202 protein-coding genes, 1 tRNA gene and 1 pseudogene (2 of these 204 running past the window's edge) are annotated in these 230,686 nt (G+C 43.3%); 109 read left to right on the top strand and 95 right to left on the bottom strand.

The features are described 5' to 3' along the window. The 5 genes from R8G66_12645 to R8G66_12625 form a co-directional block, all read right to left on the bottom strand. A protein-coding gene (locus R8G66_12645) for a hypothetical protein (protein ID MDW3193213.1) crosses the window boundary here: on the bottom strand, positions 1-1,339 show its 5' portion. 68 nt of this gene lie to the left of the window's left edge; 1,339 of the gene's 1,407 nt are visible here — the first part of the coding sequence; its start codon is at positions 1,337-1,339; its stop codon lies beyond the left edge, outside the window. A gap of 183 nt (positions 1,340-1,522) precedes the next feature. Beyond that, on the bottom strand, positions 1,523-4,195 hold the full coding sequence (locus R8G66_12640) for a TonB-dependent receptor (protein MDW3193212.1): 2,673 nt from the start codon (positions 4,193-4,195) through the stop codon (positions 1,523-1,525). A gap of 12 nt (positions 4,196-4,207) precedes the next feature. Beyond that, positions 4,208-5,113 carry a FecR domain-containing protein gene (locus R8G66_12635; protein ID MDW3193211.1) on the bottom strand — a complete coding sequence of 302 codons (906 nt, stop codon included), beginning with the start codon at positions 5,111-5,113 and terminating at the stop codon, positions 4,208-4,210. After that, a complete protein-coding gene (locus R8G66_12630; protein ID MDW3193210.1) occupies positions 5,113-5,625 on the bottom strand; it encodes an RNA polymerase sigma-70 factor in 513 nt (170 codons plus the stop codon). The genes R8G66_12635 and R8G66_12630 overlap by 1 nt, the downstream gene beginning before the upstream one ends. A gap of 255 nt (positions 5,626-5,880) precedes the next feature. Further along, positions 5,881-7,110, bottom strand: a complete 1,230-nt coding sequence (locus R8G66_12625; GenBank protein ID MDW3193209.1) for a serine hydrolase — start codon at positions 7,108-7,110, stop codon at positions 5,881-5,883. 188 nt (positions 7,111-7,298) lie between these two features. Between R8G66_12625 and R8G66_12620 the strand changes: the two genes are divergently transcribed. The 7 genes from R8G66_12620 (at position 7,299) to R8G66_12590 (ending at position 17,399) form a co-directional block, all read left to right on the top strand. Then, a complete protein-coding gene (locus R8G66_12620; GenBank protein ID MDW3193208.1) occupies positions 7,299-8,522 on the top strand; it encodes a nucleoside permease in 1,224 nt (407 codons plus the stop codon). Between the two features lie 40 nt (positions 8,523-8,562). After that, entirely contained in the window at positions 8,563-9,699 is a 1,137-nt protein-coding gene (locus tag R8G66_12615; GenBank protein ID MDW3193207.1) for a Gfo/Idh/MocA family oxidoreductase, read from the top strand. A 253-nt stretch (positions 9,700-9,952) separates the two neighbouring features. Next, a complete protein-coding gene (locus R8G66_12610) occupies positions 9,953-11,005 on the top strand; it encodes a sugar phosphate isomerase/epimerase (GenBank protein MDW3193206.1) in 1,053 nt (350 codons plus the stop codon). A 33-nt stretch (positions 11,006-11,038) separates the two neighbouring features. Next, entirely contained in the window at positions 11,039-14,656 is a 3,618-nt protein-coding gene (locus tag R8G66_12605; GenBank protein ID MDW3193205.1) for a family 16 glycoside hydrolase, read from the top strand. Between the two features lie 10 nt (positions 14,657-14,666). Then, the gene (locus R8G66_12600; GenBank protein MDW3193204.1) at positions 14,667-15,593 is read left to right on the top strand and encodes a sugar phosphate isomerase/epimerase; all 927 of its coding nucleotides are present in this window, start codon (positions 14,667-14,669) and stop codon (positions 15,591-15,593) included. 18 nt (positions 15,594-15,611) lie between these two features. Continuing rightward, complete coding sequence (locus tag R8G66_12595) at positions 15,612-15,968, top strand: transmembrane 220 family protein (protein MDW3193203.1); 357 nt, start codon at positions 15,612-15,614, stop codon at positions 15,966-15,968. A gap of 6 nt (positions 15,969-15,974) precedes the next feature. Then, entirely contained in the window at positions 15,975-17,399 is a 1,425-nt protein-coding gene (locus R8G66_12590; protein ID MDW3193202.1) for a sulfatase, read from the top strand. Between the two features lie 2 nt (positions 17,400-17,401). On the opposite strand, the gene R8G66_12585 is transcribed toward R8G66_12590, so the two are convergent. The 7 genes from R8G66_12585 to R8G66_12555 all read right to left on the bottom strand — a co-directional run bounded on the left by R8G66_12585 (position 17,402) and on the right by R8G66_12555 (position 25,307). Beyond that, entirely contained in the window at positions 17,402-19,402 is a 2,001-nt protein-coding gene (locus R8G66_12585) for a methyl-accepting chemotaxis protein (GenBank protein ID MDW3193201.1), read from the bottom strand. Between the two features lie 98 nt (positions 19,403-19,500). Then, on the bottom strand, positions 19,501-20,010 hold the full coding sequence (locus R8G66_12580; GenBank protein ID MDW3193200.1) for a hypothetical protein: 510 nt from the start codon (positions 20,008-20,010) through the stop codon (positions 19,501-19,503). Positions 20,011-20,096: 86 nt separating this feature from the next. Next, a complete protein-coding gene (locus R8G66_12575; GenBank protein ID MDW3193199.1) occupies positions 20,097-20,708 on the bottom strand; it encodes an ABC transporter ATP-binding protein in 612 nt (203 codons plus the stop codon). A gap of 5 nt (positions 20,709-20,713) precedes the next feature. Further along, the gene (gene lpxA, locus R8G66_12570) at positions 20,714-21,490 is read right to left on the bottom strand and encodes an acyl-ACP--UDP-N-acetylglucosamine O-acyltransferase (protein ID MDW3193198.1); all 777 of its coding nucleotides are present in this window, start codon (positions 21,488-21,490) and stop codon (positions 20,714-20,716) included. Next, entirely contained in the window at positions 21,487-22,878 is a 1,392-nt protein-coding gene (locus R8G66_12565; GenBank protein MDW3193197.1) for a bifunctional UDP-3-O-[3-hydroxymyristoyl] N-acetylglucosamine deacetylase/3-hydroxyacyl-ACP dehydratase, read from the bottom strand. Before R8G66_12565 ends, lpxA begins: the two co-directional genes overlap by 4 nt. Before the next feature lie 92 nt (positions 22,879-22,970). After that, on the bottom strand, positions 22,971-24,029 hold the full coding sequence (gene lpxD / locus R8G66_12560; protein ID MDW3193196.1) for a UDP-3-O-(3-hydroxymyristoyl)glucosamine N-acyltransferase: 1,059 nt from the start codon (positions 24,027-24,029) through the stop codon (positions 22,971-22,973). A 42-nt stretch (positions 24,030-24,071) separates the two neighbouring features. After that, positions 24,072-25,307 (bottom strand): HD domain-containing protein, encoded by a 1,236-nt coding sequence (locus R8G66_12555; protein MDW3193195.1) that lies wholly within the window; start codon positions 25,305-25,307, stop codon positions 24,072-24,074. 148 nt (positions 25,308-25,455) lie between these two features. On the opposite strand from R8G66_12555, the gene R8G66_12550 reads away from it, so the two are divergent. From R8G66_12550 to R8G66_12535, 4 genes are all read left to right on the top strand, one after another. Beyond that, positions 25,456-27,006 (top strand): PglZ domain-containing protein, encoded by a 1,551-nt coding sequence (locus tag R8G66_12550; GenBank protein ID MDW3193194.1) that lies wholly within the window; start codon positions 25,456-25,458, stop codon positions 27,004-27,006. Continuing rightward, on the top strand, positions 27,003-27,422 hold the full coding sequence (tsaE, locus tag R8G66_12545; protein MDW3193193.1) for a tRNA (adenosine(37)-N6)-threonylcarbamoyltransferase complex ATPase subunit type 1 TsaE: 420 nt from the start codon (positions 27,003-27,005) through the stop codon (positions 27,420-27,422). The genes R8G66_12550 and tsaE overlap by 4 nt, the downstream gene beginning before the upstream one ends. Next, positions 27,423-28,646 (top strand): alanine dehydrogenase, encoded by a 1,224-nt coding sequence (locus R8G66_12540; protein MDW3193192.1) that lies wholly within the window; start codon positions 27,423-27,425, stop codon positions 28,644-28,646. Between the two features lie 161 nt (positions 28,647-28,807). Next, complete coding sequence (locus tag R8G66_12535) at positions 28,808-29,014, top strand: hypothetical protein (protein MDW3193191.1); 207 nt, start codon at positions 28,808-28,810, stop codon at positions 29,012-29,014. A gap of 84 nt (positions 29,015-29,098) precedes the next feature. Here the strand turns inward: R8G66_12535 and R8G66_12530 are convergent, their stop codons facing one another. Next, a complete protein-coding gene (locus R8G66_12530; protein MDW3193190.1) occupies positions 29,099-31,774 on the bottom strand; it encodes a valine--tRNA ligase in 2,676 nt (891 codons plus the stop codon). Between the two features lie 139 nt (positions 31,775-31,913). On the opposite strand from R8G66_12530, the gene R8G66_12525 reads away from it, so the two are divergent. From R8G66_12525 to R8G66_12515, 3 genes are all read left to right on the top strand, one after another. Further along, positions 31,914-32,813: an aminotransferase class IV gene (locus tag R8G66_12525; GenBank protein MDW3193189.1), complete on the top strand. Its 900-nt coding sequence runs from the start codon at positions 31,914-31,916 to the stop codon at positions 32,811-32,813. An 11-nt stretch (positions 32,814-32,824) separates the two neighbouring features. Next, positions 32,825-33,571, top strand: a complete 747-nt coding sequence (locus R8G66_12520) for an arylamine N-acetyltransferase (GenBank protein MDW3193188.1) — start codon at positions 32,825-32,827, stop codon at positions 33,569-33,571. A 112-nt stretch (positions 33,572-33,683) separates the two neighbouring features. Next, the gene (locus R8G66_12515) at positions 33,684-36,116 is read left to right on the top strand and encodes an ABC transporter permease (GenBank protein ID MDW3193187.1); all 2,433 of its coding nucleotides are present in this window, start codon (positions 33,684-33,686) and stop codon (positions 36,114-36,116) included. A gap of 157 nt (positions 36,117-36,273) precedes the next feature. Here R8G66_12515 and R8G66_12510 read toward each other — a convergent pair whose 3' ends face one another. Continuing rightward, positions 36,274-37,485, bottom strand: a complete 1,212-nt coding sequence (locus R8G66_12510) for an acyl-CoA dehydrogenase family protein (protein ID MDW3193186.1) — start codon at positions 37,483-37,485, stop codon at positions 36,274-36,276. A 93-nt stretch (positions 37,486-37,578) separates the two neighbouring features. Between R8G66_12510 and R8G66_12505 the strand changes: the two genes are divergently transcribed. From R8G66_12505 to R8G66_12495, 3 genes are read left to right on the top strand one after another with little or no spacing between them, the layout of a single operon-like run. Next, the gene (locus R8G66_12505; GenBank protein ID MDW3193185.1) at positions 37,579-38,523 is read left to right on the top strand and encodes a tryptophan 2,3-dioxygenase family protein; all 945 of its coding nucleotides are present in this window, start codon (positions 37,579-37,581) and stop codon (positions 38,521-38,523) included. 9 nt (positions 38,524-38,532) lie between these two features. Continuing rightward, on the top strand, positions 38,533-40,380 hold the full coding sequence (locus R8G66_12500) for a hypothetical protein (protein ID MDW3193184.1): 1,848 nt from the start codon (positions 38,533-38,535) through the stop codon (positions 40,378-40,380). Between the two features lie 60 nt (positions 40,381-40,440). Then, complete coding sequence (locus R8G66_12495; protein MDW3193183.1) at positions 40,441-40,806, top strand: CoA-binding protein; 366 nt, start codon at positions 40,441-40,443, stop codon at positions 40,804-40,806. Here the strand turns inward: R8G66_12495 and R8G66_12490 are convergent. Beyond that, the gene (locus R8G66_12490) at positions 40,800-42,179 is read right to left on the bottom strand and encodes a leucine-rich repeat domain-containing protein (protein MDW3193182.1); all 1,380 of its coding nucleotides are present in this window, start codon (positions 42,177-42,179) and stop codon (positions 40,800-40,802) included. The two genes, R8G66_12495 and R8G66_12490, sit on opposite strands and share 7 nt — an antisense overlap. A gap of 178 nt (positions 42,180-42,357) precedes the next feature. On the opposite strand from R8G66_12490, the gene R8G66_12485 reads away from it, so the two are divergent. Both R8G66_12485 and murB read left to right on the top strand, forming a co-directional pair. After that, the gene (locus tag R8G66_12485) at positions 42,358-44,049 is read left to right on the top strand and encodes an amidohydrolase (GenBank protein MDW3193181.1); all 1,692 of its coding nucleotides are present in this window, start codon (positions 42,358-42,360) and stop codon (positions 44,047-44,049) included. Positions 44,050-44,060: 11 nt separating this feature from the next. After that, positions 44,061-45,077 (top strand): UDP-N-acetylmuramate dehydrogenase, encoded by a 1,017-nt coding sequence (gene murB / locus R8G66_12480; GenBank protein MDW3193180.1) that lies wholly within the window; start codon positions 44,061-44,063, stop codon positions 45,075-45,077. A gap of 308 nt (positions 45,078-45,385) precedes the next feature. Here the strand turns inward: murB and R8G66_12475 are convergent, their stop codons facing one another. Both R8G66_12475 and R8G66_12470 read right to left on the bottom strand, forming a co-directional pair. Continuing rightward, positions 45,386-45,757, bottom strand: a complete 372-nt coding sequence (locus tag R8G66_12475; protein ID MDW3193179.1) for a response regulator — start codon at positions 45,755-45,757, stop codon at positions 45,386-45,388. 1 nt (position 45,758) lies between these two features. After that, entirely contained in the window at positions 45,759-47,564 is a 1,806-nt protein-coding gene (locus R8G66_12470; GenBank protein ID MDW3193178.1) for an ATP-binding protein, read from the bottom strand. A gap of 288 nt (positions 47,565-47,852) precedes the next feature. On the opposite strand from R8G66_12470, the gene R8G66_12465 reads away from it, so the two are divergent. After that, on the top strand, positions 47,853-50,360 hold the full coding sequence (locus R8G66_12465; GenBank protein ID MDW3193177.1) for a TonB-dependent receptor: 2,508 nt from the start codon (positions 47,853-47,855) through the stop codon (positions 50,358-50,360). Between the two features lie 122 nt (positions 50,361-50,482). Here the strand turns inward: R8G66_12465 and R8G66_12460 are convergent, their stop codons facing one another. From R8G66_12460 to R8G66_12420, 9 genes are all read right to left on the bottom strand, one after another. Further along, positions 50,483-50,965, bottom strand: coding sequence for a dCMP deaminase family protein (locus R8G66_12460; protein ID MDW3193176.1), 483 nt, complete (start codon positions 50,963-50,965; stop codon positions 50,483-50,485). Between the two features lie 308 nt (positions 50,966-51,273). Continuing rightward, positions 51,274-51,690 (bottom strand): BrxA/BrxB family bacilliredoxin, encoded by a 417-nt coding sequence (locus R8G66_12455; protein MDW3193175.1) that lies wholly within the window; start codon positions 51,688-51,690, stop codon positions 51,274-51,276. Between the two features lie 25 nt (positions 51,691-51,715). Beyond that, positions 51,716-52,051, bottom strand: a complete 336-nt coding sequence (locus R8G66_12450) for an iron-sulfur cluster assembly protein (GenBank protein ID MDW3193174.1) — start codon at positions 52,049-52,051, stop codon at positions 51,716-51,718. After that, on the bottom strand, positions 52,048-52,491 hold the full coding sequence (locus tag R8G66_12445) for a SufE family protein (protein MDW3193173.1): 444 nt from the start codon (positions 52,489-52,491) through the stop codon (positions 52,048-52,050). Before R8G66_12445 ends, R8G66_12450 begins: the two co-directional genes overlap by 4 nt. After that, positions 52,488-53,726, bottom strand: coding sequence for a cysteine desulfurase (locus R8G66_12440; protein MDW3193172.1), 1,239 nt, complete (start codon positions 53,724-53,726; stop codon positions 52,488-52,490). The genes R8G66_12445 and R8G66_12440 overlap by 4 nt, the downstream gene beginning before the upstream one ends. Beyond that, positions 53,723-55,003 carry a Fe-S cluster assembly protein SufD gene (gene sufD, locus R8G66_12435; GenBank protein ID MDW3193171.1) on the bottom strand — a complete coding sequence of 427 codons (1,281 nt, stop codon included), beginning with the start codon at positions 55,001-55,003 and terminating at the stop codon, positions 53,723-53,725. The genes R8G66_12440 and sufD overlap by 4 nt, the downstream gene beginning before the upstream one ends. Position 55,004: 1 nt before the next feature. Continuing rightward, on the bottom strand, positions 55,005-55,766 hold the full coding sequence (sufC, locus tag R8G66_12430) for a Fe-S cluster assembly ATPase SufC (protein MDW3193170.1): 762 nt from the start codon (positions 55,764-55,766) through the stop codon (positions 55,005-55,007). Between the two features lie 41 nt (positions 55,767-55,807). Continuing rightward, entirely contained in the window at positions 55,808-57,253 is a 1,446-nt protein-coding gene (gene sufB / locus R8G66_12425) for a Fe-S cluster assembly protein SufB (GenBank protein ID MDW3193169.1), read from the bottom strand. Positions 57,254-57,397: 144 nt separating this feature from the next. Beyond that, positions 57,398-57,859, bottom strand: a complete 462-nt coding sequence (locus R8G66_12420) for an Lrp/AsnC ligand binding domain-containing protein (protein ID MDW3193168.1) — start codon at positions 57,857-57,859, stop codon at positions 57,398-57,400. A 598-nt stretch (positions 57,860-58,457) separates the two neighbouring features. Here R8G66_12420 and R8G66_12415 point away from each other — a divergent pair. The 3 genes from R8G66_12415 (at position 58,458) to R8G66_12405 (ending at position 62,586) form a co-directional block, all read left to right on the top strand. Next, the gene (locus R8G66_12415; GenBank protein ID MDW3193167.1) at positions 58,458-59,453 is read left to right on the top strand and encodes a glycosyl hydrolase 53 family protein; all 996 of its coding nucleotides are present in this window, start codon (positions 58,458-58,460) and stop codon (positions 59,451-59,453) included. A gap of 321 nt (positions 59,454-59,774) precedes the next feature. Next, on the top strand, positions 59,775-61,463 hold the full coding sequence (locus R8G66_12410; protein MDW3193166.1) for an AMP-binding protein: 1,689 nt from the start codon (positions 59,775-59,777) through the stop codon (positions 61,461-61,463). 181 nt (positions 61,464-61,644) lie between these two features. Continuing rightward, the gene (locus R8G66_12405; GenBank protein MDW3193165.1) at positions 61,645-62,586 is read left to right on the top strand and encodes a DUF3078 domain-containing protein; all 942 of its coding nucleotides are present in this window, start codon (positions 61,645-61,647) and stop codon (positions 62,584-62,586) included. 36 nt (positions 62,587-62,622) lie between these two features. Here R8G66_12405 and R8G66_12400 read toward each other — a convergent pair whose 3' ends face one another. Together R8G66_12400 and queA are read right to left on the bottom strand one after the other, a co-directional pair. Continuing rightward, a complete protein-coding gene (locus tag R8G66_12400) occupies positions 62,623-63,519 on the bottom strand; it encodes a mechanosensitive ion channel (protein ID MDW3193164.1) in 897 nt (298 codons plus the stop codon). A 166-nt stretch (positions 63,520-63,685) separates the two neighbouring features. Beyond that, positions 63,686-64,861 (bottom strand): tRNA preQ1(34) S-adenosylmethionine ribosyltransferase-isomerase QueA, encoded by a 1,176-nt coding sequence (queA, locus tag R8G66_12395; protein ID MDW3193163.1) that lies wholly within the window; start codon positions 64,859-64,861, stop codon positions 63,686-63,688. Between the two features lie 21 nt (positions 64,862-64,882). Here queA and R8G66_12390 point away from each other — a divergent pair, with 21 nt between their 5' ends. Continuing rightward, positions 64,883-65,956 (top strand): o-succinylbenzoate synthase, encoded by a 1,074-nt coding sequence (locus tag R8G66_12390; GenBank protein ID MDW3193162.1) that lies wholly within the window; start codon positions 64,883-64,885, stop codon positions 65,954-65,956. 86 nt (positions 65,957-66,042) lie between these two features. After that, complete coding sequence (locus tag R8G66_12385) at positions 66,043-67,947, top strand: tetratricopeptide repeat-containing sensor histidine kinase (protein ID MDW3193161.1); 1,905 nt, start codon at positions 66,043-66,045, stop codon at positions 67,945-67,947. Between the two features lie 116 nt (positions 67,948-68,063). Here R8G66_12385 and R8G66_12380 read toward each other — a convergent pair whose 3' ends face one another. The 6 genes from R8G66_12380 to R8G66_12355 all read right to left on the bottom strand — a co-directional run bounded on the left by R8G66_12380 (position 68,064) and on the right by R8G66_12355 (position 77,517). Then, a complete protein-coding gene (locus R8G66_12380) occupies positions 68,064-69,809 on the bottom strand; it encodes an SIR2 family protein (protein MDW3193160.1) in 1,746 nt (581 codons plus the stop codon). Between the two features lie 258 nt (positions 69,810-70,067). Continuing rightward, complete coding sequence (locus R8G66_12375) at positions 70,068-71,825, bottom strand: hypothetical protein (protein ID MDW3193159.1); 1,758 nt, start codon at positions 71,823-71,825, stop codon at positions 70,068-70,070. Positions 71,826-71,987: 162 nt separating this feature from the next. Next, positions 71,988-72,722 carry a LytTR family DNA-binding domain-containing protein gene (locus R8G66_12370; protein MDW3193158.1) on the bottom strand — a complete coding sequence of 245 codons (735 nt, stop codon included), beginning with the start codon at positions 72,720-72,722 and terminating at the stop codon, positions 71,988-71,990. Further along, a complete protein-coding gene (locus R8G66_12365; GenBank protein MDW3193157.1) occupies positions 72,719-75,685 on the bottom strand; it encodes a histidine kinase in 2,967 nt (988 codons plus the stop codon). The genes R8G66_12370 and R8G66_12365 overlap by 4 nt, the downstream gene beginning before the upstream one ends. A gap of 134 nt (positions 75,686-75,819) precedes the next feature. Further along, positions 75,820-76,095: a GNAT family N-acetyltransferase gene (locus R8G66_12360; protein ID MDW3193156.1), complete on the bottom strand. Its 276-nt coding sequence runs from the start codon at positions 76,093-76,095 to the stop codon at positions 75,820-75,822. A 552-nt stretch (positions 76,096-76,647) separates the two neighbouring features. After that, positions 76,648-77,517: a pirin family protein gene (locus R8G66_12355; GenBank protein ID MDW3193155.1), complete on the bottom strand. Its 870-nt coding sequence runs from the start codon at positions 77,515-77,517 to the stop codon at positions 76,648-76,650. 154 nt (positions 77,518-77,671) lie between these two features. Here R8G66_12355 and R8G66_12350 point away from each other — a divergent pair, with 154 nt between their 5' ends. From R8G66_12350 to R8G66_12285, 14 genes are all read left to right on the top strand, one after another. Next, positions 77,672-79,795, top strand: coding sequence for a sigma 54-interacting transcriptional regulator (locus R8G66_12350; protein ID MDW3193154.1), 2,124 nt, complete (start codon positions 77,672-77,674; stop codon positions 79,793-79,795). Positions 79,796-79,895: 100 nt separating this feature from the next. Further along, the gene (locus tag R8G66_12345) at positions 79,896-80,456 is read left to right on the top strand and encodes a YceI family protein (GenBank protein MDW3193153.1); all 561 of its coding nucleotides are present in this window, start codon (positions 79,896-79,898) and stop codon (positions 80,454-80,456) included. A gap of 237 nt (positions 80,457-80,693) precedes the next feature. Beyond that, complete coding sequence (locus R8G66_12340) at positions 80,694-81,086, top strand: response regulator (protein MDW3193152.1); 393 nt, start codon at positions 80,694-80,696, stop codon at positions 81,084-81,086. Between the two features lie 48 nt (positions 81,087-81,134). Next, on the top strand, positions 81,135-83,681 hold the full coding sequence (locus tag R8G66_12335; protein ID MDW3193151.1) for a two-component regulator propeller domain-containing protein: 2,547 nt from the start codon (positions 81,135-81,137) through the stop codon (positions 83,679-83,681). Between the two features lie 70 nt (positions 83,682-83,751). After that, a complete protein-coding gene (locus R8G66_12330; GenBank protein ID MDW3193150.1) occupies positions 83,752-84,372 on the top strand; it encodes a serine hydrolase domain-containing protein in 621 nt (206 codons plus the stop codon). Then, positions 84,366-84,875, top strand: coding sequence for a hypothetical protein (locus R8G66_12325; GenBank protein MDW3193149.1), 510 nt, complete (start codon positions 84,366-84,368; stop codon positions 84,873-84,875). Before R8G66_12330 ends, R8G66_12325 begins: the two co-directional genes overlap by 7 nt. Before the next feature lie 38 nt (positions 84,876-84,913). After that, positions 84,914-85,591: an energy transducer TonB gene (locus R8G66_12320; GenBank protein ID MDW3193148.1), complete on the top strand. Its 678-nt coding sequence runs from the start codon at positions 84,914-84,916 to the stop codon at positions 85,589-85,591. A 26-nt stretch (positions 85,592-85,617) separates the two neighbouring features. Next, a complete protein-coding gene (locus R8G66_12315; protein ID MDW3193147.1) occupies positions 85,618-86,433 on the top strand; it encodes a helix-turn-helix domain-containing protein in 816 nt (271 codons plus the stop codon). 204 nt (positions 86,434-86,637) lie between these two features. Next, positions 86,638-87,093 (top strand): VOC family protein, encoded by a 456-nt coding sequence (locus tag R8G66_12310; GenBank protein ID MDW3193146.1) that lies wholly within the window; start codon positions 86,638-86,640, stop codon positions 87,091-87,093. 161 nt (positions 87,094-87,254) lie between these two features. Beyond that, on the top strand, positions 87,255-87,662 hold the full coding sequence (locus R8G66_12305) for a hypothetical protein (GenBank protein MDW3193145.1): 408 nt from the start codon (positions 87,255-87,257) through the stop codon (positions 87,660-87,662). A gap of 75 nt (positions 87,663-87,737) precedes the next feature. After that, on the top strand, positions 87,738-88,481 hold the full coding sequence (locus tag R8G66_12300) for a L,D-transpeptidase family protein (GenBank protein MDW3193144.1): 744 nt from the start codon (positions 87,738-87,740) through the stop codon (positions 88,479-88,481). 221 nt (positions 88,482-88,702) lie between these two features. After that, positions 88,703-89,041 (top strand): helix-turn-helix transcriptional regulator, encoded by a 339-nt coding sequence (locus R8G66_12295; GenBank protein MDW3193143.1) that lies wholly within the window; start codon positions 88,703-88,705, stop codon positions 89,039-89,041. After that, positions 89,038-91,671 (top strand): ABC transporter permease, encoded by a 2,634-nt coding sequence (locus R8G66_12290; protein MDW3193142.1) that lies wholly within the window; start codon positions 89,038-89,040, stop codon positions 91,669-91,671. The genes R8G66_12295 and R8G66_12290 overlap by 4 nt, the downstream gene beginning before the upstream one ends. 93 nt (positions 91,672-91,764) lie before the next feature. Further along, on the top strand, positions 91,765-93,312 hold the full coding sequence (locus tag R8G66_12285) for a SulP family inorganic anion transporter (GenBank protein MDW3193141.1): 1,548 nt from the start codon (positions 91,765-91,767) through the stop codon (positions 93,310-93,312). Positions 93,313-93,330: 18 nt separating this feature from the next. Here R8G66_12285 and R8G66_12280 read toward each other — a convergent pair whose 3' ends face one another. Further along, positions 93,331-94,290 (bottom strand): DUF5050 domain-containing protein, encoded by a 960-nt coding sequence (locus R8G66_12280; protein MDW3193140.1) that lies wholly within the window; start codon positions 94,288-94,290, stop codon positions 93,331-93,333. A gap of 297 nt (positions 94,291-94,587) precedes the next feature. On the opposite strand from R8G66_12280, the gene R8G66_12275 reads away from it, so the two are divergent. Further along, the gene (locus R8G66_12275; protein MDW3193139.1) at positions 94,588-95,892 is read left to right on the top strand and encodes a M57 family metalloprotease; all 1,305 of its coding nucleotides are present in this window, start codon (positions 94,588-94,590) and stop codon (positions 95,890-95,892) included. Positions 95,893-95,958: 66 nt separating this feature from the next. On the opposite strand, the gene R8G66_12270 is transcribed toward R8G66_12275, so the two are convergent. Continuing rightward, positions 95,959-98,577: an ABC transporter permease gene (locus tag R8G66_12270; GenBank protein MDW3193138.1), complete on the bottom strand. Its 2,619-nt coding sequence runs from the start codon at positions 98,575-98,577 to the stop codon at positions 95,959-95,961. Next, positions 98,574-98,918, bottom strand: coding sequence for a helix-turn-helix transcriptional regulator (locus R8G66_12265; GenBank protein ID MDW3193137.1), 345 nt, complete (start codon positions 98,916-98,918; stop codon positions 98,574-98,576). The genes R8G66_12270 and R8G66_12265 overlap by 4 nt, the downstream gene beginning before the upstream one ends. 303 nt (positions 98,919-99,221) lie before the next feature. On the opposite strand from R8G66_12265, the gene R8G66_12260 reads away from it, so the two are divergent. Both R8G66_12260 and R8G66_12255 read left to right on the top strand, forming a co-directional pair. Next, on the top strand, positions 99,222-99,560 hold the full coding sequence (locus R8G66_12260; protein ID MDW3193136.1) for a PadR family transcriptional regulator: 339 nt from the start codon (positions 99,222-99,224) through the stop codon (positions 99,558-99,560). Then, on the top strand, positions 99,553-102,171 hold the full coding sequence (locus R8G66_12255; protein MDW3193135.1) for an FtsX-like permease family protein: 2,619 nt from the start codon (positions 99,553-99,555) through the stop codon (positions 102,169-102,171). The genes R8G66_12260 and R8G66_12255 overlap by 8 nt, the downstream gene beginning before the upstream one ends. A gap of 294 nt (positions 102,172-102,465) precedes the next feature. Here R8G66_12255 and R8G66_12250 read toward each other — a convergent pair whose 3' ends face one another. From R8G66_12250 to R8G66_12230, 5 genes are all read right to left on the bottom strand, one after another. Next, entirely contained in the window at positions 102,466-103,107 is a 642-nt protein-coding gene (locus R8G66_12250; protein MDW3193134.1) for a DUF4159 domain-containing protein, read from the bottom strand. Between the two features lie 26 nt (positions 103,108-103,133). Further along, positions 103,134-103,787 carry an HAD family phosphatase gene (locus R8G66_12245; GenBank protein MDW3193133.1) on the bottom strand — a complete coding sequence of 218 codons (654 nt, stop codon included), beginning with the start codon at positions 103,785-103,787 and terminating at the stop codon, positions 103,134-103,136. A gap of 304 nt (positions 103,788-104,091) precedes the next feature. Beyond that, positions 104,092-104,823 (bottom strand): LytTR family DNA-binding domain-containing protein, encoded by a 732-nt coding sequence (locus tag R8G66_12240; protein ID MDW3193132.1) that lies wholly within the window; start codon positions 104,821-104,823, stop codon positions 104,092-104,094. Between the two features lie 275 nt (positions 104,824-105,098). After that, positions 105,099-107,996 (bottom strand): histidine kinase, encoded by a 2,898-nt coding sequence (locus R8G66_12235; GenBank protein ID MDW3193131.1) that lies wholly within the window; start codon positions 107,994-107,996, stop codon positions 105,099-105,101. A 24-nt stretch (positions 107,997-108,020) separates the two neighbouring features. Continuing rightward, positions 108,021-110,642: a glucosidase gene (locus R8G66_12230; protein MDW3193130.1), complete on the bottom strand. Its 2,622-nt coding sequence runs from the start codon at positions 110,640-110,642 to the stop codon at positions 108,021-108,023. A 138-nt stretch (positions 110,643-110,780) separates the two neighbouring features. Here R8G66_12230 and guaA point away from each other — a divergent pair, with 138 nt between their 5' ends. The 9 genes from guaA to R8G66_12185 all read left to right on the top strand — a co-directional run bounded on the left by guaA (position 110,781) and on the right by R8G66_12185 (position 127,109). Then, positions 110,781-112,304: a glutamine-hydrolyzing GMP synthase gene (gene guaA, locus R8G66_12225; protein ID MDW3193129.1), complete on the top strand. Its 1,524-nt coding sequence runs from the start codon at positions 110,781-110,783 to the stop codon at positions 112,302-112,304. Between the two features lie 36 nt (positions 112,305-112,340). Then, on the top strand, positions 112,341-114,191 hold the full coding sequence (locus R8G66_12220; GenBank protein ID MDW3193128.1) for a hypothetical protein: 1,851 nt from the start codon (positions 112,341-112,343) through the stop codon (positions 114,189-114,191). Continuing rightward, on the top strand, positions 114,172-115,455 hold the full coding sequence (gene hemL / locus R8G66_12215) for a glutamate-1-semialdehyde 2,1-aminomutase (protein MDW3193127.1): 1,284 nt from the start codon (positions 114,172-114,174) through the stop codon (positions 115,453-115,455). Before R8G66_12220 ends, hemL begins: the two co-directional genes overlap by 20 nt. Positions 115,456-115,944: 489 nt before the next feature. Beyond that, positions 115,945-117,171, top strand: coding sequence for a hypothetical protein (locus tag R8G66_12210; protein MDW3193126.1), 1,227 nt, complete (start codon positions 115,945-115,947; stop codon positions 117,169-117,171). Between the two features lie 108 nt (positions 117,172-117,279). Next, positions 117,280-118,548: a hypothetical protein gene (locus R8G66_12205; GenBank protein MDW3193125.1), complete on the top strand. Its 1,269-nt coding sequence runs from the start codon at positions 117,280-117,282 to the stop codon at positions 118,546-118,548. A gap of 35 nt (positions 118,549-118,583) precedes the next feature. Then, positions 118,584-119,954 (top strand): hypothetical protein, encoded by a 1,371-nt coding sequence (locus tag R8G66_12200; GenBank protein ID MDW3193124.1) that lies wholly within the window; start codon positions 118,584-118,586, stop codon positions 119,952-119,954. Positions 119,955-120,014: 60 nt separating this feature from the next. After that, positions 120,015-123,338, top strand: a complete 3,324-nt coding sequence (locus R8G66_12195; GenBank protein ID MDW3193123.1) for a hypothetical protein — start codon at positions 120,015-120,017, stop codon at positions 123,336-123,338. 10 nt (positions 123,339-123,348) lie between these two features. Continuing rightward, positions 123,349-126,762 carry a DUF6443 domain-containing protein gene (locus R8G66_12190; GenBank protein ID MDW3193122.1) on the top strand — a complete coding sequence of 1,138 codons (3,414 nt, stop codon included), beginning with the start codon at positions 123,349-123,351 and terminating at the stop codon, positions 126,760-126,762. Next, on the top strand, positions 126,759-127,109 hold the full coding sequence (locus R8G66_12185) for a hypothetical protein (GenBank protein MDW3193121.1): 351 nt from the start codon (positions 126,759-126,761) through the stop codon (positions 127,107-127,109). The genes R8G66_12190 and R8G66_12185 overlap by 4 nt, the downstream gene beginning before the upstream one ends. A gap of 41 nt (positions 127,110-127,150) precedes the next feature. Here the strand turns inward: R8G66_12185 and R8G66_12180 are convergent, their stop codons facing one another. Further along, positions 127,151-127,501: a hypothetical protein gene (locus R8G66_12180; protein MDW3193120.1), complete on the bottom strand. Its 351-nt coding sequence runs from the start codon at positions 127,499-127,501 to the stop codon at positions 127,151-127,153. Next, positions 127,498-127,833: a helix-turn-helix transcriptional regulator gene (locus R8G66_12175; protein MDW3193119.1), complete on the bottom strand. Its 336-nt coding sequence runs from the start codon at positions 127,831-127,833 to the stop codon at positions 127,498-127,500. The genes R8G66_12180 and R8G66_12175 overlap by 4 nt, the downstream gene beginning before the upstream one ends. 159 nt (positions 127,834-127,992) lie before the next feature. Here R8G66_12175 and R8G66_12170 point away from each other — a divergent pair, with 159 nt between their 5' ends. The 9 genes from R8G66_12170 (at position 127,993) to R8G66_12130 (ending at position 136,171) form a co-directional block, all read left to right on the top strand. After that, positions 127,993-129,528: a hypothetical protein gene (locus tag R8G66_12170; GenBank protein MDW3193118.1), complete on the top strand. Its 1,536-nt coding sequence runs from the start codon at positions 127,993-127,995 to the stop codon at positions 129,526-129,528. An 85-nt stretch (positions 129,529-129,613) separates the two neighbouring features. Continuing rightward, complete coding sequence (locus R8G66_12165; GenBank protein MDW3193117.1) at positions 129,614-130,630, top strand: tyrosine-type recombinase/integrase; 1,017 nt, start codon at positions 129,614-129,616, stop codon at positions 130,628-130,630. Then, positions 130,596-131,519 carry a tyrosine-type recombinase/integrase gene (locus R8G66_12160; protein MDW3193116.1) on the top strand — a complete coding sequence of 308 codons (924 nt, stop codon included), beginning with the start codon at positions 130,596-130,598 and terminating at the stop codon, positions 131,517-131,519. The genes R8G66_12165 and R8G66_12160 overlap by 35 nt, the downstream gene beginning before the upstream one ends. A gap of 194 nt (positions 131,520-131,713) precedes the next feature. Next, complete coding sequence (locus R8G66_12155; protein ID MDW3193115.1) at positions 131,714-131,950, top strand: hypothetical protein; 237 nt, start codon at positions 131,714-131,716, stop codon at positions 131,948-131,950. A 1,044-nt stretch (positions 131,951-132,994) separates the two neighbouring features. Then, positions 132,995-133,483 carry a hypothetical protein gene (locus R8G66_12150; protein ID MDW3193114.1) on the top strand — a complete coding sequence of 163 codons (489 nt, stop codon included), beginning with the start codon at positions 132,995-132,997 and terminating at the stop codon, positions 133,481-133,483. Positions 133,484-133,705: 222 nt separating this feature from the next. After that, positions 133,706-134,749, top strand: a complete 1,044-nt coding sequence (locus R8G66_12145) for an RHS repeat-associated core domain-containing protein (protein ID MDW3193113.1) — start codon at positions 133,706-133,708, stop codon at positions 134,747-134,749. A gap of 71 nt (positions 134,750-134,820) precedes the next feature. Then, on the top strand, positions 134,821-135,384 hold the full coding sequence (locus R8G66_12140; GenBank protein MDW3193112.1) for a hypothetical protein: 564 nt from the start codon (positions 134,821-134,823) through the stop codon (positions 135,382-135,384). A gap of 242 nt (positions 135,385-135,626) precedes the next feature. After that, positions 135,627-136,037 (top strand): transposase, encoded by a 411-nt coding sequence (locus R8G66_12135; protein ID MDW3193111.1) that lies wholly within the window; start codon positions 135,627-135,629, stop codon positions 136,035-136,037. Continuing rightward, on the top strand, positions 136,034-136,171 hold the full coding sequence (locus tag R8G66_12130; GenBank protein MDW3193110.1) for a hypothetical protein: 138 nt from the start codon (positions 136,034-136,036) through the stop codon (positions 136,169-136,171). Before R8G66_12135 ends, R8G66_12130 begins: the two co-directional genes overlap by 4 nt. A 307-nt stretch (positions 136,172-136,478) precedes the next feature. On the opposite strand, the gene R8G66_12125 is transcribed toward R8G66_12130, so the two are convergent. The 7 genes from R8G66_12125 to R8G66_12095 form a co-directional block, all read right to left on the bottom strand. Next, positions 136,479-136,952 (bottom strand): DUF6265 family protein, encoded by a 474-nt coding sequence (locus tag R8G66_12125; protein MDW3193109.1) that lies wholly within the window; start codon positions 136,950-136,952, stop codon positions 136,479-136,481. Between the two features lie 50 nt (positions 136,953-137,002). Then, a complete protein-coding gene (locus tag R8G66_12120) occupies positions 137,003-137,569 on the bottom strand; it encodes a YciI family protein (protein MDW3193108.1) in 567 nt (188 codons plus the stop codon). After that, complete coding sequence (locus R8G66_12115; GenBank protein ID MDW3193107.1) at positions 137,566-138,105, bottom strand: RNA polymerase sigma factor; 540 nt, start codon at positions 138,103-138,105, stop codon at positions 137,566-137,568. The genes R8G66_12120 and R8G66_12115 overlap by 4 nt, the downstream gene beginning before the upstream one ends. A gap of 64 nt (positions 138,106-138,169) precedes the next feature. Further along, positions 138,170-139,141, bottom strand: coding sequence for a DUF3667 domain-containing protein (locus tag R8G66_12110; protein ID MDW3193106.1), 972 nt, complete (start codon positions 139,139-139,141; stop codon positions 138,170-138,172). Continuing rightward, positions 139,138-139,305, bottom strand: coding sequence for a hypothetical protein (locus tag R8G66_12105; GenBank protein ID MDW3193105.1), 168 nt, complete (start codon positions 139,303-139,305; stop codon positions 139,138-139,140). The genes R8G66_12110 and R8G66_12105 overlap by 4 nt, the downstream gene beginning before the upstream one ends. Continuing rightward, the gene (gene kdsB / locus R8G66_12100) at positions 139,302-140,033 is read right to left on the bottom strand and encodes a 3-deoxy-manno-octulosonate cytidylyltransferase (GenBank protein MDW3193104.1); all 732 of its coding nucleotides are present in this window, start codon (positions 140,031-140,033) and stop codon (positions 139,302-139,304) included. Before kdsB ends, R8G66_12105 begins: the two co-directional genes overlap by 4 nt. Then, on the bottom strand, positions 140,030-141,370 hold the full coding sequence (locus R8G66_12095; GenBank protein MDW3193103.1) for an NfeD family protein: 1,341 nt from the start codon (positions 141,368-141,370) through the stop codon (positions 140,030-140,032). The genes kdsB and R8G66_12095 overlap by 4 nt, the downstream gene beginning before the upstream one ends. A 191-nt stretch (positions 141,371-141,561) precedes the next feature. Here R8G66_12095 and R8G66_12090 point away from each other — a divergent pair, with 191 nt between their 5' ends. From R8G66_12090 to R8G66_12080, 3 genes are read left to right on the top strand one after another with little or no spacing between them, the layout of a single operon-like run. Continuing rightward, the gene (locus R8G66_12090; protein ID MDW3193102.1) at positions 141,562-142,215 is read left to right on the top strand and encodes a hypothetical protein; all 654 of its coding nucleotides are present in this window, start codon (positions 141,562-141,564) and stop codon (positions 142,213-142,215) included. Continuing rightward, the gene (locus R8G66_12085; protein ID MDW3193101.1) at positions 142,199-143,356 is read left to right on the top strand and encodes a LysM peptidoglycan-binding domain-containing protein; all 1,158 of its coding nucleotides are present in this window, start codon (positions 142,199-142,201) and stop codon (positions 143,354-143,356) included. Before R8G66_12090 ends, R8G66_12085 begins: the two co-directional genes overlap by 17 nt. Then, complete coding sequence (locus R8G66_12080) at positions 143,353-144,123, top strand: TIGR02757 family protein (GenBank protein ID MDW3193100.1); 771 nt, start codon at positions 143,353-143,355, stop codon at positions 144,121-144,123. The genes R8G66_12085 and R8G66_12080 overlap by 4 nt, the downstream gene beginning before the upstream one ends. A gap of 58 nt (positions 144,124-144,181) precedes the next feature. Here the strand turns inward: R8G66_12080 and pyrE are convergent, their stop codons facing one another. Then, positions 144,182-144,832, bottom strand: coding sequence for an orotate phosphoribosyltransferase (gene pyrE / locus R8G66_12075; protein ID MDW3193099.1), 651 nt, complete (start codon positions 144,830-144,832; stop codon positions 144,182-144,184). A gap of 96 nt (positions 144,833-144,928) precedes the next feature. On the opposite strand from pyrE, the gene R8G66_12070 reads away from it, so the two are divergent. Beyond that, entirely contained in the window at positions 144,929-145,618 is a 690-nt protein-coding gene (locus tag R8G66_12070) for an NUDIX hydrolase (GenBank protein MDW3193098.1), read from the top strand. A gap of 2 nt (positions 145,619-145,620) precedes the next feature. Here R8G66_12070 and coaD read toward each other — a convergent pair whose 3' ends face one another. Genes coaD through R8G66_12050 form a run of 4 tightly spaced genes read right to left on the bottom strand, consistent with a single transcriptional unit; the run spans position 145,621 to position 148,109 of the window. Continuing rightward, positions 145,621-146,079, bottom strand: coding sequence for a pantetheine-phosphate adenylyltransferase (gene coaD / locus R8G66_12065; protein MDW3193097.1), 459 nt, complete (start codon positions 146,077-146,079; stop codon positions 145,621-145,623). Further along, positions 146,079-146,969 (bottom strand): DUF3822 family protein, encoded by an 891-nt coding sequence (locus R8G66_12060; GenBank protein MDW3193096.1) that lies wholly within the window; start codon positions 146,967-146,969, stop codon positions 146,079-146,081. Before R8G66_12060 ends, coaD begins: the two co-directional genes overlap by 1 nt. Before the next feature lie 9 nt (positions 146,970-146,978). Beyond that, complete coding sequence (locus R8G66_12055; protein ID MDW3193095.1) at positions 146,979-147,572, bottom strand: hypothetical protein; 594 nt, start codon at positions 147,570-147,572, stop codon at positions 146,979-146,981. Between the two features lie 54 nt (positions 147,573-147,626). Continuing rightward, a complete protein-coding gene (locus R8G66_12050) occupies positions 147,627-148,109 on the bottom strand; it encodes an NUDIX domain-containing protein (GenBank protein MDW3193094.1) in 483 nt (160 codons plus the stop codon). Positions 148,110-148,195: 86 nt separating this feature from the next. Here R8G66_12050 and R8G66_12045 point away from each other — a divergent pair, with 86 nt between their 5' ends. Next, positions 148,196-148,597 (top strand): DUF1573 domain-containing protein, encoded by a 402-nt coding sequence (locus R8G66_12045; GenBank protein ID MDW3193093.1) that lies wholly within the window; start codon positions 148,196-148,198, stop codon positions 148,595-148,597. Positions 148,598-148,726: 129 nt separating this feature from the next. On the opposite strand, the gene R8G66_12040 is transcribed toward R8G66_12045, so the two are convergent. Continuing rightward, complete coding sequence (locus R8G66_12040; protein ID MDW3193092.1) at positions 148,727-149,092, bottom strand: DUF423 domain-containing protein; 366 nt, start codon at positions 149,090-149,092, stop codon at positions 148,727-148,729. Further along, positions 149,073-149,753: a YggS family pyridoxal phosphate-dependent enzyme gene (locus tag R8G66_12035; protein ID MDW3193091.1), complete on the bottom strand. Its 681-nt coding sequence runs from the start codon at positions 149,751-149,753 to the stop codon at positions 149,073-149,075. Before R8G66_12035 ends, R8G66_12040 begins: the two co-directional genes overlap by 20 nt. Positions 149,754-149,899: 146 nt before the next feature. On the opposite strand from R8G66_12035, the gene R8G66_12030 reads away from it, so the two are divergent. Together R8G66_12030 and R8G66_12025 are read left to right on the top strand one after the other, a co-directional pair. Continuing rightward, positions 149,900-151,453: a GH3 auxin-responsive promoter family protein gene (locus tag R8G66_12030; protein MDW3193090.1), complete on the top strand. Its 1,554-nt coding sequence runs from the start codon at positions 149,900-149,902 to the stop codon at positions 151,451-151,453. Positions 151,454-151,457: 4 nt separating this feature from the next. Further along, positions 151,458-152,084: a LysE family transporter gene (locus R8G66_12025; GenBank protein MDW3193089.1), complete on the top strand. Its 627-nt coding sequence runs from the start codon at positions 151,458-151,460 to the stop codon at positions 152,082-152,084. 514 nt (positions 152,085-152,598) lie between these two features. Here R8G66_12025 and R8G66_12020 read toward each other — a convergent pair. From R8G66_12020 to R8G66_11995, 6 genes are all read right to left on the bottom strand, one after another. Then, on the bottom strand, positions 152,599-153,429 hold the full coding sequence (locus R8G66_12020) for a hypothetical protein (protein ID MDW3193088.1): 831 nt from the start codon (positions 153,427-153,429) through the stop codon (positions 152,599-152,601). Then, positions 153,426-154,361 (bottom strand): ATP-binding cassette domain-containing protein, encoded by a 936-nt coding sequence (locus R8G66_12015; protein MDW3193087.1) that lies wholly within the window; start codon positions 154,359-154,361, stop codon positions 153,426-153,428. Before R8G66_12015 ends, R8G66_12020 begins: the two co-directional genes overlap by 4 nt. Next, on the bottom strand, positions 154,354-154,857 hold the full coding sequence (locus R8G66_12010; protein MDW3193086.1) for a hypothetical protein: 504 nt from the start codon (positions 154,855-154,857) through the stop codon (positions 154,354-154,356). The genes R8G66_12015 and R8G66_12010 overlap by 8 nt, the downstream gene beginning before the upstream one ends. 158 nt (positions 154,858-155,015) lie before the next feature. Continuing rightward, complete coding sequence (locus tag R8G66_12005) at positions 155,016-155,558, bottom strand: DUF4252 domain-containing protein (protein ID MDW3193085.1); 543 nt, start codon at positions 155,556-155,558, stop codon at positions 155,016-155,018. Positions 155,559-155,709: 151 nt separating this feature from the next. Further along, complete coding sequence (locus tag R8G66_12000) at positions 155,710-156,141, bottom strand: hypothetical protein (GenBank protein MDW3193084.1); 432 nt, start codon at positions 156,139-156,141, stop codon at positions 155,710-155,712. Further along, a complete protein-coding gene (locus R8G66_11995; protein MDW3193083.1) occupies positions 156,131-156,634 on the bottom strand; it encodes a sigma-70 family RNA polymerase sigma factor in 504 nt (167 codons plus the stop codon). Before R8G66_11995 ends, R8G66_12000 begins: the two co-directional genes overlap by 11 nt. A 443-nt stretch (positions 156,635-157,077) precedes the next feature. On the opposite strand from R8G66_11995, the gene R8G66_11990 reads away from it, so the two are divergent. The 5 genes from R8G66_11990 to R8G66_11970 all read left to right on the top strand — a co-directional run bounded on the left by R8G66_11990 (position 157,078) and on the right by R8G66_11970 (position 159,820). Then, entirely contained in the window at positions 157,078-157,566 is a 489-nt protein-coding gene (locus R8G66_11990; protein MDW3193082.1) for a hypothetical protein, read from the top strand. Positions 157,567-157,756: 190 nt separating this feature from the next. Continuing rightward, a complete protein-coding gene (locus R8G66_11985) occupies positions 157,757-158,530 on the top strand; it encodes a nuclear transport factor 2 family protein (protein MDW3193081.1) in 774 nt (257 codons plus the stop codon). Between the two features lie 42 nt (positions 158,531-158,572). Then, complete coding sequence (locus R8G66_11980) at positions 158,573-158,950, top strand: hypothetical protein (protein MDW3193080.1); 378 nt, start codon at positions 158,573-158,575, stop codon at positions 158,948-158,950. Next, positions 158,940-159,470 (top strand): RNA polymerase sigma factor, encoded by a 531-nt coding sequence (locus R8G66_11975; protein MDW3193079.1) that lies wholly within the window; start codon positions 158,940-158,942, stop codon positions 159,468-159,470. Before R8G66_11980 ends, R8G66_11975 begins: the two co-directional genes overlap by 11 nt. Then, the gene (locus tag R8G66_11970) at positions 159,467-159,820 is read left to right on the top strand and encodes a hypothetical protein (protein MDW3193078.1); all 354 of its coding nucleotides are present in this window, start codon (positions 159,467-159,469) and stop codon (positions 159,818-159,820) included. Before R8G66_11975 ends, R8G66_11970 begins: the two co-directional genes overlap by 4 nt. A 27-nt stretch (positions 159,821-159,847) precedes the next feature. On the opposite strand, the gene R8G66_11965 is transcribed toward R8G66_11970, so the two are convergent. After that, on the bottom strand, positions 159,848-160,084 hold the full coding sequence (locus tag R8G66_11965; GenBank protein ID MDW3193077.1) for a hypothetical protein: 237 nt from the start codon (positions 160,082-160,084) through the stop codon (positions 159,848-159,850). A 151-nt stretch (positions 160,085-160,235) separates the two neighbouring features. On the opposite strand from R8G66_11965, the gene R8G66_11960 reads away from it, so the two are divergent. The 6 genes from R8G66_11960 (at position 160,236) to R8G66_11935 (ending at position 165,925) form a co-directional block, all read left to right on the top strand. Next, positions 160,236-160,685: an isoprenylcysteine carboxylmethyltransferase family protein gene (locus R8G66_11960; GenBank protein ID MDW3193076.1), complete on the top strand. Its 450-nt coding sequence runs from the start codon at positions 160,236-160,238 to the stop codon at positions 160,683-160,685. A gap of 39 nt (positions 160,686-160,724) precedes the next feature. Continuing rightward, a complete protein-coding gene (locus tag R8G66_11955) occupies positions 160,725-162,443 on the top strand; it encodes a GMC family oxidoreductase (GenBank protein MDW3193075.1) in 1,719 nt (572 codons plus the stop codon). A 3-nt stretch (positions 162,444-162,446) separates the two neighbouring features. Then, positions 162,447-163,151 (top strand): gluconate 2-dehydrogenase subunit 3 family protein, encoded by a 705-nt coding sequence (locus R8G66_11950; GenBank protein MDW3193074.1) that lies wholly within the window; start codon positions 162,447-162,449, stop codon positions 163,149-163,151. Between the two features lies 1 nt (position 163,152). Continuing rightward, on the top strand, positions 163,153-164,082 hold the full coding sequence (locus R8G66_11945; protein ID MDW3193073.1) for a sugar phosphate isomerase/epimerase family protein: 930 nt from the start codon (positions 163,153-163,155) through the stop codon (positions 164,080-164,082). A 12-nt stretch (positions 164,083-164,094) separates the two neighbouring features. Beyond that, complete coding sequence (locus R8G66_11940; protein ID MDW3193072.1) at positions 164,095-165,486, top strand: pentapeptide repeat-containing protein; 1,392 nt, start codon at positions 164,095-164,097, stop codon at positions 165,484-165,486. A 199-nt stretch (positions 165,487-165,685) separates the two neighbouring features. Beyond that, complete coding sequence (locus tag R8G66_11935; GenBank protein MDW3193071.1) at positions 165,686-165,925, top strand: CDGSH iron-sulfur domain-containing protein; 240 nt, start codon at positions 165,686-165,688, stop codon at positions 165,923-165,925. Positions 165,926-166,220: 295 nt separating this feature from the next. Here R8G66_11935 and R8G66_11930 read toward each other — a convergent pair whose 3' ends face one another. From R8G66_11930 to R8G66_11905, 6 genes are all read right to left on the bottom strand, one after another. Then, on the bottom strand, positions 166,221-167,102 hold the full coding sequence (locus R8G66_11930; protein ID MDW3193070.1) for a transporter substrate-binding domain-containing protein: 882 nt from the start codon (positions 167,100-167,102) through the stop codon (positions 166,221-166,223). Between the two features lie 24 nt (positions 167,103-167,126). After that, positions 167,127-168,008 carry an ABC transporter substrate-binding protein gene (locus R8G66_11925; GenBank protein ID MDW3193069.1) on the bottom strand — a complete coding sequence of 294 codons (882 nt, stop codon included), beginning with the start codon at positions 168,006-168,008 and terminating at the stop codon, positions 167,127-167,129. After that, on the bottom strand, positions 168,001-170,178 hold the full coding sequence (locus R8G66_11920; protein MDW3193068.1) for a methyl-accepting chemotaxis protein: 2,178 nt from the start codon (positions 170,176-170,178) through the stop codon (positions 168,001-168,003). Before R8G66_11920 ends, R8G66_11925 begins: the two co-directional genes overlap by 8 nt. 438 nt (positions 170,179-170,616) lie before the next feature. After that, positions 170,617-171,762, bottom strand: coding sequence for an N-methyl-L-tryptophan oxidase (solA, locus tag R8G66_11915; GenBank protein ID MDW3193067.1), 1,146 nt, complete (start codon positions 171,760-171,762; stop codon positions 170,617-170,619). Between the two features lie 5 nt (positions 171,763-171,767). After that, positions 171,768-173,147, bottom strand: coding sequence for a hypothetical protein (locus R8G66_11910; protein MDW3193066.1), 1,380 nt, complete (start codon positions 173,145-173,147; stop codon positions 171,768-171,770). Positions 173,148-173,212: 65 nt separating this feature from the next. Then, a complete protein-coding gene (locus R8G66_11905) occupies positions 173,213-173,647 on the bottom strand; it encodes a MarR family transcriptional regulator (GenBank protein MDW3193065.1) in 435 nt (144 codons plus the stop codon). 185 nt (positions 173,648-173,832) lie between these two features. Between R8G66_11905 and R8G66_11900 the strand changes: the two genes are divergently transcribed. Continuing rightward, positions 173,833-174,618: a helix-turn-helix domain-containing protein gene (locus R8G66_11900; GenBank protein MDW3193064.1), complete on the top strand. Its 786-nt coding sequence runs from the start codon at positions 173,833-173,835 to the stop codon at positions 174,616-174,618. 9 nt (positions 174,619-174,627) lie between these two features. Here R8G66_11900 and ygiD read toward each other — a convergent pair whose 3' ends face one another. Further along, complete coding sequence (gene ygiD, locus R8G66_11895; protein ID MDW3193063.1) at positions 174,628-175,449, bottom strand: 4,5-DOPA dioxygenase extradiol; 822 nt, start codon at positions 175,447-175,449, stop codon at positions 174,628-174,630. Positions 175,450-175,603: 154 nt separating this feature from the next. Between ygiD and R8G66_11890 the strand changes: the two genes are divergently transcribed. The 6 genes from R8G66_11890 to R8G66_11865 all read left to right on the top strand — a co-directional run bounded on the left by R8G66_11890 (position 175,604) and on the right by R8G66_11865 (position 181,814). Beyond that, complete coding sequence (locus R8G66_11890; protein ID MDW3193062.1) at positions 175,604-176,044, top strand: DUF6265 family protein; 441 nt, start codon at positions 175,604-175,606, stop codon at positions 176,042-176,044. A gap of 137 nt (positions 176,045-176,181) precedes the next feature. Continuing rightward, positions 176,182-176,478 (top strand): hypothetical protein, encoded by a 297-nt coding sequence (locus tag R8G66_11885; GenBank protein MDW3193061.1) that lies wholly within the window; start codon positions 176,182-176,184, stop codon positions 176,476-176,478. Beyond that, entirely contained in the window at positions 176,447-177,145 is a 699-nt protein-coding gene (locus R8G66_11880) for a WD40 repeat domain-containing protein (GenBank protein MDW3193060.1), read from the top strand. The genes R8G66_11885 and R8G66_11880 overlap by 32 nt, the downstream gene beginning before the upstream one ends. Further along, positions 177,146-177,442 (top strand): hypothetical protein, encoded by a 297-nt coding sequence (locus R8G66_11875; GenBank protein MDW3193059.1) that lies wholly within the window; start codon positions 177,146-177,148, stop codon positions 177,440-177,442. It begins immediately after the preceding gene. 281 nt (positions 177,443-177,723) lie between these two features. Continuing rightward, entirely contained in the window at positions 177,724-180,231 is a 2,508-nt protein-coding gene (locus R8G66_11870; protein ID MDW3193058.1) for a M14 family zinc carboxypeptidase, read from the top strand. A 125-nt stretch (positions 180,232-180,356) separates the two neighbouring features. Beyond that, a complete protein-coding gene (locus R8G66_11865; protein MDW3193057.1) occupies positions 180,357-181,814 on the top strand; it encodes an amidohydrolase in 1,458 nt (485 codons plus the stop codon). A 122-nt stretch (positions 181,815-181,936) separates the two neighbouring features. Here R8G66_11865 and R8G66_11860 read toward each other — a convergent pair whose 3' ends face one another. The 5 genes from R8G66_11860 to R8G66_11840 form a co-directional block, all read right to left on the bottom strand. Next, on the bottom strand, positions 181,937-182,740 hold the full coding sequence (locus R8G66_11860; GenBank protein MDW3193056.1) for a hypothetical protein: 804 nt from the start codon (positions 182,738-182,740) through the stop codon (positions 181,937-181,939). Continuing rightward, a complete protein-coding gene (locus R8G66_11855; GenBank protein MDW3193055.1) occupies positions 182,704-183,246 on the bottom strand; it encodes a DUF2911 domain-containing protein in 543 nt (180 codons plus the stop codon). The genes R8G66_11860 and R8G66_11855 overlap by 37 nt, the downstream gene beginning before the upstream one ends. A 10-nt stretch (positions 183,247-183,256) precedes the next feature. Continuing rightward, complete coding sequence (locus R8G66_11850) at positions 183,257-183,892, bottom strand: hypothetical protein (GenBank protein MDW3193054.1); 636 nt, start codon at positions 183,890-183,892, stop codon at positions 183,257-183,259. Positions 183,893-184,062: 170 nt separating this feature from the next. Continuing rightward, a complete protein-coding gene (locus R8G66_11845; protein MDW3193053.1) occupies positions 184,063-187,668 on the bottom strand; it encodes a T9SS type A sorting domain-containing protein in 3,606 nt (1,201 codons plus the stop codon). A 5-nt stretch (positions 187,669-187,673) separates the two neighbouring features. Then, complete coding sequence (locus R8G66_11840) at positions 187,674-188,057, bottom strand: hypothetical protein (GenBank protein ID MDW3193052.1); 384 nt, start codon at positions 188,055-188,057, stop codon at positions 187,674-187,676. A gap of 305 nt (positions 188,058-188,362) precedes the next feature. Between R8G66_11840 and R8G66_11835 the strand changes: the two genes are divergently transcribed. Continuing rightward, positions 188,363-188,437 (top strand) — tRNA-Pro (locus R8G66_11835). A 240-nt stretch (positions 188,438-188,677) separates the two neighbouring features. After that, positions 188,678-189,922, top strand: coding sequence for a site-specific integrase (locus R8G66_11830; protein MDW3193051.1), 1,245 nt, complete (start codon positions 188,678-188,680; stop codon positions 189,920-189,922). Here R8G66_11830 and R8G66_11825 read toward each other — a convergent pair. Next, entirely contained in the window at positions 189,912-190,106 is a 195-nt protein-coding gene (locus R8G66_11825; GenBank protein MDW3193050.1) for a hypothetical protein, read from the bottom strand. The genes R8G66_11830 and R8G66_11825 overlap by 11 nt on opposite strands. A gap of 146 nt (positions 190,107-190,252) precedes the next feature. Here R8G66_11825 and R8G66_11820 point away from each other — a divergent pair, with 146 nt between their 5' ends. From R8G66_11820 to R8G66_11810, 3 genes are all read left to right on the top strand, one after another. After that, complete coding sequence (locus R8G66_11820; protein MDW3193049.1) at positions 190,253-191,038, top strand: hypothetical protein; 786 nt, start codon at positions 190,253-190,255, stop codon at positions 191,036-191,038. Positions 191,039-191,226: 188 nt separating this feature from the next. Then, positions 191,227-191,508: a hypothetical protein gene (locus R8G66_11815; GenBank protein MDW3193048.1), complete on the top strand. Its 282-nt coding sequence runs from the start codon at positions 191,227-191,229 to the stop codon at positions 191,506-191,508. Between the two features lie 1,643 nt (positions 191,509-193,151). Then, positions 193,152-194,453, top strand: coding sequence for a hypothetical protein (locus tag R8G66_11810; GenBank protein MDW3193047.1), 1,302 nt, complete (start codon positions 193,152-193,154; stop codon positions 194,451-194,453). A gap of 5 nt (positions 194,454-194,458) precedes the next feature. On the opposite strand, the gene R8G66_11805 is transcribed toward R8G66_11810, so the two are convergent. Both R8G66_11805 and R8G66_11800 read right to left on the bottom strand, forming a co-directional pair. Next, positions 194,459-197,626 (bottom strand): ATP-binding protein, encoded by a 3,168-nt coding sequence (locus R8G66_11805; protein ID MDW3193046.1) that lies wholly within the window; start codon positions 197,624-197,626, stop codon positions 194,459-194,461. Positions 197,627-197,732: 106 nt separating this feature from the next. Further along, positions 197,733-198,119, bottom strand: a complete 387-nt coding sequence (locus tag R8G66_11800) for a hypothetical protein (GenBank protein MDW3193045.1) — start codon at positions 198,117-198,119, stop codon at positions 197,733-197,735. 79 nt (positions 198,120-198,198) lie between these two features. Here R8G66_11800 and R8G66_11795 point away from each other — a divergent pair. Further along, positions 198,199-198,264: pseudogene (locus R8G66_11795) on the top strand (SEC-C metal-binding domain-containing protein). A gap of 84 nt (positions 198,265-198,348) precedes the next feature. Next, positions 198,349-201,984, top strand: a complete 3,636-nt coding sequence (locus R8G66_11790) for a hypothetical protein (GenBank protein MDW3193044.1) — start codon at positions 198,349-198,351, stop codon at positions 201,982-201,984. Positions 201,985-202,021: 37 nt separating this feature from the next. Here R8G66_11790 and R8G66_11785 read toward each other — a convergent pair whose 3' ends face one another. The 6 genes from R8G66_11785 to R8G66_11760 all read right to left on the bottom strand — a co-directional run bounded on the left by R8G66_11785 (position 202,022) and on the right by R8G66_11760 (position 206,098). Further along, a complete protein-coding gene (locus tag R8G66_11785; protein MDW3193043.1) occupies positions 202,022-202,669 on the bottom strand; it encodes an ATPase in 648 nt (215 codons plus the stop codon). After that, entirely contained in the window at positions 202,638-203,036 is a 399-nt protein-coding gene (locus tag R8G66_11780; GenBank protein ID MDW3193042.1) for a hypothetical protein, read from the bottom strand. Before R8G66_11780 ends, R8G66_11785 begins: the two co-directional genes overlap by 32 nt. Positions 203,037-203,111: 75 nt before the next feature. Next, positions 203,112-203,393 (bottom strand): helix-turn-helix domain-containing protein, encoded by a 282-nt coding sequence (locus tag R8G66_11775; GenBank protein MDW3193041.1) that lies wholly within the window; start codon positions 203,391-203,393, stop codon positions 203,112-203,114. Between the two features lie 324 nt (positions 203,394-203,717). Next, positions 203,718-204,542, bottom strand: a complete 825-nt coding sequence (locus R8G66_11770) for an RteC domain-containing protein (protein MDW3193040.1) — start codon at positions 204,540-204,542, stop codon at positions 203,718-203,720. 492 nt (positions 204,543-205,034) lie between these two features. Then, positions 205,035-205,556, bottom strand: a complete 522-nt coding sequence (locus R8G66_11765) for a mechanosensitive ion channel (GenBank protein MDW3193039.1) — start codon at positions 205,554-205,556, stop codon at positions 205,035-205,037. Positions 205,557-205,591: 35 nt separating this feature from the next. Beyond that, entirely contained in the window at positions 205,592-206,098 is a 507-nt protein-coding gene (locus R8G66_11760; GenBank protein MDW3193038.1) for a DUF2391 family protein, read from the bottom strand. A 62-nt stretch (positions 206,099-206,160) separates the two neighbouring features. Here R8G66_11760 and R8G66_11755 point away from each other — a divergent pair, with 62 nt between their 5' ends. From R8G66_11755 to R8G66_11710, 10 genes are all read left to right on the top strand, one after another. Beyond that, the gene (locus tag R8G66_11755; protein ID MDW3193037.1) at positions 206,161-206,811 is read left to right on the top strand and encodes a hypothetical protein; all 651 of its coding nucleotides are present in this window, start codon (positions 206,161-206,163) and stop codon (positions 206,809-206,811) included. Positions 206,812-206,884: 73 nt separating this feature from the next. Next, positions 206,885-207,463, top strand: coding sequence for an RNA polymerase sigma factor (locus tag R8G66_11750; protein ID MDW3193036.1), 579 nt, complete (start codon positions 206,885-206,887; stop codon positions 207,461-207,463). Further along, positions 207,450-207,644: a hypothetical protein gene (locus tag R8G66_11745; protein MDW3193035.1), complete on the top strand. Its 195-nt coding sequence runs from the start codon at positions 207,450-207,452 to the stop codon at positions 207,642-207,644. Before R8G66_11750 ends, R8G66_11745 begins: the two co-directional genes overlap by 14 nt. Before the next feature lie 87 nt (positions 207,645-207,731). Then, positions 207,732-208,268: a hypothetical protein gene (locus R8G66_11740; protein MDW3193034.1), complete on the top strand. Its 537-nt coding sequence runs from the start codon at positions 207,732-207,734 to the stop codon at positions 208,266-208,268. A gap of 465 nt (positions 208,269-208,733) precedes the next feature. Further along, on the top strand, positions 208,734-210,083 hold the full coding sequence (gene mgtE / locus R8G66_11735) for a magnesium transporter (GenBank protein ID MDW3193033.1): 1,350 nt from the start codon (positions 208,734-208,736) through the stop codon (positions 210,081-210,083). A 167-nt stretch (positions 210,084-210,250) separates the two neighbouring features. Then, entirely contained in the window at positions 210,251-210,457 is a 207-nt protein-coding gene (locus tag R8G66_11730) for a hypothetical protein (GenBank protein ID MDW3193032.1), read from the top strand. A gap of 89 nt (positions 210,458-210,546) precedes the next feature. Next, a complete protein-coding gene (locus R8G66_11725) occupies positions 210,547-210,783 on the top strand; it encodes a hypothetical protein (protein MDW3193031.1) in 237 nt (78 codons plus the stop codon). A 187-nt stretch (positions 210,784-210,970) separates the two neighbouring features. Further along, the gene (locus R8G66_11720) at positions 210,971-211,402 is read left to right on the top strand and encodes a DUF2141 domain-containing protein (GenBank protein MDW3193030.1); all 432 of its coding nucleotides are present in this window, start codon (positions 210,971-210,973) and stop codon (positions 211,400-211,402) included. Positions 211,403-211,430: 28 nt separating this feature from the next. Beyond that, the gene (locus R8G66_11715; protein ID MDW3193029.1) at positions 211,431-212,483 is read left to right on the top strand and encodes a hypothetical protein; all 1,053 of its coding nucleotides are present in this window, start codon (positions 211,431-211,433) and stop codon (positions 212,481-212,483) included. Beyond that, the gene (locus R8G66_11710; protein MDW3193028.1) at positions 212,480-213,400 is read left to right on the top strand and encodes an isoaspartyl peptidase/L-asparaginase; all 921 of its coding nucleotides are present in this window, start codon (positions 212,480-212,482) and stop codon (positions 213,398-213,400) included. The genes R8G66_11715 and R8G66_11710 overlap by 4 nt, the downstream gene beginning before the upstream one ends. Positions 213,401-213,479: 79 nt before the next feature. Here R8G66_11710 and R8G66_11705 read toward each other — a convergent pair whose 3' ends face one another. From R8G66_11705 to R8G66_11680, 6 genes are read right to left on the bottom strand one after another with little or no spacing between them, the layout of a single operon-like run. Beyond that, complete coding sequence (locus R8G66_11705) at positions 213,480-213,953, bottom strand: cupin domain-containing protein (protein MDW3193027.1); 474 nt, start codon at positions 213,951-213,953, stop codon at positions 213,480-213,482. A gap of 20 nt (positions 213,954-213,973) precedes the next feature. Then, positions 213,974-214,348: a glyoxalase superfamily protein gene (locus R8G66_11700; GenBank protein ID MDW3193026.1), complete on the bottom strand. Its 375-nt coding sequence runs from the start codon at positions 214,346-214,348 to the stop codon at positions 213,974-213,976. Between the two features lie 9 nt (positions 214,349-214,357). Then, entirely contained in the window at positions 214,358-214,804 is a 447-nt protein-coding gene (locus R8G66_11695; protein MDW3193025.1) for a hypothetical protein, read from the bottom strand. Continuing rightward, positions 214,801-215,019, bottom strand: a complete 219-nt coding sequence (locus tag R8G66_11690) for a GDCCVxC domain-containing (seleno)protein (GenBank protein ID MDW3193024.1) — start codon at positions 215,017-215,019, stop codon at positions 214,801-214,803. The genes R8G66_11695 and R8G66_11690 overlap by 4 nt, the downstream gene beginning before the upstream one ends. A gap of 2 nt (positions 215,020-215,021) precedes the next feature. Further along, on the bottom strand, positions 215,022-216,323 hold the full coding sequence (gene merTP / locus R8G66_11685; GenBank protein ID MDW3193023.1) for a mercuric transport protein MerTP: 1,302 nt from the start codon (positions 216,321-216,323) through the stop codon (positions 215,022-215,024). Next, positions 216,320-216,682, bottom strand: a complete 363-nt coding sequence (locus tag R8G66_11680; GenBank protein MDW3193022.1) for a metalloregulator ArsR/SmtB family transcription factor — start codon at positions 216,680-216,682, stop codon at positions 216,320-216,322. The genes merTP and R8G66_11680 overlap by 4 nt, the downstream gene beginning before the upstream one ends. A gap of 150 nt (positions 216,683-216,832) precedes the next feature. On the opposite strand from R8G66_11680, the gene R8G66_11675 reads away from it, so the two are divergent. From R8G66_11675 to R8G66_11645, 7 genes are all read left to right on the top strand, one after another. Beyond that, positions 216,833-217,051 (top strand): DUF4396 domain-containing protein, encoded by a 219-nt coding sequence (locus R8G66_11675; protein ID MDW3193021.1) that lies wholly within the window; start codon positions 216,833-216,835, stop codon positions 217,049-217,051. Positions 217,052-217,098: 47 nt separating this feature from the next. Continuing rightward, positions 217,099-217,500 (top strand): hypothetical protein, encoded by a 402-nt coding sequence (locus R8G66_11670; protein MDW3193020.1) that lies wholly within the window; start codon positions 217,099-217,101, stop codon positions 217,498-217,500. Between the two features lie 88 nt (positions 217,501-217,588). Beyond that, entirely contained in the window at positions 217,589-221,404 is a 3,816-nt protein-coding gene (locus tag R8G66_11665; GenBank protein ID MDW3193019.1) for an efflux RND transporter permease subunit, read from the top strand. Further along, positions 221,401-222,624, top strand: a complete 1,224-nt coding sequence (locus R8G66_11660) for a TolC family protein (protein ID MDW3193018.1) — start codon at positions 221,401-221,403, stop codon at positions 222,622-222,624. Before R8G66_11665 ends, R8G66_11660 begins: the two co-directional genes overlap by 4 nt. Beyond that, positions 222,621-224,423: an efflux RND transporter periplasmic adaptor subunit gene (locus R8G66_11655; GenBank protein MDW3193017.1), complete on the top strand. Its 1,803-nt coding sequence runs from the start codon at positions 222,621-222,623 to the stop codon at positions 224,421-224,423. The genes R8G66_11660 and R8G66_11655 overlap by 4 nt, the downstream gene beginning before the upstream one ends. 25 nt (positions 224,424-224,448) lie before the next feature. Then, complete coding sequence (locus R8G66_11650; GenBank protein MDW3193016.1) at positions 224,449-225,024, top strand: DUF2911 domain-containing protein; 576 nt, start codon at positions 224,449-224,451, stop codon at positions 225,022-225,024. After that, positions 225,024-226,229, top strand: coding sequence for an exo-alpha-sialidase (locus R8G66_11645; protein ID MDW3193015.1), 1,206 nt, complete (start codon positions 225,024-225,026; stop codon positions 226,227-226,229). Before R8G66_11650 ends, R8G66_11645 begins: the two co-directional genes overlap by 1 nt. Positions 226,230-226,338: 109 nt before the next feature. Here the strand turns inward: R8G66_11645 and R8G66_11640 are convergent, their stop codons facing one another. From R8G66_11640 to R8G66_11630, 3 genes are all read right to left on the bottom strand, one after another. Further along, positions 226,339-228,765 carry a TonB-dependent receptor gene (locus tag R8G66_11640; GenBank protein ID MDW3193014.1) on the bottom strand — a complete coding sequence of 809 codons (2,427 nt, stop codon included), beginning with the start codon at positions 228,763-228,765 and terminating at the stop codon, positions 226,339-226,341. Between the two features lie 812 nt (positions 228,766-229,577). After that, a complete protein-coding gene (locus R8G66_11635; GenBank protein ID MDW3193013.1) occupies positions 229,578-230,432 on the bottom strand; it encodes an alpha/beta fold hydrolase in 855 nt (284 codons plus the stop codon). 75 nt (positions 230,433-230,507) lie between these two features. Further along, on the bottom strand, positions 230,508-230,686 hold the 3' portion of the coding sequence (locus R8G66_11630) for a hypothetical protein (GenBank protein ID MDW3193012.1). It continues 10 nt past the right edge of the window; 179 of the gene's 189 nt are visible here — the last part of the coding sequence; its start codon lies beyond the right edge, outside the window — the gene reads right to left on this strand; its stop codon occupies positions 230,508-230,510.

Below are 230,686 nucleotides of genomic sequence, written 5' to 3'. Positions count from 1 at the left end.
TTTCGCCGAATGGATTGAAGTCCAGGCTAATTTGCTCGCCCTCGTCTTCGATGAAAAGTGATCCGGAAGTGAAGTAATCACAACCCTCTTCAGTAGTCAGCGCCAATTTAATTTCATAGGTTACTGCCCAATCACCATCTACATCGGTCAGTACGGCTACTGGTACACCATCTTCAACCTTGAATACTATTGATCCGGTTTCTGTTTCATCATCGTAAGTGGCCGTCACATCGAGTTGACCTGCAGTGAAATGGCTTCCATCTTCAGACAGTTCGAGAGCTGTAGCTATTTCATAGGTGGCTACTACAGTATCTGCGTAGTACTCTTCCCACTCATCGTCTTCCCACTCATCTTCCCATTCGTCATCGTGATCATCGCACTCATCCCATACATCGCTTAGATCTATTACCTCGCTTTCTCCATCTTCAGTGATTGTGATCAGGTTATCGCAAGTACCATCACCATAGTCTACTGAGTAAGTACCAGTGATTGTTTCGCCTGCTTCGTCCACGTAGCTGTAGCTGCCGGTCTCAAGACCACTCACGAAGATGTAAGCAGCTTCCCAGTCGCAAGTGAAGTCCATTACCAATGGTGTTTCAACTGTTGACTCGTATGACTCACCTGTGCTTACCGATACAACCTCATTTGAAGCTTCTACTACGAAACTGTTTTCATCCATGCGCTCAGAGCCATTGGCCTGGTAAGTCACTTCCAATGTGCCTTCAGCTTCGGTGATTGTCTCTATGAGATCAGAAGCAAATGTGTAGGCAGATTCCCATACCGCACTGTCAGCTTCATCTTCACTCCATGTACCATTGTAAGTCTCAGTACCGGTCACTTCCCAGTCTGTTCCACCAAAGCCTGTGTACTCAACTTCGGAGCTGAATGAATTGTCAGTGAAAGTACCTCTCTCTACGAGTTTACCCTTCATGAATTCACCATCCACTTCACAACCGTCACCGAAATCAAGGATGAACTCGTAGCTGTTATCTGTTTCGTTGAACGTTTCAGTAAAGCAATCGTCATTTGCAGTTCTGCCGGCAGTATTTTTACTGTTTTGGCTTCCTCTGATCTGGTTGTAAACGCCACCTTCAGTTCTTCCGTTTCTTGAACCGATTCTACTGTAGATGAATCCTCCAGGTCCGCTGAATCCGGAAATTCCTCTGACTCTTTCTCTTACGCTGTTGTTGCTGAATAAGCCGGACCCGTTCGTAATATCGCTAGGGTTTACCGTAGGATCTTCACCTACGTTTACGCCATCAATGTCGTTTGTTTCGCAAGACCAGATCGTCACGGCGAGGAGCAAGACGACCAGTACATTCAAGTGCTTAAATTTCATAGTATCCTAATTTTTTAAGGTTTGAATGATATACCTGAAGACCCTAAAATACCCTACCCCCTGAATCTGAATTTTCTAAGAAATAATTGTGATATAATAAGTATTGATTTTTTAAATATCTGATAATCAGTTATTTAAATCTAAAAAAAAATGAAAAAAATCTATTTTTAAACTGAGAAAATGCTAGAAAGAGAAGTTCAGTGTGAGGTTAGGAGTGAACCCCAGCAACCTGAAATCGATCGTGGTGATTTCCAATCGATCGAAATCATAATCGGTGGTAGGAAGGTAACGTCGAGATCGAATGTTTTTGCGATCGTAAACATTGAAAAGCGTAATGCCCGCTTCTAGCCCAAACTTTTTGAATTCAAACTGGTAATTCGCTGATAAGTCTAGTCGATGATACGAAGGAAGACGTTTGGTATTGATCTGATCAATGTCATAGATAATTCCGAAAAATTCGTCTATATCAAGGGATTTGGGAGCCGTATAAGGCCTACCCGAGCCATAGATGAATTGCGAGGAGAAATGCCATTTTCCGGCTTTAAATAAGTTCACCTGATTGAATTCATGACGCTGATCAAAGGAATTGTTGAAATCCCGGCCTTCGTTCACGATCGGGCTACGGTTTTTGCTCTCAGACAAGCTGTAACTCAGCCAGGAAGTGAAACGGTCCGTTTTGTATTTCAGGAAAAAGTCCATTCCCCTGGTAAAGCCATCTACCGTATAGTCTGTAGGAGCAGGAAAGAAAAAATCGATGGTGTCAAAAGGGAATTCAAATTGCGGGTCAACCTCTTTAACGGCCACTTCGGAATTGGTGAAAAAAAAGATTTCCGGAATGAAAATATTTTTAGTCTCCCTGTGGTAGAACTCCAGATCCGCCGACCATTTGCCTTGATTGTATTTCAACCCTGCTACCCAATGGGTACTTTGCATGGTCGGGAAAGTCTCATCATCCGCCATCACCCATTTTTGGGTATCGCTATTCGCGAAAGGATTGTCCGCAATTCGAGTGATGTATTGATGGTGTCGGGACCAACTAAAATTCAGCGAGAGATTATCGGTGAAGTAGTACTTTGCATTGAGGCGTGGTTCCCAGTCATTTCTGTCAGTAATTTCAAAGTGATTATAGCGCAGACCCAGATTGACGTAAAAGCGGTTAAAATTGGTTTCGTATTCTGCGTAGGTTGAGAATTGCGAGGATTCTTGTGCCGAGTCTTCTATATAGATCACTTCATCATCAAACCCAATATTATAGACGGATTCAACATAATAGGAGGAAAAGTCCGTTCCAATGAAGAGTGTATTGTTCTCATTGAGTTCAATTTCATTTTTCCAATTAACTGAAAATTCTTCAATGTTATTGACCTGTCTTTCTTCATCGAACCCACTGATGGTATCTACCTGTGGTAGGAACAAAATGCTATCCTCAAAAAAGTCTCCTATGAACTGATAAGATTCAATAAAAGCGGAGTTGCTTTCGAAGTTAGAAAAGCTGGTGCCGATGGTAGAGGAGACCTGCCCCCAGTCTTTGTCCCAATACAAGCTAAAACCCAGGTTGGACCAGTTTGCGATATCATTTAAAATGAAAAACTCTTCTCCTCCTAAAAATTCTCCTCCTACGTCAATTTCCCCTTCGAATTCATCATCACTGAAATAGAAGTTCAAATCTAGATTTGAGTTTTTACCAAGGTTTGCCGAGATCTTGGTATTCATATCGAAAAAATGGAAGTCCGGATCGGATTCAAATCCTTCTCTGAGCGAACTGCCTTGGGTAAGGTCCACTCTGTTTTCCTTCAGAAATCGGTCGTAAATATTATTCTTTACGAAATTTTGGTAGGATTGACGCAATCCAAAAATGACGCTGACTTTCTTGTTGATCGGGGATTCGAAATAGGTATTGAAGCTTGTAAGACTAATGCCCATTCCTGCTTTGAGCCCGTCTTTGTTGCCTCGTTTTCCAGTTGCATCCACTACGGAAGAGATCCGGCCGCCATACCTTGCTGTGAATCCACTTTTGTAGAGATCTATTTGATTGATCACATAGGGGTTAAAGGTAGAATAGAGCCCAAAAAGGTGGTTCAGGTGGTACAGGGTAAAACCATCCAGGATCACATGATTCTGGGCGGGATCGCTGCCACGAACCACCAGCCCCGCGTTGGAATCATCACTCGCAGAAATGCCTGGCAGGAGCTGTATCGACCGGAAAATATCCGGCTCACCGACAGTAGGAAGGTATTGTACTTGCTTTGGGTTGATGGAAAAGAAGCTACTGAATTTACCGCGGGTTTTATCTTTCGAGTAATCAGTGAAGATGAATTCAGGAAGTACCCGAATGTCAGGCGTCAGTTCGATATTAATGTCTTGCACATCCGGCTTAATCCAGAAAGTATTCGGCTTGTATCCGAGGTGCGTGACTGTGATCTGCATCGAATCCCTGGGGACTTTTAGGCTAAACGCTCCTGTACCGTCATTAATATTAGCATTGTCTATGGTGGTTACCTGGGCATAGGATAACACCTGTCCGGTGCCACTGTCAAACACTTTTCCGACAATCTTTTCAGGAGGAGGGGTAGAATCAGGGATCAATAAGATGAAGTTTTTGGCCTTTTTATAGTGTAATGGTACACCGTCGAGCAACTCATCCAGCAATCGCTTTTCTTTATTGGTATGGATCGTTTTTGTGATCCGGTATTGCCGTAGTAGTTTCGGGTCGAATGAGAATTTGAGTTGATACTTTTTGGCTACTTCTTTGACAGCTTCCTCGAGACTTACATCCACAAAGGAAACTTCATACGTATCCTGTGCGTGTAAGGCCAGCGAAAAAGTAAACGCTATGGCGAGTAGCAAGTATCTCATTCAGGCGAATGGTTAGTTGGAAGTAACCACTACATCTTTTCCGTCAATGATGTTATAAGAAAGATTGAGCGGTTCGCAAACCATGGATAAGGCCATGTCCAGTCCATCGGAACTTATAAAATATCCGCTGAACAATTTGCCTTCCAGGCTATCCGTTTTGATTGTTACCTTATACTGTCGCTGTATTTCATCGAGCACTTCCATAACGGGTCTGTCTTCGAAGTAAAACTCTCCTGTTTGCCACTTGCCAATCATGAGTGGCTCGATCTTAGTCTTTCTGATGGTGTCTTTATGGCTTTCGATGGTTTCTCCGGGAGTAATCACCTGTTCAAAAGATTTTTCAGCTACTTCCACTTTTACCTTGCCAGTTTTACATGCTACGACCAGGTCTTTGTCACGTGCGAAAACATTAAAAGAGGTTCCCAGTACTTCGACAGTACCACCCGCCGTGTTGACAGTGAATTCGCTGCCTTTCGTAACTTCGAAAAAGGCTTCACCTTCCAGTGTTAGGGTACGATTCCATTCGCTCCCATAAGAAAGCGTGGAATTGGCATTGAGGCTGACTTGCGATCCATCTGGCAAGGTCACCTCTTCAAATTCTCCGATGGTAGTCGCAATTTCTACTGGAGTGCTGATGACTTCAGGGTCCCCGCTTTTAAACACATTCAGACCAATGAAAAAGAGTACGACTGCAGCTGCCAACCCACTCAACAGGGGCCAGAGTTTAATCGTCTTTTTTTCTTCTTCGGTGGTATCGGTCGCTTCGTCAATAGCATTCCAAATATCATCTTTGGTCCTTCGGCTTTCAGGAACCTGAAGCTCAGAGGCCTTTTCCAAAAAGGCTAGTACCTCCGGCTCCAAGTCCTCCGGTGAAGAATCACCATTGAAATACTGATGATATTTGTCTATATCAGCCATTAGATTTTTCTTCCAATTTCTTCTCTCAATATACTAAGTGCTTTGCTCATTCGTTTTTCTACTGCTTTTACACTTATGCCCAGCCTTATGGCAATTTCATCATATTTGATCTTTTCGATGCGATTCATCAAAAAGACCTCTCGGCTTCCTTCTGGTAGTTTGGCTAGAATCCGATTTAATTTTTCACCAAATTCTTGTTCCTCCATCTGGAACTGTGGTGTATTCATCTCCTTGCGATCTTCCCGAATTTGTTCTCCCTCGTGATTTCTAACCACCTTCAGGTGATTGAAATGGTTGATCAACAAGTTGTTGGCCATGGTAAATAGCAAACTTTTTACTGTCTCTGACCGAATATCACTACGTTTTTCCCAGAGCTTGATGAACACCTCCTGTACCAGGTCTTCCGCCAACTCTATGTCACCGCATTTATAATAAAGGAAATTGCGAATTGAGGTGAAATGTTCCTCGTACGCTTGCTTTAAATTTTCCTTTGTAAATCCGGCGATGCCCATGGGTTAATTTTCCAGCGTCAAATATAAGTCGCTTCATTGGACCTATGGGCTTCATTAAGTGTTACAGTAGCAATAAGAATTACCCTACCAGACATTAAAAAATAATTATGGAAGATGGAGAAATTAAGATTCGGGGATGCTTTGAAGACTCAAAACCATCTCAAGGTAAATGAATAAAAGTAGGTTATCTAAAAATCAAAAGTTGCGTCATTGGTCCATCACTTTGGTTGATCAAATATTGAACAACTCATAAAATCAATACCCCAATCGGCTAAAGTCGGAGGGGTAACTTCTTTTTCGCGTCGTTTCATATTGATAGATCGCGCGTCCCAGATGGCCAAAGAAAGGCATCCCGATGGTTTCGTATTCGTATACCCCATCATTGTAGGTGTCGTTTTCATTTACTTTGATCGTGGCAGCAAGGAAAAATTCAATCTTACTTTCCCTATCGATGATATAGGATACATCCGTTAAAAAACCGTAAGCCCAACCTACTTTGTTGAAGATTTTGATGGCAGGTGGGAGGTCTCCTTGTTCCTGATCGCCGTAAATGAAGAATTTCACATAATTATCTTCTTTCTCTTTGTAGGCCTCTATACCGCTTTCTGCCGGAAAGGTGGACATCCATTTGTAGAGGAATTGATAATCTTCATCATTGAGATCAAACCGGCGGTGAGCTGGTGTTTGTTCCGGAAACATGACAGCTTTCAGGACATCATGCATGTCTCGCAAGGAAAAGAAATTTTTCACCGAAAAATCAAATGGCGCATTGACCAGCTCCCCTGCTTTATTGATGTGAGCCACACCCAATTGTTCGTTCTTGGTAACCACTTTGTTGGCTGCTGCAATCTGGCTGAGGACTTCACCCTGATGGTAGATCAATTCATCGCCCTTATAAAAGGAGATAGGATTCGTATATTGATTGTCATCAAAGCTGAAAGGAAAACCTTCCGGACCCAGTCGGTGGAGGATGCGCGTATCCTTGTAGCCTTTTTCATGTAATCGACTTGTGAACTGCTCCTGACCAATGAATTCGTACAAGCGATTGTATGCATCATTGTCACTCACCAGAAAAATCTTTTTGATGTAATGAGCGATAGTAGCAGCTCCGTCACTGGAAGTACTGTCTCCGGTTACTGGAACTTGTGGCTCACGCGCAGCGCCAACTTTCAAAGGCGATTGTGCATCCAGTCCCAGAATGTTTAGTTGATTGAGCTTTTCTAATGCCAGGAAAGCAGCGGGCATTTTCACCGTGCTTGCCGGATAATAATATTCAGTTTCCTGAAGGCCCCATTCAAAGCTTCTAAAAGTTGGTTGATTGTTTTTATCTCTATCGATACGTGTATAGACGATCTGGATCTGATGTTTGGACCGGTCTTTAGATAGTTCCTTCAAAAAAGGGTTAGAAGAAATGATATTTTGTAGCGGGTTTTGGGCCATAGCGATGCCAGGCACCATGAATAATAAGCAGATCAGAGTACGCATTTAGCCAAGATACTTTAATACCGTGTTTGCCCAAAGGATTAAAAAGCGTTTCTGAGAATGTTTCTGTTCATGAATTTTAGAAATCGTTTGCATCTCCAATGTACTCCGCTAGCCCCAGCATTTCTTGCGAATCCTTCAAATTGGTGCTACTTTTCATTCTATTTCTTAGGAAATCCTGACTTAACCCAATGAATATTTCGACCTATATCAGGCTTAGTGCCATGATGTTTCTTCAGTTTTTTATCTGGGGAAGCTGGTTCGTGACCATGGGGACATTTCTGGATAACAATCTTGGAGCCGATGGAGCACAAATTGGATTGGCCTACAGTACACAATCCTGGGGTGCGATTCTGGCCCCTTTTATCATCGGTTTAATTGCCGACAGGTACTTCAATGCAGAGCGAATTCTGGGTTTTTTGCACCTTTTAGGAGGAGCCTTGATGTTTCTGCTTTACCAGACGTCTTCTTTCGATGTTTTCTATCCCTATATCCTTAGCTACATGATTCTCTACATGCCAACATTGGCGCTGGTGAATTCGGTGGCATTCCGGCAATTGGATGATCCTTCCAAAAGTTTTTCATGGATCCGCGTATGGGGCAGTGCGGGTTGGATCATTGCTGGTTTGGTGATCAGCTACTTTTCCTGGGATGCACAGACGGCTGTGAAGGAAGGTCTGTTGCGCAATACCTTCTTATTAGGGGCGGGTGCGTCTACGCTTTTGGGACTTTTCAGTTTCACTTTGCCTAAAACTCCACCGCTGGTTTCAAGGAAAGAAAAGGTAAGCTTTGGTCACATGATCGGAATGGAGGCCATCTCACTGCTGAAGGATAGGAACTATGCGATTTTCTTCATTTCATCCGTGCTGATCTGTATTCCATTGGCTTTTTATTATTCTAATGCTAACCTCTTTCTGGTAGAATTGAATGTAGAAAACTCCGCTGGCAAGATGACCCTGGGGCAAGTGTCCGAAGTAGCTTTCATGTTGCTTCTTCCTATCTTCCTGAAACACTATGGTGTGAAGAAAACCTTGTTAGTAGGAATGATGGCCTGGGCGGTAAGATATGTGCTGTTCGCCTATGGAAATGAAGGATCATTTGTCTTCATGATCTTACTCGGCATTGGACTGCATGGTGTCTGTTATGACTTCTTCTTTGTCTCGGGGCAGATTTACACCGATTCTAAGGCAGGAGAACAATATAAAAGTGCGGCACAGGGAATGATCACACTTGCTACCTATGGCATAGGAATGTTGATTGGCTACTGGGCTGCAGGTAAGATTACCGATCAATATGTCATGGAAGTAGGACACGATTGGCCAGCGATCTGGGTGATGCCCGCTGGTTTTGCATTGCTCGTATTTTTCCTGTTTGCCATTGCCTTCAAAAATGAAAAAGTAAAATACCAGGAGTAACTGGTCTCAATTTTTAGCTAAACTGAATACACATATATCGATGATTAAGAAAAGAATAAAAATGGGGATGATTGGAGGGGGACACAACTCCTTCATTGGTATCCTTCACCGAATTGCGGCTTACATGGGTGAGCACTATGAAATTGTTGGTGGCGTTTTCGACAGTGATTTCGAACAAGGTAAATCCTTTGCTCAGCAATTGGATCTGGATCTTTCCAGGGTTTACCCGAATCTTAGTGCATTCATTGCAGGTGAGAATGGCCTTTCAGAGGAAAATCGTATTCAGGTGGTGGTGATTGTCACGCCAAATTTCCTGCATTATTCGATGGCCAAAGAATTGATCTCAGCCAATTTCAATGTGATCTGCGAGAAGCCTATGACCATGAATGCGACAGAGGCAGTCGAATTGGAGCAGCTGGTTGAAAAACATGGTGTCACGTTCGCACTTACGCATACCTATACAGGCTATCCGATGGTCCGCCAGATGAAATCCATGATCAAAGAAGGAGTGATCGGCAAAATCCAGAAGGTAGATTCACAGTATTACCAGGGATGGATAAATCCGGTGATTCACGATATAGAGAAAAGAAAAACGGTTTGGCGCCTGGATCCGGCTAAGGCAGGAATCAGTAGCTGTATTGGTGATATTGGCGTACACTCTTTCAATATGGTGGAGTATACTACGGGACTGAAGGTGAAGAAAGTGCTTTCGGACACGAATACCCTCTATGATAACAACCCCCTGGATGTGGATGGGACGATACTGGCTCGCTTTGAAGACGATACCCGATGTGTGATCCGTGCCAGTCAGATTGCGACAGGTGAAGAGAACGCTTTAGCGATTTCAGTTTATGGAACGAAAGGGGCATTAAAGTGGGAACAGGAAAATCCTAATTATCTCTACTATTGTGACGAAGGCAAACCCTGGCAAATCATGAAGCCTGGTAATCCGTACAATGGAGATTTTGCGGCGGAGAGTACAAAAATGGCACCAGGACACCCGGAAGGAATTTTCGATTCGATGGGTAATATCTACAATGGTGCAGCCAAGTCCATTCGAGGCGAAGATTTCCATGAAGGAGCTTTCCCAACGGTGAACGATGGAGTAAGAGGCATGCAGTTCATCGAGGCAGTGATCGAATCGTCGGAGAAAGGGAATGTTTGGATTGAGTTCTAATTTATTGAAGTACCAAGATTTGAGAATGGTAGTGGCTTCAATTCATTTGAAAGTGTAAGTAAGCCATTACTTAAGCCTTAAATTTTTGTCCGTCATTCCCAGCGCAGGCGAGGGTGCCCGACCAGGGAATCTCAATGAATTCAGCAAAAATAAGCTTGAGATTCCTGAACACAGTCAGGAATGACGCTTAAGTAAATGGCTAAAAAAAACAGAAAATATTTTCTGCATAAAAGAATTATAAAAAGACGATATTATGAAGACCATAAAAGGACCTGCGATATTCCTAGCGCAATTTCTGGATGACAATCCACCTTACAATAACCTCAAAGACATTTGCGAATGGGTGGCATCTCTTGGATATAAGGGAGTGCAAATTCCATCCTGGGATAGCCGCGTCATTGATATTACGAAGGCTGGAGAAAGCAAAGACTATTGCGATGAGATCAAAGGTATTGTGAATGAAGCTGGATTGGAAGTTACTGAGCTTTCCACGCACCTTCAAGGACAGTTGGTAGCGGTACATCCTGCCTATGACGAAATGTTCGATGTGTTTGCGGATCCATCCGTAAGAAAGAATCCGAAAGCCCGAACCGAGTGGGCTAAGCAGCAAGTGATCTCGGCAGCCAAAGCCAGTCGACACATGGGGATCGACGTGATGGCCAGTTTTTCAGGAGCATTGGTTTGGCCATTTTTGTATCCCTGGCCGCAGCGACCTCAAGGCCTTGTAGAAGCTGGTTTTGAAGAGTTAGGAAAAAGATGGATGCCTATCCTGGATGCCGCTAAGGACGTAGGCGTGAGTGTTTGCTATGAAATCCATCCAGGTGAAGACCTACATGATGGTCTGACTTTCGAGATGTTTCTCGATGCGACCAATGGCCATGAAGCTGCTCAGTTATTGTACGATCCAAGTCACTATGTCTTGCAACAATTGGATTACCTCTCGTTCATCGATCACTATCATGAATTCATCAAGATGTTCCATGTGAAAGATGCAGAATTCAATCCGACAGGCAAAGCAGGCGTGTACGGTGGCTATCAAGGCTGGGCAGATCGTCCAGGTCGATTCCGCTCATTAGGAGATGGACAAGTAGATTTCCGAAGTATCTTTTCCAAATTGAGTCAGTATGGCTATGATGGCTGGGCGGTGCTTGAGTGGGAGTGCTGCATCAAGTCTGCGCAACAAGGGGCAGAGGAAGGTGCGATTTTTATCCAGGATCACATCATAGAAGTGACCGAAAAAGCATTCGATGATTTTGCCGGAGGAGAGGCCGATGATGAAGCGAATAGAAGAATATTAGGTATTTGATAGTACCTGGGACATATACAAGTTAGAAGAAGCATGAAGAAGTTATTTCCAGTTTTATTGTTATTGATCCTGTTTTCCTGTGGATCAGAAAAACAAGTCGAACGCCCCAGAGATCCTTGGGTATTTCGGTCTGTACTAGATGAGCAACCGCGTATGGTGACGGCTGCTTTACACAAGAACATGTGGTTGGCCTACAGTGCCCAAAATGCCACTTTGTACAAAGCATGGAAAGGGGGCGTCAATTTTGATGGAGCCGTATATACCACGGTTCACGGTCCACAACCAACGAGCAACGGATACGCTTATATCCATGATGGTAATGATGAGCAGTGGATGCTGAAAAAAGGCGCTGATCTAATTGAGGCCAATGTACAATACAAAGGGCATCGAATTGATAATGATGTGGTGACTTTCAGTTTGCAGATCACTACACCAGAAGGAGAGATGATCCGAATCAAGGAGACACCTGCCTATATCCGTAGAGGCAATCAAAATGGCCTAAATCGACAGTTCAAGGTTGAGAATTCCACGACATATGAAGTGGTCCTCCGTACTTCGATCAAATCACTTTTAGTTGAAAATGATTATTCTACTACCGGCTCATTTGAAGTCACTGGTCAGGAGAAAGTAGACTATCCAAACGGTTCTGTGATCAATGTTTCGGGTGATCTAACACTCGCTGCGAGTGAAACCAGCCTGAAGACGTTTTTCCATGCTGGTTTCGATACCCTGGGAGAACGGCCTGCAGAAGGAGAAAAAGAGCCCGAAATACCTCTTGGAGCACAATTAATCGAACGAAGTGATTGCCATTCCTGTCACAATGAAAAGGTTAAAACGGTTGGCCCTTCGTATTTGGCTGTGGCCCGAAAATATAACGATTCGGAACAGACCATGTCGAATCTTGCGCAGAAGATCATCCAGGGAGGCTATGGTGTTTGGGGAGCAGCAGCCATGACAGCCCACCCAACCTTGTCAGAAACAGATGCGGTTGAAATGGTGCGCTATATCCTGACACTGGATGATAACGATGAAGGTGGTGCAACGGCCAAGTATTCACTTGGTATGAAATCTATTCCTATGAAGCTTACTGGTGAATTTGATGCCACAGGTGGAGCAGGATTCATGGTCCATGCGTATTCGAATCTTGATAAGAAAAGCCTTCAGGAAGTATTGGCAGAAGACGCTCCGGTGAAGAACGGAGTTGTTCCTAGTCTTCATGTGTTGGACAGTAGGGACTTTGACGAGTTCGTAGAAAATTTTGTATTGAAGGTTACCGGTCAAATCAATATCGAGAAAGATGGCAGTTATGATTTTCGTTTAGTTAGCGATGATGGATCTTTCCTGTTTATCGATGGAAAAGAAATCATCGATAATAGTGGCTGGCATGGACCAAGACCTGTGGATGGTGAAATGTACCTTACTGCAGGTAAACACGACATAGAAATCCACTTTCAGCAAGGTGGCGGTGGTGCTGCACTTTCTCTTCAATGGTACAACCGTGACGAAGAGACCTTCCAGTTGGTGGATGAGCAAGTGATGAGCTACAGTTCGACTAACATCGAAGAGGTAGTGCCCATGGCAGATCGCGCAAGTTTGGTCAAAGAGATACCTGGTGATGCAATTCCTTTAGATGCAGTTCACCCATCATTCGATTTATATCAGGCACGTCCTGATGATTTTCAGCCTCGTGTAGGAGGAATTGATTTCTATTCTGATGGTCGAATGGCCGTTTGTACTTGGGATTCATTAGGCCCTGTTTATGTCGTTGATAACTGGCAGTCTGGAGACCCTGCCCAAATGACGGTCAAACGAATTGCTGCGGGATTGGCAGAGCCACTGGGCTTGAAGATCGTCAATGATGAGCTTTACATTTTGCAGAAGCAAGAATTGACCAAATTGATCGACCATGATGGCGATCAGATCATCGATGAGTATCAAACCGTGAGTGATGCCTGGAAAGTATCCTCAAACTTCCATGAATTTGCTTTTGGCCTGGTTTACAAGGATGGCCATTTCTACGCGACGCTGGCAACAGCCATCTTACCTGGTGGCGCGAGCGCCAACCCACAGATTCCGGATCGTGGAAAAGTGGTAAAGATCAACCCCGAAACGGGTGCTGCTGAGTTCATTGCCAGTGGTTTACGGACCCCCAATGGTATTGGTATGGGCATGAACGGAGAATTATTCGTAGCAGATAACCAGGGTGATTGGTTACCCTCCAGCAAGATTGTGCATATTCAGGAAGGAGAGTGGTATGGTTCAAGATCTGTTGATTTTGAGGGTACCGCTAACCTAACAGAAAAACTTCCAGTAGCGTGGTTGCCTCAGGATGAAATAGGCAATTCACCAAGTACACCGGTGGGCATTGAAGTAGGACCATACGCTGGGCAGATGATCCACGGTGAGGTAACGCATGGTGGTGTCAAAAGAGTTTTCGTTGAAGAAGTAGAAGGACAGTTGCAAGGGGCATTGTTCCGATTTACGCAGGGACTAGAGGCCGGAGTGAATCGCATTATCTGGGCTCCGGATGGTTCCTTAGTCATAGGAGGAGTAGGTTCTACTGGTAATTGGGGGCACACAGGGAAACTTTGGTACGGACTACAGCGACTGGTTTACAACGAGAAAACCGCTTTCGAGATGCTGAAAGTGGAATCGCGCTCGAATGGGTTCGAGATCACTTTTACCGAGCCTATTGATCCGAATGTAACATTAGAGGCCGATGACTTCCAGGTACAGCAGTGGTATTACAAGCCGACACCAGCATATGGAGGGCCCAAACTGGGACTGGAGCAATTGAAGCCGACTCAGTTTTCGGTATCCGCTGATCGTAAGAAAGTCATGATAACCCTCCCAGGGTTGAAGGAGAATCACATGGTCTATTTCAGGGTTGTTCGGCCATTTGGTAGTGAAACGGGCAATCAATTGTGGACCACTGAATCCTGGTATACCTTGAATAAAATCCCAGCGAATAATCCTGTGCGGCACAGTGGTGTTAGTACGGCGCACAATACGCTTACTGAGGAAGAAAAGTCAGCTGGTTGGAAATTGTTATTCGATGGGAAATCCACCAATGGGATCAGAAACTTCAAATTGCAGAGCTTAGGTAATAAGTGGATCGCTCAAAATGGGGCTTTACACTTCAAAGGGAAAGATGCTCCTGGAAACGGTGGCGATATCATCATTACGGATAAGGAATATGAAAACTATGAATTGTACCTTGAGTGGAAAATTTCTACCGGGGGCAACAGTGGCATCATTTACAATGTAGTTGAGAACGACCAGTATGATTATGTCTGGCAAACAGGCCCTGAAATGCAGATCCTGGACAATGTGCGCCACGGGGATGGACAGATTGTAAAGCATCGAGCAGGAGATCTGTATGATTTGATTGAATGTGGGACAGTAGTTGTGAATGAGCCACAGGTTTGGAACAAAGTACGTCTAGTGATGAAAGATGGTAAGGTACAACATTGGCTGAACGGGCATAAGGTCGTGGAAACAGAACTCTGGACTCCAGAATGGGATCAGATGGTGGCCGGTAGTAAATTCAAAGACATGCCTGGCTTTGGTACAGGGCGTAAAGGACATATTGCCTTGCAGGACCATAGCGATCCTGTGTGGTTCAGAAACATCAAGATCAGAGAACTTTAAGCACATAAGCATGAAAAGCAGAAGAGATTTTATCATACAATCAGGACTTTTAGCAGGAGGGGCGATGGTCCTTCCTGCCTGTGGTTCTGGATCAGAAACAAAAGAAGCGAAAAAGTTGCCTGAGCAGGTTGTTTTGAAGGCCAAATGGAATGTTGGTTTGCAGATGTACACCCTCAGAAATGAAATTCAGCAAGATCTCGAAGGGACTTTGCGCTATGTGGCCGATCTGGGTTACAATGAAGTAGAACTATTTGGATTCAGAAACGGTGAATATTTTGGCCGACCTGCCTCTGAAGTGCATCGAATGGTCAAAGACCTGGGGATGAGTATTCCAAGTTCCCACTATTTGTCCGGACGGACTCAGGAAGCCCAGGGGATGGGGACCTTGAAAAATGGGTGGGATAGTGCGATTGAAGCGGCTGTTGATGCAGGACAGACGCATATGGTAATCGCTTATCTTTTCGATGGCGAGCGCGAAACCCTGGATCAGTACAGTGAATTGGAAGAAATGCTGAATAACGCAGGGGAGGCTTGCAAAGAAGCCGGAATTCAGCTTTGCTACCACAACCATGCTTTCGAGTTTGAGGCAATAGATGGAACACTCCCTATGTACCATTTATTGGACAACACGGACCCCAATTTGTTGAAAGTCGAGCTTGACCTTTATTGGGTGTACAAGGCGGGGCTAGACCCTCTGGACTTTTTCAAGAAATATCCAGGAAGAACTGAATTGTGGCACGTGAAGGATATTGGGGATCGAGGAGATGATAAGGATACCACGCTGGAAGTAGGGGAAGGAAGAATACCATTCAAAGATATTTTTGCAGCCGCAGGACAATCTGGTTTGACCAACTTCTTTGTAGAGCAAGATCATTCACCCAATCCGAAGGAGAGCGTGAAATTGTCCCTTTCCAGGGTCAAAGAATTACTGGCTTAAGTTCATATTAATAGAAGTATGGTCACTAAAATTATAAAGGCCTTTTTAGGCCTTTTATTCATTGTTTTTGCAGCTGTTCAATATAATGATCCTGATCCTTATGCCTGGATGGCCATTTATGGAGTGGTAGGGCTCGTCTTTTTGGTGAGTCTCCTAAGGCCAGTGTCCAAAAGGGCAGTGGGGTTTTTGATCATTGCCTTGTTGGTTTATTCCCTGACCTTCATTCCGGGATTTTGGGAATGGTTGAATCGACCGGAGAAGTCGGAGATTTTTGGAGAGATGATTTATGACCGACCTTACATTGAGCAAACCAGAGAGTTTCTGGGCTTGCTGATTGCTTGCAGTGCATTGTTCTATTTGTATCGCAAAAGTTAGGATTAAATGAGGTGTTTTCGTTGGCTGCTTACTCTGCTTATTGCCTCAACGCTGTGGAGTTGTACTCAGCAGCCAGTAACAGACCGTCCTCCGAACTTCATTGTCATATTTGCAGACGACATGGGGTATGGAGACATTGGCAGCTTCGGCCACCCAACCATTCAAACGCCCCATTTAGATCGGATGGTACGGGAGGGTCAGAAATGGACGCAGTTTTATGTGGCGGCACCAGTTTGTACACCTAGCAGGGCCGCATTGCTCACTGGTCGTTATCCGATCAGAAATGGGATGACTTCAAAGAAGAAAGGTGTCCTGTTTCCCAATTCAGCGGGTGGATTACCACAAAGTGAAGTGACGATTGCTGAGGTGTTGAAGCAAAAAGACTATGCCACGGCGGCCATTGGTAAATGGCATCTGGGACACTTGCCTCAATTTTTGCCCATGAAACAAGGTTTTGATCAGTACTACGGGATTCCGTATTCCAACGACATGAATGCTACGGTGAATTGGTCAGTCTATGGTAGTAACGTATCAGATCCCAGGTATCAGGCCACTACGGATATGTACAATGTTCCGCTTTTCGAGAATGAAAAAGTGATTGAACGGCCGGCTAATCAACACACCATCACCCGTCGATACACGGAAAAGGCGCTGGAGTTCATTGAGAAAAAGCAAGAAGAACCATTTTTCTTGTATCTGGCGCAAAGCTTACCACATATTCCTCTTTTCGTGCACGAGGATTTCCATGGCTCCAGTAAGCAGGGCCTTTATGGGGATGTCATTCAGGAAATTGATTGGAGTGTCGGCAAGATCTTAAGAAAACTGGAGGAGCTAGCATTGGACCAACATACCATTGTAGTATTTACTTCTGACAATGGGCCATGGCTGGCTTTTAAAACTCATGGAGGCTCAGCTGGTCCCTTACGAGCAGGGAAAGGAACCACATTTGAAGGAGGACAAAGGGTGCCAGCAATTTTCTGGGGGCCCGGAAATGTGGAGCCGGGAGTAGTCCATGAAATGGGATCGACCTTGGACTTAATTCAGACTTTCGCTGCAATGTCTGGTACCAAAGTACCGCATGATCGTAAAATGGATGGTTTTGACCTGTCATCGGTGCTTTCTGGTGAAAGTACTATCGGACCTAGAAACGAGTTTTTCTTTTGGACAGGTGCAGAGCTCTATGCGGCTCGAGTCGGGCCATGGAAGCTTCATATCCGTCAGACAGCTCCAATTACCTATTGGAATCGATTAGGACTATTGGACGAGCCAGAATTGTATAATCTGGAAGCAGATATTGCTGAAAAATATGACCTGGCTGACGAGAATCAAGACTTGGTGGAACAACTGCAGGAAAGACTCAGGTTACATAAAGCAGATATCACTGATCCATTGCCAGATAATTTAGCCGCAACATTAGATGAGGAGTTTTAGCATCACTCGCCTTTTGAAATATTGGCATCAGTCAGTTTGAATTGATCTACCTTCTCTATGAGTGACTGAGCGACGGTCATCACAAGCTCGGTTTGCTTGAAATAATCCGACATGCTATTGGAAAGCTGCGAAGAGGAGCTGGCAATTTCTTCGGTTCCGGAAGCTGTTTCCTCAGCAATCACCACGATTTCTTCCGTGATCGATTCCACTTGCCGGACATCATGGGTTTGCTGTTGGGCTGCATTTACAATGCTGTTGGCATGTTCCAGCGTCTTGGTGTAGGATGTGGTAATGCCTCTAAAAGCAGCTGATGTATTAATAGTAGATTGTTCAGCGCTTTTAATACGCTCCGCCATTTTTGAAATAAGATCGGAGGTAGAGCGGGTGGAAGTTTGTACTTCCCCGATCAGTTTTTCTATGTCCTTGGCAAAGGATCTCGAATCGTTGGCTAATTTTCTTATTTCCTCAGCCACGACTGCAAATCCTCGTCCCGCATCACCAGCCTGTGCAGCCTCTATGGCGGCGTTCAAAGCGAGGAGATTTGTCTGGGCGGCAATGTCTTTGATCATGTTCAACACGCCCGAAATTTCTTGTGTGATTTCCGTGAGGATAGCGATGGATTCGCCGCTCTCTCCTGACAGGCCCTGTACTTCTTTCATGACCTGATCCGTTTGCTGTATCACTTGAAAACCGCCGGTACTTTCTTGTACACCTCCTTCTGCAGCACGGTTGATGGTGACGGCTTGCTCATTCACTTTTCCGGAAAGGTTGACAATCCCCTGGATCAGGGAAGAGGAGCGGTCGATCTTGTTCAATTGATTGTTTGCCCCTTCGCTCATTTCTTTAGTCGATGCGGCAATTTCTTGTGTGCCAAGTAGGATCTCCTGACTCTCTGTCGTGATTTGTTTTGAAGAAGCGCCAATCTCGCGGATTTGTAACGCCAGGTCCCGAAGTAGCTCTTCGAGGATGTTCAATCCTTGATTCAGATTATTCGCCAGGTCATTGATGGTGCCTTTTGCCTCCATTTCGTAGCGTTGAGACAAATCTCCTTTTGCCAGGGCATTCGCTATGCGGTCGATTTCCAGGAATGGAGTCGCTACCGTTTCAAAAAGTCGATTCAACGATTCGCTTAGTTCTTTCCACTCATCTTTCTTGTGATCTGTGTTGATCCGAACGTGTAGATTACCAGCTTCTGTAGCTTCCTTTAGTACATATTTAATGTCTTCAAGGGTAAGCACCAGGTTTCTTCGTTGGCGCTTTAGCTCTTTGTTTTTAGCTGCAACTTCTTCACTTTGTCGCTCAAGTCGTTCATTTTGTTCGGAGATGCTCTGCTCGAAATTGGAATGGATAACCATCAAGAATAAAACCATGGAAATAAGCACCAAAATACTGGCGATCCAAAGCCCCTGGTGTAGTTCCCAGCCTAATTGTTCATAGGGTAAGTTGTCAATGATAATTCCCAGTGCCAATAATTGATGAAAGAAGGAGAAAGTGACAAGCTGAAAGATGATCAGTAACAGGAATAATCCGAGTTCTCTCTTAAAATCAATAACCATTAACGTGCCGACGATGGCCAGAGGAATAAAAGGTTTAAGTAGATGGACATTCATTAGTCCCACGTCAATTCCGGTTTCCGTAAAATGCTGATTGGCCCAAATGGTGGCGACGACCATGTAAATCGGCGTGATTCCAAGGATGGCTAACCTTGCAAGTACGTGATTGTATTGGATGGTGAATAATGCTAATGCCGGGATGATCGTGAATGCCAGAAAATATGGGCCGACATAGCCATAATCAAAGCTAGAGGCAAAAAGTGCCAGGAGTCCGGGATAGAATAATAAACCAAATGAAATGCCATTGGTAAGCAGTAATCGCTTTTTCAGCAACTCAGGCATTTTTGGATCGATGCCCCGGTTTAGGACCACTTTTCTTAACCAGGTTTCCTCGTTTGCAGTCATGTAGGTCAGGCCAGATGCTTTTTTAGCGGACTTGGCGATAAACAACCTAAGCTACACAATTCAATATAGACATGTTGATGTTTAAGCATTAAAAAAGGATGGCCTTTCGAGCCATCCTTCTTTAGTATTTTCTGCCAAGTATATTAACGAGTGAATTCAAATACCCATGGCGCATCGAAAACGCCTTCCGTTCTTCCGCTAGGATCAGGAATGGTGAAAGTCAATCGTAACGTTCTTGGTGTTGCCTCTAAACCAGAAAGATTACTGATAGCTACGGCTTGAGATCCATCTCTTGAGAATTCTTGTACGCTGTTTTCTCCGGAGAATACCCAATTACCAGAAGCAGGCCAAACGTCTAACGCGTTCGGTTCATCAGCGGTGTTATGACCTGAAGTAGAATATCTGCCGCCCCAAATTAATGTTGTGGCATCTTCTGCTCCACCGGAGAATGAAATGGTAAAAGAATTACCCCAGGTATCAAGTCTGGAGGTACCATCGAAAGTAACCGTAGAGATTGTCCATTGGCCATCAAGCAGTGCATACTGCTCTTCTCCTGCAGATGGAACTGGATCTGGCTCATCACCAGGGCAACCTGTCAAGACCGTCAGAGCGACCAGACAGGTGCTAAGTAAAAGGATTTGAAATTTTTTCATAAGTAAAGTGTTGTTGCTATGAATTAATACGTATCACCAAAAGTATGATTTTTTTACAATTTTTTCCCGAGAAAATCTCAATGGAATTAAGAAAAGTCGGTGATCGTCAGTTGGTGATCCGCGAAATCGTATTCATAACGTAAATTGGAGGCGATTATGATGGTGCAAGTACCTTTTTTTTTCAATATTTCTTCTTTGTACCAGGCGATCCCCTGCTCATCCAGATTTGAGGTAGGTTCATCGAGTAATAGTAAGCTGCCTTGTGAGAACAAGGCGAGGCCTAATTTTAGTCGTTGTTTCATGCCAGAAGAGAAGTCGCCCACAAATTTATTTTGAGCATGCTCCAACCCAACTCGTGCCACAATTTCTTCAGGTGAAATCAAACTTTCCTTGAATTGAAAGTGAAATTTCAGATGTTCGGAGAGGGTTAACTCTTCCAGTAGTTGTTGGTATGGAGCCGCGTAATTGACGGCTGTGATGTGATTTTCCAACTCAATTTGCTGCCCATTTTTTCGATAAACGAGTTTGCCTGAAGTGGCTGTGTTATATCCCGAAATGATTTTTAGCAGTGTGCTTTTTCCGGAACCATTCCTACCACAAATCGCATGCGTTGAATTGGATTCGATTTTGTAATCGAGCTTTTTGAAAATCCATTGTTTTCCAAATCGTTTGTTGATATGGTCGAGTTGGATTTCCAAAGGAATTATTCTACACCTTTCATAATTCCCCGTTCAGAGGAACGTATGAAATCAATGATGGTATCTCTTTCTTTCGATGGTGTGATCTCCTTTTCTAACACCGTAAGTGCTTTGGAGGTATTGTAATCACTCATGTAGATCACACGATACATTTCCTGAATTTGATTGATGACTTCATTTGAAAAACCTCTTCTTCGGAGGCCCAGGGCGTTCACGCCGCTATACCCCAGAGGTTCTCTTGCTGCGGAAACATATGGAGGAACATCCTTTCTTACAAAGGCCTTGCCGGAAATCATTACATGTGCTCCCACCTTGATGAACTGCCGGAAACCCGCCATTCCACCCACCACAGTGTAATCTCCAATTTCCACATGTCCCGCTACTTGAACCGAATTGGATAAAATGCAGTGATCGCCCAAGATGCAATCATGGGCAATATGGACATAATTCATGAGTAGACAGTTCGAACCAATGGATGTTTCTCCATGTGCTTTTGTACCCCTGGAAACGGTGACGAATTCACGTATGGAGGTGTTATCTCCAATAATTGCATAAGTTTTTTCACCTTCGTATTTGAGGTCCTGGGGTACTGCGGCGATTTGCGCTCCTGAAAAAATTTTGCAATTGTTTCCTATCCGAGCTCCTTCCATGATACAGGTATTAGGCCCGATCCAGGTATTATCGCCAATGACCACATCTGCTTCAATATAAGCGAAAGGTTCTACAATTACGTTTTTACCCAATTTCGCATCTGGGTGAATGTAAGGTGCAGGTTTCGTCATGCCTCTTTTTTTGTCAATACAGCGGTCATTGTCCCTTCACAAACCAATTGGTCTCCTACAAACGCTCTCCCTTTCATTTTCACAAAACCTCGTCTGATTGGGGCAATTAAGTCGCATTGAATGATTAACGTATCACCAGGGACAACCATTTTACGAAACTTGAAATTTTCTATGCCTAGGAAGTAGGTCAAATAATTTTGCGGATCTTCTAAAGTACCCATTGCAAGAATTCCACCGACTTGAGCAACAGCTTCAATTTGCAGAACCCCTGGGAATACAGGGTTTCCAGGAAAATGACCCTGAAAAAATGGTTCGTTTTGAGTCACGTTCTTGATTCCACAAACTTTTTCCTCATCTAAATGAATTACTTTGTCGATCAAGAGAAAAGGATAGCGATGTGGGAGTAGTTTTTGGATGTCACGAATATCGCAGACCGCCGGTTGATTTGGATCATATCTGGGAGCCTGATCCTTTTGCGATTTCATGGCGTCTTTCAGCAGTTTGGCAAAGGCTATGTTTGCTGCATGTCCAGGTCTGGCGGCCATGATTTGACCTTTAATAGGGCGACCTAATAAAGCCAAATCACCCATGACATCCAACAGTTTGTGTCTCGCAGGTTCATTATTATAACGCAATTCAACGTTATTCAAAATTCCTTTACCTGTTGGCTGTACTTTATCTTTTTTAAGTAAGTCAGTCAGGTAATCGAGTTCATCTTCCTCCACCTCACGGTCCACAATCACAATGGCATTACTTAAATCTCCTCCTTTGATCAGGTTGTTTTTATACAACTCCTCGATCTCATGTAAAAAGCAAAAAGTACGGGCTGGAGAAATGTCCTTGTGGAAATCCTCGATATTATTAAGTGTGGCGTGTTGACTACCCAGTACTGGTGATTTATAGTCTACCATCACGGTGACACGATAATCATCCAGAGGTAAAGCCACCAATTCAACGTCGTTTTTCTCGTCTTTGTAGAAGACACTTTTAGGAACTTCGAAGAAATTCCGCTGTGCATTTTGTTCTTCCAGACCTACTTCCAGAATGGAATCGATGAATCGTTCAGAACTGCCATCCAAAATTGGAGGTTCGGGTCCATCCAGCTGAATCAATACGTTATCAATTTCAAGTCCCACGAGTGCGGCCAGGGTATGCTCGACAGTGTTGATCCGTGCCCCGTTTTCTTCTATCGAAGTACCTCTTGAGAGATCGACCACATTGTCAACATCTGCATGGATGATCGGTTGACCTTCCAGATCGATTCGTTGAAACTTGATGCCATGATTGGGCTTAGTCGGAACAAAAGTCATATTGGACACCACGCCGGTATGCAGGCCGATCCCTGAAATCGTGATTTTTTCCTTGACGGTGTGCTGATTTAGCTTCATAGGATTGTCGCAAGATTATGAAAAAAAATGCAGACACGGCTTTCCCAGTTGAACATGTAATTGCAAGATTGTTTTAAAATGAATATATGGAATCAGCCGTGAGAGCCGCTACCTTTTTCGGGCGCCAAATTTAGAAGTTTTTCTTCAAGATCACCTAGCCGTTTGATTACATCTGGCAGCTTCCTGAAGATTGCATAAGATTTGACATAATTGTTGTAAGCGATGGCGGGACTACCGTACCAGGCACTATCTGGTTTTGTGTTTTTCGTCATTCCCGATTGTGCCTGTATTTTGGTGCCATCTGCCACTTTCAAATGTCCGACAATTCCGGCCTGTCCACCAATCACACATTGTTTTCCGATTTTGGTAGAGCCTGAGACTCCTGCCTGTGCCGCAATGACCGTGTTTTCTCCAATTTCTACATTATGCGCCACCTGAATTAAGTTATCAAGCTTCACGCCGCTTTTAATGACTGTCGCGTCAAATGTGGCACAATCAACTACAGTATTGGCTCCAATGTCCACATGATCTTCCACGATGACTTTACCCAATTGAGGGATCGTCTGATAGGTGCCGTCGGCCTGTGGAGCGAATCCAAATCCATCGCTACCCAGTACCGCCCCGGATTGAACGGTGCATTTCGAGCCAATCTGGCAATTGGCGTAGACCTTCACTCCTGCATAGAGGATACTTTGTGCTCCGATTTGTACATGATCTCCGACGTAGGTTTGTGGGTAGACCTGTGCGCCATCGCCAATCACAGCACCTTCACCGATGTAGGCAAATGCACCGACGTAAACATCTTTTCCAATTTGTGCACTCGGATGGATGAAGTTTGGAGATTCCTGTCCGGTTTTTGTAACAGAAGTAAGCCGTTGATATTCTGCAAGCAGGGTCGTAAAGCTGGCGTATGGATCATCAACTCGGATCAAAGAAGTACTGACGGGCTCCCGGAGTTCCAATGATTTGCTTACAATCGCGGCGGTGGCGGAAGTTTTGTAAAGAAATGGCTCGTATTTCGGGTTAGAAAGAAAGGTAACGCTTCCTTGCTGCCCTGCCTCAATGCTGCTAATCCTTGATACTTTGAGGCTACCATCGCCTTCCAGTTCGCCGTTGAGGATATGAGCTATCTGCTCTAGATTAAATTCCATGGGGAAATGGCGGATTATGTGTTCTGGTTAAAAGACCCAGCTTTACGCTGTAAAGTTGATGTCTTTAGGCCAACATAGGTAATATTTTTTCACAATCTTGCTCATGGCCTTGATGTTGGGCAAGTCCGTGGCATGAGCAACGTCCAAAACCGTACCATCTTTCATAAGTACCTTGATACTTTGTCCAGACGCGATATATGCCGCATTGGTTACTGTTCCTTTTCTTACGAAATATCGAGCATCCGTTTCCGAAAAGTCCCAGGCCCTGGCGACTTCTCCGACCAATTGATCATAACTTTCTTTCGGAGTTTTCTCATTGAGCAACTTCACGCGGAAGAGTTTTCGGTGCAGCAGCATTTTGCTGATGGTGTGCAATACCCGGTCCTTGTGATTGGACCAAAACTTGATGGAACCCCAAATATCGGTATCATCCATGACCATGAATACATCCAGAATGTCAGGGTCATCTTCAAAATCCTTTTGAGTAATGTCTCTTTCCAGAAATAATTTCAAGGCTGGAGTGGCAGTGATTTCTTTTCCTTCCTGTGTTAGTTTTTTAGCACGTTTGATCAATTCGATCAACATACGTTCGGCACTGATGGCTGTCTTGTGAAGATAGACCTGCCAGTACATCAACCTACGTGCGCTAAGGAAATTTTCGAGGCTGTAAATCGCTTTTTCTTCCACGACCAGTTCATCATCGACCAGATTCAACATTTTGATGATGCGTTCCGCTCCGATGGTTCCTTCACTTACACCTGTGAAAAAACAGTCACGCTGAAGGTAGTCCATTCGATCGGTATCCAATTGACTGGAGACCAGTTGGGTCAAAAACTTCCTGGGATAATGTCCCTGATAGACCTGGATGGCCATGTCCAGGCGTCCACCAAATTCCCGATTGAGCTTCTTCATGGTCCATAACGTGATTTGCTCATGGTGGATGTCACGAAACAAGCTGAATTCTAACGTATGCGAAAATGGCCCATGACCAATATCATGAAGTAAAATGGCAATGATGGCTGCTTCGGCTTCTGCATCAAAAATCATATGACCTTTGGATCGCAGCGACTCCAGTGCCTGTTCCATCAGGTGCATGGCCCCAATGGCATGATGAAATCGGGTATGCAATGCACCCGGATAGACGAAATCTGTAAGGCCTAGTTGCTTGATCCTCCTTAATCGTTGGAAATAGGGATGTTGGATGATGTCGAAAATCAGATCGGATTGTACAGAAATGAATCCGTAGACCGGATCATTAAAGATCTTCTTTTTATTCAAGTGCGTTTGCTTTTGTTAAGCGAAGTTAAATGATCAACATCTTTCAATTTAATTTTCTTGTATTGCGTTATTAAGAAAGGTGATCGATAAGCTTGAATAAAAGTCATTAACCATGTCACCAAAACAGATAACCGAATAAATTGCGCGTATGAAGTACAAAATTCTCTGGGCAGACGATGAAATTGACCTTTTAAAGCCACATATCCTATTCTTGAACAACAAAGGCTATGATGTGGTGCCTGTCCTGAGTGGAGCAGATGCGTTGGAGGAAATTGATCACGATACGTTTGATGCTGTTTTTCTGGATGAGAACATGCCAGGAATGACAGGACTGGAAACCTTGAACTATATCAAATCAACTCATCCGAATCTGCCGGTGATCATGATCACCAAGAGTGAAGAGGAGTACATCATGGAAGAAGCCATCGGATCCAAGATCGCGGATTACCTGATCAAGCCCCTCAATCCCAATCAAATCCTCTTGTCTATCAAGAAAATACTGGACAATGACCGGTTGGTGTCTGAAAAGACCAACCTCCATTATCAGCAGGAGTTCCGAAATCTAAGCATGGAACTTAATGAAGTGACGGATTACAAGGAGTGGGCAGAATTGTACAAGAAGCTAGTCTATTGGGAGATAGAAATTGACAATACCGAAGACAAAAGCATGCATGAGGTTTTCCAAATGCAAAAAAGTGAAGCCAATACGAATTTCGCCAAGTTTATCAAAGAAGAGTATGTGGATTGGTTGAACGATCCTGATATTGATCGGCCATTGTTATCCCATCAGGTATTGAAAAAGCTTGTATTTCCAGAGCTCAAAGAAGATCGACCAACCTTTTTGATCGTGATTGATAACTTGAGACAAGACCAGTGGGAGGTAATCGAACCGGAAATCGCTAAAATGTTCGAGATCGATTACAAGCAGCAGTACTATTCGATCTTGCCAACAACCACGGCTTATGCCCGCAACGCATTATTCTCGGGATTAATGCCCAAGGATATCGCGAAGTATCATCCTGATCTTTGGGTAGGAGAGGACAAGGAAGAAGGAAAAAATGCCCATGAGAAGGAGCTTTTGGCCAGACATTTGAAAAAAGAACGACTGGACATTCGTTTTTCTTACCATAAGATCATTCAGGCACATGAAGGTCGGCAATTCACAGATAGTATCAATAACCTGATGTCCAATCGACTGAATGCGGTGGTTTACAATTTCGTGGACATGCTCTCACATGCGAGAACAGACATGCAAATGATTCGACAACTGGCCCCTGATGAGTCTGCTTATCGTTCATTGACCTTAAGTTGGTTTACCCACTCTTCCTTGCATGACACATTGAAGAAGCTTTCAGAAAAAGATGTGAAAGTACTGATCACTACGGATCATGGAACAGTGCGTGTCAATCGGCCTGAAAAGATTGTTGGGGACAGAAATACCAATACAAATTTGCGTTACAAAGCGGGTAGAAACCTCGCTTTCGATGAGGAGGCGATCTATTCATCCAGAAACCCGGATGAACTGAAGCTACCTAAAGTCAACGTAAGTACGGCCTATGCCTTTGCGAGCGAAGATTCATTCTTTGCTTACCCCAATAATTATAATTACTATGTGAATTTCTATAAAGACACTTTCCAGCACGGTGGGATCAGTTTGGAGGAAATGATCATTCCTTTCATTTCCCTTTCACCTAAATGATCCTCGACAGGTACACCGAAGCAGACCTTTCAGATGTGGCAAAAACGCTCATCAAGCAAGCTGGAGATAAAAGAATATGGTGCTTTTATGGAGAAATGGGAGCGGGAAAAACCACGCTGATCAAGGAAATTTGCCTGGAACTTGGCGTGTTGGACGCAATGAGTTCGCCGACTTTTTCCATTGTTAACGAATATTTGGATGACCTGGGGGAGTCCATCTACCATTTTGATTTTTACCGACTCAAAGAAGAAAATGAAGCACTGGATATCGGTATTGAGGACTATTTCTATTCTGAGAGTTATTGCTTCATAGAGTGGCCGGAAAAAATCCCCAACCTCATTCCTGAAGCTCACCTGAAAATAAATATTAATTTAGTAGACGAAAAGACCCGAAGTATCAACCTGGAACGTACCTAAGTGGGAAAAAAACCGTCTGGCTTTGCCGAGATTGTGCGAGAGAGTGTACTTTCTCCTGAAGAATCACCTTTGAAATTAAAGAAGGGTGCAAAGTCCCTTTCTATTGGTGTGCCCAAGGCCACCCGATTTCAGGAAAGTCGGGTATCCCTGAAACCCGATTCAGTTTCAGTGCTGGTTAACAATGGCCTGGAGGTCATGGTGGAAAGCAACGCTGGTAAGCTGGCTAATTTTTCTGATAGGGAATACAGCGAAGCAGGTGCCAAAATCGTCTATGACCGAAAAGAGGTCATGCAGGCCGAACTCATCCTGAAAGTTGCCCCTCCTTCTTTAGAAGAGATCGAGATGATGAATACGGGTGCAGTTTTGATCTCAGCTTTCCAAACCGGAGAGCAATCCATTGACTATTTACATGCATTAGGGAAAAAGCGCATTACGGCTATCGGATACGAATTCATTCAGGATAAGGTAGGCGGGCTTCCCTTGGTTCGAGCCATGAGTGAAATTGCCGGAAGCACGGTCATGTTGATCGCTGCGGAATACCTCAGTAGCACTGGTGCCGGACGTGGAGTGATCCTTGGAGGAATTACAGGAGTGCCACCGACCAATGTGGTGATCTTAGGTGCAGGAACAGTCGCTGAATATGCTGCAAGAGCAGCGCTGGGACTGGGGGCAGATGTCAAAGTATATGACAATCATATATTTAAGCTCCGTAGGCTAAAGCATGCCATTGGTCAACAAGTTCATACGGGTACCATCGAAAATCCGACGTTGGAGCGTGCTTTAGAACAGGCCGACGTTGTGATTGGAGCAATTAGAGGTGAAGATGGCCAGAATGTAAGTGTGGTAAGCGAAGAAATGGTGGCCAATATGAAGCACGGTTCTGTGATCATTGACGTGAGTATTGATCAGGGTGGATGTGTGGAGACCAGTCGAGTTACGACCCACGATAAGCCTATTTTCAAGCAATATGAGGTGATTCACTATTGTGTGCCCAATATCGCCAGCCGAGTAGCCCAAACAGCGACTGTTGCCATTTCCAATATTGTGTCGCCCATGGTGGTGCAAATTGCCGAAGAAGGGGGTATTGATGAAATGATCTTCTCCAACCGCTGGTTCATGAAAGGGGTCTACACCTACAAGGGTACCCTTACCAATTTCCATTTAGCTAAGAAATACAACCTCGGCTACAAGGATTTGAGTTTACTGATGGCGGCGAGGTTTTAACGTTTGGTAATTGGTATTGCGTCATTGAGTACTTAAGTTCTGGACTAAAATCAAAACAAATAATACAACAAAATGAAATTCAGGCATTTAACTGCGTTTTTACTGGCTCTTTATCTAATCTCCTGTTCATCAGACGATGATTCCGATAATCCCGATCTGTTTTGAATTTTGGGGCGATCAGTAAAATTGCCGTACTGTCCACACAAGGAGGTAATCAAGTTACTGGTCCCATTGTAAATCCTGTCTCATTCTCAGGAAAAGGGGAATTGAGGATGTTTCGAGATGTATTTATTGGTCAGTTCTTTAGTGCCAATAATTACCAGGACGATCCTGAGCAACATCCTCGAATAATCTGGGATTTTGAGTAGAATAGAAACCGCCTACGATATACTAAAGCTTAACAAGTACAAGGTACATTTTTGATCTATGTACCTTGTGTAAATTACTTTCAGTTAAAGCCTATCTAAACTCTCTTCCAGCGTCTTGATTTTCGCTTCTGCATCAGCCTTTTTCTTTTGCTCGGCTGCTACCACTTTTTCAGGGGCACCATTGACAAACTTCTCATTGCTGAGTTTCTTCATCACGGAGTTTAGGAAGCCTTTGGTATAATCCAATTCTTTCTGCAATTTATCGCGTTCTGCTTCCGTATCTACCATGCCTTCTGCCTGCAAATGGAATTCAGTAGAAGCAACTACAAAACTGAAGGAACTGTCGGGTTTCTCGGATGAGAAATTAACCTCTGAGATCACACCAAGCTTTTCAATGGAAGGAATCAAGGCGGCATACTCGCTTTCTTGTGCATTGATGGTCAGAGGCAGTGCTTCATGCTTAGGCAGGTTTTTGCTACTTCTGACATTACGAATGTTGTTCACAATCTCAAACAGCGCATCCGCTTTTTGAACCAGGTTATCATCAAAATCATCGGCTTTTACCCAATCTGCTTTGATCAGGTATTCTCCTTCATTGCGACCCATTTTCTGCCAAAGCTCTTCCGAAATGAATGGCATGAATGGATGCATAATTCTCAGCACTTTATCAAAGAATCCCCAGGTAGCATCGAGCGTTGCCTGATCGATAGGTGATTGATAGGGAGGTTTGATCCACTCCAGATAATAGTTGAAGAAATCATCCCAAATCAATTTGTATAGAGCCTTCAGAGCATCTGACATTCTGAACTTCGAGAAATGGTCCTCAATTTCAGTCAGCGCTTTGTTGAAGTTCGCTTCAAACCACTCGATGGCCAGGGTGTTGCATGCAGGTTGTTTCTGATCGGCAACTTCCCATTGCTGTACAAGTCGAAATCCATTCCAGATCTTATTGGCAAACTTTTGTCCTTGCTCGATCAATTCCATATCGAACAGCAAGTCGTTGCCAGCCGGAGAGGAGAACAACATGCCCGTGCGAACTGCATCTGCGCCGTATTTAGCGATCAAGTCCAGTGGATCAGGCGAGTTACCCAATGACTTACTCATTTTTCGTCGCAGCTTGTCCCTTACGATTCCGGTCAGATACACGTTTTTGAATGGCTTGTCGTCCATGTATTCATAACCAGCGATGATCATTCGGGCCACCCAGAAGAACAGGATCTCAGGAGCTGTAACCAGTGTGTCGGTAGGGTAGAAGTAGTCCAGTGCCGGATTTGAACCTTTTTTGATTTTGCCGCTATCTGCATCTATGTATTCCGGATTCAGGCCATTGAAAACCTGGATCGGGAACAACCAGGAGGAAGCCCATGTATCCAGAACATCTTCATCCTGTTTCAGGTCGTCGATCGAAAGTGAGCTGTTACCCGATTTTTCTTTCGCAAGGTTCAGTGCTTCTGCTGGTGTTTCCGCAACTACAAAGTCGTCTTCTCCTTCACCGAAATAATAGGCCGGGATGCGCTGACCCCACCATAGTTGACGCGAGATACACCAATCCCGTACATTCTCCATCCAGTGATTGTAGGTATTCTTGAACTTTGGAGGATGCAGCAAAATCTCATCATCTTTCACAACCTGATGTGCCTTACGAGAGATCTCTTTCATCTTGATGAACCACTGCAACGACAACTTGGGCTCGATCACACTATCCGTTCTTTCGGAACGACCAATTCTTGTGGTGAACTCCTCACTACCTATTAAAATTCCTGCAGCATCCAGGTCTTTGATGATCTCTTTACGCGCTTTGAAGCGCTCCATGCCGATGTATTTTTCAACTCCGCAGGCTTCATTGAGATTACCTTTTAGGTCGATGGTGTCTACTACCTCCAAACCATGTCTCAAACCAATTTCATAGTCATTAGGATCGTGTGCGGGAGTAACCTTAAGACAACCTGTTCCAAAATCCAGTTCCACGTATTCGTCGGCGATGATCGGAATTTCTCGCTCGACAAAAGGAACGATGGCTGTTTTGCCGATCAGGTGTTGGTATCGCTCATCTTTTGGATTAACCGCGATACCCGAATCTCCGAGGATCGTTTCAGGTCGCTGTGTCGCGATGACCACTGATTCATCTGAATCTTTGATTTTGTAACGTACAGAGTAGAGATTAGAAACTTCTCCACCGTCCTGATAAACTACTTCTTCATTGGAAACTGCAGTCTGCGCTTCTACATCCCAGTTGACCATGCGGAGGCCACGATAGATGTATCCTTTCTTATACAGATCTACAAATACCCGGATTACAGCCTTATAATAGTCGTCATCCATGGTGAATGCCGTTCGGTCCCAATCACAGGAAGCGCCTAGTTTTTTCAGCTGTTCCAGGATGATCCCACCGTATTTTTCCTTCCATTCCCAGGCATGCTTCATGAATTCGTCACGAGAAAGGTCACTTTTCTTGATGCCTTTCTCGCGGAGCATTTTCACGACTTTCGCTTCCGTGGCTATGGATGCGTGATCTGTACCAGGAACCCAGCAAGCTTCTTTGCCTTCCATCCTTGCCTTACGGATCAGGATGTCCTGGATCGTATTGTTGAGCATGTGCCCCATGTGCAAGACACCCGTGACATTCGGAGGAGGGATCACGATAGAATAAGGTTCTTTGTCAGGGTTGACTTCCGCTGCAAAAAGTCCTTTTTCCATCCAGGTTTGATACCATTTGTCTTCTACTTCCGAAGGGTTGTACTTCGTCGATAATGAGGCCATGATTGTTTGTCAATTTTTTCGAAGCTGCAAAAGTAGAACATGTTACAGAGGCAATTACATGTTCGGTTCAAATTTGTCCCATGCTTTATCATAGATTCGCAGAACCATTACTTAAATCACCAATTAACCACCTCTAGTTATGTTGCAACAATACGACCCCAAGAACGCTGACCTACAAGTCTGGGTAGGAGATCAACTTTATCATAGAAATGAAGCAAAGGTTTCTGTATTTGATAGTTCAGTTCAGGGTGGTGATGCCATTTGGGAAGGCCTTAGGGTTTATGAACAGGGGATCATTCATTTGGACAGGCATTTGGATCGGTTGTATGAGTCAGCAAAAGCATTGCAGTTTGATCATGTTCCTACCAGAGAATTCATCAAGGATGCGATAAAACAAACGCTCGTTGCCAACGGCATGGACAAGGATGCGCACATTCGATTGACCCTGACCCGAGGAGAAAAGGTGACTTCAGGCATGGATCCGAGGCTGAATCAAAAAGGAAGTTGCTTGATTGTTTTGGCAGAATGGAAGCCATTGGTATATGACAATGAGACTGGAATCCGTGTGATTACCTCGACACAAAGAAGAAATGGACCACAATACCTGGATTCCAAAATCCATCACAACAACCTGTTGAACAATATTTTGGCAAAAATTCAGGCCAATATTGCTGGAGTAGATGCCGGCGTGATGCTGGATGATCGTGGATTTGTGGCGGAACTCAATGATACCAATATGTTCATGGTGAAGGATGGCAAGCTTTATACACCATTCGCACATGCTTGTTTGCATGGTATTACCAGGGGATTTGTGATAGAACTTGCAAGTGCCAATGGAATTGAATTGGAAGAAAGAAACTTGAGTTTAGTGGAGTTTTACAATGCGGACGAAGTATTCGCAACAGGAACTATGGGTGAACTGACCCCAATCGTAGAGATCGATGGTCGTCCTATTGAAAATAAAACGGGTTCAAATCTCCGAGCAAAGCTTAATGCGCTAATGCATGACAGTTTACCAACGCATGCTGAGAAACTATAAATCAGAAATTGGTGTGGGCTGAACTACTCCAACGCATTGGTTATCAGGGAGCACTGAACCCTGATAAGGAGACTTTATTCGCCCTGCACGAATGTCATGTTCGGTCCGTTCCTTTTGAAAATTTGGATGTACAGCACCAGGTTGAGATAAAACTGGACATTCCCCATCTCTTTCATAAAGTAGTCACTCAGAAGCGAGGTGGCTTTTGCTATGAGTTGAACCACTTGTTTTATCATCTCTTGAAAGAAATTGGGTTCAAGGTGTCTATGGTTTCGGGCAGGACATACGACGATGACGAACTCGGACCGGAATTTGATCATTTGGCCCTGGTGATCGCTTTAGATGAGAAGCTCTGGTTAGTGGATGTGGCTTTTGGAGACTTATTCATTACCCCTGTTGAGATAACCAATGAAAAGGGACAAACAGATGGACGGAATTATTTCAGATTAGAAAAGGTAGGGCACGACTGGCTGCTTTGGATGTCTTCGGATGGTGGGCAATTCGAGAAGAAATACCAATTTTCAACCATCCCCAGAACCATCGACGAGTTTCAGGACCAATGTCAATGGAAACAGGATTCACCGGATTCCTATTTTGTGAAAAATACGGTTGTCACCAGGCCAACACCAAGTGGAAGAAAGTCCATCTTCAATGAGAAGCTTATCATGAAAGAAAATGGTGATCGGAAGGACAGGATGATCGCTAGTCCCAGTCAATTGAAAGAGACCCTGAAAAACGACTTTGATATTCAGTTATAATGTGAACAAATTGCTTCTGTCATACGTTTTCGCCCGTCTGACCGAAATATGCAACCATTTGTGAGCAAAGAAGTACTATCTTTTAGTATCGGATTTTTTTAAAGCCTAACCTATGCTCCGCAACCTCATTCTTTCCGCCTGGAGAAGTCTCCTGAAAAAAGTGGGTTTTACCCTCACCAATGTATTCGGTCTTGCGATTGGTATGACCACTTGCATGGCCATCTTCCTGTATGTCGATTACGACTTGTCCTACGATGAATTCCAGGATGATGATGTCTATCGCATGTGGATCAATCGCGTATATCCGGAACGTGAAGTGAATTACCCCTTGGCACCGCATTCTTTCGGACCTCAGATGGTGCAAGACTTTCCTGAAATAATCGCACAAGGAAGAGCATTCAAACCATTTAATCCGACCAATGTCACGGTTGGCGATGATAGTTATCTCGAAAGTAACATCATTTTTGCGGATTCTTTCCTGCTTTCGGTTTTGCACATCCCTTTGAAAATTGGAAACACGGAAGAGGCATTATCAGATGCGAATTCTGTGGTGTTGTCTGAATCCATCGCAATGAAATTATTTGGGAACGACGACCCTATGGGTAAAACCGTGGAATTCTTCGGAGCTTCTAAAAAAGTAACAGGAGTAGCTTACGATTATCCCAATAATTCTCATTTCATATTCGATTATCTGACGCCCATGCATCAATTCCCATTCTTCAACCAGGAGAATTGGGTAGGCTTTTCAGCCATGACTTATCTGAAATTGCAACAAGGTACCGATCCGATGGTGGTGGAAGAAAAATTACCGGCCTTTGTTAAGCAGTATGCGGAAGGTCCTATTCAGCAGCGCAATGGCATCTCCTATGATGAATACATTGAAGCAGGAAATGGATACAATTATCACCTGATGCATGTGAAGGATATCCATTTACATTCCAATCTGGAGAATGAGATGAAAGCCAATGGCAACATTAACTATGTATATATATTCAGCGTAGTTGCAATATTCATTCTGGTCATTGCCTGTATTAATTTCATGAACCTTTCCACAGCCAGATCCACTGAACGGGGGAAGGAAGTAGGAATCAGAAAAGTATTGGGTTCTGCCAAACAACACCTAATTGCACAATTTTTAACAGAGTCCATCCTGATGTCTTTCTTCAGTGCGCTATTGGCCTTTGGAATTGTTGCATTGATTCTGCCGTGGTTCAATGAGCTCGCCGCAAGACCACTGGGTCTTGAACAGGTAATGAATCCACTGACGTTGTTATCGAGTGGATTGATTGTAGTGATCATTGGAGCGCTGGCAGGTTTGTATCCTGCATTTTTTATTTCCTCGTTTACTCCTTTGTCCGTACTGAAAGGAAAGCTGAGAGGAAGTAAAACTGGCATTAATCTAAGAAATGCGCTAGTCGTCTTGCAATTTGCTATTTCGATCATTCTGATCAGTGCTACATTGATTGTGTTCAATCAGATGGAGTACATGCAGAACAAGCCACTTGGTTTTGAGAAAGACAACATCATTGTGATTGAGAACGCGGGAGCCATCAATGGACAATCGCAAGACATTGCTCGTTTTGAGACGTTTAAGAATGAAATTGATCGGCTGCCCAATGTGAAGGTCAGTGCTTATTCCTCGAATATGCCTGGTGATCAAGCCGGTGATTTTAGCGTAAGAATTCCAGGGACCGGCCAGAAAGAAAGCATGATCATGCGGCAGATGTCCTTTGATGATGACTTGCCCGAAACCATGCAAATGCAGGTTTTGGAAGGACGATTCTTTTCCAAAGGGTTTGAGGATTCTTTGTCCATCGTACTCAATCAATCAGCTGTTGAAAAATTAGGTCTTACTGATCCTGTTGGTCGCAAACTCATCGAGATTGCAGCGAATGCAGAACCAAGAGAATACACGATTGTCGGAGTGATCAATGATTTTCATTTCCAGTCGCTGCACGTCGATTTGAAGCCAGCGGCTTTCACGAGTATGCAAGGCCCTTTTCAGAACAGATCCAAAATGGTGATCAGTGTCCAAGAAAGCGATATTCAAAATACCTTAAGTTCCATCGAAAGCAAGTGGGCAGAATTTGCACCACAGGCACCTTTCAAGTCGTACTTTCTGGATGCTAACATGGAGGCCTTTTACGAATCAGAATTGGCTACAGGTCGGATCTTCAGCATCTTCACTTTATTGGCTATTCTCATAGCATGTATCGGATTATTGGGTTTGTCAGCGTTTGTGATCAATCAACGTGTGAAAGAAATAGGTGTGAGAAAAGTGCTGGGTGCCACCGTACCTCAAATCGTCTTATTACTGTCCTCCGACTTTATGAAACTGGTTGGGATTGCTTCTATACTTGCCGTGCCGATTGCCTATTATTGGATGGACAGCTGGTTAGAAAGTTTCGCCTATTCCACAGGAGTCAATTGGTTTGTATTCGTACTTGCAGCTGGATTGGCTTTGATCATCGGATTAGGAACGGTGAGCTTTCAATCCATCAAAGCAGCGATCGCCAATCCAGTGAATAGCTTAAAGGACGAGTAGCTCATCCCTGGTTAATTTTCACATTGGTGAATATGACGTCCGAATCTGTCTGGGAAGTAAGCTTTGCTAATTCTGGTAATTGTTGTTGAGTTGTAAGAGGGTAGGTGATTTCACCCAAGACACCATTTTAATTGATGTCTTGGGTTGATTAGTGGGATCACTTAAACGCTGGAATCCCAGTGATCTCGGCACCTAAGATCAACAGGTGAATGTCATGGGTACCTTCGTAGGTAACCACTGACTCCAGATTCGCCATGTGACGCATCATCGGATATTCACCGGTAATCCCCATTCCCCCGTGGATTTGTCGCGCTTCCCGAGCAATTTCCAGGGCGACAGCTACATTGTTTCTTTTGGCGAGGGAAATGTGCTGAGTAGTGGCTTTACCTTCGTCCATCATTTTACCCAATCGCCAATTCACTAATTGTGCCTTGGTGATCTCGGTAAGCATTTCTGCTAATTTCTTCTGCACCAATTGGAAAGCGGCAATGGGCTTATCAAACTGGATGCGCTCCGCCGCATATTTTCTGGCAGATTCGTAGCAATCCATAGCTGCCCCGATCGCACCCCAGGCAATACCGTATCGGGCACTGTCCAGGCATTTCATAGGAGCACCCAAACCACTTTTTCCAGGGAGTAAATTTTCCTTAGGCACCTTCACGTCACTGAATACCAACTCTCCGGTAGCAGAAGCCCGCAATGACCATTTTCCGTGTGTTTCAGGGGTAGAGAAGCCTTCCATGCCGCGCTCAACAATCAAACCGTGAATGCGACCTTCTTCACTCTTTGCCCAAACAACTGCGATATCAGCTTTAGGTGCATTTGAGATCCACATTTTTGCACCGTTGAGCAAGTAGTGATCGCCCATGTCTTTGAAATGCGTTTCCATGCCACTTGGATTACTTCCATGGTTAGGCTCAGTTAGTCCGAAACAGCCCAACATTTCGCCAGAACCTAGCTTAGGTAAATATTTTCTTTTTTGTTCCTCAGAACCGAACGCATAGATCGGATACATCACCAGCGAACCTTGTACCGAAGCAGTAGATCGCATACCGGAATCTCCCCGCTCGATTTCCTGCATGATGAGTCCGTAAGAGATGTAATCGAGTCCGCCGCCACCGTACGTTTCAGGAATAGCCGGACCGAATGCGCCGATCTCTCCAAACTTTCTTACCATTTCATACGGGAAATGCGCTCTTTCTGCCCAGTCTTCGATATACGGTGTGATTTCTTTCTTTACAAAGTCTCGAATCGAAGAACGGATCAATTTGTGTTCTTCAGTCAACAGATCGTCAATCTGATAAAAGTCAGGTGACTCAAAATCATCTACGAAATTCCGCTTCTTTGCCGTTCCATTTTGGCCCAACATCTCATCACTTGGGGTTAATACTTGTTGTGACATCTATCGTACTTTGTTTTTAAGGGTAATTAGGCTCAAATTTACAATTTTTAAGATGTTCAAATGGAAAAGTCAGTAATTGACAACAAGACTTTGGCTCAAATTGAGGCCTTAGGTAAGAAGTATGATGCAATGGGGCAGGATTTGTCCTCTTATCTCGATGGTCTCCTGTATTCAGACTACCTCACGTATTGGGATTATGTCCATCTGGACACTTTACTGAGTTTACAAACACCTCGTACGGATTTTCCGGACGAAAAAATATTCATCATCTATCATCAGATCACGGAGTTGTACTTCAATCTGATCTTGAATGAGCAACAGCAGGTCATTGATCATGCAGATGGTAAACGTGAAGTGTTTTTGAAAAGGGTACGACGCATCAATCGGTATTTTGATCACCTCATCGATTCTTTTGATGTAATGCTGGATGGAATGGATCAGGAGCAATTTTTAAAATTCAGAATGTCCCTGTTGCCTTCCAGTGGTTTCCAGTCGGGGCAGTACCGTAAGATCGAAATCAATTCAACAGATTTTTACAACCTCGTTCCGAAGCATTCCAAAGAGCAGGTAAATGCCGATGATTCAATCGAAGAGCAATACGAGTACATTTATTGGAAACGGGGAGCGACGGAACTTGCTTCAGGGAAGAAAACCCTGACATTGAAGCAGTTTGAGAAAAAGTACTCCGTCGAGTTCATTCGACAAGCCCATGAGGTGAAAGAGAACAATATTTACCATCAATATCTCGCTTTCTATCAAGGCGATGCGGAAATAGAGGAAGCATTGCGTCATTTCGATCACAAGACGAATGTCCTATGGCCACTTGCGCACCTTAAATCTACGATTCGGTATTTACAGAAAAGTCCTGAGGACATCAAGGCTACTGGAGGAACCAATTGGCAGAAGTATCTTCCGCCCAGACATCAGGGTATCATCTTTTTTCCTAAGTTGTGGTCTGATCAAGAAATTACGGATTGGGGGGTACACATGAAATTGGATCAGTAAACCCAATGTATGAGGAAACTCCTGACGATAGCGCTTTTTTCCATCTCATCCCTCATTTGGGCGCAGACGTTTGAATCTCGATCGTATTATGACGAGGAGCGAACGAAACTGAAGGAGATCATCACGCTAAAGTCAAGTGATTCTACCCTTCAAGGTCCTTATTACTCTTATTTTCAATCGGGAAGTCCAAAGATCGAAGGCTACTACATAGATGGACAACCGGATAGTATCTGGGTGTACTTCTATGAAAATGGCAATAAAAAATCCAGCGGCTTGTTCCGTCGATCAAGTCAGATGGGGCTGTGGGATTATTTCTATGAATCCGGAGCGCTGAAAGCCAGTGGTATGCTAGCTGGTGGTCAGAAATCCGGGTACTGGAGTAATTACTTTGAAAATGGGAACGAAAAAAGCAGTGGTGGCTACTTCAAAGACCTTAAAGAAGGGATCTGGAACTACTTTTTTGAGGATGGTACCGTCAAGGCGCAAGCCTATTATGAAGCAGGTGATGGACTCTACAAACAGTTTTACCCTTCGGGCGAGTTGCGCATGGAAGGGATGAACAAGGATGGTAGAAGTGAAGGACTATGGACCTACTACTATGAAACCAGTGAAGAAGAGGCGAAAGGAGCTTTCAAAGAAGGCCTCAGAGACAGCACATGGATCTACTATTATAAGAATGGACAAGTCTCGGCTCAGGGTTCCTACCTGATAGGTAAAAAGACCGGGAAGTGGACATACTATTACGAAAATGGCCAAAAAAGCAGTGAGGGAATACTGGTAGAGGACCAACGCGATGGGCAATGGAACCTGTATTACGAAAGTGGGGAAATCAAGGCAAAAAGTGCGTATACAGAGGGAGATGGCGTGTTTACGGAATATTACCCCAGTGGTAAACAAAAGGCTAAAGGGGAAATCCTGAATGGTAAACGTCAGGGGAAATGGATCTATTTCAATGAAGATGGAGAGTTAGATGGCGAGGCAATTTTTGATCAGGATAAGGGTGTCTATACCGGTTATTACCCAAATGAACGAATCAAAATGAAAGGTCCCATGGATGGTGAGAAACGCACAGGAGAGTGGCAGCTTTTCAATCCCGATGGTACGCTAGCAGGGGTTTATCGACCTATCTACGAAGAGGCGAGACCTGTTTTTCGAATTGCACAACCTGTGAGAAGGAATGAGGTAAATCGAAATCCAGTTGATAAGCCGGAATATTTGTTCAAAGACAAGTCCATTCGGTACTTCAAGAAAGGTGTCAATGAGTTTCGGGCTTTGATCCTCGGGACCAATCCTGCCTGGATTCTTCTGGATGAATTCCCCGTTTCACTGGAGTACTATTATCAGGAGCGCTTGGGTTACGAAATACAATTGATCTATCACCGAGCGAAATTCTTCCAGAATGTAGAAGAGCTGAGCTTTAACGATACTTACAGTAGAGGGTTTATCGGGCGTATTAGACAAAAATTCTACTCTAAAGAATCAGCCCTGGGGCTGTTGTATTTCGGTCATCAGATCAGTTATTCATCTCTGATTCATCGGGCGCAGGTCATTGATCAGCTATCTCCACCATTTGGAAGAAGGACTGTTCGGACAGATGAAACATTGGGAGCTTATGGTGTATTCGTCGGTATGCGATGGATGAATGTCACACGCAATCCAGGTTTTTCAGTTGATGCCTATGTTGGAGTCGACATGAGTTATCGAGAATGGGAGGTTCAATATGAGGATCGGGCACAATTTGATCCGGTTTTTGAAGATTTCGATCAATCTTCATTTTTCTTCCCGTTCCAGTTCGGTCTCAACTTTGGTGGGGTGTTCAGTACTAAAGCCAAGTCTAATCAGGATACCTCGAGGTAAGTAACAAATCGGGCACCAATTTATGAGCAATCTTGTTCTTAGTAAAATCAACATCAGAAAGTGAAAAAGACATTAGTGGTTGGGGCTACGCCGCATGCGCATCGCTATGCATACATGGCGGCTGTTAGATTGGAAAATGCGGGCCATGAGACATTGAACATAGGAATCAGAAAGGGATCCGTTAATGGGCAGGAGATCATCAATCTAAGGGACAAGCCTCCATTGGAAGACATAGATACCATTACGCTTTACATCAACCCACACTGGCAGGAGGAATGGGGACCTTATCTGCTTTCCCTGAATCCCAAAAGGATCATTTTCAATCCGGGGACCGAAAATCCGGAACTGGCCCGTAATGCTCAGGAGCAAGGCATAGAGGTAGCATTTGCCTGTACGCTGGTCATGTTAAGCGCTGATACTTACTGAGGGCCTTCTTTCGAAAATGAGGGAGAACACACTACACCTCGTTGGCTCATTTCCCAGATCATTGGAGCGATATACTGATTTTGGGGTATGTTGAAATCAATTGGGTTTTCCCGGAAATAAAGTAATTGCATTTCCGGAAAGGAGGTGTCCATTCCCGGAGGGAGACCACTGATTTGATTGCTCGAAAAATCCAAATAAGTCAGATGCGTCAAGTAGAGTAAATCCTTAGGAAACTCATACAAGGTATTGTTATCAATTCGCAACACCTTGAGTGAAGTCAGATCTTTCAATTCGGGAATAGAGGTGAGATTGTTATGAGCCAAATAGAGCTCACGCAGTTTCGGTAGCGCACCTAATTGAGCGGGGATATCATAAATCTTGTTGTTTGAAAGGTACAGAATTTCAAGTTTGGTCAGTAAAGAAATGGCTGTGTCGATCACTTCCAACTGGTTGTAATAAAGGTCGACGATCTGCAGGTTTTTAAGATTATAGAAATCGGCAGGCAGGTTTGTTAATTCATTTTTATAGAAAGACAAGGTCTTTAGCCGCCCCAGGTTGGAAATACCTCCGGGGATGCTTTGCAGTTTGTTTTCTGGTAGCTGAAGTTCGGTCAGGCTTGTCATCCCATAGAGCGATTCATCAATCGAGGTAAGGTCACAACTGGCCAATTTCAACACTTTCAAATTAGGGATAGCCTCATAATTTCCCGGGCCAATCTGAATTTCTGTGTTTTTGTTAAGGTACAGGTCTTCCAGTTTCCTGTTTCCCAGCAATGATTTAACGGGAATGGCGGTAAATGCATTTGTGGAAAGATCCAGAGTCTTAAGGCTTTTCAACTTCTTAAGGTTTGCGATTTTTTGAAAGCTGTTTTCGCTTAGATCGAGATGTTCCAGTGATTTTATTTTAGGGATCTTTGCTTTCTTATGGTCCGCATAAATATAACTCCAGTCTAATTGTTTCAAAGCCTTCAACTTCTTTAGCTTTCCCGAGAGCTTATGGAGGTCATTGTGATCCAAAATCAGCCGTTCTAAGGAGGTGGCTTGAAAGACAAAACTGGGAATAGCAGTTAACCTCCCGTGACTCAAATCAATCTCTTTAAGTGTATCGAGTTGGGTGTTGCTTTTGTAGGACTCGACTCGGTTCACAGCCTCTTGTTCCAATGCTGCAATCCTGAATTTGTTCAGGGAATCCCTGGCGGCATCTCTGTCTCCATCAAAATGTGTCAGGATGGCTTCAAACTGCTGTCGCTGCTTTCTGGATTTTTCCAGCTGCTTTTTAGCAGCAGCCATACCCGTGGTATCGCTATCTGCCGGATGTTGACCAAAGGCACAACAACCTACGGACAGAAGTAATGAGACTAAAATAAAACGCACTGAGCCCAAAAAATGGTTAACCTAAAAACCAAATTTAATGCTAATTGTTCCAAAGACCTGAAATATGCCCTTTTTAGTATTTGTACCGATTACGGTTAAATATTTCCGAATTGAAAAGAATTGGGTGTGCTTAATAGAATCCATTTTAGATTTAGGCTGAAATCAAAAAACCTAGTTTATGAAAGTTTGGACCCTCTCCTTGATATTTCTAACTCTGATTATCAGCTGTGGAGAAAAAGAGACCGCCGATCTGGTTCTGTTAAATGGTAAGATCTATACGGTAAATGCGACTAACGATGTTGTAGAGGCTGTGGCCGTGAAAGACGGTAAAATTTGGAAAGTTGGAGGGACCGATGAAATCAGTGCACTGATAGGAGAAGCCACGGAGCAAATTGATTTGGAAGGGCAGGCGACCTACCCGGGGTTGATCGAAGGACATGCACACATCATGGGTGTAGGACAAAATCTGATCAACGTAGATCTGATGGGAACAAAAAGCTATCAGGAACTGGTAGATGCGGTTGCCGCAAGGGCTGAAGAAACCCCAGAAGGAGAATGGATCATTGGGCGCGGATGGCATCAGGACAAATGGGATAAAGGCCCAGAAAATATCATCAAAGGATTTCCAACGCACGACTTGTTGAGTGAAGCGGTGCCCAACCATCCGGTTTGGTTAAAGCATGCCAGTGGGCACGCCGGATTGGCCAATGCCAAAGCCATGGAAGCTGCAGGTATCAATCAAGACAGCCCTGATCCAAGTGGTGGGGAAATATTCAAAGGATTGGGAGGTCAGCCAACCGGGATTTTCAATGAGACGGCACAAGGAAGCATTACGGCAGTGATTCCTCCGGAAACAAAAGAAAGAAGAGAAAGGGTATTGAAGTTGGCCCTGGAATCATGTGCCGCACATGGGATCACGGGATTTCATCAAGCAGGTTCACCAAGTGCAGATATTGATTTGTTCAAAGAGTTTAAAGCAAAAGGTGACCTTTCACTAAGACTTCATGTCATGCTAAGTGGACGAGATGAAGCGCTTCTTAATGACTATTTCGAAAACGGTCCGGTGATCGACTCAATTGATCAACTGCTCAACATCAGGGCGGTAAAGTTGTATTCTGACGGAGCATTGGGATCAAGAGGTGCGTGGTTGTTGGAGGAGTATTCGGATGCACCTGGAAAATTTGGTCATAATGTAACTCCGATGGAAGTGATTGAAGATGTGACGATGCGAGCAACTGCAGCAGGGTTTCAGGTATGTACACATGCCATCGGGGACAGAGGTAATCGCGAAGTGCTGGATATCTATGAAAAGGCTTTCAAAACATATCCTGAACAGACCCAGGATCATCGATTCCGCATTGAGCATGCGCAGCACCTTAGCGGGGCAGATATTCCACGTTTCGCTTCATTAGGAGTGGTTCCAGCCATGCAGGCCATTCATATGTCTTCTGATCGTCCCTGGGCCATCGGTCGTTTGGGGAGAGCCAGGATCCTTGAAGGAGCTTATGTGTGGAGGAAGTTATTGGACCTTGATGTTAAAATCGTAAATGGTACCGATGCTCCCGTTGAACCCATTTCGCCATTTGCATCTTTCTATGCATCTATCTCCAGAAAAACCCTTCAGGGGACACCTGATGGAGGCTATGAGCCTGATCAGAAAATGACTCGGGAACAAGCTTTGCGTTCCTATACCCTAGATGCAGCTTATGGAGCTTTTCAAGAAGAAGTGGTAGGTTCGATTGAGGTGGGTAAATTTGCGGACTTCACCGTTTTGGATCGTGATATCATGACCATTGATGAAGCTGAGGTGTTAAAAACCAAAGCAACGATGACCATAGTAGGTGGAAAAGTCGTATACAAAGGAATATAAATAAAACGCATTTGCTCTTACACCACAATATCTCGCTACAACCGTACAATACCTTTGGTCTGGATGTCAATGGACAATATGTAGCCATCATTAAACATCTGGACGATATTGATGAAGTTTATGCTAATCATCGATTGCGACCTATGCCGAAATTGGTCTTGGGAGGAGGTTCCAATGTGTTGTTTACCGGTAACCAGCGGAAAGTATTTTTGAAAATGGAAATCGATGGGATTGATGTGGTGGAAGAAGGCAGAGATGAAGTCATTGTAGAGGTAGGTGCCGGAGTGGTCTGGCACCAGTTTGTACTTTGGTGCCTGGATCATGAACTGAGCGGGGTAGAAAATCTTTCCTTAATTCCGGGTACCGTAGGGGCTGCACCGATCCAAAACATCGGTGCGTATGGCGTGGAATTGAAAGAGATCTTTCATTCTCTCGATGCTGTGGAAGGCAAAACCGGAGAGACCCGAACCTTCGTGGCAGAGGAGTGTCAGTTTGGGTATCGACACAGTGTTTTCAAAGGCAAGTTCAAAGGCAAGTACATCATCACTCGGGTCAGAATGAAGCTTTCAAAAAAGCCTGCTTTCAATATTCACTATGGCAACCTCAAGTCGACCCTGGATCAAATGGGGGTAGACCAGCTTTCGGCTCGTGCGATCAGTGAGGCGGTCATTCACATTAGGCAGACCAAACTACCTGACCCGCTGGATATTGGCAATGCTGGAAGTTTCTTCAAAAACCCATTGGTAGAGCGGCCCTTGTTAGAAGCCCTACAGGAACTGTATCCAAGTCTGCCATTCTTTGAAGTGGATGAGAACTGGAGCAAGATCCCGGCAGCCTGGTTGATTGAAAAATGTGGCTGGAAAGGTAAACGCCGTGGCGATATAGGCGTTCATGAACAGCAGCCACTGGTTCTGGTCAATTATGGCGGAGGATCAGGTAAAGAGATCGTGAAACTGTCCAAAGACATCCAGAAATCTGTTTCCAGTACATTTGGAATTGACCTTTCAGCGGAGGTGAATATTATTTAACCTTCAAATCTAAAGGCCTTCCTCATCCGACGCCCTTTCAGGTATTATCACTAGGGTCGTCAACTTAAGGAAAACGTTATTAAGACTCCCATCTTCATGAGGCACCGATCGGGCCGACACGGTGATCCCTCACGGGAGTTCAGGCCTATAAAACGTAAGATTGCGTTACTACGTCGGGTGGCCGACGGTCCGCCGCTACGGTGCCATCGCAATGACGATCTAAATTCATCTTCATTTCGGGAGAATTATATCTTTTAATCCAGTGAAGATTCTAAAGTTGATAGCCATGGTGTTATCACCTGCATGAATTAACTCAGACACGCATCAATTGCCTGTTGGATCTCTTCGAGACTGAAGGGTTTCTTGAAACTTTGATCAATCAATTTATTGGCCAAAGCTGCCTCGATCTCTTCATTGAAATCAAATCCAGATAGGATGAAAAAGAATTTTCGGTGATTCCTGTTTTGGGCCTCTTTGACGAACGCAACCCCCGACATGTCCGGCATTTTCATGTCACTGATCACTAATTCAATTTCGGGAACTGCATCGAGCTGTTCAAGACCATCTTTGGCTGATGCGGACGTGATTACCTCAAACTTCTTACGGAATGCCGCCTTGAACAACAACAAGTTGTTGGGCTCATCGTCAACGTACAATACCGTCTTTTTGAGGTCTGACATATTAGATTAGCTTTTTCAACGGAAACGAGAGTGTGAAGGTAGAACCTTCGCCTTCTTTGGAAAATACTTTGATTTCTCCGTCATGTTCTTCAATTACACCGTAGGTGATGAATAAACCTAGCCCGGTACCTTCGCCGGCCGCTTTGGTGGTATAAAAGGGGTCACTGATCTTTTTGAGGTTTTCTTCGGAAATACCACATCCATTGTCGGCGATACTGACATTGATCCAATTCTCCTCGTGTTCGGTGATAATAGTGATCTGACCTTGTTCTTTGATTGCCTGAGACGCGTTAAACAGGAGGTTAAGGAATACTTGGTGCAACTTTGCCTCACTTCCGGTGATAATCAGTTCCTTTTTTGCGAATTGTTTAATGATTTGGGCTTTGTTTTTGGTTTCACTGCGAAGGATCGTCAGGCAGTTATCCAATATAGCATGGACATCACAAGTTTCGTTGAGGTCTGTTGCTTTTCGACTGAAATGGCTCAGACTCTTCACGATTTTGGAGGCCCTGTCCACTCCATCATAGATCACGTCAAAAAAAGGTGCTAAATCTTCAACAGAAGTGAGTTCATCATCCGTCAATTGAGATTCAATGGTCTTTACACCATTAAAAATGAAGTTGAGCGGATTGTTGATCTCATGACCTACTCCTGCAGCCAATACACCCAGGGAAGACATTTTATCTGCCTGTAGCAGCTGACCCTGAGTTTCTCTTAACTCTTGAAAGGCCTTTTCGAGTTGAATATTTCCATCGTGTAAGGCTTTGTTCTTACTTTCCAGTTCCTGAGTCCGTTCCTGAACCAATGTTTCCAGGTCAATATTGTATTTTTCCAATTGTTGCTGGATTTTACGTAATTCACTGATGTCTTCAGCAAACAAAGAAAAACCAATGATCCGATGCTTACGATATACAGGATTGAAGCTCAGCATGAAACTTCTGAGGTCTTCTCCTACCGGATATTCAATGGTTGCTTTGAATTTTTCTCCCTTTAATACCCGATCCATGTATTTCCGGAAGACTTCAGATTGTGCTTGATTGATGTGATTCAATAAATCAATGCCTTCATAGATAACCACATCATCAGTAGCAAATATGTAATCTGCAAAAGCCTGATTAAAAGCAACGACGTGTTTATTGGCATCGAAGAGTCCTATGACATTATTGGTACTTTCCGTGATGGCACTGAGATTGGCTTCCCGAGTTTTTAACTCTTCATTCTTTTCATTGATGCTTTCGATGAACTTCGACGTATTTTGATCGAAATTGATAAGTGTAAAAACAATGACTGCAGAAACGATCACCAACACCAGGCCTTTTTCTATCCAGTCACTAAATTCCAAATGAGCTTCAATTCCGCTATTCAAGGTGAGTACATCGGAGGTAAATAACCCTCCAATGGTCAGATAGATGAAGAGTGTGAGAAATGAGAAGATAACTGTGGTGGTCTTATCGAATGCCAGGATCAGGAAAAAGGGAATCATGGGCAGCAGCAAATAATTATCTCCTAACAACCCAATACGGAAAGTCTCTGCCATGGTGATCAGGAAAACAACGCCAATCAGTGCGCCGGCTTTCCAACGAATACGCAAACTTTTCCGCTTGATCGATACAACGATAAGTAGCCCAATTCCTAAAATGTCGATGAGTTGATGCCCGAGTGCCCGATTGTCACCATCCAGTTTGGTGATCAAAATGGTGGCCAGACCCAGCATGGTACCAATGACCAAAGAGGAGTCAACAATTTGGGCCCTGTAGTGCCTGATATTTCCTTGTTCCGAAGAACGCTTGTAAGTAGTAAAGGCCATTTGCCCTTGAGGAATCTAGATAGTCTACCGCTAAATTATGGAAAATGATCTTGGCGAAGAGAATCATATCCGACTAGCTTTTGATTTTCAACGGAAAAGATTAGAAAAAATTGAGTTTTTGAAATATCTGAAATGCTACCATTGAAGGGCTGGCGCGACCTCTCATCACATATATAGCGTTCATCCGCTGGTTTTTTTTTGATTGGGCATCTAGTTCTATGGCTCGGCTGAACTTAAAACGGCTCAGTGGGTTTAAAACTGATGAATCAAAAATCCAACTCAAGCAACATGCGCAAATTGAATATCGCAGGGACTGGCAAAGTCATGCTGTTCGTTCTTTTGACTTCTTTGTCATTGATTTCAATGGCACAACGTCCCGGGGGAAGGCCAGGTGGGAGACCCGCAAACTTTTTTAATTTCTCGGGTCAGCTGATCGATGAAAGTACCACTGAGCCACTTGAGTTTGCAACGGTGAGCGTATTTAATCCTACGGACTCCTCTCTGGTAAAAGGGACTGTGACCGACGCTGAAGGCAAGTTCAAAATGTTTGTTCGGCCTGGGACTTACTATGCGGAGTTTCAGTTTATTACACACGAGAAAAAGACGATCGAGAACATTACGATAGAACGCGGCGCTCCGGTGGCGTTAGAGAAGGTTGAGATGCATCAAAAACAGCTGGAACTCGATGAGTTAGTGGTAACTGGGGAGCGGACGCAAATGGAGCTTACATTGGATAAGAAAGTCTATAATATTGGAAAAGACCTGAGTAACCTCGGAGGCAGTGCTTCGGACCTGTTAGGTAACCTGCCCTCGGTAGAAGTCGATGTTGAAGGGAATATTTCTCTTCGAGGCAGTGAAAATGTACAGATACTGATCGATGGTAAGCCTTCAGGGCTAATAGGTCTTTCCGGTACCGGAGGCTTGCAGCAGTTGCAAGGCAACCTGATCGAACGCGTGGAGATCATTACTAATCCGTCTGCGAGATACGATGCAGAGGGAGGTGCCGGAATCATCAACATTATCTTGAAAAAGGACAAGGCCAAGGGATTCAATGGAAGTTTTCAGGTGCAGGCGGGATATCCTGCGCAGAATGGTGCCAGTGTTAATGTGAATTACCGTACGGGTTGGATCAACTGGTTCATTAATTATGGGGTGACTCGACGAAAATCTCCGGGTCAGGGATTTACTAACAATGCATTTTTTCGTCCCGATACGACGTATTTCATCAATCAAATCAATGATCGTAATCGAAATGGGTTGTCTCAGAATGTTCGTTTTGGATCTGATATTTACTTCAATGATAAGAATGTGTTGACCCTTTCGGCTTCTTATAGAAATTCGGACAATGAAAACATTACCAATACCAGCTATAATTTCCTGGATCAGAATCGCGCTTCTTTTTCGGATCGATTCCGACGGGACAATGAGCAGGAAGATGATATCAATTGGCAATATGAAGTGTTGTTCAATCGCGATTTCAAACGCAAAGGTCATAAGCTGACTTTCAACTTGCAATATCAGGACAGCAATGAGGTTGAGATCTCGCAATTTGATGATGAGACGAATTTCTCAGATGGAACCGTCTTTGATTTCAATCAGCGAGCAGAAAATGACAATGGAGAAGAAAGAACCTTAATTCAAATCGATTACGTTCAACCCTTTAGTAAGGCGGCAAAATTTGAAGCGGGAGTTCGATACAATTTCAGGAATATCTTCAATGATTACATCGTAGAATCTGACACGGCAGGAACAGGCGTTTATGAAGAGGTGACCAACCTGACTAATGATTTCAACTTCGATGAGCGTATCCTTGCATCTTATCTGATCCTCAGCAATACGCTTGAGAAAGTTTCATGGCAACTTGGTGCTCGTTTGGAGCATACGGATTTGGAAACGTTACTGGAGCAAACGGGAGAGTCCAATAATCAGGATTACCTGAGCTTTTTCCCAAGTGCGAATGTGACCTATAAATATTCTGGTATTTCTTCTTTACAGCTGAGCTACAGCCGTCGGGTTAGCCGACCAAGATTCCGAAGCCTGAATCCTTTTGTTACGTTTAGTAACCCACTGAGTATCTACACGGGTAACCCTAACCTGCAACCTCAATTCACAGATTCTTACGAATTGGGTATCCTTCAAAACAGAACTGCTTCCACCATTTACTTAGGCATCTATCATCGTCATACGGAGGATGTGGTTTCCAGAATACAGGTAGCAGGGGAGGAAGAAGGTCAGACGATCCGGAGGCCGGAAAATTTGGCTGTAAGAAATGATATAGGACTGGAGCTGAACCTGACGCAGGAGCTTGGTCAAAAATTCCGTATGACTGGGAACGTGAATTTCTTCAATTCCAATACGAATGGCTTCAACCCTGAAACCGGAGAAGACATTTCTGCAGAAGCGACCACCTTCACAACGAGAATGATGGGCTTCTATCGGAATGATAAATTGTTCAATGCACAGATGACCTGGTCATATCGGGCGCCAAGAAAAACACCGCAAGGAACAAGAAAAGCCATTACCAGGATCGATGTTGGATTGTCCAGAGATGTTCTGAAGCGCAATGGTACGGTTGCTTTGAGTGTAAGAGACCTGTTCAATACCAGAAAATTCCGTGGAGAAACCATCACGGAGTTCTTTACCACGGACTCAGAATTTCAGTGGAGACGCGGACCGACCGTGACTGCTTCCTTTACCTACCGACTTAATCAAAAGAAACAACGTGGCCGTAGAGGTGGACGTGGCCGAGATGGTGGCGAAGATTTCGGTGGAGAAGAAGGTGGGTTTAGTGATTAAAGAGTAGCTAAAAAGATTTTGAGAACGCCATTTCTACTTGAATTGGCGTTTTTTCTTTTCATACCTAAGCGTCTTCTGAGAATGACTCTGAGGAGCTTTCGGAAAGGTAGACAGTCAATCAACTAAATCAACACATTCTCATGAGGGATCTCACCTTCATATTGGACCGTCTCCACACCAAACTTTCTAAGAAAATCCACCCCTTCATCACTGGGGATGCCTTTGTATTGTGCGTACGATTTCAGGTAGATCACTTTCTTAATACCCGAAGTGTAGATGATTCTTGCGCAAGCCAAGCACGGAGACAAAGTCACATAAAGAGTTGAGCCTTCTACCGTAGATTGGTTCTTCACCGCATAGAGAATGGCATTTTGTTCTGCGTGGATCGCTAATGAGCAACCACCTTTGGAGTCCCTGGGGCATCCTTTTTCCGGCCATTCCTCGTCGCAGTTGTGTGTGCCAGCAGGAGGGCCATTGTAACCGATGGAGATGATCCGTGTTTCTTTGGTTAATACCGCACCCACATGCCTTTTGATGCAATGAGAACGAGAGGCCAGATTCACTGCCAGCTGCATGAAAATATCATCAAATTCGGGACGATCCATATCCAGAGAAAATGGGTAAAAATGAGCGCGCTAAAGTAAAGAAAAGAGAGGAATTGGGAATGCGATGATGAGTGCTAACTTCAAGAAACTGTTGTAATGGTAGTTGTTTGTGGTCAATTGCGTGAGGTTACAAAACCACCAGTACCAGCACTGCCACCGATATTCCCAGCAGCACAATAAAAAGTTGGTTTTTGTTCTTCATAGGATCAATAGGTTGATGATAAGACAGCCGCACAACCCAAAACCCTACGCTTATCCATAAAAAAACCTGCGCGAGGCAGGTTTTGTTTATGCATAATGCTTATTTCTTAGCAATACTCTTTGAAAACTTCCTGCAAGTGATCCGCGATCATGTGAGCAGGTCTGCCTTCAATATGGTGTCTTTCTACCATGTGAACCAAATCTCCGTCTTTGAACAAAGCAATGGCAGGAGAAGATGGAGGGTAAGGCAACGTGTATTCACGTGCTTTTTGAGTGGCTTCCATGTCCACACCAGCAAAAACAGTTGTCAGGTGATCAGGCTTCTTGTCACTGTGGTGTAATGCTGCTGCTACACCAGGACGAGCCGCACCTGCAGCACATCCGCAAACTGAATTGATCACTACTAGTGATGTGCCTTTTTCATTTTCCAGGTGATTGGTCACCGCATCTGCAGTTTTCAACTCGTCGAATCCGATTTGAGTCAACTCGGCCCTCATCGGTGCTACTAATTCCTCAGGGTACATATGTTTGATTCTTTATATTCTATAATTACATAAATCCTAGTTCCAGTTTTGCCGCTTCCGACATCATGTCGGTGGCATAAGGAGGATCAAAAGTCACTTCAACTTCGATATCGTTGATCCCTTCAATCTCCCCAATTTTTTGCTTGATCTCTCCAGGGATCTCTTCCGCAGAAGGGCAAGCCGGAGAGGTGAGGGTCATCAGTACATGGACATTATTGATCGGAAACACATTGATCTCATAGATGAGTCCCAATTCGTACACATCCACAGGGATTTCCGGATCATATACCATTTTGATGGCTTCTACGATCTTTTCTTTCAGTTCCAGCGTCTGGTCTTCTGTTACTTGTTCCGTACTCATGACTTCACTTCTTTTTGTGTACTGCTAAACGCCAAAGCGTAGATTTTCATTTGTTTGATCATCGCCCCAAATCCGTTGGATCGTTGGGTGCCGATGAATCGATTCATTCCAATTTTGGAAGGAAAGAAGATTTCCTGATTCAGGATGTCTTCCGGTGAATGGCCCGAAAGTACTCGGATCAGGAGACTTACCAGGCCTTTAGTAATGGCCGTATTGGAATCTCCTTTGAAAGTCACTTTGCCATTATCATGGCTGGCAGTGAGCCAAACTTTCGACTGGCAACCTTTCACAATGTTATCTTCTGTACGATCCGCGTCCTCAAATGGCGGCATTTGCTCACCAAGCTCCATGACGTAATTGATGGACATTTCGAAATCGCCATCCAGCAATTCAAATTCTTCAATTACTTCGTTTTGGATATCCTGGATCGTCGTGCTCATTTATGAAATTTAGCGTGAATATCTTTCAATGCCTCGGCCAGGACATCAATTTCTTCTCTGGTATTGTAAACCGCAAAAGAGGCCCTGGCAGTTCCTTCGATCCCAAAATGATCCATGATAGGCTGCGTACAGTGGTGTCCTGTTCTTACGGCAATTCCTTTTGCATCCAGAAACATGCCAAGATCAAATGGATGAACGCCTTCCAGATTGAAAGAAATGACACTGGCTTTGTTTTTGGCGGTCCCAACAGGTTGGAATCCGTCAATAGCTTGCAGTGTTTTGGTGCCATATTCCAGCAGGTCATTTTCTTGTTGTAACAAGGCTTCATGCCCTATTCCTTCCATGAACTCTATGGCTTTTTGGAAAGCAATGACATCTCCGATATTCGGCGTGCCCGCTTCGAACTTATATGGAATGTCATTATAGGTTGTGGCCTCAAACGTCACTTCCTTGATCATTTCTCCACCGCCTTGATAAGGATCCATTTTTTCAAGCAATTGACGCTTGCCGTAAAGCGCACCCATGCCAGTAGGACCATACATCTTGTGTCCCGAGAATGCCAGGAAATCACAATTCAGATCAATTACGTCCAATTTGCTATGTGGAGCGGCTTGTGCTCCATCCAGCATCACTTTCGCACCAACTGCATGTGCTTTTTCGATGATCGCTTTGACCGGATTGATGGTTCCCAGGCTATTACTAATGTAGACCATCGAAACAATCTTGGTCTTCTCAGAAAGCAACCTCTCAAACTCTTCCCAGATCATTTCACCATGCTCATTGATCGGTACAACTTTCAGTGTAGCGCCCGTTTGGCCTGCAACAATCTGCCATGGCACAATATTGGAATGGTGCTCCATTCCCGTGATTAGGATTTCATCTCCTTTCTTCAGGAATTTGCGGCCGTAAGCCTGAGATACCAGGTTGATGCCTTCAGTCGTTCCTTTGGTGAAGATGATCTCTTCTGATTCATTAGCATTGATGAACGATTTAATGCTCTTTCGGGTATTTTCATAGTCCGAAGTAGCACGTTCTGCCAGCGAGTGAATGCCTCTATGAATATTGGCGTTATTATTCTCGTAGTAATGCGTTAACGCATCGATGACATTTTTTGGCTTCTGAGAAGTCGCCGCATTGTCCATGTAGATCAGATCCTTGCCATTGATCTTCTGGTGGAGTACCGGAAATTCTTCCCGGATTTTAGTAAGGTCCAGTTGAGAGGCTACGGACATCATTGCCCCAGTCGGTTTTCAATGATCGTTGCAACTTCTTCTTTCACTTGCTCTACAGGAACATGATTAAGTGTGTCTTCAGCGAATGCGACCAACATCATGGCCTTCGCGGAGATTTCACTCAAACCTCGAGCTCTCAGATAGAAGATAGCCTCTTCGTCCAGTTGGCCAATAGTACAGCCGTGTGAGCACTTCACGTCATCTGCCCAGATCTCTAATTGAGGCTTGGTATTGACAATGGCGGCATCGGAAAGACTGATATTATTGTTGGCCTGGAAAGCATTGGTTTGCTGTGCACCAGGTCGTACGTAAATCTTACCGTTGAATACACCTCTCGATTTATCATCAACTACTCCTTTGTACAACTCATTGCTGTAGGAGTGAGGTTGCTTATGGTCAATGGCCGTGTTATTGTCTACGTGCGAATTTCCATCCAATAAGTACAATCCATTCATATAACTCTCACAGTGCTCGTCATTTTGAGCAATGTTCAAGTTGTTGCGAACCATCGCGCCTGAAAAAGAGAAGGTATTGAAATAGATTTTGCTGTCACGTCGCTGATGGGCATAGATCCCGTCTACAACGATGTGATTATCGGCATAAACCTGATTTTTGGTCAGATTCAAAGTTGCGTTCTTACCGATTTTGATCTCAGTGGTCACGTTGTGAAAGAGGGTTCCTTCACCTACGAATACGAGTTTCTCCACCAGATCAATTTCGCACAATTCAGCCACTTCGATATTCAGACGAGGGAAAGAACAGATTTGTCCATTCCTCAGATCAAATACATAGTAGATGAAAACTTGTGGTCTTATTTTCTTGTTGTTTGCCAGGATCTGAAGCCCTGTCGAAAAAAAAGCAGCATTCAGCGCAGCAAAGGCATCATGTTCCCCGGTAAGGGTCTCCAGCATCTCAGAAGGATTGTCTTCGTCGATCGTGTTGATTGTAACATCCTCACTTTTGATCAATGAAAGCTCGCTGCTGAAGGTACCATTGGCAAATACCAGATGTGTACCCGGCAGGTCGTAGAAGTGTTGTTGTACTTCTTCCTTGCTCAAACCAAAGGCGTCATTGACCTGGAGATAATCGATGTTCTTCTCGATGAATTTATCAACAGGAGAATACTTATATGCTTCGGTTTTCTTACCAGGAAATCCCAAAGATTTAAACGTCTCAAAGGATTGGGTCCTGACATCTTTTACCGCACCGTCTTTTTTTGAAATGATGAGCGTGTCAAAACCTGCTTCCAAAGCGGAGATGGCTGTCAAAGAATTATCCATCTTAAACGAGTTGACCTTCTACTTCTTCTTTGATCCAGTCGTATCCTTTCTCTTCCAATTCGAGAGCAAGGGATTTGTCACCAGACTTTACGATTCTTCCTTTGTACAAAACGTGTACAAAATCTGGTACGATGTAGTCCAACAAACGCTGATAGTGAGTGACTACAATGGTGGCATTCTCCTCAGACTTCAGAGAGTTGACACCATTGGCAACAATCCGCAAGGCATCAATGTCCAATCCCGAGTCAGTTTCATCCAGTACCGCCAGTTTTGGCTCCAACATGGCCATCTGGAAGATCTCATTTCTTTTCTTTTCTCCGCCGGAGAATCCTTCATTCAATGATCTGCTCAACAGTGATTGAGAGATCTCAACCAACTTCATTTTCTCTTTCATCAATTTAAGAAAGGAAACTGCATCCAGCGCTTTCTCGCCACGATGCTCACGTACCTGATTGATGGCAGTTTTTAAGAAGTTAGTGGTGCTTACACCTGGAATTTCTACCGGATACTGAAAGGCAAGGAATATGCCTTCGCGAGCTCTTTCTTCTGGAGCAAGCTCAATAATATCGTTTCCGAAATATTCGATACTTCCTTCGGTCACTTCATAGTCCTCCCGGCCGGCCAGTACAGAAGCCAGGGTACTTTTTCCTGAACCATTGGGGCCCATGATGGCATGGACTTCACCCGCTTTTACTTCCAGGTTGATGCCTCGAAGAATGTCTTTGTCTTCGATCGAAGCGTGAAGATTTGAGATCTTTAACATGTTATATATCGGTCAAATATTTTTATCAATGATTGAATGGCTTACCCAACACTTCCTTCAAGCGTCAGCGCTAGTAATTTTTGTGCTTCTACCGCAAACTCCATCGGAAGTTTGTTCATCACCTCTTTGGCAAAACCATTGACGATCAGCGCAACGGCAGATTCTTCGTCCAGGCCTCGTTGTAAACAGTAGAATATTTGATCCTCTCCGATTTTGGAGGTAGTCGCCTCATGCTCGATTTGTGCAGTTTTGTTTTCTGCGTCGATATAAGGGAATGTATGCGCACCACATTGGTCCCCCATTAACAAAGAGTCGCATTGTGAGAAGTTTCGTGCATTTTCGGCCCGCTTCATGATGTGCACCTGGCCACGGTAACTGTTCTGCGATTTTCCTGCTGAAATACCTTTAGAGACAATTCTGGATCGGGTGTTTTTCCCGATATGGATCATTTTGGTGCCTGTGTCCGCCTGTTGGTAATTATTGGTCACCGCAACAGAATAGAATTCTCCGACAGAATGATCACCTTTCAATATGCAAGAAGGATATTTCCAGGTCACCGCAGAACCTGTTTCTACCTGGGTCCAGGAGATTTTGGCATGATCACCCGCACACAGGCCTCGTTTAGTTACGAAGTTGTAAATACCTCCGTTGCCGTGCTTGTCTCCAGGGTACCAGTTTTGTACCGTTGAATATTTTACTTCCGCGTTTTTTGCAGCATAGATCTCTACGACTGCTGCGTGGAGCTGATTTTCATCTCTTTGAGGAGCGGTACAACCTTCCAGGTAGCTCACATAAGAATCATCTTCGGCAACGATCAATGTGCGCTCAAATTGGCCTGTATTGGCTGCATTGATCCGGAAATAGGTGGAAAGCTCCATTGGGCATCTTACGCCCTTAGGGATGTAGCAGAACGAACCATCTGAAAAGACAGCTGAATTTAGTGCTGCATAGTAATTGTCACTAACAGGAACGACAGATCCCAAATATTTTTTCACCAATTCGGGGTGTTCCTGAACGGCTTCACTAAATGAGCAAAAAACAATGCCCAGCTCCGACAACTTGTCTTTGAAGGTGGTGGCGACAGATACCGAATCAATCACAGCGTCTACAGCAACTCCCGTCAGCCGTTTTTGCTCTTGCAATGAAATGCCAAGACGCTCAAAGGTTTTGAGCAATTCCGGATCAACCTCATCAAGGCTGCTGGGTTTCTTGTCCTGCTTCGGGGCAGAATAATATTTGATTGCCTGGAAATCAATTTCCGGGTAATGGACATTGGGCCATTTCGGCTCTTTCATGTCTACCCACTTACGGTAGGCACTCAATCGCCAGTCGAGCAACCACTGCGGCTCGTCTTTTTTGGCTGAGATAAATCTGATGATGTCCTCATTGAGTCCGAGAGGTGCCTCGTCGGCTTCAAAATCAACGGACCATCCGTGTTCATATTCTTTTGAGGTGAATTCCTCTAATATTTGATCATCATTGCTCATACGAAAATCTCTTCAGGCCTAATTACTACTGCAAAGTAAATGCTTATTTGGAATAATTCTAAATAAGAACGAAGCTTATTCAGAATTACTCAAAAAAGGAAGCTTAAAAGGCCTGAAAAGGTTTCGAACGGCGGGAAAAAACGTTTAAAAACTTAGATGTCTGTTCAGGCTTTCTTCTAAAGAGATGAAAGTTTCGGTTCTTTCAATGCCTTCTATTTTTTGAATTTTATCGTGAAGAACGTCCTTCAAGTGGCGTGTATCCCGGCAATGGATCTTTAAAAAGATGTTGTAATTACCCGTTGTGTAATGGATTTTAACAATCTCAGGAATCTCCTTCAATTCCAGGACCACCTTATCATATAAGGAGCTTTTCTGGAGGTAAATGCCCATAAAGCAGGTAACGTCATATCCTAGTTTAGAATAATCCATTTTGAGGGTCGTCCCATCGACGACTCCCATTTCCTCTAGTTTTTTCATCCTCACGTGTACTGTTCCTCCGGAAACGAACACTTTTTTCGCTACTTCGGTGTAGGGGATCTTGGCGTCCTGCATAAGAATATTCAGGATTTTTAGATCTACATTGTCAATTTCATAATTTTTACTCATCTGAGGAAGTCAATTTATGAGATATATAATTTTGGTATTGCTAAATTAATCAGATTGAAAACTTTTGTCAAATTTATTAAAAAATTTTTAAAGAAAATGACAATGTATTTAAGTTTGTATCAACAAAGCGCAGCAAGTAGTGCCACGCTAAACACTGTAGGTTGATGAAAACGGCAGACATGCCCTTTTAACCGAGGGTGGAGATAAGGGATAATTTTCAAAAAATCATAATTCATGATTTCGAAACTAACCGCTCCGTGGAGGTTCAAATCCTTCTCCTACAGCCATCATTTTTGGGTTAATGTTGTTTGAATTGGGTCTTCTTAGGGGTGAGAAGGCCCTTTTCATTTTTTAATCCATCCTGTTTTCAAAACAACTTGATGAATCCTTGTTTTCCGATATATTCCTAAGATTGCTCACCAGAGCAGTAAATTTTCTACTTTACCTGGGTAGGAAAACCAATTAGCCACATAACACAATACCAGAGGATCAAAGTAACTCTCATTTTCTCCACAGGGATTAAGCTTGATCCTTTATCCGGTAGGGTATTCTCCGAGCTTCTTTTATTTTTAATAAGTCGGGAATAATTCACATCATTATGCTAGGAAATAAATGGGTTTACTTGAAAGGCTATTGTGTGCTCTTCTTACTGGTTTCTCTGGTCAGTTGTGATCATGAGGATGAACCCTCAGTTAATCTGGGTCAATTAAAGATGGGGTTCACTTCCTGGAGTTTCGGTCCGAATCTGCAAGATGTCGATGATACCTATGCTTTTATTGAAAGTAATGCCAATATCTACGCGGAGCACATTGACAACAACATACCCTGGAGTGCATGGATCAACAGTCAGGAGCTGCCTGCGGCATTCACTAATGAAATCAATGGTAAAGTCTCCCGAAAAATTGCTGGTAAAGATTTTCTTCTCAGCATAAGCTTACTTAACTCCAATAGAGATGAACTAGCTTCGGACTTTGATGGCACCATACCCGCATATGATGATCTTGACAATGCGTATATCAATGAAGCCTATTTCAAGCATGTCAATTATCTGGTCGAAGCATTTGAACCCGATTATCTGGTCATTGCCATTGAAGTGAATGAATTTAGGCTCAGGTCCCCTGAGAAATGGAATGCCTATCAGCGTTTGATGGAGGAGGTGACTGACAGGATTAAGCAGGCATATCCTGATTTAAAAGTCTCAGAATCGATTTCGCTTCATAACCTCATTCAATCAGATGCTCCGGATCACGAGGCATACGTAGAAGAAATGCTGGGCTACATGAATCAAATGGATTTTGTAGCCATTAGTTTCTATCCGTTTTTTAGAGGGTTTAATACGAAAAGGGAATTCCAGTCCGCTTTTGATTTTTTACACACAAATGTTACTGCACCAATTGCTTTTGTTGAAACAGCGCATTTAGCGGAAAATTTGTCTGTCCCTAATTTGAACGTTTCGATTGACGGAGACGAAAATGGTCAGAGGGATTATTTGGAGACTTTGATTGAGAATGCCAACGCGCTGGAATATGAATTTATCATCTGGTGGGCACACCGGGACTATGATGCACTGTGGTTGACTTCCGTGAAGAGGTAAAAGACCTGGGACAGATTTGGCGAGATACCGGACTCATTGATGAAGGCGGAAGAGAAAGACCTTCTTTTACGGTATGGCAGGAGCATTATCGTCCCAACTAGGAATTTTATTGGCATTGGGTAATCCCGTATGAAGGTCGTATAACTAAATACCCGGGGATTTGTTATACCATTGACCGATTACTGTGGTTGATTTGTAGTCTCGAGTTGAGCAATATTTTAAATGCTTAGGTAAATTGAATCCTTTGGCATGCATTTTTTGCATATCCTCAGTTTCACAGTATATATTTAAAGATTATTTAACCTTTTCAGAATTAACCCAATGAGTAAACGGCCCTGGTTAGAGAACTACCCGGATGGAGTTCCCCACGAGATCAATCCAGACGAATTTCCATCGCTAGCTGCGTTGCTAACGGACTCCTTTAAAAAGTTCGCGTCTAAACCTGCATTTGAGAACTTAGGTAAAGGCATCACTTTTCAGGAGCTCGACAAGCTTTCCGATGATTTCGCAGCGTATTTGACCAAGGTGGCCGGACTCAAAAAGGGAGATAAGGTTGCGATCCAGATGCCTAATCTCTTGCAATATCCGGTTGTGATGTTTGGTGCATTGAAAGCGGGTATGACCGTGGTTAACACCAATCCGCTCTACACACCTTCTGAGATGAAGCACCAATTCAATGATAGTGGTGCCAAGGTGGCGGTCGTGTTGGCCAATTTTGCCTGTAACCTGGAAGAAATCCTTTCCGAAACCAAAATCGAGAAAGTGATTGTCACTAAGATGGGTGACATGCTTGGTGGCCTAAAGGGAGCGATTGTCAACTTCGTGGTGAAGAGCGTGAAGAAAATGGTACCTCCCTATAATTTACCGGATGCCATACCTTTTAAATCCGTCATGGCAGCAGGTGCTAAAGAAACGTTTGAAGCACCTGAAATCACTGGAGAAGACCTGGCCTTTTTGCAATATACAGGCGGCACAACTGGTGTTTCTAAGGGTGCGATGTTGACCAACCGCAATGTTGTGGCGAACCTGACTCAGGTAAGGACCTGGATGTTCCATGGAGGCATGGAAGAAGGAAAAGAAATTTTCATTACTGCATTACCGCTTTACCACATCTTCGCATTGACTTGTAATGCGTTGATGACTGTTTCTATCGGGTCGAAAAACGTATTGATCACCAATCCTCGTGACATGCCTGCTTTCGTTAAAGAATTGAGCAAACACTCATTTACGGTGATCACTGGTGTAAACACGCTATTTAATGGGTTGTTGAATAATGACACCTTCAACAGTCTGGACTTTTCAAAATTGAAATTCGGTTTTGGAGGTGGTATGGCTGTTCAGCAGGTAGTAGCCGAGAAATGGCAGAACCTTACCAATTCACCTCTGTCTGAAGGGTATGGTTTGACAGAAACGTCACCCGTACTTACGTCGAACCCATTGAATGGAAACGGACGAATCGGAAGTATCGGAATGCCGATACCAAATACAGAGATTGTTTTGTTGGATGACGCAGGGAAAGAAGTTGCTCCGGGCGAGCCTGGGGAATTGTGTGCCAAAGGCCCTCAAGTGATGAAAGGGTACTGGGGTAGACCGGAAGAAACGGAGAACTCCTTCATTGATGGCTGGTTCAAAACTGGCGATGTGGCAGTAATGGACGAATCCGGGTTTTTCAAGATCGTCGACCGGAAAAAAGAAATGATTCTGGTGTCCGGGTTCAATGTTTACCCGAATGATGTAGAGAATGCTATTGCTTCTCATCCTAAAGTATTGGAATTGGCTGCCATTGGTGTGCCTGATAAAAAATCTACGGAGGCAGTTAAAATCTATGTGGTGAAATCTGATGACAGTCTGACTGAAGATGAACTACGCGCATATGCACGAGAGCATTTGACTGCTTATAAGTGTCCGAAACACATTGCCTTCACAGATGAACTACCTAAATCTAACGTGGGTAAAATCCTGAGAAGAATAGTGAAAGAGAATGACCTGAAAGTGAATAGCTACGAGTAGCGGAAAGGTTACATGAGACATAATGCCAGTTGATTGATTTTGACTGGCATTTTTTATTTGGTCAGGATTCGGTGGCTTGATATCGTTGATTGGGAGCTTTTCGTCTAGAATTTTCGCGATTTCCGTCTTGATCATGTTCATTTGCGGAAATATTTCTAAAACAGACCCTAACCTGTTTCATATGAAAAAATTATTACTCTTTGTATGTACGATTTCCCTGGGATATGCTGGATTTTCTCAGGACTCCACTCCATCAGATACAACCTATTGGAAAAGAGGTGGAATTGCTTCCCTTACGTTCACTCAGGTTTCTCTGACCAATTGGGCTGCTGGTGGCGATAACTCCGTTTCGTTAAATGGTTTTTTTACCACTTATGCTGACTATCAGAAGGATAAGATCATCTGGAAAAATGTCGTTGAAATGGGTTACGGTTTGATCCGTCAGGGTGGGGATGAAGCTGATTTTGAAAAAACAGATGACCGTTTCAATGTGATCACCGAATTTGGCTACAAGGTCTCAGATAAATTGTATTGGAGTTCACTACTTGATTTTCGTACCCAGTTCGATCGAGGATTGGACTCTGAAGGCAATACAATTTCCAAATTTTTTAGTCCCGCCTATTTAGTGGTAGCAACAGGTTTGCAGTGGAACCCTGATCCTTCGTTTTCATTATCTTATTCTCCTATCGGAGGTAAGTTCACTTTTGTGATGGACCAGGACCTGGCCAACGCAGGAGCTTTTGGAGTAGATCCAGGATTCTTTGATGAAAACCTGGGCCGATTCACATCACTTGGATCAAAATCAAGAGCTGAATTAGGATCTTTTATTAAAGCGTCTTTCAATAAGGAAGTCGTAGAAAATGTGCAGTTCGAGAGTCGACTAGAGCTATTTGCAAATTACCTCCAGGATTTTGGTAACATTGACGTGAACTGGCAAAACCTGCTGGTCATGAAAGTGAATGACTTTCTGACGGTGAACTGGCAAACGCAATTGATCTATGATGATGACATCAAGATTGATGAATTTAATTCGAATGGTGAACTGGTATCTCGTGGACCGAGAACACAATTCAAAAGTGTCTTTGGCGTAGGATTGGCCTACAACTTTGGCCAGGCCAGGTAATAAAGTATAAGAACTAAATGGGAGAGGGGGTTTGAATTAGTCTTGACTAATTGGAGCACCCTCTTCTTGTTTGATGTGGATGTCACGTTGCGGGAATGGAATTTCAATGCCTTTTTCACGAAAGACTTTAAATACCTCGAAAAGGATTTCGCTTTTCAATAAGCGTGGACGGTCCGTATACGTAGAAGTCCAGATCGCCAGAGTAAAGTTGATGGAGCTATCTGCGAACTCATCGAAAAAAACGACAGGCTCCGGATCTTTTAAGACATGATCATTCCGGTCAGCGACATCCAATAATAAGGTTTTCACCAATTCCGGATCTTCCTTGTAGCTGACCCCAATGGGGATTCGGTAACGAATGTTTCGGTCATTGTGACTCCAGTTAATGACTTTTTGGGAAATGAATTCCGAATTGGGGATGATCATCGAAATGTTGTCATTGGTCTGGATGGTTGTTGCTCGTACGGAAATGCTGATGACGTCTCCATCCACATCGCCTACCTCGATACGATCACCCACTTTGATGGGCTTTTCGAATAGGATGATCAATCCCGAAATGAAATTGTCCGTGATGTTTTGCAACCCAAAACCAATACCCACGCCGAGGGCACCTGCCAATAAACTCAAGGCGCTGAGATCAATTCCAGCGGTCTGAACAATGAAAATTGATCCGATCAGCAGGATGATGTACCGGGTAATAGTGCCTATGGATGCCCGGCTCGATTGCTCGACGTTGGCCCGCTCGAGGATGCCATGGACCAGGATTTTTCTGATCTTTTTGGTGAGATAGCTCAGCAGAATGAATCCGAAAATGATGTAAAGAATGGTGCCTACAGTAATTTCGGACTCCTTGAGTAATGGAATATTGACAAACTCCCAGATGGACTTCAACCCTGAAACGATACCATGCCAAAACTGTTCAACGCGTTCCATATCCAATTAAAATTAAGACATTAACCGGGAATCAATAGAATGAATTCAGTTGCATTTGAAATGTAGTAATAGGAGGCTGTCAGATTGAGGCCCTCGAAATCGACATTCTACATGCAATGCTACTACATATTTTTTGGGCATTAAAATTCCATCAACAGATCAAAGCCTACCCAGGAATCAATAAACTACTATCCCCATAACTCAGGAAACGATACTCATGATCCAACGCCTCCTGATAGACTTTGCGCCAGTCTTCACCAATGAAAGAAGCGATTAATAGGATGAGCGTTGAGCCAGGCAAGTGAAAGTTCGTGATCAATGCAGCAATGATCCGAAACTGATAACCAGGAAAGATGAATATTTCGGTATGGCCAATGAGTTGCAGGAGCTGCTTTCGCTCCATGAGATCGAGTACATTTTGTAAGGCAGCTTCTTTTGAAAGTGTAACCTCAGCTTCGTATGGTTGCATTTTTTTCACCATGAATGAAGCTTCAGGATCTTCTTGCAAATTCACCCCAAACCAATACAAGGACTCCAATGTCCGAAGACTAGTGGTGCCCACGGCGATGACCTTCTGATATTTCAGTAACTGCTCTACGTTCGAGCGAGATATGATGATCTCTTCCTGATGCATGGGATGTTCGGTAACGTCATCCGCTTTGATCGGCTGAAAAGTTCCCGCAGATACATGCAGCGTCACAAAGTCTTTGGGGACGCCCTTATCTTCTAGTTGTTGTAATATTTCATTAGTGAAATGCAGTCCTGCCGTAGGAGCAGCTACTGCACCTTCTGGTTCCGCATAAACGGTTTGGTACCTGTCTTCATCTTCTTTTTCGACCTTTCTTTTGATGTAGGGAGGCAAGGGCATTTTTCCCAGTTGTTGGATCAGTTCAGAGAAGGGGACTTGGTTATTCCAGTGAATGCTGACGGTTTGATCGGCCAACCGTGTGATGGTCACCGATAAGTTTTCCGTTTCGATCAGTTCGGGTTGATTTTCCGGCCACTTCTTTGCATTTCCGATCATGCATTTCCATTCACAATATTCCACGGCATTCATGGCTTCCTCCACAGTTGCAGGCGTTACGGGTTCGAGTAGGAATACTTCTATTTTGGCGCCCGTCTTTTTGAAGAAATGGATGCGAGCCGGAATGACCCGTGTATTGTTGAAAACCAGCAAGCTGTCCGGATTAATGAAACCTGAGATATCCACAAACGCATGATGGCTGATGTTTCCACGTTTATACTTCAATAGTTTGGACTTGCTCCGATCATTTAGCGGATACTTCGCTATTTTTTCGGTTGGTAATTCGTAATGGTAATCTGCTAGTGATACGTTTTTCACAAAACTTCTTTCCTTGATTTTATGCTAAAGCTCGAATATAAACCCTACACGCTTGACTTCACCTTCGATGCGGGAACCTCCCGTGGTGTAATGAAAAAAAGGGACGTTTGGTTTTTAAAAGTTTGCGATGATCGCAATCCGGAAGTTGCCGGCTATGGAGAAGTGGCCCCGCTGAATAGACTCAGTATCGAAGATGTTAGCCTCGTTCCTGATGTGTTGGAGCAGGTTCAGCAGAAGATCGTAAATTTCACTACTCCCAGAACGGAAGCAGCCGCCTTTTCAATTGCTCAGGAGTTGAGTCCAATTCCTTTTGCCAGTTTGCGTTTCGGCTTGGAAGTGGCGTTGTTGGACCTTGTGCATGGTGGTCAGAAATTGATTTTTGACAATGCGTTCTATCAGAATCAGGAGCCTATCCCGATTAATGGCCTGGTATGGATGGGGGATATCGATACCATGAAACAGCGGGCGCAGGAAAAGCTGGATCAAGGCTTCAAGTGTATCAAGATGAAGATCGGGGCACTTGATTTTCAACAAGAACTGGAAGTACTTAAATTATTGAGGGAAGTGTCTGTTGACCTGGAATTGCGAGTGGATGCCAATGGGGCTTTCGCTAATCACGAATCTTTGAGGAGATTGCTGGATTTGTCGGAATTCAACCTTCATTCCATTGAGCAGCCGATTATTCCCAGGCAACCGGAAGCCATGCAGTTGCTCTGTAAAAAAGGGGCTGTCAAAATTGCCCTGGATGAAGAATTGATCGGAATTGCAACCAAAACAGAGAAAAGAGAATTGCTCGAATTCTTAAAACCACACTACATCGTATTAAAGCCTTCTCTTATAGGAGGGTTCCAGTCTGCTCAGGAATGGATTGACTTAGCGGAAGAAATGAAAATTGGATGGTGGATTACCTCCGCATTGGAATCCAATATTGGTTTGAATGCTATCGCACAGTTTACGGCTGGGTTCAAAAACCACGAGTACCATGGCCTGGGCACCGGTCAGCTTTATCACAATAACATTGATTCCCCGTTGACTGTTGAAAATGGCTTGATTTCCTACACTGCAAATAAAGATTGGGGAGCGATGCCTTTATAGCGAATAAAGGCGGTTGTAGCATCCCATTTGCAGTTCCAATATAACATTTGCAGATTTGTGATCGGACCCGGTCCAAACCTAACATCATGATTCTCGCCAATCAAATAAAGATTCGACTCACGTTCGTCCTTTTGTGGATGATTGTGTCCCCATTATTATTGGCGAGGCAACTGTCAGACTCCTTACAAGACCGCTCGACCAATGAATTGCTGGATCTGGCCTGGAAGAATCGCAATACCAACCCGGAATTTTCGATCATATATGGAGAGGCAGCAATCGTCCGGGCATTAGAAACGGAAGATAGCGTTGCACTGCCCAGGGCTTATGGCTTCACAGGAGTGGCTTATCGGAACCTGGATCAATACATCAAAGCCTTAGAAAATTACGTGCAGGGTTGGCGTTCGGCCATCAACATCAACAATGTTGAAGAGCAGGCTTATGCTTACATGAACCTGGCCAACCTGAACTTGTACATCAATCGACCTGAGCAATCAAAGGAATACCTGGAATCCATGTCCGAAATCCTGGATCAGGTGGACAACCAGAATATTCTGGGATACTATTACCACTATTATGGCCGGGCGTTGATGGTATTGGGTGATCACGAAACTGCCGAGGAAAACCTAAAAAAAGCACTTGAGTTAAGACAATCTCAGAACAATGCCATTCGGGTGAGTGTGTGTGAGAAGTATTTGGGTGATCTGTACCAGCGAATGGAAGCATTCGATTTATCGCAAGAATACTATTCAAGGGCCATTTCCGGGCTGACCCCTGCCATTGATAAGCAATTGTATGGTACCTTGTTGTCGGATCTTTCTCTGTTAAGTACGAGGAGTGGAGATACTGATATCGCTCGAAATTATGCTAAGCAAGCTTTAGCGTTGGGGGAAGAAATAGGTTCTAAGCTGCGTCAAAGAGAAGCACATGAAGCATTGGCAGAAGTAGAGCGAGCACTAGAGAATTATAGCCAGGTACAGGTTCATTTGGATCAAGTGATCAACTTGAATGAAGCTTTATTTAGCGCAGACCTGGAATTACAAGCTGACCTGTTTGACTATGAGCTCTCACTGAAGGTATTGGAGTTTGAGCGAGAAAAGGAACGCATTGAGTATGAGGCATCCAAATCGAGGATCATGTTCATTGCCATTGCTATCTCATGCTTCGTTCTGGCAGTGCTTTTCTTTGGAGGCAGGACTTACGTCCAAAAACAAAACTTGAAGATCGAAAGAGAGAACAACAAAAAGATCACCGAACTCAACCAACAACTGGAAACCAAAGTAGAAGAACGGACCGAAGAATTAAAACTCCAAAACCAACGATTGGAGCAATTGTCGACTTATAAGTTGGAATTGACTAACATGCTGGCGCATGATTTGAAAAGTCCACTTGGCGTGATCGTAGGTTATTCGGACTTGATTCAGGAGAAGAGCTTTGGGGATAAGATCCGCGATTCGGCAAGTTCCATGCTGAAAATGATCTACAACATGCTGGATATTCAGCGCTTTGAAGAGGCGAACATGCAGCTAAATCTGGAAGCTGTGGAGTTGTCTGTTCTGTATGCCAAGGCAGAGCGAATGGTGCTGCCGATCGCACAAAACAGGGGAGTCAATCTTTCGTTGGAAGCTGATGGAACGCATCAGTTGAAGATAGATCGGGATATTGTGGTGAGGGTGCTGGCTAATTTATTTGATAATGCCTTGAAGTACACCCAAAAAGAGGGTAGCATTGGCGTCTATGCCGTTTATTCTGAAAAAGAGGGTTTCATCGCGCTGGAGGTCAGAGATACCGGAGTGGGGATCGCTGAAGAAGACCTGGATCACTTGTTCAATAAGTTTTGGCATAAAGACCCTGAGCGTAAGAATACCGTCCAGTCTACCGGTCTTGGGCTAAGCTTCTGTAAGATGGCGGTAGAAGAACACGGCGGAAGTATTTATGCGCGTTCCAAGAAAGGGGAGGGGACTTCTATTTTCTTTGAGTTGCCGGTTAACTAGTACCAGCAAGGTGCTGTATGACTGGAATTGGTTTCCAGAACTTCAAAAATGATTAATTGCTGCACCTATTGTTTTTGGTTTGACGTTTTTTGAATTTGGTCATATATAATCGCACCTTATTCCCGGTACCGATCTAGTAAAGAGATGAATCGTTCATCGTTCCAGTATGCTTTCCAGTCTTCGTCTTGTTCTACTAAGGATACTTTTTTATCTTTATTCTCTAGGCTAATAGCTAGATATTTAAGAGCTTCTTCATCTTTGCCTTGAAGAGCAAGTACGCATGAAAAGTTATATGATTGCCCTCCAAGTTCAACCCCCTTTTTGCATACTTCAAATGCTTGTTGCAATATTTTATTTGCTGCTTCTGCCGTCTTAGATCTAGATAAGGAGATTAAGCAATACCCCCAATTGGAGTAGGCCTTATAATAGTCAGGTTTGATTTCAACAGCTGCCTGGAATTTGAGAACGGCTTGATCATAAAGCACTTCTGCTTCTTTACCTGATTTGGTTTCAGCATATTTTCCCAAATAAGCCCCCCAATTGTTCCAGGCTTCATGTTTGTCTTGTTTGATTTCAATGGCCTTTTGATATTTTTCAAAAGCTTGGTAGAAAAGTGCATTGGCTTCATATGGCTCTTTGTATTCAGCTAAGTGCCCTAATGTATTTCCCCAATTATTCCATGCTTCGTGTTTGTCTGGTTTGATTTCAATGGCTTTTTGAAATTTTTCTGCAGCTTCATTAAAGAACATTTCGGCAGTTTCTTTATTTCCTCTTTGTGCTATTTCTACAAGATCCGTTCCCCAATTAAAGTAAGCTTCTGCCAAATCAGGCTTAAGTTCCACGGCAGTTTTATACTGTTCAGAAGCTTCTTCAAGATGATCTGATAGGCTGAATTCCAACCCTCTGGAAAAATACTTCCAGGCTTCTCTTTCAAGTAGTTCATCTTTATCCGTAGTACTCTTTAATCGTTCAATTGTTTGCTGTGCTTCCTCCAGTTGCTCTTTCAATTCGATTATTTCGGCGGATTCTTCATTTTCAGTGACTTGTTTGATTTCAATCAGTTCTTCGATGATGGAACTAATTTCAGTATGATTCTGAATTGTAATAGCTGTTAGAAAGTCAAGTTGACTGTCCAGAGTTTTGGTGGTAAGGATAAAGTGTTCCTGATTATAGGTGCCTTGTAGTTTTTTAATCTCTTGAAATATGCTGTTGATCTGGAAATCGCCCATCCCTGTGCCGATGAAGAGGATTGATTTGTTCAAGATGATATTCTTCAATACCAATAATGAATGCTCCGCATCGGGTTCTGGGTTTGCATAGAGATTATCGTAGTTGGTAGGGAAGAGTACCATCGAGTCGGCTTCTTCAAAGCAACCGTGTAGTTTGAACAACAATGGTGCTGACGGGTCTTTATGAGTGGTCAGTTCATAATTTTTGCCTTTGTAGGCTTTGTGTTTTCCCAGTTCACGTGTTGCTAGCTCAAAGGCATTGTCGTAGTTAGTGGTGATGATTTTTTTGGAGAGATGAAAAAGCTTTCGGTGCAATTCCAGGTCGTTGCTGTCCGGGTCAAGATCAAAAAAATCTTTGGTGAAGGCATAGATATCTGACTTGGGGATTTTCTTATTGATCTCGATCAAATCAAGCACTTTGATCGGATCGTATCGATCTACAAGTGGCAATAAGTGAGCTACATCATGGCCCTTATCGCTTAAGTGATCCAGGATTTTAGCCACCAGATGGCTCCAGCCTTTGATGGGTTGTTGGTGGATGTTTACCAGGTTGTAGGAGAGTCCGGCGCCTACAAATAGGAGCAGGTTGTTTTCATTGATGGCTTTTCGTAGCGCATTGGGGATGATGCTCATGCTACTAAGCTAGTAGCTTTTTTATGCAGGTCAAAGCGTTTTTCGTCACGGGTGTTTTGAGCCCCTGTTTCACCGGCCTTGTAAGGGATGAAAGAGACAAACTCAGCGCGTCATTCCAGAATTTTCTGGACTAATTTTTTAAAGTCCAGAAAATTTCAGACGCCCTGTCCGGGGAATCTCTTTTTACGCGCTGTTAAGACTCCAAACAAAAAAGCACCAACAAACCTGCTGGTGCTTCATGTACAGTAAGTGGAGGAATTACTCTTCTAACAGTTCGTATAATTGATCAATTTCGGTAGCGCTTAATGCACGGTCATAGATCAAAATATCATCCAATGCCATGGGAATGGTGAGTGTGCTGCTGCAGGTTCTTTGTCCAAAAGTCAGGATACCTTGATTTTCAGTGGCTGCTCCTGCGGTGTACAATAGCTCATCTCCCGTGATGGTTTGCGTAAAGTTCAAAGATGAATCATCCGGGCTGATGATCTTGTAGGTCATGGCGACACCTTCTTCATAAGAGACCGCCACAAAAACCCATGGCGAACGTTCACTGTTCAGGCCTAGGAGCGGGTTGTTGTTGTAAGAAGCCAATACCCCTCCGGAAGCGCTTCCCTGTCTTATGAAAAGTCTGCCAGCGTTTTGATTGATCTCGTTCACCATGAACAGGCCAATGGCAGGTGCTGCTCCGCAGTTCAGTTCCCATATGGGGCGGGTTCTGCGATTGCTGGTGGCTTCTTCTATTCTCACCCAAAGTGCAATTGTAAATGTTCCGTTGTGCCCGGTCCCTGCTGAATTTTGGTGCCAGTCAGGAATGGAAAACCCTCCTCCATTACTAGTGATTACTGCACCACTTCCATTTCCATTTCTATCGGTATAGACAGATAGGCCTCCCTCAGCTCCTCGCTCTATGCCGTTAAATTGATCACCTTTTTGTGAATTGTTCAGGTCACCTTTATCAAGAGGTAAATAGACTAGTGCTTCTTCGAGCAATGAAAGCTCAGACACGTCATTAACAACGATCGAAATGGCAACCTCTTTTGAGGTGGCCCCTTCTGATGACACGGTTACTGCAGCGGTAACAGAAGTATTGGTTTCAAAATCGAAAATAGCCGGCGTTTTGACACTGATCACCCCACTGGTTCCGATTTGGATGGCATCTGCTATGGATACAGACGTCAATTCAAATGTAACCGCATCCAGATCTGCCGAAGCTTCAATAGTAGCCAATTCCTGGCCTACAGTGGGATTCTCATTTACAGAGATATCAATGTCCGCAGGAGCGGTGATCTCATTCACATTGCTGAGATTGACCACAACAGTGACGAATTGTTCTATGTCACCTACACTAAGAAAGGCGGTCGTACTTATGGAAGTTGCAACTTCAAAGTCAAATAGCGTAGCATCGGCAACAGTCAGCTCCCCGGAGGCGGCATCGATGTTAAATGCTGAAGGTGTGCCTTCCGATCCTAAGCGAAAGGCCAAAGTTCCCTGGTCTGTAGAAGCCTGAATAGATCCGAGAACCAATCCTACGGTAGGATTTTCATCAATGGTCACCTCAAAATTTGAGGCAGTGATCATAGGGTCACTGACATCTGTCAACGTAACGTTAACGGCTACTTGCTCCGTTGTATTTCCACTGGCTACAATGACGGAAGCAGTTAATTCCGTTGTGCTTTCGAAATCGAAGAGGTCGGCATTGCCTACGGTTACCGCACCAGAAGAAGGGTCGATGGCGAATGCTCCCACCAAGCTTTGAGAACTGATCTCAAAAGTGAGACTTCCTGAGGAGGCAGTGGCTTGAATGGTACCTAGTGATTGACCTGGTTCCGGATTCTCGGCAATCGTCACAATCAGGTCGGAGGCGGTGATGGTGATGGTGGGCTCATCTTCCTCTGAGCAAGCTACAAACATCATCAGGCACACAATGAGCGGTGAGAGTAGGGGCATTCGAATACCTAAATGACGGATGAATTTTGATTTGATCTTGCGAATCGTGGCGGTGTTTAGTGTTTTCATACAGTTTTATTTTGTCACAAAACAATGGAATCACTTAGTCGACTTTTGACTAGTTGAGCGAATGGTAGGCGAATCTGGATAAAGGGGACGGGAATTTGAGCGAATGGTATTCGATGTTGGTTTAGGCGTTGTTAGGAAATGATAAAGCCCGAGGAAACGACCTTATTTCATCTGATCGATCAGTTTCATGAAAACATCCTTTTTATTCCGTGCCAGAGGGACCAATTCGTCATTGCTCATCTGAATGCTACCGCCATCCCGTTTATCGAATCGCTTGATTTGATGCAGATTGATCAAGTGAGATCGATGCGAACGGAAAAAGCCTTTTTCTCGAAGCAGATTCTCATATTCGCCAATGGTTTTGCTAATGACCAGTTCTTCATGCTCAGTAATGAAGGCCGTATAGTTACTCTCGGACCGACAATGGATCAGCTCATCAATTTTGATGAAGTGAATGGCCTGACTGTCACGTAATACGATCTTGTCAAACTTCTTTTCCACGATGGTTTCTGAAAACCCCTGTAGCTGCTCGTGTTGCGCAAAAGGGGAATTGACGCTCTTGTTGATGGCCTCAAAGAACTCGGGAGGATTAATGGGTTTCAAAACATAGTCCAGTGCATTGAATCTGAATGCCTTGATGGCGTATTGGTCGTACGCGGAAACGAAAATGATCTTGAAATCAATGTGATCCAATTGTCCAAGCAGGTCAAAGCAGGTACCTTCATCTAAATTGATGTCGAGGATGGCCAGGTCGGGTTGAAACTTTTTTAAGACCGTAATGGCCTCTTGAATGGAACTGGCTTCAGCCAGTGTATAGTCTTGTAGGCTGGATTTATCAAGATACGCTTTGATCGTTTCTCTCGCGCTTTTTTCATTATCCAGCAAAAAGACATTCATCCGTATAAGATCACTTTAATCGGTAGCGTAAAGTTAACCTTGAAGCCCATGATTTTGCTATCCGAACCATAGATGTTTTGCATGCTAAATTCGATCTTTTCGGGGGTGGTTTTCTGGAGCAAGTCCAGTCGTTCGCGCACGATGGTGGAAGCCAGAGAATGGTGATTGGATTTTTCTGATTGATCGACGATGCCAATCCCATTGTCAACAATGGCCAATTCGAGCAATGAATCTGATTTTTTGCTGAATAAAATACGGATTTCATTTTCAGGCTTTTTGAAAAGTCCGTGTTCAATAGAATTCTCGATGAAAGGCTGGGTAAACATTGGGGGGATGCTTTCGTACTGTGGGGCCAGGTTTTGATCGACGATGATTTCGTAATGAATGGGTTGTTCGAAGCGGACTTGCTGCAGTTGCAGGTATTTTTTTAGCATGTCTACCTCTTCTTGTATGCTCACGTACTCGCGTCTGGAGTTGTTCAGTATTTCTCGCATCAGGGTGCTGAAGAGACCCACATAATGACTGGAGACATCTGACTTTTCCTTGAGAATATATTCCTGAATGGCAGTGAGTGAATTGAACAGGAAGTGTGGATTCATTTGCAATTTCAAAGCATCTAGTTTAGAGCTATTCATGGCTCTCTCTAATTCATTACGTTGCTGAATTCGACGGATTCGAAAAGTGAAAATGGTGCTGATGGCAAAAGCAATTACGAGAACAACTAACGTGATGAACCACCACGTTTGCCAAAATGGTTTGGTAATGATGAAGGGGTATTCGCGAATTGATTCACTCTCAATTCCGTCTTCGTTAATGGCTTTGATTTGAAAATTATATTCCCCCGGCGGTAAGGAGACATACCTTTTTTCCTGTATAGAACCGTCAGCTTGCGTCCATTCATCGGAAAGGCCAAGTAAGCGGTATTGATATTGGAATTTTCCTTCACTTCGAATGGAAATGCCCGTAAATCGAAAAAGCAGATCATTTTCAAAGTAGGCAAATCGATTGCTTGAGTCCACTAACTTTTCCCCATTTACCGACACACTGTTCAAGTATACTTTGGGCGCGTAGGTATTCATGCCATCGAAATCAAGAGGTAATGAAACCAGGCCATTGAGTGTGGCAATCCAAACTTTATCTGAAGTAATCCCCAAATCAGCGATGGCATTCGTCGGAAGTCCGTCCTGTTCATCGAAGAACCTGGAAAGTCCTGTTTTTGGATCCAATACCTGCAGCCCTTTGTCTGTTCCCAGGTAGAACAGACCGTCCTTGATTTTCAATACATTCACATAATTACTGGACAGGCCATGATCAGAGGTCAGTTGATCAATCACATTTCCGTTTTTGATCTGCACGATACCGGTTTTGACCGTAGCTGCCCAAAACGAACCATCTGATGCTGCTTCCAGGTCCAATGCAATTATGGGGTCGCCATTGGGGAGAGTAAGTAATATTTCCTGACCACTTTGATATCCAAAAAGCCCATCTGCAAAACCATACCATATCGTCTGATGCACCTTATCGAAGTGAACATCCCGGCATCGCGTACCTCTCAATTTGAGCAGATTTGGGTAAAAGCCTATTTCGAATTTGTTGGAGGGCCCCGGTAGATATTCCTTGGGCCATGGACTTTGCGTTCGATGAGGTTTTTTGACTAAGAAACCACCATTCCCTGCCGCTGTGGCAAGTAGGTCATCATTGAATGCTGTGATGTTTTTTGGTGTGGTACCACCATTGTACTTCGTGATCGGAATGGGATTTTTGTAATGATATTGATAGCTCTCGAGGTACAGACGTCCTTGTTTTTCATCGAAATAGATGCATTCTGTATCTGCTTCCGGGGTATCATAAGCAAATAATCTGCTCCCGGTTTGATCGATGCGGTAAGCAGATTGCCCATTAGTGGCTAAGAACAATTCATCATCAGGTAAAATACTGATGCGTTTCACCTGATCATAATTGAGCCAGGAGTTTTCTTTGGTGTAAACCAAAGCGTTATCCTGATACATGACGAAAACGCCATTCCCGATGGTGGTAAACCAAAAGTTACCTTCGGCATCTTGCAGGAAATCAGAGACGAATTTTCCATTCAAATACTTTAATCCACTTTCGTACGGTGTTTTCGGGTCGCTGTAACTAACAACTCCGCTGATGGTTGAGATCCAATACTTGCCCTGTTTGTCTTTGGAGATTTGATTGATTGGGCTCTGGACCAAATGTTTCAATTCAGGAAAAATCAAGTTCCAACGGTGTTCTCCTTTTTCATTATTCCATCGATATGCTTTATAGTGTGCATAATCGAAATTGATAAGATCTTCACCAGCTACTTCAATCAAGTCACTTCTTTTGGTGATGGAACTGAAATATTCGACAGAATCAGACTGAAAAGAGTACCTCATCAATCGACCTGTCAGTTTTTTATTGCTGTTGGTAAAAGTATATGCGGCTTTCTTGTTCACATCCAAGGCCATGTATTTGGCACCTTTGTACAGGTTTTTCCAGCTTTTGTTCGTTGGGTTGTAGAGGTAAGTAGAATCCAGGTGAACGATGATTTCGTCTGGAGATAAGGCACGTAAGTTGAGAAGTGTGCCACTACCTTCAGGGGTAGGAATTTCATGAATCGTATCGTTTTCTACGAAAAAGAGTTGATCACTGAAGTTTTTGAAGTAAATCCGCTTATCCCCGTCATAGATAAGCTCGTCTGCAGTGATGGCTCTTTCGCTGGGCATTTGATAAGTTTTGAAATGGGTGCCATCGAATCGACATAGTCCAGCCTCTGTGCCCATCCATATGTATCCCAGACTATCCTGAACGATGCTATAAACGATATTGTGGGGAAGGCCCTGCTTGGTGTTGATGTTTCTGAGATAGGGGGATTGTGCGTAGTGATGATGGATAAAGCACGTGCTCAACAAAAGCCACAGGATGCTTCTTGTACTTGTGGTGATGCGCAATTGCTTCATGGATCAGACTGGAAAATTAAAGGAATTGCAGTAGGTGTTTACAACATTCTGCACTAATTCCTGTTAATCCTGAGTTTATCTAAAAATTGTAGCATCAGGCTTGTCTAAATTAGACAGAGCAGTTAAGAGGAATGTTATAACACATCACTTGCCTCAGGATGCTTGTCAAAGTACTTACGTGCAAACTTACAGACCGGTACAATCGCGTATTTACCTGCGCGGGCATCTTCAATTGCCTTTTCGACCAGTTGGATCCCATAACCCTTACCCTCAAAACCTTCATTTACGATGGTATGAACAATGATTAACCGACCTGCTCTTAAGCGGTATTCCATTTCGCCGGCTTCCTTACCGTCCAATTCAATGAAATAGCGACCTTCTTCTTCGTTTTCTTCTCTTATGATTTCCATGGTTTTTAAGTGTGTTTAAAGTGGAATTGCTATTTATTTTCTAAAACCAACATAGATGAAGTATGAAACGTGCCATGTTCGTATTTTCTGGCGTGGGTTTATTCATCTTCCACGCTTCATGAGAAGCCACATGTTAGTCTTTCTGTAACGATGAACTAGTAAAAACATCTCGATGAGTTTGCAAAATGATATATATCTTTTTGTGAAAATACTTATATCTTATTTATAAAAGATATATATCATTTTCTTAAAATATCACCATCAAGGAATCGAAATCACGCGTCTGATCAATTGACAGTTGCCAATGTATGTGGTGAGAGGCTTGATGTAACTTGAATCTTGCTCTTACAGTCGAAATGAAAAAAGAAAAGCGAATAGCCATCACTATTCACTTTTCGACTTATTTATGTTCAACTTTTTTTGCAAACTTGGCTTGGCGATGGTCAGGCTGAGCTTGTCGAATTTTTTGGTAAACTGAGCCTGAAGTTTACCCTGAGCTCGATGAGTGTCAGGCTAAGCTTAAAGTTTACCCTGAACTCGACGAAGGGAAGCCTAGCCCATCGGCACTTCCATCAGCAAGATCCTGGACCCGGCTGCTGCTTTGATGTTCACCTGATCCGTATCCCAGATCCCGAAACCATCTCTGCGCTGCAATTGCTGACCTTCGATCTCTGCTTCGCCTTCTAGAACAAATGCATAAAGCCCATTGCCATTACGATGGATGTCGTAGTTGATTTCCTTGTCTTCCGTGAACTTGCCCAGGTTGAACCAGGCATCCTGATGGATCCATACCCCCGCATCATCCGCATTCGGTGAAAGGATCTGTTCGAATTGATTCAGAGAATCACCTTCTTTCAAAGTGATTTGATCATATCTGGGTTTGACATCTCTTTGGTTAGGGATCACCCAGATCTGCAGGAATTTCACATCCTTGTTTTTGTTGGCGTTATACTCGCTGTGATAAACACCCGTTCCAGCGCTCATTACTTGTACATCGCCTTGCCGGATCACCTCTTTGTTGCCCATGTTGTCCTTGTGTTCAAGGTCGCCAAACAAAGGAATGGAGATGATTTCCATGTCGCTGTGCGGGTGGGTGCCAAATCCCATGGAAGGGGCCACTTCATCATCGTTCAATACGCGAAGTGCTCCAAATCCCATTCTTTCAGGGTTATAGTAATTGGCAAAACTGAATGAGTGACGAGAGTGCAACCATCCGTGGTTGGCATCTCCTCGGGTATCTGCTTTGTGCAGTACGGTCGTTAATGTTTTAGTTTCCATCGGTTTGATATGATTAAATCCAACTTGATCAAAGCCTTCTTTCGAAGTTTCCTTTTCCTCTTTTCCTTCGGCTTGTGCGCCCAGGCCAAATCCTGCAGCGAGTGAGCCGACAAATGATTTTCGTAAGAAGTCTTTTCGTTTCATAATATGACTAATTCAAATTCGATTGATTTATGCCAATTGCTGTGCCAAAAGTTTAACTGTTTGAAATACAGCATGTTATTGCATTTTTATTGTTATTTATTCTTCTTATAAGTTAGAAATTTCTGATATTTGAGAAAAATTATACTTTATTTCTATGCTTACACCCGAATTCTTCTCTGAAATAAAGGAATGGCAATTGGATCACCTGGCCTATGAGGTCATGTGGATTTCCGAGTCTGGAGAAATTGTTTTTGCCAATAAGGCCTGGTGTGAACAGCTCAATTATGCGAAAAATGAGCTTAATGGCATGAAAATATTTGATGTCAACCCCCGATTAACGGAGAAAAAATGGAAGACCCATTGGCAGGAAGTGGCCAAAAAAGGGGTGGTGAATTTTACGACGATTCATCAGCGAAAGGGAGGAATCCTGTATGATGTAGAAGTTTCTGCTCAATTTTTCTCAAATAACAGAAAAAATGTGATTTGCGCCATGGTTCATGAGATCACGCAATCCACTTTTTATAAGCAAATACTCGATACTTCAGAATCTCTTGTGAAAATGGGGGGCTGGAGCATGAATCTTCAGGACAATTCTATCATTGTGACCAATGAGGTGCTCCGCATTTTTGAAACGGAAGAAAGTGAAGAGATCCGACCCATTAATGCGATTAAATATTTTAAAGATCCCGAGCGATTTCAGGAATTGATTGCGGCATCTATTGCTAAAGCACGCCCTTTTGATGAAACACTAAGTGTGAAAGATGCCAAAGGGCAGGAGAAGTGGTTGCGCTGTGCTGGGTTGCCGGTGTTGGTCAATGAACAAGTCAAAAAGGTCATTGGGGTGTATCAGGATGTGTCCGATCAGCACACCAATCTACTATCGCTTAGGTTGTTCAAAGAGATCATTGACCAGTCCGAAGATATTGTCTTTGTTTGGAAGGAGAATGGCGAACTGTTGGACTTCAGCGAATCAGCTTTAAAGCAGCTCAGGTACAAAGCGGGAGAGCTTGAGTCGGCTACCATTTACCAGGTGGATCCAAATGTGGACGAACAATGGTGGTTCAGTCACTTCGAGGACATCAAGCGGCGGAAGAACTTCCGCATGGAATGGAAAGCCACAAGAAAAGATGGGAGTCAGTTCCCGGTTGATATTTCAGTCAATCATTTGTACTTCCAGGGCGAGCATTTGAACTGTGCCATTTTAAGGGATATTTCCGAGCGGAAACAAAGTGAGTCTGACCTCAGGATGGCTTTTGAGGAGATACGATCCTTAAAGGATCAGCTTGAGATTGAGAATGAGTATCTGCAGCAGGAACTACGGGTCAATCAAAGTGACATCATTTGTCAAAGTGAAGCCTATGAAAAAGTCTTAAAGCAAGTGGAACAAGTTGCCCCCACGGATACCACGGTACTGATCACTGGTGAATCTGGTACAGGAAAGGAATTACTAGCCAAGGCCCTGCATCAAAACAGCCAGCGGAAAGATCATGCATTGGTGAAAGTGAATTGCGCCACCTTGCCTAAAGACTTGTTCGAAAGCGAGCTGTTTGGCCACAAGAAAGGATCATTTACAGGGGCCATCGCTGACAAGGAAGGAAAATTCAAAATCGCTGATGGAGGGACGATCTTTCTGGATGAGATCGGGGAGATCCCCGTAGAGATGCAAGCTAAATTGCTGCGTGTTTTGCAGGAAGGGGAGTTCGACATGGTCGGTGGTGAAAAAACCATGCGTGTAGACGTCCGAATCATTGCTGCTACCAATCGCGACCTGGAAAAGATGGTACAAGAAGGGAATTTTAGGGAAGACCTGTTTTATCGATTGAATGTGTTCCCAATCCATAATATTGCACTAAGGGAACGGAAAGAAGACATTCCATTGTTGGCTCATGCCTTTCTTCAGAAGTATTCCGCCAAGGCTGGGAAGTCCTTCCAGCGGGTATCTAAAAAGACCCTGGATGCACTTGCCAAATATGATTTTCCTGGCAATATCAGGGAGCTGGAAAACCTGATCGAGCGGGCGGTCATCACCGAACAAGGAAATACCCTGTTCCCGGGAGAATGGATTCCCAATCAAAAAGCAGGAGTTATCAGCGGCTCCGTCGATTGGAAGTCATTCGAGCAAATGCAAAAAGACTACATCATTAAAGTGTTGGAAAAAACAAATGGCCGTGTCAGTGGGGTGAATGGTGCAGCGACCATTCTTCAGATGAATGACAAGACACTATTCGCGAAGATGAAAAAGCTCGGGATTGAAAAGAAGGTGGTCATTAAGTCGTAATTTTTCAATAATAAGTTCGATGGCAAGCAACTTAAGAGAATGTATTCAGGTATTGGACAATAGTCTATTCCGTAGACTGATAAAGTAAACCAGTTAGAATATGTTCAATGCAGTAGTAGTCTTCTGTTTCAGTATTTTTTCGTTTCTACCCGTGGATTTCGGGTCAGACATTAACCTTTTTACCATTTCAAAGGGGCAAATCAAATTCACTTCTAATGCACCTCTTGAATTGATTGAAGCGGAGACCGACGAGTTAACGGGGTTGATTGACCCGGAAACTAAGAACTTCGCTTTTAAAGTGCCCATCGCAAGTTTTGTAGGGTTCAATCATTCTCTGCAACGAGAACATTTTAATGAGAACTACATGGAATCAGACAAATTCCCAGATGGTACTTTTTCTGGCACGATCCAGGATGATCTGGACTTTTCTGTCGACGGTAATTATGAAGGAGTCTCTGTAAGTGGCAAACTTAGTATCCATGGAATTACAGTGAGCAAAGAGTTGCTAGCGGATATTAAGGTAGAGGATGGACAGATAGCGATTAGTTCTAATTTCCTGATCCCTTTGAAAGATCATAAGATCAAAATTCCGAAAATACTGAGCCGTAAACTGGCTACAATCATATACGTACAAGTGGATGCCAGTTTGATCATGCGGTGAAGTAACTGATTTAAACTTTTTGGAAACCACTATGGAAGGACTGCTACTCATGATGGGAATTGGATCTCAGGAAAGGCGATAACGCTTGCTTGATAGGTTATATTTTTCCGCTATTCATAACCGTATATTCCCGACTAATAGAATTGGATTGAGTTTCCCCGAGGGATGAAATACCTTTACTAAGTATTCATTTTGTACTTCGCCATCACAGCATGAATTACCTAACGTCTTGACCTAATGCAAAATCCGCCAATCAAAATTTTACTAATTGATGACGACCCGACGATCAACTATTTGAATAAGTTGGTCATCGACATGTCACCAGTTGAAGCGAAGGTATGTGAGCGTACAGAGGCCAATGTTGCCCTTGAAGAACTCTCATCGGGGCAGATTGAACCAGAGTTGATTCTTCTGGACATTAACATGCCTGAAATGGATGGCTGGGATTTTGCCCAGTCTTATGAATCTCTTCCTAAAAATTTTCAAAAGTCCAAGATTGTGATCCTTACTTCCTCAATTAATCCTCGGGACAAGGAGAAAGCTGAAACAAATCAGGTGATCAATGGTTTTTTTAGCAAACCATTGACGATTGATAGTATTCAGGAAATTACGAAAACTGTACTCAACTAAGCTTCTCTCTGGTATTAATTTAAGGCAATCTCGTTACATTGTGGGTCGATGAAAGGCATCTACTACCTTTTTTTGATTTCCATTTTGATCTGTTTTGGGAAGGCAGAAGCGCAGCATTTTCCTTCGAAGCAATACATGATTGCTGATGGGATGCCGAGCAACAGTATCTATGATATTGCCCAGGATAATCGAGGGATGATGTGGTTCGTGACCAAGGTCGGTCCAGTGTATTATGATGCCAGGCAGTGGTATACTTTTCCCGATTCGCTGAACCTTCCTAAATCTACCAATTCGCTGATGAAAGCTGTTGGTGATCGGATCTGGGTGGTTGGACTCAATGACACCTCGCTGACTGTGCAGTATCATCAAGACGGTTGGAATGAAATTTCAGTGCCAAAAACGGAGGTAGAATTGATGGAACGGCTGTTTTTTGATGTGCTAGATACGTATGAGGAATACGAGGTGCTTTTAGGGTTCAAAACCCGTTTATTCTCTTACTCTTCGAAAAGGCGGGTATGGGAGAAAATAGCCTTACCCGAAAACCTGTTGTTGAATAATATTCGAATGATTGGTCGCAAATTTTTGCTGTCCACGTCTGATGGGTTGTACATATATGATTCCAGATCGATTCAGAAAGTGCAACTGCCTTATGATGAGCTGCCTTCTGACTTTATCCTCAACGTTGAGTTCCAGCAAGACATTTATTACCTGCTTGGATATAATTGGTTTGCCGAGATGACGGAAGATACCATCATTCATTTAATGCCAGATGCAGGATTGAATGAAGCTGCCGTAAGCGCGAAAACCAGTATTGTGGTCAATGATGACATTGTTTTGTTTGGGGCCAATACTCCGGCGAGATTGGTGAATTGGACGGAAGGCACTTTTCAGGATTTGTTATTCGATGGGAAGAAACTCAATATTGGGAGTACCAGGGTATTAGCGGATAATGAAGGGAACATTTGGGTGAGTGATACTCGGGGCTTGTTCAAATTCAATTTGCTTCAGTTTGAAAACTATAACAGTAATTCCGGTTTGAAAGATGATGAGGTAACTGTAGTTCACCAACTGGCCAATGGCAAAATGATCCTGGCTAATATTCACCAGTTGAATGTAATGGAGGATGATCGGTTAGTAAGCTACCCATCAGTACGATACGGTGATGCCAATTTTAGGGTACTGGATATCCACGAGGACCGAAAAACCGACCAGATCATGATGACAACCAGTGGAGGTGGATTAATATTTTATGATATAAATGACTTCCAAAAACCGGCTACAGTCTTGTCCAAAACCTCACGCGTAACTTCGGTTGAAGCTTTCAAGGATAAAATTTTTGTAGCTAATAATCAAGGTTTACAAGAGCTGACACGAGGGCGACTGATTCCTGCAAATCCTGATGTCAGAACGATCAGGAATATGAGTGTGCTGGGCGATAAATTAGGATTATACACCACTGGGTATGGGGTATATCTATATGATGGTAGGGAATATCAATTCTTTTCGTCACGGGTATTTGGGCTAAGAAGCGTTTATGACGGGGTGGTCTATCAAGATGAAATTATTCTGGGTTCAAGTGACGGACTTGCGACTTTTTCCGAGGACCAGATCGTTCCGTGGGAAGAGGTAGAGATCAATAGTCCGGTTTTCGCCTTGTTGACGGATAAGACAGGAAACTTATGGATTGGTGTTGATCATGGCGTTTACCGATATGATGGCGTTGATCTGGAATTATTTGATATCGATGAAGGCTTGCTTGGTAATGAGATCAATAGAAATGCCTTGTTCGAGGACCGTAATGGCCATATATGGATTGGAACTGAAAAAGGGGTATCCGTTTTCAAAGGGGAAAGTGAAATGGATAAGCAAATCAATTTGGCGGTTACGATAGAGGAAGTCTTATTGAATGGAAACCAGTCACTTTTGAATATTGAAAATCCGGAACTGGATTTCGATGACAACAATCTGCAAATCGCCTTTCAATGCCTGTCTTATGTGGATGAAGAAAGGATCAATTATCGCTATCGGATTACAACTACTGACGATCAGTGGATCCAATTATCTCGTGAGGTGGGGTCGGTAACACTCACGAATCTGGAATATGGGACCTATCAATTTGAGGTTCAGGCTCGATTTGGCAACGGTGAATGGGGTGATTCCACGGTTTACAACTTCGAGATCAAAAAGCCTTTTTATTATAGGTGGTGGTTTTATTTACTGGGTGTGCTGACGCTGATCGCTATTGCCAGGACCGTTTTCTATTTTCGCTATGTCTTGTTGATCAAGAAGCAACGGAACCTGAAGGCGTTGATTGCTGCAAGAACCAGAGAAATTCAGGACCTTAATGATCACCTGGAAGAAAAGGTAAAAGAGAGGACTAAAGAACTACAGGATAAAAACCTCAAACTAGAAGAATATGCGTTTATCAATGCGCATCATTTGCGGGCGCCTCTGGCCAAAATCATGAGTGCAGTACATGTGGTGGAGAAAATGGATGAACAAAACCTGGATCCAGAAATACTCAAAATCCTAAAAGATTCCATTGAGGAGTTGGATCAGGTCATCTACTCGATCAACGATATCTTCAGAGATTAAGTATCTAATTGGATTCCGACTTTTCAAAGACGGCTTCTATTATCTTTATTGTGTAAACAATGTAAGTTTCATGCGAAGACTTCTGTCACTGTTATTCCTGTTGATCCTGTTTTCAAGCTGCAAAAGCCAGGTAACGAAAGATCTGTCACAGGAAATTTCAACCATCGAAAATGGATTACTCGCTTCCATTGTGATCCAGGGAGAGGATTGGGAATACCATAACATTAAAGAGCGGATGTTGGAGCTTAGGGTGCCTGGTGTAAGTATTGCCGTAGTGAGGGACGGAAAGCTGCAATGGGCCAAAGGCTACGGATATGCGAATACCAATGATTCCACCAAAGTAGATGTGAATACTTTGTTTCAGGCTGGTTCGATCAGCAAACCGGTCGCTGCCTTATCTGTACTAAAGCTGCTTGAGGAAGGAGCAGTTGATCTTGACACTGACGTAAATACGTACCTGAAAACCTGGCAAGTGCCCCAACATGCGTTTGAGGAGAAAGTTACTTTAAGGAGACTGTTGACCCACACTGCGGGAACTTCGGTGCATGGATTCCCTGGGTATACCCAAGCAGACACTTTTCCTGCCATTAATGAAGTACTGAATGGAGAAGGAAACACAAGCCGAATTTATGTGAGTACACCGCCGGATTCGATCTGGCGATATTCAGGAGGAGGCTGCAAAAAATGTTGACCAAGCATAAGAATGATTGGGGTCTAGGTCCATCATTAGTGGGTAGTGGAAATACCCTGCGGTTTCAACATGGAGGTAAGAACGCTGGATTTACTAATAACATGATTGCTTTTGCTAATCGAGGTGAGGCCTACATCGTCATGACCAATGGCGATAGTGGTGGCCAGTTGATGAGTGAAGTCATGCGGTCCATATCCAGCTATTATGACTTGGATATTGCAAAGCCCAGAGAAGTTAAATTGGCGAAAGCCGGTTCTTATGAAATCGACCCATTAGTCGGTAGATACAATTATACCGAAGAAGAATACTTTGTTGAGGTGTCCAAACAAGGTCAATTGCTGTTATTGAAGGATCCCAATGATGGAGAAACACATTTAATGAGCGCCATGAATGAAACGGATTTCATTGATCTGAAAGATGGTACAGAAATTAAATTCGATTTGGGCAAGGACCCGATAGAATTCAACTGGAATAACCGATACCGATTTTATAAGGTCCAGTGATTTTTTATCTTACATGGACTTACCTGTAAAGACATACGATGAAAGATTTGATTCGATATACTTTCTTGGTGCTCATCCTTTCCTCATTTCAGGTTCAGGCCCAGCAGTGGTCAGATGTGGAGATGGCGGCTTATAAGTTGGCTTACAAGGAAGCCAGGGAACACTTTCTTGAAGGTAAGTACGATCAATATGTTACCTATTTTGAATCCATCAAAACCTTTGCTGGTATACCAAAATTCGAAGGGTTGAAGATGGCAAGTGAAAGCTACGAAAAACTTGCCAGATCCCAGGGAATTGAAAAGGTATATCAACAGGCTGTCAGGCACTTTGGGAAAATGGTCGTAGATGAAAATTGGGACCGTTTCGTGGTTGGCGTATCTGATCCAAATCCAGTCAAAGATGCAGTGGATGAGCCTGCCAGCTATCCGGAAGGCATGGCGGCATTTTATGCCTATGTACATGATGAGCTGAAATATCCGAAAGATGCCATGGGAAAGGGAATTGAAGGGAATGTGTTTGTGCAGCTTATTGTCAATAAGGATGGTAGCCTGGATGGCATACAGGCCGTAAAGGGGATTGGATATGGATGTGATGCAGAGGCAGTCAGGGTAATAAAGAATGCCCAACGATTCATTCCAGGGAAACAGGATGGCGAAGCAGTCCCAACTTTGATGATGTTGCCCATTATATTTCGGGTGAGCAAGGGGATCAAATAAGTACCGCTTCAACGGATAGTTGTTTTGTGAATCAATCGATCAGAGATCATTTCAAGCCTTATCAGCCGAGCATTGCTTTCTCTGGAGAAGAGGCTGTGATTTATGAAGAAAAATCACCAGCGGATCAAATCAAGGATTATGTGCATTGTTACTGGCGATTGTATACTCCGGAACCTTTAAAGGAATCATTTAAGTATAGGGTGGTGTCGGATGGATGCATCGATATCTTGTTTGAACAAAGTGCGTCGGAGAACATATTCGTGACCGGTTTTTCCACCCAATTTCTTGAATATGATTTGGGTACCTCGTTTGATTACCTCGGCATTCGTTTTTTGCCTACGGGATTTCCCGCCTTGTTTGACCGTGCTGCCAGTGAATTGACCAATGAGTTTTTACCCCTGGTTGAAGTATTGCCGGAATTTCATAAAGTATTCATTCGTGCCTTTCGGGACCTAATGGAACTGTCTCTCGCTATCGGTCAATTTGATGACCTTCTAAAAGATCAATTGAGCAACTTACCTACTGCTTCTGAAGTCGACCCCAGGTTGCTGAGTGCCATGCATGTAATCCTACAATCAGGTGGCCGAATTCCTTTGAGTCAACTGGACGTAGGAGTAAGTGAACGCCAGCTTCGTCGACTTTTCGAATACTATTTTGGAGAATCTCCCAAGACTTTTGCCCGCATCATTCGATTCCAGCATATTCTGGGAGCCAAGCCTTCCCTTGAAAGTCTTAAGAACAACAAGATTTTTTATGATGGGGGCTACTATGATCAGGCCCATTTCATCAAAGAGTTCAAAGCCTTTTATGGAGTGACGCCAAACAAGGCATTTGGTAGATAGACCTTGATCTTCCATTCCAAAATTGATTCCCACCTATGCGGGTGTTATCTCGTGCAAATCCTGATGAAGCTTTTACGATTTCTGATTTGTCGAAGGAAGCATTAGAAAATGTCATGCCCTTCACCAATATCCTGTAATATGTCCGATTCTTACAATCCCACCCATGGCGGCCTGGCCACTTTTGTCCTGTAATCAATAATAAAAATGAAACGATTATTCAATTTTCTGATCTTAGCTTTTGTGCTGGGATATCAGGCTTTTTCACAACAAAATAAGAATGCGATGAAACTAAATGCTGGAGTCATTACCGACAAAATACAGGAAACCAAGGCTTTTTACCTGGATAATCTGGGGTTTGAAGTAGTCTTTGAAAATGAGTTCTATTTACTGTTAAAAACACCGGATGGCCATGCCCAATTGAGTTTTTTATTACCTGATCACCCCACCCAACAGCCGCTGTTTCAGGCGCCATTCCAAGGGCAAGGAATGTACCTGACCATTGAAGTAAAAGATGTGGATGCATTGTATAGAGAGGTGCAGTCCAAATCCGTTCCCATTAAAATTGAATTGCGGGATGAACCCTGGGGTGATCGCCATTTTGCCATTCAGGATCCAAATGGAATTGGCATAGACCTGGTAAAGTACACAGCCCCGAATTGAGAAGTTTTACTTCGGAACAAGATGAATGGTCGAACGATAGCGTTCGACCTTTTTGTTTAACTGGCAAGTAGTAGTTTTTGGGGATTAATCTTTATTCCATCAGAGATTGGCAACCTTTTTGCTCTGAGTTTCAGATATTTTTATAACCTAAACAGAAGCGCATGCGACGACTAAGCATTACATTTTTATCATGTCTTATCATTCTAGCCCTAAGCTCGTGTAGCGATGACGCAGCAGTTGGATTGGAATCCAGCGATGATATTACAGGTAGCTGGTCATTGATAAGATTGGAAGGTGGTCTTTCTGGAATTGTTACGGAATTCCAACCAAACGACGTAACGCTAGACTTTTCTGCTGATCAAGTCACAATAACGTCTGATGATAATTACGACTTAGGTTTTTCCGTAGGCGTTTATGATTATCAGATTGAGTCAACGGATTCGGGGAATGCACTACTTGTAGGTGAAGGTATTCTGAATGGTACCTTTGAGCTATTTATCACGCGATTCACCATCGATCAGCGGGCTTGGGATGGACCATTGTACACCTTTGAGAGAAACTTAAATTGATTCCATAAGATGACCAATTCAAAGGGAAGCTGATATTTATTATGTCAATTTGCCCATTGGTTTCGTTATCATGGCATGAAAGCCATCCACGTCATCCTTATTTTCATTTTTGTTCAATATCAGGCCTTAGGGCAGACATTTCTTAAAGATCAGAAGCGTTATCCTCGCGTAAGGGCGGCCATCGCGGAAAAGCAAGTGGGCATTGCCGAAACACTAGCAAACAAGGACTTGGCCATTGATGACTTTCACCTGTTGATGGTGGCTTACAAGGCAGAAGACCGATTGTTGCTTTATGCCAAAAAAGGAGATGCTTCGGCCTATCAATTCCTTGCTGAATATAAGATCTGTTCCAAATCTGGGAGCCCTGGTCCAAAACGCCGGCAAGGAGATTATCAGGTGCCGGAAGGCTTCTATCATATCGATCGCTTCAATCCTGCAAGTAACTTCCATCTATCTGTGGGATTGAATTATCCCAACCTGTCTGATCGTCGCAAGAGTGACTTTGAACGATTGGGTGGAGATATCTTTATTCATGGGGCTTGTGTTACCAATGGCTGTCTACCCATGACAGATGACAAAATCAAAGAAATCTACCTGTATGCCATCCATGCACGGAACAATGGACAAGAAAAGATTCCTGTGTATGTTTTTCCTTTCGAAATGACAGATGAAAACATTCGGTCATACACTGAAGAATATGCGGAAAATCAGAAATTGCTCGATTTTTGGTCCAACCTGAAGCCCGGATACGATCGATTTCATCAGCATAAGAAGGAAGTCAGCTTCACTGTTGCTAAGAACGGTGATTATGAGTTCTAGTAGAATGGCTAAAGAAACGAAATCCCTCTCGAATTGCGTACTGGATGCCAACAGGCATTTGATATAAGCCATCTAAATCGGTTGAGATAGTTACAAAACAGTAATTATCGGTTCCAGCGACCCTTTTTAATTCAAGTCGAAGACAAAGGTGAAAGAAATATTGGTTTTTTCACAACCTTACATTTTGTTTGTAGTATAAAGACAAAGGTGAAACTAATAAAATGAAAGGCACATATCTTGGCGAGTTTGAGGAACTGGTCTTATTGACGGTAGGTATTCTATTCGATGATGCCCATGGGATTTCTGTTCAACAGGAGCTGGAAAATCAAAGTGGTCGGAAACCGATGATCAGTGCAGTACATAAAGTGTTGGTGAGGTTGGAAGACAAAGGGTTCTTAACCTCAAAAATGGGTGGAGCGACCACAGAAAGGGGAGGTAGAAGAAAAAGACTTTATGAAATGACACCAGCAGGGAAGCGTGCATTGGCTGGATCGCGGACTTTACGCAACAAGATGTGGGATGCTATTCCGAAAGTAGTTTGGGAAGGAGGTCAACTATGAACCATCAGGAGCCACCCAGGTGGATGTTGCAATTTTTTCAATGGTTTTGCCGTGAAGACCTTTTTGAAGCCATTAGTGGTGATCTGCTTGTGCAGTATTATGAACGTGCGAGTCGGATGTCACGGGCTCGAAATAATGGATTGTTCATTGGACAAGTCCTCACTTTTTTTCAACCCTTCGCCTGGCGGAGGCCACATACCCTATCTAACCATTCCATCATGTTTACCAACCACCTCAAAGTAGGTTTTCGTCTGATCAGAAGAAACCCTGTGTATTCCAGCATCAATATTCTGGGCTTTGCCATAGGCTTATCAGCAGTCATGTTGATTGCCTTGTTCATTCAGCAGGAATTGTCTTTCGACAAGTTCCATTCACGGGGTGATGATATCGTCCGATTTACGTATCGTCTTGAGACCCCAAATGCTACCCGCGAAGGTGCTAAACTCCCCTTTCCTATGAAATCCGTGCTGGAAGCCGATTACCCGGAAGTGCGTAATGTTGCCCGGTTTTATTTCTGGGGGGGTGATGCTCCTTTATTGTCTTATGGAAATCAAAAGCACACGGAAGAAAAACTCTACTTCTCGGAAAATGAAGTCTTTCAGGTCTTTGATTTTGAGTTCCTGGCAGGTAATCCGTCTACGGCTTTGACAGAAGTTAAAAGTATCATTTTGACGGAGAGCCTGGCACGTAAATATTTTGGTACGGATGATCCGATGGGTAAGATCATGACCTATAAGAATGAAGATGACCTCTTGGTGACCGGAGTGATCAAAGATATTCCTTCGAATTCCCATATATCATTTGATGCTTTACTACCGATAGAACTCCAACGGCAGCGCTGGATGGGATGGGGACAGTATACGTACGATCTGGAGAAAGATTGGAATTGGGCTGGGGCCTGGGTTTATGGTCTTCTGAATCCAAAAACGGACAATCTTGCCTTCGAACAAAAACTGCAGTCCATTGCTGAGGAGCATCTCAACACGGATGATCAGAAAGGATTTACGATAGAAATCCAATCGCTGCTTGATATACACTTGAGATCTGATAAAAGTGCAGAACCCGGGCCAAATGGTAATTTGACCTTAGTATATGCTTTTGCGGTGGTTGCATGTCTGATTTTATTGATCGCCTGTATCAATTTTATCAACCTAACGACTGCACAGGCAAATAAACGGTTGAAGGAGATCAATATCAGGCAAGTGATGGGAGCAGGACGAACCAATTTAGTCGGACAGTTTCTAACAGAATCCATGATTCTGGTGAGTTTTTCATGCATAGCCGCGTGGTTGTTTGCTTTTCTTTTCATGCCATTTTTCAATGATTTTATGGGGAGTTCGCTAAGTCTTGGAACCCAGCAGGTTTGGTTAATATTGGCGGTATGTATAGTGGCATTCTTCCTGGCGGCTTTTTCAGGAGTGAGGCCCAGCGTCGCGATAGCACGTCTCAGGGCTTTCCAGCAGATGCAACCTGTTCGATCCAGTGGATTGTTCAATAAAATACTGATTGTGGGGCAGTTTGCCATTTGTAATGTGCTGATTATCGGGATTTTTGTCATTGAAGGACAGCTGGATTTATTGCGACATAAGGACCTTGGTTTTGATAAGGAACAAATGTTGGTGCTTAGACATGGAAGAAACCTATCGGCAGATCAATTTGAGGTTTTTCAAAATGAGATCAATGCACTTCCTCAAGTGGAAAATTTGCACCGTGGTTATGTTGCGGGAACGGCTGCATACACCAATACTTTTCAACGAGTAGGAGCAGGATCACAAGATGCCTATTCTTTGGGGATCAAGTGGGTCGGAGAGGGTTTTACGGACATGTTTGAAATAGATCTGGTTGAAGGGCGTTCGATCAATCCGGAAAGCATTGCTGATATCAGAGAAAGCATCTTGATCAACGAATCCGCTGCAAAGGCATTAGGATGGAGCAATTCGGAAAGCATAGGGAAACAATTAAGCTTTCTGCCCGGTGGAGCATCTGAACCCGAGGAAATCCGCATTGTGGGAGTAATGGCCGATGCCAATTTTGAAAGCTTGTATGATCCAGTGTTGCCTAGTGTATTCAGAATGCCACAATCGGCGTTGGGGAGTGAAGTCAGCCTTAAATTAAGTCCAAAGGGAGATTTGATGCGTACCATTACGCAGATTGAAGCCGCATGGGATTTAGCAATACCTGAATGGCCCTTTGAGTTCAACTTTCTTGATCAAAGTATTCAAGAGCAATATGTGAGAGAAGAGAACCTGGCAGCGGCAATTCGATATTTTGCTATTCTAGCTATACTCATTGCATGTTCCGGATTGTTCGGATTGTCCATGTTTACCATACAACAAAAGAGGAAGGAAATTGGCGTTCGGAAGGTGTTGGGAGCCACGGTGAGTTCCATATTTGTTTTATTGAGCAGCCGATTCATGCGATTAATTGTCTTCTCCTTTCTTTTTGCGATCCCTACAGGACTATATCTGTCTTCCAACTGGCTGGAAAGTTTCGCTTTTCGAATAAGTCTGGATCCTATGATATTCGTCTGGTCTGGCTTAATATCCTCGATGATGGTATTAATGGCAATTGGCCTACAATCGTTAAAAGCAGCCATTTCCGATCCGGTTGATTCCTTGCGGTATGAATGATATGTGTGCCAGAGAAAACGCTTTCCTTGCCAGGGCTTTTCAATGGTAAATTAAAACCCTAGCTTCGCGGCTGCTTTTTTTACAGGTTATCACATGCAGTCGTATTTCCAATTATTCGATCTTCAACAAAAGGTCAACTACAAGAATGAAATCCTTTCAGGGCTTACCGTCGCTTTGGCCCTGATCCCTGAGGCCATCGCTTTTGCTTTGATCGCAGGGTTATCGCCTCTCACAGGTTTATATGCGGCGTTTATGATGGGATTGGTGACATCCATTTTAGGTGGACGGCCGGGCATGATCTCCGGTGCGACAGGTGCCGTAGCTGTGGTGATTGTGAGTTTGGCTATTTCTCATGGTGTGGAGTACGTTTTTGCCGCAGTTGTCCTGGCGGGTGTGATCCAGATTGTAACCGGATTGTTACGTTTAGGTAAGTTTATCCGTTTGGTGCCTCAACCGGTGATGTTTGGCTTTGTCAATGGCCTGGCAATTGTGATTTTCCTGGCACAGCTCAATCAATTCAAAGTAGAAAATATAGCTTCAGGCCAATTGGAATGGATGACAGGAACACCCTTACTCATGATGCTCGGTTTGGTGTTGTTAACCATATTGATCATATGGCTATTGCCAAAGCTGACCAAGCTGATCCCTTCGTCTTTGGCGGCTATTCTGATCATTTCTGCCATTGTCATTGGCTTTGATCTGGATACCAAAACAGTAGGTGATATCGCTTCTATTTCCGGAGGATTTCCTCCGTTTCATATTCCTTCGATTCCTTTTACCTGGGAAACACTCACTGTTATTTTTCCTTATGCATTGATCATAGCTGGGGTGGGATTGATTGAAAGTCTATTGACCTTGAACTTGATCGACGAGATTACGCAGACACGAGGTAGGGGCAACAAAGAAAGTGTGGCTCAAGGTACGGCTAACATCCTTTCCGGGCTATTTTCTGGCATGGGAGGGTGTGCGATGATCGGTCAGAGCCTGATCAATATTTCTTCGGGTGCCAGGGCTCGGTTGTCCGGTATTGTGGCTGCAGTCATGTTGCTGGTCTTCATCATGTTTGGTGCCGATTTGATTGAGCAGCTTCCCATGGCGGCACTCACAGGCTTGATGATCATGGTGTCTATTGGGACATTCGAATGGGCCAGTTTAAAGACCATTGGTAAGATGCCCACGCATGATGTCATTGTGATTGTTTTGGTTGCGCTGATCACGGTACTGCTGCACAACCTGGCATTAGCGGTACTGATCGGTGTGGTTATTTCTGCGTTGGTCTTCGCCTGGGAGAATGCCAGGCGCATTCGTGCACGCAAATACCGGGACGACCAAGGAGTAAAGCACTATGAAATTCACGGACCGCTTTTTTTCGGCTCTGTGACTGCATTCAATGAGAAATTTGACGTCAAAAATGACCCTGAAGAAGTGATCATTGACTTTCAGGAAAGCCGCGTTGCAGACATGTCTGGGATAGAGGCTTTGAACAAAATCACCGAACGATATGCAGGTGCAGGTAAAAAAATCCACCTCAAACACCTGAGTCCCGACTGTCGCCGATTGCTTAAGAATGCCGAACAGATCATTGATGTCAATATTCTGGAAGATCCGACTTACAATGTGGTCGCGGATCAGTTGAGTTAATGTATGCTGTCTTATTAGTTAATTTTTATTCGGCAGAATGAGTCGTTTTCCTGATCCATCGGCATCGATAGACATCAGCTGCCAAACTTTACCTATTTTGGATGAATAAACCAGGCTTTTGCCGTCTGGGGACCAGTTTGGATTCTGATTGTCAAATTCGTCTTGTGTGAGGTTTCTTTGTTGTTTGCCTTCGGAATCCATCAGCCAAATATCAAAACCATCCTGATCCGGCATTCGGGATTGGTAGGCGATTAATGATCCGTCCGGGGACCAAACAGGTACACGATCTTCCTGTGGTGAAGAAGTGACTTTCCTGAGATTCGAACCATCTCGGTTCATCAAAAAAATGTCCCAGTCTCCTGATTCATTGTTGCGGAAAGCAATAGTCCGATCATCAGGCGACCATTCCGGATACCAGTCGGCCGAGTCCGAAGATGTCATTTTTTGATAGCTTCCATCACCAATACTGATGCGAAAGATATTGAGATTGCCATCTTCAACATGTTGCGCCAAAACCTCTTTGCCATCATGTGAAACAGATGGGTCAAACGCCCGAAAGTCCAGGGAATGAAGCCGACGTTTTTCAGTCCCATTGGGGTTCATCCAATAGATGCCTGCTAAATTGAAATCACCATTATGCACCGAGGTAAGCACTAGTTTTTCATTGTCGTAGGTCCATGAAGCACCTCCATCATGAAGTTCATTGTCGGTGATTTTTTGGAGATTGGTGCCATCTGAATTGATTCGGAAGACCTCCAGATCACCATCATTACCATTAAAAGTTATTTGTTGACCGTCGCGCGAGAACTGATAACAACAAAGGTACCCATTGGTCTCGTAGAGCATTTCTTCAACGAGATCATCCAGGGAGATTTTCATGAGGCGTGTTACTGTATCTTCCTTGGACTTGTATAAGAGAGACTTACCGTCAGGTGAGTAGTGTGGACCTTGCAGATTGTATTCTGTGCTAGTTGCCATAATCTCTTGATCGGTCATTGCAGTGCGCTGGGGTTTTTCACAGGCTTGGATGAAAAAGCAAGTACTTAGAAGTGATACGATCCTCGAAAAATGATATGACATAATCTTTAAAAATAGAGCATTCTAATTATTCCCGATCGTTTTTAAATCATCGGGAATTTCACGGCCAAATCAGAGAATTTGATAATTCAATTTTTTATAAATAAAAAATAACTATAACCATTTTATACAAGTTATTTATGGAAATAACCCAAGGTCTGAAGCACGAACAATCAGACCGTTAATCAAAATAATTTTATGAATAATACAATTTTCAAGTCACTATTTGCGTTTTTGTTACTTGTAATTTGTTTGTCGGGATGTATTCAGGAAGAGCCTGAATTATTGAATGATGAAGGAAGGCAATCAATTCTTGATCAATCAAATCCTAATGGCAGAGGTGGATTGATGTTAGATCATGATCATTATGCCTACAATACGAAGGTGGATCTGAGCTTGCTGGGAGACAGTATCGTAAAAGTATATCCGAAATTTGCAGATGAGATTCCAAGTCTTTCCGAATCTGTAAGATGGATTGAATCAGTTGATAATGCCATTAGGGATTGGAATGATGCGGGTAGTTGCTTGCAGTTCAGACGAGTAGGACACAATGAAAATCCTCATATCACCATCATTGACTTCAATGATCCGGATAGTGTGCTAGTGATCGATACAGCTAACAATCCTGAAAGTGTTTTCGGCTGGGCCGGAGAGCCGATCAACGGGTTGCCGTTTCGATTTATCTGGATCAATCAGACCTATAAAAATGGTAACACCACACCGGACGAGCAAAGAAATATCATTGGTCACGAGCTGGGACACTGTATCGGATTTACCCATACAGATAGAGGTCAGGGCGTAAATGAGATTTATTCACCGGCTCCTGACAATTCGATCATGCATTCTGGAATTGTAAGTCGTACCATAACCGATCTTGTAGGGAGTGATGAAATTGCCGTACGTGAGTTTTATGGAGATTGTCGTTCGGTAACGCCTTCGCGAAGTTCACTGACGGGTCCTGAAGTGCTATGTATCGGGCAATCAGGGACAATTACGGTGCAAGGTACTGGAATTGTAGATACCTGGATTTACTCTAACAATGTAACGGGATCAAATGAAACTCCAATCAGTACAACGGTTACGATCAATTCAGGAGGTACTGCCACGGTTACGGCGAATTTCACCGATGGGGGAACAGCATCCTGGACCATTAACACCGGCGGACCAGTACCACCTAATGTGTCACTGGCCGTGATTAATGGATTGGACTCACTACAGAGCTATCAAACGGAACTATACACCGTAAATGGTAATGCTTTTGACAGTTATAGCAGCGTCCAGTGGGTGGTTTATAGTTTTGTTTTTCCGAACGCGGCTCAGCATTTCAATGTGACCTCACCGGTTGGAAATAATCCATTGAATGCGACTGTGGAGGTACTTTCAACTGCGCCAACGGGAACATATTATGTACAGTGCAGGGTCAGCAATGCGTGTGGAATGTACGTAATTGACAAACAGATCCACGTACAGGAAGGTCTACCGCAGATCTTTCCAAGTTTCTGATTGATGAAATAAAAAGGGAGTCTCTTTAACGGAGACTCCCGATTTTTTTAAATATCGTCAATGATCCTATTCCTGTCTTATCGATTCAACCGGATTGGATTTGATCACACGGATGGAGCGATAACTCACCGTCAATAATGCTACGGTGAAGGCCATGATCCCTGCTAGTAAGAAGGTACCCACTCCTAAAGAGACATGGTACTCAAATGCGTCCAGCCAATTGTTCATCATGTAGAATGCCAACGGACTTGCAATGAGGAAAGCAATGCCTACTTGCTTGGCAAATGTGGATGAAAGTAACAGAAAAAGACCTGCGTGATCCGCGCCCAGAATTTTCCGGATGCCCATTTCTTTCTTGCGTTTTGATGCGGTGAAAGAGGCCAGGGCAAATAACCCGAGACAAGCGACGAAAATGGAAAGTCCTGCACCCATCTGGAAGATCATGCCTGCCTTCTTTTCCTCCTCGTAGAATATCTCCAGTTGGTCGGTTAGCACATGGTACTCCATAGGAGAACGGTCGTCAAATTTTTTGTGTACCACATCTGCCGCAGCAATTACTTCGGACATGTCTCCGGCCACTTTCAAGGTGAAATAATCAATGACCCGAATTGGATTGTTCCAGGCTCCGATCACCAGTGGTGCTACTTTTTCATGCAAGGATTGAAAATGAAAATCTTTCAGCACACCAACGACACGCGTTCGAACTTTTCCTTGTCCTGTACTGGCAATGATCGATGATCCAACCGGGTTTTCCAGTCCCAGTGCCTTAGCCGCTGTTTCATTCAATAGGATTCCCGTAGAGTCGACCACTTGATTGTTTCCGAAGTAGTCACCAGCCACTAATTCAAACTTGAAGGTCTTAAGCATGTCTTCATCGAACCCCATGAAGTACGAACGTAAGGAGTCATTAGGGTCACTGTTAACATCTCTGAAATAGGCGGTGGTAATGTTCTTCCATTCACCGGGTACCCTAGAGGAAACACCAACACTTTCCACTCCAGATATCTGCTCAAACTCATTTTTCATGGTCTGGAATTGTGCTCGAACATTGCCACTATTGATGTCAATGACCAGTAAGCGCTCTTTGTCAAAACCCATGTCCAATTCACGAACAAAATTCAATTGATTTTGAACCACCAGGGTCGAAACAATCATAACGATGGTCAATACAAATTGAAAGATCACCAGGCCTTTCCTCAAGAATGCTGAACCTCCTGATGTTTGATTGCGCAATGCCTGAATAGGGCGGAAACTGGATAAATAAAATGCAGGATAGCTTCCTGCTAACAAACCAATCAATAGTGACAATCCTGCGATCATGGGGACGTATTCCAGCAAAGTGCCGAAAGTAATGTCGAATTGAGTGCCTGTAATGCCATTGAAAAAGGGGAATGTCAGGTCCATGATGCCTATGGCAAATAACATGGCCAACAAGGTGATCATGAAGGATTCCGTGAGGAATTGTCCCCGTAATTGTTTTTTGTATGCACCGATGGCTTTTCGAATGCCAATTTCACGTACTCGGAATACGGCTGTTGCTGTGGCAAGGTTCAAGTAGTTGATGCAGGCGATTAGCAGCATGAAGAGTCCCATCGAAGTGAAAATGTAGATGTAGTCCATTTTTCCCTGGCTTTCCTCTACTCCGAATTCAATATTTGCAGACTTCATATAGATGTCCTCAATTCCTTGAAAATCGATGGAAAAGACGGCAGCAAATGGGCCAAATCTGAGCTTTTCAAACTCATCTTTTTTCGTTCGTAATTGATCAATAGACGTACCTTCCTTTAGCAGGACATAAGTAGACGCTCCGAAGGTTTGCCAGTTGGACAGATAGCGTTGCCAACCTTCATCGGAGTTGACATTGGAGACGAGGATCGCAAATTGCAAGTGCGAGTTGGCAGGCAAATCCCGAATGACCGCAGTGATTTTTCCGTTATTTTGTCCGCGTTCCAGCTCTCTGCCAACCACATCTGGTGTTCCAAAATATTTGATGGCCGCTGATTCCGTAATTACGGCAGTATTGGGCTCGGTAAGTGCGGTAGAAAGGTCTCCATCGATTACTTCAAAGTCCATCATTTCAAAGAGCGATTGATCAACAATGAACCAGTCACGCTCTTGAAAATTGCGGTTGTCTACCGAAAAAACTACTTGCCCGGAAGGTCGGAATAAACGAGCCGCATTTTCAATTTCTGGCATATCCTCTGTCAGGGCGGGCCCTATTGGAGGAGGCGTAGATCCGAAAGTTCTGGGTTGATCAGGATTGCGTTCGTCCAGCAGTAAGACGCGATAGAGACGATCCGACTTTTCATGGTATTGATCGTAAGTGAGTTCCTGACTCACATACAAGTACAGCATGCAGCTGAAGGCAATGCCTATGGCAAGCCCCAGCACATTAATGGAGGCGTGAACCTTGTTCCTCTTCAGGGAACGATAGGCGACTTTGATGTTACTTTTCAACATGATATTTGAGATTTGACTTTTGGGTAGTGGCCGCCAGGCATAAGGCTGACAACAACGGATGACATTCCACCAGTAAAAGAGTTTGCCTTTGAACAAGCCTTTGAGTTCCACTCTTTCGTAATAGAACTCTTCCAGATCGCCGTGCATTTCCTCGTACAAGTACGGGGCGCAATACAGCCGGAACAGCCAGTGAGCTAACTTCGGTACAGGCGGTTTTTGATTCATGAACCGATCGTTTTGAGTTTGAAGGCTACTTCAGGAATTTGCTGTCTCAAGCGAGTACGCAAGTCCATGGACTCATCCAGTGCTTTTTTTCCTAACGCCGTGATGGAGAAGATGCGCTTTCTTTTTCCACCGCGTTTGCTTTCAGGTGCACCGAGAGTAGATTCAAGCATGCCTTTCTTTTCCAGGCGATACAAGGACTTGTGAACAGAACTGACGTTGACCGGTCGTCCGGACTGTTCTTGTATTTCCTTGGTGATCGCCACCGCATAAGCGTCCTGAAAAAGCACACCTACAATCAATAAAACGAGTTCTTCGAACTCTCCGAGATAGGTTCGGGACATAAGCAATTAATTAATCTATTTGCTCCCGTCATCGCGAATTTGACTTCCTGAAGGGTAAGTCATTGAAGCGATCTTTTTTGAAGGGAGTTCCACCCTCTTTTAGGAAGATTACTTCACTTCGTTGGTAATGACGTATAGCCAATATGAATGTTTAATTTGACTTTTGTCTGTAAAATAACGACAAAAGAATTTATTAAGTTGACTTTTGTCTGTAAAATATTTTCAGAGACATTTATTTCACCATTGTAAATCAAATCTGATTTAATTTCGTATCCTTACATATATTTCACTATTGTAAATCAAATGAAGCGGATACAAATAGGTGAATTTGAGGAGTTGGTACTGCTCATCACAGCCATCCTGCATGGCCAGGCTTACGGAGTGAGTGTCATGGACACCATTGCCGAACAAACGGGTCGTAAAATCAACATCAGTGCAGTGCATACAGCATTGGACCGATTGGAGAAGAAAGGCTTTTTGAAGTCCAATGTAGGAGGTGCTACCGGGGAACGAGGTGGTCGTAGAAAGCGGTATTTTGAAGTCACGGACCTAGGTGTTCAAGCCATTCAAATGACACGTAAGATGCGTAACGATCTGTATGATCAAATTCCTAAAGTCGTCCTATCCGAGATCAATGGCTGAACACACTCCTCAACCACCTGGCTGGCTGCTGAATTTTTTTCGAAGGCTTTGCAAACCCAGTTATGTAGAGTACATCGAAGGTGATTTACTGGAAATACATGAACGCCAGAGTCGCGATCATGAGCAAAAGGCAAACTGGTCATTTGCCTGGAATATCATTCGTTTTCTTCGTCCCCGATATTTGAAGGGGCCTGAAGATGTCTATCCAAAAAGTACTTATCCCATGTTTAAAAACCACGTCAAAATCTCATTTCGCAACATGCGAAGACAGGCTGCTTATTCTCTGATCAATATCCTAGGTCTTACCGTAGGCATAGCCAGCTGTTTATTGATCGCCATCCATATCAATATGGAACTGAGCTACGATGATTTCTATTCAGATAGCGATCGAACTTTTTATGTGACCAATGGAGGTAAAGGTAGGTACACACCTGCGCGAATGGTTGCCACATTAATTCAGGATTACCCAGAAGTCGAATCAGGCACAAGACTTTGGAAGGTAAATGATTATGTGGTGAAGATTGATGGTCAGACGACCAAAATAACCAATGGTCTAGTGGCCGATTCTACATTTTTTGACGTATTCCCTCAGGAATTTCTACAAGGGGAACCCAAAACATCCCTGATTGCTCCCAATTCTATGGTGATTACCCAAACATTCGCCGAACGACACTACAAAGGACAGAACCCTATCGGCAAGGTGATCGAGGTTGAAGGGGATAATTATACCATTACGGCATTGGTGAGTGATCCTCCCAGGCTCACCTCCATTCCTTTTGAATTCATTGTCTCTTTTCCAAGAGAGTGGTACGTTACCACCGGTTATTGGACAGGGAATAATTATTTCAGTTTCGTTAAACTGACAAGGTCGGAACAGGAACCCATCATGGAGGCCAAATTTGTTGATTTCGTTCGGCACAACTATGCCAAAGAAGTCGCAGAGGATGGGGAAAATATTGAAGATTATATTTTGGAAAGGCTGGAAGGTGGAAATCCTTTCTTCACACTGGAGTCCCTAAAGGACCTTCACTTGCATCATCCGCATTTATCACTGGGCAAAGGAGGGAAGTTCAGTGATGTTTTGATCCTGGGTTTTATCGGGGTGCTCATCTTGTTGATCGCAACCATCAATTTCATTAACATGACCACCGCAAGGGCAGGGTTACGCCACAAAGAAGTGGGGGTTAGAAAGGTACTTGGGACTACCCGTCAGGACATCATGAAGCAATTTTTGACCGAGTCTTTGATGGTGGTGCTGACCGCTACGATTCTTGGTTTTGCGCTGGCGGCATTGTCGTTGCCCTTCTTCAATTCCTTGACCGAAAGAAGCATGATGTTTTCCGATATTGCTTCACAGACTGGTTTCACTTTGGTTGCGATTCTTGTAGTTATTACCACGCTACTATCGGGTGGCTATCCGGCATTTTACATTTCTTCCATTGGACCAGTCCAGGCGCTCAAGGGAGAGGGTCCAAAAGGAAGTGGGGCAGGAGTACGCAAGTTTTTGGTCATCTTCCAATTTGTGGTGTCTATTTTTCTGATTGCCACCACCATCATTGTGGACCGACAAGTCAAATTAATGCAGAACACAGACCTTGGGTTAGAAACTGAGGAGGTATTGGCCATCAGTAACATGACTGCTATTGCAGAAAAGTTTGATTATTTCAAGAGTCAGGTCGCTCAAAATGCTTCGGTACAAAGCGTTACTCTCACGAACCAACGTCCAGGTGGAGGAATCTCGAATTGGGGGTATGAGATCATATCCGATAACCCCTCGAAGCATGGTCCGGATCACATTTTTGCAGATGAACATTACATGGATGTCCTGGATCTCCAAATGGTGGACGGTCGTTTCTTTCAGCCAGGCCGATTAGCAGATAGCATGACCGTGATCGTCAATCAACATTTCGCAAAGATCATTGGGGAGAATGCAGTTGGAACTACCCTTTCACGAGGACGAGATAGAAATTTCACGGTCATAGGAGTAGTAGAAGATTTTTATGCCACCACGGTGAAGCGGAGAAGTCGTCCGCTGGTGATTCGGTATGAAGATGATGTCAATGGGTTCGTTTCCGTCAGTAGTTATGCATTAGTTCGTATCAAGGGTGATTTTCTTTCGACAGTAAAAGCCATCGAAGCGCAGTGGCAGGAAGTGGCCGGAGATTATCCATTCGAAGCAGTGTTCCTGAATGATGCTTTTAATCGCTTATACGAAAATGAAGAACGATTTGGCAGCATGTTTAAGCTGTTTTCGATCCTTGCCATTTTCATTGCGTCTTTGGGGCTGCTCTCATTGGCTGCTTATGTGCTGGAACGCCGCTACAAAGAAATAGCCATTCGAAAAGTTCTCGGTGCTTCTTCTGAACGCATTACCTCTTTGATTTTGAGAGACTTTGCCGTGATGGTCATTATTGCTGCGGTTATTGCATCACCTATTGCCTACTTCTACGGTAATGACTGGCTTCAGGAATTTGCGAAGCGTATCGAGATTGACTGGATGCTGCTCGTGATCCCGGTGGTGACGGTATTACTTTTCACGTTACTACTGGTGGTGGTCCAATCTTACCGTGCCGCAAGTGCGAATCCGGTGCATGCGCTGAAGCAGGAGTAGGTCAATATTTAGAACCGTCAATCCGGTTTGTAGAGTGAAGTAGAGTAATACCGGGATCTTAAGTTATAAGAAGAAGGGCTTGGGTAGTCAAGTAAAGCGTGTAATGGAAGAAACTTACGGATGATAAGCTGGCTTTGAGCAAAGCGGTCAAAGCAATCAAAAACGGTAAGAAAATCGTCGGAGAGATCATGACCTGGTACAATAAAATGGTCCAACGTGGTGCTTTTCCTTCGCTGGAGGAGTTGTTGTGAAATCCCCCGGTCTTCGACCACCCCCTTTGTAAAGGGGGATTATCTAATTCTCCATCGTAAACACGAACGAAATAATATTTGCGCCCATTCTTAAGGCTTGCTGGCGCTTGGCCTCGGGATCGTTATAGATGACCTGATCTTCCCAGCCGTTGCCAAGGTCAGACTCGTAGGAGTAGTAACAAACCAATCGTCCATCGACAAGAATACCTAATCCTTGTGGGGGCTTGCCGTCGTGCTCGTGGATCTTGGGAAGACCTTTTGCAAAATCATACTTCTGATGATAGATCGGATGGTCAAATGGAAGCTCCACAAATTCTGCGTTTGGGAATACTTTTTTCATTTCCAATCGGACAAATGGATCCATTCCGTAATTGTCATCAATGTGCAGAAAACCCCCTGAGGTCAGATATCTTCTAAGGTTAAGTGCATCTTCATCGCTGAAGGTCACATTACCATGACCTGTCATGTATACATAAGGGTAGAGGAACAGGTCCGGACTTCCTACTTCTACAATATCCTCTTCTTTGAACAAGTCAGTACGTAGGTTCCGATTACAATAATTGATCAGGTTGGGTAGTGCCGTTTTGTTAGCATACCAGTCGCCACCACCACTGTATTTCAGTTTTGCGATCTTCAGTTGCTGAGCACTTGCACCAAAAGCCACAATCATCATTAGTGCCAGCATTAATAGTTTTAATTTCATCATCATTCTTATGTACTGAAAAGTTCGTGGATTTGTTCCAAACCGAGTTGAGTAAAATCATCGATGATCAGGTCAGCGTCTAATTCTGAGCGTTTGTGTGAAGTAGCCAGTGCGATGACTTTGCTGCCCGCCGCCTTTCCAGCTTCGATCCCGGAGAGAGCATCTTCGAAAACCACGCATTGCTGGTTCGGTAGACCAATAGAAGCTGCACATTTCTGATAGATTTCAGGATTGGGCTTTCCTTTGGTAACCGCTCGTTCGTCTAACACTCCTTGAAAGATCGAACGAATGCCAAGGCCATCAAGCGTAAAATCAACGTTTCGGGTTGGGGCAGAGGTGCCAACAACCATCGGGATACTCGCTGCTGAGCAAGCTGCTAAAAATGTCAATAAACCATCGGTAGGTGCCAGGTGTTTGCGGTAGAGATCGCGATAGATTGCCTCCTTTTCTTCTCCAATTTCACGTACCCTTTCCATGGACATTTCCGTTTCGAAAATGAACTGTACCACCTCATTGAGGGTACGGCCATTCATGTTTTGCATGTATGAATCCTGCGACAATGGCTTGCCGTATTTTTCACACATGAGTTGCCAGCTTTGGTAGTGATATTCGTGATTGTTCACAATCACACCATCCATGTCGAATAATAATCCGATGTTCATGGCAGCAAATAGAATCTTATCGCCTCGACATTCCAAGAAAGAATGTTGTTTCTTGGAAAATCGAATGCAATAACGGAAGGAAAAACTTCCTTCAGATCGTCACATGTTTCTGTCAGGTTATGCGGTTGAAGATTTGGACCTTATTGTTTGGGAGCACTTCTTCACTCAAGAATTGACCTTTAGGTCTATCCTCATTTCAAAGGTATCATACCTATCCGGGCAAGCGAAACAATCAATCGCTCGATGAATTAATGACGTATTAGTAAGGATAAATGGTAACTATTCTAGGACGAAGTGTACCTGGCTAAGCGATCTTCTCAATTTCCCGGATCAATTCGTCTTTTCGATTCCTGGAAACGTCTAATTCCATCCCGTTATCAAGAACAACCTGCGCTTCTTTGCCTTTCTTGAACTTCAGCAGTCGTCGGAGGTTGATAATGAATGACCGATGGATACGAAAGAATCCATGATCGCGCAGCAGTTTTTCATAGTCACCCAGGGGTTTGGAGGAGATGATGTCCTCATCGGGTAGGTGAACCGTGGTGTAATTCTTATCAGCTGAGAGGTACAGGATCTCTTTGGTATTGATGATTCGGATACCATCAACTGCTGGAACCGCGAATCTCGTGAGGGTTTTTTCTTGTAAAATTTGCGCCAGGAGGTGATAATCACTGGACCATTTCTTCTTCATGAAGCGCTGAACGGCATTTTTCAGATCTTCTGAACTGATCGGCTTCAGGATATAATCCAGGGCTGAAAGACGTAGTGCGTGAATGGCATGTTCCTGATGTGCCGTAGTAAAAATGACCTCCAAATCCACGTCCTGAAAGCGTTCGAGCAATTGAAGCCCGGATCCATTGGGCATATTAATGTCAAGAAAAATGAGTTTAGGACGTGTTTCAAGGATCAGGCTGTAGGCGTCGGTGATGTTGTTGCACTCACCGACAACAGATATTTCGGGGCAGTGCTTATCCAGGAGTAACCTCAACGTCTTTATAGCCAAAGGCTCATCATCTACCAATACTGCTGAGATCATTCAATCAATAATTATTTCAATCCACCTGTTTAACAAATAGCTAAACTCTTGCTGCATTTAACGAATGGGTCCAGTCATCCTTAATATAAAGCAACAATAATTCAACCTGACCTAACAAATATAAGCTAGTCGAAACCAGCCTTAAGGCTTTCCGGGACTTTTTCACCCAGATCGGTCAAAATCGGGACTAAAACGGGAAGGAAAACTAACTGCCTGTACACGTCTTGAGGTAATTATTTTGCCTATTTCGATGCCTAAGTGGTATGTCCCTCCAATCAATTTAATTCGCCAGCTACCCAAATGGAAACAGTGGTACCTTGATTAACGGCCGTTTGAACAGAGAATGTCGATTTGATTCCTTCCATTTGATTGAGCAGTGCCAATCGGTCTTTCACCAATCCGGAACCTTTTGATGAGCTTTTAGTCGTGTCAGGATCAAACCCTCTACCATTATCTGATACTTCTATCAGCAGGGTTGCTTCATCTTCTCTTTTTACGTGTAAGTGGATCAGGCCATTTTCTCGATTGTGCACACCATGCCAAATGGCATTTTCGATTACGGGCTGCAGGATCATGGATGGAATTTTTTGTTCTTCGTAGACATCCGGATCGATGGTGGTTCTAAACTCAAACCCATTGCTTGACCGGTATTTTTCCAAATCTACATAGAGTTGAATGGTCTTTAGCTCTTCATGTATGTGGTTGGTCAACAGGCTTGATTGGTCCAGTATCCTTCGCATGAGCTTGCTGTACTTGACGAGATATTCTTCTGCGAGTTCATTTTCATTACTCAATAGGAATGATTGAATGGAATTGAGCGCATTGAATAAAAAGTGCGGATTAATCTGTGCTTTCAATGCTTTGATTTCGGCAGCGATCCGGTCATTTTCCAGTTTTCGTTTGAGCCGAATGTTTCTAGTAAACGAATTGTAAATTAAGCCCGCAATCATCAATATGATCCCTAAGATCAATGCCTTGAACCAGAGGGTTTGCCAGTAAGCAGGAACAATGGTGAATGGTAGGGTTGTGGCAGGTGACCACTCACTATTTTTTGTTCGGGCGCTCACTTCGAAAGTATAACTCCCGGGATTTAGTTTGGAGTAATTAACGGTGTTGATGTTAGAGTTCGACCAAGGTGGCGTATCAGTTTCATGTTGTTTCAGGCGATATCGATAGGTGAGGTTTGGTTGATTACGAAAGATCAAGGCCTTGAATATCATTTTCAACGTGCCCACTGAATAGGGGATATCAAATGGCTTACCTTTATAATTGTATCCGTCTGATCCTTCCAGTCGGTCAATGATGATTGAAAACTCACTGGTTTCTTCAAAACTTGCGGCCAGGTCAATTACTTTGATCCCATCATCCTGAGCGACAAGTACATTGCCATTGAAGGCTACGATATCCCGGTTTTTTATGCTCTTAAGACCATCAGATTTATCGATGATCTCGAAACTGTTTTGTTTCAGGTCGATCTTGAAAAGTTCTTTATTGGAAGAGAACCATAGGGTACTCCCGGTTAATATCGCATGTTCAGCAATGGTTTGATTAATACCAAGCTCTTGCGAGTAATTGACCACTTGTCCGTCCTTAAAATTGAGCAGGCCTCTACCTGTGGTTGGAAGCCAAAGTTGATCCTCATCTACTAAAATTTGTGCGACTCTAACATCATTAATGGGCGCCTTCTTGATGTTAAATTGCTTATCCAGAATAAAAAAACCCCGGTCTGTGGCCATCATGATTGAATCCTTTCTGACCAACAAATCATTGATCCGGCCATTGGTCCAAATGAAGGATTGTTCTTCTCCTGAGTTTAAATCTAATTCCGTAACCCTGGACCTGCTAGAGGCAATATATATAAGGGAGTCCTTGATATAAACAGCACGTACGTTCATCTCAGACTTTCTGATCGGTTCACCATTCCGACTGTCCAATAACGAAAAACTTGCATTGGAGCCCAATGCAACTACATGCTCATAGGCATTGAGGTATTTATAGCCAGCACGTTCATTCAATATGAATTCTTTTTCTTTTTCAAAGTCTGAATTCATGAATATGAGCCGGTTTTTTTGTCCTACCAGGATCAATTGGTCAGCATTTACAGTCATTTGATCAATTTCCGGTAGCGGTAATGATGCCTGTTTAACTTTATTCACTGGCTTGAACATTACTCCGTTTTTCAGAGACGTAAGCCAGATGTTTCCTTCGTGATCTACATAGCTGGAGGTATTGCCTTCCTGTTCATGTTTAAGAGTGAATTGGTCTGCCTTAGGATCGTATTCGTATACACCTATCGAAGTATGGACCAAAACTTTACCTGCCAGCGTTCGGACACTCAAAACCCTGATACCCGATTCTTGAATGGTGCTGGAGAGGTATGAGGTGAGGTTGCGGGTGTCAAGAATTTTAAGTCCATTTGCCTCTACCTGGTTGGAATGTGTGATCAACAAATCATCAATACAAATGAAATAACCAAGACCACTTCTCAGAAAGACCTGATTGTTAAGTGTTAATTCTTCGTAGAAGTCGGCTATATTAGGAGTGGGGTTGGGGTTGAATTTAACCATGGTCAAACCCGTTGCCACGTCTTCTTTTCTCATAGCGGGTTTTCGGTTACTTCTGGAGATAACCCCTAGCAGTGATTCCTGGCATTTACAGATGTAGGTGCCCAATAGATCATCAATTGGAGGTTCAATCAGCGTTTGATTAACTGGGTCGAAGATCTTAATCGGACCATGATAGGCGGAGATGAAAATTTTACTTTCGAATTCAAGTATCTGGGTGATCCGGGAATTGTAGTCTAATGCTGACGGAAGTTGGTTGTTGGCAGTGGAGAAGATAGAGTCCTCTTTGACGTAACCCATGTTGCCATTAAATGAATACATCCATATTCTTCCTGAAGAGTCCTTGAAGAATTTAAGGATATCCATATCTGGCAAACCATCACTTAATTCATAATTCTTGAATTCATAGCCATCAAATCTGCTCAGGCCTGCATCCGTACCAAACCACATGTATCCCCTGTCGTCTTGTATCAAATCGTATACCGTATTTGATGGGAGTCCATCATCAATGGTATAGATGATTTCTATTGAAGACTGAGCAGAGGCTGTCCCCGTTGCAACAAACAACAGTAATGCAAAAAAATGATGATACCATGCTTGCTTAGGCATGGAGCAAATTTAACGCTTGTTCGGTCAGTTATAGTATCGATGGATCATTTCAGCCACTAAACCAGTCCAGCCTGTTTGGTGGGCTGCTCCCAGGCCTTCACCGGAATCCGCATGGAAATATTCGTAAAAGAGTATGTAATCTTTGAAATGTGGATCTTCCTGAAATTTCTTTTGATCCGCATAGAGCGGCCGGTTCCCTTCCTTGTTGGGCAAAAATATCTCAAACATTCGCCAACAAACTTGATGCGCAATTTCCTGAAGTGTTTTCTTTTCTCCCGATCCGGTCGGGTATTCAATGGTGAATCCTTCTCCATAAAACTGATCGAATCTTGACATGGATTCCAGCAACAGGTAATTCACAGGGAACCATACCGGTCCTCGCCAGTTGGAGTTTCCGCCAAAGAATGAGCTGTCGGATTCACCGGGCAAATAAGCTACACGTAATACCTCGTCTTTCAAAGGGAATTCATACGGGTGCTTTTCATGGTATTTAGATAGCGCACGAATGCCATAAGGCGATAGGAACTCTTCAGTATCCAGCATGCGTTCCAGGATTCGTTTCATGCGATGGATCCGAACGATACTTAATAGGCGGTTGTGGTTTTTTCCCTCTTCGCCCCAGCGTGACACCAATTTCGACAAGTGTTGTCGTTCTTTGAGTAGTAAGTCAAGCTTCTTTCTGAACTCCGGTAGCCTGGCATAAGCTTCGCCATCGAGGATTTCTACCGCGTACAAAGGGATCAGACCTACCATTGATCTCACCTTCATTTGCTGGTCTTGAGCATCCGGTCTGCGTATGATGTCGTAGTAGAACTCGTCCTCATCATCCCACAGATCAATGTGATTTTGTCCTACATCGTTCATCGCTGCCGAGATGTAGAGGAAGTGCTCAAAAAACTTGATCGACATGTCCTGATACACCGGGTATTCCATGGCCAGGTCCAGGGAGATCTTCAGCATATTCAAGGCGAACATGGCCATCCAACTCGTACTGTCTGCCTGCTCCAGCCGGGAGTTTTCGAAGATCTGGTGATTGCGATCAAAGACCCCAATATTATCCAGTCCAAGAAATCCACCTTCGAAGAGGTTGTTACCGTCTTCATCTTTGCGATTCACCCACCAGGTGAAGTTGATGATCAGTTTGTGAAAGCACTTCTGTAGAAAGTCCAGGTCTGCTTTGCCGGACATTTCCTTATCGATCTGATAGACGCGTAATACGGCCCATGCATGTACCGGAGGGTTTACATCGCTAAAGTTCCATTCATAAGCCGGGATCTGTCCATTTGGATGCTGGTAACGTTCATTGAGCAGTAAAAGCAGTTGATTTTTGGCAAATTCCGGATCGATCCTGGCAATGGGCAAACAATGAAAAGCCAGGTCCCACGCAGCATACCAGGGGTATTCCCATTTATCTGGCATGGAGATGATGTGGTAGTTGAACAGATGTTCCCAATCCTTGTTACGACCATGCTTGCGATTGGCCGGAGGATCATGTCTTCCGGGATCACCATGCAACCAGTTTTGCATGTTGTAATAATAGAACTGTTTGCTCCACATCATGCCAGCGAAAGCTTGACGTTGGATGTTGCAAAGCTCTTTGTGAGTTACTTTCTGTTGAATCTGTCCATAAAATTCATCGGCTTCATCCAGACGACTCTGAAAGATTTGATCAAAATCACCAAATGGGTCTACGAGAGGTTGATTGCTGAGTCGGACCTTGACTTCCGTTGGTGCATTAGGCTTTACCTTGAGTCGGTAGATCCCTGCCGATTTGGTACCAAATTGCTTGTCATTGATCACCTTTTCCTCATTGATCAGGTATTCATGGAAAGCATCTTTGAAATAAGTAGCTGTGTTTTTGATGCCGTAAAGCCGCTCTCGATTGGTCTCATTGTCAGTGAATACCACTTCCTCGACTTCTTCACTTAAGTACATGTAATATGTCCCCAATAAATGATGATCCACCTGAATGGTTTGTGAGTCTTTTAGAAATAGGCGTGGCCGGACCGGATCCCGGCGAGATGACCAGGTATTTCGAAACCACACGGTTGGTAAGATAAAAAGATCTGCCGTTTCGTTATATCGATTGTGTGCTGTTGCACGAAAAAGGCAATCGGTAGGGGTATTTTTGGCGTATTCCAGAAAGATATCGAAGTACTTGTCGTCATCGAAAATCCCCGTGTCGATCAATTCATATTCCCTGTCTTTATGCGAGCGTTTGGTGTTCTCATCCACCAGTTGCGCATAGGGATATTCCATCATAGGATACTTGTAAAGCATCTTCATGTAAGAATGCGTAGGTGTACTGTCGAGATAATAGTACAGCTCCTTTACATCCTCGCCATGATTGCCCTCCGAACCTGTCAGTCCGAACAAGCGCTCTTTCAGAATGGGATCTTTGCCATTCCAGAAAGCCCACGAAAAACAGATGCGCTGATCCGTGTTGCTGAATCCACCAATACCGTCTTCACCCCATCGGTAAGCCTTACTGCGGGCATGGTCATGGATCACTCCTTCCCAGGCATTGCCATGTTCCGTATAGTCTTCTCGAACGGTGGCCCACTGCCTTTCTGAAAGATAAGGCCCCCAAATCTTCCAAGGGGTATCCTCACATTCTTCTGCTAATCTTTCTTTCTCTTTGGACATCTTACAACTTGCGAAATTGACGGTGAAACAGGTTTTGAAACCTTTTGAAATCGCATATGGTTTTGACTTTTCTAAACTTCCGATTTTATGCGTTCGGAAGACTGGTAACATATCAGGACTCTGCCTAATTTTGCGGCCATGTTAGAAAAAGTTCTGATCCTGGATTTCGGCTCGCAATATACGCAGCTTATTGCCAGAAGAGTACGCGAACTCAATGTTTATTGCGAGATACATCCATTCAGTAATTTTCCAGACCCTGACGATTCCGTCAAAGGTGTAATACTGAGCGGAAGTCCTTGTTCTGTATTGGAGGATCAGGCACCAGATATCGATAGGCAACGCCTTGGAAGCCTTCCGGTACTGGGTGTTTGTTACGGAGCACAATTATTGGCTCATAAGGCCGGAGGTAGGGTGGCCCGGTCGGCACATCGCGAGTATGGTCGATCATCCATTGAAGTAAATGGATCTAACGAATTGTTTGAGGGAATTGATAACGACAGTCAGGTTTGGATGTCGCACGGTGATACCATCACCAATCTGCCTTCAAATTTCACTACCATTGCCCATACCAAAGATATTCCTGTGGCGGCCTATCACATTGAAGGGGAGCCTACCTACGGTATTCAATTCCACCCTGAGGTAACGCACAGTGTGCAGGGAAAACAACTGCTACACAACTTTGTAGTAGGGATCTGTGGTGCTAATCAGACCTGGACGCCTGCACAGTTTGTAGAAAGTACCGTTCAGGAATTGAAGGAACAATTAGGAGAGGATAAGGTGGTCATGGGACTCTCCGGAGGCGTGGATTCCTCTGTTGCTGCAGAATTGATCCACAAGGCCATCGGGGCTAACTTGTTTTGCATTTTTGTTGATAATGGCTTGCTTCGTAAAAATGAATTTGAAGATGTGCTGGAGAGCTACCAGCAGATGGGACTGAATGTAAAAGGTGTAGATGCTAAAGATCGGTTCTACAGTGCCTTAGCTGGTTTGACCGATCCCGAAGACAAGCGGAAAGCTATTGGGCGCACGTTTATCGAAGTATTTGACGAAGAAGCTCATCGCATTCAGGAGGTGAAATGGCTAGGACAGGGAACCATTTACCCTGACATCATTGAGTCTGTTTCCGTGGGCGGCCCCTCCGTCACCATCAAATCACATCACAATGTGGGTGGTTTGCCGGAGCGCATGAAATTGAAGGTGGTGGAGCCTTTGAAGACATTGTTCAAGGATGGCGTTCGACGCGTAGGACGCTCTCTGGAAATCCCGGACAACATCCTGGGGCGACACCCATTCCCAGGTCCTGGCCTTGGCATTCGAATTCTCGGGGATATCACGGCGGATAAAGTACAGATACTGCAAGAAGTGGATCATATATTCATCAATGGATTGAAAGAGGAAGGTCTGTACGATGATGTATGGCAAGCCGGAGCGATGTTATTGCCTGTGCAGTCTGTCGGAGTGATGGGGGATGAGCGCACTTACGAGCGAGTAGTAGCATTGCGTGCAGTAAGCAGCCTGGATGGTATGACAGCAGATTGGTGCCATTTGCCGTATGATTTTCTGGGAAGAGTTTCCAATAAGATCATCAATCAGGTAAAAGGGATCAACCGCGTGGTTTATGATATCAGTTCTAAGCCACCGGCAACCATCGAATGGGAATGATTAGTTAAATTCACCATGCGTTTAATCCGGCCTATTTTGAAAAGAATCTTCCTTCCATTGTTTTTCCTGATGTCTGGCATAATTTCTATTGCTCAGGTGTCACAATCTGAATTTTTAGAAGCTAAGCGGCTCTTTAGGGAGGAACAATATGCTTCTGCCAGAAGTGCTTTTGCGGCTTTATCAGATGATCCTGCTTTTGGTTCCTACGCTACTTTTTATACCGGCCTGGCGGCTTATCGACAAAATGAAAAGGCAGCGGCTATTTCTGTTTGGAAACTTATTATTTCGAACAATCCCACCTGGGATCAATTGCCAGATGTTTATTTCTGGCTGACAAAGACCCATTTTGAACGCGAGGAATATACAGACGGGTTGAGATACACCCAGGAGTATAGGGACCGATTCTCGAATAATCTGGATGAATTGCGTCAAAGATATATTCCACGGGCATCGTTGGAACAGCTAAAAGTATTGAAGGAGGAATTCCCAGAAGACCGGCTGGTTGTAACAGAATTAGCTAAAAAGCTGGATCGATCTTCACAGGAGGATTTTGCATTGTTGAAAGAGTTGATCCAGCGTTATGAATTGGATGTTGAAGATTACTCCGAAGTAAGTAATGCGGAAGTGCGAAGGCCTTCGTATTCCATTGCTGTGATGCTACCGTTCATGTTTGATAGCCTTGAAGCTCCCGGGCCAATACTATCAAATAAGATCATTGTGGATTTCTATCAGGGAATGCTGCTGGCACAGCAGGAATTGGATTCCTTAGGCCTTGTTATCGATCTTTATCCTTATGATACCAAGCGTAGTGCACAAGAGACTCAGAAGTTGTTGCTCAATCCTTCATTGAAAGAGAGCGATTTGATCATTGGACCACTACTACCGGGTCCTCTTGAAGTTGTTAAAGCATACTCCGCAGCGCATCAAATCAATATGGTCAATCCGGTTTCTTCCAATCAAACCGTGGTAGACGGAAATGATTTTGGGTATTTGCTTAAAGCGGGATACCCTACGATTGGCGTGAAACTAGCTGAACGAGCCCAGGTTCGGTTCCCGGAAAATAACCGGGCACTGGTTTATTTCTCTAGCAATGATCGTGATTCCATCGTTGCATTGAATTATAAAAACGTCATCGAAGAAGCAGGCTTTGAAGTGCTGGATTATCGATCCATCGATAATGAGACCAGTCGCCCCATTCTGGATTCTCTCATTGAGCAGCATGAAGAATACATCGCGACCATGGAAGAAGTGGATTCTTTGATGGAGATACCAGGTCGATTCATTAAGAACCGAAAGATAGATCCGGAATCAGAGATAGAGATGGAATACCTCATCATTAGTGAAGAAGAAGAAACAGAAGGTGATTCCCTGGTTTATTACGAGATGAAGTTCAATGTAATCGAAGACAGCATTGGTCATATCATGGTTTCTTCCAGAGACAATGGCATTGTGAACAATTTTATAAGTGCCATCGAAAGCCGACCAGACTCCATTGGCCTACTGGGCTATGGGAACTGGATTGACTTCAAGGTCATTGACTATGAACAATTCGAACGATTAGATGTAGAGTTGGCTTACCCTGAATTTATCAATAAACGAAGTGAAGCCTATAAGGCCTTATATCAGCGGGCCATCAATACCTACGCAAGCATTCCTTCAGATTTCGTCTTCTTCGGATATGAATCTCTGAAATATCTTGGAATGATGCTGCATAAACATGGCAAGTATTTCCAGAATGGCTTTCTGAGGGAAGGATTTTATTCGGGAACCACCATGAGTGGTTATGAGTTTGGTATTAATAACGACAATCAGATCGTCCCTATCATTAGCTTCAAAAACAGCCGGTTAAGTCCGGTCACAAATTCAGATGGATCATTCGAAGAGTAAAGCGCTTTTTGACAAGGCGCAGTTGGTGATACCCGGTGGGGTCAATTCGCCAGTACGCGCATTTAACGCCGTAGGCGGTAATCCGCTATTCATCAAATCGGCCAAAGGTGCCTATCTCTATGATGAAGATGGTCATGCATATATTGATATGATCAATTCCTGGGGGCCGATGATCCTGGGACATGCACATGAAGCAGTTGAAAAAGCGGTATTTGATGCCGTAAAAGACAGCCCATCCTTCGGGGCGCCTGGTAGGAGAGAAGTGGAGATTGCTGAACTGATTGTGGACATGGTCCCTTCAGTTGAAAAGGTAAGAATGGTCAACTCTGGTACAGAGGCCACTATGTCAGCAGTTCGTGTGGCAAGAGGATTTACCGGAAGAGATAAATTCATCAAATTCGAAGGCTGCTATCATGGTCATGGTGATTCGTTTTTGATTGCTGCAGGAAGCGGGGCGATTACCATGGGAACGCCTGATAGCCCTGGAGTTACTTCAGGAACAGCGAAGGATACCTTGTTGGCCCCTTTCAATGATTTAGAAGCCGTAAAAGCGCTTGTGGCTAATAACAAAGATGAAGTGGCCGCAATCATCGTGGAGCCGGTAGGAGGTAACATGGGATGCGTATTGCCAGAACCCGGATTTTTGGAAGGTTTGCGTGAGCTATGTACGAAGGAAGGGATCGTGCTCATTTTTGATGAAGTCATGACTGGATTTCGTTTGTCAAAAGGCGGCGCTCAGGAAAGACTAGGAGTGATTCCCGACATGACAACTCTGGGAAAGATCATCGGCGGAGGCTTGCCTGTAGGAGCTTACGGAGGCAAGAAGGAGATCATGGATTACGTTTCACCAGCAGGTCCGGTTTATCAGGCAGGAACACTTTCTGGAAATCCAGTAGCCATGGCCGCCGGTTTGGCCATCTTGTCTACACTCAATGAGGACACCTCCATTTACACCCAATTAGATGAGATTACAGGCAAAATTGTTTCGGGAATCGAAGCTATTTTGAAGCAATACAGTTTGCCTTATACGACCAATCACATCGGTAGTATGTATACCCTGTTCTTTACCGATCAGAAAGTGATTGATTTTGAATCAGCGAAAAGCACAGATACTGAGCGGTTTGGAAAGTACTTCCGGTCCATGTTGGAGCAAGGAGTGTATTTGGCCCCCTCTCAATACGAAGCGTTGTTCATTTCTACGGCCATTGGCGAGGAAGAAATGAAGAAGATCATTAGTGCTACGGAAGTAGCATTGAAAGGCTAAGTAAATACAACTGTCAACTAGCGACTTCCCCTAAGGAAGAAAGCCTGTAGAAATATGCCAAAGTGCGACGGATTCAATGAACCTGATCGGATCATAAAGTTTGTATGGTCCATTTTCATAATCGTAGGTACCATTCGTCTTTTAAAAGAATACTTCTATCCTTGAAAAAGTAACGATCGTTCATTGTGGGCATGTTACTTTTCGAGATGAAACTTTTATTATACATTTGTTTTAAGAGAGTTCAAATGAACATTTAAACAACGACAGTTCATTTGAATGTCTCTTAGAATAGCTAAGCAAAACCAGGCAATTAAATAAACACTCCATTTCATCCAATAGCCTATCATTTTAGGTGATGTAACGGAACATGCTTGTATTGGAACCTCGAATGATTTGTATGATTTCGTATTCGTAGAAATCTGGATATGGTGAAGATTTCGATAGTTACAAGCTGAATTGGACAATGACTAAGGAATAAATGAAAACAATATGAGAACTAAAGTAATTTTCTTGACCATGACCATGGGGCTGCTGGTCTTTTCAGGTTTCAGTCAAATAAATGTCGATACCAGCGGGAATAAAATGGATCTGCTCGTCAATCCGGACTTAGGGAGTTCTCCCATCTTATCACTTAGGAATCCAGGTGCAGATTTAGGAAATAATTGGGGGCCAGGTATCGAGTTTTCTACGTCGATTGGATTGGCTAAAATCATGGGTTATGACCAGCGTGGTAGTAGCAATAGTACATACAGAGGTGGTTTGATTTTCAAGACACGTGTTCACACCCTCGGTAGTGACGCAGGTTTCTATGAGCGCATGAGAATTACTGCTGATGGAAATATTGGGATTGGTACCAGTCAGCCTTTATCGCTTTTGGAATTAAGGAAACCTGAAGACCTGGGCACAGCTCCGATGTTGATTTTGCGCAACGAAGGATCGGAATTCAAAGGAACCACCGGTCCTGCCATTGAGTTTGCTTCTACTATCGGATTGGCAAAGATTATTGGTGTAGACGAACGTGGAGGTGCTAACAGTACCTGGCGTGGCGGGTTGTCGTTTAAGACTAGATTACACACTTCTGGGAGTGATGCCGGATTTGAAGAACGCATTCGAATAACCGGGGCCGGTGATGTGGGTATTGGCACCGCACAACCTACCACCAAGCTTCATGTCATTGGAGATGTAAGAGCCGGAAATCTAATTTCTGAAGCATCCACAGCAAGTGAAGGCGGCGAAATTTATCTGGAAGGACCATCTGGTTACAATGATTGGCACGTCGACAACTATCAAGGCAGTTACAGACTTCATCATTCAGGAGCAGAATATTTCCGGGTTTCAACCGATGGGAAAGTTGGTATCGGAACGTCATCACCTTCAGAGAAACTATCAGTAGATGGTAAGATCAATGCGGAAGAGATCATTCTGGAAGATATTGATATCAACGGTGTTCCAGATTTTGTCTTTGAAGAAGACTATGACCTGCGTTCGTTAGCAGAAACAGAACAATTTATCAAAGCCAACAAACACCTTCCTGAGGTTCCGTCCGCAGTAGAAATGGCTGAAGAAGGATTAGCATTGAAAGAGATGAATTTTCTGCTGCTACAGAAGGTGGAAGAATTGACGTTGCATTTGATCGAAAAAGATAAGGAAGTACAAGATCTTCAATCACAAATGATTAAAGTCATGGAGCAATTGGAGAAATTGACGAAGGAGTGACAGCATATCTAGTTTATTAGCCTAATGAACGAAAATAAATAGTCTAATGCACTTGAACCTGTAAAAACAATTAAACGACCCTGAACGGAAGCGATAAACCAAAAAAACATGAAAACATCTTTAATATTTATAATAACACTTTGCCTTAGTTTCAGCGTTGTTGCTCGGCAATGGGTAAATCAAAGTGGAGACGCGATATTGAGTACGGGTAATGTAGGAATAGGCACAAATAGTCCACTGAGTAAACTGCATCTAAATGGTAATTTCCGAATAACAGATCCGAATACATCAAATACGGTCTTTATTCTTCAGAACAATCTGGGAATAGGAGAGATGTTGGTTCGTAACCAAACTTCTCCACAAATTAAACTTTCTGCGGCAAGTGATAGCTATTTTCTTGGAGGTCTGGGAATAGGAAATGCCTCTCCGAATGCTAAACTCCATGTTTTCGGTACGTTTAAGGTAGCAGACCCTAATACTGGGAATGATATGTTGAACATGACTTTCCCGAACGGTTCAGGGGAGTTGTATTTGCGAAATGGAAGCGCCGCAAGAGTAAAACTGGCTGCCACAGGTGACAGTTACTTTCTTGGAGGTGGTTTAGGAATAGGAAATGTCTCTCCGAATGCTAAACTCCATGTTTTCGGCACATTTAAGGTTGCAGATCCTAATACTGGGAATGATATGTTGAACATGACTTTCCCGAACGGTTCAGGGGAGTTGTTGTTGCGAAATGGAAGCGCCGCAAGAGTAAAATTGGCTGCCACAGGTGATAGCTACTTTCTTGGAGGTGGTTTAGGAATAGGTAATGCCTCTCCAAATGCTAAGCTCCATGTTTTTGGAACCTTTAAGGTAGCGGACCCTAATACTGGGAATGATGTATTGAACATGACTTTTCCTAATGGTTCAGGAGAGCTGTTTTTACGTGATGGAAGCAGTGCGAAAATAAAATTTGCAGCTACTGGTGATAGTTATTTGCTTGGAAACTTGGGTATCGGTACCTCTTCTCCAGATCATGAGCTTTCGGTCAAAGGCACAATCAATGCCGAAGAACTCATTCTTGAAGACGTGGATGGAGCAGACTTTGTATTTGAAGAAGACTATGATCTCCGTTCATTAGAAGAAACAGAACAATTCATCAAAGCCAACAAACACCTTCCAGAGGTTCCGTCTGCGGCAGAAATGGCAGAAGAAGGATTAGCATTGAAAGAGATGAATATTCTGCTGCTGCAGAAAGTAGAAGAATTGACCTTGCATTTGATTAGGCAAGAGAAAGCGATGGCTGCACAGGCTAACAAAATAACTGCTCAGGCTGAAAAAATGGAAAAAATGGAACAAGAGCTTACTGCTTTGAAGGTAACTCAAACTAAAAATTAAATACAAGACTAATCTAAACCTCAACCATTTGACATATGTGTGTAATTAACCTTTTTACTTCGAATGAATTCAAAGCCCGTGTAAAAAAAATTGAGCCGAGAATTCTATTGATGCTGTCAATTGTTATGCTGAATACCTTCTTCTCACAGGCGCAACAATGGCAGACGAGTAGTGGCAACCTACACTTCTCTACAGGAAGTGTTGGAATTGGAACCACGACTCCAAATTCTCCTTTAGAAGTCAAGAGTGAAAACTCTAATAATGACTTAATTCTGGCAAGATTTATTCATCGAGCAAATACTGCTGAGGCTGGCGCAGGTATTCAACTAGGAGGTAAGAACGATGATAGTGGATTTGGTGCTAAAATATTAGGTTACTCAAATCCTAATTTGACCCATAATAGTAGAATGTCGATTTTTACTTCTTCTGGGTTAAATACCTGGAATCTAGGGTTGACTCAGGATAAGGATGGCAATATTGGAATTGGAACCACAACTCCCAAATCTCCATTAGAAGCCACAAGTGAGAATTCTGATAGTGACGTCATCCTGGCAAGATTTATTCATCGAGCAAATACAACTGAGGCTGGCGCAGGTATTCAATTAGGAGGCAAGAATGATGATAGGGGATTTGGTGCTAAAATATTAGGTTACTCAAATCCTAATTTGAATCATAATAGTAGAATGTCGATTTTTACTTCTTCTGGGTTAAATACCTGGAATTTAGGATTGACTCAAGATAAAGACGGTAATATTGGAATTGGCACTACAACTCCAAAATCTCGATTAGAAGCGACAAGTGAGAATTCTGATAGTGACGTAATCCTGGCAAGGTTTATTCATCGGGCAAATACTACTGAGGCTGGTGCAGGTATTCAATTAGGAGGTAAGAATGATGATAAGGGATTTGGTGCTAAAATATTAGGTTACTCAAATCCTAATTTGAATCATAATAGTAGAATGTCGATTTTTACTTCTTCTGGTTTAAATACCTGGAATTTAGGTTTGACTCAAGATAAGGATGGCAATGTGGGAATTGGTACCATTTCACCAAGCCAAAAACTATCCGTCGATGGCACGATCAATGCCGAAGAGATTCTTCTTGAAGATGTAGCCGGTGCCGATTTTGTTTTCGAAGAAGATTACGATCTCCGTTCATTAGAAGAAACAGAACAATTCATCAAAGCGAATAAACACCTTCCGGAGGTTCCATCTGCAGCAGAAATGGCTGAAGAAGGATTAGCATTGAAAGAGATGAATATTCTACTGCTACAAAAAGTGGAGGAATTGACTTTGCATTTGATTAGGATGGAGAAAGAAGCCAAAACGAACGCTGCTGACTTTGAAGCAAAATTATTAGAACAAGAAAAACAAATTGAGGCTTTGAAAGCGAAACAAAACAAATAGTCATTAGGATTAAGATTTATTCTATGCAAAACATTAAAAACACTAAAACTTCAACGTGAAATGAGAACAATTAAACTGGTCCCTTTACTAATCTTTTTAACGTGGACGCCTTTCTTGAAGCTAAAGGCACAGAGCGATGCATATTTCCCTGATGGGGTAGCTTCTTCTCCGACTGCAGCTGGTATCATATCAGCACTGGAATTTCCTACAGACTTATCCTCTGGAAAACCATCCATCAGTATTCCATTATATACAATTGAACGCGATGGAGTAACCGTTCCCATATCCTTGTCATATAATGCCCAGGGAATTAAAGTAAATCAGGTTGCGGGTTATGCCGGACTGAATTGGAACTTAAATGCAGGGGGATCAGTGACCCGATTGGTCAATGGTCTGCATGATGAATTCTCCTTTGGATATATGTCTGGTAAGCATGACATCAGCGGTATCATGGATACATGTTCATCTGCCTCTCCAAATAAGGATGCAGCTTATTGCGACTATCGCATGTTACAAGCAGATTATGGAGAAATTGATTTGAAACCAGATGAGTTTTTCTTTCAGTTCGGAGCGTATTCTGGTAAATTTTTCTATAACCAGGAGCAAGAAAAGTTTGTTTTTCAGTCTAAAGAGGACTTAGCCGTTGAATACTACCGTGCAGGGGGTAATACGTATGGGAAGATCGTAGGCTTTCGGTTCACAACTCCCTATGGAGTGAAGTACTATTTCGGAGTGGAGAGTGAAAATGATAATTCTCCGATTTTAGAAAAGAAGAGCACCTCAGGAATATTACATTCATTTAATTCCAGTAATATTGATCTTTCTCAGAACCCGTACCATAGTCTATGGCCCTTAAGGCGGATCGTTACAACAAATGGTCAGGAGATTAATTTTTATTACAGAACATCTATTCAAGAATACAATACAAAAGGTGGAGAGTGGATCAGTGAGTATGAGAATGATAATTACACCAATAATGTCCGTGTCGAACGTCATTTGATTGAACAACCTGAACTGGAGGAGATCGATTTCGGCCTTGGCTCGGTGTTTTTTTCTTCATGGGGTGGTTCAAGACTTGATTACAGGCAGGGTACCGCACTGGGAAGTGTATCCGTTCTCGATCAAAACAATAATCAAATCAAGAAATTCAATTTCAACTATGATCACTACACGACAAGTGAAAGTTTACCTCCATTTGTGCTATCCACTTATCAAGAAGGTGTAAAGAATAGATTACGTCTCATTAGTATTCAAGAGGAAGGAGATGATGGTTCATTGATTCCTCCGTATGTGTTTGGTTATAATGGTAATTTTTTACCCAGCCTCTATAATTCTGGTCAGGACTATTGGGGTTATTACAATGGTGAAGACAATGGTCACTATGTGAAACAAAACATTGGTACCCAAGAATCTCGAAAAAAGAGGCAAGTCAATCCACAAACTAGCTCAGTAGGTATCCTTAATAAGATCACTTATCCCACAGGAGGATATACTCTGTTTTCTTTTGAGTCAAATAAAGGAGGATCAACGAATATAATCCCTGGACCAGACTATTTCGGTACTGAGCTCCATTCTGAGTTCATTGAAAAATTGGATGGCCGGAGTAATTCGGAAAATGAATTTTGGGATGAGGGCCTCAACAGATATGTCCTGGATTTTGAAGTTGAAATTACGGCGGTTCAAGGCGAAGCGAAATTATATATGGACTTGCCTGGACCATGTCCAATGACTGGTCAAGAATCTACAAGCTGCCCTTATTTAGTGCGGCTGGATGGTAATGTTTATCCAAATGCAAATATTAGTAACATTAGTGATCTAAGTGCCGGTATGCACAGACTAGAGATTATTCCTCAGAATAATGCAACTATTGACCCAAACGATTACTTTTTTGAGGTCTTAATAGAATATTATGCTCCGGATAGGTCAGCTGGCGGGAAATTAGTAAGTGGGGAAATATTTATGGGGGGGTTGCGTGTGAAAAGTACTTCCTCTTATTCCTCGGATAATGAACTGCTTTTCAAAAAGGACTACTATTATCGAAATGGTATTGCCGTCTCCTTGCCCAGTTTTATTGAAAGCATCTACGTGGCAGGATTGCAAATGCCATGCACGAGTGCTAGTCAATTTGGCAACCATGAATTAGTAGGTTCAGGTTATGAATACCCTCATTATGTGGAAGTTTATGAGGATATGTTTAGAACACAAGCTAACGAACTACCTGATGGCTCTACGGTCCCTCCCTATAGTAAGATAGTGAGTTATTTTGATGAGCACGACGTGGAACCCTTAAATAACTTTACCTCACATCCCTACCCATCTCCGGATGATCTTCAATTCCAAATGAATAAACTAACCTCTAAAGAATACTATGATGAGGACGGAAAGGTGAAGACTGAAACTTATGGTTATTTAGATAATGTAAATGAATATCATCAACAGGATCATATCTTGGGTATTGCCGGGTTCAGAAATGCAGCTTGCAGATCATTGGGATATAACCCAAGTCTAAACACGCTAGACCCAGCAACCTATAAACTCTACACAGGATTAGACCGGGTTCGGTCTGTGAAGGAAGTTACCTATTATGATAAGTCGTCATCTTCCACCACGCTCACAAAAAGTTATTTCGATTCAAATGAACATAGTCAATTAACAAGTACGACTGTTTCCATAGGTACGGATACGTCAAGTGAATCGGACCTGGTAATTTCAGAATATTTATATGCGGATGACTTGATCAATGGTACAGAGGATTATCTTATCGCGTATGGCAAGCTTACGCAACTTGGTAAGGCAGGTAATTTATATCGTCCGGCTATTCCATTGATCACTAAAAGTTATCGATCTCGTGACGCAGGATTGAATAAAAAGCTCATTTCAAACAGTCAACTGGTACTTGATGATTTTAATCAAAATGTTGCCGTCTCGGAGCAATGGTCAGCGGTTGGCGACGCGGATTTAGAGAAGAACTTCACTATCCTCAAACGCAACGACCAGGGCAAGCCGACAGAGGTTGTAGGCCGAAATGGAGTGACTAGCTGCTTTATCTGGGGTTATGGTGGAGAGTTGCTAATTGGAAAAGTAATTGGCACTGACTATAACTCTATTAAGCTAGATGTTGAGGGGCTTGTGTCATTATCAAATCTTGACATTGATCAGACCTCAGAAGACAATCTGAGAAATGGGATCCTCACATTTATACAAACACATCCCAACTCACAAGGGTCATTTGTAACATTCGACCCATTGTTAGGAGTAACGAGCACAATAGACCGGTCTGGTTTAATTTCCTACTATGAATACGATGAATTTGGAAGACTAAAAAAGGTCATTGATCATGACGCGAATGTCCTGCAACATTACGAATACAATTACAAAAACTAATAAAGGCAAGATGATGAAGCAACTCAAATTTATCCTTACCCTACTTTTTGGCCTTTCTGTTTTGTTGGCTAAATCTCAGGAGAATGAGAATTATGTAAAGACCTATACAGCACGGGAGTCAGGATTAACGGATCTGATATCAGAAGATGACGAAATTAAAGTAAACCGGATCTCCCAGTACTTTGATGATTTAGGTCGTCCGATACAAACGGTGATCAGAAAAGGCTCTCGTTTGGGCAGAGATGTTATCACGGCAACAGCATATGATGACTATGGTAGGGCATATCGACAGTATCTACCTTACACGATCAGTCGTTCAGCAAGTGAAGATGGGAATTACGATGCCGCTTATGAAGCCAACGCGTTAAGTTTTTATACTGACCCTTATCATTTTACGGCATCTGAATATGAACTTTCTGCATTGGGCAGGGTAGAAAGGGTGTTTGGTCCAGGTAGCGCATGGCGTTACGAAGAGGGAGGAAACACCGTGGACAGACCAGTTTCTTATACCTACGAGACAAATACATCCGCGGATGTTATACCTTATTTTGATGTTAGTAACGATCAAGTCATTACCTTCAATGGAAATTATGAGACGGGGACGCTATGGATCACTGGAGCGAAAGACGAAGATGGTCATGAGACACTTGAATTTACAGACAAGTTTGGTAGGATAATCGCCAAACGGGTAGACCCATCCGGGATTGATGCGCGTACCTATTATGTTTATGACGATTATGGAAACTTAACATTGGTCATTCCTCCTGAAGCAGTGAGTAACGCCAGTAACAACTGGGAATCGAATCTCAATAATGCGACTTTTAGGAAAAACTGGCTATTCCGGTATCGCTATGATCAACGCAGTAGAATGGTCGAGAAGCAAGTGCCAGGAGCTTCTCCAGTTTATTTGGTGTATGATGAGCGGGACAGATTAGTCATGACTCAAGATGGAAACCTGAGGCAGAGAGGAACGGAGTATGTGGCCAGTGGTACGATCAAAGTGGTAAATAGCTACGAAGGAAAGAGCTACATTCGGGAGCCCGGAGCACAGATCTTGCTGACAAAACCCAACTTTCAAGCATCCAGGTACGATGGATTTTTTGTGCAAAAAGCCACTTCACAAACCGGGCAATCTGAACAGTGGCTGTATACGAAATATGATCAATTGAACAGGCCGGTTATGACAGGCATTGTGACCATCAATAATAGAACCCATGCACAGCTTCAGGATCAGGTTCAGGCTAGTCAGTTCACACTTAATTACGATCCTACGATAGCAGGAAATGCCTACGGATATAATGCCAATGACGTGATACCAGGTATGGTTTTCAACAAAGTTTTGACGATTACATTTTATGATGATTATGACTTCAAAAGCCATCTTGGGTGGGGGAGTACTTATAATACGGGAGCGGGTATTACACCTGGAGAAGATGTAAATGGAATGGTAACAGGTAGTCTCACAAGAATATTGGGTGAAAATACTTTTTTGAAAAATATTGTCTATTACGACGCCCGTTACCGGCCTTTGGTTAGCATTAGTGAAAATCACCTCGATGGCGTAGATCGGGTACAAACAGATTATTTCGATCTTGTTTCTCCTAATGTGAGCCAGATCACAAGGAATCATAGTACCTCCACAGGTAGTACGGATATCATCGAGACATTTTCTTACGATCATATGGATCGTCTGTTAAACCACGTTACGACGATCGATGGCAATCATACCAGTACCATTACTCTGGGCTATAATGAACTTGGTGAACTGGATGAGAAAAACATGAACGGTGTACAATCCGTAGACTATGCCTATAACATTCGAGGTTGGCTCACAACCATCAATGGAGGGTCTGATACTTTCGATGACGGTACGGATCAATTTGGGATGGAGTTGAAATACGATGATGCTCCAAATCCTCAGTACAATGGAAATATTGCACAGTGGTTCTGGAAAACAAATGGCGGAGGCCAAAATGAAAACGAGCAATTGTATCAATATTCCTATGATGCCTTGAATAGAATTACTAATGCCGGCTATGGAAGTACAGATAAAAATGGGTATTTTGCTGTAGGAGGTATCTCCTATGATTTGAATGGCAACTTATTGAGCCTGACGAGAAGAAGCGACTTCATTAAAATTGATGAGTTGGACTATTATTATGAAGGAAATCAATTGATTCAGGTAGAAGATAGTCGAAGTGCGACCAAAGGCTTTAAGGATCTGGACTCTCCAGTAGGAACCATAGAGTATACCTATGATGACAATGGCAATATGATCAGTGATGCAAATAAGGATATTACCAACATTCAATATAATCACTTGAACTTACCTGAGCTGGTCACTTTCGCAAATGGCAATTATGTCAATTACACCTATGACGCCACTGGAAGTAAGCTGGCGAAGATTACGAATATCGGCGCAGACCTTGATTACATTGGCGGGATACATTACCGAAATGGAGTATTGGAATTTGTTCAGCATACAGAGGGTCGTTTTACTTATGATAATAATAACTATGAATACAACCTTACTGATCATTTAGGCAACGTGAGGGTTACTGTTGATGAATCAGGGGATGTGGTGCAAAGAGATGGGTATTATCCTTTCGGGGGGACGTTCAATAGTTCAGCCACCAGCCCCGAAAACCTTTATAAGTATCAGGGATATGAGCAACAAAAAGAGACTGATACTTACTTGACAGAGTTTAGGATTTACGATGCTTGGCTAGGAAGATGGGCACAAGTGGACCCAAAGGCTAATGAGTTCCATAGCCCTTACACGGGAATGGGAAATAATCCTTTACTTTTCATTGATCCTAGAGGAGATACAATCTTTGTTAATAGCACTGGATATATCACCAGAAATGATGAGACTGATAATCTGGTCTATACGACAAATGAAGACGGAGAATTAGTAGCGCTTGGTGAAGTTGGTGGTGAGATTAATGTAGATGACATTTATGCAAATCTACTTGAGCAAAATACTGAGGAAGCCGCAGGAATGTTGAATCCCTTCTCTTTCAGGAACAAAGTGAAAAATAAAGGAGAGTGGGATTTGAAGAATAATAAGAATACAATTTTTGGTCTTGCTAACCATACAAAAGGAGAGAAAACCACCTTTACTTTTCAGGGGGAATCAATGGAGGCTCAAGATATAGGAAACCATCATTTCGGAGCAGTTGGAGAAGCTATCGGGATTTTTCCTCAGGAATTTATGCTTAAACAAGCTGGAGAAGCTCAAATGGCTGCTGGCACATCAAGACCAGAATGGCAGGTCTACAAAGAAGAAACAAGGACCACAGTTAATATGGGTGGAGTTACGACTTATAAAAGTAAAGTACTGCAACCACCTTACGGGGATGATCCTAGAGATCAAAAGTGGATAAAAGCCGGATTCCAGTACTACAATAAAATAAGGAAATGAAAAAGCTCTTATTAGCTGTTGTGTTGATCATTATCTCTGGTCTTGCCTTCTTTTTATATCAGTGGTCAACTTTTGAAATGTTTCCTGTCGAGAGCAACTTAATCCACGAACAAAAAGAGGGCAACAATACTTACCGGATTTATTATCTAGCTGGAAATGCTACGACGGAAGAAGTGATACAATTAAAAGTAGAGAGACAAGGATACGAGTATCTGATAGAGGCTTTTGAAGGTTATAATTCGCTTAATGACTTCAAAATAGTGAATGATTCAACGGTTCAATTGACTTTGCTTGACAATAGTTACAAGAATAATAAGCCTGATACTTTAGAAATCAGAATAGACTAGTAATTAGAGCCCCGCAGTGCCGGGGCTTTTTCTTTACTGCTTCAATCTTGCCTGAATCTCCCTAAGGCATAACCAATGATGGCACCAACAAGTGTTCCAATAGTTACTCCATCTAGAATTTTAGAATAACCAAGAAATACAACCGCCCCTAGAAGGAGAAGCACAAGGCCAATATCGAACAAATAGGTAAATAAAAAGGTCTGACGGCTACTAGCAAGGTTTTTCATGATATTAGCAACAGTGACTTTATAGTTCTCACCATTTACAAACTTCCAAAATTGAACATTGGCTAGCTGCTGGCTGAAAGCCTGAACTTGTCTCTCAAACTCTTGCTTTTGCTTTTCTTCAGGCGTTTTTTTACCATCTTCAGAATTGTTTTCCTGCTGGCTCATGAGTATGCTTGTTTGGTCTTAAAATCTCTTACAAGGGCATCAATGACGGAGAAGATTTTATCTTTCTCTGAATCTGGCAGACGTTGAATGTCCTTGATCCTTTTAACTGTGTCATTGTCCAATACTTCTTCCTGATCTTCTTCACTGACTAGATAATCAAGCGAAACACCTAGCGCGTCAGCTATCCGTTTAGCATATTCAACAGACGGCATTACATCCCCTCTTTCATATTTACTAATGGCATCCCTCGAAATGCCAGTTGCTTCGGCTAAATCTACCTGAGACAGGCTTTTGAGCTTTTTAAGCTTGGTAATCTTCTCACTCAGCTTCATAGAAAATCAGCAATTACTACTAAAAACGTAAGATCGTCTACAAAACTAGTCATTTATGGTAATGAAAAAATAATATAATACTTGATTGAGTGTATAAGATCATCTAATATTGCTGAACATCCTACTTGTATAATAAATTATTACGCAATTGCTGAAAAAATGGAAAGACTTAACTCTTCCAACCCTGAACACATCATCTATCAACACGAACCGCTAGACATTGCCGTACTTGGTGGCGTCCGTTTAGAAGGCTTGGACCGGATGCGAGTAACACTGAAGGTAAAAGTTGAACACCTGAGCTTACGGCATAACCTGGACTTGTACAATGACAACCAGACGGAGAAGCTTGTTAGGAAGATCGCCGAGCGGCTGGACATTGGTACGAGTGTAGCAACTGCGGCCTTGACTGATTTAACCGACTGTTTGGAGCAATACAGACTAGAGGAGATCGAACGACAACAACAGGCACATAACAAAAGGAAAATGCTAACTCCTGAAGAGATCAAAGCCGCCCAAGACTATCTGAAAGCTCCCAATCTAATGACTAGAACCATGCAGGACATAGGCAGGGCCGGTGTGATTGGTGAAATGATCAACCGCCTGCTCATGTACCTGATCTTTACCAGCAGGAAACGGGACAGCCCTTTGCACATCATCAGCTTGGGAAGTTCAGGAATCGGCAAAACACACCTACAAGAAAAGGTTAGCGCACTGATCCCGGATGAAGACAAGTTAGAAATCACCACTTTGAGCGGCAACGCCTTCTACTACTTCGGCCAACAAGAACTGAGAAATAAACTGATACTGATTGAAGACTTAGACGGAGCCGAAGAAGTGCTTTATCCCTTGCGAGAAATCAAGAGCAAGAAGCAGGTAACTAAAACGGTGGTGATCAAAAACACAAAGGGCGAGACCAGAACCGTAACGCTGAAGGTTGAAGGCCCGGTCTGCGTGTCTGGATGTACAACCAAGGAGAGTTTATATGAAGACAATGCGAACCGAAGCTTTTTGATCTACATCGATGAAAGCCCGGAGCAGGACGAACAGATTATGAGCTATCAACGCCAACTGAGTGCGGGCAAAATCAATCTGTCAGAGCAGTGGGAAGTCATTGAGCAGTTCCAGAACATGCAAAGAGTGTTGCAATCTGTGAGTATTAGAAATCCTTACGCTGAATCCCTGCGGATCCCGCAAGAAGTGTTTAAGCCCAGAAGGACCAACGCCCACTATCTGGCCTTTATCGAAGCAGTGACTTTTTATCACCAATACCAGCGAGAGAAACAACACGACAAGGAAACCGGAGAAGAGTATATCGAGACGACACTGGAAGACATAGAAGAAGCTAACAAGCTGATGCGTGAAATATTGCTGCGCAAATCTGATGACCTGAACGGGGCAACTAGGAATTACTTTGAGCGATTGAAAGTGTGGATGAAGCAGGAAGACAAGAACACCTTTAGCAATGTGTCAGCCAGACAGGCCTTGAAAGTGAACGCCAGCAATCAAAAGCGATACATGATCGCATTACAAGAATGGGGCTTGGTGAGAAAGGCAAAGGGCGACAAAAAGAACGGCTACGCCTACGAAGTGGCCACCTTCGATGATCAGCAACAGCGTAATGAAAAGATCGGGCAAGTGCTGGACAATACTTTGTCTGAGTTGAAGAAGTTCAAGAAGACCAAAAGAAGTTCATAGCCAAAAATGAACCACATAACAGCCCATACAGCCAGCAAACCTACAGAATCGAAGTAGTTCACTTTAAATCGGAAACATCAACCGAGTGAAAAATTTAGTCCTATCGAATCCCTCCTTTAGATACCTTGAAAAGAGCTTCACCGAATGGCTAAACGTCCAAGGCTACGCAGAAAGTACGGTTTATAGACTGCCGCCACATGTTCGCGAATTGCTTCACTATCTGGAGCAAGAAGGCATACAGAGCATTAAAGAACTAACGATCCATCACATCGAGACACACTATCAAAACCTGAAGGAAAGAAGAAATCAACGAAGGGGCGGAAGCCTGAGCAATGCACATCTAAATAAGCACATCCAAGCACTACGGAAGTTCACTGAGTACTTACGAAAAGTAGGCCGTCTGGAAATCGCCGAGCCACAAATATCTAATGAAGAGTCGGAGAACCGGATTATCTACCTAACCCCCGAAGAGATCACCTTACTGTTCAAAGTAACCTATCAATCGCCTGAGAAGTTGCCCAATGTAACCCCGGAAGTATTGGAAGCAATACAAGCCAGAGACAGAGCCATGTTAGCGGTGTTTTATGGTTGCGGGTTGAGAAGAAATGAAGGGGTTAATCTGAACGTTGGAGACATCAACTTTGATAGGTCATTGCTTCACGTGAGAAAGGGCAAGAACAATAAAGAAAGGTTTGTACCCATTAGCAAAACCAACCGAAAGTATTTAACTCAATACACCTACGACCACAGATCAACGCTAGTAAAAGCCAGCAAAAGTGAAGCGGTTTTTATCAGTTATCAGAGCCACCAAAGGTTACAAGGCCAAAGCCTGTTCAACCGGCTGAAGTATCTTCAACTGCAGACAGGCGATCTTGATCTATTGGAGAAAGAAATAGGTCTGCACACGCTCCGGCACAGTATCGCCACCCACTTTATGCAAGCCGGGATGAAGCTAGACAGTATCGCTCGATTCCTTGGACACGATAGCCTAGACAGCACACAGATATACACGCACTTAGCAGGTGTGAAACCACAATCGAAACAACCCTTTGCTAACCTCAGAGCCTATGAACCAGGAAGATTATCAGAAGACGAAAGATAGCTTTAGTGAATACCTGAAATCAAAGGAGTTCACTAACAAAAGCATCCAAACCCGGATGACTGTATTTAACCAATACTTACTGTGGGCAGATCAGGAGAACCTAGAGCCAGAACAAATTACTTACAATGATTTACTGCTTTACCTGAAGTACTGCCAAGGCCAAGGACTCCAACAAAGAACAATCAAAAGTCATATTGCGCTCATCAAGCACTATTATAATTACCTGATCCGAGAGCGTATAATCACCCTAAATCCGACAACAGACATCAACGTAAAAGGTGCGCGGCGCAAAGTGCTTTATCACATCATGGAGCCTCATGAGCTACACCAACTCTACCACGAGTTCCCCTGCAACAGCTTAGCAGAAAAGCGCAATCGGATCATGTTAGGGCTGTTTGTTTATCAGGGCTTGCGGACTGAAGAAGTAGGCAGACTGGAAGTGCAACACATTAAGCTGAGAGAAGGCAAAATCGATGTATTAGGCGGACGAAACAGCAATGAAAGGCTAATACAGCTTGAAAGCTATCAGGTAATGGATATGCACGATTACATCCTACAAGTACGACCGGAACTTATGAAGATGGAGCCTAAACGAAGGAACCAGCAGAAGCAAGAAACAGACCTGCTTTTCATTGGTCAGGGTGGGCAACGATACAGCATTAACAACTTCATTACTCAAACTATGATCAGTGCGCGATCAATCAACCCTGACCTATTAAATGCAAAGCACATCCGGGCCAGTGTGATTACAAAATGGCTGAAGTTGTACAACCTTCGAGAAGTTCAATACTTGGCCGGGCATAGATATATCAGCAGCACAGAAAGCTATTTGCAGAACGATCTGGAAGAGCTCAAAGAAGAAGTGCAACAATACCATCCATTAGGTTAATCCATGAATCATGAAGACTAGAGGACCATAGCCAATAACGAATTAGATAATTTTACTCCGAATCACAAGTGATCTAAATAAGATCATCAAGACTTACCCCTGTATGGTTTACAGCCAGGAAACGACTGTGTTGCTTACTTGTGAGCAAGGAGAACCTAAGCAGGGGTTCTTTTTAACTCCTAAATACAAGTAAAATGAAAGTAAAACCGAAAGAGTTAGCCCCGCTGGCTGACTTTATCAATGACTCCTATGTGGGTGATCTAGCCACGGCCAGCAATGACCTCAGAAAGGCAGTTTACATGCTCCATTACATCGAGCCGGGTTCGGTAACAGAATCAGAAATCAAGGACGTATGTTTTGCACTCCATCACATGAGCCAAAGACTATTTACGGCCTATAAGGATCGAATCAACATCAAACTAAACAAGTAACTACAGGCTCCGAAAGGAGCCTTTTTTAATCCCCTGAATCAGAAGAAACCATTTTAGAAAAAGCGGACAAAATACTTTAACCCCTCTACGAGCTACACACAATTAGCTACGCTACCTCGGCATTCCGCCTGCCCCGTCTACAGTTCCCCAGACAGCCCCGCAGTACTCACCGCACTCGCCGATGTGATCGGCCTCTAATCCAATGGATGCATCCCTCTTGTGCCGGTATGGCCCAGTGCACCGCTAGTCCAGCAAATCTTTTTGAAGTGATGTTTTGAAAGGGTTTAGAAGTCAGTGGGTCGCTTGCAGTTTTGGGTGGGTGAAGTTGAAAGGTCAGTTTACCCGTGATAGGTCAGTGGTAATCTGTTTTTACCCAGGCATCGAGCCAGGGCAAAAAACACTTAGGAAAAGCGGCGTGCCTGTGGTTCGTCTGTCAGGCTGCCCGTCGGAAATAGAAAAGGTCGTTCCAGTTTTTTCTTTGGTGTTCATTTTTTTAGGCAAGAAAAAAACGGGGCTCCACCTTGTCTATTCCTTTGGTTGCTGCCAGTACGGTCCTCGTCACAGGTGTTCTCTCTGTCTTTTTTGAATTATTGAACGCCTGCGGCAGCTAGGCAAAAAAGCCAGCTACTCACCTCTAGTTTATGCGGGCCTGCGACTCACGCCAGTTCCCTGCGCTTCACTCCTGAACGAGTCAGGTGCTTGCTCCGGCACTTCCGGCCACTCCTTACAGTCGCTTTACCCGGCAGGCTGGCGAGAGTACCCGCAGACGGCCCGCCAAGGTTATCAAGATAGCTAAGCTCATCAGGCTTTTAACTCAGGTGGTGGAAACCTGCCGCACTCTGTTAATGATCTGCCCCGATCCGGTGCAGTGCTTCCCTTGGCACATCCTCCCGGTAACCAAGTCGGCGACCTGGTACGTGCTTTAGTTGATGATCGAGTACGCCGACTTGTTCACCGGAACGATGGACGATCCGAGACAGGCCAACAAATAGCAATAAATGCCCGTTAATATGGTTTTATCAACAATAACTAAATGTACAAAACATGGCAACAGAGAATCTTGTATCCATCACAATTAGCCCGGAAGACCTGGGCAAAATCAATGCAGCAGTTACAGAACTCAACACAACGCTAAAGCCGCTATTAATCTCTTTATCAGCTGACCAGCGACGAGAGATACCCAAGATGGGAGACGGCACAGAGCCTTTTGTTAGTAAGGTCATGGACTATGCGAAAAGCAATCCGGAGTTTGCACCACCTTACATGAATGTAGAAGAGCTGGAGATTGATTTTAACGCAGTGAAAGACCTCAATGCGGTGTATCGTCCCTTGTTGCAACTCTTACAGCAGTTAAATGATAGTATCATGCTCTCAGGCAGTGAAGCTTACGTAGCGTCACTGGCTTACTACAACTCTGTTAAGATCGCATCGAGAATGAACATTGCAGGAGCTAAAGCCATATATGATGACTTGAAGCAACGTTTTTCCAAAGTGACCACCACAAATGGTCAAAGCCTGAGCACTGATACTTAAAGTTGAAGCTCAGAGCCGCAAGGGGGTACCTCGGAAGTACCCCTTTGATGCTTTTTGCTCCCTGTTTTGAGCAAATTACTCGCCCTTCGAAGCAAATAGCCGCAAACAGCTAGTTCAGCGCTTCAAGCACCCACCTCAGAGGTACCCCCGACCAGTAAAAAACTAGCTCTTTGAAGCTCCGAAGTACCCCCCGCTAGTTATGAACCTTTTATCTTTACCTAAATGGCTTGCCCAAAACTGCTATATGATCACGATCAGGAGTCTTTACCGTTTTTAGAGGTATGGAAGAAGGAGCGCTTAGAAAATACCGACGCTCTTTTTTTAGGTACCCCAGGCGAAAAAAGTCGCGCTGAAAATTTTTGTGATAGTTACTTGCCCTTTGGGATGGCGTTTAATAGTTGGACCAGTGGCACAGAGAACTTGTATAAGTTCACAGGGTATGAAGAACAAAAGGAAACTGCACTCATTGATTTTGGCTGGCGAAATTATGATCCGGCTTTAGGAAGGTTTAATTCAATTGATTTGTTCTCTGATAAATATTATGATTTAAACCCCTATCAATATGCGGCTAATAATCCTCTGAAGTATGTAGATATTAAGGGTGATAGTTTGATGCTATTTAAAAACGGCGTTTATGTAACTACTGTTGATAATGGTAAAGAAGAAATAACTGGTTTTAACCAAGAGTCAACGATTGATGAAGATGGTAAGGAGATGTTCACAGGTGGGCAGAGTTTTTCTTTTAATGACATTGATTTAGATAAAGAAGGAGCTAAAACAACTAGGCTTAATTTTATTTCTAATGAAGATGTTTCCAATATAATATCCGAGAGTGGTGTTAAAGACCAGAATGTTTTATCTAGATGGCTTTATGCGGCAAATGAAAGTACTGCGACAGATGCTAAGCCGAATGCAAAAATGGATTTTCAAGGAGACGAGCGTATAAAATATCATGGAGTTAATATCATAAATGGAGTGGCCTACAATCATAAAGATGCTGGTAATTACTTCTGGGGCTATGCAATGGGAGCGATGGGCTTTACAAGCCTAACTGCAAGGTCAGCAGCACACTACTTTGCTTGGGGTTGGGGTAAATTAACTAACCCTGGAATGGCAAGTACAAATTCAAACCCTATTATGAGATGGTTTGAAAACAGGTCTTGGGGTGGTGATTCTGCGGCGGACCAACGAGCTATACAAAATGGCTTAAACGATTCGGGAAGCTATTGGGAAAATAAAAAGAAAAGTTTCAAGAAATGGCCATGATAATGTTGAGATATAGAATAATTATCCAGTTAATTCTTCTTCTCTCATTGATCAATTGTTCACAAGAACGAATGACTGGAGATTCTTTATGTCAGGAATTTTACCTCCTTAATAAAGATAAGAACTTTAGTAATTTATTAGATGTAGCAATTGGTGGACGAAGAGGTAAGAGTGAGTATGATAAAGATTTAAATAAGTATGAATATAATTTTTATCAAATTGACCTTTATGATAAGGGCTTACAACAGTTTGTTGTGATCCCGGTGTATAAGAAAGGTGCTACTTTCTCAGAAAAGAGATCCTTTTTCTCACAATTATCAAATGAAGGTCATAATGTTCTTTCTAAAAAGATGACGACTGATTTAGATAGTGTCTCTTTTGACGCTTATGTAGCTAATGTCGATCAGATATATGAGGATTACTATAATATTAGAACCCCTGTTAATTATAATTTTAAGAATGTGATAGTGGAAGGAAATCCATCGTCAGGTTCTTTTATTACATTTATTCTCCGAGATACTTGTAAAGTTTACTATGTTCTAGATAGGAATGATCTAGATGAACGCTGGAAGAGACGGTTTTTGAAAATGGAAAAGCTTGGTAGCAACTGGTATTATGAAATCACCAAAACTTAGTAGACTTTCACTGGTCCTCTTTTAAGCGATATCGGGTACGAATAGATGAAAAACATTTAGAATGCGGAATAAGCCTCTGAATCACCCACATCTAGGCATAGTTTGTAAAAAAATAGAATCCCATCTAGGTATAGTTTGTTAAAAAATAGAATCTGAGCGTAGGATGTTCCTACGCTCTAATTTACCCTGCTATCCGAGCGGAAAAAGCGGTAGCTTTTAAAACCAATTCAACAATCAACATTATGTCAGACAGCTATCAAATCAAAGATCAATCAGCCATCTATTTTCTTACCTTTCAAGTTGTCGCATGGGTGGATATATTTAGTCGGAAGGTATACAGAGATATCATCATAGAAAGCCTGAAATTCTGTAGGGCCCATAAAGGATTGATCCTATATGGCTATGTGATTATGACAAATCATGTTCATATTATCGTCAGAAGCGAAACGGGAGTACTTTCAGATACTATGAGGGATTTTAAGCGATTTACATCTCGAAAAATCATGCAATTAATTGACGAGAATAGTCATGAAAGTAGGAAGAAGTGGATGCAAATTGTCTTTTCATATCATGCCAAATACAATAAAAGATCAGGTAACAAACAATTCTGGACACATGAAAATCACGCGTGCAATTGGACACCAATGAAATGATTGACAGCAAATTGAATTACATTCACGAAAACCCGGTTCGGGCCGGTTGGGTAGAAGAAGCAGAACACTATTTGTACAGTAGCGCACGAAACTATGCGGGTATGATTAATCTATTGGAAATAGAAATGATATAAAAGCGTAGATACAATCTACGCTTAGAGGGGGTTATTGGGAAGTTTTCACTCCTTGCAATGAAAAAGCGGTAATAGAAAAAGAGAATTTATCAAAGGAACTTAGTGAACAAGAAGCTTCTGATTGGTTGAACAACCTTGAACAAAGTATTGAAGGAAAATAGCCCTTCTCCTGCTATTCGCGATGTTCCATTCGGTCATCGGGAACAAAAGAGGAAAGCGGGTCTTGGACCCGTCGTAGAGATAACGCCTCGCAGAGATGTGAGGCTTTTATAAGTATGAGGATTCTGCGATTTTAAGGCGAAATTTCTCAACCCTTCCTCTGCATCTTAAACACCTCTGTTTTTACTTCCTCTCCATAGCGCATCTTTAGTCGGATTTCCATTGCTGTGTCTGACTTACGTTCGAAGACAAGTCCTTTGAGTTCGATTTTATCAGTCGTATAGTCGATCATTTCGAAATGGACGAAATCCTCCTTGGTTTCCCAGCTAACCATTTCAGGAGTAAAGTGTTTGAGGCGAAGCCCCGTCTTGTCCAGCACCATGAATTCATAGAAGTTCAAGGTGCCGTCGCCTTTGTGATGGCGGTAGACACCCATCATAGTGCCATCAGCCGAAGGCTTGGACCATATTTCTTCAGAGGTGCCTCCAAAGCCATCACCGACCCAGGTGCCGGCCAGCCACTGGTAATCATTGATGTCAAAAGGTTTCTTTGGTTCAGGTTCTGCAATCCCCAGAAATGGGATCAGTAAGATGAACGAGAGTAGTTGGATATGCTTTTTCATGTTGATAGAGATGTGATAATAATTTTGATAAGTTAATTTTTTTGTTGGAATTATCTCACCATATAGGCTTTTACTTCCACCGTTCCTCCATATTTCACATGTGGGTTTTCCTGAGCAACTGCAAGGGCTTCTTCCAGTGAATTAGCCTCAAGAATGAAGTAGCCGGTGGTGCGAGTTTCAGCGTCTTCACCTTGGGCCTCATTTGGTTTTCCTTTTCGTATCAGCACCGCTTCGTTGACCAATTCATGGCCCGTGATCTTCACGCCTCTGACAAAGGTATTTTGCATCCATGCTGCGTACTCCTCAAACATTTCTATGGGATCTCCGGGAGTAAATTGTTCATCCTCATGAAGAAGTAGCATGTATCCCATTTCTGGTGTGATTGAAATCTGATTTGAAGTAGTTTTCCCGTACCACGTTCCTCCAAGAAACAGGAGAATACTGGCTGCAATTCCGATAATGATCCTTCCGATATTCATTTTATTTTCTTTAACAATATGACCTTCGAATTTCAATTGATTGACGAGTTGCTCTTCGATGTGTGTTGGTGGCATTAACTCTTTTTCCAGCTGGTTAATAAGCCGTTGATCGTTTTCGTTAAGATGTTCCTCTCTCATTTCCTTGCTGCGTTTGAATCTTCACTTAAATATTCTCTGAGTGCCTTTCTGGCATGAAAGAGCTGACTTTTACTGGTGCCTTCGCTAATGTCCAGTAGCTCCGCGATTTCTTTGTGTTTGTACCCTTCGATATCGTGTAAAACAATGATTTGCCGATAACCAGGTGGAAGTTTAGCGATGCCATTTTCCAGATCGATGCTGGTGGTGGACCACCCAGGATCAACGATGGGCTCAGCCTGCGATAAGGCCGCATCATCCAAGGCCTCCAGACTTTCAGTTTCCTTCCTTTTCTTGCGAGACAAGTTGATGAGAATGCCGACTAACCACGTCTTCAATTCAGACCTCCATTCGAACTCAGCGAATTTTCGGATCGCCACCATCCAGGTTTCCTGGATCAATTCCTCAGACAAAGAATCATTTTGCGTGAGCCTGAGGGCCATCCGGTAGAGGTGTGGCGTTTTTGCCCTGTACAAGGTTCGAAACGCTTTTTCACTCTTCGAATGCAGGAAGTCGTTTACCAATTTCCGATCATCCATTCCATTTGCATTTCCTATAAGTTAGGTAAGTAGGGCAAAAGGTTGGTTTGGGGAAAAAAGTTTTTTAATAGATGATCAAACTGATGATTGCTTCAATCACAATAGAAGATGTAAGTAGAAAGAAATAAACCGTGCCCATTGCAAACAGCTTGACAAAGGACATCAGGTACGATTGCCTACAAACCCGAACCAATGAAAAATAGATGTAGATACTCAAGCCAAGAAAGACAACAAATAATACATTCTCTTCTGTGAGAGAAAATGCCAGAATGAACAACCAGCCAATGGTGAGCGCGAAAAAAGCAAAAGAATGAATGTGGAAGGAGTGGATCAAGTGCTGTATATACAGACCCTTCTTCCGATAAAAGAGTTTGAGGAGAAGTGCGTATAATGGTAAAATGACGAACATCATGACTGGTATATTTCCAATGATCGCATTATTGATTTGCTCCTGTGTGGTATTGGACAACCTTACAATGCGCCGGATCGCCATTCGATCCCAAAAGCTCCGACCTTCTATGTGAAGTGAGTCTAATATCTGTTTGGAAGTGTGATTTTCACTATACATTTTTTTGATCAGCGCGAATTCACGATCTGACAACATGAAGTCTTCTTCCGGGTCGTATTGAATGGAATCAGGGTGCATAGCCAACAGACTATCTGCATGGACCTCATCCATCATTTCAATGAATGTTTGGCTGCCACTTTCTTCGTTTTCCTGGGTTTGAATAAATGAGAACACGGTAAAGTGGATCAGGCTGATGACTAAGTATAGTCTTACCGGATGGGCAAATCGAACCCTTTTTCCCTCATTGAAGGCATTAGTAAGGGTGCCAGGACTAATTAAAAAAGGTTTGATGGACCTGCCGAAACGTGAATCCAGTGAGAAATAATTGGAGAAGAATTCACGGAAAAGCAATCCAAACGAAATGTTGTTGTCGTTATTTTCCTGGCCGCATTTGGGACAGAAATTATACACTTCGCTGATGTGTGCACCGCAATTGAGGCACTTGTTGGCTTTCCTGCGGATCCTCATGTTTTCTTTTTGAATAGATATTGCAAGCCATGCGTGGCTCCCCAAACCAATAGGGCTGCGGTACCGTACTCAAGGGCGTGCGCTTCGTCACGCAGTGATAACCAGAACAAAACAAAAACGGTCCCGATCATCACCCAGATGATTACTTTTTGGATTTGATTCACGGCTGAAAGATACGTAATGCCCGGTCAATATCTGCAGGGACATCAATGCCGGTGCTATCGATCGTTGTTTCCTGTACCTGAATGGAATACCCATGAGCCAACCATCGGAGTTGTTCTAAGGATTCAGCTACTTCCAACCCTGCTTGTGGCAGTTTCACTACAGCCTCCAATGTCGCTTTTTGAAACCCATAGAGTCCTACATGCTTGTAATAAGTTTGCTCCACTGGCCATTGTTCCTTGGATCGCGTTTTGCAATAGGGGATAGGGCTTCTGCTGAAATAAAGGGCTTTTCCGTTGTGATCGGTTACAACTTTGACCAGGTTTGGATCCTGGATGTCTTGCCAATCCTCAATTTTGATTTTGAGGCTAGCAATTTTTGCCCCGGCTAATAAAGATTCACAAACCAATTTAATTTGTAGAGGGTCGATAAATGGCTCATCTCCCTGGATATTCAGGAAATAATCCCCTGTAGTGTTTGCTGCCACCTCTGCACATCGTTCCGTTCCATTCTTATGCTCGGTAGAAGTCATCACGACATTTTCAGTAAACTGAAGAGCAGCTTCCTGAATGGCTTCATGATCCGTAGCTATGATCACTTGATCCAATAGATCACATTGTATTGCCTTTTCATAGACGCGCTGGATCATGGACTTGCCAGCGATATCCGCCAGAGGCTTGCCCGGAAATCTTGTCGAAGCATACCGGGCTGGGATGATGCCTATGATCATCCTTCCAGTTTTTTCACTTTGAGTGAGGTCCCTTCATCCGAGATTACTTTTACTGGCTCACCTTGTGCGATGTATTCACCTCTTGTCGTAGCGTCATACACAGTATCTTCAATCATGATCTTACCACTGGGCCTTAAGATGGTGTGAGCGACACCTTCTTTACCTTTCATGGTTTCTTCGATGAACCGAGAAGTGAAACCCTGACTTGTGTCCTGAGTATCAGTCAAAGCAATTTTTCTAAAGAGTGGACTGTTGGCGAGCCTCACACCCCCGACGAACAATAGCATGATCGAGAGCATGAATCCGACCATCGTGGTTGCGGCTGCAATGAAAATATCGCCACTGCCTACCAGGGTAAAGTCCAGGAGGTCGTTATCCAGCATGACCAGGGTCAATGAACCAAGTGTAAGGATCAATCCAGAGACACCTGCGACACCAAATCCGGGCAGGACAAATATTTCTACGGCAATGAGTACCACTCCCAGGAAGAATATAGCTATCTCCCAGTTTTCCGCCAGTCCGTTCAGGTAGTATGGCGTGAAGTAAAGCACGGCTGCCACAGCGGAAGCGAGAATAGGGAAACCAACACCGGGTGTTTGCAACTCGAAATAGATGCCGCCGATGATGATCAAAATGAGAATACCACTGACGAATGGGTTGAGGAAAAGGGCAATTACTTTTTCAGAAGAACCTAAACTGTAGGTCTCCACACGATAATCTTCTATCCCTACGCGTTCGATGACTTCTTCGAGACTATTGAGTTCTGCTTCGCAGAAATCGTATTTAATTGCTTCAGACACAGCTAAGGTCAGCACTTTGCCTTCAGTGGCGATACTATCCAGATCTATGTCTTCGTCTACCATGGCTTCAGCCAGGGCGGGATTTCGTCCGGTGGCTTCGGCTGTAGACCGCATGATGGATCGCATGTAGGATTGATATTTGTCCGGAGCTGCTGCGCCATCACCACCTACCACGGTGGCCGCTCCGATACTCGAACCAGCTGCCATATAAATACTGTCGCAAGCGATTGAGATCAAAGCTCCGGCGGAGGCAGCATCTCGATTGATCCATGCATAGATGGGCTTTTCAAAATCCAAAATACGGGTACGGATCTCATCGGCATCATTCAGTGCGCCGCCATAAGTGTCCAATTCAATGATCACAATGTCAGCACCGGCATCTATGGCCGCTTCCAAACCCAGCTCAGTGTATCGATTGGTTCTGGGGTCTATGTCATCCAGTACCTGTAAATGATAGACCAGTTTTTGTTCATTATCTTGAGCTAAGACTGAAATCCCTAAAAAACAGCTCAGAAGTATCGTCAATATATTTTTCATCTCTAATGCAGTTAACCCAATGTAGTTTTAGTTCTGTTCTGTGAGGTATCTTGCAAATTAATGCAATTAGTCAATTCCCCCCATACTTCTTTAGTTTCCTGTTTGGGTGATTTTATTACAAAAAATTATCAAAAATCATGTGAATTAAACTGTAGAACTCGTTTGTTCTCGTCCTTAAACCCTCACGCGTCGTGACACTGGTTTTTAAAGAAAAATTTGAAGGATTAGTATGGAAGATCCTGGAAGGAAATGAATTGGCAGCATTAGGGATAGAACTTCGGTCCGAAGAAGACCTGCAGGTGCAGTATCGTGTTTTAGAACTGAATTCCTTTGATCAGGTGATTTATGAAAATGAAGCCCTGGATTGGTGGACTGGACTTCAGGGGGTAGATCAGGGAAAGCTTTGGGTCAAGAAGTTTGAAGATGAAAGTGATCCTTCACAGCACGTTTGGTGGTCTGTAGATCGATTGAGTGGCGAACTGTTTGAAGAACCGATGCCCGAAAAACTGATGCAGGCACCCTCTGAGAGTATATTTCCGGTAGTCTTCCATCATGGGACTGAAGCCTTTGAACAGGTGCAGCGCTTCATGAACAGGAGAGGAATAGAAATTGCAGAATCGGTGGAGTATTTAGAGCAGGAAGGGTATATTTTCGTAACGTACTATTTAAAGAAAAATAAGCAGCTAAGTCGCTTCGTTTACGTAATGGATAAAGGGGGGCAGGTATTGATGGATCATCAACTAGATGAAAATATGGAGGGTGTGGTTTTTCAGAGCTTCTTTACTTATCAAAACCTGCTCATATTTGTTGAAAACAGGAATGAATTACATGTCTATCAGCTATAGATACATGATCACGGCGTTGTGTTGTTGCTGGCTCTTAGGTGCCCGTGGCAATTGGATAGCTACAGACTCACTTCGATTGGAAGAACGAGATGGAAGATATTTTGTGATCCATGAAGTAGAGGCGAAAGAGACGCTTTATTCCCTTTCCAGGCGATATGCTACAGAAATTGATAGCATCAAAGCCAATAATGAACTCAGGAATGGTGGAATTGACCTTGGACAAGTGCTTAAAATCCCTGTTGCAAAACCTGCTGGTGAAGCGACGCAATTTATTGTGAATGAAGTAGAAGAACCACTTGATGCACGACGTAAGTTTCATACGGTCATGTCAGGAGAAACCGTTTATTCTTTGTCAAGAAGATATGAAATTGAGGCATCGGATTTGAGAAGTTGGAATGGTCTCAGTGATAACAATTTAAGTATCGGCGATACGCTTTACGTAAGTCCTCCTTCTGTAGCAGATAAGCCCGAAGCAAAGGAAGAGGCAAATGATCCAATGGATGATGAAGCGAAGGTGGTAGATGTCATTACAGAATTGCCGACGAAGAAGGATACCACGGAGACCCTCCCAGAAGATGTCGTCGAAGCACTTCCGTCTGCAGAAGTAATAGATAAAGATTCAATTGATTATTATACGCATTATGTCCAGTCTGGCGAAACCTTGTCGCAATTGGCCAGAAGGTTTGAGACGATTCCAGACAGCCTAATTTCCTGGAATGGATTAGAGACAAGTACACTAAGAATAGGTGATAAGTTATTGGTCAAAAAGGTGATTGAACATGATAGCCTGAATCATTCCAGGCCAAGAACTCGATTTACTTCCTATGGTTCACGGTTTTGGATAGAAACAACGGATCAGGATACCCTTGTTCATGAAGAGGGGATTGCCGGGACCATAGAGAACATCATTGAGACCCGTAAGTTCCTGGCGCTGCATCGAACGCTTCCCGTAGGTGCTGTGATGAAAGTCGTCAACTTGATGAATCATGAATCACTGGAAGTTCGAGTCGTGGGTAAATTGCCAAATACGGGGCTAAATCGAAACATGATGATTCGATTTACAGATGCGACATTCAAGCAACTCGGAATAATCGATAAAAAATCACGTGTGGAGATCATTTACTCCGAAATCAAAGGATGAAAAGAACTGAACTGAAGGCCTTTCTCGACGAGAAAGCAGACACTTACAATGTTCCAGGTTTCATCGCTAATGACCCGATCTCCATTCCCCATCGATTTTCGAGAAAGCAGGACATAGAGATCTCAGGCTTATTTGCGGCTGTCCTGGCCTGGGGCCAGCGGATCACGATAATCAATAAATGTAAGGAACTACTGTCCTGGATGGATGATGCGCCTTACGAGTTCATGCTACATGCGAAAGATGATGACCTGAAGCCATTTGTGGACTTCAAACATCGTACCTTCAACGGGACGGATTGCCTGTATTTCATTCACTTCCTACGTGATTTCTATAGCAAACATGAGAGCCTGGAAGAAGCGTTCGTTCAGGGCCAATATAGTCTGACAGATACTGAAAATGCCCTGACAAATTTCTACGAGCGATTCTTTTCATTGCCAGATTATCCGCCACGGACACGTAAGCACATACAAAATCCTGCAAAAAAATCAGCCTGCAAGAGAATGAACATGTTTCTACGTTGGATGGTACGTCACGATGACCGGGGAGTGGATTTCGGTATCTGGAAGCGACTTACTCCAGCGCAATTGGTTTGTCCTTGTGACTTACATGTCGATCGCGTGGCCCGGAAACTAGGACTAATCAAAAGAAAACAGACCGATTGGCAAACAGCTCTGGAATTGACTGAAGGCCTTAGGAAATTCGATCCCGAAGATCCTGTACGTTATGATTTCGCTTTATTCGGTTTAGGGATAGAGGAGAAGTTTTAGGAGTTGGTACCTACAAGGTCTCCGATAAATCTATTATTAGACCTTATAGGTTTGATGATTACTTCCCCCAACTCCCCGGATCTTCCCTCCACGCATTCAATGTTTCCACCAACTCAGGTTTCAATAGACCATTTTCGGCAGCATATTCGATGAGCGTAGGATAGTCACTTAGATAGGACAAGTTGACGTTATTAGATTCCATGGCCTCCCGTGCGATGTTAAAATCATAAGTGAAGATTGATACCATTCCTTCAATCTCAGCTCCGCTGGCTCTTAGGGCTTCTACGGCTTTCAAAGAACTACCACCCGTTGAAACCAGGTCCTCTACCACAATGACTTTCTGTCCGGGATTGAGTTTTCCTTCAATTTGATTTTCCAGGCCATGACCTTTGGATTTGGACCGTACATAGATCATGGGCAGACCGAGTGCTTCTGCAACCAATGCACCTTGCGGAATACCTGCAGTGGCCACTCCAGCGATTACTTCGGTGTTCGGGAAACGCTCACGGATCATGTCAGCCAGACTTTCTTTGATCTTGGTTCGAAGTGCGGGGAATGATAGGCTCAAACGGTTATCACAATAAATGGGTGATTGCCAGCCGGATGCCCAGGTGAACGGATCTTCGGGTTGCAATTTGATAGCACCTATGCTCAATAGTTCCTTTGCAATTTCTTTTGCGAGGTTTTTGTCAAAGCAGTTGACTGACATGGAATTCTACTTCTAATTATTTTTCAAAATATTTTGCAATATTGGTCACAGTCGGTGATAATTACATGAGAAAATCACCAAACCTTTTCACGTGCAGTGAAAATATTCATTAATGACACCCCTGTCAATCTGACAAGCTCGAAATCGATTACCAGTCATGGCGACTTTAATGTCACCCTGGATGGTAAATCAGTTAAGATTTCTCATAAGATGCTGGTCGATGACGTCCTTATCATGAATGCTTCTCCCAAAAAGGTAGAAGAGCTACTTCAGGTCATGACGGACAAAAAATTGAAGAATCTGAGTTCGGTCACCTTTGCCAGTGACCACAAGAAGGAACTGGTGGCTTACATCAAAGACAAGTTTAAGATCGTGGAAGCCGGAGGCGGAGTTGTGCAGAAAGGAGATCGTCTATTACTGATTCACCGCCTGGGGAAATGGGATTTGCCAAAAGGCAAGCTTGACAAAGGAGAGAAGATCAGTGAATGTGCCTTGCGAGAAGTGGAAGAGGAAACATTGGTGAAATGTCTGCTCGGACCGAAAATTTGTCATACCTGGCATACCTATACCCGAAACAAGAAATACGTCCTTAAGAAGACTTCCTGGTATGCCATGGAATGCTTGGACGATTCAAAAATGGCTCCACAGACAGAAGAAGACATTGAAGAAGTAAGGTGGATGGATCTGAGGGAAATGCGTGAGGCACTGTACAATTCTTATCGAACCATTCGATTCGTGATCAGTGAGTATCACAAACAGCTAAGAGAAGATCAAGGAGTGGCTTGAAACTACTCCTTTAGCTTATAAGGCAAAAATGGCGAAACATCCCCTCCGTACTTATGAACTTCACGAATGATGCTGCTACTGATCGGAGCAAGTTCCGGTGAAGTGATCAGGAAGATGGTTTCCAAATTTAGATTGAGGTACTTGTTGATCTGAGCAATGCTGTTTTCGTACTCAAAATCAGTCGTATTACGCAATCCACGCACCAGACACTGCGCATTATAGCGCTCGGCAATCCTGGCAGTCAATTCATCGTAAACGATGACTTCTACGGGTTCATTGGCAAACGCCCCTTCGATATAAGCCACCATTTCGTCGACATCAAAGTATCGATTGTGCTTTTTGGAATTGAAACCTATCGCGACAATCACTTTGTCAAAGAGCTTAAGTGTTCTTCGGACGATATCTTCATGGCCTTTGGTGAAAGGATCGAAGGAGCCGGGGAAAATGGCAACTTTACTCATCAATCGCAGAGATAAGCCCCGTAGGTATCGAAGTAATGATATTCGGGAATTTCATCGAAAGCGTGGCTGAAGACCAAATGCCTGGCCTTTCCGGCATATTCAATGTCCTTAAAGTATTTCTTCAGGAGATCAACGTGTTTCGACTGGGCTTTCAATGTGCCCCACATAAGAATGCCATTCTTTTTGGGGCTGAGTCCTACTTCTTTGAAGACCGTCATCACATACTTGAGATAATCTTCACTTTGTCGAGCAGCAAACTGATTATAATAAAGCAGGTTTTTTCCTTCCATCACGATAATATGGAGGATGCCACGATCTACGTTGCAGTACATTTTCTTACTGCCGTCTGAAGCTATGTTTTTTTGGAGGCCTTCAATCAATGCACTTCCCTGGTGCACAATGCTGACGGCTATGGCAGGGTAGATGGATTTTATCCATCCAAGTAATTTTTTATCTACCGCAAACACATTGACGAGGCCCGATGTACCATGTTCATAATGAATGACCTCTTCAATATTCGGTTTTACTTCACTATTGATCACCAGGTAATCGCTTGAAGACGAACTGACAAAGTGATCTTTAGGTACTAGTGAGAATTTGTGACTTTTGATGGATACTTTGACGCTTTTCCAAAAGCCTGCCGTAAGAAAATGATGACTGTCAAATACGCCATGTAGCACTTTTAGGCGGGTATTGACCGTCTTGATGTTCTCTAGTTTGAAATCTTCAAAATACAGGACACCATTGCTCCTGCCGTCTATCACACAGAGCTGAAAGTCGTTAATGCCGATTTGCAGAACCAGTGAGTAGTGATGGAGATTGTCAATCTCAAACTTCGGGTCTTTTACCCGTTTGATCAGGCGATAATCCGGTTGCTTGGCGGTCGTCAAAATATTTGGTTACTCCCAGTTACCTGCTGTGGTTACACTTGTACGCGAACCAAATCTTAGAGGCTTACGGGTATTGTATTCACTTTCTTCGTCTCTGGCAGGATTAACAGGCTGTGGATTAAACACTTCAAGTACATCTACAAGAACACCAGCTTTTGTGATTTTGTCGGCCCATGCAACAAACTTAACTGGAGGATCAATACCAGGAACATATGGAAGAGCTGCCAAATTGAAATTAGGATATAAGTCACTATTGAACAAAGAGTCCAAAACAAGTTTGGTACCGAGTGTGTCAATTTCTACCCAGGAACTATCCGCACCGTATTCCAGGGTGATTACTCTTTCTGTTCTTTCTACGATGTAGAAGTTCCCTGAATCAACAAAAGCAATTAGTGAATCCCAGTTGCTGGTATACTTTCCATTGACAGACTTATAAGCGATTTCAGCTTCCCTAATCATTTTGAGCTTGTCGATGATTGCGGCTTCCATTCGCTCTATTCGGTCAGCTTCGTCGATACTAGTCGTTATCCTGTCGTACAGGTACCAGGCCAGTCCTACGGAAATAAGACCAAAAACTACGGTTAGGATTCTAGAAGTGCTCATTTGTTAGGATTTTTTGCAATAATAATGATTTTACAAAATAATTAAATGCGTAGTTCAGGATTCACGACGATGAAATTTAAAAAAGCCACGTAACTCCTTTAATAAAGTCAACGAACGAGTTTCCCTGAATAGATTATGCAAGTTATCCTGATCTTCGTTAGCAAGCTCGAAATCATTGAAATATTTAATGTCCGCAAGAATTTGCTGATCAGCGGCTAATTCTGGATCTGTTCCCAATTTAAGCTGTCCATCAACGGCCTGTACTTCAAAGAAAAGCTCAATGGCATGGTATTTTTCATCGATGTATTCATTGGTAAACAGAAAATTTCCTACTTCAATAATCAATCCGGTTTCTTCCAGAAATTCCTGGCGCAAGACATCTGTTGCCTGATGACCAAATGCTACTCCGCCTCCAGGAGGGGCCCATATGTGTCCCTTTGGTCCAAGATGCAGGTGTTTCAAGAGCAAGATACCTTTGTTATTAATTAGTAATCCGCAAACTCGCACACGTACCTTTCCTCGATAGATATCTTCCATTGATGGATAATTTGCATTTGTGGGAGCTAAATTGAGCAACAATACGTTACTTTGATAATTAATATTGACATAAGGACATTTAGCAGATGAAAAAGATATTTGGTGTGGTGATTTTGTTGGCTGCTTTTGTATGCAGCTATGCTCAAGAGGTTGAATCAGGTCCGATGATTGTATTTGTCGAGGATGCCTGGGAATTTGGAGACATTCATCAAGGGGATAAAGTGGAGCATACTTTTGAATTTGAAAATGCGGGAACTGAGCCATTGATTTTAAGTAATGTCCTTACGACCTGTGGATGCACCGCTTCCGACTGGCCCAGAGAGCCGATCGCTCCAGGTGAATTGGCTTCATTGAAAGTGACCTTCAATAGCGCGGGAAAAATCGGCATGCAGAACAAAATCATTACGATCGTATCCAATGCCACTAACTCACGGGAACGCATCAAGATAACCACTAACGTACTGCCTAAAACAGATCAGGAAGGCTAGGCTTCGAGATCCTCAGCCTGCCTGGTAACAAACTCATTCTGCCTCGCACAGACTTTTCCTCGTTTATCGGATAACGAGGACCCTTAGATTGTCACTTTTCCAAACGTGGTGAAGCTGTCATCAATTGTCTTACTGTTTCGCTTTAATGGCGGCGTATATCCATGCAGCAATAAAGAATAATCCCCCGATAGGAGTAATGGGTCCAAACCAGGTCCATTTTAAAATGGTCAAACCATACAGAGACCCGCTAAAACAGATGATGCCGACCAGAGCCAGTGTGCTAATGCTGGAAATCACTTTTTGGCTGTGAAAAGGGCTAAAACTTATGACCAGAATAAACAAACTATGGAGGAAATGGTAGAGTACAGCGGTCTTGTAGGTATCGAGTGATCCTGAGGCCTCTAACGAAGCTTTCAATGCGTGTGCACCAAAAGCACCTAAAACTACGGCGAGTGCACCGGATATGGCTGCTATTTTAAACCACTTTGTTTGCATAGTCGCGTGCTCCAAAAATGTCCGTACCTATTCGGATCATGGTTGATCCTGCTTCCACCGCCAGTTTAAAATCGCCACTCATGCCCATGGAGAGGTCTCGAAGATCCAGCCCATGTGCTGCATTGAGCTCATCGAATAAACTTTTCAATCCCTCAAATTCTGCTTTGACCACTGACTCGTCCTGGGTATTGGTAGCCATACCCATTAGTCCCTGGATTTTGATATGTGACATTTCACTAAGTTTTCCTGAAGCAATCAAATCCAACAGATCCTGACGATCAAATCCAAACTTTGCTTCTTCCCGTGCGATGTGTACTTGTAATAGCACTGAAATCACCCGGTTTGCTTTTGCGCCTTCTTTTTCGATGGTCTCCAGTAATCTTACGCTATCCACACTGTGAATGAGGTGCACAAATGGTGCGATGAACTTGACCTTGTTTCGTTGCAAATGGCCAACCATGTGCCAACGGATGTCTTTGGGAAGTTCTTCATATTTCCTCGCCAGTTCCTGTACCTTATTTTCTCCAAAATCACGCTGGTCCGCGTCATAGGCATCCTGCAGTAGGGTGTTTGGCTTGGTTTTAGAAATAGCGATCAGGTTACAAGACGTTCCAGTCAGTATTTCTCGATATTTATTGATGTTCTCAGCGATTTTTGTCATGTTCCTGGGGCAACAAAATCTAAGCAGCAAAGGTTGTTCAAAAATCACAAAGATTTGTTTTTTAACGGACAGGAATTGCCACTTGAAATTTAATGAAATGACTAACTTCGATCCGTCAATCGGTTGATAAAAACAGAGACTCATAGATGGCTATCCTTGGAACTTTGCTAAAGAGGGGAATTAACCTGCGAGAAAGCATTGAACAGCAATATACCTCACCCATCGACTTGCAAAAACAGGAGCTACGAAAGCTGCTCATTCATACGGAGAATACTCAAATTGGTAAAACTTATCGCTTTCGTGACATACTGCAAGCGTTCAAGAATAAAGACCATCAGGCTTTTTATCAGGCTTTTAAAACCAATATTCCAGTTCATGATTACAACAAAATGTACAATGACTGGTGGCACATGGCCAAAGAGGGAAAGTCTAATGTTTGCTGGCCTGGTAGTGTTAAATACTTTGCATTGAGTTCAGGTACTTCCGGAGCACCTACCAAGCACATACCGATCACCAAGGACATGTTGAAGTCCATTCGCAAGACTTCTGTCCGACAGTTATTAGCTCTGTCCAAATATGACCTACCGACCAATTTTTTCACCAAAGGCATCTTGATGCTCGGCGGTAGTACCAATTTACGTCGGAGTGGAACATATTTTGAAGGAGACCTGAGCGGGATCACGACTTCCCAGATTCCCTTCTGGTTTCAGCATTTTTATAAACCTGGGAAAAAGATCGCCATGACCAACTGGGATGAGAAGTTGGATGAGATCACGAAGAATGCGAAAAACTGGGACATGGGGATCATTGTTGGCGTACCCGCCTGGTTGCAGATCCTGATGGAGAAGATCATCGATTATTATCAGGTTGATACTATTCACGATATCTGGCCCAATCTATCCATTTTTGTTCATGGCGGCGTATCCTTTGAGCCTTACAAGAAAGGTTTTGAAAAGCTGTTGGCCAGGCCCTTGATCTATATGGAAACTTATCTGGCTTCAGAGGGCTTTCTGGCGTTTCAGGCCAACCCCAATCTAAAGTCCATGCGATTGGTATTGAACAATGGGATTTTCTATGAATTCATTCCCTTCAATCATCACAACTTCACGGAAGAGGGGGAGATGAGGCCCAATCCTACCACACTTAAGATCGATGAGATTGAGCAGGGGAAAGAATATGCGGTGCTCATTACCACAAATGCTGGTACCTGGAGATATTTAATCGGAGATGTGATACGATTTGTGTCTGTGGAAGATAGTGAGATCGTGATCACTGGCAGGACCAAACACTTTCTGAGTTTGTGTGGGGAACACATGTCACTTGACAACATGAACAAAGCCATCGAACTCACCAGTAAGGATCTCAATATCGATATTCGTGAATTCACGGTTTTGGGGGAACATAAAGACACCCTATTCGCGCATCACTGGTATGTTGGAACTGATGATGACGTAGACGAAGCTTTAGTGACTGATACCATTGATAATCACCTAAAGGTGCTGAATGACGACTATAAAGTAGAACGAACGGCGGCATTAAAAGAGGTTCGGGTGAAGGTCATGAGTACTTCGGTATTCCTCAAATGGATGGAAATGCAGGGCAAAGTAGGAGGGAGCAATAAATTTCCGAGGGTACTGAAAAAAGAAAAGGCAAAACAATGGAAGGACTATCTCAGGGAACACAATTATCTTCGCCCCTAGATAAATGCATCCATTCTTTCACGGGCTCATATTCGGCCTGGTCTTTGTCTTCTTCATCGGCCCGGCATTCTTCGCTTTGATTCAAACGAGCGTTCAATCTGGCTTAAGGGCTGCGATATTCCTGGCATTAGGAATATCCTTCAGCGATATCATCTATGTCGTACTCACGATTCTGGGAATTTCATCATTTTTGGATAATCCGGAATTCAAATTCTGGATCAGCGTGGGGGGGTCTGCGATTCTGATCGGTTATGGTGTCTATACCTGGCGGAAAAAGCCACCGGAGTATGAAGAAGTGACCATAGAAGATCGCACCTTGTTGATCAAATATTGGGTAAAAGGATTTTTACTCAATGGCCTCAATCCGTTCATTATCTTGTTTTGGGTGAGCTGGGTATCGTTTGTGTCTGTAAACTACGACTACAGTTCTTTTGATCAGCGTTTTTTCTTCGGCGGGGTTCTGGTTACAATCCTTTCTTCGGACATCACCAAAGCCATCATCGCCAATAAAAAGAAACACCTTATCAATCCCCAATGGTTTCAGCGATTAAATAAGGTGGTTTCTCTAATTTTAATCCTATTTGGTCTCAGGATCATTTACTTTCTCCTGGCGACCTACGTTGGATTCTAATACTAAGCCGTTTTTCGCATTCCAATTCTGTGACAATAAATAACATTGAGCAAATCAGAAATTTGATTTTCACGTTGAATGTTACCTTTTGACACCTTTCTTAGGTTTTCAAGGATGTTTAGTCCGACTTCAGTGTAAAGGGAGTTTTCCTCCCGCGACAAACATTCAATTTCTTGAATGTAGTCATCCAGATAATTGGTTTCCATAGGCTCTTGGTTTCTTATATCAAATTAACCAACAAAGCCCTAAAATGGATTACGTTATTACTATATTTTTTATGGAAAATAACTTTTGCATATATGAAATCGTTTGTATGTGCTTTGAAATGCAATATTTTCTTAAAGTGATATATGTGAACTGCCGTATCAATGCAATTTTTATTTGCCAACAAAGCAGAAGGATATTCTTTCTTTATGGAAAGATCTTCTTTTTTTGATTTCTCGTGTGGCAACGGGCAGCAATCTGATTACTTCTAGTAATCGGGTTGCTTAGCCTATGCCTTAGCTCGATTACGCTACTTCAAATCCCGCTTCACCAAAATTCTACTGGTAACACTCACATAGAAGACAAGCCAACCTGTAACGATGGCAAGTTCCTTGATGCCGATATAGTCTTTGATTTCCCAGAAGAAGTACCTGGCGAATGGGACATCAATCAGATTGAAAAGAGACATGGCAGGCAGGAAGTCGACGATCCAGGCTGTCGAATCTTTGATTTGCGGGACATTGCCCAGGATACCTGCCAATATCGGTTCGAACATCAAGGTGTATAGGAACAAGGCAACGATGACGAATCCAGATTTTTTGATGATCAGAGAGAGCAAAAACGCAAGCATACAGTAGGTCACGACCTGATAAAAGAACGCAAACAAAAACTCCATGTCTTGGAACATGGCACCAATGGCATGTGTATGCGAATAGATGGAGCCTGTGATCATACCCATAGCAAAGAGTACGATGGCACCACTCAGCGCAAGGAATAATACCAGAGCGAATTTGGATAACAAATATTCTTTTTTGCTGATGCCGTCAATGACATTTTGCCGCAGGGTATTGTAAGTCACGTCATTGTTGACTGAAATGATCACGATAAAGGCCGGGAAGATCTTAAGGAAAGCTGCCAGCCAGGCGATGTTCTGCCAGATGTCCGGAAAATCATAAATCGGAAGAATGGTAGGGTCGATTCCATTGAAGTCTGCACCTTTGGATTTCAACCATTCCAGGAAAAACGCGCCGAACGAAGAAATGACGATCAGTGCAGTTAAATACATGCCGTAAAGCACCCAGAAGATTCGGTAGTGCTTCATTTTCAGCCATTCTAATTGGAAAGAGCGTAAGATGTTCATTTTGCTTCGTTTTCGGATTCTTCAAGAATTTTAAGGAACTCCTGTTCCAGGGAGTTTTTCAGCGGATTGACTTTAGTCAGGACATGCTGCTGTTCGAAGCAGTATTGATTAAGGTCCGCTGACTTGAAGTCCGGATGCAAAGTCACCTTAAGCTCCGAACCATTAATGGTTTCAATTGAATGTACGCCTTTATATGTTTCTACCAAAGTAGTGAGTGCATCCGGGTCTGCCGAAGCGATTTCTACCTGATTGGTTTCCCCAAGGATATCCTGTACAGGTCCTTCGTGCAGTTTTACACCTTTTTTCAATACACAAAAGTCTGTGCAGACTTTCTGTACTTCGTCCAGTAAGTGACTGGCCATGATGATGGTTTTCCCCTGCGCAGCTACATCGCCAATCAGTTCCCGGATCTCAGCAATACCCTGCGGATCCAGCCCGTTGGTGGGCTCATCAAAAATCAAGACCGGAGGGTCGGATAAAAGGGCCGCAGCAATGGAAAGCCGTTGCTTCATTCCCAGGCTGTAGCTTTTGAACTTGTCATTTTTGCGATCAAGTAGATTGACTTGTTCCAGCACTGTTTCAATTCGATCATATCCGCAACCCTTGATGTTTGCTACAATCCTTAGGTTCTGGACAGGTGTCAAATAAGGATAGAAACAAGGAGTTTCTAAAATGGAACCGATGAGCTTTCTGCTTGCTTCGGGTGATTTACCTTCGAACCATGAGAAGGATCCGGAAGAAGGTGCCACCACGTCGAGGATCATACCCAGCGTCGTGGTTTTTCCACTTCCATTGGGGCCAAGGATACCGTAAACCTGACCTTTCCTAACATTCAGCTCCAGCGAATTAACGGCTTGTATGCGCCCAAAATTCTTACTGAGTTGATTAATTTGGAGGATGCTCGGAGCGAGCTGTGTTGTGCTACTAGTCATCGAATACAGGTTGATTAAAGTCCAGGAAATTGAGCATCTCGTTGCCTTGCATTTGTCGCATCATCGAAGGAATGTTTTCCCAGGCGATATTGCCGGTCATATAGAATACGAGCAACATACCGTCGGCACCGGCAACGCCAACATACTGTTCTTTGGTGAACCCTTCTTTTCCTAGTAATAAGAATCGATTTCCCGCGCCCTCCATTCGTGCGTATTCTTCAAAATCGCTCTCTCGGTACTCCTTAAGCATTTGTCGGTAACTGTCGATGTTGTCGGAAGTTTGCGGAATCCGGTAAATCAATAGTTTATGAATGCCACTCACCAACTCGTCAAAATGCGGATCATTCGACAGGTTGATCATTCGTAAGGTACTGGGATAGAAACAGAATTTGCGGCTGCTGATGTCCTCAGCATACGCTTTGATTGGGGCCTCCTGCGCTGATAATGCAGAGACCCACAACATCGCCAAAGCGATGAGTAGGTTGTGTTTTTTCATGTTGAGTTTTTTTGGACCAATCATGAGCGCTTCGATTCGTATCTGACCAAGATAAGCACACATGACAAAAAAGAAACTACTGGAGAAGATACCTCTCCAGCAGTTCCTACCTCTAAAAATTGAACGTCGGTAGCTACCCGACGCTACTACTATTGCTTTTAGTTACCCTTATCCAGGTTTTTCAAGCCTTTCAAGCTGTCCACATTCATAGATGTGGCAAGCTTGGAAACTGTCTTTAAGTCGATCTCGCCATAAAGACTCAGGAATACAAAGTTTTTATTACCACCGACGACCATGATCAGTTCTTCGATGATGCCTTTCTTTTCTTTGATGCTGAATTTGATGTCTTCTTCCGCATCCTTTACAGTCATCAATTCTTCATATCCCGCCTTGTCTACGTCTGCTGTAGTTTTATCGTAGATCGCTCTGCTTCCATTAGGAAGGCTGTCGCTGGCAAGGATTTTCAAACCTTTCAACTTTGCTACAGCTTCCAGAAATTCTTTTTCTTCTTCGCTGTTTCCTTCCAGTTCGGTGAACAGTGAAAACATTCTGCTATTGATCGATACTTTCACGTAATTCTCATCTGCGGCGTAATCATCCAGGTATTGATTGATCAATTCACCTTGTGCAGATGCAGCGAAGAATCCAACGACCATCATGATCATCAGGGTAGCTCTTACTATGGTATTTTGCTTATTCATTTTCTTAATCTTAAAAGTTCCTTTTTTGAGTGTGAATGTCAAAGTCACTTTAAGCAATAGGATTATTTCAATTTTTCACTGTCACGCTGAGGCTCTCAAATAGTACGTTGAGGTTCATACCAGCCTGCCGGCTAGGCAGGAAACGAACTCATTAGCTATCCTTATCTTTCTTTCCCCTTTTGGGCTTGTTTATTTTCTTTAATTCTTCGGAATACTGTTTTCCTTCATTAAGGCCACCAGAAATCATCATTAGTGCATTGCGGGTGATCTCAAGCGCCTCTTGCGGGTCGTCGATTTCCACCACATACTGCGTTTTCTTAGGATTATTCTCGATGGTCAAAAAGGCAACGAGCAATCCAATGATAATCGTGGCAGCTGCCGAAAAGCGGGTGAAGTTGCTCTTCTTCTTCCAGGAAATGCCTTCAGCCTTCACTTGTTGCTGTTGGTGGATGCTTTTAAAGTATTGTGCAGTAGGAGAAAGGTCCTTGGCTTTGGCAAAGTGTGCCTTGACCAGACGTTCTTCTTCCACCGTGGTTTCCCCCTTCCAATATTTATCCAGCAATTGATCCATTTCAGGTTCCATAAGCTTCCACTTTTTCTAATGTTGATCTGACTCTGGTTCGGGCGCGATGCAGCGAGACTTTCACCTCACTCATGTTCAACCCTAGTACATCGGCAATTTCCTGGTAGCTCATCTCCTCCACCTCTCTAAGGTGGAAAATCTCCCGCTGCTTTACGGGCAACATTTCGACAGTTTCCTGAAACCACCGTTGCTGATCCTGATAAAGCAGGTCAAAGTCGGGTGTATCACCCCCGGCAATGGACGGGCTGTCAGCTATATCAATCAGAGGCCGATGGCTCCGAATGATGTCCAGGCAGTGATTGCGCACAATTTTCATCGCCCAGGCGCGAGGATTGTCCAGCGACTCGAGGGACTGTCTTTTATCCCAGATTTTAGCCAGGCATTCCTGCACCGCATCTTTTGCCGTTTCCGAATCTTTCAGGATCGAAAGCGCAAATCGATAAAAGTTATCGGTGAAATTGAGGATCACGCTATTGAATAATTTGACTGACATTCGGAAGGATGACGCTACTACTTACCGGAAGTTACAAAAAGGTTGAAAAAAATATTCACGTTCTAGGAAGAATGAGTGAAAATGCTGTTGAAGCATGCAAGAAGTCACTTTCTGACTAAGAAAGATTAAAGGTCTCTTTCGAGAATGAATGGTCGTAGGGTTTTATTTTCTGAAATGGTAGATAATTCCGAAGGATGATGCTCTAGAAAGAAGGAAATGTGGAAAGTCCGGATGTTTACAGGTGAAATTTTAATTAAAAAAATGATAAAATTTGAAAGTACTCGATTTATTCTTTTATCGAATTGATAAATAGGAAAATGAAATTTTGAATAATTAGAATATTATTTGATTTGTCGTCAACAAAATGGCATTTCGCTTGAAATATTGATATTAGAATTTAAATTTGCATAGAAGAGATACTACAGAAGAGAATAATGCTACTTATGAAAAAGGTCTTTGTGTTTTTGTTGATTGCTGCTCCCATGCTCAGTGTGATGGGACAAGACTTTACGTTTGACTACATGGAGGATAAGCTAGATGCCAGCGAGGTTTTCCAAGGTGATCTAAGAAATCATCCATTTGGTACGGCGTTTTCAGAGAAGATCCTGTTGTTTTCACAAGCTTATACTTATCAGGATGAGCCTACCCCATTGAACCCGGCTCCGGCATTGAACATCGAAAAACTGGCGATCTACTCGACGGTAAAAAAGATGAATGCCTATTACAAGAAAAGCGCCAAGAAAGGCAAAATGGGAGAAGGAGAAGCAAAAGAAAAATTGAAAAAAGTGCTTGATATTGCTTTGTGCGTTCGCTATCAGGATACCATCGCTTTTGAAGAGGCGTTGAACAATGCCAAAGGGCTTGATGCCATTGCTGCGATCTACGAAAGCACTGAATTGGAAGGCTACGCGGAATTTGCTTCTTCCAATTGAGAAATTCTAATCAAGGAAAACTTTTAGAAAGGCTGCCAGAGATGGTGGCCTTTTTTTGTGGATCAAAACTTCTTACACCAGAACAGTGGTTCAGAGCATTTTTATCACCATTGATTTTTTTACTGGAATTGTAACCTTTTCGAAATTCTTCTAATCCTATTGGGCAACTAGTTCAAATAATAGAGAAGAAATGAAAAAAATAGTTACGCTCTTCAGTCAGATATTAGTTTTATTCTTGGTCGCTTTGACTGAGCAGGTTTGCGCTCAAATATCTCATGATTCAGACCTTTACAAAACACTCAAGGCCCAAGATAGCTTACTCTTTGAAATAGGGTTCAACCAATGTGACCTTCAGGTTATTGATCGATTATTACCTGATCGATTTGAATTCTTCCACGACAAAGATGGGTACATCACGTCTAAACAAACATTCGTCAACACGCTTAGAGAGAACCTTTGCAGCAACGGACAAAATATGACAGAAAGGGTCCTAGTCGAAGGTAGTTTGGAGGTTTTCCCACTGTATGAGGAAGGTCAATTATATGGAGCGATACAAAGAGGAATTCATCAATTCGGTACTACTACTGCGAGGTTCACTCATTTATGGCTTAAGGAACAAGATAGGTGGGTCCCTTCAAAAATGCTGAGTTTTGATCACATAACTCAGATTGCTCCCTCAATAGCTGATGTTTCTTTTATTGAATTATCACAAACTGAACTGAAAAGATATCTGGGTGCGTACCAGTTTTCCGCTGAATTTGTTCTGTCCATTATCTATGAAAATGGAAGACTATACGGAGACGCTCAAGGACAGAAAGTTGAGATCAAACCCTATGAAAGCCACAAGTTTTTGGATGAAAGTCTAACGATGGATCTCAACTTCCTGATAGACAATATGGGAAAAGTAACAGGATTGGAAATGGATGGGCCTGAAGGCAAGATGCATGCTAAGAAATTGAACTAATCAATTGTTTTTCGCAGGTATCAAACACAAAATCCAATCATCATGCTAGAACTCATTGTTTTCTGTATCATTTCAGTTTCAATTATTGCGGCGTTCTTTTTGGCCTGGCTCTTTTATCAAAAGGCCCGAGACAAGGAGCGAATGTATTTGTTGAAGAAAGGTGAAAAGTTGGAAGATATCTTTCAAATTCAACGTCGAAATCAATTTAGGTTTTCTTTTCCCTGGCTTCGCCTGGGTATAATTACCACAGGGCTGAGTTTCGCATTTCTATTGATCGCATTTCTGATCTTGCATTTAGAACGTGATCAGGAACTTTTTAAAGGATTCCTCATCACCTTCATCCTTGGACTCTGTATAGGTATATCTCTGATTGTCAATCATTTCATAGGGGACCGTCGACGAGATAAGAATGGACGATGAATACATCGATCAGGTATTGTCCGGTGATACACATGCATTTAGGTATTTCCTTCAAACCTATAAAGACATGGCTTTCAATTTAGCCGTATCGATTGTTAAGGATGATCATCATGCAGAGGAAGTAGTTCAGGATGCATTTATGAAGGCATTCAATGGTCTACGGTCTTTCAATCGAAAAGCTCAATTTAAATCTTGGTTTTACAGAATCGTTGTAAATGAGTCGTTTCAATTTTTAAAGAAATTGAAGAGAAATGTAATCACCACGGATGTCGAGAATGTAGATCCTTCTTTGTACGAGCCTGGCGAACCAGAATTACCGGCGATAATGGATAAGGTAAGGCAAGCAATGATGCTGTTGCCGCCTAAAGAGAGCATGATATTAAACCTTTATTATCTGGAAGAACATAGTATGAAAGAAATTAGGTTTGTCACGGGCTGGTCCACGACAAATGCTAAAGTGATACTACATCGTGCCAGGAAACATTTACGGGCTTTATTAAACTTGGATCAAAACATATGAATAAGAATTTTAAGCGTGTTCAGGAAGATGATGAAATAAGGAATTTGATCAAAGGAGCAGCCAGAGATTTAACAGATCACAGTTTTGATGATCGGGTGATGATGAAAATTCAGGAGGAATTAGATTACAAGGAACAAGTGAATCAACAGCTTAGGACTTCATTTCAATATTTCCTCGGCGCAACACTAACAAGTATAGTGCTATCTACGGTATTTGCGCTCGGCTTCTACTCCGAGAGTGTTAAAGTGACGATCATTGGAACGATGGTGTTGTTCTTTTTTATATCAATCTTGATCATCAACGTCGGTAACTACCAGAGATTGATTCAAAAGTATGGTTCAAAGTCATAACTCATCTGATCGTAGATACAAGAAGTGTCAATGATCACCCCTCAACCTTTTCACAAAAGCGATCAACTCCTTTTTCATCTCTTGATTTTCAAGTAGCATCTCTGAAATTTCAAGGGTGAGTTCATGTGTCAGGCGCTTACGGACCACTGGGTCATCTTCTTGCGTCAGTTCCTGAAGCTTTCGCATGATGGCTGCTCTTTGTTTGATTTTTTCAGGAGAGGGTTGCTCATTAGAGGGAAAGTTATCGCTATGTCCATCAGTCATTTGTCTATGAAATTGTAATGCAATTTAAATTAGCGCATTGAATAATTAAAATGCATTACAGTAGGAGCAACCTTCTTTCGAATCAACAATTGATTTGGGGTCACGTAGTGTACCCGGTTAGAAATCATCATTTTCGAGATATTTGCCAGCCATGAATACCTACTGGAAAGATCGATTATTCTTCTCGGCACAATTCATCCTGATGGTCGCCTACATCATTCCTGTGAGTTGGGGGTCTTTCGCCACTTTTCAAATGGTAGGTTTGGCCTTCGTATTTACAGGTATTTTGACCAGTGCGGCGGCTGTTTGGCAATTGCGGCATTCCATTTCTCCTTTTCCTTCACCCAGAGCCACCGCAAGATTGATTGATGGCGGCGTGTTCAAATGGATACGTCATCCGATCTACACAGGGATCTTATTGGCAGCTTTGGGTTACTCACTTTATTCGGGATCGGTCTGGAAAGGATTACTTACCGTAGCCTTGTGGATACTCTTCCAGTTCAAGGCCAGGTATGAAGAGCACTTATTGCTGAACAGGTTTGATCAGTACTCAGCGTACATGGACCGAACGGGTCGGTTCTTGCCCAAAGTGGGTAGATAAACAAGTGTTGGATTGTTGCATTTTCCTTAAATTGGGAGGATGCAAATCAAGAAAAACCCAAAAGAATATGATGTTGTCATTGTAGGCTCAGGAGCAGGCGGAGGCATGGCTACCAATGTCCTGGCCAACGCTGGCCTGAAAGTCGCTGTGGTAGAAGCCGGACCATACTTTGATCCTGCCGATGCCGAACAACGGACCCAACTTCGGTGGCCCTGGGAATCGCCCCGAAGAGGCGCGGGCTCCGTTCGTCCTTTTGGAGATTTTGATAGTGCGTATGGTGGCTGGGAAATTGATGGTGAACCCTACACCAAAAAGCCGGGGACGGAATTTGACTGGTTTCGATCAAGAATGCTTGGCGGACGTACCAATCATTGGGGTAGGATCTCCCTCAGGTTTGGCCCATTAGACTTCAAAAGGAAAAATGTCGACGGGCTCGGTGATAACTGGCCCATCAGCTACGAAGACGTCAAACCCTACTACGATAAGGTGGATAAACTCATTGGTGTTTTTGGGTCCAAAGAGAATATTCCCAACGAACCGGACGGTTTCTTTCTTCCGCCTCCTAAGCCACGTTTGCATGAGTTGTTCTACATCAATGCCACGAAGAAAGTAAACATCCCTACCATTCCCTCGCGGCTGTCTATCCTGACCCAACGCATCAATGATCAACGTGGTAGCTGTTTCTATTGTGGCCAGTGCAATCGAGGTTGTGCCGTCTATGCCGATTTTTCTTCGGGATCATGTCTGATCTTCCCGGCCCAAAAAGCAGGAGGCCAAGTAGATCTGTATGTCAATGCAATGGTTCGGGAAGTGCTTACTGATGACGCTGGGAAAGCGACAGGCGTTTCTTATATCAATAAGGATGATCGTCAGGAATATCAGATCAATGGGCGAGTGGTAGTACTGGCAGCGTCAGCCTGTAGTTCGGCCCGCATCTTATTAAACTCGAAGAGCAAAATCCATGAGAACGGCCTGGGCAATAGCAGCAATGCAGTGGGTAAGTATTTGCATGATTCCACGGGTGCCAGTCGGGCGGCATTTGTGCCGGAATTGATGAATCGCAAGGTCTACGATGAAGATGGTGTAGGGGGCATGCATGTGTACACGCCCTGGTGGCTCAATGATGCCAAATTGGATTTCCCTCGCGGCTATCACATCGAAGTTTGGGGCGGCATGGGTATGCCTTCTTATGGGTTTGGTTTCAATCCTAATTCCCTTGCCAAACATGTAGGAGAGGAAGTCGGTGGCTATGGGGATCAACTTCGTGATGATGTCAAGCGTTTCTACGGTTCGGTGATGGGTGTTTCCGGACGGGGCGAGTGCATTGCCCGTGAGGACAACTATTGTGAAATCGATCTAGATCAGGTAGATGAGTGGGGAATCCCCGTGTTACGATTCAACTATACCTGGTCCGATCATGAACGAAATCAGGCCAAACATATGCATGATACGTTTGAAGAGGTATTTGATTCGATGGGAGCAACCTTATTGGGTGAAAAACCGGGGAAGGAGCAGGATTACGGATTGCTGAATCCAGGAAGGATCATTCATGAAGTAGGTACGACCCGAATGGGCAGTGATCCCAAAAGTTCTGTCACTAATTCCTTCAATCAATTGCATGATTGCAAAAACGTATTTGTTGTGGATGGTGGACCTTTCGTGTCGCAAGCGGATAAAAACCCTACCTGGACGATCATGGCCCTGGCCTGGAGAGCGTCTGATTATATCATCGATGAAATGAAAAAACAAAACCTGTAAGCCATGGACAGAAGAGAAAGTTTGAAATCAATGTTTGTCGGTACCCTGGCCGGAGGTTTGGTGGTACAGGGATGTTCTCCCGAGGACGAAGAAGTTGCCTCACCGGCGAAAGCAGATCAGAATGGTTATGGCAGAACCAAGGAAGAAATGGCCCGTGATGAGAAACTCATGTCGGAGGTCTTTTTACAACCACACGAGTTGGAAACGTTGGCCATACTTTGTGATATCATTTTGCCGTCCAATGCGCAATTTCCTTCGGCTACTGCAGTAGGAGTTCCCGATTTCATGGAATTCATAGTGAAAGACCTGCCTTATCATCAACTGCCCATTCGCGGCGGATTGATGTGGCTGGACAATCGAAGTAATAAGCAGTTCCAAAAAGTATTCAAAGCCTGTACTATCGAACAGCAAAAGTCGCTTTGTGATGAAATTGCCTATCCCGAACGGAAGGACCCTGCGTTACAGGCAGGAATTAAATTCTTCTCTTTGGTTCGCAACCTGACCCTGACCGGATATTATACGACGAAAGAAGGAATTGAAGACCTTGGGTACAAGGGGAATACTACCGCTATTTGGGATGGTGTACCTCAAGATGTGCTGGATGATCTTGGCATGTCCTACGACGAAGCCTGGTTGGACAAGTGCGTTGATCAGTCGAAAAGGAATGAGATCGCAAAATGGGATGATGAGGGTAATCTTTTGAGTTGATATGAAACTAGGATTTGTAACAGCCATTGTTCCTGAACTGAACCTCGAAGAAACCATGCAATTGGCAGCAGCCATTGGATATGATTGTATAGAAGTCATGTGTTGGCCTCCGGGAAAAGCAGAGCGTCGATATGCAGGGGTGACCCATTTGGATGTGACTGAGTTTGGGGCAAAAGAAGCGGAAAAGGTGCAATCCCTGATCAAGCAATATGGGGTCAGCATCAGTTCATTGGGGTTTTATCCCAATGCTTTGAGTCCGGTAGAGGAGGAAGCCGAGGTAGCGAATACTCACATTAGGAAATTGATGGATGCCAGTGTATTGTTGGGAATCAATCAAATCACTACATTCATCGGAAGAGATTGGACCAAATCAGTCAAAGACAACTGGCCAAAATTTCTGGAAGTATGGAAGCCCTTGATTGCGTTGGCAGAAGAAAAAGAAGTTTTCGTAGGCATCGAAAATTGCCCGATGTGGTTCACAAATGATGAATATCCGGGAGGCAAAAACCTGAAAACAACACCCGCCATTTTTAGGAAGATGTACGAGGACATTCCTAGTCCATACTTTGGATTGAATTTTGACCCTTCACATTTCATTTGGCAACAGATGGATTACCTGAATGCCATCAAAGAATTTGCGCCAAAGTTCTCGCATGTACACGCAAAGGATGTGCGCATGGACTGGGAGCAATTAGATCAGGTTGGGATCATGGCGAATCCATCTGAATACCATACCCCCAAACTTCCTGGAATGGGTGATGTCAACTGGAGTAAGTTCTTTTCTTACCTCACCGACGCAGGGTACGACGGAGCGGTTTGTGTGGAGGTAGAGGATCGTTCCTTTGAAGGTTCATTGGAGATGCGGAAACGATCTCTGGTACAGAGCCATGATTATTTGAGACAGTTTGTGCCAAGAGAAGTACTCGATTAAATAGACGAGATAATGCCAGCTTTTCCTGAAAAATCAGGTGTCGCCCTGTTAGGATTTATTTTTATTTTCAGCTTCAAAGCAATTGCGCAAGACTTTTCAGGGAATGATGTGTTGAAGAGCTATGAGCAAATTGGTGAATTTGTCATTGATAAGAACATAAACGGCGAGGATTCAATCACTTTCTTGAATGAGGTGATCCTGGAATATGTCGGGATTGATCCTTCGCTTACCTTTTATAGTTCTGTCTTTCAACGCTACGTTTCTATTGATGATGTGAATTTTAAGGGCCCCGGAAATTTTTTATTCGCTGTTTTCCTCTCCGAATTCAATGCAGGGAGGTTGAATTTTGAGCAAGAAGCTTATTTCGAAGAATCTAGGTTTGAGGGGGATTTTTTCCTTAGTGGCCATTTCAAAGGGAATGCCCGTTTTGCCTCCGCTGAATTTCATTCTGACGCTATGTTTTCGGGTGAGACGCAATTTTATCAGCTAGCTGATTTTCAGGGAGCCAGGTTCTTATATGACGCAGATTTCTCTTTGTCAGTATTTAAAGCAGATGTTCAATTTAACTACACCAGGTTTGGTGAGGTTGCCTACTTTGATGATGCTCGATTCGAAAGAGAAGCGAGTTTCTTGAAAATCCAATTGCCAGATACCTTAAGCTTCCGGAATATCCGTACTAACTCCATTATTGATTTAACATCCGTTGAACTTGATTCAGCGCAACTCGCTACTCATCGGAAATGCTACCTGGACTTGCGGGATGCGCCTATCGATAAATTCAAACTTCGCTATGATCAATTCCAGGTTTTTTGGCCTGAAAAAATAGGAGCCAGTGATTACGAATCCCTTACTAATGTTTACGAGGGACTCCTCAAGAATTTTAAGGACCGGGTTTATCTCACCAGTTATGAGACCCTGGACAAGGAATATCAGGCATTTAAAGACTTGCAAAATCCAAATGCTTCACCTATAAAAAAGATGATGAATCGGGTGAATTTCTATTGGAATAACTACGGCTACAATAAAGAACGTATATGGCTTTGGACGTTGATTTTTTTACTGATCTCTACATTAGTGAATTGGCTTGCTTTTCCATATTTATCGAAAGTAGTGTATCCCATAGAGATCATTGACACTGCATTGTACGAAGGAAAACCATGGAGGCGAAAGCAGTTTAAGACTACTGGATTGTTATGGAATAAAGTTCATGGAAATGTCAAGTATTTCTCTCTTGCATTTTTCTACACCTCGCTAATCTTTTTTGGTTTGAAAATATCTACAGATCGTATGAATTACAGAAAGCCGGTGGGCATCATACTGATATACACCGAGTATTTATTAGGACTTATTTGTCTGGGTTATTTGGCCAACTTTATTATTTCCTCTGGATTGATCGGACAATAGAATTTAGATCATACTGATAAACTTAATTATGGCCATCGCAGGAGTTATCCCCTGCGAGTTTTGCCAGAGTTTGCGTCATCACAAACTTGCCAATAATCCAATTAATCTCATGAGTTTAGAACCATTCTAAACTAACTTTTCTTTGAACTTCATTTAAATGATCATACTTATCTATGTACATACATAAAAACAGATAAACATGGCAGAGCCAACCATAGCTGCAAAGCAACCTATCCCCGTAGAATTAGAAGCTGGAAAACCATACTTCTGGTGTACCTGCGGAGAGTCCAAGAATCAACCATTTTGTGATGGCGCTCATAAAGGTGGTGAGTTTACCCCACAAAAAATCACAGTAGAAGAAAGCAAAACTTACTATATGTGCCAGTGCAAACACACCGCAAATCCTGGCTTCTGCGACGGTAAGCATAAGAATCTTTGACTAGGGATTCTAAAAAAAAGAGCCATTATTCTAGCGCTCCGGTCATCAGTCGGCAATCATCAGTTTTTTTAGGAGGTCTATTTTTGTACCGCCAGGCGGCCCTGCGGAATCTCAAAGAAAGAAACTCCTAACTATCAAATTTTGAGATTCCGGCAGATCAATGAGTGAAATATGATCATTTATCGTGATAGGAATACTCTACGGAATGATGTTGAAGAGCCCACTTGTCCTCGTTTCTACGAAACGAGGACGCATAAATCAAGCGTTACAAAAGCTACTTAGGTATAGATAGCAATTACTTCTTCCTGGAAAGCAGTCCAACCAACTTCACACCTTTTTCGCCAAGGTTTTTCCGCATTACCTCACGGTAATCCTCACTGTTGACATAACCCTCGTTGGCATTGAAGAACTCAGTGATGATAGGAGCCCAGTCACTTCCTTTGGGCATGATAAAACCGAAGGATTCTCCTTTACGGTCGCCCACGGAATGTCGTTTGATGGTGATGCGTGAAGAAAACAAGTGCAAATAATTAGGGAAGTCCAGGTATGACCAGTACCCGGGAGAGTCAAGCACTTTATCGATTTTACCCATTGAACTTTCTGCGTATACGATCTCGAAATTGCCGTATTTTTTCTGCATGTCTTTCAAGGTCTCGTCATGGGTAGTACCTCTTTCTGATACAGCCTTCATGCCTTTGAAAGTAGTCGCGATATCTGAAAGCGATCCCAATTCAGGGACACTTCGATCAGTAACCAGGATAGCCACGTTTTCAAAATAAGGAGGAGCAAACTCGAAGATGCTTTTCCGTTCGTTGGTGATGGTGATATCGCCCAAACCAAATACACCACCATTGCCATATTGTACTGCGTCTAAAAAGGCCTGGAAATTCCTGGTGTCTTCCACGGGTTGGTAATCAAAACTGATGCTCACACCATAGTTTGACTGAACATAGGTAGCAAAGTCATCCATGATATCAAAGCAAATACCTGAACCTTGCCCATTCACAGTTTCTGAGAAATTGACCAGATAAACATTGGTAAGTACCAATCGGGCACGTTTGGTTTTTCGAGCAGTTGCCCAGGTATCCCCATTTAGCCGCTGCGCTTTGATATCAAAAAAAGCGAATAAGATCAACAGGAAAGAAATAATAAGTTTGAAATGGCGGTGTGAATTCATGGCGGTTATTTTTACATAGGATAGCTATTCCTTTCTGGAGAGTAGGCTGATCAATTTGACTACTTTTGGCCCGAGGTTCTTATTCAATACCGCACGATAGTCCTCACTATTAACATAGCCTCCGTTGGCATTGAAGAATTCTGTGATGATAGGAGCCCAGTCACTTCCTTTTGGCATGATGAAACCAAAAGACTCTCCTTTACGGTCTCCCACAGAATGTCGTTTGATGGCAATGCGATCTGAAAATAGTTTGAGGTAACTCGGAAAATCTATGTACGACCAGTATTCAGGAGAAGAAAGGACTTTGTCTGTTTTACCTACGGATGTTTCGGCGTAAACGATCTCAAAATTGCCATACCTGCGTTGCATCTCTTTGAGGATTTTATCGTGTGTAGTGCCTCGTTGAGAGACAGCTTTCATGCCTTTGAAGGTAGTTGCGATATCTGAGAGCGATCCCAATTCAGGGACACTTCGATCCGTAACCAGGATCGCCACATTTTCGAAATAAGGAGGAGCAAAATCAAAAGTATTCTTACGTGCAGTGGTAATAGTGATGTCTCCTAATCCAAAAACGCCGCCTTTACTGGCCTTTACGACATTCAGAAATGACTGGAAATTGGCGGTATTTGCCACAGGCTGGTAGTCATAAGTGATTGCGACGCCATATTTTGCCTGAACATACGTTGCAAAGTCATTCATGATATCAAAGCAGATCCCCGATCCATTCCCATCGACCGTCTCTGAAAATTTAGCTAGATCCGCATTGGTCAGTACGACCCTGGCACTTTTGTTTTTGAGGGCAGTGGCCCACGTGTCGCCGTTGAAACCTTGCGCGTAGGCCCCTGTAAGGCTACTGATCATCACGAAAACAGTACAAAAACGGTGCAATTTTAGAAGCTTAATCATTATTGGTGGTCTTGTCAGTATTTTCTTGCTTGTTCAACGTGAACCGTTCCAAATTTACTTTTAGCGTATCTGAAACCTCGTTAAGGTCTCTTGATTTTTTAATGTAGTTATTCATGCCTGCCTCCATTTGATTAGCAGAAGCAGCTACTTCTTCGGTGCCGGCAGCCGTTTCTTCCGCAATCACAACAACGGATTCCGTATTAGTGACGACCTTTTTGATGAGTGTTGATTGGTCTTTGCTGGACTTGAGAATGCGTTCGGAGAAGCCTAGCGTTGAGGTGGAAGAATCTGCAATGTCTTTGAATACGTCGGAAGCTTCATTGGCTGCTTCTACGCTTTTTTCAATTTCGGTCGTCATGACATTCATCAGGTCCACCGTTTGCGAGGTGTCCTGACTTACATTGCTGATCAGTTTTTGGATCTCTTTGGCGGAATTCCTGGAATCTTCTGCCAGCTTTCTGATCTCCTCTGCTACTACGGCAAACCCCCGGCCCGCATCTCCTGCTTGGGCCGCCTCAATCGCAGCATTCAAAGCGAGTAGGTTTGTTTGTGAAGCGATTTCTGTGATAACCCCCAGCACTCGTTCTATTTCTTTGGAGTTGGTTGCCAGCGTTTTCATTGCGGTATTGGTTTCATTGGAAGCATTCCTGATTTCCGAAATACTTCCTGCCACATTACCGATCATTTCAGCACCTCGTTCACTGTCCGTGACCCCTTTGCGTGCAGCTTTATAGATCAATTCTGAGTCAGAGATCATTTCATCTGTACTAGAAAGGATGTTTTCTACCAATTGCGAAGATTCATCCACTTTGTTCACCTGGCTTTGAGCACCCGTACTCATTTCTCCGATTGCAGTGGAGATCTCCACGACATTCGTGATCATCTCTTCACCGGATGAAAGCATTTCTTGTGATGTAAGGTCGATGATGTCTGCCGTATTACCAATGTCCGTCAAAAGTTCCTTAAGGCTACGCAACGCAAAATTCAGGCTGTTTGTCAGCTTTTCTACTTCACCACGGGCTTCATTTTGATATTGATCCGTCAAATCGCCATTGGCCATGGCAGTCAGGATTTTGCCAACCTCCTGAAAGGGTACAGTGATGGACTCGAACAACTCGTTGATGGAATTGCTGAGATCAAGCCACGCGCCTTGTTTTCCTTCCAGATCAAGGCGACTATAAAATTCTCCGTCAATGGCCACCTTGGATACCACTTGATTGGTTTCCGAGATCACTGCCGAAAGGTTTTGTTTCATATTGAGCAGTGCCTGTCCAAGCACATCTTCCTTGCTCAATAATTCATGATCCGCTTCGAGATTGCCTTTTCCTATTTCCTGTGCAAAAGTGGCCGTGCTGATCAGGCTTTTCCGAAGTTTTTTAACGGACTCAACGATTTGACCGATCTCATCTTTCGAAGCTTTCAATTCAAAGAGCGGTATTGATCCGCGACTCAACTGCTGGATGGTATCATTCAGATGGTGGATTGGTTTAACAATAGACCGGGTAGCAAAGATTGTGGTAGTCACGCCAATAATGATGGCCAATAAAGTCATGACAATAATGATAATCTCCAGCCGATCAAATGAGGAATATTTTGTAGCGATCAGTTGAGATGAGGTGTCTTCGAGGTTGCTGATCGAAAGGTCTAGTTGAGTGACCAGAGTCTCTAATGGCGCTGTTATTTCATCGTCTAACAATGCCACAAGTTCAAATAACAAAAAGTCATCAGCATAGGATTCTCTGCTGTTCAGTTTATCCATCAATTCCTGAATGCTCGGCGTTACCTTTATAAAAGCCGCTAATCTTTCCCCAACAAGTTCACCTGTTGAATCTGGCCAGTTGGAGATTAACCCATTGATGTCTGTTTCAAAAACTGGATAAGTATTCTCAAGCGCGTTTCTCAATGAGGCTTTATCTTCATCATTGGGGGAATACATCCATTTCGAAGAAAGTTCATTGGTGTTTTGAACGAAAACACGAAAGGCTTTCAGTTTTGAAATGAGGGGATAATATTGATTCGTGATCTGCTCATCGATGTTTCTACTGGACTGAAATGTGGCCAGACTGAAAACACCGCTTACGGTAGTCAAAATAATGACGAGGGTACTTGAAATGGCAATTTTTCGTGCTACGCTTAGGCCGCCAATAAAAGCTTGTATCCGTCTCTTCATCCGTTATTAGAAAGGGGTGAAAAAATTAAGTAAGTCATTGGAAATTAAGCGTAAAGACATCCTAGTGTAGGTTGATGTTTGTAAGGTATCATTTTCGATTTTCCTCACTAATCAAAGCTAATATATTGAAATATTTAATTTGAAATCAAACATTGTTTTTGACCAAGGAAGGTTTGAATGTCGTCGGGGATAGAAGCGGATGAGAGAGAATTTTCGCACCGTTAGAAGCGGATAATTTGATGGAGATTGTGTCACAAAGCGTCGGTCGTATTGAGCTTGTCGAAAGGTATATCACCAGTCCTCGTTTGCCTACCGAGGACCTTAGACTGACGCGTTTTCAGAGGCGATGCTGCTTTCTTTCTGCCGGTGTTGGTGTCCTCACCGACACCATTATCCAGTTGTTTCACTAGTCCTTGTTTTCCTAACGAGGACTCTAATTTATAAATCCCGGTCCGCCTTCAGAAATGAAACCGGATGTTCCGTTTTACCGGCAACTGCCAAATCCCGAAGTACTTCTCCCATTACTGGGACAAACTTGAACCCATGTCCGCTAAATCCGGCCGCGGCCACCACTCTTTGATCAGTATCCGGAATAAAGTCAATGACGAAGTGATCGTCTGGGGAGTAGGTGTACAAGCAACTAGACACGTCCAGAAACCCATCGAATACTTCAGGCATGTATTCCTGCATCATGGCCTCAATTTTTTGCTTTTCGATTACGAGTGCCTCATCCGTCAGCTCATCGATGACCTCACCGGGATAGTGGTGAGCAACCTTCAATCCTGCATGTCCGCCATATGAGGCTGGCAGCATGGGAAAGCCATAAAAGATGCCCTTTTCATCATCTCGGGCCAATACCCAACACGGGAGTTTTCCCAAGGTCAGATTTGCGATGTTTTTAGGCTTTACCCATGTGATCAATTGACGCGTTACCTTTAGCGGAGGCATGCCTTTTGGTAGCAATTGTGCCATCCCAGACCCGCTTGTCAGGATCAGCTTGTCGCATGTGTAGGCAGTCTTTGAAGTGCTTACAATTACCTGGTTTTTCTTCATTTCCCAGCTTTGGACGCTTTCATGCTCCTTGAGAGTTACTCCGTGATTTCGTGCCAGATCGCAGTAAGCTGCTATGACCTGATCGGTACAGACCAAACCTGCTTCCGGTTCCATGATTGATTCGTATTGTGGTGGAATCGCAAAATCAGGTAAAAGTGCCCTGACATTCTTTTGATTCAGTTGCTTAAGCGAGAGATCATATTGCGCGGACGAAGCTTTGACTGACTGCAGCAGCGGGTGATCTTTTTTGCCGAGATAGGCCAGACCCACTGGATGATAAAACTGCTTTCCGGTTTCCTGCTCCAGTGCATCCCACCCATGGTAGGCGGATTTTAATAGTGGGACATAATCCGGGTGTTCGAAGTAAGCTTTTCTTAGAATACGGGTCTGTCCGCTATGAGAAGCATCATCATTGATGATCGTTCGAGATTCCAGGCCCAATACAGACAACCCTGATTTAGCCAGTTCATAGCAGGAAGAAGCACCCATACTTCCCACACCTGCCACAATTACATCAAAGTGATCAGTCATGTCTATTATTTAGCATCAAACCAAAAGGGAACATTCGCTACTTCTATCCATTTGCTAGTCTTCACCGAATCTTTCTCGGAGATCAGCTGCGTTTCCAATTTGAGCATGTTTTTACCATGAAGAAAGGTGGAGGTTTCCAGCATGGCCAGAATACCTTTTTGATCTTTTTGAGGGTGGTAGTGGAAAAATGCATCCAATTCATGGTAGACAGAATCATTTATAGAGACACGATAATACGCAAGCATACAATCCAACATTTGACGTTCCACAGCTCCATCTGATACTTCGCTGTTCAGGTTGACTGATCCATCATCCATCGCGATATTCAGGGTAGAGTTCCATCCATCATTTCTAGGAGATTCGAATTCCGGACAAACCGCCTGTATTTCGCTGTTTTCCTGTGGATTTGATCGAATCCATACGGGCATGAAACTCCCCGCAATGGTCCTGGATTCAATACTAAGTACGCCAACGTAACTATCCTCATCACGTCTGTCGTCGTAGTAGTTGTTGGATAAGAAGGTCTTGTCATCTTCGTTGCTGAAGTATTGAAACTGATCAAATTCCAACGTGATGCTAAAGATCCATAATGACATAGCGATGAGGTATGCTAATCGGATCCGATTTTTCGAAAACTTGGTGATCAGGTAATAATAGATAGATCGGCTAATCCCCGAAAAGGTGATGAACCCATAAAACCGGTAAATGGGGTAGTAGACCTTCGAAAACCATTTGATCTTTTTAATGAAACCTAGCGTGAAGTAATCGATCAAATAGATCAAACCCGTCAGGAGAATGGTCGGTATTAAAGAAAACCCGAGAACAGTGCTCAGAGTTTCCAGTTCGAAAGTACCCAGCCAATTCAGGAAGAAAGCTACGATGCCAAGAAAAAGCAGGTACATCCCAAAAGCGATCAACATGGAGATGACCAGAAACGAAAACGCGAATATCACACTACACAGCTGGTCCAGCATCATCACCAGATCATCCAGACTTCTTACTTTTTGTTTGAGTTTTTCGGTGAAGTATTCGCTGTAGTTCAGTGAGGCAAAGTCTATACTCGGCTGGACGGACCGTAAGCCTATGGCACCAATCCAGAAACCTCTTAGCATCAGGTGAAGCACCAGAAAAAGCGTTAGCGCCTTGATCGATACGCCCACAAGACCCAGAAACATGTAGGTAAAGGCGTTGATATCACCATTGACATTGTAGTAGTACACAAGGCCGTCGAAAAACTCCTTGTAGGCGATATTGGCTTGTATCAGCAAGAAAATGGTGAACGCAGATACGAGCAGCTCCAGCTGCCAGCTTTCACGCTCCAGTTTTTTCAGCCACTGAGCTACCTGATTTTCTTTCCCAGTTTCATTGTCCGACAGTCCGATCATAGGCGAGGCAAGACGAGTTTGGTTTACCTAAGATATGTCGAACGGTGATTTTTAGCAACCAGCGATCAATTGTTGTAGTTTTGAAATACCTGATCCACGATGCGTACCAGGGTCTGATGGTCTTCGTCGGTCAGTTCATTCCATCCTTGTTCTCGCAGTTCATCTACCAGCGGTTGCATTTGCGTCACCAGTTGGTGACCTTTTTCCGTAAGGGTGATTTTTCGGGCCCTTTTATCGCCTTTCACTTCCTCCCGGATGGTATACCCTTTGGTACCCAGCAAGTCCAGGATCCGCGAGATCGTGGGAGCATCCTTAAAACTATATTCGGCCAGGTCATTTTGTGATTGTCCGTTGTTCAAATAGAGACTTTCCAGAATCACCCATTGTTCGGGGGTTATATCAAAACCTGCCGATTTGAATGATTGCGAGTAGCTCAGCTTAATGATCCGAGTGGTTCGTTCCAGCAAATAACCAATACGCTTCGGGTCGTGATTTTCCATAACCGTAAACATACATCCAAATCGGTAGATAGCGCATCTTTTGGCGCCTCACTTCCTGCCCAATGTGTCCCGCTTACTACCCTCCTCGCGGGTAGCCAGGCTTCAGGCCCCGCCATCTTACGCTTCGTGCATGCCTTATCCTGGCTTTACCCTCAGGCATTCGGTGCCTTCACTTATCTTTCCATGTGCAATATTTCCAACAAGAAGCAACTGGCGAGTTGGCCAACTGGGTCAAGTGGTTTTGGATGGTAGAGAGTGACTCCACCGAATTCATGGAGCAGAAGATCATCCCGGATGGTTACCCGGAAGTCATTTTTCACTATGGCGATCCGTACGAGATCAACATATCCGGACAATGGGTACGACAGGCGCTTGATTTACTGGCAGGACAAGCTACCCGGTTTTTTCACTTAAAGAATACCGGCCCAGTTCGCATGTTTGCGATCAAATTACAACCCTGGACTTTGCACGTGATATTTGGATTACATGCTGTCGATATACAAGATCAGGTGGTACCGCTGCCATTCGACGATTTTTGGTCATCATTGAAACTGATGGCTAGATCGGACCATACCTTTGAGCAGAAGTGCGGAGATAGCAGTACGTTGATCCTGCAACAAAGCTGGGACCATGTGCCAGTCGTTCAACAAGCAATAGAGCGAATATTCGTAGCGAAAGGGATGCTTAATGTTCAGGAACTCACTGAAGCATTGGATATTTCAGAACGGACCCTGGAGCGTCACTTCAAACTACATGTCGGTCTTTCACCCAAGAAATACAGTCGCATCATTCGGCATGCCTATATCTTTCAGGTCGTGAATGAGAAACCGGACAACTGGGCGCAAGTTGCCTACCAGGCAGGGTATTATGATCAAACCCACTTCATCAAAAACTTCCAGGAATTCACCGGAGAAGACCCCTCCAAATACGGTTTTGATGATCCCACTTTTGCCAATTTCTTTCTGAAATGAGGTGGCGACTTACCCGACCTTTAAGGAGGTCATCGAAAGAGACCCAGCTAGCGTAGCCTTATTAAATAGTTGCACGTCTTCATTTTTACTTTGTAAGCCCATGACGTAGAGCAAGGGCAGAAAGTGCTCAGGGGTGGGTACGGCCAGATCCAGGGAACGACCTTGTGCAGCGTAATTCCACAATTTGCTGTGATCCCCATGCATGACACTTTTTTCAATGAGGTCATTGGACTCTTCAGCCCAATCGTATGAAAACTCTTCATCCAGCCGGTCCCATGCAGCCATCCTTAGGTTGTGGACCACATTTCCACTTCCGATGATCAGTACTCCCTTCTTTCTCAGAAAGGATAGCTCTCTGGCCAATTCGTAATGATATTTTGGCGGTTTGGTGTAATCCAAACTCATTTCCACAATGGGAATATTAGCCTTGTGATACATATGCTTAATCACCGACCATGCACCATGGTCAAGTCCCCAATCATGATCGAGTTCAATGAGTGTAGATTGGATTTGTTGTTGCGTATACTTTGCTAACTCGGGACTGCCGGGAGCAGGATACTGTACCTCAAATAGTGCTTTCGGAAATCCACCGAAATCATGAATGGTTTTCGGTTGTTCCATTGTGGTTAGTTTGGTCCCTCTGGTTTCCCAATGGGCGGAAATGCACAGAATGGCTGAAGGTTCATGTATTTCACCGGCCACTTGCCGCCAACCCTGCACAAACTTATTCTCCATGATGGCATTCATGGGATTGCCATGCCCCAGGAACAGAACTGGCATTTTTTTCTGTTCCCCAGAAGGATTGAGATTAGCTAATGCTTTCGAGTTCATCACAGTAGGAATTACATTTATTTTGGAGAAAAGATTCCAGAAAGAAGTCCAATCTAAGAAAGTGCATCTTAATCCCCATTCGCCAATAGGTGTCGGTTTTTTACAATACACCTTCAAAGGCCCATGGTAGGTTCGCTTCCAAAAAAAGACAATCATGAATCTTAAGCAATCACTTTTTTTCATCCTGCTGTCCATTCCTTTTCTTACGGTAGCACAAGTCAACATTGACGTACTCGAAGGTACCTGGCAGGTAGAAGGACGAGCCTCTTATGAAGTGTGGGAAAAGGAGGGAAGCGGCTTAAAAGGCTACGCCTACAAAATGAAGGATGGGCAACAGGTGATTAAAGAAACCCTCAAGATTGTATGGGAGGAAGATGTTGCAGTGTATTATGCCACGGTACCTAATCAGAACCAAGGAGCGGCCACACCGTTTATGCTGAATTCAGCAGAGAAATCAATGCTTTCCTTTGAAAACCCTGCGCACGACTTTCCGGTGAAGATCCGCTATAAGCCTGGATCAGAGACTCGGCTTTTTGTGGAAGTACTGGGAGCTGATGGGAAAGGATTTAGCTATTACATGGACAAAGTTGAGTAGGCGCCTCACAGCAGCCTCTTCATAATAGCCTCTTCAGGAAACTGGAGGGGCTTTTTTGCTTGAATGATTAGAAGTGGGTGAAAAGATTGCTACGTCGTTGTATTTGAAGTAACTTCAATGTTCTTAACAAATGCCACATGCGACTTAAGCGCTTTTTCCTTATTACATGCCTCCTTCCTATCGGACTCATGGGACAAAACAGCCAAAGGATCGATCAGCTGGAAACCACGGAATTAGTCCTGTCTATGTCCCAACGTTCTTTAGTAATGCCGGCCTACCTCACGGAGTTGAAGTCCCTGATCGCGAAACAGGCCTACGAGTATTGGACCAGTCGGGAAGTCGAGCCGTATGTATCGCATTTGAATGTATATGCGGCGCTATATGAAGCCAATATGTACATCGATGTTGGCTTACAATCAGCAACTGGGTCATGACCGCACAGTTACCTCTTTGAAAATGGGTATTGATAAACAATCCTATTACTCCGCCTCATCGGATGGATCGGTATTAAAATGGAACCTCAAAAATCCCAGGGCCCTTCCAGAAGTAGTTTTTGATTCTGATGAGATTGTTCGATCCATTGATATTTCGCCAGATGGCAAATGGATGATGCTTGTTTTTTATCAGACAGGCCTCCAATTGATTTCCCTGGATCCCAATACAGTGGAAGATGTAGTTGCTGTGAGAGATCCAGAGCCCGTGCAAATGGCAGTATTCATGCCCGAAGAGCAGCAATACCTTTCTGTCACAAAAAATCAGCAATTGATCATCAAAGGTTTCAAAGAAGAACCTCGTGAAATCGGACAGACCAGGTCGCAGGTCTTTGCATTGGAGGTTGCTACCAAAGACGGAACCATTTATGCCGGTACCCTGGATGGCGTAATCGAAAGTTGGGAGAATCAGGAATACTTTGGATATGACCTGGGCAGACCAGCCATCACTTGCATGGACATCAGCCCTGATGGTCAATTATTGGCCATCGGCAGGGACAAAGGAGATGTGGTACTGTGGAATATTCTGGAAAGAGAATTGGAACGAATGATCCTAGGGCACTCCAGTACCGTGACAGATATTCAATTCAGCCCGGACGGTAACTTATAATTGACAACCAGTAGGGATAAAACGGCACGCATCTGGGACCTCAATGATTTTCGGAAGTTGCCCATTTTATTGGATGATCACGAGGACTGGGTAATGACCGGTTGTTTTGATCCTACGAGTAGTTTGGTGCTGACCGGAAGCAGAGATAAGTACATACGTACCTGGACCGTTGATCCAAAAGGGATGGCTGAACGATTGTGCGAGCACCTCTCCGGAAACATGACGGCAGCCGAGTGGAAAGAGTTTGTTGGTGAAGAATTGCCTTACGAAGCTTCATGTCCGAACGTTGGCCAATGAAGAGTCCCAGGGGTTTAAGGAAGTTATTTTCCTTTTGCCCTTTCCGGTGTTATCACCAGAAAGCTTCATACTCTATTCATGATTTATCTGTTGGAATTACCTCGGTAATGGTACCCCGAATTTAATGGTAGTAGAGGCCTAAATATTACACCTGACTTACATTGTGACCACTCAAGGAAGTTATTTTCCTTTCTACACTTGGGCCCAGTATCTTGTGATCGAATTGTTGAAGTAGCTGTTTATCGCTCACATCAAAGAAGTCCTTGATATAATATTATACTATGAAGCGTGTCTTGTTTGTATTGCTTAGCCTGTGCTGGTTAAGTCCGGTATTTGCCCAAATTCCTAGTCCTGCGAGTCATTTGGGGTATGAACTTGGAGAAAAGTTCAGTCGTCATCATCAGGTGGTGAGTTACTATCAGAAGCTTGCTGAGATTTCAGAAAATGTGCAATTGATCGAGTATGGACGAACTTACGAAGACCGACCATTGTTACTGGCATTTGTGTCCAGCAAGAAGAATCTCGAAAATCTGGATGCCATTCGAACGGACAACTTGCGAAGGGCAAAATTGGAAGATGGCACCCCTTCCACTACTAAAGGTATCGTTTGGTTGAGCTATAATGTGCATGGTAACGAGTCGGTTTCAACCGAAGCATCCATGCGCACCATTTATGAATTATTGACAAATCGGAAGGAATGGTTGGACGACATGGTTGTGATTATTGATCCCTGTGTCAATCCGGATGGTCGCGATCGCTATGTCAATTTCTACTGGCAATACGGAAATCAGCCGTTCAATCCGGATCCCAATTCCATTGAGCACCAGGAGCCATGGCCAAGAGGACGTGCCAACCACTATCTGTATGACCTCAACCGGGACTGGGCATGGCAGACGCAAATCGAATCGAAACAGCGTATGGTAGTTTACAATCAATGGCTACCGCATGTACACGTGGATTTTCACGAACAAGGAGTAAATAGTCCTTACTATTTCGCGCCAGCTGCGGAACCTTACCACGAACTTATCACCAAGTGGCAACGTGATTTTCAAACGGAGATAGGCTTGAATCATGCGAAGTATTTCGATGAAAATGATTGGTTTTATTTCACGAAACAATATTTCGATCTATTGTATCCAAGCTATGGAGATACCTATCCGACTTATAATGGTTCCATCGGTATGACTTACGAGCAAGGGGGTTCAGGTAGAGCTGGATTAGGCGTGATCAAGCAGGAAGGGGATACGTTGACCTTATTGGATCGAATCGATCGACATCATACGACAGGTATTTCTACGGTTGAAGTGGCATTTAACCAGCGAGAAAAGATGCTTTCTGAATTTGAAGCGTTTTTTGAGACTGGCGTAAGTAGCCCTCCGGGTAAATACAAAACATTCGTACTGAAAACAAACGATGAGGAGAAAAGAGAAGGTATCAAGACCTGGTTAGATAAGCAGGGGATCTCTTACGGTTCTGCTTCTGGTAGAGGCTTGAAAGGATACAACTACCAAACAGGTAAGGACGCTACTTTTTCTATCGGATCCAATGACCTGGTCATCAGTGCCTACCAGCCCAAAAGTGTACTAGCACAAATCTTACTGGAACCACAAACGGCCCTTTCCGATTCATTGACTTATGATATTACCACCTGGAGTTTACCTTATGCCTACGGTGTGGATGGCTATGCCACTACCAGCAAAGTTGATGTAGAGGAACCAAATGCAGTCGAAGCATTCGTAGATAATAAACCGGCTAACAAGGCTTACGCTTACCTGGCCCGTTGGACTCACTTGAATGACGCCAAATTTTTAGGATCGCTGATCCAGCAAAAAGTGAAAGTCAGATTTTCTGCGGAGCCAATTACTTATGAAGGACAGACTTTTGATCGAGGCACACTCATCATCGCCAAAAGAGACAATGGCCAACTCAGGAATTTCGAAAAACTGATCGCAGACATTGCGAATGAACATGCACAGGAATTGTTTCCGATCTCCTCTGGTTTCGCTCAAAAAGGTCCGGATATTGGTTCTAGCGACATACGCTACCTCAAGGCACCTAAAGTGGCCATGGTCGCTGGTGAAGGTACCAGTTCACTTTCTTACGGAGCTACGTGGTATTTCTTCGAACAAGAGTTAGGGTATCCGGTCACCAATCTGCGTTCCGATATCGTGGGCAGAGCTGATCTTTCTGACTATCAGGTACTGGTCATGTCGGACGGTTGGTACAGCAATTTGGAAGGTTCTGACCTGGAGTCGATTAGTAGCTGGGTGCGAGAAGGAGGAAAACTGATCCTCATTCAGGGGGCTTTGGGTAAATTCCGAGATTCAGAATATGCGTCTTTGTCCAGATACACAGATGAGGAGGAGAAAAGTGCATTCAAGAAAATACAGGATAAAATATCTGAAGATAGAAGGCTGCTAAATTATGCCGATCAGGAACGTGATTATATGCAGCAAGCAGTACCTGGAGCAGTGTTCAAAGTGAAAATGGACAATACGCACCCGCTGGCATATGGGTATGGGAAAGAATACTTCTCCCTCAAAACTTCCAGTTCAAGATATGGATTGCTAAGTACAGGTAACGTAGGTTACATCCAGTCTCCGGATGATCATATGAGCGGATTTGCGGGATATTATGTCAAGAAATACGCTGAGAAATCTCTGGTATTGGGAGTTGAAAACAAGGGACGTGGACAGATCGTTTACTTTGTTGATAATCCGTTGTTTAGATCTTTTTGGCACAACGGGAAATTACTGGTGGCCAATGCGATCTTCTTTGTAGGACAATAGCCATCAAGCGATTTTCATTAAATTTAGATTCAGATCAACCGGAGACATTCATTTTGTTAGTATCTGGAAATTGTAAAATTCAACAGCAGAGAATCGAATGAAGGTTTTTCCATAATGACTTAACCATGAATAAATACTTAGTTTCAGCGCTTCTTGTGACACTATTGTGTGTCACGACCTATGGCCAGAAGAAAGGAAAAATTTCGAAGAACAAGCAAGCGGTCATCACCGCGGTTGAAAGCCATTCCAGTGAATTCATTGAGATGAGCGATAAGATATGGAGTTTCGAAGAAGTGGCTTTTGAAGAAGCCAGGTCTTCTGAAGTGCTGATCAATTATGCAGAGTCACAGGGGTTCACCGTAGAAAAAGGTGTCGCGGAACTACCAACAGCATTTGTGGCTACTTATGGTTCCGGGGAACCAGTAATTGGAATATTGGGAGAGTTTGATGCGCTACCAGGATTATCTCAAAAGACCGTTCCTACGAAGGATCCGGTTAATGTTGGTGGTGCCGGGCACGGATGTGGTCACAACTTGTTTGGTGTGGCGAGTCTTGGAGCTGCGGTTACCATCAAAGAGTTGATCGAGCAAGGTAAACTCAAGGGTACGGTCAAGTTTTTTGGGACACCAGCCGAGGAGAAGTTCTTTGGAAAATTGTGGATGGCTCGTGCCGGACTCTTTGATGACCTGGATGTTTGCCTCGATTGGCACCCTTCCGCGTCAACCAAATCAGCGGTTCAGAGCTCCTTGGCGCTGGTTGACTTTGTGGTTGAATTCACTGGTCAGGCTGCTCATGCTTCTTCAGATCCCTGGAATGGAAGGGATGCAAGCGATGCCCTGGAATTGTATACGACTGGCATCAACTATTATCGAGAACACATCAAACCTACAGTTCGCATTCATTACGACATTCAGGACGCGGGTAAGGTGGTTAATGTAGTGCCGGATTATGCTAAGATATGGACCCGGGTACGTGACACCAGACGAGAAGGAATGGAAGTGGTTTGGAAGCAGGTAGAGCGGATTGCCGAAGGTGCGGCGATCATGGCCAATGTCGACTACAAAATATCGTTGGTTTCCGGGGTACATGAGATCCTGGTAAATCGAACCGGGGGCGAAAAGATGCAAAAGAACCTGGAATACCTCGGAGAGATCACTTACACCGACGAAGAAAAGGAATTTGCGTACGGTATTCAAAGAGCAACCGGAAAGCCCGAAGTAGGCATGGATACGGAGATCAGGCCACTGGAAGAAACGCTGGAACACCCTGGAGGAGGCTCCACTGATGTAGGGGATGTGAGTTGGTTAGTACCCGTTATTCGCATGAATGCGACCACTGCCCCGAAAGATACCCCATGGCATTCCTGGGCGGTGGTAGCTTGTGGAGGAATGAGTATCGGCCACAAAGGCATGATCCAGGCTTCCAAAGCGCTGGCCATGACGATGGTAGATGTCTTTGAAAGTGCCGATCTGCGCGAGAAGATCAGAGCGGAATTCCTAAGAAGAAAAGGAGATTATGTCTATAAGCCCATCTTACCTCCCGGACCACCACCAATCCCAAGCTTCATGATGGGTAGTAATTGATTTCAAAGTCTTGTAGGTGATAACACCTGTTGCGTGTTTAAAATCCCCATTTGCAAAGGGGGTGCCTGAAAGGCCGGGGATTATAGCCAAAGTGTGCGTTCCCACACAAGTCCATTTTAACCTCACGGCCGCGTCTCAAACGGAACCCGGATCACCAAATTGACCCAATTGTCAATACTAACAGCCATCATCGTGAAGAAGTATTGCTCATTTTCCATTAACACAGGAGCCGGTGTTACATCATTGATGTTGAGTGCAACATTGGACAGGTCATAGAATTGGAAGTTAGGCTCGAGGGTGTAGGTGCCTGAGATTAGGTTGTCCTGTGCATCACTTACCACCTGAAAGTAAATCACATTTTCGTCGATAGAGCCGTCTTGCCAATTGAATATTGGGCTCAAAAGCTCTGACTGATCAACACGCAATAGGCTTGGGTTAATTTCCGTATTGAGATCCGGTGACTTCAATAAAATAGGATTGGAGTAGTATAAGGTGTCTTGGCTTTCGAAGGTCACGATGCACCAGTGATTTGTAGTGGTGGCATCCCTCGTGAATTTCCTTAAGTGGCCACCGAAAACCGGTGAATCAGACAGCTCTTTCTCCTGGTACAAATTGTGATCATGTGGATCCAGTTCGGCATGTTCAGTTTCGAAGTATCGAAATTGAGCAACTCCTTCCCAGGGAAGAAAAAAGATGGCGACCGAGTCTTCGATTCCAGTAGAAATGGTGTTCAGGTTATTGGCAGCACAAGCAATCAAGTCATTATCAATAGCAAGATTCGTTTGTTGAAAGTAACTGGCCAGTGATCCGGTAGGAGCCGTTTCAATATCCTCCTTACACCCTATAAGGAGAACCGCTATCGTTAAGAAAGATGCAGCCTTGAGAAACACTACTCGAATGGAAGGACGGCACGAGTTCGATCCCACTCAAATACAATCCCTTCAATTCGATCAACATAGATGCTGAATTGCTCTTTCACACCATTAGACATAAATACGGGTGCTTTTACCCGAAGGACATCTGCTTCTGGTTTGTGCGGAGAGGTGCCATCATAATTGATGCCCCAGTCGTAGGTAGCACTGTTGAAGATGATTTCCCACGAATCTGACTCTGGAATAGAGAAGATTGTGTAGTCGCCTTTTGGTAAAGTTTTGCCACCAACTTTGATGTCCTGAGAAGTAGAAAAGACTGTGGCTTCATTGGCACCTGTACGCCATATTTTTCCGAAAGGAACGAGGCTTCCGAAAATCTCGCGATTCTTTTTGCTGGGACTGCTATAAGTAACCTCTATTTTCAAATCGCCCTCTTCAAAAAAGGCTGTCTCTTCAGGGCTAAAAGATTTGGTGTAGGCGATCAATCCCTGATAGGCAATAAGAAGAAGGATAGCCAGCGAAATCAGAAAGGTGATTGTCCGTTTTAAGAATTTATTCATCAGCGCTTCATTAATGACCTTCAGCCGCTTTTTCACCTTCCACCAATATGTCCAGTTCGTGGATCATGGCCTCCAATTTTTCGATCATCTCTGCTTCCGAAAGTGAATTGTTTTCCAGGAGCTCATCAATTTCTTCGTAGATATGGATCTCATACTCCTTTTTCTCACCTTGCGAATACTTTAGGGCATGTTTCACATGATACATCCCATACTTTAAAGCCACGAGCGCGTCTTTGGGGTGATTCTGCTGTAGGAGGATTTCAGAAATTTTCAATTCAGCGATAGTCAGCGCATTTAATGCGTCGGAGAAAGCTTCGTTCAAGTCTTCAGTGACTAAGGAGTCCATTTCCATTTCCGTCCGAACCAATTCCAGTTCCGAGATGGAAAATTCCAGTATCCGTTTACTTTCCTCGTCCAGATCCAGTTCGATCTCTCGAATGGCCTTAATGGCCTGATCTAATTGATCCAGTGATCGCTCATAGGCATGTTCTTTCAGATAGAACTTGCTGTTGTCCAATAATAGGTCCGGTTCAACAGCCTGTTCGGTAAGAAGCGCAGGTTTTGAATCGTCAAGTATTTTGGTGTAAAGAGCAAATCCACCAAAGACCACAATCATGATGATGAAGTATAAAACGCCTTTGTTCATAGAAATAAGCCGGTGTTTTTAAGAAACTCAGAGATTCGAAGATAAAAAAATCTTAGGGAAGAAAGATAAGTTCAGGCTCTTAAAAACAAAAGCGAGGGATATCCTCGCTTAATTGTTGTCTATGATAACCTTCACTGGGTTAAAATTTAGGCCAGTAAGTGACTAATAATTTATCTCCCTAAGATCCATTTTAAGGTTTGCGAAGACGCCTCAATGTTCAAAACACTCACATAAATACCAGGCTCCATACCGGAAGTAAGGAACTCGTACTGATGTTCTCCGCTATTTTGGAATCCCAGGTCCATGTGTTTGATTCGCTTACCATCCAGGTCGTAAATGTCCAGGATTACATTGCTTGCTTTATCAAGCTGGTAAGTAAATGATGCTAATTCCTGAACAGGATTAGGATAAACACTAAAGTTTTGATCCCCTAATTCAAGAGAAGTGGATAGAACGATCTGAGGCTCCGTATTGAAACTGATATTATCTACAACCCATCCGTATCCTTCTACAAATGGATCTGATTGCAGAAGAAAACGGACCAGGACCTGATCGCCTTGCTGGAAATCACCACTCTCATAAAGGTCTATCGCCTGTTCCTTGAAAAGATCTGCAGATGGAGCGGCGTTAGCGTCGGCATTGTAGGCCGCTAACCAATCGGCATGTTGCCGCGAATCATATCGAATCAACTCAATCCATTCTGGTTCCGCTGTTTCTAAGGGTAATTTCACTGCCTCGATAGCGACATAATCGTAGAATTGCTCACCGAAATCGTCTCCTGGCTCCACAATCGCAATGTCATTGTACCGAAGCACGGCCGTGTCAGCACTTAATTGAAAAGGTGTCCTTACCGTGAAAGCATAAGACTCACCTCCACCTCGATAAGGGTGTGGGGAGTGAAAGGCATTTCCCTCAATGGAAAGTGATCTGGACACAGCAAATCCGTCTATGATGAAATTCCCAACAATGTCGCCATCGATCGGATTGAAAAATGAAGTAGCAGGTTCATTCAGCAATACGACCCGTGAGGTCCCGTCTGTGGTCTTTTCAATGCCATTACTCCATGAGCGGTGGATGATGTCAATGGCTTGATCCCCTGAAGCATTGGCTAAAGCAGTGGTCAAGTCTATCGACCATTCCACGACATCCCCTGCTTCATTGCCCATTTGCTCGTGGATGACAATATCGTCAAATACATTTCTACTGCTTGTGGCGATGATCCTTGTAGAGTCATAGGCAGATTTTAGTACGGATGTACCCGATACGGTGGACCCAAACACCAAGTCATCCACCGTCAATAAGGGCGAAAGGAAAGCTGCAGGTGGCTCATAGCCTTCAAGCTCTGGTAAAGTCGCAGACCAGATACCACGGCCATAAGTAGCGATCACCACTTCATCGTTGACAATGCGCATGTCCCAGACTGATACAGCGGGTAAATTATGATCTGTTTTCAAGGCCCAGGTTTCGCCTCCGTCGAGGCTTTCTACAATTCCGATTGCGGTCCCGACCCAGATGATGTCATGATCAAACGGCATAACCAGTAGGGTAAACGTGGGCACATCAGGGAAGCCGTTAGTACTCTCTTGAATATTTCCATTAAATCCCGAAATGTCTGTCCAGGAGTCTCCACCATCTGTAGTTCTCAATATTTTCGGGCCATTGGCCTGAGAGAACAAGGCATAAGCGGTGTTTTCATCTGCCGGATGCGTATTGATATTCGTTACTGGTCCACGATTGGCCTCTGTGTATCCTTCCGTAGCGGCCCAATTGTCTCCACCATTGGTTGATCTTGCTATTCGGGCTCCATTACCGATGGAGGCACCGGACCAAACAACATCAGGATTGACAAGAGAGATGGCAACTCTTGTAATAGAAGGGTTGTATTGCCAGGTGCCCGGCATGGGCAAAATCTCCCAGTTATCGCCGAAATCCTGGGACCTGACTAATCCTTGAGGTGAGGCCATGAACACCAGATCCGGATCTTGTTTTGAATTTTCTACTTCTGTAGCAAAAGGACCACCCTCAGAAGGTAGATTGATGAAGTCCCAGGATTGGCCTTCGTCGGTGCTTTTCCAGATAGCATTGTTCTGAGCAGACTCGATGATAAGATTAGGATTTGTATAGTGCCAGGCCGCGAAGAAACCATCGCCACTAGGAGCAAGTCTCCAGTTACTATTAATGCCAGGGTCCACACCGGAGACCCAGGACCCATTATCTTGCGATCCTGCTACATATCGGTCTTCACCATTCTTTTTGTCTACCCCATAAAACTCCACAGAATTATAACCGCTGAATGTTCCGAAATTCCCACCTGTTCTGAAGTTTACCCATGCACCTGTCTGAGTGAATGTCTCTCCTTGATCTTTAGATAAGGCCATTCCTCCATCATTACCATTGAATATATAGTATTCTTGAGTCGCCTCGTTGATCGGAAGAAGGGTCAGATGATGGTGATCCACATGAACACCTTTTGACCCTACTTGGCGAACACCTTCAATATTGTATTGTCCATTGGCATCTATGAGCACGTCCAATGTGCCACTGCGTAATGAGTCGTTGAGTGCATCGGCTAATGTGATTTCAAGAATACCGCTTACGCCAGCAACAAATACACATGTATCTATATATGGGTGGACAGCAATAGTATTGTCGTACCAACCTTGCCTGTCCAGCCAGTTACCAAAATTATTCGCCGTGCCTTGTCCGATCACCCGAGACCAGCTAGCTCCCTGATCACCGGTCATGTATAATTCTGACTCAGGATTGTCATTCTCATCGATTTCCATCGCCAAGTAGAGCCGGTTGTTGTTGGTGGGAGCCATGGCCATTTCCACTCTTAAAAAGTCCTGATCCTCGTTGTGAATACTGTCCTGTCTAAATACTGTATCCCAGTTTTCACCTGCATCTATACTCTTTATAATTTGTACACTGTTGATACTAGCAAATTGAATATTGAAATTGTCAGGTGCAGCAATGATTTGTTGGATACGACTACCCGAAAGAAAGACTTGATCCCAGGAAGCTCCGCCATCCACACTTTTAAGTATGAATGAACCAAAACCGCCAGAATTGGTATCTGTGGTAGTCGAAGCTACTAATTCATTCTCATTGGTCTGATTGACGGCAATGCCTGTAATATTGGCAAATTTTGAATCGTTCAACGTGCTTTCAAGTACAGACCAGGTTTGTCCACCGTCAGTACTCTTCAAAATGCCATTACCCGTCGAAGGATTAAAAGCATTGAATCTTCTACCAGTGCCGGCATAAATAACATCGTTATTTGCGGATGAACCTGCAAGCAGAGAGATCCTTAAGTTTGGTAGGTTGTTGGTGCGATTAGACCAGGTTGCTCCACCATCGGTGGTTCTCCAAATGCCACCACCTGCAGAGCCCAATACCCAGGTATTTATTGAGGCATCTGAAGGATCGATCCAAATGCCAGGGGTACGGCCACTTACGTTTCCAGGTCCTTTTTCGTCCCAGGTCACCGCTTCAGTTCTGCTGGCTATAAGCTTCTTCGAGGCGGCAATTTTAGCAGCTGCAAATTCTTTCAGTTGATAACCAAATTCATACGCAGGCTTATCAGCGCCTGCTTCCGTTTGTAAATATTCATGCAATTGGATATACAGATCCGGACGATCCGTTCTCGGAAGCTTTGTATGTTCATTTGGTTGAGATTCCACTTGGGCAATGGAGCCGTTGCTGTTCTGGTAGTTAAGATAGATTGATCCCGCAACCACAGTTGTGATGACCAACGCGACGAACGCTTTTCTCATTCGAATTAGTTTTTAATGGGAGTTTTTACCCCTGTTTCTACATTGAATATATAGCCGAGTGAAGTGCCTGCCTGGTATGCGCCAGCAACGATAGATGCGCGTATCTGTTCATTGTCGATCCAGTCAACTTTACCTTGAGTAATGAAATCTTCAAGGATAATTTCCCCGTTACTCACATCGAAGACAAAAAAGCGAACTGAAGCAAATGCAGCATTTTTATCCTGTCGGACCTTGCTCACCAGGGCATGAGACTTCTTTTTATTAAAGGCTGTAACAGCTGAAGTGCCGAATTTTTCTTGAGTGATCTCTGTGAGCTCAATTGGGTCGGAGGCTTTGTCCTGACCTGTTTTAGCAGACTTGCATCCGCCAAAGCTGATAAAAACAGCCATACAAACTACCGTAGAAAGCTTTGATAAAGAAGCTATAGACATCATGAATAGTATTACAATCAGCCTGTAAAATAACCTCACTTTTTATCGACGAACTAATAATCGTGAGTATGCGCTACGACATCCGGGAGAGAATCTGGATGGACGAACAGTGAAGGTCCAAGAAAAATAAAAGTATGAAGGAAAAATTGGTAAGCTACTGTTTGATTATCCGAAAATCATGTACATTTGCGTCCGCTTTCAGGGAATGGAACGACATTTTTTGAAGCAAGCAAAAAGAATTAAGCCTAATTGAGGTTTAATCGCGGGGTGTAGCACAGTCCGGTTAGTGTACCTGCTTTGGGAGCAGGGGGCCGCAGGTTCGAATCCTGCCACCCCGACTATTGCGAAAGCAATACAATCAAAACCCTCCATACTTCACGTATGGAGGGTTTTTTATTTTATTTGGGTGTAAATGATCCATATATTTACACCTCTCTGGTGAACAATCCGGTGAACAAAACAAATTGAAATAAATACACTAACTTGTTGTCTATCAGTGAGTTAAATTGTATATTTAAGTGTAAACAAAATGGCAACTGGTGAACAGATTTTGTGTTCACTGCAATTTTCTAGACATTATGACTATCCATCACACCTTTTCAACGCTCTCTATTGTAAGAGCTAGCCGCTCAAAAAATGATAAACTCCCTGTCTATCTACGAATTACAGTAGATGGTAAACGTGCGGAGATCTCAACTAAAGAGTATGTGGATGGTGAGAAGTGGGACAAGGTACGAGGCAGGTTGAAAGGTAACTCTCAGGAGGCCAGGGAAGTCAATGGTAGGTTAAATACCTGGGAAACGAAAGTCAAAGAGCACTACAATCAATTCCTTAGAGATGACAAGCGAGTGAATGCCCAGGTCTTAAAGAATTCCGTGCTGGGGATTGCGGAGCGGGACAATGACTTTCTGTCTTACTTCGAAGCTCATGAGCAAGAAGTGAAGTCCAAGATCGGTATTGACTATTCCTCAGGTACCCACAAAAACTACATCGCCACACTGAAGCACTTAAGGACATACATAGCTCGAAACTACAAAGGTCAGGTTGTGACCCTCAAGGACCTGGATTATGATTTCCTTTCCGGTTTCGAATCCTTTCTGAAGCTGGCGGTTGGCAACTCGAATAATGGCTCTATCAAACACATACAGCGAGTGAAGCGGGTGATTAACCTTGCGATCAAAAGAGGCAAGCTTACAACTAATCCTTTTGCGACTTTCTCTGTCAAGAAAGAAAAGACGAATAGAGATTTCCTTTCGGCAGATGAATTGAGAGCTATTGAAATGGTTGAGTTAAAAAAACTGGTGCTGATCAAGGTAAGGGACATATTCGTATTCATCTGTTACACTGGCCTTTCATACTCTGACCTTGCAGAGCTTTCCGAAAATGAATTGATGAAAGGCATTGATGGCGATACCTGGATATCCATAGATAGAAACAAAACTGGAGTCGCTACCAGAATCCCGGTTTTACCTCCTGCGTTGGTCGTACTAAACAAATACCAGGATCATCCTCAGGCGTTATCAAAAGGTACCCTGCTTCCGGTCATGTCCAATCAGAAGATGAATAAGTACTTGAAAGAATTGGCTGAAAAGTGTGGAATTCATAAGCCTGTTACTTGTCACATCGGAAGGCACACATTCGCTACAACTGTAACACTGAGTAATGACATTCCTATTGAGACGGTGAGCCAAATGCTAGGCCACACCAACTTGAAGACTACTCAGATTTATGCGAAGGTGATCGAGAAGAAAATCAGTCAAGACATGAACAAGTTGAAAGGCTTGTATTCAGTCAGTGATTCTGATTCTGCAGTCAATCAATAAAATCTCTTACCTCCTCCATATCAATCCCGGTAAATTCAGAGAACTCACGAAGGGTCACCAGCTGGTGATCCTCTTTTTTTAGTTGCTTTCTGATTCTTTGAAGCATAAGCCTCCCGTAACGCTCACTTTTGCCAGTAATGCGCTGGATGTCCTTGGGATAGATTATGATTCGTTTTAACCTCATTTCTTAGTTGTCATGCTTTATCCATACTCTTTCCAGGAGGCATGTTCGGCAATAAGTACCAATAGCTATCAAAGCCGGAAACTCGCTGTATCTGCTATAGGTTAAATATGCGTTTTTTCAGCCGTAAACCAAATTTTTTAAGTTTTATGGCACGACAAAAAGGAATCATTAAACTAGAGGGAACCATCGGGGATGTGTCCTTCTACAAAAGCAAAGACGGCTATCTGGCCAGGGAGAAAGGCGGGGTTGATGCAGATCGTATCAAGAACGATCCAGCCTTTCAGCGGACCCGTGAAAACGGCTCTGAGTTTGGCCGGGCAGGTAAAGCAGGTCGGATCATTCGAAATGCCTTCAGGTTATTGATCCAAAACGCATCTGACTCCAAGGTGACGAGTAGGTTGACCAGGGAGATTCTTCGGGTGATTAAGACTGATGTCACCAATGCTCGAGGTGAGCGTCAAGTGACTGCAGGTGATCTCAATATTCTGAATGGCTTTGATTTCAACATCGAGGGCAAGTTGAGCTCTACTTTGTATGCGCAGTATGATCCGGTTGTAGATCGGGCAGCTGGCAGCATGGGCGTTCAGATTCCGGAGTTCATTCCAGGTAATACCGTGGCGTTTCCCTCCGGGGCAACTCACTTCAAGTTCCTGGTCGCAGCTGCAGAGATTGATTTCGAAAATGAAAGCTTCTTGTTCAATCAGGTCGCAAGCCCTGAGATTGAGCTTGGTCCTCAGACTGAAGCGGCCGCTGATTTCAATGTTCCGACTACTGCCAATAGCGAGTTGGACATGTTCCTGGTCTTAGGCCTGGACTTTCTCCAGGAAGTCAATGGAATCATGTATCCGTTGAAGAGTGGGTCTTACAATCCTTTGACCATCATAGCGATTGATGAAGCGCCAGAAGTGGCGGATCCGGCACCTGATGCATAATGATGTTCAGTCAGTATCGATCAAAGGCGGGGATATTCGGAGGGACAGTCCTTTCGATTATCCCTTCGCTTCATCTTCATGATGTTGGTAGAACAATCGTCCTGGCCATGATTGGCGCAACAGTCAGTTTTTTCGTTTCGATGTTTTTGAAGTGGATTGTAGCCCTGGCCAGGTCAAGACTTAAGTGATTGACTCCAAAAGAAAAGGCTACGCGCCCCGAAAGAAAAAACGAAAGCCTATTTATTTCAAAAAGAAAAAGGGAAAAAAGAAAATCGATCAAAAAGGGGGTGGAGGAAAAAAGCAAGGCAAAGCGCGCCAAAAAGGAAATAGAAAACCTGCGCTTTCGCCTTGCTTTTTTAATTGCGGGAGAGCCAAGCGGGAGCCCCCTTAACTTTGATGGATTTTTTTACTTGGAGAGAATTCCTATCCTAATGAGAAAACAACTTCCAATCTGTCGATCTAAGCTTTAATAAGTCTCAACTATTCTTAGGAAATAAACTCTGAGGATGAACCTAACCAAAGGGTGGGTTGGGTGGGTGCCTTAATCATCATCTTTAGTGCAGGTAAAAGAGCCTTCAGCCTTCCTAACGGCAGGTAAAAGTGCGGACGGAAAGCGGCTGCAATGAACGGAATGCAATGGAGTGGGTTGCGGTCCGACTGTGCGGCGAGCCGTAAGCGAGTATGAGGGCAGCCTACCAGAAGGAGGCTGAAAGCCGCCTGGGAGTGCGTGGCAGCTTTGGTCAAGCGTTGGCCAAGTGGGGCTGATACGGTACTGCCCGAGTCCGCAGGCTCGCATTAACTAGAGCAGTGGCTGGACACTAGCGCCTGGGTAATGGATTTGCGCGTTAGCGGGAAAGGGGCTAAAGTGGCCAGGGTAACTGCTGTGGCGCATAGGACAGCCCAAAGCAGGTTGTATGACAGACACGAAGACCTGAAAGGGAGCCAGTGTGTATGGAATGCCTTTGAAATAGAACCTTAATGGAATAGGCTCTGGCTAGTCTGGCGTGAAACCTGCAGGGCAACCGGTGCGCCACGCCGCTTTACCTGCGAAACCCGCCTTTTGTAGCTCCTCCATTGGTGTGCAGGAATAGGCAAGTGTTGCGGAGTGGCCCAATAGGGTTGACCCGATTTATCGGGAGGGTTAGCGGCCACTGCGGATCTCTTGCCGGACCCTATGAAATGGAGGAATAAAGAAAGGAAGACGAACAAGCACGCATTCGTTGTGCGCTGGCCGGTGAGGAGCTACAGTACCGCAGACTGGGGCTGGTATTGGAAGCACAGGGAATGGGTGCGGGCCTTGAAGCAGGTCACCAGGGGAATAAGCTTAAAGGCCAAAAAGCAAGTGTTCTGGAGAGGATTGTTAGGAGCAGTTGCTAAGTCTTTGCAGTTATCAAACAAATGAGTGCCTTCCATTGAATTTCTGGAGGCTTCCAGCTACAGATCTCTTGCTTGGCCTTAGGTGCATTGCATAATCAAAGGAGCAGGTACAGAGCACGCTTTTGCTGTGCGTGAGCCGCCGAGGAGCCACAGTACCGCAGGCCGAGGTTTGCCTGAGCGTAGGAGCGCAGCAAAAGGGTGCGGTTCCCCCGTAGAAATCGTCGCGTCAGGGATAGGAACAAAGTGCCGTGCACTGTGGATAGCCCGGCCTGAAAGGAGACGCCCAAAAAAGAAAAAATTGGAAAGAAATATTCACCTATTTAACATACCTCTTAGAGCCTATTTAATAAACACCGGTTGCAGGCCTGCTCTCTTCGCCTAGTTGCGTTAAGTGCCTTGAAGTCAAATTTTTTTCATAAAACTTTTTTTGTTTAAGATGTTTGTAATGTTTATACTGTTTATAGAAGGTCGCAGTACTCTTTCACCACTTGTATCAGTAGTTGTATCACTACTATTATCAGTACTCTTATCAAAAGTGCACAAGTAAATACTTATCGTTTTAAGGCTTCTTTTTAAGAAGAAAACTCTCAATTTAGTGGCCTCTAAACAAGGGAATTTTTAACGAAAGAAGAGTAGTTAATATCCAGTTTTTGAGTCAAAATAAGTTTGACGAAAGAAATGAATATTTCGAAGAATTCTGTGTTGTTGGAGTTATTGATAATAAAAGATTTCATGAATGAAGGATTATAACATAGAAAACTCTATCAACCTATTCCATTCCGATAAGACTAAAGAATATTTTCGAGAGGTAAGTAGTTCATATTATAATGGCAACAACAGAGCAGCTGTGGTTACATTGTATTCAGTTGTAATATCCGATCTATTATTTAAGCTGGAATTTTTAGTAGACATATATAATGATCAGGTTGCAAAAGAAATTCTATCGAAAATTAAAGAGACCCAAGATTCTAACCCAACTAACCCTGATTGGGAAAAAGACCTTGTTGAAGAGATTCTGAACAGAACCAATCTATTAGACAATGTTGATAAAGCTCATATTCAAGCCTTAAGAAACGATAGACATCTATGTGCCCACCCAGTCCTTAACAAGGAAGATAAGCTGTACACTCCAAACCCGGAGACGGTGGCCTCACATATAAGGAACATGATTGAGTCAATTTTCTCAAAGCCACCTTTACTGTCCAAGAAGATTTTACCAGCAGTATTAAGTGATATTTCTGATAAAGCTCAGGTCTTATTCGATGATGAAAGCATGAAAAAATATCTAGTTTCAAAGTATTTAGAAAAACTTACAGATACTGCGGAAGTACAGATATTTAGAGATTTATGGAAATTTGTTTTCCGGCTTGATGACGAAGAATGCATCAAGAATAGATTTATCAATTTCAGATTCTTATATATCCTTTACAATAGGAATCCCAAGCTTTGTATTTCAAAAATCGATCAAGAACCTGATCATTTCTACCATATATTGGACTCTCCGGATACTATAAATCTCTTAATAAGGTTTACAGCTGAAAATGAATTTCTTTACGATAACTATCGTGATGATGTTAAGCAGTACATAATTAACCGGAGTAAAAACGCACCCGATGAATATGCGTATGCATGGTTTTTGTCGGCATCATACAAAGACCATCTTGATAAGATTAAGTCAATAAATACACTGAATTTTCCAGATATTTTCACCAACGACCCAAGAGGGCAAGTCTATTTCAAGGTCCTGACAATTGGACTTTCCAAGGGATATCATGAGGAAGTAAGCGAATTTATTGTTTGGAGATATTCATTTGTAAAGCACTATAATGATGGAGACAAAGTTTTTTCATCAATTGTTTCGCCTTTCCTAAAACAACTTACAGATAAACAATTGATTGAGCTTTGTGAAGGAGCGAATAATAACAATCAGGTATATGATAGGAAAAAGGCAAAAGAAGATCATAAGTTATTGAAGCAGCATATCGAAAATCGAATGCCTGATTTTGAATTCGAGAAATTCAAAAATGTGTTTAATTGATAAGCTTAATTAGATTCAGAAATCATCAATACCTTTAAATAGTATTCGAAGCTTTTGAATAAAGCATCACTATCGTATTCTTCGCAATGATCATTAATTAATTTGATCGAATGTCCCACATAGTGATACAGATCGTAAAATGCGTTTATACTTCTAATTTTACCAGTCATTGCCTCGTATAAGATTACTTGAATTTTTTCACTTATTTGCTCGGACTTAAATGACTGGAACAAGCTCAGTTCTCCTAAAGCAGAATGGTATCCGTCTGAATATGATGCTACTTCTTCAGGTGCCAAGTTGTTTTTCTGGATGTAGTTAGAGTTTCTTTTGTTTAATATGCCGTTGTTGAAATTTTCCAATTCACTTGTTTTGTATGACTTATCTTCTTTGTTGACTTCATAAGGCACACCCAAGGTCTTCAATAATTCAATATTGGCTATATCAGAGTCAGCTACACGCACTGAAAAATTTCTCATGACTAAAACTCTCACGATTGTTTCAGACCAGGAAGAATTTAGAACATTGATTATTTCTTCAATCCTGATGCTGTTATGACTGCTATATGGTCTCAAAGAATATTCCGTTCCGGCAAAAAAGATGTCTTTAGAAAATTCGTTTATGTATATAGGTGATAACAAAAACCAATTCACATGTAATTGATGAATGTCAAAATTTTCTTCAAGGAAAGGGATGATTTTCTTAGGAGCATATTGTTCAATAAAATCTAAAAGCAATCCTTTATATCCCTTTTCCGATCTCTCTTGGATTCTTGTGATGAGTTTGACAGAATGCACCATTTCAAAAAGTCCCAGAGACTCAAAAACATTTAATGCTGCATAGATACTTATGAGGCAATAGTCTTTTCGGCTGTAGTATTTATTTAGAAATAACACTATCCTCTGAATTTCGATTTTTCTTTTGTCGTAAACAGATAATCGAATAAAAGCCAAAATCTCACGCCACGAATCAAAAGAATCTAGTTCTCGAGCACTTAATATCAGCTCGGGAAATGATAAGCTCAGGAAGATATTGTCTTCTTTGCGCTTACCTTTTGCAAGAATATTTCGTTGCGCTGACATCAAATAGTGATGAGCAGACCAGTGTGAAAACCCATAGCTTTTTAATAAACTCTCAAAGGTTTCCACTGCCTCGGAAGTCTCCCCATCCATAAATTTTGAAATGCTTCTGTAAAGTGAAGAAAACTGTCTCCCCAAAACTTTATGGGAATAGACGTTTTCAAGTAAGTAGACAATATTATCCGGATGAAAATTTAACTTGTCATTAAGAATTTTGTCAACCTGTTCTTTAGTTAGTGCTTCCCTGTGATTTTCAAAGAAAAATTCTTCTTCATCTATGCTGTCGAAAAACCTATCTTCAAAAGATTCTAAATCTCTCATATCCTCAGAAGAAACTCTTTTCAGCAAACTCAAGTCTCTAGTTTTAACGAAATAAACCATACCAAATAGATATCCCGAACTCGTTATCTGCTCTTCTGAATACCCATTGAACAAGACGGCTTTGGTGTATGTATAAAGGAACTCATCAATATCGAAGACCCAAGTATATCTACTAACAAGGTTTAATATGATACTTAGATCAAAGTAGTTGTTTGGCTCTAGATCGTAGGGGCTAATTTCAATTAACAACTCCCTCAATGATTCATAAAAGTCAGGTATCACCTCAAAATCAACTACCTCTTGAATCAACTTATTAAATATGTCAACTCTTGAATAAAGCGTAACGACTTCCTTAATCGACGTTTTATCTATTTTGAATGAATCAAACCGAGAAAGAAATTTCTTTTCGAGACGTAGCACTGATGCTACAACTAGATCTTTTACTTGATTCTCTAACTGTGAGATGTCAATTCCTTCAGATAGAAGAAACGTATTGAAACTATCATGAAATAGTGAAATTCGATTGAGTTTTATTTCGAAGAGATATGGATGTTCCTCGATAAACTCATTCACATAACTTGAAGCCTCCTTTTCTAAGAATAGCGCTATCTCACTTTTCATGTAGAATGAACTAGAACAAAGAAAAAGACCCAGAGACCTTTTGCTCTTTTGATTATTTACTAATTCGGAGTAGTAATCATTTACACTGGCAAGTTTGGAAAGCTTAGGTACGGCACCATTTAATTTATAACTCTCAGCTACATACCTTACTAGTATTGGGTAACCATCGGTAATCTTATAAATGTCTGAAGTAACACGATAGCTTTCTATATGGTAAAGCTTTTCAAGCACTTTATTAGTTTGGGTTTTATTCCAATTTTTCAAAAGTTGCTTTTTCCAAGGGAGCTTCTTTGCTAGGGGACGAGACAAGACAATTACCCTACATTGGACCTTGGCTTTTGAGATGAATTTTATGAACAGTTCTAAATCTTGAGGATTGTAATTTTCCACATGATCAAGTCCATCGATAAGGAGCAAGTATTGTTTTGATTCAATTTCGTCAATTATCTTTTTTTCGTCTCTTACTACTAAATCACCAAATAGTTTTTTTGATAAGTCAAAAAGAAAGTTGGCAAATAGAAGTCTATCGCGATAATATTTATCCTGATTTGAGACCCAGAATCTGTAAAGAACATTCTTGGAGAATCGTTCTTTTATTTCATTAACTAAATGACTCTTGCCTACTCCTGGTTTTCCTTCAATCAATAGAATTCGGTCGAATTCCAATATTTGTAAACCCGTCGCAATAGATTCTTCTACAAGTTCAGTCAAAAAGACATTGATAGTGGGTAATTCCTCTTTATTGATTTTCAACCGGCGGAGATCAAGCTTTTCATGAAAGAATGAACGTATGTCAAAGAATCTAGAATAATTATTTGGGTAGAGAGTCTTAATCCTTTCTTCGATGGATTGTCTGTTGATAGAAACGAAATGAAGGTTTCCCTTAGAATATGAAGGAATGCCAAGTACAGAATTGTTCGGGGCTATTTCAATATTCTTAAAGAATAAAATATTTGTTCCTTCAGATAATTTATGCTTTGTTTTTTTAATGATAATCTCATTGTCTTGGATTATCACATCCTTAAACGAAATAGGATCTATATCCTTAATTTGGCAGTTGAGTTTTTCCTCTCCAGAGATTATGGTTATGTCATCAAAATTGTGATCAACATCCGATTCTATTTCAATAGTGTCTAGAATCCTTTCTACATCCATTATGGCTAGTATGAGTTGAGCGACTAGGTGCTGATATGTATATCCGATATACGCATTCTTCATTTCAATTACCCTCAATATTCAAATGGATGATAGAACCGAGCCCCTACAGGAGGATGAAAAGCCTGAACGTTAATCTTGCCGAAACCTGCCTAAAGGCGTAACCAATTATGGCTCCAACCAATGTACCAACCGTTACACTGTCTAAAATTTTAGAATAGCCCATTAGAACGACAGAACCGAGCAAAACAAATACTAAGACTATATCAAATAAGTAAGTGTATAGTATTGTTTTTCTTACTCCAGAAAGGTTTTGCATAATCTTGTCAACAGCTACTTTGAAATTTTCACTGTTCATAAACTTCCAGAGTTGAACACTAGTCATTTGCTGGCTCCACATTTGAATTTTTTTTTGAAGTTCCTCTTCTTCCAACTCTTTCCTTGACTTTTTAGACTCTTGACCACTGTCCATATTGACTTCCTGATTACTCATTTCTTTTCCTATAAATTATTGACAAAAGGGATGGCAAAAAGATAAATTACATCTTATATGCAAGATAAGGGTTTTATTTATGAGAAAGATAGGTCGAAATGATCCTTGTCCTTGTGGGAGTGGCAAGAAATTCAAGCACTGTTGTAATAAATCGTTCAGCAAAAGATTAAAGTCAACCTTTTCTAAGTTTAGTTTCAAACGATACTTTAAAAAGTTCAACAGTTATGATTTGGCAATTCTCTTTGCTGCTCTATCAATTGATCCAAGAAATCATGGAAAAAACTTACGGCTTGATTATTTGACTCTATTAGCATTATCGTGTCAGAACAAGACTGATTTGACCGTAAACCCAATAGAACTTAAGAGGGTACTTGATCAACACTTGCCACATTTTGTCATGGAGGATCCTCCAGTAAACATGTTCACGGAGAATGTGATGACAACTGTAGGCAACAATGTATTGTTTGGAGGAAACTTTGAACAAGGAGCCTTTACCCTAAATCTTTTTATAAAGACTCTCAACTATGATAAAGAGCTTTTCAAGAAAGAAGTTTATGTAAAACTGAAATCGGCTCTCACCTTGTTGCCATGGATTTCTAATTCAATCGCGTCAAAGTTAGGTTTTGGTAGAAACTTGAGTGGTGAAGCGAATGGTTCAGAGATCGACTTTCAAACGGACCTTGAAAAGGCAAAGTATTCCCTATGGATTGATAAGGAAAGTGTCCGTTCATTTTGTAGGAGCCATAAGTTGGAAGAAGAGGTTATTAAGGATTTCTTACTGACATCTGAAGATGTAAAAAGTTCTAAACCATCACTTGAACATTATGAAAATAGCCCTCTTTGGTCTAAACCAATAATCGAAACTAATCGTGGTTATTTTGTAATATCACCAACAACCATTTTATCCGCACTAATCCACTACACATTAGTTCTCGTCTCGAGATCAGGAATAATATCGGGGTTTACTACAAGATACCATCAATTGGCTAGGAGTGACCTGCACTTTCAGTTGGGGAGAATCGGATTCGAAAAAATTAAAATAGAGAAGAATAAGAGATGGAAAGATGAGTTTGATTTTGAGTTATATGAATTTGATTCAGACAAAATTGCTCTTATAACTTTTACAGAGGATAAAGGAATTAACTATAATCTCCGTACACCATGTCATCCAGACCCTAATTCCTCTAGCCCTAAAGTCTTGTCAATAAGAAGTGAAATAAAAGAATCTGTCAGTAAGAGCTATTCAGATAAACAGATACTGCAAATCGACCTATATAGCTCAATAGGAAGGGAATATCTGTTATATGGTGGATTTGAAGACGAGGAATACGGGGTTATTTCTACACTCTACCAGCTTCTTTGTATTATCAAAAACGAGGACTTAGATGAAATGTCTTTGTGGTATTTTGTTCGAGCTAAAAAGAAATTTCAATTATCTGTTGAACTACCCCCGTTTACATCATTTATAGATTTGTTTGCATTCTACAAAGTGCATAATTCATTTTATCTAGGAGATGATGAAAAGCCGAATGGAATAATGATTCCTCCAGGTTTTGGAATTGATATCATAAAGAAATCTGTAGAGTTTGAAGACCCTTTGATTGTACATCATAAAGGTTATTCTGCTAATAAGGTTTACATGCTTCCTGTAATTAGGGAGGTGAGCTATATTGATAAGTATGCAAATCGTGAAAATATCCCATTATTCTTTGATTTCTATTTAAAGGATTTTCCTGTTGACGTATGGATTCGGGCTAATAGAAAGATTAATTCGATTCCTAGAGATGAGAGATATTTTTACTACGAATTCGGCGAAATGCTGTGTTTTTGGATGAATGAGATTCGATCTGAAGTTTCACAGTTCATAAATAAACTTCCTTTACAAGTTCTTTTCCTCTCATTCGACTTTGAAAATCCAACGCATTTCTTAGACCCAACAACAAGGGATGAGGAAAGTCCTGAAATTCATGAACTTTTCAAATTAGAATTAGCAAGGGACCAGATTCATATTGTAATTCCAAATGCCCTAAAATATTATTTAAGATTAGCTAACAATGAGGGTGAAAGGATTCTTCTTATGGTCATTCTCGGTGCTTTGATCCCCTTAATAGAATTACACAGAAACGAAACAAACCTTTCTCCAAATGTCATATCGCAGATCATTAACAAAGTAGCTCCTATTGGTCTAAAAAAGATGTTTCTGTACCCAAAACATACTAGTGATATAGCATATAGTCCAGTTAATCTGGTAAATCCACGATATCTGCAAAAAGAGAATAAGCAACTAATACTTGACGATATTATTCCAGAGCTTGGAGAGTTATGCCCACCAATTGGAGATATTGACAACAATACTAATCAGTTAGACTTAGTGAAGAATATACTTCAAAAGGTGCTTCTCCCCAAGTTAAGGTCATATCTAGAAGGTTATGATCCATATAAACAAATCAAAGATTTGATGGCTTTAAATGAAAGTTTATTGCATCAGCAAGCATTGAAAAGAATTCAATCACCAACTAGAGCTCACTGTTTTGTAAAAAATGAAGACATAATAGAAAAATTATCAAGCGAACAAAAACGACTTGATGAAACCAATATCGCCGTAAGATGCTTAATTGAGCACATTGTTGCTGAACCGGGAACTGGAACAAGACAGCCAAACCAACAAGCTATTGACGATTTAATTGCTATCATGTCCTTAATAGTTTATTGGGGGGGTGTTCAAGACGAAATTCGATATCGACTATTTAATAGGCGACTTATGGTTTTACCTTCTGGGAGGATTGGAGTCAACGCCAGAGAGACTTCAGAAAAATACTTGAATGCTTTTTTAGAAGCTAGAAGTAAGGAATTCCTTTATGACTCTACCGATAAATTTCATTTAGAGTTTAGTCCTGACGACTTATCAAGATCCAAGTTGCCCGAGAATTTGAATACGTCATTTAATGAAGTCTTTGGAATATCGATTTTTCAACTTGGAGGGATTATGGAATGTTTGAGTATGATCGGTTTTGAGCAAAACTCTCCCGTATACATCATTAAAATTGATGAACTCATATCCAGAATTCAATTAGAGTTTGAAGGAAAAATTTCTAAAGAGCAAACGCTAGCAGCTCTATCTTTTCTTAGTCTATCAGATCGCGGCAGTATTCTTGATTTACCAGAAGGAGATTTTCAAATAAATGATGTGCTTCCATGGAAATTTACCAGAAGACTCTCATATCTTTCGAGACCACTAATTCAATTTCATGAAGCGGATAATGAAACATCTATTTTGTGGACTCCCCGGCATGTAGACAGATCATGGCGTTATCTTATTAATCTGCTTATCGCAGGACGATTTAAAGCACCCGCTGGCTCGGCATTAAACCGAAGTATTTCCAAAATCTCTCAGAAACGGGGTAAGAAACTGCAAAAAGAAGCATTTAATATCCTCAAAGAATTCAATTTCAGTGTTTTAGAGGAAGAGGTTGAGATTAATCAGAAGAGCAGATTGAAGAGTAAGATAAACTTAGGAGATATAGATATCCTCCTTATCGATAAAAACTCCAAGTCTCTATTTTCAATAGAATGTAAAAAGACAGAACCGGCTAGAAATCCGAGAGAAATGATCGGAGAAGTTGATAAATACTTCGATGAATACTTCCCCAAACACCAAAAGAGACATGACTGGTTAGTGATAAATAAGAAAGAGGTATTCAATGCATATGGAATTGACTTCAAGGAGTACAGTATTTATTCACTTTTTCTAACGAATGAAGCACTTTCCCTACAGTTCATACGTGAACTCCCGATGCCTATGATTTCTTTATATGATCTTAAAACAAAAGGTTGGGATAACATAATGAGAGAAATTGCCAGTTAATGAAGCATTCGACATTTTTGCATTTAGTTGTGAATTGTCATTTCCTCTTATCCCTCCCATTCTCGAAACTGATCAAATTGACCATTTCACGCATCCTACTTCTTACCCTATTGCCATAGAGTTCGTCCATTTCTGAGCTGTTGAGGTTGGTGGTTAAGTGCGTGAGCATGCCTTGCGAAATGAATAGGTCATATCTGGAGAGGAGGATTTCTGCCATCACATTGCACTCATTACCAAAGTATTTTAGGGTGTCTTCGGATCCCAGGTCATCAAAACAATAAGTCTTGGGTTGCCACTCCATGTTGTTGTGTCTAAAGGAGTGGTCGCTGTAACGCTGGATTACTTTGTAGCCTTCCTGGATGAATTCAAATGAAACCTTTCTGCAAGACACCATGGTGTGATGGTTGTGAGCTGCTGTGATGAACCGGAAGAGGTTCATGAGTGAGGTCTTACCGCAACCCACTGGCCCGGTCAATAGTATGCCCTTCCTGAAGCTGATGCCCAATTTTTTGGCGTTTGCCTCATCTCTCATGAAATAGACCAGGAGTTTGAAGATTACTTCATGATCCTCGTCCACTATGCGAAAGTGATCACCGTAGAATCGCTTTCCGGAATGCTCGAGAACAGAAAGGCATTCGGAGAATGGAAATATGTCAGAGTGGTTCGCTGTAGTCTTTGTCTTCATTGACGCCTTTGTTGATTGGTTTCTTTACTGTGTTGTAACTGTCACTCTGGGTGGACTTGGGTTTGCTGTAACCGAAGTAGAACATGTTGACCGTACTGCCCTTCAAGGGATTGTGTGACGGATGATAATCGATGTAATCCCATTCATGAAGCTCCCGCATGCACCTGGTGTAAGTATTGGTGGAACCGATCTTTGAAAGATGCATCAGTTCTTGTCGCGCTACTGATATTGGATTTCTGAATCGATTCATGTTCCACAGCTGAAATAGTGCCATGTAGAGGCCTAAGTGACTCGAGTTGAGCCTAGCATCAGCCTCTACCCTGGCAAAATAGCCGTTGAGATGTGCGATGTAATTGACATTACTCATGTTAACATCCCCCTGCACCCCCTTCCGTACGACGGACCGAAAAGGGGGATTCAGGAGTGCTTAAGTATCAGACATCTACTGTAAAGCGTTGTTGTACTTGTTGTTATCGATCATGTCGATGATGTCCTGGTATTCGTAGAAGATAATTCCCTGTACTTTGGTGTAGGGCAGATGTCCATTTACTCGTAGGTTCTGCAGCGATCCTGCTGAGATCTTCAACATCCTTCTTACTTCTGAAGACTTTAGCCATTGCCGTTTTGGACCTTCATCAGAGTTCTGAATCAATGAATGTAATTCTCCTAATAGTTCTGTTTTGAATTCACGGAGATCTTCTTTAGTGATGATTTCTGTAGCCATAAGAAACGTTTATTTGTTTTTGTTTTCAATGGCTCAAATATGAAAGGTGGCAATAACTTTTATTCCCAAGTTGGTACCAACTTGGTATTGCTTTTTAACGGATTTTAACAAAAACTCATCGTTTTAGGCACTTTTTGATACTGGCAAAAGCAGAATGGAGCTGTTTCCATCTGATTTTCTGCAGAAAATGTGAGTTGAGCGCATGAAGAAGCTTGAAATTTTGAATGCATTCCTGAAATCAGCGCCTGATGACAGGAGAATTGGCACTTTTTAAGCCCATTTAGCCTCGATTCAATAAATGCCAACTTGGTACCAACTTGGTATTTATTCGTCATCGTTATCATCATTCATTCGTCTGAAAACGGCTTTTTTGAGTTTGTCGAAGAATGCTGTTGGATTCTTCTTTTTCTTAATGTCATGGAAACCTCGATAGACATCCCCTAAATCTTCGTCATACATCAAACTCAACCATTCGGCGTGTCTTTTGACGTCTCCTTCTGCATCTGACAATTCTGATAGTGCATAGGAGGTCAAGATCAAATCAACTTTAGATCCTTTGAATTTCAGGGGTTTAGGTAGCTGTTCTGCTGGTTGTGATTTAGTAGTTTTCAACGCTGCTAGCTGTTGCTTGAGGAATTCTTGATGCCTTTTTGTGGCTATCAATATGGAGAGAGTCGTATCTGCAGGAGAACTAAAATCTGTTTCAGTAGAAACTTCCAAATGATCGTGTATTTCTGGATCGTAGGGGATAGGTGTAAAGTACGTTTCATCCATCTGAGTAGAATTCATTCTCATGTAGTTGTGAAACACTGAAAATTCATAGAATGGTGCGTTACTTCGTTCCAGGTTCTTATGGATATGTGCTTTGAATACTTTTGTCGTTCCTTCTGGTTGGGACTTGTAAAATTTCAGAATACACCTTTGATAAAACAGCTCGGAGTAGAATAAGGGTTTAATGGTCTTGAAGAACTGGATATGCTCCTCCTTGTTATGGTTTGCTTGGATGTACCTCTTTTTTAGGTCTTTATTGAGTTTCAGGCAAATCTTGATGTTTTTAGGAATGATTTGGATAGGGTCTTGATCCGTGATGTGGAGCGGATGTAATTCGTTTGATAGTCGATCCAAAAGATCACTGTAAAGTTGTTGCATGTTCTCACTTCATATAAGTTGTTAAGTTGCCATGTCCTAATAAGGGCATGATTCCATACTAGTAATGGCTTACTAGCATGTTAAAATAGTAAGTGAGCTGTGTTCTTGATCTGGCCTTAAAAACGACCATAATCAAATAAATGTTATGCAAATTTCATGCTGAATTTGCAAAAGAATGTGAGGTTTTAGAGGTATTTGTTTTCGTAGGCAACTCAAAGTAGGTGAGGGGGAATTTCAGGGTTTGATAATTCTTGCAAAATCCGCTTCTACTATGCGAGATCCGTGAATTTTCAATTGATTTAACTCTACAAATTAGCCAGTGCTTAATCGCCTGTTTCCGTCATTTTACTGACCATTCTCGGCTCTTTATCGAAGTTATTGCTTGGTCCCTCGTCCAGGAATTAATTTCACCATCATAAAATAGTGAGTATCTATTTTCCATAGCTGGTTCTTAATGAGAAGCGATGCGTCTTTGATGTGTCGCTTTTTTCTTCAAGATTTTCGTTCCTTCAAATGCACAATGGATTTTTGAATGGCCAGGTTGTTTGGATAATAGATCTCTTGGCCGTCTTCTCTTCTAAGTTGGATAGAAAACAGTGAAAGGCCAATCACTTCTCCCTCAGCAGAGTTGTCACCGTCCACAATCCTCACTTTTGAACCAATTCGAAATGGAAAGAAGAAAAACAGAATCACGGACGCAGTGATGTTACTAACAATAGACCAGGTTGCGAATAACCCTACGCCGACGACTGTCAAAACTGAGGCCACATAGACGGACAGTCCTTTAAGTGAGACTTCCCAAATGATTCCTAATATGATGATGAACAGAACAACAAGGCCAGCACTGATTGCTTTCTTGATGTATGTGGCACGGGCATCCTCGAAATTGAACCGGTCTGCTCTTCGAATCACTTTTCTTGAGAAAAGGCGTCTGGTCAGTAAGTAGAACAAAATCGTCAGGAAGGTAAGACCAACCTGAAATAAGGGATAATTGGCCTGGAGTTGCTCAATCATGTTAATTGGATTTGAAAAAGATAAAGTAGATCATACTATTTGATGGAGTCGCTAAGTGTACCGCTCATTGCTGCAGGGAATGCCACTATAATGATTCTTTTCATGGCCAATACATTGTCCACTCCCCAGGGACACTTGTCTATCAACGTTAGAATAATTGCAACAATGGCCATGGAAATCAGGTAGGTACCCAATACACGTTTAACAAACTCAAATTGATGCCCTTTGAAGGCAATCCGATAAAAGTTGAAGTAGATAAAGATGGACGTGAGAATCAATGAAAAAAGGGTGATACCTATGATGTTAGCATTCGGCAATTGCTCCGCCAATTGCCAGGCTTCTTCTGTGAAAGAAACAGGAATAGCTAACAATGCAGACCCTACGGAAACCTGGAAGATATCGCGTAGTTTGAACTCTACCATCAGAGGCCTGAGAACGTAGTTCAGTATTTCACCGGACTTATTGGCGACGGGAGTAACGCGGTGTAGATAGCCACCAATTCTCTTGTCGGTAGAAGGTTTGATCTCAATCTTCTCTTCCATCTCTTAAAATATTTTTCCTGTAAGATGTGACTAAAATTCAATTCTTCAGTCTCAAGTGGGTAATGAAAAAGTTTATACACTTTGCCTGGTTCGCCCTTTTATTAGTAGGGTGTACCAATGATCCTCCCAGGTTTATTGAGGATGCTGATTCTTTGGCTGGTTCTGAGATTACTCAGCCTGATGGTTATTTCGGACAATCGCTGCAGCATTTCAGAAACGGAGATATGGCTTCAACATTCGAAAGCCTCGAGGATGCCATCTTTTTCCTAGCCACTGAAGCAGACAGTGAGGATACGGTTCATAAAGAGACTATGGACTTTGCTATAGGTGAATTGGAGTCTTTGAAAGCCAGTATTGAAGAAGGGAGTATCATCCGGGATAAAGAATTGCTCGCTACTTTCTCCAGTGTGGATCGAACGATAGCCAGTTATCATCTCGGGTTTGTAGAAACCTATTACTGGAACGGGGGTGAAAACAAGGAAGGTTTGAATAAACTCCTGGCAGCAGTAGTGAGGATTACTTATGCCGCGCAATATCAAAATTATCCGCTTACCGAGGAGGAACAAGCCATTATTGCAAGTATTACTTCCTTGCTTGAAGAGGCAGAACGTTCGTCTCCTGAAATTTGGGAAGAAACCAATGGGGTAGTTAAGCAATTCAAGAAGGCGCTTAAAAAGCAACGTCAGGGTGTGACGATAAAGCAACCTTCTTAATCAAAAATGAAAAATTCACGCATTAGTAAATAAGGTCAATTGCCTGTAGCTTTATTGAGACGGGCAATTGCTAATGGAGCAGACATTGGACAGAAAAGAACTTAGGAAGTGCTCAGACGAGGAGCTCATAAGCCTGATTGTAGACCACAGTCGGGCTGATTTGTTTGAACTGATCTATGATCGGTATGCACGTAAGATCTATCAGAAGTGCCTGAGCTTTACGAAGGATGATTCAGAGGCGATGGATGTGGCTCATGATATTATCGTGAAACTTTTTACGCAATTGACGAAATTCAGTGGCAAATCCAAGTTCTCCACCTGGGTGTATAAGGTTACTTACAATTGCTGTGTAGACTACCAGGCACAGAAGAAAAAAAAGTTATCAATATCGGAGGAGTTGGCGCTCGAAGCTGGAAAATCGGAGCCTTCTGATGTTCCGGATGATAGTGAATTGATGGAGTTGAGTATCGATACACTCGAGGAGTTGATGGAGCTTTTGACTCCAGCAGAAAAGTCAATCATTCTGATGAAATACCAAGATGGCATGTCCATCAAGGAGATTGCTGTGCTCACTCAGGCTGGTGAGAGCTCCGTGAAAATGAAATTGAAAAGAACAAAAGCAAAGTTGATTGCACTTTATGAAAAACGATGATGAAGAAAATCCTTTTGAAAACCTGAACCAGGTTGAAAAGGTACCCACTGATCTTAAGGAGGAAGTGATGAATACCATTGAAAATGACCTGACCGATGATGAGGGTAACATAATGGAAGATGTATCTGAAGAGGAGGTGTTCAAAGTGGTTCCGCCAGCTGATGAGAAACCTAAGGATTAGTTGCATCCCAGGGTATCAAAATAATAGTTCGGTTGTTCGTGTGACTTTTCAGGGATTTGCCGTCTAATATTCATCAAGTAAATAAAGATGAAATCGCTTATACAACTTACAGCACTTTCGTTGCTGATTGTGGCCTCTTCCTTGATGTGGACGAACGCCGCAGCACTGTCTAGCATAGCTGACGACAAGGTGAAAAGCACCTTCAATCGGATGTTTCCAAAAGCAAAGAATGTAGCCTGGGAATCCAATGACGAGGGGAACCTGGTAGCGTATTTTGTGACCCGTGATGGTGACAAAGAAGTTCACTTTCAACCCGGAGGTCAGTGGTTACACACTTTCACAAACGTTGAAGGAAGAGATCTTCCGGTAGATATCATCAATTACCTGGATGATCAATACAATGGAGCTACCATTTATGAATCCAAGACTTATGAGGATCCTGAAACGCCCTTAGCATACAAGATCGTCATTGCCTTAGAAGAAGATCAGAAGGAGGAACTGACCTGGGAAGAAGATGAGCTAGTCGTTGTAACTGAAAGTGAAGTATCGGACTGGCTGATTTACCTTGAGTTGACCTTCAACGGTGAATCGGAGATGATCTCTGTGAAAAGGATAGAAGACTAATTGTAGTTGTTTTTGAGTTTGACCCTGTAATGCCTCGCGACACCCAACCCGAGGCCATTACACCTTTAGTTGTTTGGCCCTGATTATGGTACTACCTGATCAGGGTTTTCTATTTCTATCGGAAATTTTTTCCAATTCGACCTGTGACTTTCTGTGTAATTCTCAGTCTAATGATCACTAAATCGATGAAGAAGTGTTTTTCTAAAGGGTTAGCAATGGGTTGGTGAAGCGATAAGATACTAGCCCGTGTACCCTGAGGAGACATGGTCGCCTCGTGCGACCTGTCTTTCATCCATACGAGTTGGACGCCTCTTGGCTTTGAAGATTGAGATTTGGTTTTAAAATACTCTTGACCTAAGAGAGTCTACTCGACAGCTGTTTTTCAGTTGTGCGGCCCTGATCCTGGTTGATCAGGGTTTTTTATGTAATCTCGACTAACTTTTGAGTGTCTTAATCCTGAACGCAATGATCATTGAAAAGCCCTGGGAAATCATCAAAGAACAACTTGTATCTCCTGATCCTGAAGTCATCAAGGAATTCCTGGAGGAAATGAGGTCAGAGGATGTAGCAGGAATAATAAGTCACCTGGAAAAAGAGGAGCGGGTCCAACTCCTACATGTATTGAAACCGGAAGAAGCCGCGGAATTGATCGATGAGATCCCCTGGCAGCAAGCGGTTAAAATCCTGGAAGATATGGATGCTCAGGAAACTGCTGCGATCCTGCAGGAAATGCCCAGTGATGATCAGGCAGACTTTCTTGCGGAGTTTGAGACTGCCAACCAAAATGCAGTCCTGGATGAGTGGCAACCAGATGCGGTGGAGGAAGTCAAAAAACTCATTCAGTATGACGATCACTCTGCGGGTGGATTAATGATCACGGAATTCCTGGCTTTTGATGAATCTCTGACTGTAGGCGAAGTGGTCAAAAACCTGAGTGACCATGCTGAGAAGTATGAACGCTACAACCTGCAATACATTTATGTGACTTCTCACGATAAGTTCGAGGGGGTTTTGCAGATGCGAGATCTCCTGCTTAGAAAACGGAATACTCCTCTTTCTGATATTGTGTTGCGGGATGCGATCACTGTGAATGATGACGATCACCTGGATGAATTGATTAGTTTTTTTGATACCCACGATTTCTATGGGGTGCCTGTTGTCAACCAAAAAAGAGACTTGCTAGGAGTGGTGTTACGGAAAGACCTACGTGAGGCAGAAACCGAACAAATCAACTACGAACATTTGGAAACACAAGGTATTGTCGGTGGGGAAGAGCTCAGGACGTTGCCGATACTTACAAGAGCCAAACGACGCTTGTCCTGGCTGAGTGTAAATATTTTACTAAACATTGCCGCAGCCAGTGTCATTGCTGTTTATCAGGATACGCTTTCAGCGGTTATTGCTCTGGCGGTGTTTCTACCCATCATTTCTGATATGAGTGGCTGTTCGGGAAATCAAGCCGTGGCGGTTAGTTTGCGTGAATTGTCCCTGGGGGTGATCAAGCCTTTTGAATTGGTAAGGGTATTGTGGCAAGAAGCTACTGTTGGTCTGATCAATGGTCTGGTACTCGGTACATTGATTGGATTGGCGGCCTGGATATGGAAGGGAAACATCTATCTTGGATTGGTTGTAGGTGGGGCGTTAGGAATCAATACGCTCATTGCTGTATCTCTGGGAGGAGCTATACCTTTGATCTTGAAGCGATTTAACGTGGATCCTGCATTGGCATCGGGCCCATTGCTGACGACTATCACAGACATGTTGGGTTTTTTCCTTGCATTGACATTTGCCAGTACACTCATGCCCTATCTGTAATTTCTTCATTTAACGGGACATCATTCATGTGACTTTTAAGACAAAGTCCGGTCTAATAAGCGAAATGAGCATAAGCGTAGACATACAAAGTAAAGGATGGATACTGTTATGCGAATTCCATCAGGGCCGCCTGGCGGTGGCAAATGAAAGCAGACCATACACATGACATGAAAAAGCTAATTCAATCAAGTAGCAGTTCGCTTATCGAAAAGCTTACGGTAGAGATGAATGCCTTGATATCTGTTTTAAAGAACCCGACACTTCGGGTAAGCGATGGGCTAAAACGCAGATATTTTAATCGGCTTGACGCAATCATGGAGGAGATCAAAAACCTCAAGGTCGTGCGTGCTTTTGAAGATCGAAATAGTGCCTAATAAATTCATCAAAAAAAGTTCTCTTACAGATGTGACTTTTCATGAAATCTCAAGTCTAAAAATCACCTAAATCTGAAATGCGAATACCAATGAAGCATTCGTACCTGGAATATTCGAAGCTGATCTTGTCCAAGGTGGCATTTGATCCAAACTTGTTTTTGAAGGAGTACCAAAAATCATTGAAGTATTTGAACGATACTGAGCAATTGCAGCTCAATACATGGGTCATCAGTATGGGAGTTCGGTTTGACAGCAGTGTGAGATTTCCATCGATTGATCCAGGATTAGAAGAGGTCGCCCAGGTGCGACCTTCTAACCTAAACTGAGAAGACATGATCGAACCTGAGAGAAGGCAGTTTTTTAAAAGATATAATTCAGCGGTCACCTATGTGAAGATGACCAGCAATTTGTTTTCTATTGAAGAACAAAGCTTTAGGGCATTGTCCATATCTAAAATGATGCCTTCCACCCACTCAGGAAGAGAACATTCCCTGGTTATTTATTTGAATTGAGATGATCACCCTATTTGTCAATCTGCTGCTGCTAAATCCTTTTGTAACTACGCCAGAAGCAACCACACTGACCATTCGTTTTGAGAACATTCGCTTCCATGAGGGGCATATCCTTGTTGGCGTGTATAAAGATGAAGACAGCTGGTCGCGACGTACTCCTGAAAGAGAATTCATTATTTCAAAGCAGGATATCAAAGACGGATCTCTCACGGTAACACTCAACGATTTTGAGCCGGGATTTTATGGCCTGGCCTTTCTTGACGATGAAAATGGTAATGAGATCGTAGACATGGGCATGATTTTCCCCAAGGAAGGTTTTGGCTTTTCGAATTATTATCACTGCTCTATCTCTTTCCCAAAGTTCAAAGACTTCATTTTTAATTTCCCTGAAAAAAGGGACATCAACGTCAAATTTCGATACTTAAAATTCTAATCATAATTAAACTGTAATTCACACTGCAATGAACAAATTGTACAGGGGTTTCAGACTCCCCAGTGCAGCCTATACAGTGCCTAGAAAAGCACTAAAGGGCTACATTGAAATTGATCGAGCACCTCAAATCGGAGACCTGGTTTACGGCCAGGTAGATACGATTGGCCAGCACAACTCGCTTGAGAATAGTCAGGGGCGTATCCACACGATACATCCCGGCACGAAAGCGGTTTTCATATTTGGCAATCGCTATGCGCCTGACTATTATGAAGGATTGATCCCTGGAGATTCAAATTTCGAATCGCTTGATTTGCTGGCTCGGTCTGGTGTAGTTGGCACAGTGGTTTCTAAAAGTGGTAAGGTCATTTCTCCTACGGTGATCAAACCCCTGGGATATGTCTGTGATGCGAATGGTGAAGTGGTGAACACGCGTCAATTCAACTTGATCAAGCCGAAGAATGAAACGAAAAAGACACCCAGAGCAAAACTGATTTTGGCAGTCGGTACGGCGATGAACTCTGGTAAAAGTGCGGCCGCAACTGCTTGCGTGTTTGCCTTGAGTGTGCATGATAAAGAGGTTCGTGCTTCTAAGGTGACGGGTACGGCAAGCTTGAAGGACATTTTGAGCATGAATGATGCCGGTGCTACCCATTTCTCTGATTTCTCCTACATGGGTTATCCGAGTACTTACATGCTTAAGGAAGAGGAAGTAGTGGATGTATTCAATAAGTTGGATCTGAAATACGCGAACAACAAGGATAACTATTGGATAGTAGAATTTGCGGACGGGATCAATCAAAGAGAGACGGCCATGTTACTCCAACATCCAGACATCAGGGATCGGATTCATAAGCTCATTTTCTGTGCGGCCGATTCTTTCGGAGCGATTGGTGGACTGGAAGTATTGAAAAATAAATTTAACCTTGTGCCTGATGCAATCTCTGGTGTTTGTTCTAGCTCTCCACTGCACATTAAGGAGTTGAGTGAATACACGGACATCCCCGTTTTCAATAGCTTGAACATCAAATCAGAAGAATTGTATAAGATCCTAAGTACGCCAAGAAAACGAAAGCCTAAGTGAAACCATTTGCCATTGCGATTCATGGAGGAGCCGGAACGGTCTCCAAGACCAAAATGACCAAATGGAAGATTGAAGCGTACCAACAGATACTTTCGCGAGCTTACACGGTAGGATATAAGACACTCGAAAAAGGCGGTTCTTCCCTGGAAGCGGTTGCCGAGGCTGTATTGATCATGGAAGACTCTTCTTTGTTCAATGCGGGGAAAGGATCTGTTTTTACCAACCAGGGAGAATTTGAAATGGATGCGGCCATCATGGATGGTCGCAAACTTCAGGCGGGTGCCGTGGCTGGTGTTTCGCAAGTCAAGAATCCAATTTTGTTGGCGGATTGTGTGATGAAGAAGTCCAAGCACGTCCTGATCAGTGGTGAACAAGCTCTGGAGTATGCCAAAGAACAGGGCCTTATCATTGAATCAAAAGACTACTTCTACGATGAGTTCCGATACAAACAATGGCAACGTGCCTTACAAAAGGACAAAGTAGAACTGGATCACGATGAGGAGAAGTTTGGAACGGTTGGAGCCGTGGCCCTGGACAAAAAAGGGAACCTGGCCGCTGCTACTTCAACCGGAGGGATGGTAAATAAGAAATATGGCAGGATCGGCGATAGTCCATTGATCGGCGTGGGCACTTATGCCAATAATGAAAGTTGTGCCATTTCCTGCACCGGTCACGGAGAGTATTTCATGCGTTCGGTAGTTGCTCATGACATATCTGCCCGGATGCTATATCAGGGTCAAACCTTGCAGCAAGCTACTCATGAGGTGATCATGGAGCGAATGCCTGCGATGGGCGGACGAGGTGGTTTGATTGGAGTAGACAAGCAAGGAAATGTAGTCTTACCATTCAACACCAAAGGGATGTATCGTGGCTTCAAGAGCTATATCGGAGAGGAGTTCGTAGGGATATTTGAGTGATTGCAAGAGATTGATTTTCGTAAGTATTGGTTTGAATTTCATTTATTTCTCTAAGCATTAATGGAAAAGTATACAGGCGTTATTGCTTTAATTTTTCGGCCACTTCATCATAGTATTCCTGAGTTAATACCTCCGTCCATTCGGTAGGTTTTCCCCCTCCATATATAGCCAAATAGGTAACATCGCTAAACTTGGTCGAAGAATGCCAGTGTTCCGTGTCTTTCTCACATTTGATGATATCTCCTTCTTTAAGGATTACAGGCTCATTTCCTCTCTCCTGATAATAAGCTTCTCCCCCCACAATGATCAGGACCTGCGCAGAACTATGTTTATGCCAGTCTAATGTAGAGTTCGCCTTAAAAGTTGCTTTTGTAATGTTGTAGTCCAACCCCTCTTCATCGTGCAGAATTGCATTTAACCAGGCTTCTCCCAGGTAGTGTGTATTTGGCGCTTTGGTGCCCTCTGTTAAGTAAGAAGAGACGCGATATTCAGAGTTTTGAGCAACTACTGCTAGAGAGTTCAAAAGCAGAAAGAAGAGTGTGGAATTTTTCATTTTATTTTTTTGGGTCTTTTTTATTTTCTGGGTTTCCTCTTTTCGTTAAAAACGAGCTTGTTGTGAAAAGGGTCGGTTACTTCCATGCAGAGATTTTTCCATGGAGCTTTATCGAGGCCAGGGTTGTTGTATTTGTATTGCTTCTTTTTGAGGCCTTTATGATATTCCTTCAGGCCAGTGCAGTTTATGAAAATCTTGGCTCCAGGTGAAGCGTCTCCGTGATGTTCCGAAAGATGGAGTACAATTCCTCCTCTGGATATCTGGATGTACAGTGGTGCATCATCATGGAACTTGTGTTCCCAATCAATTTCAAATCCCAACCATTCCACATAGAATTCAATGGCCTTTTTGTAATCAAAGACCCTCAGAATTGGAATGATCTCTTGTGCTTCCATTTGAGGAAGTTAGTGAAGATTTCTCTCACACCAATCGATGGGTGAGAATAGAAGGCAGGCAAGATGCGTGTGCTTTCCTGTAAAGACTCCCGGTATGGACATTACTTCGCACCCTGGATCGGCGCGAACTGCTGCCAGAATTAGAGATATAGAAAGAAAGGTTAGTGCACCAGTTGCCGCCGGTCCTCCATAGCCCAGAAAGAAAACACTGAGAAAAGGGCCGAAAGCCAGTAGAGCTCCGGTTACCCTGCCTATTGCAGGTTTATACTTGAGGATCAATAGGTGTAATAAAGAATAGAATGCGGCTAGGCCTAAAGTCCATAAAAGTCTGGTTCCCACTCCGGACCATGGAACGTCTCCGTAAACCGGCCAAACTTCTGTGACAAAGAAAATTCCGAGACCTAATCTGAAGATACGGCCTAAGGGAAGTGCTCTATGTGTCTTCGTGGGACTCATGTGCTACAACACCCCGAACCTTCTTGTATGGGAGGGCATTTTTCAGTTCCGTAAGAGCAGTAAACACAACAATCTCCTGCTTTAGGTTTCAAGACTTCATGGCAGTTTTCGCATTCATAAAAGAATTGACAAGCATCGGTAGGCATGGTGTCTTCTTTTTGGTGTCCGCATTTTGGACAGGTAATCGTAGATTCCAGAATGATTTCAGCAGGCATGGTTATGACTTCTTTAGGAGTTTGCAAGTAGAGCTGCAATCCGAATGGCTGCAGTTTTTAGACGCAGAGGAGCAAGCCGTCCAAAGTTCATTCAGCGATGGCATATTGCCTTCTCCGAGTAAGTTCTCCCCATAAGCGATGATTTCAGTTAACCTGCCTTTATAGGCTGAGGCATCACCAAGCTCTTCAGTGGACTCGTAGCTGAGAAAGAATTTATAAAACGTATCAGTCGCTTTATTCCTGAGCTTACTTTCGTTTGTTGCTGAAAGTGTGGTTTTCTTCTTGATAGGTTGAAGGATTTGCTCTGCGATAATTCCAGCTTCCTCTTTACTCAATTGGTCCACATCGGAATGTCTTAGCCACCCTTCTTTTTGATTAAAGGAGTCATAGTTGGTAGCATAGTCGGTCATCAACAGTTCACTGGCATTTATCTGGTGTTTGGTGAAAACCGAATTGACTACTTGTCTTCTTGCTTTGAATTCAGCGTTTTCAAGCCAGACTACAGCGATCACGGTTCCAGTTCTGTTTAACCAAGCTTCCTGCACGTTCGCATCATTGTCGAAATCCTGCAGAATGGGCTTAGCCTTGCTGCCACATCCAATAGTTGGTGCTGCATTGCAGATCAGAGGAACTTTGTAAAATGATAGGTGGTCAGGGGTGTTTACAGCCGCCAGATTGTTTTGTCCTTCCACTACGGTATATCCGGTTTTATTGATTGCTGCAACAATCTCTGCTCGCTCAACTTTCGACGATAAAAATTCAATAGAAGCATTGCCCTCAGCATAAGAGGCATCTACTGATTGTATACCTGCTAGTTTACCAACTTCATATTTAATGTGGCTCTCACAGCCAGCGCAGGTCATGCCTTTGACGTCCAATACAATCTTGTGGACCTTGGACGTATCCTGTGCTAACAAATAGGTAGGTAATGAACTTTGATTGGGGCTGTCAGGATAAAAGACATGTGCGTAACTGGGAAAGGCAAGCATCAGCATGGCGAAAGCAGTGACGAAACTCAGGAATTTCTTGGACTGCCAAAAGCTTGGTTTCTGATCTTCCTCACAGTCGCATTGGATTTCTTCTGCGGTCCTGGGCTTTAATTGCTGATACCAGGCAAATCCCAATACTCCTACGGTTAACATGATGAGAAAAGGACGGAAAGGCTCCATCCAAGAAAATGTGGCTGCAATACTGCCAACTCCAGCCAGCAAAGAAAACACTGGGGTGATACAACAGAGAGAGGCTACCAAAGCGGCCAACAGACTAGCTCCTGCACTCTTTGAGGATGTGTTTGAAGTACTCATAAAACTGTCTCTTTTTCTTTAGATAAGCTCTCAAGCACGGGTTTAATGATCTGTGCATTTTCTACAATAGAATAAAATACAGTTTGACCCACTTTCTTATCTTTAACAATGCCTCCGTCTTTGAGTTTTCGGAGGTGCTGTGAAATTCCACCCACGGAGATTTCCAGGATGTCGCTCAGGTCACATGGGCACATTTCACCTTCCTTGAAAAGGAGATAGAGAATCTTGAATCTGGCTGCATTGCCGGCCAGATTGAAAATCTTAGTTAGGGTGTTGAGTGGGGTTTCGAGCTCTTGAAGCTCATCTTTACATTGTTTGATCTGTACGGGATCAGCCAGAACTCTAATGCAGGTGCTCATGCTTTAATATTTTAGCAATTACTAAAACACTAAGATATGAAAAAGGTTTCAGTATTTTAGTAAAGACTTAAATAATGAATCATTGTAAGTTTGATCACCTCGATTACACTGGAGATTATTCTACTAAAATATTAGGAACAGTTCAATTGGATGTTTGCTCTGAAAACTGCGTTTGGAATGTCTTTCATTTCCATAGTGGCCATGGAGCTGGCCATGACCGGAACGGATTTCATGATCATCGGAGGTAAGACAGCCTTTGATGACATTTGGTATTGGTTAGCGTTGGTTCCTGCTTTGGTAGTGGGTTTCATCACTCCTTTGCCTTACAATTATTACAAGTTGAAAAAGTACAATAAGGCTTGTCATTGAGTGACATGAAAAACCACAAGATTCAAATTCCGTATCTTTACAGCTGAATGCACCTATTCAAGAACATAGTGACCGTATTAATGGCAGCACTGCTACTGACTACCTCGGTAGGGGTAACGCTGCATAGGCACTATTGCATGGGTAGATTAATGGATACCTCTATCAATCATCCTGCAGCTTCTTGTATGTCCATGATGGATATGGGAGATTCGTCAGATGCGATGGGCTGTTGTAAGGATACGGTTGAAGAATTCAAGGTGGACGACCTGCAAAAAGCAAACTTTGATTTCAACGCTACTCCTGATTTGAATCTGCTGGCGGTTGTTACTTACGTGCTTGTTAATTTCAAGCTATTCTCAACGGTCACCGCACAAAAACAATTTCTCAACTACAAGCCTCCTTTGATTGCTCAGGACGTCCCTGTTCTCGTGCAGTCCTTCCTTCTATAAGTTTTAGCATGTACCTGTCACACAGGTATAGGCATCCCTTGATGCCTCAATGATTCTATTGTTCAATTCATAAACATTGAATGATGCTATGCTTAATCATATCATTAAATTTTTCTTAGAGAAGAAGCTGGTCACGTTGTTAGTGGCTGTTTCTCTCATCACATGGGGCATTGCCACGGCACCGTTTAATTGGGAATCAGATACGATCCCAAGAGATCCGGTACCCGTAGATGCGATCCCCGATATTGGTGAAAACCAACAAATTGTATACACGGAGTGGATGGGCCGCTCACCGCAGGATATGGAGGATCAGGTTTCGTATCCGCTAACCACTGCGCTACTAGGCATTCCTGGCGTGAAGACCATCCGAAGTAACTCCATTTTCGGGCTATCTAGTATCTACCTCATTTTCGAAGAAGGGGTCGAGTTCTATTGGAGCCGATCAAGAATACTAGAAAAGCTAAACTCACTTCCCTCCGGAACATTACCAGAGGGCGTTCAACCTGCGCTAGGCCCTGATGCTACGGCGTTGGGGCAAATTTTCTGGTACACGCTGGAAGGTCGTGATGAAGCAGGACGTCCAGCTGGTGGTTGGGATCCACAGGAATTGCGTTCCATCCAGGACTTTTATATCAAATATGGACTCTCTTCTGCAGCAGGTGTTTCGGAGGTAGCCTCTATCGGAGGGTATGTAAAAGAGTACCAGGTAGAGATAGATCCCACGGCCATGAAAAGCTATGATGTGGATGTGGCCGATATCATGAATGCTGTGAAGAAAAGCAACATGGATGTGGGTGCCAGGACGCTGGAGTTCAATAAGGCCGAATATCTAGTCAGAGGCCTGGGGTACATCAAGAATATCTCCGATCTGGAAGAAGCGGTGGTTCTGGCCAGGAACAATATACCCATACGCATCAAGGATGTGGCCAGGGTTCAACTGGGGCCAGCCACGCGTCGTGGGGGTCTGGATAAAGCCGGTGCGGAAGCAGTAGGTGCAGTAGTTGTTGCCCGGTATGGTTCCAATCCTCTGGAGGTAATCAATAGTGTGAAGGCCAAGATAGAGGAGCTTGCTCCCGGCTTACCTTCCAAAACACTGGCTGATGGTACGGTTTCCAAAGTCACGATCGTTCCTTTTTACGATCGCACTGGATTGATCAAGGAAACTCTCGGGACGCTAGAAGAAGCCTTGTCTCTGGAAGTGTTGATCAGTGTGATCGTGGTGATCATTCTGGTCATTAACCTGAGGGCGTCTATTCTGATCTCCAGTCTTCTACCTATTGGGGTATTGATGACTTTCATTGCCATGCGCTATTTTGGCGTGTCGGCCAATATCGTAGCACTATCGGGTATTGCGATTGCCATTGGTGTGATGGTGGATGTGGGTGTTGTGTTCACTGAGAACATCATTAGGCACCTTCAAATGCCCGAGAACAAAGACCTGGATTCACCGGGTCGACTTCAGGTCATTTATACGGCCACAACTGAAGTAGCTTCGGCTGTAATCACAGCGTTGGCAACTACGGTGATCAGTTTCATTCCTGTATTTGCCTTGCAGGCCCAAGAGGGGAAACTGTTTCAACCTTTAGCATTTACCAAGACGTTTGCGTTACTCGCTGCCCTGTTCATTGGGTTGGTGATCATTCCGGCTTTTGCACATTGGATCTTCTCTTTGAATTTCGGAAAAGACAAGGCTCGAAAGTTCTGGAACTTAGGACTGATCCTATTGGGCATTGTCATCTACTTCTTCATTCCCTGGGCTGGAATTGTATTAGCCATCATGGGTGTTAATAATTTCTTTGAAGACCGATGGAAAGGTAAATGGACGTGGGTTCCGGCTTATCTCAATATTGCGGTAGTCCTGCTCACGGTGCTGTACTTTCTCACCAAAGAGTGGTTGCCACTTGGAGCGGGTTACAGCTGGTTCCTGAACTTCCTGTTTGTAGGTTTGATCATTGTAATGGTGCTAGGGATTCTTCTCACAGTGGTCCGATACTACACCAGGATATTGAGCTGGTGCCTGGAACATAAATGGCAATTTCTTACGCTGCCTTTAGTGATCCTGGTCTTTGGTCTCCTTTCCTGGCAGGGGTTTGATCGGGCTTTCGGCTTTGTAGCCAGGGGAGCCCATTCGGTCAATTGGGATGTTCGGGAGTCTGGTTTCTGGGCTTCTATGAGCACGACCTTTCCGGGTGTGGGTAAAGAGTTTATGCCACCTCTGGACGAAGGTTCGTATTTGCTTATGCCGACCACCATGCCGCACTCTGGCGTTCAGGAAAACATCGAAACCATCCAGTTGCTGGATCAATTGGTGACATCTATTCCTGAGGTTGAAATGACCGTTGGGAAATGGGGACGCGTTGCTTCTGCGCTCGATCCTGCACCTATTTCCATGTTTGAAAATGTGATCAACTACAATCCGGAATATGTCCTGGATGAAGATGGCCACCGCATGCGATTCAGAGTTAATGACGAAGGGCATTTTGAATTGTCGAATGGTGAGACTTTCGAATGGCAAAGTGAAGCGTTAGCAGGTTTTAACTCGGACTTATTGATCCCGGCATCCAGTGGGCAATACTTTCGTCAATGGCGTGAGCACATTCAATCTCCCGATGACATTTGGGACGAGATTGTGAACATGGCCAACATCCCTGGCATGACCTCAGCGCCGAAGCTGCAGCCTATTGCCACACGGTTGGTGATGCTTTCAACGGGTATGAGAGCACCGATGGGAATGAAAATCTATGGTCCTGATCTGGAATCGATAGAAGCAGTCGGGTTTGACATGGAAACATTCTTAAAACAAATACCTGGTGTTAAACCAAGTTCGGTTTTTGCGGATCGCGTGGTTGGCAAGCCTTATCTGGAGATCAAAATCAATCGGCCAGCCATTGCTCGATACGGGTTGAGTGTTGCAGACATGCAGATGTATATCGGCGTAGCGGTCGGTGGTAATGCTCAGACCACTACCGTAGAAGGACGTGAGCGCTATCAGGTGAGGGTAAGATATGCCCGAGAACTTCGTGACAATCCTGATGACCTGATTAATATTCTAATTCCTACTCCCACGGGCGTGCAAGTGCCTTTGAAGGAACTGGCAGAATTGCAATATGTCCGTGGACCACAGAACATCAAGAGTGAAGATACCTTCCTGGTGGGCTATGTGATCTTCGATAAGGAAGATGGATATGCGGAGGTGGATGTAGTAGAAAATGCGCAAGCCTACCTCAATGAACAGATCGCCAATGGTGCATTGCAGATTCCAATGGGTGTAAGCTACAAGTTTGCTGGTAACTATGAAAACCAGATCCGAGCCACCAAAAGGTTGTCTATTGTGATCCCTATCAGCTTAATGGCCATTCTGCTCATTCTGTATTTTCAGTTTGGCAAGCTTCAACCCACATTGATGGTCTTTTCAGGGGTCTTTGTGGCCTTTGCCGGAGGGTTCATTTTCATCTGGCTATATGGTCAGGATTGGTTCCTGAATTTTTCACTCTTTGGTGCAGACATGCGTGACCTCTTCCAGGTACAGACCATTAATCTAAGTGTGGCTGTTTGGGTGGGATTCATAGCCTTGTTTGGTGTGGCTACTGACGATGGCGTGATCATGGGTACATATCTGAAGCAACACCTGGAGCGTGAAAAACCTAACTCCGTTGAGGGTGTGAGAGCTGCCGTATTGCATGCCGGTCAACAACGGGTAAGGCCTGCTATGATGACTGCAGCTACTACCGTAATTGCCTTGCTTCCCGTTCTGACTTCTACAGGTAAGGGATCGGATATCATGGTGCCCATGGCCATCCCTACGTTCGGGGGCATGATCATCCAGGTGATCACCATGTTCGTGGTGCCGGTCTTGTACTGCATGTGGCAGGAACGTCAACTAAAATCAAATCCAGAGTCATGAGAAAAGTAGTCATAGTATTCATCATCATGATGCCTTTTTTGGCTGTCAGCCAGGTGGAGCCTTATCTAACCCTTGCGGCTGAGCACAATCCCGGATTGAAAGCAAAATTCAATGATTACCTGGCTGCCATGGAACGGATCCCGCAGGCACAGACCTTGCCAGATCCGCAGGTTACTTTCGGTTTATTCGTGCAGCCGGTGGAGACTAGGGTTGGTCCTCAACGGGCTAGTCTAGCGGTCAGTCAATCGTTCCCCTGGTTCGGGACTTTGAAAGCGCAGGGCGCTGTGGCTACAGAGATGGCCGATGCCAAGCTTAAGCTATTTGAGGATGCGAAACTTCAACTATTCAGTGAAGTTCGGATGGCCTACGATCAACTTTTTTTAATGGATAGATCGATAGCGCTTACGAAAGAGAACCTGGATATACTAAGTTCTTTTAAGGAACTAGCCAGGGTGAATTTTGAGAGTGGAAAAACCGGATTTGTCAATGTACTTCGGGTAGAGATGGAGGAAAAAGAACTCCAGACCAAGCTTGCCTATTGGGTGGACAGTAGGGCTGCTGCTATGATCGCTTTTGAGAAGTTGTTGAATGCGTCTGTGGAGGCTATCCAATTTGGCGATTCCCTTCAGGTCATTGAGTTGACCTTAGACAAGCAAGTGCTTTACGATAGCATCATCATTGGAAATTCTAAACTTCAGAGTATCCGATCCATGGTCCGGTCGAAAGAAGAACTCTTGAAAGTGACGGAGCTGAATGGTAAGCCCTCCTTTACTCTGGGAGCGAGCTATGTCAATATCAGTGAACGTTCAGGTGTGGAACTTCCCGACAATGGTCAGGATGCGTTTGTGTTTCCTCAGGTGGGTTTGAAAATTCCCATCTATCGAAAGAAATACAAAGCACAGGAAACTCAGGTCACTCTTGAAAAGGAGGGGCTTGAATACCAAATCGAGGAGCAGAATAATCGGTTAGTAACTGCCCTGGAAGTGTTCATCCGGGATCACCTGGATGCGAAGCGCAGGGTGGTGCTTTATCAGAACCTGCACGACCTGGCTGGTCGTTCATTGTCGTTGTTACAAACAGAGTTTACGACGGGAACGGCAGACTTTGAGGAGGTCTTGCGAATGGAGCGAAAGCTCCTGACATATCAATTGGAAATTGAGAAAGCACGAGTTGAAACCAATCGTGCGATTTATCAAATCAATTACATCATCGGAAAATGAAAAAGATCAATATAAAACAAGTACTTATCGGGATCGCCCTTCTAGTTATTGGCGTGTTCCTCGGTAGCGTATTCTTCGGTGGACCTGGTAATTCGATGGCTCATGAAGGGCATGAGTATGAAACCGTGGCTGAAGTATGGACTTGCAGTATGCACCCACAGGTGCGTGAAGATGGTCCTGGAAGTTGTCCATTCTGTGGAATGGACCTGATACCGCTCTCATCTAATGAACAAGAAGCGGTGAATATGGACGAGATTCAAATGACAGAAGCGGCCATGATGATGGCTTCCATCCAAACCGTAAGTGTGACAAAATCCGAGCCTACAAAGCAGGTTTATCTTCCTGGGAAGATTGAGGCGGATGAAAGGAGTATTGCCAAAGTCACGGCACACTTTGATGGACGTGTAGAACGACTGTATGCGGACTTTACAGGGCAGTACATCCGTCAGGGTCAACGTCTTGCTACTATGTACTCACCCGACCTGGTAACGGCGCAAAAGGAGCTTTTTGAAGCGTTGAAGTTCAAGGATTCAAATCCCTCGTTTTATGAGGCGGCCATCCAGAAACTGAAACTTTGGGAGCTTACAGAGTCGCAGATTGAGGCTATAGTAGAGAAAGGGGAACCCCAGTTTTACTTTGATGTGCACGCTCCTCGTTCGGGTACTATCATGACCCGAAATGTGAGTAAGGGCGAACATGTGATGGATGGAAGTGTCCTCTTTGAGATCGCCAACCTGAACAGGTTATGGGTGCTATTTGACGCCTACGAAAGTGATTTACCCTGGATTCGTACTGGAGACTCCATATCTTTTAAAGTACAGTCCATTCCGGGACAAACCTTTGAAAGTGTGGTGACCTTCATTGATCCGGTAGTCAATAAGCAAACCCGTACTGCTGCAGTACGCACAGAGATCAGGAACATTGACAATTTGTTGAAACCTGAGATGTTTGTGGAAGGAACAGTGGAGGCAGGCCTGACCATGGGAGAGGGGGCTGTTCTGGTGCCAAAATCTGCCATTCTCTGGACTGGAAAAAGGGCAGTCGCGTATGTGAAGCGTCCGAACTACAGTCAGCCTACCTTTCAATTCAGAGAGGTGGAACTAGGTCCTGATGCCGGAGACTACTATGTAGTGAATGCCGGACTGGAGGAAGATGAAGAAGTGGCTGCCAATGGTGTTTTCAAGATTGATGCAGCGGCTCAACTTCAAGGAAAGACCTCCATGATGAATCGCCAGACGGCCAGTCCCATGGGTGGCAAGTCATCAACTGGTCATGATCATGGAGGAATGGAAGATCACTCTGGTCATGATATGAGTCATCCTGAAGTGAATATTTCCGGAGACCTATATGAAGTGAGTGCGGCATTTCGTGATCAGTTGAAGACTGTTTTCGAGACCTATCTACCTCTGAAAGATGCGCTGGTTGAAACAGATGCCTCCACGGCCAAAGAAAAGGCTGAGCCACTTCTAGCCTCTATCAATGCAGTAGACATGTCCCTGGTGAAAGGTGATGCACATGTCGAGTGGATGAAAGACTTGAATGTCCTGAAAACTACGGCAGAAATGATTGTTTCCGAATCGGATGTTGAAAAAATCCGAACTACACTTTCGCCGCTAAGCGACCAGCTGTACGAAACCCTGGTCAAGTTTCAGGTAGAAACCGGAGGATTTCGCCAGTACTGCCCCATGGCCTTTGATTTCAAAGGTGCTTTCTGGCTTAGTAATTCGGACAGTGTACTCAACCCATATTTCGGAGATGAAATGCTCACCTGTGGCAACGTCGAAGAAGAATTAAAATGACCCTCAACCCTAAGAAATTATAAACATGAAAAATCCAACATTCCTTTTAATACTGTTGATCCTGGGAGCTTGCTCAGCTCCTGAGAATAAGTCTGAAGATCATAGTGGTCATGAAAGTCATGCTGCCGCAAGTTCAGAAAAACCCAAGTCTAAGAGTCCGGCTAAAATGGCCATGACCAATGTGGGTAAAAACCACGTGCATATCGAATATCACTCACCAAGCAAGCGCGGGCGTCAAATCTTCGGTGGCTTAGTCGCCTATGATGAAGTTTGGGTGACAGGTGCACACAATGCCACGTCTATTCGTTTCTCTAAGGATGTCGAAATTGGAGGCGCACAAATACCGATAGGAAAGTATGCGCTCTTTACCATTCCTGGTGAAGAAGAGTGGACTGTGATCATCAATAAAAACTGGGAGCAGCATTTAGCCGATGATTATGATCAGGCTGAAGACGTGGTGCGGTTTCAGGTCACTCCTAAGAAGCTGGATCAGCCAATGGAGTCATTGACCTATTTGGTAGAGCCCGTGGATGAAGCGACCGGGACCATTACCATTTCCTGGGATGATGTGGCCATCAGTTTTGAAGTAAAGAATAGCTGATGAAAGGGGCCTATATCTTTTTATTCCTTTTGGTCCTCGGGTGTACCCAGGGACCGAAGGAGCAGAACCCTGAGGTAAAGCAAGAATTAGCAGCCATGATTTCACCGGCTGTAGGTAATAGCTCATTGCCTTATTTGATCTCCGGTGATGATGGTGAGTTGTATTTATCCTGGGTAGAGCAATTGGGAGATACCGCACTTTTGAAATACGCGAAATGGGAAGGAAATAACTGGTCTTCTACCGAGGACATTGCTTCCGGTACGGATTGGTTTGTCAATTGGGCTGATTACCCAATGTTGGCGGCTAGTAAGGATGGAGAAATGGTCGCGCATTATCTGGCCAAGAGTTCTGCAGGTACCTATTCCTACGATGTGAACATTACTCGGAAAGTGGAAAATTCCTGGACCGCATCTATGGTCCCGCACAAGGATGGTACTCCTACCGAGCATGGATTTGCTACCATGATCCCCGCGAAAAGCAATGGATTTCAGCTGGCCTGGCTGGATGGTAGAAACACCTCCGGAGGTCACGGGGAGCACCAGGGAGCTATGTCGATAAGAGCAGCCATGATGGATGATCAAGGAGCACTTTCTAACGAAGTGGAATTGGACAATCGGGTTTGTGATTGCTGTCAAACCGGTGGAGCCATGACAACAAATGGGCCAGTTGTGATTTATCGTGATCGCTCTGAAATGGAAGTTCGTGACATGTCTATTGTTAGACTGGTAGACGGGGAATGGACCGCACCGCAAACCATCTATGCCGACAATTGGAAAATTGAAGGCTGTCCGGTCAATGGACCCAGAGCGGATGCGGTAGGCAACACCTTGGCGGTAGCATGGTTTGCGGCTCCAAATAAGCAACCACAAGTAAAATTGATCTTCTCGGAGGATGGAGGCGCAAGCTTTGGTAATCCGGTGACCATTGATAACCAAATGCCTCTGGGCCGTGTAGATGTGGTGATGATCGATGAAGAGAAAGCCATGGTCAGCTGGTTAGGTCGTGAAGGTGAAAACAGTGTCATCAAAGCCAGGATCGTGAGTAAGACTGGACGTGCAGAGCCGGCCATGACCATTGCTAAAAGCAGTGAGTCTCGAGGTAGTGGTTTTCCACAGATGGCTTACCATGACGGTGAAATGTGGTTTGCCTGGACTGACATGTCAGAAGAAGGTAACTCGGTGAAGGTGGCGAAGATGGGGATATGAATTTTTCTGAATTAAGAAACCTACACGCTGTGTAGTGTCTATGTTGGTTGTATAGTGAGTGGGCCTCCGCCCACTCCTTCTTTTTTCTGAGCTTCCCAAGAGCACTTATTTAGATCTTGTATTTCAAACCTATTCTTAACACTTGAGTCTCGTAGAAATTTTGGTAATTAGCTCTAAATCCTGTGCCTGTCAATTGCTGGTTGATTCCAAATCGATTGAAGATGTCGGTGAACGAAGCTGTCAATTCGCCTTTACCTTTCCAGATCCGCTTGCTGGCACCAATATCTATGGAGGATCTTTCCAGTTGCCTACCCTGAGGCACATTTCTGGGAGCATAGTAAACACCCGTTAGCTGAAGCTTGAAACCGTTTTGAAATTCCCATTGATTGTTAAGTTTCAAATCCCACGTGTCATCTTCCGATGCCTCGAGTGTATAGTTTCGTTCAAACGGGAATCGTAAGAAGCCTTGATGGTCTTCAATGGTATTGATGTACCAGTTGACACTCGCTGAGAGTTTCCAAAAAGAGGTGATGTTCTGATCTAAAATGACCTCCAATCCTGTGTTAGTGGCTGGCCCCGTATTTTGATAGATCTTGTTAATGACATTGCCTCCACTAGAGGTGTCTTCATTATAGATCCTCAGAAACTGGTTGTCAATCCATCTTTGGAACCCTGCCAGGAATAGGGTGCCACTTTCCCAATCTATGCCGTAAGCGATTTCCAGTGCCTGGGTAAACTGTGGTCGTAAATAAGGGTCACCCACTTTTGACAACTCAGGGTCATCAAACTTGGGAAAGATCCTGAGCTCTGGTTCTCCAGGACGATCTATGCGTCGATTGTAAAATGCAGAGAAGCGATTGTTTTGATTGATGTTGTAGGTGAAGCGGATATTTGGAAAAACCTCGAAGTAGTCGTAAGCGTCATTTTCGTCATAGTAGATATTGGCCTCATCGATGGTGTAAAACACATCTGTAAATTCAGCTCGCAGACCTCCTTCAATGTTGTACTTTGGTCGTTCGAAAATGTAGTTTACATAACCCGCATAGATATTCTCCCCCCAATTAGAGTTGTCTCCCAGACCTGGATAGATAATAGAATTCACTCCTCTGCCTACGGTATAGTCAACTGGGATTCGTCTCCACTGCAACCTTGAGCCGAGTTCGACTCTGCCACTCCCCAGAGGTTTTACATAATCTATGGCCCAACTGGTCGTGAATTCTTCAGCCAGAAGCATGGTAGTATCCCCTGATTGTCGAACAGCTGAACTGTCCTGTAAGAAATAACTTTCGTCTTCCCAGCCTTTAGTGAATTGAAAGGTGGAGGATAGGGTATGCCCAGGCTGTGGAAATTGGTGCTTAAAATTCAGAGTTCCATTCGCCAGTCCCGTTATCTCCTCTTCGTTCCAGGCATAGTATCGATTTCGGCCACCGTCCAGGTGCCGGTTGATGAAAGGAACTTGGGAGGAATCCACGTGACTCTCATAATCAAAGATTCCGGAAAGTGTCAGGATATCGTCCTCTGAAATCTTCCAGTCAACGCCTCCCGTGACAATGTAATGGACTTGTTTACGATTCTCAGGCACTTGCGAGGCAATGATTCGACCATCATCATAGAATCGAGTTGTGAATTCATTGTTGGGTAACTTCTCCTGCAGCAACACAGAGGACTGCAAAAAGTAATTTACTTTGCTCCCCTGGTAGTTCAGGTTGAGATTTGGTATCAATTTCGGGTTTGCTGAGAAGCTTCCCAGGTCCGTAGGTAGATCGTCCTGGCGTGTGCCAATGGCCCCGAGTCCCAGGTTCAATCCAACTTCACCGGTAAGGCCCTTGCTCTGGTCTTTTTTATAGATGATATTGACAATGCCTGCCATTCCTGCGGCATTGTATTTGGCTGATGGATTATTGATAACTTCAATGCGTTCGATGTTGGCGGCTGGTATATTGTCCAGACTCTTCTGATTGCCAAAACCAGTCAATGCACTTTGCTGGCCATCGATCAAGACAGTTACTCTGTCACTTCCTCTGAGAATAATTTTACCTTCCTGGTCTACAGTCACACCTGGTAATGTTCGCATGGCGTCCATCACTGAGCCACCGGATTGGGCCAAATTACTTTCTACTCCGTAGCTCTTTTTGTCCAGCTGGGAGGAAACAGTTGTTCGTTCCCCTTCGACCACTAATTCGTCCAGGACTTGCTGATCTGGAGTAATGGCGATGGTCCCCAAGTCTAGGTAGTTGCTTAGCTTTCCTACAAAGAGGTCCTGAGTTTTTACTTGATATCCAGCAAAGGATACTTCCAGTAAATATGTTCCAGGAGCGATGCCAGAGATTTGAAAGTAACCTTCCAGATCCGCGACGCTTCCTTTTATTAACGAACTATCAATTTTGTTTTTGATAACAGCTGTGGCAAAGGGTAGTGGTTCATTATTGACCTGATCGATTATTTTGCCAGAAAGGGTGATCGATCCAGATTGGGCAAATCCTGAGGCTATGCATGTTAAGATTACCAGAAGTGTGAGTACGGTTCTTGGTGTCATGAAATCAAATTCCACTCAAAGGTGCATTTCCTGACCTCCAAGTCAAAGTTTAGCTTGCGGTGTTTTAAGAGCAGTCGAAAGTGAAAACGAATAATGAGGGACAAAGTTGACCATTCAATACAGACCTCTATAAAGGAAGAATGAGCAGCCAATCAGGTTGACTACTCCTTCAATTTTAAATTAACCTTATCTATATCTGGTACTACAAGTTAGTAAAGGCTATTTACAATATTCAGATTTAGAAAATTTCTATGAATCGTTTGCTTTAATTCGGTTATTGGCTTTTTAATAATGGACATCAATTGAAATTAATTCATGTCAAATTCACGGTGAACAGTCCGGTGAACAGGATTTTGAGATAGATTGTAAGTAGTTGATTATTAGTTGCTTGAGGGTTAGGGTTCTCGGACTGCCACCCCGACAAGAAAGGAAGCTCTGACGTAAGTCAGGGCTTTTTTCATTTTAGGAACGAACGGAACTTGGATAGGAGTAAGCTACTGCGACGGCTGCCCGGCGTGCAGCTCGGATAGTCTAGCCGTCCGCACCCGACCCGTAGGGAGACGCCCAAAAAGATACCCCCCTTCATTGGTAAAGTTAGATTGTCAGGTTCCAGCCAATAAAGAAGGGCAATTGATAAGTAACCCACCGAGCTGAAGTTATAGAATCCGTGAATTGGTTAAGGTTTCACTTAAGAGATTTGAATTGGATCCCCAAACCAGAATAAACAGACATTCGGAAACACCCAACTTCATTTCGAAGCAGGGTGTTCCAAATTATGCTATTGACTAATCTTTATTAGTAACTGCCATACTTCAGTTGATCCATTGGTATACGTAATTAGCCACTTCTTCCCAGCCAGTTTCTCCAGCGATAAAATGATCACGGCCCTCAAAGATCTTGTGTTCTCTAACACTGTTTTCGTCCTTGTATCGCTTGAAGTTTTTCTTATTCAATGACGCTGGTATGATGTGATCCTCTTTCCCGGAGATGAACAGCATGGGCACATGAGGTTTTTTGAAGTTAATCTTTCCTGTTTTTTTCAATGTCTCACGTGGGATGTTCCTGCTTTCAGGTACCACGTAGCTGTCAAAGATACCGTCTGATTCTTCTCTGGACAGGGTGTTGGTGAAGGCATAATGGAACCATTTTTTGGTCGGATAGTGCACTGAGTTGCCTTTGAAGGGATTTAGTAATCCGAGATTAGATTTGGCAAAGCTGAATTTGGTAGTAATTACTCCTTTTGGAGGTGCGCTGCTCATGATGATGGCTGCTTCAGCCAAATCCTTTTCGACTAACTTCTGAGCGACTAATGCACCCATGGAATGTCCTACGATAATGGGTTTTTCAGGCAATGTTCGGATGAATTGTTCCATGTGCATAACCACATCCGTAAAAGTTACATTACCCAAATGATTAGGCGCATTTTCTCGTAATTCTGAAGGATCTCCTTCATGTCCGGGATATACGAGTACATGCGTTGTGTATCCTTTTTCCTTAAAGTAGTTTTCCCATTCTTGCCAACTTCGGTTATTTAAGAATAGTCCGTGTACAAATACGATGGTCTTTGATTCAATGATTTTTTCCATGTCATTCTTATCTTTCGCGTTAGAAAATGTTTGGGTTCCGATCAAGAGCCCCATGAGCAAAAAGAGACGTATAGTTTTCATTTCGTTTGCTTATATGATTACAAGGCAAAGCTGAAAAACGAAGAGACTGATTTCTTTAACCCAGGTTAAAATCGATTATTTGCCCGCAATTCTTTTTCTGATTCGGCTAAGGGAAGGCCCCTGGATGCCCAGGTAAGAGGAGATATGGTAGAGGGGGACTTTTTCGTATAGGTCAGGATGTGATGCGATTAATTCCAGGTAGCGTTCTTCAGGAGATTTCAATAAGAAGCTTTCCATTCGTTCAATCACAATGT

The organism is Cytophagales bacterium (genome assembly GCA_033344775.1).
In the GTDB taxonomy this organism is placed as follows: Bacteria; Bacteroidota; Bacteroidia; order Cytophagales; family Cyclobacteriaceae; genus JAWPMT01.
The sequence above is the reverse complement of the archived record's forward strand: the minus strand, read 5'-3'. Positions and strand labels throughout refer to the sequence as shown.

Excerpts from the sequence above, each read along its gene's own strand:
- R8G66_12640 (MDW3193212.1), bottom strand. The coding sequence starts at position 4,195 with ATGAGATACTTGCTACTCGCCATAGCGTTTACTTTTTCGCTGGCCTTA.
- R8G66_12635 (MDW3193211.1), bottom strand. The coding sequence starts at position 5,113 with ATGGCTGATATAGACAAATATCATCAGTATTTCAATGGTGATTCTTCA.
- R8G66_12630 (MDW3193210.1), bottom strand. The coding sequence starts at position 5,625 with ATGGGCATCGCCGGATTTACAAAGGAAAATTTAAAGCAAGCGTACGAG.
- R8G66_12625 (MDW3193209.1), bottom strand. The coding sequence starts at position 7,110 with ATGCGTACTCTGATCTGCTTATTATTCATGGTGCCTGGCATCGCTATG.
- R8G66_12620 (MDW3193208.1), top strand. The coding sequence starts at position 7,299 with ATGAATATTTCGACCTATATCAGGCTTAGTGCCATGATGTTTCTTCAG.
- R8G66_12615 (MDW3193207.1), top strand. The coding sequence starts at position 8,563 with ATGATTAAGAAAAGAATAAAAATGGGGATGATTGGAGGGGGACACAAC.
- R8G66_12610 (MDW3193206.1), top strand. The coding sequence starts at position 9,953 with ATGAAGACCATAAAAGGACCTGCGATATTCCTAGCGCAATTTCTGGAT.
- R8G66_12605 (MDW3193205.1), top strand. The coding sequence starts at position 11,039 with ATGAAGAAGTTATTTCCAGTTTTATTGTTATTGATCCTGTTTTCCTGT.
- R8G66_12600 (MDW3193204.1), top strand. The coding sequence starts at position 14,667 with ATGAAAAGCAGAAGAGATTTTATCATACAATCAGGACTTTTAGCAGGA.
- R8G66_12595 (MDW3193203.1), top strand. The coding sequence starts at position 15,612 with ATGGTCACTAAAATTATAAAGGCCTTTTTAGGCCTTTTATTCATTGTT.
- R8G66_12590 (MDW3193202.1), top strand. The coding sequence starts at position 15,975 with ATGAGGTGTTTTCGTTGGCTGCTTACTCTGCTTATTGCCTCAACGCTG.
- R8G66_12580 (MDW3193200.1), bottom strand. The coding sequence starts at position 20,010 with ATGAAAAAATTTCAAATCCTTTTACTTAGCACCTGTCTGGTCGCTCTG.
- lpxA (MDW3193198.1), bottom strand. The coding sequence starts at position 21,490 with ATGACGAAACCTGCACCTTACATTCACCCAGATGCGAAATTGGGTAAA.
- R8G66_12565 (MDW3193197.1), bottom strand. The coding sequence starts at position 22,878 with ATGAAGCTAAATCAGCACACCGTCAAGGAAAAAATCACGATTTCAGGG.
- lpxD (MDW3193196.1), bottom strand. The coding sequence starts at position 24,029 with ATGGAATTTAATCTAGAGCAGATAGCTCATATCCTCAACGGCGAACTG.
- R8G66_12550 (MDW3193194.1), top strand. The coding sequence starts at position 25,456 with ATGAAGTACAAAATTCTCTGGGCAGACGATGAAATTGACCTTTTAAAG.
- tsaE (MDW3193193.1), top strand. The coding sequence starts at position 27,003 with ATGATCCTCGACAGGTACACCGAAGCAGACCTTTCAGATGTGGCAAAA.
- R8G66_12530 (MDW3193190.1), bottom strand. The coding sequence starts at position 31,774 with ATGGCCTCATTATCGACGAAGTACAACCCTTCGGAAGTAGAAGACAAA.
- R8G66_12525 (MDW3193189.1), top strand. The coding sequence starts at position 31,914 with ATGTTGCAACAATACGACCCCAAGAACGCTGACCTACAAGTCTGGGTA.
- R8G66_12515 (MDW3193187.1), top strand. The coding sequence starts at position 33,684 with ATGCTCCGCAACCTCATTCTTTCCGCCTGGAGAAGTCTCCTGAAAAAA.
- R8G66_12510 (MDW3193186.1), bottom strand. The coding sequence starts at position 37,485 with ATGTTGGGCCAAAATGGAACGGCAAAGAAGCGGAATTTCGTAGATGAT.
- R8G66_12505 (MDW3193185.1), top strand. The coding sequence starts at position 37,579 with ATGGAAAAGTCAGTAATTGACAACAAGACTTTGGCTCAAATTGAGGCC.
- R8G66_12500 (MDW3193184.1), top strand. The coding sequence starts at position 38,533 with ATGAGGAAACTCCTGACGATAGCGCTTTTTTCCATCTCATCCCTCATT.
- R8G66_12485 (MDW3193181.1), top strand. The coding sequence starts at position 42,358 with ATGAAAGTTTGGACCCTCTCCTTGATATTTCTAACTCTGATTATCAGC.
- R8G66_12475 (MDW3193179.1), bottom strand. The coding sequence starts at position 45,757 with ATGTCAGACCTCAAAAAGACGGTATTGTACGTTGACGATGAGCCCAAC.
- R8G66_12470 (MDW3193178.1), bottom strand. The coding sequence starts at position 47,564 with ATGGCCTTTACTACTTACAAGCGTTCTTCGGAACAAGGAAATATCAGG.
- R8G66_12465 (MDW3193177.1), top strand. The coding sequence starts at position 47,853 with ATGCGCAAATTGAATATCGCAGGGACTGGCAAAGTCATGCTGTTCGTT.
- R8G66_12460 (MDW3193176.1), bottom strand. The coding sequence starts at position 50,965 with ATGGATCGTCCCGAATTTGATGATATTTTCATGCAGCTGGCAGTGAAT.
- R8G66_12455 (MDW3193175.1), bottom strand. The coding sequence starts at position 51,690 with ATGTACCCTGAGGAATTAGTAGCACCGATGAGGGCCGAGTTGACTCAA.
- R8G66_12450 (MDW3193174.1), bottom strand. The coding sequence starts at position 52,051 with ATGAGTACGGAACAAGTAACAGAAGACCAGACGCTGGAACTGAAAGAA.
- R8G66_12445 (MDW3193173.1), bottom strand. The coding sequence starts at position 52,491 with ATGAGCACGACGATCCAGGATATCCAAAACGAAGTAATTGAAGAATTT.
- R8G66_12440 (MDW3193172.1), bottom strand. The coding sequence starts at position 53,726 with ATGATGTCCGTAGCCTCTCAACTGGACCTTACTAAAATCCGGGAAGAA.
- sufD (MDW3193171.1), bottom strand. The coding sequence starts at position 55,003 with ATGGATAATTCTTTGACAGCCATCTCCGCTTTGGAAGCAGGTTTTGAC.
- sufC (MDW3193170.1), bottom strand. The coding sequence starts at position 55,766 with ATGTTAAAGATCTCAAATCTTCACGCTTCGATCGAAGACAAAGACATT.
- sufB (MDW3193169.1), bottom strand. The coding sequence starts at position 57,253 with ATGAGCAATGATGATCAAATATTAGAGGAATTCACCTCAAAAGAATAT.
- R8G66_12420 (MDW3193168.1), bottom strand. The coding sequence starts at position 57,859 with ATGAGTAAAAATTATGAAATTGACAATGTAGATCTAAAAATCCTGAAT.
- R8G66_12415 (MDW3193167.1), top strand. The coding sequence starts at position 58,458 with ATGCTAGGAAATAAATGGGTTTACTTGAAAGGCTATTGTGTGCTCTTC.
- R8G66_12410 (MDW3193166.1), top strand. The coding sequence starts at position 59,775 with ATGAGTAAACGGCCCTGGTTAGAGAACTACCCGGATGGAGTTCCCCAC.
- R8G66_12405 (MDW3193165.1), top strand. The coding sequence starts at position 61,645 with ATGAAAAAATTATTACTCTTTGTATGTACGATTTCCCTGGGATATGCT.
- R8G66_12400 (MDW3193164.1), bottom strand. The coding sequence starts at position 63,519 with ATGGAACGCGTTGAACAGTTTTGGCATGGTATCGTTTCAGGGTTGAAG.
- R8G66_12390 (MDW3193162.1), top strand. The coding sequence starts at position 64,883 with ATGCTAAAGCTCGAATATAAACCCTACACGCTTGACTTCACCTTCGAT.
- R8G66_12385 (MDW3193161.1), top strand. The coding sequence starts at position 66,043 with ATGATTCTCGCCAATCAAATAAAGATTCGACTCACGTTCGTCCTTTTG.
- R8G66_12380 (MDW3193160.1), bottom strand. The coding sequence starts at position 69,809 with ATGAGCATCATCCCCAATGCGCTACGAAAAGCCATCAATGAAAACAAC.
- R8G66_12375 (MDW3193159.1), bottom strand. The coding sequence starts at position 71,825 with ATGAAAACACTAAACACCGCCACGATTCGCAAGATCAAATCAAAATTC.
- R8G66_12370 (MDW3193158.1), bottom strand. The coding sequence starts at position 72,722 with ATGAATGTCTTTTTGCTGGATAATGAAAAAAGCGCGAGAGAAACGATC.
- R8G66_12365 (MDW3193157.1), bottom strand. The coding sequence starts at position 75,685 with ATGAAGCAATTGCGCATCACCACAAGTACAAGAAGCATCCTGTGGCTT.
- R8G66_12360 (MDW3193156.1), bottom strand. The coding sequence starts at position 76,095 with ATGGAAATCATAAGAGAAGAAAACGAAGAAGAAGGTCGCTATTTCATT.
- R8G66_12355 (MDW3193155.1), bottom strand. The coding sequence starts at position 77,517 with ATGAAACGAAAAGACTTCTTACGAAAATCATTTGTCGGCTCACTCGCT.
- R8G66_12350 (MDW3193154.1), top strand. The coding sequence starts at position 77,672 with ATGCTTACACCCGAATTCTTCTCTGAAATAAAGGAATGGCAATTGGAT.
- R8G66_12345 (MDW3193153.1), top strand. The coding sequence starts at position 79,896 with ATGTTCAATGCAGTAGTAGTCTTCTGTTTCAGTATTTTTTCGTTTCTA.
- R8G66_12340 (MDW3193152.1), top strand. The coding sequence starts at position 80,694 with ATGCAAAATCCGCCAATCAAAATTTTACTAATTGATGACGACCCGACG.
- R8G66_12335 (MDW3193151.1), top strand. The coding sequence starts at position 81,135 with ATGAAAGGCATCTACTACCTTTTTTTGATTTCCATTTTGATCTGTTTT.
- R8G66_12330 (MDW3193150.1), top strand. The coding sequence starts at position 83,752 with ATGCGAAGACTTCTGTCACTGTTATTCCTGTTGATCCTGTTTTCAAGC.
- R8G66_12325 (MDW3193149.1), top strand. The coding sequence starts at position 84,366 with ATGTTGACCAAGCATAAGAATGATTGGGGTCTAGGTCCATCATTAGTG.
- R8G66_12320 (MDW3193148.1), top strand. The coding sequence starts at position 84,914 with ATGAAAGATTTGATTCGATATACTTTCTTGGTGCTCATCCTTTCCTCA.
- R8G66_12310 (MDW3193146.1), top strand. The coding sequence starts at position 86,638 with ATGAAACGATTATTCAATTTTCTGATCTTAGCTTTTGTGCTGGGATAT.
- R8G66_12305 (MDW3193145.1), top strand. The coding sequence starts at position 87,255 with ATGCGACGACTAAGCATTACATTTTTATCATGTCTTATCATTCTAGCC.
- R8G66_12300 (MDW3193144.1), top strand. The coding sequence starts at position 87,738 with ATGAAAGCCATCCACGTCATCCTTATTTTCATTTTTGTTCAATATCAG.
- R8G66_12295 (MDW3193143.1), top strand. The coding sequence starts at position 88,703 with ATGAAAGGCACATATCTTGGCGAGTTTGAGGAACTGGTCTTATTGACG.
- R8G66_12290 (MDW3193142.1), top strand. The coding sequence starts at position 89,038 with ATGAACCATCAGGAGCCACCCAGGTGGATGTTGCAATTTTTTCAATGG.
- R8G66_12285 (MDW3193141.1), top strand. The coding sequence starts at position 91,765 with ATGCAGTCGTATTTCCAATTATTCGATCTTCAACAAAAGGTCAACTAC.
- R8G66_12280 (MDW3193140.1), bottom strand. The coding sequence starts at position 94,290 with ATGGCAACTAGCACAGAATACAATCTGCAAGGTCCACACTACTCACCT.
- R8G66_12275 (MDW3193139.1), top strand. The coding sequence starts at position 94,588 with ATGAATAATACAATTTTCAAGTCACTATTTGCGTTTTTGTTACTTGTA.
- R8G66_12270 (MDW3193138.1), bottom strand. The coding sequence starts at position 98,577 with ATGAATCAAAAACCGCCTGTACCGAAGTTAGCTCACTGGCTGTTCCGG.
- R8G66_12265 (MDW3193137.1), bottom strand. The coding sequence starts at position 98,918 with ATGTCCCGAACCTATCTCGGAGAGTTCGAAGAACTCGTTTTATTGATT.
- R8G66_12260 (MDW3193136.1), top strand. The coding sequence starts at position 99,222 with ATGAAGCGGATACAAATAGGTGAATTTGAGGAGTTGGTACTGCTCATC.
- R8G66_12255 (MDW3193135.1), top strand. The coding sequence starts at position 99,553 with ATGGCTGAACACACTCCTCAACCACCTGGCTGGCTGCTGAATTTTTTT.
- R8G66_12250 (MDW3193134.1), bottom strand. The coding sequence starts at position 103,107 with ATGCTGGCACTAATGATGATTGTGGCTTTTGGTGCAAGTGCTCAGCAA.
- R8G66_12245 (MDW3193133.1), bottom strand. The coding sequence starts at position 103,787 with ATGAACATCGGATTATTATTCGACATGGATGGTGTGATTGTGAACAAT.
- R8G66_12240 (MDW3193132.1), bottom strand. The coding sequence starts at position 104,823 with ATGATCTCAGCAGTATTGGTAGATGATGAGCCTTTGGCTATAAAGACG.
- R8G66_12235 (MDW3193131.1), bottom strand. The coding sequence starts at position 107,996 with ATGCCTAAGCAAGCATGGTATCATCATTTTTTTGCATTACTGTTGTTT.
- R8G66_12230 (MDW3193130.1), bottom strand. The coding sequence starts at position 110,642 with ATGTCCAAAGAGAAAGAAAGATTAGCAGAAGAATGTGAGGATACCCCT.
- guaA (MDW3193129.1), top strand. The coding sequence starts at position 110,781 with ATGTTAGAAAAAGTTCTGATCCTGGATTTCGGCTCGCAATATACGCAG.
- hemL (MDW3193127.1), top strand. The coding sequence starts at position 114,172 with ATGGATCATTCGAAGAGTAAAGCGCTTTTTGACAAGGCGCAGTTGGTG.
- R8G66_12210 (MDW3193126.1), top strand. The coding sequence starts at position 115,945 with ATGAGAACTAAAGTAATTTTCTTGACCATGACCATGGGGCTGCTGGTC.
- R8G66_12205 (MDW3193125.1), top strand. The coding sequence starts at position 117,280 with ATGAAAACATCTTTAATATTTATAATAACACTTTGCCTTAGTTTCAGC.
- R8G66_12200 (MDW3193124.1), top strand. The coding sequence starts at position 118,584 with ATGTGTGTAATTAACCTTTTTACTTCGAATGAATTCAAAGCCCGTGTA.
- R8G66_12195 (MDW3193123.1), top strand. The coding sequence starts at position 120,015 with ATGAGAACAATTAAACTGGTCCCTTTACTAATCTTTTTAACGTGGACG.
- R8G66_12190 (MDW3193122.1), top strand. The coding sequence starts at position 123,349 with ATGATGAAGCAACTCAAATTTATCCTTACCCTACTTTTTGGCCTTTCT.
- R8G66_12185 (MDW3193121.1), top strand. The coding sequence starts at position 126,759 with ATGAAAAAGCTCTTATTAGCTGTTGTGTTGATCATTATCTCTGGTCTT.
- R8G66_12180 (MDW3193120.1), bottom strand. The coding sequence starts at position 127,501 with ATGAGCCAGCAGGAAAACAATTCTGAAGATGGTAAAAAAACGCCTGAA.
- R8G66_12175 (MDW3193119.1), bottom strand. The coding sequence starts at position 127,833 with ATGAAGCTGAGTGAGAAGATTACCAAGCTTAAAAAGCTCAAAAGCCTG.
- R8G66_12170 (MDW3193118.1), top strand. The coding sequence starts at position 127,993 with ATGGAAAGACTTAACTCTTCCAACCCTGAACACATCATCTATCAACAC.
- R8G66_12160 (MDW3193116.1), top strand. The coding sequence starts at position 130,596 with ATGAACCAGGAAGATTATCAGAAGACGAAAGATAGCTTTAGTGAATAC.
- R8G66_12155 (MDW3193115.1), top strand. The coding sequence starts at position 131,714 with ATGAAAGTAAAACCGAAAGAGTTAGCCCCGCTGGCTGACTTTATCAAT.
- R8G66_12150 (MDW3193114.1), top strand. The coding sequence starts at position 132,995 with ATGGCAACAGAGAATCTTGTATCCATCACAATTAGCCCGGAAGACCTG.
- R8G66_12145 (MDW3193113.1), top strand. The coding sequence starts at position 133,706 with ATGGCTTGCCCAAAACTGCTATATGATCACGATCAGGAGTCTTTACCG.
- R8G66_12140 (MDW3193112.1), top strand. The coding sequence starts at position 134,821 with ATGACTGGAGATTCTTTATGTCAGGAATTTTACCTCCTTAATAAAGAT.
- R8G66_12135 (MDW3193111.1), top strand. The coding sequence starts at position 135,627 with ATGTCAGACAGCTATCAAATCAAAGATCAATCAGCCATCTATTTTCTT.
- R8G66_12130 (MDW3193110.1), top strand. The coding sequence starts at position 136,034 with ATGATTGACAGCAAATTGAATTACATTCACGAAAACCCGGTTCGGGCC.
- R8G66_12125 (MDW3193109.1), bottom strand. The coding sequence starts at position 136,952 with ATGAAAAAGCATATCCAACTACTCTCGTTCATCTTACTGATCCCATTT.
- R8G66_12120 (MDW3193108.1), bottom strand. The coding sequence starts at position 137,569 with ATGAGAGAGGAACATCTTAACGAAAACGATCAACGGCTTATTAACCAG.
- R8G66_12115 (MDW3193107.1), bottom strand. The coding sequence starts at position 138,105 with ATGGATGATCGGAAATTGGTAAACGACTTCCTGCATTCGAAGAGTGAA.
- R8G66_12110 (MDW3193106.1), bottom strand. The coding sequence starts at position 139,141 with ATGAGGATCCGCAGGAAAGCCAACAAGTGCCTCAATTGCGGTGCACAC.
- kdsB (MDW3193104.1), bottom strand. The coding sequence starts at position 140,033 with ATGATCATAGGCATCATCCCAGCCCGGTATGCTTCGACAAGATTTCCG.
- R8G66_12095 (MDW3193103.1), bottom strand. The coding sequence starts at position 141,370 with ATGAAAAATATATTGACGATACTTCTGAGCTGTTTTTTAGGGATTTCA.
- R8G66_12085 (MDW3193101.1), top strand. The coding sequence starts at position 142,199 with ATGTCTATCAGCTATAGATACATGATCACGGCGTTGTGTTGTTGCTGG.
- R8G66_12080 (MDW3193100.1), top strand. The coding sequence starts at position 143,353 with ATGAAAAGAACTGAACTGAAGGCCTTTCTCGACGAGAAAGCAGACACT.
- pyrE (MDW3193099.1), bottom strand. The coding sequence starts at position 144,832 with ATGTCAGTCAACTGCTTTGACAAAAACCTCGCAAAAGAAATTGCAAAG.
- coaD (MDW3193097.1), bottom strand. The coding sequence starts at position 146,079 with ATGAGTAAAGTTGCCATTTTCCCCGGCTCCTTCGATCCTTTCACCAAA.
- R8G66_12055 (MDW3193095.1), bottom strand. The coding sequence starts at position 147,572 with ATGAGCACTTCTAGAATCCTAACCGTAGTTTTTGGTCTTATTTCCGTA.
- R8G66_12050 (MDW3193094.1), bottom strand. The coding sequence starts at position 148,109 with ATGGAAGATATCTATCGAGGAAAGGTACGTGTGCGAGTTTGCGGATTA.
- R8G66_12045 (MDW3193093.1), top strand. The coding sequence starts at position 148,196 with ATGAAAAAGATATTTGGTGTGGTGATTTTGTTGGCTGCTTTTGTATGC.
- R8G66_12040 (MDW3193092.1), bottom strand. The coding sequence starts at position 149,092 with ATGCAAACAAAGTGGTTTAAAATAGCAGCCATATCCGGTGCACTCGCC.
- R8G66_12035 (MDW3193091.1), bottom strand. The coding sequence starts at position 149,753 with ATGACAAAAATCGCTGAGAACATCAATAAATATCGAGAAATACTGACT.
- R8G66_12030 (MDW3193090.1), top strand. The coding sequence starts at position 149,900 with ATGGCTATCCTTGGAACTTTGCTAAAGAGGGGAATTAACCTGCGAGAA.
- R8G66_12025 (MDW3193089.1), top strand. The coding sequence starts at position 151,458 with ATGCATCCATTCTTTCACGGGCTCATATTCGGCCTGGTCTTTGTCTTC.
- R8G66_12020 (MDW3193088.1), bottom strand. The coding sequence starts at position 153,429 with ATGAACATCTTACGCTCTTTCCAATTAGAATGGCTGAAAATGAAGCAC.
- R8G66_12015 (MDW3193087.1), bottom strand. The coding sequence starts at position 154,361 with ATGACTAGTAGCACAACACAGCTCGCTCCGAGCATCCTCCAAATTAAT.
- R8G66_12010 (MDW3193086.1), bottom strand. The coding sequence starts at position 154,857 with ATGAAAAAACACAACCTACTCATCGCTTTGGCGATGTTGTGGGTCTCT.
- R8G66_12005 (MDW3193085.1), bottom strand. The coding sequence starts at position 155,558 with ATGAATAAGCAAAATACCATAGTAAGAGCTACCCTGATGATCATGATG.
- R8G66_12000 (MDW3193084.1), bottom strand. The coding sequence starts at position 156,141 with ATGGAACCTGAAATGGATCAATTGCTGGATAAATATTGGAAGGGGGAA.
- R8G66_11995 (MDW3193083.1), bottom strand. The coding sequence starts at position 156,634 with ATGTCAGTCAAATTATTCAATAGCGTGATCCTCAATTTCACCGATAAC.
- R8G66_11990 (MDW3193082.1), top strand. The coding sequence starts at position 157,078 with ATGAAAAAGGTCTTTGTGTTTTTGTTGATTGCTGCTCCCATGCTCAGT.
- R8G66_11985 (MDW3193081.1), top strand. The coding sequence starts at position 157,757 with ATGAAAAAAATAGTTACGCTCTTCAGTCAGATATTAGTTTTATTCTTG.
- R8G66_11980 (MDW3193080.1), top strand. The coding sequence starts at position 158,573 with ATGCTAGAACTCATTGTTTTCTGTATCATTTCAGTTTCAATTATTGCG.
- R8G66_11975 (MDW3193079.1), top strand. The coding sequence starts at position 158,940 with ATGGACGATGAATACATCGATCAGGTATTGTCCGGTGATACACATGCA.
- R8G66_11970 (MDW3193078.1), top strand. The coding sequence starts at position 159,467 with ATGAATAAGAATTTTAAGCGTGTTCAGGAAGATGATGAAATAAGGAAT.
- R8G66_11965 (MDW3193077.1), bottom strand. The coding sequence starts at position 160,084 with ATGACTGATGGACATAGCGATAACTTTCCCTCTAATGAGCAACCCTCT.
- R8G66_11960 (MDW3193076.1), top strand. The coding sequence starts at position 160,236 with ATGAATACCTACTGGAAAGATCGATTATTCTTCTCGGCACAATTCATC.
- R8G66_11955 (MDW3193075.1), top strand. The coding sequence starts at position 160,725 with ATGCAAATCAAGAAAAACCCAAAAGAATATGATGTTGTCATTGTAGGC.
- R8G66_11950 (MDW3193074.1), top strand. The coding sequence starts at position 162,447 with ATGGACAGAAGAGAAAGTTTGAAATCAATGTTTGTCGGTACCCTGGCC.
- R8G66_11945 (MDW3193073.1), top strand. The coding sequence starts at position 163,153 with ATGAAACTAGGATTTGTAACAGCCATTGTTCCTGAACTGAACCTCGAA.
- R8G66_11940 (MDW3193072.1), top strand. The coding sequence starts at position 164,095 with ATGCCAGCTTTTCCTGAAAAATCAGGTGTCGCCCTGTTAGGATTTATT.
- R8G66_11935 (MDW3193071.1), top strand. The coding sequence starts at position 165,686 with ATGGCAGAGCCAACCATAGCTGCAAAGCAACCTATCCCCGTAGAATTA.
- R8G66_11930 (MDW3193070.1), bottom strand. The coding sequence starts at position 167,102 with ATGAATTCACACCGCCATTTCAAACTTATTATTTCTTTCCTGTTGATC.
- R8G66_11925 (MDW3193069.1), bottom strand. The coding sequence starts at position 168,008 with ATGATTAAGCTTCTAAAATTGCACCGTTTTTGTACTGTTTTCGTGATG.
- R8G66_11920 (MDW3193068.1), bottom strand. The coding sequence starts at position 170,178 with ATGAAGAGACGGATACAAGCTTTTATTGGCGGCCTAAGCGTAGCACGA.
- solA (MDW3193067.1), bottom strand. The coding sequence starts at position 171,762 with ATGACTGATCACTTTGATGTAATTGTGGCAGGTGTGGGAAGTATGGGT.
- R8G66_11910 (MDW3193066.1), bottom strand. The coding sequence starts at position 173,147 with ATGATCGGACTGTCGGACAATGAAACTGGGAAAGAAAATCAGGTAGCT.
- R8G66_11905 (MDW3193065.1), bottom strand. The coding sequence starts at position 173,647 with ATGGAAAATCACGACCCGAAGCGTATTGGTTATTTGCTGGAACGAACC.
- ygiD (MDW3193063.1), bottom strand. The coding sequence starts at position 175,449 with ATGAACTCGAAAGCATTAGCTAATCTCAATCCTTCTGGGGAACAGAAA.
- R8G66_11890 (MDW3193062.1), top strand. The coding sequence starts at position 175,604 with ATGAATCTTAAGCAATCACTTTTTTTCATCCTGCTGTCCATTCCTTTT.
- R8G66_11885 (MDW3193061.1), top strand. The coding sequence starts at position 176,182 with ATGCGACTTAAGCGCTTTTTCCTTATTACATGCCTCCTTCCTATCGGA.
- R8G66_11880 (MDW3193060.1), top strand. The coding sequence starts at position 176,447 with ATGTTGGCTTACAATCAGCAACTGGGTCATGACCGCACAGTTACCTCT.
- R8G66_11870 (MDW3193058.1), top strand. The coding sequence starts at position 177,724 with ATGAAGCGTGTCTTGTTTGTATTGCTTAGCCTGTGCTGGTTAAGTCCG.
- R8G66_11865 (MDW3193057.1), top strand. The coding sequence starts at position 180,357 with ATGAATAAATACTTAGTTTCAGCGCTTCTTGTGACACTATTGTGTGTC.
- R8G66_11855 (MDW3193055.1), bottom strand. The coding sequence starts at position 183,246 with ATGAATAAATTCTTAAAACGGACAATCACCTTTCTGATTTCGCTGGCT.
- R8G66_11850 (MDW3193054.1), bottom strand. The coding sequence starts at position 183,892 with ATGAACAAAGGCGTTTTATACTTCATCATCATGATTGTGGTCTTTGGT.
- R8G66_11845 (MDW3193053.1), bottom strand. The coding sequence starts at position 187,668 with ATGAGAAAAGCGTTCGTCGCGTTGGTCATCACAACTGTGGTTGCGGGA.
- R8G66_11840 (MDW3193052.1), bottom strand. The coding sequence starts at position 188,057 with ATGGCTGTTTTTATCAGCTTTGGCGGATGCAAGTCTGCTAAAACAGGT.
- R8G66_11830 (MDW3193051.1), top strand. The coding sequence starts at position 188,678 with ATGACTATCCATCACACCTTTTCAACGCTCTCTATTGTAAGAGCTAGC.
- R8G66_11825 (MDW3193050.1), bottom strand. The coding sequence starts at position 190,106 with ATGAGGTTAAAACGAATCATAATCTATCCCAAGGACATCCAGCGCATT.
- R8G66_11820 (MDW3193049.1), top strand. The coding sequence starts at position 190,253 with ATGGCACGACAAAAAGGAATCATTAAACTAGAGGGAACCATCGGGGAT.
- R8G66_11810 (MDW3193047.1), top strand. The coding sequence starts at position 193,152 with ATGAAGGATTATAACATAGAAAACTCTATCAACCTATTCCATTCCGAT.
- R8G66_11805 (MDW3193046.1), bottom strand. The coding sequence starts at position 197,626 with ATGGATGTAGAAAGGATTCTAGACACTATTGAAATAGAATCGGATGTT.
- R8G66_11800 (MDW3193045.1), bottom strand. The coding sequence starts at position 198,119 with ATGAGTAATCAGGAAGTCAATATGGACAGTGGTCAAGAGTCTAAAAAG.
- R8G66_11785 (MDW3193043.1), bottom strand. The coding sequence starts at position 202,669 with ATGAAGACAAAGACTACAGCGAACCACTCTGACATATTTCCATTCTCC.
- R8G66_11780 (MDW3193042.1), bottom strand. The coding sequence starts at position 203,036 with ATGAGTAATGTCAATTACATCGCACATCTCAACGGCTATTTTGCCAGG.
- R8G66_11775 (MDW3193041.1), bottom strand. The coding sequence starts at position 203,393 with ATGGCTACAGAAATCATCACTAAAGAAGATCTCCGTGAATTCAAAACA.
- R8G66_11770 (MDW3193040.1), bottom strand. The coding sequence starts at position 204,542 with ATGCAACAACTTTACAGTGATCTTTTGGATCGACTATCAAACGAATTA.
- R8G66_11765 (MDW3193039.1), bottom strand. The coding sequence starts at position 205,556 with ATGATTGAGCAACTCCAGGCCAATTATCCCTTATTTCAGGTTGGTCTT.
- R8G66_11760 (MDW3193038.1), bottom strand. The coding sequence starts at position 206,098 with ATGGAAGAGAAGATTGAGATCAAACCTTCTACCGACAAGAGAATTGGT.
- R8G66_11755 (MDW3193037.1), top strand. The coding sequence starts at position 206,161 with ATGAAAAAGTTTATACACTTTGCCTGGTTCGCCCTTTTATTAGTAGGG.
- R8G66_11750 (MDW3193036.1), top strand. The coding sequence starts at position 206,885 with ATGGAGCAGACATTGGACAGAAAAGAACTTAGGAAGTGCTCAGACGAG.
- R8G66_11745 (MDW3193035.1), top strand. The coding sequence starts at position 207,450 with ATGAAAAACGATGATGAAGAAAATCCTTTTGAAAACCTGAACCAGGTT.
- R8G66_11740 (MDW3193034.1), top strand. The coding sequence starts at position 207,732 with ATGAAATCGCTTATACAACTTACAGCACTTTCGTTGCTGATTGTGGCC.
- mgtE (MDW3193033.1), top strand. The coding sequence starts at position 208,734 with ATGATCATTGAAAAGCCCTGGGAAATCATCAAAGAACAACTTGTATCT.
- R8G66_11730 (MDW3193032.1), top strand. The coding sequence starts at position 210,251 with ATGAAAAAGCTAATTCAATCAAGTAGCAGTTCGCTTATCGAAAAGCTT.
- R8G66_11725 (MDW3193031.1), top strand. The coding sequence starts at position 210,547 with ATGAAGCATTCGTACCTGGAATATTCGAAGCTGATCTTGTCCAAGGTG.
- R8G66_11720 (MDW3193030.1), top strand. The coding sequence starts at position 210,971 with ATGATCACCCTATTTGTCAATCTGCTGCTGCTAAATCCTTTTGTAACT.
- R8G66_11715 (MDW3193029.1), top strand. The coding sequence starts at position 211,431 with ATGAACAAATTGTACAGGGGTTTCAGACTCCCCAGTGCAGCCTATACA.
- R8G66_11705 (MDW3193027.1), bottom strand. The coding sequence starts at position 213,953 with ATGAAAAATTCCACACTCTTCTTTCTGCTTTTGAACTCTCTAGCAGTA.
- R8G66_11700 (MDW3193026.1), bottom strand. The coding sequence starts at position 214,348 with ATGGAAGCACAAGAGATCATTCCAATTCTGAGGGTCTTTGATTACAAA.
- R8G66_11695 (MDW3193025.1), bottom strand. The coding sequence starts at position 214,804 with ATGAGTCCCACGAAGACACATAGAGCACTTCCCTTAGGCCGTATCTTC.
- R8G66_11690 (MDW3193024.1), bottom strand. The coding sequence starts at position 215,019 with ATGCCTGCTGAAATCATTCTGGAATCTACGATTACCTGTCCAAAATGC.
- merTP (MDW3193023.1), bottom strand. The coding sequence starts at position 216,323 with ATGAGTACTTCAAACACATCCTCAAAGAGTGCAGGAGCTAGTCTGTTG.
- R8G66_11680 (MDW3193022.1), bottom strand. The coding sequence starts at position 216,682 with ATGAGCACCTGCATTAGAGTTCTGGCTGATCCCGTACAGATCAAACAA.
- R8G66_11675 (MDW3193021.1), top strand. The coding sequence starts at position 216,833 with ATGTTTGCTCTGAAAACTGCGTTTGGAATGTCTTTCATTTCCATAGTG.
- R8G66_11670 (MDW3193020.1), top strand. The coding sequence starts at position 217,099 with ATGCACCTATTCAAGAACATAGTGACCGTATTAATGGCAGCACTGCTA.
- R8G66_11665 (MDW3193019.1), top strand. The coding sequence starts at position 217,589 with ATGCTTAATCATATCATTAAATTTTTCTTAGAGAAGAAGCTGGTCACG.
- R8G66_11660 (MDW3193018.1), top strand. The coding sequence starts at position 221,401 with ATGAGAAAAGTAGTCATAGTATTCATCATCATGATGCCTTTTTTGGCT.
- R8G66_11655 (MDW3193017.1), top strand. The coding sequence starts at position 222,621 with ATGAAAAAGATCAATATAAAACAAGTACTTATCGGGATCGCCCTTCTA.
- R8G66_11650 (MDW3193016.1), top strand. The coding sequence starts at position 224,449 with ATGAAAAATCCAACATTCCTTTTAATACTGTTGATCCTGGGAGCTTGC.
- R8G66_11645 (MDW3193015.1), top strand. The coding sequence starts at position 225,024 with ATGAAAGGGGCCTATATCTTTTTATTCCTTTTGGTCCTCGGGTGTACC.
- R8G66_11640 (MDW3193014.1), bottom strand. The coding sequence starts at position 228,765 with ATGACACCAAGAACCGTACTCACACTTCTGGTAATCTTAACATGCATA.
- R8G66_11635 (MDW3193013.1), bottom strand. The coding sequence starts at position 230,432 with ATGAAAACTATACGTCTCTTTTTGCTCATGGGGCTCTTGATCGGAACC.